Origin of the sequence: Haloarcula pellucida (assembly GCF_014647235.1) — an archaeon.
Lineage (GTDB): Archaea > Halobacteriota > Halobacteria > Halobacteriales > Haloarculaceae > Haloarcula > Haloarcula pellucida.
The window spans coordinates 223,184-445,961 of record NZ_BMOU01000002.1 but is presented as its reverse complement, the minus strand read 5'-3'; the positions used below and the strand labels follow the sequence as shown (position 1 = coordinate 445,961).

Genomic DNA, 222,778 nt, shown 5'->3' with positions numbered 1-222,778 from the left:
ACGCCGTCGCCGGGACCGCCGCGTTCGGCCTGGTCGTCGTCGCCGTCGAGGCTGCCGGCTACTACGTCATCAGCTACCTCGGGTGATCGAGGATGGAACGCACTCTCAGCTACGGATTGGTCGGCACCATCGGCGTCTCCGCGTCGACCATCGCCAGCGCCGTCGTCGGTGACCCCTTCCCCGTCGTCGTCCCGGCCCTCGTGGGTGGCGCGGTCATCGCCGGCCATCACGTTCGGCACCGCCAGCAGACCAGCGACCAGACCGAGATCTTCACCGAGGAGGGATCGGCGTGACCGACCGCGCCCGCTCGCTCGCGCTCTCGGCCCTCATCATCTGGTCGACCGTCCTCGTGGGCGTTGGGCCGTCGCTCGTCGGCCCCGCCGAAGCACAGACCGACGCCCAGACCTACACCTTCGACGGCAGCGACCAAGGCGCGAGCAAACCCCGCGTCGTCGCCGTCGACGTGAGCAACATGACCGGCACCGTCACCGTCGAGTGGTCCAGCGGCGACACCGGCAGTCCGTCGACGTACGTGCTGGAGCGCCGGACCGTCACCGCGCCCTTCTCCGCCAACGAGTTGGCTATCTCGAATCAGGGCGCGTACAGCACCGTGAACGTCACCGTCACCGGCGGGAGCGGGAACGCTAGCTTCAACGGCTACAAGAGCCGGCTGACGATGCCCGACGACGTGAAAACCTTCGGCGGGACCGGCGGCGACCGAAACCGCATCTGCAACCTGCACGAGCAGCTATCTGAGTCAGTTGACCCCCGGTTCACCATGCTCGATTGTGAGGTGCAGCCCGGAACCACCACCGTCAACACCACCGGCACGGACGCTGCACAGGTCGAGAGCGACATTTACCAGTCTGCGATGAACCAGAAGGCCGCTACCGACCGCACGTTCACACAGACTGAAAATCATCTCGAAGACGCCCAAACAGTCGCTCTCATCAAAGGCAAGAACGCCTACGTCCGGGCACTCAACAATGGTTCCAGTAAGGCCGCTGCGATACAAGAAGGGAAAGACGCTATCGACGAGTTCTATCTCCCCTGGCAGGTCGAACTCGTCAACGAGTTCAAACAGTCCCGTGCCGAACACGAATATCTGAAGGCTGTCGCTACGAACGAGTCCGGCGTCTCTGGCGACTTCGTGGCTGGCTATCACGACCAGACAGGGACCAGCAAAGGCGATATTGTCGACCACCAGCAAGCGAACTTTACCTACGGTACGCGGACCGTCTCGCTGTTCAACGGCACCACGATGACCGTCCACACCATCTACTCTGAAGTCGAATTCGAAGGGTCGGTCGTGCGGTCCGACAAGTGGTCTATCCTCGACCCTGACGGCTACTCATTTGCCGGCGGTGACGCCCGCGCAGCCGGGTTCTCCGTGACCGATCCCAACACGGGGAACCACACGCAGACGTTCGACTACCAGCGGTTCAACACCAATTACAACGAGATCGACGCCCAACACCAGAACGCCAGCGCCCAACTCGAAATACTCGCGAACAATACGTACGACGCCTACCAGTCAGGTGAGCTCAACTCTACCGACCTCATCGACCCGTACATTCTCGTCAACGAACGCTCGGCCGGCCCTCAGTTCCAAGGCTGGGCGGCCTCGATGTTGACCGCACTGGGACAGAACAGCCCCGAGAACTTCGACCAGATGGGGAGCTTCAACATCACCACAGAGACCGGCGAGAGTCACCGCGGTATCCTATTCTCACCGGAAAACCCTGCGAGCGGGCAGTTCGCCGCGAATCAGACCTACGACCCCACCGCTATTGGCGGCACCCAATATGTGGTCACGGCTGACCGAATCGTCGAGCTACAGGAGAACTTCACCGTCCAGAACATCACTACGACGGACGGTGAGCGGGTCCAAAACGTCACCATCGAGAAGACGACCTACAAGACGACGAACGTCACTGAACTCAAACAACTGTACGAGGACCTCGCGTACAAGCGCGCCCAGATAGAGGCTCGCGAGCAAGCCCTTCGGGCCGCTTCTGGTGGTGGCCTCTTCGGCGGTGGCTCGGTTCCCCCAACAGTCGCCCTCGGCGTCGTCGGCGTCCTCGTCTTGCTGGCCGCACTCAACGACTAACCACTCCCATGAAACCCGTTTTTCTCGCCGCGCTACTGGTCGCGAGCCTCGCGCTCGTCGGCAGCGCCCCGGCCGTCGCACAGGCAGCCAACCAATCCAGCCCACAGCCCACCGCGCCGGTTACAAACACTACTGACACACCCGACCGCTCGGACACGACACAAACCGAACGTATCGACGGTCAGACGGTCATCGTCGAGTCTCGCTACGTCCCGAACGCGAGCGTCGCACTCATCACGCTCCGTTCGGAGTCCGTCCAGACGGTCACCCTCTCTGACGCTGGCCGCTTCCAGCAGGGTGGGAAGGTTCCCGTCCGCTCGGTCGCTCTCCGTGGTGGCGAGACCACCACGGTCGAACTGCCAGTGACCGAACAAGACGGCTACGTCGGCGTCGCCATCTCCACGGAGAACACGCCGCTGTACGCCGAGATCGTCCAGCAACCCTCCGGCGGCGGTCTTGAGATTCTCCGCGCGCTCGGTTCGCTACAGGCGTGGATCGCGGGCCTCACCGTCGCGTTCGTCTGGATGATCGTCGCCGGCTGGAACGTTCTTCGTGGGGAAGACAGCCGCCCGGAGGTGGCCTGATGCCCGCGCCCACGTTCCAGGACAACCGCGACCGACTCACCTACCTGCTCGCCGAGTACAAACTGCTCGTCGGCGGGATGTTCGTCGGCGCGGTTGGACTGGTCGCCTACTACCAGCCACAGGCTCCGACACTTCCGACGTGGATTCCGGCCGTGCTGGTCGGCTGGCTGGTGTTCGCCATCCCGTGCTATCTCGTCGGTGCGAAGATCGCTCGGTGGCTTCGCCAGCGCAATTGGGTCGAAGTCCACCACGTCAACGCCGTCGACGACACCGTGGAGAAGTACTACGTCCCGCCCGCGGTCTGGCAGGAGAAGGAGATCCCCGACGACGCCCCCGATCCGTACCCCATCAACGGCGGTCGGGCGTGGGCGGTGCGCGAGTACGAGTATCTCGAAGACGTCGACCAACTCCGCGTGAAAGGCGTCTGGCTCGAAGGCTGTCAGGACACGGAGTTGATGACCAGCAAGAAGCAAATGCAAGACGTCCACGGCTGGCTTATCGACCGCGCCGAAGAACTCGCGGCGGTTCGTGGCCGCTGGTCTCGCGGCGCCGTGGAACTCCAGCAGAAACTCGTCACCGCCGACGCCGAGGCGAACGAACGCGGGCAGATGATTCAGAAGACGGCGGCGAAGGACACCTTCGGCGACCTCATCGAGGACGGCGAGGACTTCGAAAACGCACCTTCGATTCACGATCTCGACGACCGACCCGACCCCACCGCGGCCGCTGCCGTGGGCGATGGGCCGCACGTCCCGACCGATACCACCCAAGACCCACAGGTGAACGATGACTGACGATGCCAACGACCTCTACACGCCCGCACAGTTCCGCGAGTATCAGGACGGTCACGGCCAGCGCGACGCCGACGAAGTCCACCCACACGCCGGGATCGTTCGGGACGAGAAGCTCTCGCGCTACCTCTCGATACTCGAAACCCACTACGACCCGACACAGTGCGACCGGCCCGAGAAGATGCCCGGACAGGCCAAAGACCTCCAGCACGTCCGCGACATCGTCCGCATCGAGGGCACCGAGACTGCCCGGCGAGCCATGGCGAACGGCGATATGCAGTCGCTCAAGCACTTCACGGGCGACGCCGGCCAGCGGGCCGATATCTCCGGTATCAAAGCGATAGACCAGCTCCGCGCCCAGATGACAGGCCCCGCGCCGATGTTCTACGAGTGGGCCGAGCCCGGTACGGGGAAGTCGAACTTCGCGTGTCTGCTCGGCCAGCTCTGGAAGGAACAGCACCCCTCGGACGCACTGGTAGCCTCGAACATCCGCACGCTCGAAGAAACCGACGAGTGGGTCGACACCGACGGCGACCGTCGCGATGGGTGGCTGGCGAACTACGGCGAACTCAACGAATGGCTGAAACAGGACGGCGACCCGATGCACAACGAACAGGCCCCGAAGCTCTTCATCTTCGACGAAGCGTCCTCGAACGCGGGCGGTGGCGGGAAGGACGGCTACGACACGAAGACGAAACTCGGGCCGCTCACGTACAAGATTCGGAAGTACGGCGGGTCGCTCATCATCATCGGCCACGACGGCCGCGACGTGCATCCACTGGTCCGCGAACTCGGTGTCTGCGTCCACAAGGAGGGACTGAAAGAGGCAACGTTCTACGAAGACGTACGGAATCGCAAGGGTGTGAACCCAATCTTCTCGGTGTCGGGTATCCCCGAGACGGACTGGCGCTACGACGACAAGGAACCGACCACGTGGTCCTGGTCGAGCAACGGCGACGACGAGGACGATGTCGACCCGGCCGACCTCTCTCGGAAGCTCGCGATCTACACAGTCATCACCGCGAAGGAGGCCAACCCGGACAAACCAAACCACGAAATCGCCGATTTCGTCCCGTACAGCACCGAATGGGTCCGACAACGCTGGAACGAATACGAACACGACGGCGACCACCGTTCGGTGGTTGGTGAAGTCACGGAGCTAACCGCATGACGACGGTACGATTCGACCAAACCAACAACAACCAACCCCCCGGCGTACCCCTACTGTTGGCCCATAGCCCTCGCTCGCGTTCGCTCGCTTCTGTAGCCATGGGCAACGACCAGCAACCACCCGGAGGAGTATCTATATATGACGCACGCGAGGTGCGCGAATGAGTCGAAGCCATCGAGCGAACCACTACGGGACGCTCGTCGAGCGACAAGCCGCCGACCGGTACGGCCTCGATCTCGACCGCGCCAGTTGGCACGATGCCCGCCGACCCGACGGCACGCCCGTCGAAATCAAGTCCGCGATGCACCGGCATTCGGACGGCCAACCCGGAACGTTCAAACTCTACGATCAGTACCACGAACGGCTACGTGCAGCGAACGGGTGGTACGTGTTCGGCGTCTATCGAGTTCGTGGGCGGGGTGTCGAGGTGTTAGAGTGGGAGATGCGTCACTCGTCACAGTTGCCGAAACTGGAGTGGCATGGAGGTGGTGATCACAGGGACTCACAACAGGGAAAATTGCGGATAGACGAAATTCTTTGAATTCTCGCTGTACGCTACATCCTACCCAAGTCCCGAAAAAAGAAAGTACCCTGGTAGTGTTATTTTAGACATGAATACTCGGAGGGAGTTTCTACAAAAAGCCGGTCTAATTGGGGTTAGTGCAGGTTTCATTCAGAGTACACAAGAATCTAATCTGGACTATCCGACCCTCCCCGATTCTATGACGAGTTCGGACGCTTGGGAAATGACTCGCGACAAGAACTCAAATAGAAATTACGAATGGGCACGTATTGATTCCGTCAATAGTAAATTGTCAAAAGAATTAGAGAATGAAACAGAATTGGATTTTCCTCCATTCACCTTCTTCGCAGCCAGTATCTCACAGATTAGACCAACGGATGGAGATAGCTGTGTAACAATCGGAATTCCAGTAGGGGTGAACGTTGCAAAGCGGATTTGTTTCGATACTTCACGGCTTCCATTTGCTGGTTCTGAGGGAACTGCTTCCACATTTATAGAACAATCGACAAGGTTGATGGAGTCACATATACAGGAAAATTACTCAGCAAGCGGTTTCGATCCACAGGAAGGTCTTGAAGATTATGATAGTATTACAGGTAATGTAAGCTATCAGAAACCCGGTAGTTATGAGATTCTTGACCGGAATACGTTCGAATTCACCCATGGAGAAGATGCTGACTTTCGTGGATACCTTACAGTGGAAACTCCGGACGCTAAGAAAACGGTACTCGCAGTGGGAGGTGTATACCCTGATGAGGACGATTTCGGACAGTTGACTAACCGAATGCAGTTTGATGTATCCAAGTTACAGTCGACACTTATCGACTACATGAGTGAGACGAGAGTATAGTTTGGTTGAAAATCGGTATGAAATAACTTCTATTTCCAGCGCATAGCTGTGCGGTGTATTTTGGATAGGTGGCCTTAGCCACACGACTAAGGGGAACCCGGAAGCTTGCTTTCCGGGTTCCCCCTGGTCGCGCGGCTGGGTGACGTGACCGAAGGGAACGAACCCAGCCGCGCGACGCGCGATTTTCGGGGGTAGGCGGAGGAAATTGCCGCTAAAACGGTGTGTTGGATAGTGATGCCTCTACTCAGGGGGCGCGGCTACCCGCCGTCCCAGTTCTCACCGACCGGGTAGCCAGCCTCCTTCCAGGCCTCGAAGTCGAAGCCGTCGCGAGCCTTCTCTGCGGCCCGCGTCTCGCGTATGTAGTCGCCGCTGCGGTACGCGCTGGTGAACACGTTGGAGAGGTCGCGGAATCGCTCGCGGCCGCTCTCGGCCGTCTCTACGACGACGTGGATACCGTAGGTGTTCGCCTCGACGCACTCGGTGTAGGCGGTCCGAATCTCGCGGACGATGGCCTTCGCCTCGTCGAGGTCGTCGGCCGTGTAGCCCACCTCCAGCAGCGACCGACAGTCCTCGGCGTCGATCTCCGTGATCGCGTACTCGCGACGGACTCGCGCCCATCGCGACCGTCCGCGCTCTTCGGCGGCGTCGGCCAACTCCATCGCCGCGCTACCGATGTCCTGTTGGAAGCGGTCGCCCGCGGCGCGAACTCGCTTCAAGAGTTCCTGCTGGACCTTCTTCGACTCCAGTTCCAGCTCGCCGTAGGTGTGCCGAATCAGTCCCTCGAGGCGGTCGACGACGGTCCGAATCGTCCGGTAGGTGTAGCCCGTCTTCTCGGCGGCCTCCTTCGGCGAGACCTTCCCGCCGTCGGTCAACAGCATCTCCGTCACGTCCCGGTCGGCGTCGGTCATGTCGCCCCACAGTTTCATCACGCGGTGTTCCTGCTCGTCCTCGATCTCCGGCAGCGGGCACGGAACGAACTTCCGCGATTCGGTGGTGTCCCGCATGTCCCAGAACGGATCGAAGTCCACGAAGATACCGCTCTCCGCACTCGTCGAGAGCCCACACCAGTCCAGACAGTTCAATACCGTCTCCTCAAGTTCGCGCCGAGCGTCGTCGAGGTCGTCCCACCGGACCGTGTGGTCGGTTCGACTCGTCTGGTAGGACACCTCGAACTTCGGGTGATACGGCGCATCGTCGGGGGTGTACTTCTGTGGCTCGTTCGGGTAGTAGTGTTTCAGCTCCTTCCCAAGCTTGTGTCCCCGGACGAGTTCGCCCGCCTTCTCGTCCTCGACGACGGATTTCACCATGTAGCCGGGGATCTTCGTGTTGTCTTCCTCGTGTTTCCGGTAGCCCGTTCGGTCACCCTGAATCAGCGTGTGAGCGCGGGCTATCGGCCCGTCGGCGGCGTGTAGCGGCCCGCTGTACTCTCGGTGTATCCGAACGTAGTAGGCGAGATCGTTGATGTGGCTGTCAGGGTGAGGTGGATCGAAGTACCGCGCCGCGATGCCGTAGGCGTCCATCACCCGCTTCACGAGCGACAGATAGTCCTCGTGCGGGAGGTTCGAGGCTTGCACCTGAACGTCGACGTACGGCCCACCGTAGTCCGGCACAGAGACCGGCGTTCCGTTCGAGGTGAGGTTCGGCCACCGTGGACGAACGCTGATCGTCCCTCCCTGCACGCGCTTGTCTTTGTCGGCGCGCTTGCCCTCGTACTTCGGGTTGGACTTCGCGACGAAGTAGAACTTGAACTCACGGACAGTCTGGAGTTGGAATTCGGGACTGTCCCACGGGTCGAGACCACTCTTCGAATAGTCGAAGCAGGTGGCCCACGTCTCGCCGTTGAACTCGATGTCTCTGGTTGGCTTCCCGTCGGTCTCCCAGCGGTCACCCCACTCCTTGATGAGCGAGTCCATCGCGTAGTAGGGCTTTAGCCCGTAGTCTGGAACACCGGGATCGGGATGTACCCCGACAGTAAAGCGCACGTCGCACTCATGAGGGGCGCACTTGATGTGCCGCGACATCCCTACCTCCGGTCCTCGATCTCCGCGACGGCCCGCTCGACTTCGGCCTGACTCACGGCCACTGGCTGCATCTTCGTCCAGTCGAAGTGACGGGGTTCACTCGCCGCCACGTCGTACAGTCGCGACGCCCGGACGAACTCACTCACTGGCCTCACCTCCACGAAGCCACTCCTCGAAGTCCCGCGAACACTCGGGACAGAAGTCCGCGAGGTGGCCGAGTTCGTCCTGTCGACTCTCCGGCGGATACCAGCTGTGTTCGGCCCGTATGTGTCGGCAGTCAGGTGCGAAGGTCCGACCACAGCGAGCGCACTCAGCGTCCCTCACGCGCCGGTCACCTCCACTTTCTCGCGGGCTCGACGGAGCAGGTTGCCCACGGTACCGGGCGCACGACCTGTTTCGCGGGCGTACTCGCGCGGCCCATACTGGCCCATGCCCACAGCCTCGAAAACTTCGCGTTCGGCCTCAGTGAGTGGCGACAGGTCCGGTTCGAAGTCGTAGAGCGAGGACTGCGGGCTCACAAACTCTCACCCCCGTCGGTCCGCGCATCGACGCGGCCTCCCTGATTCCGCTGGGGTTGCTCCTCGGGGTCTGGGTAGTCGAGTTCCTTCCCGGCGGCGGTTCCACGAGAGATCCGGGGCATGCAGTCGCACGCCGGACAGCGGTGGGCGATGTCGTCGCCGTCGCCGAAGGTCCGCCGGAAGTCCCGCGAGACGTGAGCGCCGCAGTGTTGGCACTCTCGGGCGTTCTGTGGGCGGTCCAGAATCACGCGAACTCACCTCCGGCTAATGACAGTCCCGGACGTGGTGGGTGTCCAGTAGGTTTTGTACTCGACTTACCAGAATAGACCCCTGTCTCAGAATCGTGGAAACGGAAGGATTGGGTGGCTGGGGAGTTGAGGCCCCAGTTTCTGACTGGCAAGAAACCAGTCAGAGTGTGGATGGGCCAACTCGGATTTGAACCGAGAGCCTCCCGGTTATCAGCCGAGCGCTCAACCTGATTGAGCTATTGGCCCAGGTGAGCGCATCTTGGTGTATTCGAGGGGTATAGAAAAGGGTAACGTTTCGAGGGCGCGTTGCGTGAGAAACCGCAACACGGAGTCAGTTCTCACTGTCTTCGAAGTCGACGTCGGTGGCGTCGTCGGGGTCGAAGCCGGAACTGCCCGCCGAACCGCCGCCGGTGGGGCCGCCAGCGCCCGTCGCTGGGCCCTGACCGTCTTCGTTCGGGAAGCCGCCGACGTACACCTGCCCGCTGGCGAAGCCGCCGGTCTTGGCGTCGATGTAGGGCTCGATGACCCAGCGGCGCACGGCCGCACGGATAGGGTAGCGCGTGACGGGAATCGCGAGCAAGAGGCCGACGGCGTCGGTGACGAGGCCGGGCGTGAGGAAGAACGCGCCGGCGGCGATGAGCAGGCCGCCGTCGACGAGTTCGTTCGTCGGCACCTCGCCCGTCGCCAGTTTCCGCTGGATAGACTGGAGCGTCGCCCGGCCCTCGGCGCGGACGAGCAACATCCCGACGAGCGCGGTGAGGACGACGAGCGCGACGACGACGAGTGGCCGAATCGGGTAGATGACACCCGTGGCCAGCGCTACCAAGAGGACGGCGTCGAACAGCGGGATGAGCAACAGCAGCCCGATGACCCGGAGCATACCCTCGCTTGCAGGTCAGGCCCCAAACGCCTTTCGAGAGGTGGCGAGGAATCTCGATTCCGCGAAGCGACACGGGGAACGGAGTGACCCGTGAAGCCGCGCGGAGATGCATCGCTTCGTCGGTGCTGAGCGACGGCGGAGAACGGCCGCCCGGCTACTCACTCGCGCTCGTGGACCCGAACCGCGACGGGGTCGGTCGGCGAGAGCGTGATGCGCATCCCCAGTTCCAGCGGCGGTTCGGTGACGGCCTCGAAGCGAAAGCGCTGGGCGATGGCTGCGAGCGCGAGTTTCGCTTCCATCCGGGCAAAGCGCATCCCGATGCAGTGGCGGGGGCCGCCGCCGAAGGGGTAGTAGGCGTAGTCCGGTAGCTGGGCCTCGAACTCGTCGGTCCAGCGCTCGGGACGGAACGCGTCGGGGGCGTCGTACCACCGCTCGTCCCGGTGGACGAGCCACTGCGGGATAGTCAACTGGGCGTCCTGCTCGATGTCGTAGCCGCCCAGCGTCACCGGCCGGGTGGGCTGGCGGAACGTGGTGAACGCCGGCGGGTAGAGCCGCAGCGTCTCGGTCAGCACCCGGTCCAGAAACGGCAACTCGAAGAGGTCCGCCGGCGTCGGGTCCGCCCCATCGAGCGTCGCGGCGAGTTCCTCGTGGAGTTCACGCTGGGCGTCGGGGTGGGTCGCGAGCAGGAACCACGCGTAGGTGAGCGTCAGCGCCGTCGTGTCGTGGCCGGCGACGAGGAACGTCAAGAGTTGGTGGCCCAGTCGCTCGCGGTCCATCGTCTCCTCGTCGAGCGAGAGCAGCAAGGAGAGGACGTCGTCGCGGGCCTCGCGCTCGGCGGCGGCCTCAGTCTGGCGTTCGGCGATGATGTCGTCCAACGTCGCCTCGAAGGCCGCCCGCGTCCGTCGGACTCGGCGGTTGTTCGGCGTCGGCACCCACAGCGGGAGGTACGCCGAGAGGTTCCCCGGGTCGACGCGGTGGCGGAGTGCCGACAGGAGCGGTTCGAGCGACTCGGCGGTGCGTTCGATGTCCACGTCCAGCAGCGTCTTCCCGAGCACCCGGAGCGTGTACGACCGCATCGCCGGCAGCAGGTCGACGCGTTCGCCGTCGGCCCAGTCGTCGGCCGTCGCCAGCGCGAAGTCGGTCATCGTCTCGCCGTAGGTAGCGATGCGCTCCCGGTAGAACGCCGGTTGGAGGGCCGTACGTTGCTGTTGCCACTCCTCGCCTTCCAGCAGGAACAGCCCTTCGCCGATGAACTCGCCGAGCGTGTCCCGGAGGAGTCGCCCCTTCTCGAAGTCCGCCTCGTCGGTGACCAGCACCTGCTCTACGAGGGTCGGGTGGGTGACGAAGTAGCCCGTCGTCCCGGCGACGTTGAACCGCACCACGTCGGCGTCGACGCTGTCGGCCTCGGCGTAGAAGCCCAGCGGGTCACGGATCATCGAGAGCGTGTTCTCGACGAGCGGGACGCGACCGATTCGGGGCGGCCGCTGGCCCGGTGTGACCGGTTCCTGATACTCGGTCTCGGCCTGCTGAGAGGGCATGGTTCGACGTAGGGCCGTCCGACAAATCGGTCTGTCGTTGCGTTGGACTCGGGGTCGGAAAGACACAGGGGATGGGTGAGTGGTGGCTGTCTCGGACAGCCAACCGGCGATGCCGGAGTGACAGCCCATTTGTACGCCCACCACCGACCACCACTATGGACGAGTTCGCGGCGGACACGAAAGTCGAGTGGCGCGAGTGGGGGCCGGAGGCGTTCGAACGTGCCACCGACAGCGGCAAGCCGGTACTGCTGTCGCTGACCGTACCGTGGAGCGCGGAGTGCCGGGCGATGGACCGGGGCACCTTCGGCGAACCGCGCATCGCGGCCAACGTAAACGACGGGTTCGTCCCGGTGCGGGTCGACGCCGACCGGAACCCCAGAGTCCGGGAGCGCTACACGATGGGCGGGTTCCCCTCCACCGTCTTTCTCACCCCGGAGGGCGAGGTCATCAGCGGCGCGACGTTCCTCGGGCCGGACGGGTTCCGCGGCATCCTCGACAGCGTGCGCGAGTCGTGGGACGCCGAGGGTACCGCCGCCGGGTCGATTCCGCGGCAGTTACGGGACGAAGCGCCGCCGGCCGGCGAGTTGCGCGCCCGCATCGAGGAACACATGATAGAGCAGTTACTCGGTGCCTTCGACGACGAGTTCGGCGGGTGGGGCTCCGACGTGAAGTTCCCGCTGCCCCGGACCGTCGAGTTCGCGCTGGTGCGCGCTCGCGATCAGGCGACGCGTACGCTCGAAGCCATCCAGACCCACCTGTTCGACACCTACGACGGCGGATTCTTCCGCTACGCGACGGGGCGGGACTGGTCGAACCCCCGCCGGGAGAAGCTACTGGACGAGAACGCGGCGCTCGTGCGGGCGTTCGCCCACGGCTACCGCTACACCGGCACCGAGTCCTACCGGAACGCCGCCCAGCGGACCGTCGAGTACCTCTCGACGGACCTCTGGACGGGCGACGCGTTCGCCGGCAGTCAGGCGGGCGACGACGACTACTACCGCCTCGGCGCGACCGAGCGCGAGGACCGGGAAGCACCCTACGTCGACGAGACGGTGTTGGCCGACCGGAACGGCCTCGCGATAGACGCCCTCCTGTGGGTGTACGCGTACACTGGCGACGAGCGAGCGCGCCGGTACGCGGTGCGAGCCCGCGACCACGTCTGCGAGACGCTCGTCGACGACGGCGAGGTGGCCCACTACGCCGCCGACGAGAGCGACACGGGCCTCCTGCTGGATCAGGCCCAGTTCCTGCAAGGGTTGACGACGAGCTGGCAGGTACTTGGCGAGAGCGGCCCCGCCGAGGCCGTCGCCGACTGGACCATCGGGCACCGACAGCAGGACAGCGGCGCGTTTCGGGACGGCCCCGACACGGGTGCGGGGCTCTGCGGGCGCTCGCTTCACCCGCTGGACGCCACCGTCGAACTCGCCGACGCGCTGGTCGATTTGGCGGCGCTCACCGGCGAAGAGCGCTACCGGACCGTCGCAACCGAGGCCGTCGAGTCCTTCGCTGGCGCCGCAGAGCGCATGGGCGTCGAGGTGGCCGGGTACGCCAGCGTCGCGGCCCGACTGCGGGACCCACAAACCTTGCGGGTGGGCACCGAGGCCGGGACGGACCTCCACCGGGCGGCGCTCCGACTGGCCGACCACGAGACGACGATCGTCCCCGACCCCGAGGGCGACGGCGTCGCTCGGCGGTACGAGGGTGAGACGGTGACGGCGGAAGGCGAGACGCCTGCGGAACTCGAAGCGGCGTTGACAGAGTAGCGCGGGGCGCGCGAATCGCGGCCCGCGGCGGAACGGTGACTATCGGGAGCCGTGGAGCGGAGACGGGGGCTCGAACGGAGTGAGCGGCCCGAAAGCGAACGAGCGGGCACGAGAGAACGGTGAGAAACTTGAAGAAACGGTAAACCTGCGATGAGTTTTTAGTGGTGGGCCGATAGAGAGGGATATGGCGAGTCTGAGAGACTTGGGGCTCTCTGAGTACGAGGCGCGAGCGTACCGGTCGTTGCTTGAAACCGGGCCGACCACGGCCAAAGAGTTGTCACGGGCTAGTGACGTTCCGATGGGGCGTATCTACGACGTGCTCAACAGTCTTGAGACCTACAATCTGGTTCGGAGCCAGACGGCGAGTCGGCCGAAGAAGTACGTCGCCGTCGAACCCGACACGGCCTTGGACCGGTTGTTAGACGACAAGAAACAGGACCTCGAAGCGAAGGCCCAGCAGTACGAGGACATCGTCGACGACCTCTCGGACCAACTGGAGACGGCCGACCCGGTCGACGAACCGTTCTGGACGGCCGCCGTCGGCCCGGAGGAGACGCTGGACTTGCTGCTGGAACGGTTGGCCGCCGCCGACTCCCGCATCGTCATGGTGGGGTCCTCGCCGGCCAGACAGGTCGACATCATCGAAGCGACCGAACGCATCGTCGACGAACTGGTGGCCGCCCTCGAACGAGGGGTCGAGGTGTCGCTGTTGGTGCGGCCCGACCTCTTCGAGAGTTTGCCTCGCGAGGCCAACCGCGAGTACTACGAACGCCTCTCACCCTACGAGAACTACAGCGCTCGGGCGACGCCGAACATCACGACGACGTTCGAACTCATCGACGACACGGAGGTGTGCATCGAGGTGCCACATCCGCTCGGCCGCGAGGAGACGTTCGGCGTCATCGACCTCAAGGACCCGGAGTTCACGACCGACATCAGCAAGGCGTTCGACGAACACTGGCGAGAAGCGACGACTATCAACCCCCCCTGACTGCCCGAAGCGCCTGTTACTCGCCGAGTTCGGTCCGGAGGTTCCCGAGTTCGGCGACCCGTTCGGCGTGGGCGTTGTGCTGGTGGATGGACTCGTCGTTTGACTGTTTCATCGTGACGATGGCGTCGTCCGGCAGGTCCGGGAACTCCTCGACCACGCCCTCGGCCATCGCACGCACGCAGTCCTCGACGAACTTCGCGTCTTTGTGGGCCTCGTAGGTCATGTGGTCCTCGTCGGGACGTTTCGCGAGGTTGTAGATTCGGGCACTCATGGAGTCGCGAGCGACCTCGATGAGTTCGTTGAGGTCGACCTCCGGCGCGCCGTCGCTCTGGACGGTGAGCGTGGCGTGGCCGCGCTGTGAGTGGCCGGCCTGTGGCATCTTCTGTAAGAAGTCGTCGATGACCTCGTCCTCGACCTGCAGGTTCCGGAGCGTCTGGCGGGCGCGCGAGGCCGACATCCCCTGTGAGCAGGGACACACCGTCATCCCGGTGACGCGAGCGCCGATCTCCTCGCTGGTACCGTCTTCCGTGGCCGTCGCCGAGGCGATGATGTCGGCCGTCGATTGCGTGGCCACGTCGCTCTCGGGGGTCGTCTCGTGGGTGACGTACTCCGCCTCCATCCGGACCTCCGCCTTCGTGGTGTAGTCGTGTTTCTCCAGCAGCAGTTCGGCGGCGTCACCGCAGACGTCTTCGACGCGGTAGGCCTCCTCGGAGACGGCCGTCTCGAGCGTCTCGTCGATGACCTCCATGTTGCGGGACATATCCGCACCCTTCCGCCACGACGGGAGGTCGACGAACACTTCGAACTCCGCCATGAGAACGATGGGATCGCGGTCTCGTCGCCCCAGTTTGACGAGTTTGTCGACACCCGTCACACCGACGCGGTTGAGACCGACTGTCACGTCCGGACTCGACGCCTGCACGTCCGGGAGTTGCTGACTCATTGGCCCGTCTTAGGGAGAGGCTCGGTTAGTGTTTTCGGAACCCCTAATCGTCGCGCTCGCCCAGTCAGTCCGTCTGGCCCGCGTTCACCGGGTCGGCGAAATCCGCGAACACGCGTTCGTAGTCCGTCTCCTCGAACCCGGCGACGATGTCGTGTAGTGACGACTCGGCCGCCTCGATGGCCGCTTCGAGCGAGTGGAACTCCTCGCTCGCCGCCAGTTCCGCCTCGGACTTCCGTGCGGTTAGCGCGGCTTGTTTCGCCGTCAGTGCGTAGTACTCACGCAACTGGTCCTGATAGGCCGAACACCGCTGGAGCCGTTCGATAGTGCTGAACAACGTGTCCCGAGAGACGGGTTTTTCGACGTAGTCGTCGAACGGCATCTCGATGATGTCGAACCCCGGGTCGACGGCCGTCACCATCGCCACCCGAGCCGACAGTCCCCGTTCGCGGATGGTTTCGAGGACTTCGTCGCCAGAGATGCCCGGCATCCGCCGGTCGAGTAAGACCACGTCTATCGACGAGTCCAGCATCGACAGCGCCGCTTCGCCGCTGTAGGCCGTCTCGACGTCGTACCGTTCGCGTAGCTGGCTCGCGTACGCGTCCGCGACGTCGATCTCGTCGTCCACGACGAGAACGCTTCCCTCACCACAGGGCGTCATTTGTTCACAAACTACTAGATGTGAATAGCGGCAAAAGGGTTCCGGGAATGGTTAGAACGCCAACTGACCGTCGTGGCTACTCGCCCACGATGTCGTCGTACCGTGCGCCCGTCTGTTTCAGCGTCTCCGTCGAGTACAGTCGGTCGTGGTCGAAGGGAAGGTACTCGCCGGACAACTCGTCTATCTTCTCGTCGACGGCGTCGCCGTCGCGGCCGTGAATCATCGTAAAGAGGTCGTACGGCCAGTCCTGGTCGGGCCGGCGCGGGCGGTGATAGCAGAGCGTGACGTAGGGCAGTTCGCCGACTCGCTGCCCGAGTTCGTCCAGTCGCTCGTCGGGGACGTCCCAGACGACCATGCAGTTGTTGTCGAACCCGGTCGTGATGTGGTTGACCACACAGCCGATGCGTTTGATACAGCCGTCCTCCCGCAGCCGTTCGATAGCGACGAGAACGTCGTCGACGTCGGCGTCGACGGCGTCGGCCACGTCTCGATACGGCGTGGCCGTCAGCGGGAACCCCTCCTGAATCTCCAGCAGCACTCGCCGGTCGAGCGCCGAGAAATCCGCGGTGGCGTCCTCGCTGATGCGCGTGGCGCTCGCGTCGGTGCCCTCGATGCTCTCTCTCGCGAACCGGTCCCCGTTGACGACCGGGAATTCGAGGTCGATGTAGTAGTCGGTCAGCATCGGTAGGACGAGGACGTCACACCCGGTCCTGACCTCGATGTCGTCGAGAATCTCGTCGCGTTTCTCGCGGGACCCGGCGGTGACGACGAACCACATGTTCCACTCGTGGTCTCTGGCGTAGTTGTGGTTCACCTGCCGGTACTCGTTGATCACCTCGGCGACCTCCTCGAAGCGGTCTTCGGGGGCGGCCACGGCCGCTAGCGTCGACGACCCGATGACCGGCGGGTTCAACACGGGGCCGAACCGCCGAAAGATACCGCCCTCGCGGAGTCGTTGCACCCGTTCGAGGGCCTCGGACTCGGAGACGCCCAGTCGCTCACCCACCGCCTCGAAGGGGCGCTCGCAGACGGGAAAGTCGCTCTGGAACTCGTCGATGAGAGCGGCGTCCACGTCGTCGATACGCTCGCGCCAGTCACCCGACCGGAGGCTCATTGTCCAGAATTAGGCGTGAACGGGTGTATCACTTTCGGGAGCGTCCCGAATTCCCGCAAGTTAGGAACGAAACACAGGGGCTTTCAAACTCGGTCCCGAACTGGTTCGCATGGCACAAGCGACCCGTGAGTACGGCGAATGGCCACTCAAACGGCTGATGACCGAGGTCGTCGGCTCCGGCCACAAATCCGCGGACGACATGAGCCGTGAACAGGCCCGCGAGGCGTTCCAGCGCATCCTCGACAGCGAACCGGACCACACGACGCTCGGCGCGTTCTGGCTGGCCAACCGCTGGAAGCGCAACACGCCCGAGGAACTGGGCGCGTACGTCGACGTCATGGCCGAGGAGTCGGTCGTCACGGCCGAACCCGACGCCGACCCCGTCGACTGCGGGGCCAACTACGACGGGAAGGGCCGGTCGGCCATCTTCGGCGTCGCGGCCGGCCTCGTCGCCGCCGCCGCGGGCACGCCCGTCGTCGTCCACTCGGGCGACCGGGTGCCGACACAGAAACAGGACGCCTACAAGCACGTCCTGGACGAACTGGGCGTCCGCACGGAACTCGCCCCCGAAGAGAGCGCCGACATGGTCGACGAGGTCGGTTTCGGCTACTACTACCAGCCAGAGTTCAACCCCGGCATCGACGCACTGTTCGAGCGCCGCGACAACATGGGTGTGCGAACGTTCGTCAACACCGTCGAGACGCTGGCGAACCCCGCCGGCGCGAGCGTCCACCTCGGGAGTTTCTACCACCTTCCCTTCGCGAAGAAGATGGTTCGAACCCTGAAAAACGCCCAGTCCAGCACCGTCGAGCGTGCGCTGTTCTTCCAGGGGATGGAGGGGTACGACGACGTGCGCCCCGGCGAGACTGTCGTCGCCGAGTGGCCCGTCAGTGAGGACAGCGACGACGAGGACATCGCCGACTTCGAGATTCGCACCGGCGAGTACGGGATGGACGTCACGGGCGAGGATCTACAGGTCGAAGACGTTGCCGGAGACTCGGCGACCATCACCGAAGCGGTACTCACTGGTGCGCGCGAGGACGGCTTCGCCGACGCCGTCGCCCTGAACGCCGCTCTGCGCATCTACGCCCGCGAGGACGCCGACAGCATCGAGGACGGACTAGAGCAGGCCCGCGAGGCCATCGCCGACGGCAGTGCGGCGGCGAAACTCGACGCTCTGCGCGAGTTCTGAGTCGCCGCGACGTTTTTCGTCCGGGAGCCACTCTCACGTCCGCGAATCGGAAATCGGCACCGGACGCGGGTCGAGCGCGGGCCACTCACTCGCTGAGGCGGCCATCCCGCCGGAACCCATTTTCTCGCGCGGGCCGAACACCCACCGATGCCCTCGACAGGCGCCCACTCGGATCCCGAGTGGACGGTCCCCGCCGACGGCGACGTCTGGTCTCACACCACCGTCGAGACGAACGGCGTCGAGTTGCACGCGGTCATCGCCGGGCCGGCAGACGGCGAGTTGGTCGTCCTCCTGCACGGCTTCCCGGAGTTCTGGTACGCGTGGCGCCACCAGATTCCGGCGCTGGCAGCGGCGGGCTACCGCGTCGTCGCGCCGGACATGCGAGGGTACAACCACTCCGAGAAGCCCGGCGGCGTCGCCGCCTACGACATCGACGAACTCGTCAGCGACGTGGTCGGCCTCGTTCGAGCGTTCGGCCGCGAGTCCGCCCACGTCGTCGGCCACGACTGGGGCGGCGTCGTCGCGTGGCAGACGGCAATCGACCGACCGAGCGTGGTCGACCGTCTCGGCGTGCTGAACGCGCCGCATCCGACCGCCTACGAGCGACTGCTCCGCCGCTCGCCGGCCCAACTGCGGAAGTCGTGGTACGCGTTGTACGTCCAGCTGCCGTGGCTCCCGGAGTGCAGTCTCGCGTGGGACGACTACGCGCTGCTGGACCACGCCCTCGGTGAAGGCACGGTCCATCCCGACGCGTTCACCCGGACGGACATCCGGCGGTACAAGACCGCGCTGGCACAACCCGGCGCGCGGACGGCGGCGCTGAACTACTACCGGGCGCTGTTCCGCCGAAACGCCAGACGGACACTGACACGAGGCGGCGTCGGCGACCAGCCCGTTCGGGTGCCGACGCTGCTCGTCTGGGGCGAACAGGACGACGCGCTGGACGTGCGTCTCAGCGAGGGGCTAGAGGAGTGGGTGTCGGACCTCCGCGTCGAACGGCTTCCGGACGCGAGCCACTGGGTACAGTTCGACGCGCCCGACCGGGTGACCGAGGAGTTGCTGGCCCATCTAGGGAGTGACGCCGGAGGGACTAGATCGGATGGAGTACCTGATAGTGTTTGAAGTATTTAATGAGAACGTGTAAATACCGTTACTATCGACCACTATCGTGTGCCGTTTGTGAACGAACAGACCAGAAGTTGGCCATTCGATGAACAGCACGTTCGGAGCAGCGGACGGTCGGTCGGCGGGACGACAGGGGGGGCGAATGCGAGAGTGGTTCGGGTCGTCGTCATCGCGCCCCCCGTCCACCGGGACGGCACCGTCGCTGCGCCGACTGGGGCTGGATGAGCGGGGCGAGACTTCCCCTCGGCGCGTTCGTCGACCGGCCGCTGTTGCGGCGGATGCTCCGGCCCGTCGGCGGGTTCGCTGCCGTCGTCGTCGCGGGCGTCCTCGGGTTCAGTACCCTCGGGGGCGTCGGCGTCGTCGACGCGCTGTTCTGGCTGTTAGACCCCACCAGCATCGAACTCCACTTCCAGACCCACGAGGGCCCCGCGACGCTCGTGAAGGCGTACGCCATCGTGGTGTTGTCCGGACTCGTCGTCGCCGGCCTCTGGATCGGAGAGACGCTCGTCTCGGCGACGTTCGGCGGCAGGATTCAAGCGGAACTACGACAGATGCAGATAGAACGCAGTATCGACGAACTGGACGACCACGTCGTCGTCTGTGGCTACGGCACGTTCGGGAAGACCGTCTGTGCCGGCCTCGACGACGACCGGGACGTGGTCGTCATCGAGCGACAGGAGACCCAGTACGACAGAGCCATCGACGACGGCTATCTGGCCCTCACCGGCGACGCACGCCGCGAGGAGGTGTTAGAAGCCGCCGGCATCGACCGTGCGGAGACAGTCGTCGGCGCCATCGACGACGCCGATACGAACATCCAGATAACCATCACCGGCTGCCAGCTCGCCCCGGGCGTCGATATCGTCGTCCGTGCCGGCGACAGCATGCACGAGTCCATCGCACTCCGCGCGGGGGCCGACGAAGTCGTCATCCCGGAGGTGGTAAGCGGCCAGCAGGTCTCGACCCATCTGTGAGTGCCGCGCCGTAGTGGGCAGGCTTTTGACTCATGCATCCGTCCGGCCGGGTATGAGCGACCTGACAGCGACGCTCCACACGACAGCGGGCGACATCGAAGTCGAACTGTACGACGAGAAGGTTCCCAACACCGTCGAGAACTTCGTCGGGTTGGCGGAGGGCGCCGACGACTACGACGGGACCGAGGTCGGCCCCGGCACCGGCGCCTGGGAGGACCCCGAGTCCGGCGAGAAGCGCATCGACCCGCTCTATACGGACATCGAGATTCATCGGGTCATCGACGACTTCATGATTCAGATGGGCGACCCGACCGGCACCGGCCGCGGCGGCCCCGGCTACACGTTCGACGACGAGTTCCACGACGACCTCTCACACGACGGCCCGGGCGTCCTCAGCATGGCCAACCGCGGTCCGAACACCAACGGCTCGCAGTTCTTCATCACGCTGGGCGCACAGCCACATCTGGACGGCAAACACGCCGTCTTCGGCGACGTCGTCGACGGCATGGACGTCGTCGAGGAGATCGGTGACGCCGACACGGACGTAAACGACGCGCCGACGAGCGAGCTTCTCCTCGAGTCCGTCGAGATTCACCGATAAGAACGAGCGACACTAGCTCCGTTCGGGGGTGCCGCCGTGGCTCGACCGCCGCCGCGGGAACCGCTTTCTGAGGTAGCGCACGACCGGGAACAGCCGTTCGCTCATCCGGTCGGAGACGCCCGTCTCGCTGGCGTACACCAACACGGGAACGTCCATCTCCTCGGCCAGTGTGACCACTTCGTCGGGCGTGCTGCCGAACAGCGCCTGTCTGAGCCAGCGGTCGCGCGAGGCGCCGAGGATGAGGACGCCCCCGTTGTCGGCCGCCGTCTCGACGAGGCCCGCGGCGACGGACTCGGCGGTGACGTTGTGGACCTGTGTCGTCTCGACGCCCTCCAGCGCGTCCAGCGTCGTCCCGGAGGTCTCGTCGGTGCCGCGGTCCCCCGAGGAGACGTTGACGAGGTGGAGTTCGCTGCCGCTCTGTCCCAGTTTGTTCACGAGGGGGAGCAGGGCCTGATGGTGCGGGCCGCCGCCGGCGCCGATGTTGACGACGTCGAGGTCCTCCGCGGTGACCGTCTTGTCGGCGAAGAATACGTCACAGGGCGCTTCGCGTTCGACCGTCTCGGTGACGTCCCGATGGCGTTCGGGGTAGCCCATCAGGACGAGGTTGGCCTCGTCGTCACGGGCGGTCTGGACGATGTCGAAGGCCACGTCGCGACAGGTGTGTCCCTCGACGGTGTAGTCGACGTCGAGGCTGGTGTCGTCGAGTTCTTCCTGGATGCGCTCGGTACGGGCCTGTGCGGTGTCCTGTACCGTCTCCCACGGCGTCTGGTCGGGTACTTGCGTGACGGTGAGGATGTGGAGGAGTGGGTCCTCGTCTGAAACCGCTGCGAGCGCTTCGCCGAGGCGCGCGTAGCGTAACGCCCGGTCCGGTCTCGCGACGGGGATGAGGACGCGATAGCGACCCCTGGACTGGTCCTCACCCGCCGCGGCGGTCGACTCCGGAACGACCTCCCGCAGGAGGTCCTCTTCCACCGGGGTGCCGCCCCAGACGAGGTACGCGACGACGAGGCCGGCGGTCAGGACGAGGCCGGTCACCACGCCCTTCGGCGGGAGGTTGTAGATGAGTCCGACGTTCGCCAGCACGCCGACGACGGGAACGACGGGGACGCCCGGGACGCTGAACCCGCGCTCGACGTCCGGGAACTTCCGCCGGGAGTAGATGAGGGCGATGTTGACGACCGCCAGCGGGAGGAGGAGGTTCAGCGTCGCGAACCCGGTCAGTGCCGTCAGGCCGAGATCGGTCAGCGTGAGCGGTCCGAGGACGGGGAGCGGAACCGTGAGGTCGAACGGCACCAGTCCGCCTTCCGCGGGGAAGACGGCGATGAACAGGACGATGAGCGAGACGATGGTCGCCGTCGCCGTCGTGACGCTCCAGAACGGCGTGCCGTACTCGCGGTGGATGTGGGCGAACCGCCGGGGGGCTTGCCCTTGTCGCCCCATCAGCGACCCGATGGAACTGGCCGCCAGTATCGAGGCGTTCGACGCCGACACCATCGAGAAGATGGCGCCGGCGACGATGAGCGACCGACCGATGGGGCCGAGGAACCCGGCGGCGACCTCCCCCATCGCCGTCTCGCCCTGTTCGGCGATGACCTCCGGTGGCACCGGGGAGTTCACCATGGCGACGATGACCAGCGCGTACAGTATCGTCACCGTCACCATGCTCGCCGCGATGGCTCGCGGGACGGTCTGCTGGGGTTCGATAATCTCGCCGGCGCTGGCCGCGATGGCCGAGAAGCCGAAGAACGTGATGAACGCGAGTGCCGAGATGGTGAGGATGTCGAGCGGGCCGCCCCCGAAGTTCGTCGCGAACTCGGTGACCGCCGTCGACGGCCCGCGGAACGCGAACGCGCCGGCGATGAACGCGAACAGCACCGCCACCTTCGCGCCGGTGACGATGAGCTGGAACCCGCCGCTCTCCTCGGTCCCGCGGGCGTTTAGCACGCCCAGCAGGACGGCGGCGAGGACGCCCGTCGTCCCGTGCGGGAGGACGTGTAGCGACTCGGGCAGGACGAACTCGAAGAACCACTCGTCCATCGTCGCCAGATAGAACGCCGTCGTGCCGGTGTAGCCCAGAAACAGCGACATCCCGATACCGTAGGTCAGCAGGTCGCGGTCCTCGAAGGTCCGCGAACAGAAGAGGTAGCCGCCGCCGTTCTCGGAGTAGATGGAAGCGAACTCGGAGTACGCCGCCGCCGTCACGCTGGCGATGACCGCGGCGATGACGAACGCGACGACGGCGCTGGACCCGATGGCCGCCACGGCGGTGCCAGACAGCGAGAAGATGCCCGCGGCAATCATCGTCCCGAGACCGATAGCGAAGGCGATTTTGAAGTCCAAGGTCCGGGTGTGTTCGACCATTCGTCTGCACACCGATTGTTCCACCCGTCACCTAATCCTGTCGCTTTCGGGGTTTTTGTCAGCCCCCCTATATTAGTGGTCGCGCTCGGCCACGTGTGACGCGACACGCCGTCGAGCGAATGCCGGCGTCGACGACGACCCACGCGGTGAGTAACGGCTATGCCCGTTGCGCCTCTGTCTCCGAACAGTGGCACACATCGAGCGACTCACCGTCTATCCGGTAAAGGCACTGGACGGCCGCGACGTCGAGCACTCGACCGTCCTCCCGGGCGGCACCCTCGCCCACGACCGAGAGTTCGCGCTATTCGACGCCGACGGCGACGTGGTCAACGGCAAGCGAACCGCCCGCGTCCACGACGTGACGACGACCTACGACCCCGAGACCCGGACGCTCGGCGCGTCGGTCCCCGACGTGGGACGCGAACAGTTCGCCCTCGACACCGAGTCGGACCGGGTACGCGCGGCCGAGTGGTTCGGCGACGTGTTCGACGTCGACCTGACCATCGTACGAGATGCGGATCGCGGACACGTCGACCGTCGAGAGATGGGCCCTTCCGTCGTCAGCACCGCGACGCTGGAGACGGTGGCCGGGTGGTTCGACGACGTGACCGTCGACGGGATGCGCCGCCGCCTCCGCGCGAACGTCGAGGTGGGCGGCGTCCCGGCGTTCTGGGAGGACCGCTTCGTCGGCGCGGACGCCCCGGCGTTCGAGGCCGGCGGCGTCCGCATCGAGGGGGTCACGCCGTGTGGCCGCTGTGTCGTCCCCCAGCGCGACCCGGAGACCGGCGACCGGACCCCCGACTTCCGCGAGCGCTTCATCGAGCGCCGCCGGGAGACGTTCCCCGAGTGGGCCGACCGGGACGCCTTCGACCACTTCTACACGCTGATGCTCATCGGCCGAGTGCCGGAGGCCGACCGAGGGCAGTCGCTGGCGGTCGGCGACGACGTGACAGTCGTCACGTAGCGGAAACCGACAGGGGAAAGACTGTCGACCGATAATCCCCACACATGACAGAGACCGACGAGCCAGTCGACCCGAGTGACGTCGGCGAGCAGGACGCGCCGCCGGTCGAGGAAAAGCCCTACAAGATAATCTTCGAGGCCAACAAGTGCTTCGGGGCGGGCAAGTGCGCCGAAGTCTCGGCCAACTGGTCGCTGGACCTCGATACGGGCATCGCCAAGCCGAAGACGTACTTCTTCGGCGAGGCAGAACTCGACCACAACGTGAAGGCCGCCGAGGCGTGCCCGGCGAAGAAGGACCGCGGGGTCATCCACGTCGTCGACCGGCGAACCGACGAGGAGATCGCCCCCGACCCCAACGGCGACGGCACCCTTTCGGTCGACTGGTAACCGAAACCCGTTTTCCCTCTGAGTGTGGAGAGGTGCATGCGCGAGGGTCGCCTAGCCTGGCCAATGGCGGTGGGCTTAAGACCCGCTCCCGTAGGGGTCCATGGGTTCGAATCCCATCCCTCGCATGCAATCGGCCCGAACGGACGTGAGGGCCGTGTGAATCCACCGGATGGGTTCGAAGCCTATCAGACGCAGCCCCGGAACGGTGCATCGCGCCGCACGCCCGGACCGTCTGAGTTCGGTTCGAATCCCATCCCTCGCATGAAATCGGTCCGAACGGACGTGAGGACCGTGTGAATCTATCGGATGGGTTCGAATCGCGGAAACGCGAGCGAAGCGAGCGTTTGCATCGGGTTCGAATCCCATCCCTCGCATTTTCCGACGCGGACGACGACGTGTCTGTTGCCGTCCTCGGCGACACGATGCGTTTTTCCTGCCGAGACGGCTAGAGACGTGCAATGACTGACGTGCCAGCGGACGTCGAGCGGGTCTTTGACGACCGAGACGGATTCGTCGCCGGCGGCGACGGCTACGCACTGGAGACGACGCGGTTCGACGGGCGAGTGACGGCGAGCGAGGGCGAGGCGTGGAAGACTGACTACGAAGTGACGGTCCGAGCCCCGTCCCTGCAGGCCGCGACGGCCGACGAGGTGGGGCCGGCCGTCGCCGACGGGTGGTTCGAGACCTTCGAGCGCCGCCTCGAAGACGCGCCGAAGTCGACCCGCGTGGCCGTCGAGCTAGACGAGTACACCGTCGAACGCGACGGCGAAGACGTCGTCGTCACCTACCGGTTCAGTCTCGGCGGCGAACGGGAGGCCGCCGACGCGGCGAAAGCGTTCGTCGAGTACGTCGAAGGCACCTACGTCGAGGGTATCGTTCCCGGCTACGACTACGTCGGTACCGTCGCGGACCTGCTGGACTCGGCGAGTACCGGCGGGAGCGAAGGGACCCGCGGCGGCACGCCGCTGTAGGCGAGCGACTACAGGTTCATCTCGACGGCGGTGCCGGCCTCGCGACAGGTTTCGAGCGCGTGTTTCGCCGCCATGCCCGCGCCCTGTGCGGTGCGGTCCCGGCCGACGCCGACTTTCAACTCCACGCCGACGGCGTCCTCGACGTGGTCGATGGCGTCGGCGTACGCCTCGGCGTCCATCCTCGGACAGACGGCGATGACGTTGTCGCCGCCGACGAAGAAAGAGAGGGCGTCGTGGGCCCGGCGCATGTACTGCATGAGTTCGGCGTAGCCCTGCTCTATCTCGATGAACGTGTCGAACTCGTTGAGTTGGTCCGTGTACTTCTCCGTCGCGTTGTCGACGTCGAAGTGTGCGAGTTGTACGTCCTGGGCAGTGCGTTCGACCTCCGAGATGGGGTCACCACGCAGTACCTCGGTCCGCGTCTCGTCCTGTGCGGATCCCTCGTCCTGTAACTGCGAGGTGGCGACTTCGAGGGCCTCGGCAGGTGAGCCGTCTACGGCCACGCTCATACTGAGGGTCACGGGATACCGGTTGCGGATGGACTCCTGAATCAGCGAGAGGTCGGCCATCGTGAGGCCGTTGGTGACCGCGATCATGTTGTCGAATCGTGAGAAAAACACGTACCCCTCGCGGTTGCCGATGAGTTGTGAGAGGTCCGCGTACAGCCGTGACTGCAGCGTCTGGAGGTCGACTTCGCGCCGCGGCGACGGCGTCACCGTCCACGGCCCGTAGTTATCGATTTGCAGTAGCGTGACTTGCGTATGTGTCACTACACCCTGCTTGTCGGTAAGGCTATTCGACTGTTTGGATTTCCGCCGAAACCTGCCGGTGGGTCAGTCCATCGCGATGTACGTCTGGGTGCTCTCGACGCCCGATATCTCCTGGATGTGAGTAGCGGCTACGTCCTTGACTTCGGCGGGCGTCTCTACTTCTACTTTCGCGATGAGGTCGACGTCACCGGCGACGATGTGGGCCTCGGTGACCCCGTCGATAGCCTCGATTTCGTTCTTCAGACGGTCCGCGTCGCCGGTGTGAGCTTTGACCATGACGTAAGCAGTGACCATCGTTAGGCACCTCCGAGTGCAGTCGCGCGGCCGCTTTCGCCGACGACGATAGAGCGCACGTCGGCGAGCGTGTCGAAGTCGGCGAGGACGACGAGGTGGTCGCCCAGTTCGAGCGTCTCGTCGGGGTTGGGAATCGTCAGCGCCGACTCGCCTTTCCCGTGTGCCATCAGTTTGGCGTTGGCCGGCAGTTCCAGTTCAGAGAGGGTGTAGCCGTTCATCGGCGAGGACTCAGTGATGGTGAACTCGACGAGCTGGAGGTTCTGGGCGATGTCCGCGACGGCGCGGATGTTCCCGCCCAGCAGGGCGTTCTTCGCAGCGATGGCACCGAGTCGTTCGGGGTAGATGACCTCGTCCACCTCCGAGGCGTAGCGGCGGTATATCTCCTCGCGGTAGTCCTCGTCGATGCGCATTACGGTCCGACAGCCGTGTTCTTTGCCGATCATGCAGGCGACGAAGTTGTCGTTGAGGTCGCCGGTGAGCGCGCCCAGTGCGTCGGCGGCATCGAGGTCGGCCTCGTCGAGGATAGTCTCGATGGCGCCGTCACCCTCGATAACCTCGAAGCCGGCAGTGCGCGCTCGCTCGGCAGCGCCCTCGTCCTGTTCGATGAGGACGACGTCGTGCCCGCTCTCTCGCAACACGCGTGCGGTTCGGATACCGACGCGTCCTGCACCCACGATAACAAATCGCATGTGAAGCCGTACGAGACGGTAGTGAATAAAAGTATCCCGGCGAACCACCAGCGTTCGGGGAGTCGGTCTCGGACACGCCGGGCCCGCGAAGACCCGGAGCGCTCCCATTGGTCGGTCGCGCGAAACTTTTTGGGTCATGGTATCGCATACCACTGTATGGTCAGCGCGTTCATCATGATAAAGACCGTCGCGGGCAAGTCAGACGAACTGCTCTCGGCGGTCGAAGAGTCCGAAGGGATCACCGAGGCACACATCGTCGCCGGCCAGTACGACATCATCGCCGAGGCGACCGGCCCCGAAGTGTACGACGTGATGCAGTCGGTCGCGACGCGAGTCCGTAACCTCGAAGGCGTATCGGACACGCGGACGTACATCTGTCTGGAGTGAGCGATTCCGACACGGCAAAGAGCGTCGCCACCCTAGAGCGGGTATGGTCAGCGTCGTCGGCCTCGTCGGACTGGTCGTCATCGTGCTGGTGAACAGCGCCGTGGCGGCACTCGTGACCCGCTTCTTCCGCGTCCGCATGAACACGCGGTGGGGCGGTGCGCTCTACTCGGTTCTGTTCGGCGCGTTCGTGCTCTTGCTCCTCTCGGTCCTCCTGTCGGTTCCCGTCGGCCCGTTCATCACGCTGGGGACGATAACGTTCCTCTCGCTTGGCGTCGTGTTGCCGCTGGTCGTCGGGATGACCTTCGACTACGTCTGGATGCCCTCGCCCGACGAGGTCGACCTCCCGACGTCGACGAACTAGTCGCGTCGGTCGAGAATCGCCGACCGGACGCGGTCGTACACGTCGTCGGGGTCGGCCGTCGCGTCGACGCGGACGAACCGCTCGGAGTCGTCCTCGATGAGGCGCTCGTAGTTCTCCCGAACGTCCGCCAGATAGTCCGCCGTCTCGAACTTGTTGGTGGCACCGCTCCGTCGGGCGGCCGTCTCGGGGTCGAGGTCGAGATACACCGTCAGGTCCGGCGGTCGGGTCCACGGCGCGTGGACCTCGCGGACGTACTCGAGCGGGTCCTCGAAGTGGTCGGTGCCAGACAGCGTCGCCCCCTGATACGCGTACCGGGAGTCGGAGTAGCGGTCCGAGACGACGAGACGGCCGTCTGCCAGCGCCGGTCGGATGGTGTCGGCGAGGTGGGCGGCGTGGTCCGCCGTGTAGAGGAACAGTTCCGCAAGCGAGTCCGCATCGTCGTCGTCGATAGAGCGCTGGACGGCCTCGCCGTACCAGCTATCGGTCGGTTCGCGGGTGAACGTGGCGTCTCCCGGCAGGGCGTCGCCGGCCCGGAGTCGCTCCCAGACCGTCGTCTTGCCGCTGCCGTCGAGGCCTTCGAGCGTGACGAGCATATCCGACCGTCGGCGCCGGGGTACGTAAGCACCTCGGAGCGTGGTCTGGCCGTCTCTGATACGGGCCGAGCGGGGAAAACCAAACCAGTTGCGCCTTACCTTTACGGTCTCGCCCAGCGACGAAACGGGTATGGACGTACTTGTGGTCGGCGGGACCGGCTTCATCGGACAGTATCTGTGTCGGGAACTCGACGACCGAGGCCACGAGGTCACCGCACTGGCGCGGAACCCACACGACGCCGACCTGCCGACGGGCGTAACCCGAAAGGAAGGCGACGTGACCGACTACGACAGCATCGAGGGGGCCTTCGAGGGGCAAGACGCCGTCGTCTTCCTCCCCGCTCTGTCGCCGCTGTTCAAGCCCGACAGCGGCAACGAGATGCACGAGGTGGTCCACCTCGGCGGCACCGAGAACAGCGTCAGGGCCGCCGAGGAACACGGCGTCGACCGATTCCTCCAGATGAGTGCGCTGGGCGCGGACCGGAACGCCGCGACCCACTACCTCCGCGCGAAGGGGAAGGCCGAGGAAGTGGTCGAAGACTCGGACCTCGACTGGGTCATCTTCCGGCCCTCCATCGTCTTCGGCGACGGTGACGAGTTCGCCTACTTCACCAAGCGACTCAAGCAGATATTCGCCCCCGGCGTCCCCCTGTATCCGCTGCCCGGCGGCGGCGGGAAGGCCCACTTCCAGCTCATCTGGGTCGAGGACTTCGTGCCGATGCTGGCCGACGCCCTGGAAGGGGACGAACACGTCGGCCAGATATACGAGGTGGGTGGTCCGGAGACGCTGAGTCTCAAGGAGGCGACCGAACTCGTCTTCGAGGCGGAGGGCAAATCCATCACCATCGTCCCGCTGCCGATGCCGCTGGCGAAGATCGGGCTGCCGGTACTGGGGGCGCTCGGCTTCCCGATGGGGAGCGACCAGTACGAGGGATTGGACTTCGACAACACCCCCAGAGAAAACGACGTCGGGGCGTTCGGCGTCGACCCGAACGCCATGCGGACGTACGGGGACTACCTCGGCGTCGAGTAGTGCCTCGAGCAGCGGTTTTTCAGACCTAATAGTGGATTGACTCCGACGGGCGCCGACCCGCAGCCGCGATAAATCGGTCTGTCCGAGACAGAGCGGGAATAATGGCCCCCTAACATCAGTATTCTTTTGTTTTTCAGTCGGACTTTCATCGGTGAGATTTGGGCAAAAAACTTATACGCGCAATCCTACTTGAGGCTTTTAAGCGGAGGACCATATCAATGAAACTCGCGATGATCGGCTTCGGGCAGGCCGGCGGTAAAATCGTGGACAAGTTCCTCGAGTACGATCAGAACACGAACTCGGGAATCGTCCGCTCCGCTGTGGCGGTCAACACAGCGAAGGCAGACCTGCTTGGACTCGAACACATACCGGAGGAGAATCGAGTGCTCATCGGCCAGGCCCGCGTCAAGGGCCACGGCGTGGGCGCAGACAACGAACTCGGCGCGGAGATCGCCGAGGAGGACATCGACGAGATACAGGGCGCTATCGACAACATCCCGGTCCACGAAGTCGACGCCTTCCTCGTCGTCGCCGGCCTCGGTGGGGGGACCGGGTCCGGTGGCTCGCCGGTCATCGCGAAACACCTCAAACGCATCTACACCGAACCCGTCTACGGACTCGGCGTCCTGCCCGGGAGCGACGAGGGTGGCATCTACACGCTGAACGCCGCCCGGTCGTTCCAGACGTTCGTCCGCGAGGTGGACAACCTCATGGTGTTCGACAACGACGCCTGGCGCAAGACCGGCGAGTCCGTCGAGGGCGGCTACGACCACATCAACGAGGAGATCGTCCGTCGCTTCGGCGTCCTCTTCGGTGCCGGTGAGGTCGAGGCCGGCGACAACATCGCCGAGAGCGTCGTCGACTCCTCCGAGATCATCAACACGCTCGACGGCGGTGGCGTCTCCACCGTCGGCTACGCCTCCGAGGACGTCGAACTCTCCTCCGGAGGCGGCGGCCTCCTCTCCCGATTCAAGGGCGGCGACAACGGCGGCGACGACGGGATGGATACCGCCAACACGACCAACCGCATCACGTCGCTCGTCCGGAAGGCCGCACTCGGTCGGCTGACGCTCCCCTGCGAGATCGAGGGTGCCGAACGCGCCCTCCTCGTCATGGCCGGCCCGCCCGAACACCTCAACCGGAAAGGTATCGAGCGCGGTCGCAAGTGGCTAGAGGAGCAGACCGGTTCGATGGAGGTCCGCGGTGGTGACTACCCGACCAACGCGCCGAAGGTCGCCGCCTCCATCCTGCTGGCGGGCGTCCACAACGTCCCGCGAATCAAGGAACTCCAGCAGGTCGCAATCGAGGCACAGGACAACATCGACGACATCAGGAAGCAAAGCGAAGATAACTTAGAGGACTTGGTTGAAGACGATGAGGATGAACTCGATCCACTCTTCTAGGGGCATCGTCACCGTCCTCTGTGTGGTCGGCCTGCTCGCGTTCGCCGGTACGGCCAGCGCCTTTACTGTCTCTGCAGAGGGCGTGCCCTCCGAATCCGCCGTCGGGGAGGAGGTAACGGTCACCTACACTGTCGACGACCCCTTCACCGGGACGTCCAACGAGTGGACGCTCGCGGGCGAGACGGAACTGGAAAACGTTAGCTGGACCGTGACGGTCCTGCGCGCCGGCAGTCAGGTCAGCCAGCAGACCTACGGCGACCAGTCGTTCAGTCAGGGCCTCGACATCGACAACAACGGCGACCAGGTCCGGGTCGAACTCACCGGCACGACGCCGGCCGTCGAGAACTACACCTACCAGCCAGAAGAGCAGTACGTCGTCGCCAGCCTCACGCGAGTGAGTGGGAGCAACGAAGAGGAGTTCCAGAACAGCACGGCCCACCACTACACCGCCGACAGCCGTGAGGCCCGACAGGCCATCGACAGCGCCCAGACGGCCATCGACAACGCCGGTGGGAACCAGGAGGCAGAGCAACTGGTCGACAGCGCCGTCTCCTCCTACGAGAACGGCAATTTCCAGAACGCGATCAACCTCGCGAATCAGGCCCGTGACACGGCCCAGCAGGCCCAGCAGAGTCAGCAGACGACCCAGACGCTCCTGCTGGCCGGCGGCGGACTCGTGGTCCTCCTCCTGCTCGCGGGTGGCGGATACTACATCTACACGCAGACCCAAGGCGACGACTACAGCAAACTGTAATGCGACCCGTCGTCCCCGTCTCGGGGAGAGACCCCAAAACGCGGCTTTCGCCCGTTCTCAGTCCCGCCGAGCGACGCGAGTTCACCGAGGCGATGCTCGCGGACGTCGTGGCCGCGCTCGGGAGCGCCGGCTACAGCCCCGAGGTGGTCTCGACCGGACCGGTCGAGTGTGACGCGCCGGTGACCGTCGACGACCGGGGGCTGGACGCGCTCGTCAACGACCTGCTCTCGGCGGGGCCACTCGCGGTGGTGATGGCCGACCTGCCGCTTCTCACCGCCGAGGCCGTCGACCGCCTGTTCGCTCCCGATGCCGACGTGGTACTGGCGCCGGGACTCGGCGGCGGGACGAACGCCGTCGTCTGTCGCCATCCCGACTTCCGCGTCGACTACCACGGGGCGTCGATTCGGGACCACCGCCGCATCGCGCGGACTGTCGGAGCCAGTCTCGCCGAGGTTGACTCGCGAGTGTTGGCGACGGACGTCGACGAACCGGCCGACCTCGCGGAGGTCCTGCTCCACGGCGACGGAGCGGCCGCCGACTGGCTGGTCGACGCCGGCTTCGAGTTGTCGTTCGACGACGACGGCCGCGTGGGCGTCGCCCGTGAGTGAACCCTTTTGGTCGTCCGGCACAGACCGGCGGACGTGATTCCCGGGGCCGAGGCCTACGACGTCGACGTGACCATCGACGACGACGCGATAGAGCGCTTGGTGTCGGTGACGCCGGCCGACATCGACGCCGCAGACGAACTCTCCTACTGTCGGAACGTGTTCGTCCCGCTGACGACCGCCTGTCGGTACACCTGCACCTACTGTACGTACTACGACCCCCCCGGACAGGCCGACCTCATGACCCCCGAGGAGATACGCGAGACGTGCCAGCGGGGGGCCGACGCCGGGTGTACGGAGGCGCTGTTCACGTTCGGCGACGACCCGGACGACCGCTATACGGAGATGTACGACCAACTGGCCGCGTTGGGCCACGAGACCATCCACGAGTACCTCCGACAGGCCTGCGAGATAGCGCTGGAGGAGGGGCTTCTCCCCCACGCGAACCCCGGCGACCAGACGCGCGAGCAGATGGCGACGGTCGCGGACCTGAACGCCTCGATGGGCGTGATGCTGGAGACGACCGCAGACGTACAGGCCCACGGCGGCCCCCGGGCGAAGAATCCCGGCCAGCGGTTGGCGACGATTCGCACCGCCGGCGAACTCGGCGTCCCGTTTACGACCGGTATCCTCGTCGGCCTCGGCGAGGACTGGCGAGACCGAGCAGAGAGTATCCTCGCTATCCGCGAGATGCACGACCGCTACGGTCACGTACAGGAGGTCATCGTCCAACCGGTCGTCGAAAACGAGCGCTGGCAGAACGGGTCGCCGGACCTCGCGACGATGCGCCGCGTGACGGCGATGGCGCGTTCGGGCCTGCCCGAGGAGGTATCGGTACAGGTGCCGCCCAACCTCGCGCCGGCCCGCGACCTGACCGACTGCGGCATCGACGACCTCGGCGGCGTCTCCCCGGTGACGGTCGACCACATCAACCCCGAGTACGAGTGGCCCGCCCTGCAGGAACTGCGGGCCGTCGCCGACAGCGCGTCGGTGCCCCTCACCGAGCGCCTGCCGGTGTACGAGCGGTTCGCCGACGACGAGTGGCTCTCCCCGCCGATTCGCGAGGCTATCGGCGCCGACACGGCCGCTGGCGAGCGCTTCCGGTCGGTCCTCGAACGGGGCGAGAACCCGGTCGACGCCTGAGGACAGTCCATCCAGCGCCCCGCAGTCGGTCGTAGCTGGGCTTTGTGCGTGCTGTCCGGTCAGCCGAAACGCCGTGTGCCGTGCGTGAACTGTGAGGGAATTCCCTCACGCAGTTACAAGTACTGAGAATCGCCTAGACAGCTAGGTCCTAGTTATATACCCTCTGGAGCGCCTATGTGTAACATGTCCGGGGCGTGCCTCTGACAGCCAACCCGGGCAACGACGTCGTTTCGGGGCGACTACGACCTAGGACGTGGTCACCTCGGTTTTACGACGGAACGACTCGCCCCGTAGCGGCGCCTCAGTTCAGAAGTGGCGTCCCGTCGGCCCGCGGACCGAGTTCCGGACCGACCACGTCGGCGTCGGGGTCGACGACGCGGCGCTGTTCGTAGTCCGTCGACCGTTCTACGGGCGTCCGGCCGATGGCAGTTATCATGTCCGTGTACTCGCGGAACGAGCGGAACTCGCCGTAGCCGCCGCCGGCGCGTTTCGTTATCTCCTCTGAGAGGATGGTCCCCATGAAGTCGTCGGCGCCACAGGTCAGCATCTTCAGGCCGTGAGCGTCGCCGTATTTCACCCACGAAGACTGGATGTGGTCGACGTTGTCCAGAAAGAGCCGCGAGACCGCGATCATCAGTTCGTCCTCGTCGGGACTGGCGCCGCCCGAGACCATGCCGCGTTCGTACAGTGGCGTCTCCGCGTGGACGAACGACAGCGGGACGAACTCCGTGATGGCCCCGGTCCGGTCCTGTAGGTCACGGACCTTCTGGAGGTGTTCCACGCGGTGTGTCGCGTTCTCGACGTGGCCGTACATGATGGTCGCCGTGGTATCGAGGCCGACGTTTGCGGCGGCCTCCATCGCCGCCAGCCACTCGCCGCTGTCTATCTTTCCGGGGCAGATGACGTCGCGGACCTCGTCGACGAGGATTTCGGCGGCCGTGCCGGGGACGCTGTCGAGGCCGGCGTCCTGCAGGCGACCGAACACCTCCTCGTAGGACCAGTCGGTCCCCCGGCGGGCGTGATAGGCCTCCTCCGGCGTCATCGAGTGGACGTGGACGCCGCCGACGTCCATCGCGCGTATCTGCTCGCAGTAGGTGCCCGGGTCGACGTCGTATTCGCTCGCCGGGCGGTAGTTCAGGTCGCCCCGGTCGCTGGCTTCCAGCATCTCCAGATGCTCCGCATCGAGCGCCAGTGCCGGGTGGAGGCCGGAGACCGAACAGACCTCGTAGATGCCGCGGTCGATGGCGTCACTGACGATGTCACGAGACTCCTCGGGGGTCTTGGTGAACCCGCCGTGGTCGTCCTGATAGCTGCTACGGAACTGCTCGGAGCGGTCCTTGAAGTTACAGAACAGACAACCGGTGTTGCAGGCCGTCGTGACGTTGTTGTTGAGGTTGGCGACGAACGTCACCTCGTCGCCGACCACCTCGGCCCGCCGTCGGTCTGCGGCCTCTAACACCTGTTCTTTCCGCCGGCGGTCGATGCCGTCGTGGTCGGTTCCGGTGGTGATGAGTTCGACGCCGTCGGCGACGGACAGACGCGCTCCGTCGCGCGCCTTCGCGAGTGCGTTCTCGAAGGACTGGTCCGTCACCGGCCGGTGGGTGAAGTCGAACTCCCCGGCAGGGTCCGCGGCGTCGAAGGCGTCCGGCATTGCTCGTCCGAACGGGAACGACGGCAAAAAACGTGTGGGTGTGTGCGGACAGCGCGTTCCCGGGCCCACGGCGGGCTATCCCGACGGGAGGACGCCGGTGACTGCACCGACCGTCTCGGCGACCACCCACGCGACGAACGTGACGTACGCCGCCAGCAGTCCGTAGGACTCCACCGTGCTCAAGGCGAGGTCGGTCCGCAGGGCGGTAAAGAGGAGGATGGTCGCAAGCGTGAGGACGCCGAACATCGGCACCGCCATCTCGAAGTCGACGGTCCACGCGCCGACGATGAACACGCCCATCGGAATCGCGACGAGCAGGTCGAACGTGTTCGAGCCGAGGACGTTCGCCAGCGAGGTGACGCCACGGTTCTGTCGGGCGGCGCGAACGCTGACGAGCGTGTCCGGAAGACTCGTCGCCCCGGCGAGGATGGTGACGCCGAGCAGGAACTCGTCGGCGCCGACCGCCTCGCCGATGACCGACACCGAGTGGACGAGGTTCTCGACGGCGACGAGGATGACCGCGAGGCCGGCCAGCAAGAAGAGCCACTGCCGTCCGACGGCGACGTCCGCGGCCTCGCTCCCGTCGCTCTCGTAGTCGGCCGTGTCCTGATACTGGATGAAGACGTAGAGGCCGTAGAGCGCCAGCGGTATCGCCGCCAGCGGCCGGGTGACCTCGCCCGAGAGCGCCACGTCGCCGGGGTAGTAGATGACCGCGAGCGCGAACGTAATGAGCAACACAGACACCGCCAACATGTAGAACTGCGCCTCCTTGTAGACGAGCGTCCGATTCGACTCGATGTCGTCGTCGGTGGCGATGCCGGCGACGGCGGGAATCACGAGGACGTTGAAGATGGCCGACCCGACGATAGCGCCGACGCCGAGCGGCATCGATCCGTCGAGCGCCGCGAATACGACGGTCGCGAGTTCCGGAAAGCTCGACCCGACGGCGACGAGTATCGCCCCCTGTACCACGTCCGGCAGGCCGTAGTAGGCCGCCAGCCGTTCGCTCGCCGCCTCCAGCCACTCGCTGCCTTTCCATATCGCCACCGTCGCGGCGACGATGACACCCGCCTCCACGAGCAGGTTCCCAGCCATGTGGTCGTGGATGTCGCGGCGACGGCAAATGGGTTCCCCTCCGTCGGCGGCCCGAACCGCTAGCATCCTCCGATTCTCACAGGTGTTTAAGGACTAGTCGTATATGTCGCCGGTCGTCAGGTCCGCTCGTAGGAGCGACAGACGGACACCAATGACGGACCAGACGCAGTACCCAGACAGCCCAGTGCAGTTCCCCCGTGACGACGTGGCCGCGGTCGAATCGGCCGTCGCCGCGTTCCTCCGTGAGCGCGTGCGGGCCGCCGACGCGGACGGCGTCGTCGTCGCGATGAGCGGCGGCCTCGACTCGACGGTGACAGCGACCCTCGCGGCCGAAGCCCTCGGCCCCGACCGGGTGCTCGGCCTCGCGTTGCCCTGTCACAAGACCGACGCCTGTGCGGCGATGGAGGCCGAAACGGTCGCCGACCACCTCGGCATCGCGTTCCAGCGAGTTCACCTGCGACCGCTCCTCCAGCAGTTCCATCAGGCGGTCGTCCCGACGCTAGACCCCGACGTCACGGACGACTCGGCGCCGACCGAAGACCGGGCGCTCGGGAACGCCATTGCCCGCTTCCGGATGGCCTGTACGTACTACGTCGCCAACCGGACGAACCGCCTCGTCGTAGGCACCGCCAACCGGTCGGAACTCCTGCTGGGGTACGTCACGAAACACGGCGACGCCGGCGCGGACCTGTTCCCCCTCGGCGACCTCTATAAGACCGAGGTCCGGGAACTCGCCAGACACCTCGGCCTCCCTGACGCCATCGTCGAGCGAACGCCGACCGCCGGCTTCCGCGTGGGTCAGACCGACGCCGACGACCTCGGCGCGACCTACGACGTCGTCGACGCCGTGTTGTGGCGCGTCGTCGAACAGGATGAGTCGGTCGAGCGCGTGGCTGCGGCGCTCGACGTGGCCGAAGACACGGCGGCCCGCCTCGTCTCGATGTGTTCGACGACGGCGCACAAACGGTCGCTGCCGCCGACGCCGGGTATCGGGGACCGGGCCCGCAGGCCAACGGACTCTCCGGCCCGGTGACTTGCCGTCGAGACTCCCAGACGCCGCGGCTCGGTTATCTGCCGCGGAGACTGTTCGCGCCGAGTGAGAAACGTCTTTGTCCCCGCCCGCAAAGCGCCGGCAATGACGAGCGTCAAGGAGTTCCGTATCGACGAGGCGGCGACGGCCACCGATCTCGGTCGCGGCGCGTTCGTGTTCACGGACGACTACTCGGTGTTCGACTGGGGGAAGATGCCAGACACGATTCCCGAGAAGGGGGCGTCGCTGTGTACGATGGGCGCGTTCAACTTCCAGTTGCTAGAGGAGAACCACATCCCGACCCACTACGAGGGCGTCCGGGCCGGCGACAGCGACGAGGTGCTGGACCTCGGCGAGGCGCTCTCGGCGGGCCACGCCCCCGAGGAGATGGTCATCGCGCTGACGCAGGTGCCGGACCTGCCCTTTGCGGACGGTGAGTACGACTACGAGGCCTACCACGACGCCGCGGGGCAGAACTACCTGATTCCGCTCGAAATCGTCTTCCGGAACCGCGTCCCCGTCGGGTCGTCGCTCCGGAAGCGCACCGACCCCGCGGACCACGGCCTCGACTTCGAGGCGTGGCCCGACGAGGTGGTCGACTTAGACCAGCCAATCGTCGAGTTCTCGACGAAGTACGAGGAACAGGACAGCTACCTCGACCGTGCGGCGGCCGACCGTATCGCCGGCGCCGCCAGCGTCGACCAGTTGGAGGAACTGGCGCTCGCGGTCAACCACGTCGTCACGGACCAAGCCGCAGATGCCGAGTTGGTCCACGAGGACGGCAAAATCGAGTGTCTCTACCACGAGGGCCAGATTCGCGTCGCCGACGTCGTCGGCACCTTCGACGAGAACCGCTTCTCCTACGACGGCCAGCAGGTCTCGAAGGAGGTCATCCGCCAGTACCACAAGCGAACCCAGCCGGAGTGGGTCGAGGCCGTCTCCACGGCCAAACAGCGGGCGACCGAGGAGGGCACCGCCGACTGGAAGTCACTGTGTGACCGCGAACCGGAACCGCTCGACGAGTCGGTTATCATGGCCGCTCGGGACCTCTACTGTGCCGGGACCAACGCCTACGTCGGCGGCAACGTCTTCGACGCGCCGTCGCTTTCGGCCGCCGTCGACGCCGTTCGGGACCTGTAACGAGAGCGAAAAGCACCGACTCAGTCGCCGAGTCGCACGTCCACGTCCGTCACCGACACCGTGGTCTCGTCGGTCGTCAGCACGCACGAGACCGTCTCGCCGCCGACGGGCGCACAACTCATCTGTGGGTGGCTATCGAGGGAGCGGCCCCACGCCTCGTGCCGCGGCGAGGTCACGTTGAGGTAGACGGTCTCGCCCGCCGTCCCGGTCGACGCGACCGTGGTCCCGTTGGCGGTCGTCCGGACGCTGGCCGTGGTCTGGCCGCCGACCGACGTCGCCGCCACTGGTCGAGTGCGAACGAGGTGAAGCCGCGCGTAGTCGGCCGTGACGAGCGGTCGCGGCGGTCTGGCCATCACCTGTCCGGCCCGGTCCTCGCGGAGGACGGCCCCGTTCGCGTAGACGACCCGCGTCCCGCTCTTGGCGTCCAGTACGAGCGGCCGGGTCTCGACTGTCTTCCGGAAGCCATCGGCCGGGACGCGGACCTCGAAGGTCACGCTCGGCCCGACCGACAGCGAGACGCCATCGAGTTTCACCGTCGTCGTCCGACTCGGCACACCTTCGATGGCCACGTCGTCGACGTTGGTCGCCAGCACCTCGAACGACCGGACGCCGTTGGTGACCCGCTCCTCGTCGCGCACGTCTTCGAGGGCCGCGAATCCGCTGACGCTGACGAGGCCGACCATCACGAGGACGGTACCGAAGATGACGACGAACCCGACCGTCGTACTCTGGGCGCGGTCGGTCACGCGACCACCTCCAGCGTGTCGGTCCCGTCGTCGTAGGTCACGACGACCGGCCCGCCGTCGACGGTCGTCTCCGCGACCTCGGTCCCGGTCTTGAGGTGGACCGCGACCGAGGTGTCGGCCACGTCGCTTTCGAGGACGATGCGATACCGATAGAACGACCCGGTGGCCGCTCGCTCGTCGATGCTGAGTCGGTACTGCCCGTTCGCGACGCGGTCGGGAAGCGTCGCTCGCACCGTGACCGTCCCCGGCGCGTCCGCCGCCCGGACCATGCCGTCCGCCGTGGTCAACTCCGCGGCGAGACGGTTCCCGAGGACGGACAGTTCCGAGTGGACCGCCTTACTGCGCTCGTCCTCGACGAGCGAGACGGACACCGAGAGCAGGGCGACGACGAGCAACAGCGTGATACCCAGCGTCAGGACGTACCCGACGGCTGTCGAGGCGCCGCGGTCATTCATCTGCATCACCCGCCAGCACCGTCGTCTCGGTGACGTACGAGGACTGTGGCGTCTCGTACGTGACGCGAACCGATGCGCTGTAGAGGCGCTCGGTCACGTGCGGGTCGCCGCTGCCCGCCGTCCCGTAGTCGCTGTCCTCGACGAAGGGGCGCGACCGGTCGACGGTCATGGTGTAGTTGCCGGCGGCGTTCGACCCCCAGTGATACTCGACGTCGTAGGACCCCCCTACGGCGTCGAACTCGGCGACCTGCGGACAGTGGGTGCCTTCGACCGACCCGTTCGAGAGGTCGACGACGGCGTAACCGTCCCCGCCAGCCGAGACGGCACAGCGGGGCTGTAGTGACCCGCTCGTGTCCTGCACTCTGACGACCACGTCGCCGCTCTTCCGGTAGACGAACAGTCGCCAGACGTCCGACCCGTCGGTCACGTCGAGGTGGAACGCGTGGGCGTCGAGCAACGCGCTCGGGGTGTCGTCGGCCGCGGGCGTAACGAGGGCGCTCTCCGAGACGTTCAGTCGCGCGTCGCGAGTGCCGGAGACGCCGGTGGCGAGCGTCCAGTTGTCGGCCCCCGACACGTTGGTCATCGGTCGGGTGGAGACGTTCTGCACGATGTGCGTTCCCTCGGTCGTGCCCGTGACCGAGACGGTCGCTCGACCCCCGCGTCTGGCCGCGTAGCCGTCGGCGCTCTCGCTCCAGTCGGCGACGCCCTCGTCTAGTTCGGTCTGCAGGGTCGTGTAGTCCGTGTCGTTGTGGTGGTTGACGTACGCGAGCGTTCCGTCGGTCCCCTCGACGGCCGCGTCGGCGAACGCGACGGCGTCCCGGCCGTCGTCGCCGTGGCTCGCGGCCATCGTCTGGGAGTACGCCGAGGCGTTCAACGCCAGCGCGAGTACCACGAACAGGACGGCGATGCCGAACGTCGTCACGAGCAACACCTGTCCGCGGTCCGCTCGTTCGGGGCCCGTCAGGTCGACCACAGCACCACCTCCACCCGAACCACGTTGTAGACGCCGCTGTCGGGAGCGCTGTCGGGTGCGTAGAAGGACGCGTTCGCCAGCGTGTGCTCTGTCGGCGCCTCCGAAGCCGTATACAGCACGTCGTCGTCGTACAGCGTGAGCAACGCGGCGACCCTGACGGCGTCGTCGCTCGGGGTCCCGCTGTCGACGACCGGTTTCGTGGTAGTCGCGCCCGAAACGTCTCGATACTGGACGTTGACGTTGTAGGCCACGCCGTCGGCGCCGACGCTCCGGTCGAGTCGGTCCCCGACGTCGGTCGGTAGCGTGCCGTTGCTGTAGGCCGACTCGTACGGTTCGAGGCCGTGGAACGTCCCGGTCGAGTTGTTCCAGTACAGCACCGTCCGGCGGAGCGACCCGTCCGCGGCGGCGGCGTCCAACACGCCGCTCCCGACGCGTTCGAGTTGGCGCTGCTGGGCCTCGCTCGCCGTACTCGCAGTCTGTGGCGTCACGGCCGTCGCCTGAAGCGCGAAGACGACGGCACCGAGGAGGAGCAATGCGGCGACGAACGCTTCGAGCGTGTACGCCTGCGCGCGGGTCGACATCGTCACCACACCTCCACCTGTAACACCGCGTCCGTGTCGTCGAGTGAGACGTGCCGCCGTGCCGTGGCGACCGACGCGTCGCTGGCGGAGGGCGGCGGCCCGACTGCCAACTGCGACCCGCCGCTCGAACACGGGACGACGCTCCCGCTGTCGGCACACAGTATCTCACGCGCCGAGTCACCGCCGACGTCCCGTCGGAGCGTCACGTTCATGCCGTAGCTATCGTCGATACCGACCTGGTCGGTGAGTGTCGCGCTCGTATCGAAGGTGGCACACGGGTTCGCGCCGCTCTGGTTGAAGAACCAGAGGGCACAGGTCGAGAGCGTCGTCGTCCCGGGGTCCCCGAGGTGGAACTCGACGAGTTGGGTCCCGACCCTGTCGGCGACCAGTGCTGTCTCCTGTCCGCCCGCTGTCGGCGTGAGCAGGTCCGGGACGAACAGGAGGACGAACCCGACGACGACGAAGAACACCGCCATCCCCGTCAGGAAGTCGATGGGCATCTGCCCCCGCGTCGACGTTGGCACCATCTCACCCCACCACCATCCAGACGACGAGCGAAATCGTCAGGAGGACTACGATGAACTTCGCGCCAGCGCGGAGGCTCGCGTCCCGCAGGTAGCCCGCGATGAGCCCCGCCGAGATGGCCTGTATCGTCACGGCGTGGAAGAACATGAGCGAGAGCAGGTCGGCATCGACGCCGCCGAAAGCCATCCCCGCGCCGGCCCCGCTGGCCTGTCCGGTGCTGAAATCCGCCATGACGTCGATGAACTGCACTTTCAGCAGCGCCATCACGCCCAGCAGGGTGACGTACGTCATCAGGACGATGGCGACCTGCATCAGCGTCCGGGACCGGCGTTCTCGCGCCAGATCGTCCTGCACCTCGCTCGCCTTCGCGGCCGTCGACAGCACCTCGGAGATGTGGCTCGAGGCCTCCTGTGCCTTCGTGATGAGCTTCACCGTCCGCGCGAGTCGCGGAATCTGGTACTTGTTGTTGAACTCGATGAGCGACTCTTTGAGGCTCATCCCGTAGTTGACCTTCCGGTAGAGGATTCTGAACTCGTCGGCGAGTTTGTCCGAGGACGTCTCCGAGACGGTCCTGATGGATTCGAGCGTCGTCGCTCCGGTGTCGTTGACCGTCGAGAGTTTCAGGAGGGTGTCCGAGAGGTTCCCGAGCAGCGCACGACGGGAGCGGCGGTCCCACTCGTGGAACACCGCCAGCGGCGTCACCACGAGGAACAGCGGCACGTAGCAGTAGACGAACGTCGCCCACACCGGTTGTGCGACGACGCCGTCCCACGAGAGCGGGACGGCCCCCGACAGGGCCGCCGCGACGACGAGCGAAATCGAGGCCGGCACGGAGAGCGCGAGCGTGTAGAGCGGGTTGTCCCGGAAGAACAGGTGCGGGTTCCGCAACAGGTCGACCGTCTCCTGGAGCCCCTTCTTGCGCTCGATGCGGTCGAAGATGTGGTAGGTGCCGCTGAAGGCGGTGATGAACCCGAGGTCACGGAGCCCGCGCTTGCTCTGCGTTTCGAGCCACGCACTCTGCTCGCGCGGTCGGATGATTCCGTCGCCGAACTCGTCCTGCTTGACCGTCGTGACGAGGACGAGGAAGGCGGCAGCGATGAGCGGAATCAGCCCGTAGACGGTGACGTAGAGCATCATCTGCGAGGCGTTCCCGAGCATGTTCATGATGACGAGGATGATGACGAGCAGCAGCGGAAACAGCGAGAGCGTGATGTACATCTCCCCGAGCAGTTCGAGGACGTCGAGCGTCTGCTCTTGCTCCTGTTTGGCCGCCCGCATGTACTTGTGCTTCTTGTCGTCGAGGAACCCGGTCATGTCGCCGCCGCTGTTGATGACCGCGAGCATGTCGACGAGGAACTCCCGGAGTTCGTCGCTCGGCGTCTGTTCTAGCTGATGGCGAATCGCCGTCCGGTAGTCGGTGTCGAGCGAGTTCGTCTCCCTGACGATGGCCTGGAACTCCTGGGACACCTCGCCGTAGGTGTCTTCGGCCTTCGCCATCGCTTCCAGTAGTTCGAGTTGGTTGAGGCCGCCGATAGAGAGGGCGTACATGAACGACACCGAGTCCGAGAGGAGCATGTTGATCTCCCGACGACGGGCGCTCGCACGCGAGTACGGAATCGCGAGGACGCTCCCGAAGCCGAGCGCGAACCCGAGGCCACCGAGGACGAACCCGAGGACGACCACGAGAAACGGGACGCGAAGCGTCCGGACGAGCGTGACGAGGACGCCGTTCTCCGGGAGCGGGACGCCCAGTAACGGGCCCGAGAGGACGCCGACGGTGGCGAGCAGGTACCCGAGGAAGATGCCGACGAACCAGAGGACGACACCCGTGACGAGACCGACACCGACGGCCCGCGAGAGGTACATCTCGACGGTCGCGGGCATCCGAGCCTCGGCGAGTTTCCGCTCGACGGCGGTGACGAAGGGGTCGTCGTCCTCGAACACGTAGTCGTAGACCGGATAGAACGCGTTCCCGAGCCTGTCCGCGCTCCCCTCGAACGTGCGGACCGTCGGCTGGTCACCGGTCTCGGTACTCATCTATGCCCCCGTCTCGTCGTCGGACGCCGCGTCCTCGCCGGCGTCGGGCGATTGCTCGCCGTCCGACGCGGCCCCGACGTCGTCCGTTCCGTCGCCCTCGTCCGAGTCCTCGAACAGCGTATCGAGCGAACCGGAGTCGGCCGTCTCCTCGTCGTCCGGCACCGCCTCGGGTTCGATATCCGCATCGTCGTCCGCCTCGGGCACCGCGGGGGCGGCCCCGCCCGTCGCCATCGTCTTGGCTTTCGTCGCGGCGAGGTCGACGTCTTCGAGTGCGGCGACGACGGCCTTGATTCGTGACGTGGTGGCGTCTGCCTCCGCCGATTCGAGGACTGCAGTCAGGTTCGATTCGTTGATCTCCGCGCCGGTCTCGTGCAGGATGAGTGCTGCGTAAACGTATTCCATGGTGTCTCACTCCGTGTCGTCGTCGGTCTGTTCGTCGCCCTGTTCCACGACCACGGGGTCGGCCAGCGGGGCCGTCCCCATCCCGTCGGCCGCCAATCCGCTCCGTATCTCGGCGCCCTTCGCCCGCGCGTGCTCCGGGAGCGCGTCCATCAGCGAGAACGCGTCGCGGTCGCGGTACTCCTCGAAGAGCGTCCCGTCGGCGGTGTCGAGAATCTCTTTCGCAACCTGTCTCGTCTCCGGGTCGGGGTCGGGTCGCGGGACGACTGCCTCCTTCTCCGGGTCGATGTCGATCTCGACGCTCTCCATCTCACGGAGGTCAGCGAGGCTCTCTCCGAGTTCCCCGCGGGCCAGCAGCGCGAGAATCGACTCGGGGTCGTTGATGAACGCCTGCAGCGTCGCCGCGACCTCGGCGTAGTCGTTGCGGTCGTTTTCGACGAGATAGGCCAGTACGACTTTGCGCTTGAACAGTTCTTCTTCGAGACGGTCGCGGTCCCAGCCCCGGTCGAACTGTATCTCCTGTAGAGTGTTCGACCGACCGAGTTGCAGGAACTCGTCGCTCTCGGGTTGCCACTCGAAGATGTCGCGGATGTTTATCTCGTCGTTCTCGGCGTCGTAGTGGTTGACCTCGGTTATCGTCTTGTTCCGCCGGACCTTCCGGCCCTGCACGCGGGTCTGGGTCTGGATCGAGACGAGGTCCAGCCCGGTGAACATCGTCTTCGAGACGTTGATCGGGTCGGTCGTGAACCGTTTCAACACCTCGCCGACGGAGTCGGCGTGGAACGTCGTCAGCGTCGTGTGCCCCGTCGACATGATCTGGAAGAGGGTCCGTCCCTCCTCGCCGCGGACCTCGCCCATGACGATGAACTCCGGCCGCTGGCGGAGCGCCGCTTCCAGCAGGTCGAACTCGTCGACGTCGCCGACGTCGTCCTCGCCGAAGGAGGGGCGGGTGACGCTCGCGACCCAGTTGCGCTGGGGCAACTCGACTTCACGGGTGTCCTCGATGGAGACGATTTTCGAGTTCGAGGGGATGAACAGCGAGACGGCGTTCAGACTCGTGGTCTTCCCGGAGGCCGTTCCGCCAGCGAAGATGAGGCTCCGGTTGTTCTCGATGGCCAGCCAGAGAAACGCCATCTCCTCCAGCGAGAACGTGTTCCAGTTGATGAGGTCGATAGGCGTGAAGGGGACGTCCTTGAACTGCCGAATCGTGTAGTTCGTCCCGTGGTCCGAGACTTCCCGACCCAGCGTCAACTGGGCGCGAGAGCCGTCCGGCAGCGTCGCGTCGACCTGCGGTCGTCGCTTCGAGATGCCTTTCCCCGAGCGCTGGGCGAGTTTGACGACGAAGTTGTCCAGTCCCGTCTCGTCGTGCGTGACGTTCGTGATGACGTTCTCGTACTCCGTGTGGTAGACGAAGACCGGCGAGTCGTAGCCGTCACACGAGACGTCCTCGACGTTGATGTCGTGTTTGATGGCGTCGATGCGCTCGTAGCCCAGAAAGTCCCGTTCGAGTTCGTACAGGAGCCGTTCGACCTGTGCTTCCGTCAGCGTCCCGGCGTCCTCTTCGATGACCGCCGGTTCCGGCCGCGCCGAGAGCCCCTGTAGCTCCCGGTCGGGGCGCTCTTCGGCCTCGTCGATACCGAACAGGTCCTTGAACTGTCCGACGACGCTGTCGCCAGTGACGCCCTCGCGGAGGTCGTACTGGTCTAAGAGCCGGAGCGTCTCCGACTGGATGACCTCGACCCTGTCGGCCTCGTTCCCGTCGATGAGCGCGTCCTCGTCGGAGTACTTCACCGCCGTCCTGAGGCGGCCGGTCAGGTACTCCTTGACCCGCGCCTCGATGTCGTTCATGTACGGCTCGACGACGCAGTACTTCTTCTCGTTCTCCTTGATGGAGTGGAAGACGACGACGAACGCGTAGGGCTTGTTCACCCAGTAGCGCTCCATCTCGACGAAGTGGCGCTTCTTGTCCATCGACACCGTCTTCTCCAGGTCGTAGCGGTTGGCGAGCGTCGTCAGACCGTCGTGGGTCGAGAAGAACGCGTCCTCGTCGATTTCGGGGTTGACGTTGACCGTTCGCCGGTCGACGATCTCGTCGAGCACCTCGGCGAAGTCGCTGGCGCGGGTGAGCCGGTCTTCGATCTCCGCTGGCGGGAACCCGAGGAACGACGCCGGGTCGAACGGCTCGGTGTTCCCGTCGCCGTCTTCGGGCGGGTGGCCGTCCTCGTCGTAGTAGTGCTCCCACTTGAAGTGTTCCCACGTGTACGCGTCCTTCGTGACCGGCGTGGCCCCAATCCACTCGGCGTACCGCTCGTAGAGCAGTCGGGCGTTCCCCTTCGCGTGACCGACGCGTGCCGGGAACTCGTCGGGGTGACACCCGAGAAAGTCCGCCGGCGAGAACTCGGTCGCGCTCCAGTCTCGCGTCCGGACGGGCGTCTCCGCCGTCTCCGTCTTGCCGAAGGTCCCGAGGACACCGCTACCGTCGGTGTCGGAGTGGTCCGTCTCGACGGTCCGCTCGATGTCCGCGCTGTACCCCATCTCGGCCAGCAGGTCGTCCCAGGTGTACGTGCCGACCGCGACCGGGCGGTCCTGCTGGTCGTCGTCTGTGGACGGTCCGGACTCGGACGTCACGGCCCATCACCTCGCCGTTGCGAGTCCCCACCGTTCGGATAGCTGTGTTCACTCATTGTGGTCCCAACACACGGCCCCCGGCGGTGCCGGCCACCGATAAACCGGTGCCTGACACGGCGACGCCGAAGCGCGTGTGGCTGGGTATCACCACACACCTACTCCCTGTTGGTAATGTGTGGTTTACCTGAAAGTAGAAAGTGTATACCGCCGTGACTGCCGGGAGCGACGGCGTGTTCGATGCGATCTCGTGTGGGGTTAGCGGGCGTCTACACCGGCATTCGAGGTGAGAATGTGTATCGGCAGTGGAAGGCACTGCGTTATCTCGGCGTCGAACAGCGCGACTATCGATTGTCAGCTATCATATACACCGTCGCGGAACGCGCACGGCGCTCTGGCAGTAACCGGTCTCTGTAACACGGGAACCGACCGGTCGTCAGGCGATGTCCCGGCTGGTGTCGATGGCGACTTCTTGTGTCAGTTCGAGTTTCACCGTCTCGTCGAACGGCGCACCGCCCCTGAACTTCGGCACGATGAGGCGGTTCTCGATGCTCTCACCTCGGACCTCTGTCGAGAGTTCGAAGATGATGTCCGCGAGGTACTCGGTGACGTCGCGCTGGACGGGGACCTGCCGACCGTCGAGGCCGTGCATGACCGCGAAGCTCCCTTTCTCCGATAGCTCGTCGCGGACGTCGTTGAGAAAGTGGAGGAACTCCTGTGTGTTCCCCGTTTCGAGCATATCGACGGTGTCGACGACGATGGTCGACTGGGCCGGGCTATCGCGGATGACCTGATAGGTCTCTTTCAGCGGTCGCTCGCCGATTGCGTACACGTCGGTGGTATCGAGCGTCCCGCCAGCGTTCTCCATCGCGACACGGATAGCCCGTTGTGACCGTGCCGTCGTGACGTAGACTGTCCGGCGCGGGGTGGTCAACTCGTAGAGGAACTGCTCGGACTGGCTCGCGGGGTCCGCAGAGAGCAGCGCGAGGCTCCCCGGCGGCACGCCCCCGTTCAGTTTCCGGTCTAGCACGTCGATGCCCGTGCGGAGGAGGCGAGTCATCGTCCCACCTGCTGGTCGTCGCACGCGCTCTCGTACGCCCGCGCGCGCAGTCTGTCACCAATCGACGGATCTGTACCGAGTTGTTCCATCGTTGTGTCGGCTTTCGCCAGCACGCACGTTGTTACACCCCCCCATACGACAGACGCGGGGTGGGAATAAACGGGCTACTAACCTGAACAACGCTGAACTGTCTTGAACAGTAGCAGGTCGTTTCGACTGGCGTATCACTGGTAAGCTGGTATTTATCCAATAACAATGTCACCATGAGCGGTTGGATGAGGTGCAGCGATGGTCGAGAGTGCAAGGGAGTCGGCGCGGTGGGGAGACGGGACGCGGTACCGCACTGCTCGCCCGCGACGTCGCGGGCGGAGTGCGTGTACCACCGACGAGACCAGTGTCGGACGATGTGAGATGTCGACGCGACTGCCGAATCGTACTCGTGGACCATCCGCCACAGAACCATGCAACTACGAAACATCAAAGAACTGATTGAAAGCGACGACGCCGTCTCGCCGGTTATCGGCGTCGTGCTGATGGTCGCAATCACGGTCATCCTCGCGGCCGTCATCGGATCGTTCGTCATCGGACTGGGCAGCTCGACGAACTCGACACCACAGGCGAGCTTCTCGTTCGAGTACGACACGAGCGTGAGTCCCGCAACGATGACGATAACGCACGACGGCGGCGACACGCTGAAAACTGGGAATCTGGAAGTGAAAGAAGACGGCAGCGTCCTCGTGGACCCAGCTTCAGGTTCCGAAATTACAGCAGGTGATACCCTGACCAGCGGCACGAGCGTCACGTCGGGTGCGACGATCAAGGTCGTCTACAACGACCCGAACAGCGACAAGAGCGCGGTCATAGCCACGTCGACGGCACCGTGATCGCACGCGCACAGGCGTAGTAACATTCCGTCCTGGTCCCCGCTCGGCGTTCGGTATCCGTCGTCGGTGACGGATAACTCCGGGCACAGGGGACGGCGACACACGCGACAGGAGACGACAAGAGACACCATGAACGCAGACACGACTCAACGATCCGACGAGACGGCCGCCACGAGCGGCGGCCGGACGACCACGCGCGGCCAATCGGAGGTCATCGCCGTCGTCTTGCTGTTGGTGATCGTCGTCTTGAGCCTGTCCGTCCTCGTCGCCAGCGGCACCACGGCTATCGTCGAGACGCGCGACAGAGCGGAGATAGGGGCGGCGGAACACGCGCTCGCGGCGTTCGATACCGACGTGAGCGCCGTCGCGTTCGGACAGTCCCGAGCGACCACCGACCTCGGCCTGCGTGCCAACGACGGCGAGGTGCGGTACCACGACACGGGCTGGATTCGTGTCGCGGTCGACAACGAGACGAGCGCAGAGACAGTCGTCGTGAACGAGTCGCTCGGCACGGTCGAGTACAGACAAGGCGAGACGACCGTCGCGTCACAGGGCGGCGGCGTCTGGCGGAGTGACGGCGACGGGTCGGTGCTGCTCTCCCGGCCCGAGTTCCACTACCGCGACCGGACCCTGACGCTCCCGGTCGTCTCCATCGACGGTGAGACGGGGCTAACGAGCCGTCTCGACAGTCGGCCCGACGGCCCGCTGACCCAGCAGTATCCGAACCGAACGGCCGGGTTCTCGAACCCGCCCGACAGCGGGTCGGTGACGGTGACGGTCCAGAGCGCGTACTACGACGCGTGGGGGCGCTACTTCGAGGACGAGACGGACGCCATCGTGACCTACGACCACGTGGGCGAACGTGTGACCGCCACGTTCGTCGTCCTGCCGGGCCACACGACCTTCGACGCGGGCATCATCGCGACGTCGAGTACGGGCGAACTGGCCGTCGCGGGGACCGGTGCCTACGTCAATAGCTACGACTCGTCGGCGGGGAACTACTCACAGACCAACTCGGCGAACGGGCTGATACAGTCGGCTGGCGACGTCACGGCCACGGGGGACTCACTCGTCGACGGCGACGTCAAGTCGGGCGGGACGGTCAACCTGCAGGGCAGTACGGAGATCAACGGGAGCGCCTACTGGACGCAGGCTCCCGAACCGGACAGCACCGAGAAGTCGAAAGTCGCCGGCGACGTCGAGCGAATCGACGGCGTCCGGTCGGTCATGCCCATCGATACGTTCGTCGCGACGTACGCCGAGCAGGTCAAAGACGAAAACGACAACGACGAGACGTCGGCCATCACCGACGACCAACTCACGACGACCGGTTCGTCCACCGAACTCGACGCGGGCCGATACTACGTCCACAACGTCACGCTGGACGGCGAGTCGATGACGCTGAACACCACCGACGGCGACGTGACGGTCGTCGTTCGCGACTACGTGAAACTGGAGCAGGGGGGCAACATCACCGTCGAGGGTGACGGCATCGCCCGTTTCGTCGTCGCCGGCGAGAACGACACGACCGTCTCCCCGACGGGACTGGGGAGCAAAGCGGTCAACTTCCACGTCGGGAAGAAAAGCGCCGTCCACGTGCCCGGCGAGGACTCGCGAAGCTTCAGAGTGTACGGCACCCGGGATTTCAACGCGACTATCGCCGGGTCGAACAGCAAGAAGGCGACGTTCGACGGCCTCGTCTACGCCCCCGCCGGGACCGACGGGAGCGGCTTCGTCTACATCAAGCAGGGCGACCTGTACGGCCTCGCCGTGACCGGGAACCTCACCGTCGGCCAGTACGGGGCCGCCCACTACGACTACGGCCTCAAGGGGAAGACCCGGATACGCTCGCCGTTCTCGGAGCTAGAGCAACTGTACGTCACGGTCCACCGCGTGCAGGTGGAGTCGGAGGGATAACCGATGTGGGGACGCAGTACGGGAGCGGTCCGAACGACAGCCGACGGCGGGTCGGCCGGACGGGTCGAGGGAGGGGACGAGCAGTGACGCTCGTCGAGCGGCTCGTCGCGTACGTCGGCGTCGACACCGCGACGTGTGACCGCTGTGGCGAGACGACGACAGTCGTCCACGAGTGCCGGCGCTGTGGCGCCTCTGTCGAGGGCCACGTCGCGGAGTGTCCGCACTGTGCGTCCGGCCGCATCTCCCGGTACGAGATGTGAGCGGCGAAATCGGTTTTGCAGCGCCTCGGGGCTCGGTGCTCGCTACTCCGTGCGCCTCGCCACGTACGGCGCAGGCCAGTCGTTCGTCCGTACCGAGCATCCCGCGGATGCTCGCGCGGGTTAGTCGTCCGCTTCGGCCTCCGGTTCCGAGTCGTCCCCGGCGACGAACTCGCCGAGGCCGTCGATGGGTCGGTCCGGGTTCTCCTCGTCCAGCGCCGCCGGCGCGCCCAGTTGTACGTCGGTCTCCTCGGGGTCCCGCAGTTTCGTCCGGCCGCGGTGGACCGTGACGTCGTCGTTGAGGTGGAGTTTGATGGCCTCGATGAGCGCCTCGGCTTCGAGTGGCTGGCCGAGTTCCTGCAGTTCCTCCTCGGTGGCGTCGTCGGGGACGTTGAACGCCCGCTGGGTGATGATGGGGCCCTGATCGAGGTCGGTCGTCACGTAGTGGGCCGTGACGCCGGCGATGCGGACCCCCTCCTCGATGGCCTGCATGTACGCCGACGCGCCGGGGAACGCCGGAAGGAGGCTCGGGTGGACGTTGATGATGCGACTCTCGTAGCGGAAGACGACGTCCGGCGAGAGGATGCGCATGTAGCGGGCCAGCGCGATGAGGTCTGCGTCGTACTCCGCGAGCAGTTCGAGCAGTTTCTCCTCGTCGGGCGTTCCCTTCTCGTCCCCGATGTCGTGGAACGGGACGTCGTACTTCCGGGCCAGCGGTTCGAGGTCGTCGTGGTTGCCGATGACCACCTCGATGTCCGCGCCGAGGTCGCCGTTTGCCCACGCCTCGAACAGCGCCTCCAGACAGTGCGATTCCTTGGTGACGAGGACGGCGATGGACTGAGTCTCGCGGTCGGCGGGGAACCGGACCTGCACGTCGACGCCCAGTTCGTCGCCCAGTTCGGTGAGGTCCTCCCGAAGTTTCGTTTCCGTCGTCACCATGTCGCCGGTGTCGACGTGCATCGTCATCCGGAAGACCCCCTCACGGACCGCCTGGTCCAGGTCCTCGATGTTGATGCCGCGTTCGAACAACAGCGAGGTGACCTCGGCGATGAGACCCGTGTCGTCGTCGCCGACGACCGTTATCTCGGTGAGACCGTGTGTCATGCCTGCCACCTCCGGACGGTACCGTGGTTCATTGCCAGTGGGTTCGACGTGCGCGATGCAAAAGCCTTCGTTTTCCGCTCCTGTGGCGGTATAGCTTAGTTGTTCCGCCCACAGGTGGGGCACGTGAGCCGTGAGTTGTCGACTGTGGTCTGTGCCGACGCCGACGAAGAACACCGCTCGGCGACGGCCACCGCGCTCGAATCGGCCGGCTTCGACGTCGTCACCGCATCGTCCGTCGACACCGTCGAGGCCGCGCTCGGCGGTGACGTCGACTGTGTCGTGACCGCCTTCAGATTCCCCGACGGCGACGGGTTCGACGTGGTAGCCGCGGTCCGTGACCGGCACCCGGACTGTGCCTGTGTCCTCTTCACCTCGCAATCGCTCTCCGAGTTGCCGCGTGGCGGTCGAGAGCAGGTCGTCGAGTACGTCCCGCGGTCGGTCCCGGACGCCCGTGACCGCCTCGTCGACGTCGTCGAGGGGGCCACCGCCGAGGTGACGCAGGCGGCCTATCCGCTCCCCGAGAACGAGACCGAGCGACTGTCGGCGGTCCGGGCGTACGACGTGGCCGAACTGTCCGCGGAGGCGACGTTCGACCGCCTGACGGCACTGATGACGACTCACTTCGACATCGACGTGGCCTTCGTCGGTCTGGTCGACGAACACGAGGAGCGGTTCGTCGCCTGTACGGGGGCCAACTGGCGAACGCTGGCGCGGGAGGACAGCATCTGTACCCACACCATCCTCACCGACGAGGAGATGGTCGTCGAGGACACCCACGAGGACCCCCGCTTTGCCGAAGTCGACCGACTGGACGAACTGCACATCCGGTCGTACGCCGGCGCCCGCATCACCGACAGCGAGGGGAACGCGCTGGGCGCAGTCTGCTGTACCGACGACGAACCACGCTCGTACACGCGGGCGGAACTGGACGACCTCCGACGGTTCGCCGACGAGGTCGAAGAACAGCTCCTGTTGCGCCGCCGACTCGGCGAGGAGCGTGAGTGAGATGTCGCTGCAAGGCGACGCAGTCTACGAGTTCGAGAACCTCCCGCTGGAACCGGTCGAGACAGGGACGAACCTGCTCGTGACGGGGCCGGCACTGGGGGGAACCCGAGAGTTGCTGCTCCGACTCCTACTCGGCGGGGACGCCGTCGTCATCATCACGGCGGATACGAGCGCCCGCGAGACGCTGTCCGACTTCGAGCGCCTCGGCGGGAGCGCCCCCGGCGAGCGAGTCCGGGTCGTCGACTGCACGCAGGACGACGGCGACGGCGGCGAGTTCGTCTCGGCCGTCGGGACGCCGGCCGACCTCACCGGCATCGGCATCGAGTACGCCGGCCAGTACGAGTCCGTCTACGCCCGGGGCTACGACGCGGTGCGGACCGGCATCTACACGCTGACGCCGCTGCTCGTCTACAGCGACGACGTGCGGCCGGTGTTTCGCTTCATCAACACCGTCTCCAGCCGGATCCGGACCGCAGACGGACTGGGCGTCTGTGCCATCGACCCCGAGGCCCACGAGGACCGGGTGGTCGGCAGTATCGCCCAGTCGTTCGACGCCCGCATCGAGGTGCGCGATGCCGACGCCGGCGTCGACATCCGGGTGCGGGGCCTCCCCGACCAGCCACGGGAGTGGACGGCGGTGCCTGCGCTCCGATAACACAAGCGTTTTCTCCGCCCCCCGCCGCGCTCTCAGTAATGACTGCCTTCACCGCGACCGTCACCGTTCGCCTGAAGCGCGGCGTCTTAGACCCCGAGGCCGAGACGACTCAGCGCCAGCTCGAACGCCTCGGCTTCGAACTGTCGGACCTCCGCTCGGCCGACCGGTTCGAGATCGACCTCGACGCCGAGTCCGCCGAGGACGCCGCCGAGCGCGCCGAGGAGATGGCCGAACGACTCCTCGCGAACCCGACCATCCACGACTACGACGTGGAGGTCGCCGAACGGGAATGATCGCCGTCACACTGACGCCGATGCTCGGTTCCCACACGGGGTGGTCACTGTGACCATCGCCGTCATCCAGTTCGGCGGGTCGAACTGCGACCGCGACTCCGTACAAGCCCTCGAATCGCTGGGCTTCGACGCCGACCTCGTCTGGCACGAGGACGGCCTGCCCGCCGACGTCGACGGCATCATGCTCCCCGGCGGGTTCTCCTACGGGGACTACCTCCGTGCCGGCGCGATGGCCGCTCGCTCGCCCATCATGGAGGAGGTGCGCGACGCCGCCGACGACGGGACGCCCGTCCTCGGGGTGTGCAACGGCGCACAAATCGGCTGTGAGTCCTCGCTCACGCCCGGCGTGTTCACCACCAACGAGAGCGCCCGCTTCCAGTGTGAACACGTCCACCTCCGCGTCGAGAACGCCGACACGCCGTGGACCCGCCACTACGAGGAGGGCGACGTGGTCGAACTCCCCATCGCTCACGGCGAGGGCCGCTACGAGATAACCGACGAGCGTCTCGACGACCTCGAAGCCGACGACCGCATCATCTTCAAGTACTGCGACGCCGAGGGCAACGTGACTCCGGAGGCCAACCCCAACGGCTCGAAACACGCCGTCGCGGGCGTCACCGGCGAGGCCGACCACGTCGCCGTCATGATGCCCCACCCCGAACGCGCGTCGCTCGACGATCTGGGCCGCACCGACGGAAAGCCCGTGCTGCAGGGCTTTGCCGACTAACCGCAGGCCATCGTCGTCGCTTTCTGCGTCAGGAGTGTCTGCCCGCCAGCCTCGACTCGAACGCCGTAGGACCGCTCGTTACAGTCGAAATCCGATGGCTCGACGACGTACTCGCCGACCCCCCGCTCCGTCTGAACAGTCACTCGATAGGTAGCGGCCTCGTGGAACAGGAAGACGACGGTCGTGTTCTCGGGCATCGTCACCGTCCGGTCGACGATGTTTGTCTCCGTCGGCGAGTGGCCGACAGACATCGGAACCTCTCGGGCCGGGCCGGCGTTCACGACGACGAAGCCGACCGGCTTCGGGCGGCCGTCGGACGGGGTTCCGACGTGAACGTAGTCGATTGGCTGTGCCGACCGGCCGTCGTACTCGAACGGCTGAAGGACGGGCTCAGACGGGTGGTCGTCCGTGATCCGGACGTCCGGCGGCGTCTGGAACGGGCCGACGCCGGCGACGGCGGCCCCGCCGACGGCGACGAGGGCGACGCTCAGGAGGAGGGTGGCGATAGCGAGTGGTCGGCGCATATCGGCGCCGTCGCTCCCGGTCGGTAACTGTCTTCTGTCCGGTCACTACGGACGTAGTCCAAAGGGGATAGGAATGGAGCGGGGCCAGTGGAGCGTGTGACATTGTCCGCGGCCCCTATGAATCAGTATAGCCCCCGGACGTAAAAACGCCATCCTACCGGAGTGAAAGTGAAACTGGTCGTCTCGGTGCGTGAGAACAGGCACCACACTCTTTTCCTGTCGGCGCCTACCCGACAGTATGCGTACAGACGAGACCACCGCTGCCGACGACGAGTCCGTCCGGGTCTGGCTGGTCGAACGGACCTACTCCGACGACGAACAGAACCTCATCATCCTCACGTACGCCACGCCGGACGGTGAGCGTGACTTCCGCAAGGAACGAGCGCTGACCTCCTACACCGGCGACCACCGCGAGACGCCCGTCTCGATGGCCGTCGACCCGGACAACCTCGGGCGCGTCGACGACGCCGAGACGCGCGAGCGCTACGCCGGGGAAGCCGAGCGGATGCAGGCGAAACACGACCCGGACGACGTACTCTGAGACTGCCCGACTCCTGCGGTCCCGACGCCGCCGTCTACGCGGCGCTCTCGCGACGCCACAGTGAGACGTATACGACGACAGTAGCGAGCAGTCCGACGCCGACGGCCACCTCGGCGGATAACAGCGACCGGCCGACGTTCACGTACGAGAGCGCGAGTACCAGCAGCACCGCCGGGCCGAACGCGGCGTAGGCGAACAGCAGGCGACGGCGCTCCGGCGACAGGTCCGCGAGGTTGAGCGCCACTGCCATGAGCGTCCCGAGACCGGCGAGGAGGCCGAGCGGGAGCGCGACGAGTGCGGAGAATTCGACGTTCACGAGTTCGATGACGGTCACGGTCACTAGCAGGAAGGTCGTGACGGCCCCACCGACCGCGGCGAGCGGTGTCCGATAGTGCACGTCGGCTGGTTGGGCGAAATCCGATATAAACGTACGTGCGACCGGGAAACTTACCGCGCCAGCGGCATCGAGTAGCTCTTCTCGCGTTCGATGACCGCGTCCCACGTCGCGTTGCACTCACACTCTACCTGCTCGAAGACACTCGGGTCCTGCCGCAGGTCGAAGTCCTTGATGGCGCGCTGGACCCGGTCGTCGCACTCGCCGCAGTTGTGCGGCCCGCGGTCGCTGCCGTGGCCGACGGGGTCGGAGACGACGATGACGTCCTCCTCGGCGGTCGATTCGAGTACGTCGGCGACGGACCAGAGCCACGGCGGGCGGTAGCCGCCGTCGTGGTACAGTTCCTCGACCATCGTGTAGCGCTGGACGTTACAGGGATTCATCGAGACGGTGTGACAGCCGTCGACGGCCGCACAGCGGCGGACGGACGATTTCATGTCCTCGACGGCCTCGCGCTCGGAGAGGAAGACCGGCTTCAGCAGGAGGTAGGCCTTGATGCCGGCACCGGCGTCCCGTGCCGCGGCGCAGGCCTCTTCGAAGTCCGCGAAGTCGAAGTACTTGTTCACGCAGTCGTGGCGCACGCGGTCGGTCGCGGTTTCGAGGCCGACGGCCACGTCCGTCTGTAGTCCCACGTCGACGAAATCGCTGACGCGGTCTTCCTCGACGAAGTCCGGCAGGGACTCGACGACGATGCGCTCGCGGTCGGCGAACGTCTCGGCGATGGCCTGCCGCGTCTCGGCGGGGACTTCGCGCTCGTCGAGGAAACTCCCGGAGGTGTAAATCTTGATGAGGCCGGACTTCTCGTCGGCCTCCTCGGCCTCGTGGTCCAGACAGTGCCGAATCTGGGCCATCAGGTCCTCGTGGGCGACGCTCCCGCCCTCGACGGACTCGGCGACGTACCCGCACATCGTACACCCGCCGGCGCGGGCCCACCGACAGCCGCCGGTGTTGAGGATGATTGTCAGGCTCTGATACACGCCGTCGGGCGTGTTGTCCTCGTCTAGCCAGACGCGAGTGGGTTCCCGGGGGTCGTAGGTCGAGTCGTTGCGCGACCGGATGTCGCGCATCACCGCGTTGTGGGCGTCCATGCCCTTGCCCTGCTCGTAGACGTCGGGACTGGGCTTGCTCATTGTGCCGGGGTAGCCGACGAGCGCGTAAATCCGCTTCGACCTCTCACTGCGGCCGCCAGTAGCGGAACGGTCTCTGATCGGTCTGGACGGCTGGATGGGAGCGCCCGTCCGATTGACCGACGGAGCTCTCTTCGGGCACCGACTCGTTCCGACACCGGTTACAGACGGGAGCGGGCGGTAGTCCGCGCAGTCTCGTCTTCGGACTGATTCTCCGGGGCGGGGTCCCCGTCGACGGTCGGGAACTCGACCGTGAACACGCTCCCGTCGGGACCGGTTTCGGCGAGTTCGATGGTGCCGTCGTATCGGTCGACGAGTACGCTCACGAGGAACAACCCGACCTGGTGGTTTTCGTTCTGGCTTCGCTCGAAGAGGGTCGCACGCTCCGCCGCCGAGATCCCCGGGCCGTTGTCGGCGACGTGGACGGCGACTACTTCGGGCGTCTGATCGACGGTTATCTCGACGCAGGGGGTCGGACTGTCGTTGTGCTCGACGGCGTTCGACAGGAGGTTGCCGAAGATGCGCCGCATCATCTCGTCGCCGAGAACGGAGACGTCTTCGGGGACCTCGTCCGTAATCTCGACAGAGGGGTACTTCGCCTGCAGATCCGATATTTCGGCTTCGAGAAGCGACGAGAGGTCGATTTCGTCGAGTGAGCTGTCGTCTCGTGACGCTTTGATGAGCGTCCGTACGTCGTCGATGACGCGAGTCATGGCCTCGCTTTGGCGCTGAATCGTTCGCAAGTGGTCCTCGATGTCCGCTTCGTGTTCGTCCCGGACCAACTCGGTGCGTCCCATGATGATCTGCGCGTTGTTTAGCACCTCGTGACGGAGGAGGCTGTTGAGGTAGTCGAGTCGTTCCCGTTCCGCCTCGGTCGCCGCCGCTCTGACCCGAGCGCGTTCGGCGGCCTGTGCCTGCTCGATGGCCCGCGCTTCGATGAACCCGATGACGGCCCCACCCGCCGCCCCGGTGGCGGAGACGATGTGGACCCAGCCGACGATTTCCACGGTGTCCAACCCGGGCCTGACCACTATCAGCGGGACGTTGATGGCAAGGAGTATCGAGGCGGTACCGAGACACCAGAGCGCGACTCGGGGGTAGCGGGCGGGGCTAGTGGCGGACCGCGTCAGGAACAGGCCGACGGCTATCACGGTGCCGGCGAGTACGGCACTGACCGCGTACGCGGAGAGATTCTGCACCGAATCGAGTTGGCCCACGCCGTCGAAGGCGAGTTGGACGGCGACCTGCGAGAGAAACACGAGACTGCCGAAACCGACGAGTAGCCGGGGAACGAGCATTCGGTGCCGAGACGAGAGTGGGGTCCCCGACATATACCTACTACCAACATGCCACTCGTGTACGATTAACTTACCCTCTAGTTATCGTGCATGGTAACTGGGAGAGGGATGGGGTAGACGGGTGTACTCCGCCAGATCAGATTTGATACTCTCGCGTGTGGCTTCCGCTGTCCCGACCAGTCCGAGCGCTCGCCATCGGGCGACGGCGGTCACCGTCCGTACCAGAGCCACGCGACGCCGGCGAGGGTAGCCCCGACGGCGTTGGCGACGAAGTCCGCACCGCTCGTATCACGGGTGGCGACGAGCCCCTGCAGTATCTCGATGCCGGCGCCGTAGCCGACGGCGACGGCCGCGAGGGCGGCGACGACGGCGGCGGTCCGGGTTCGCTTCCCCCACGCGAGTAGCGTCGTCAGCGCTCCGTAGCTCCCGGCGTGAACCCACTTGTCGAGTGCGACGCCGAGCAGTGTCGGTACCGCCTCCGTGCCGCTCTCCGGCACCGGAACGAGCGACGTGACGAGTAACAGGGCGGCGAACGCGACGGCGGGCGCGTACCGACGGAACCGCGACGAGTCCATACCCGAGAGAGGGGGTGGCGCCGCATAAGCAGGGCGGTCACCGGTCTCGGCCGCACGCGAGAACCGGCCAACGACTGCGCCTGCCATCAGATACTTCATCTGGACCCCCGAGAGCGAAGCTAATGACCGACGGGCGAACGGACAGGATACCGACCCGCCGTGTACTCCTGTCACCGGAGGCACTCGGACTCGTGGCGGCCGCGCTCGTCCTCCTCGCGGGGGCAACGCTCCCGCCGCCCGGCAACCTGACGATGTCGGCCCAGCGCGTGCTCGCGGTGTTTCTGACCGCACTGGTCCTCTGGTTGACCGAACCCGTTCCCTACGTCGTTTCGAGCGTTCTCAGCGTGACGCTCCTGTTCGCACTCGGGACCGTAGACTCCTTCGAGGCCGCGGCGACCGGATACACCTCGACACTGGTCTTCTTTCTCCTGTTGCTCCTGCTGCTGGGCAACGCCATCGGGACGGTCGGTCTGGACAGGCAACTGGCTCGTCGACTACTCTCGGCGGAGAGTACGCCGCGCGCGGCGCTGCGCTCGGTCGCGGGAAGCATGCTCGCGCTGGCGTTCGTGATGCCGTCGGCGATGGCCCGTGCGGTCACGTTCGTCCCCATCGTCGAACAGTTGGAAAGCGGGTTCGGACTGGCCGACGACAGCGGGTTCGAGCGGGCCGGGTTCCTCTTGCTCGGGCACGTAAACCCGATCGCGTCGATGGCGTTGATGACCGGCGGCGGGATGGCGCTCGTCACCTCCGAAATCGTCAGCAACAGCGTCCGACCGGTGACGTGGGTGGAGTGGGCGGTGTTGATGCTCCCGCCGACGGTGCTCCTGTACGCGCTGGCCACTGTCGCCGCCGGCGTCGTGACGACCGTCGACGGAACGACGACGGTCGCCGAGGCGGAGAACGCGCCGTTGGCGACGGACGGCGACGGGAGCCAGTTGACGCGGGACCAGCGACTCGTCGCCGTCGTCGTGGCCGGGGCCGTTGTGAGTTGGGTCGCCGGGTCGTTCGTCGGCCTCCCGACGGTCGTGCCGGCCGCCGTCGCGGTGACGGTGCTTGCCCTCCCCGGCATCGGTGTCATCACGACCGAGGACGTCACGGAGGTGAGTTGGGGTATCATCTTCCTCATCGGAGCGATGCTCTCGATACTCGAGGTGATGGAGGCCACGGGCGCAATCGACGTCGTCGTCGACGTGCTGACTCGGGTCGTCCCCTTCGGAGCACTGGCCCACTGGCAGGTCGTCGCGGTGTTACTTGCGCTCGCCGTCGGGATTCGGGTGCTGTTCTCGACCGGGTCGGCCGCTATCGTCGTCGCACTCCCCATCCTGCTTGAGTTCGGCGGTGCCTTCGGCGTCGACCGGCTGTATCTGGCGCTTTCGGCGTTGCTCGTCGTCGGGTCGACGACGCTCCTGCCGTTCAACACGACGGCGGTACTGATATCGATGGACCGCGGACCGCTCTCGCACCGCGACGTCGCCTCGTTCGGCCTGCTGACGATGGGTCTTTCGCTCCTCGTCGTCGCCGTCGCGTGGGTGGCATACTGGCCGCTCGTCGCGTGATGCCGTGAGACATATATAGGCGAGTGGGTTCTTCCCGACAGAGGAGGCAACCATTCTCCGCGTCGAGTTCACCACGATGCCGACGGGCGTGATGGCGAAGCTAGCGGAGCGACTGTCGTCCGTGCGGAGCATCGAACTCGACAACGCGTTCTACGTCGAGGACGGGACGTGGATAGAGTCGCTGACCGTCGTCGCCAGCGAGCACTTCGACGCCGACGCCCTCGTCGACGACATCTCCGGGGCGTCGCTGTTCTACACCAGCGAGATACCGACGGCGTCCGCCGACGTGGACATCCGACGACTCACCATCCTCGCGACGGAGTCGTACCCGTTCATCCTCGGGTTGGTGCTCCGACAGGAGGCGATTCCGAACCGCATCGTCCTCCAGGACGGCGGGTTCGAAGTCGTGACGACGACGCGGGACTGGGACCAGTTCCGCTCGATGGCCGACGAGGTGCAGGCCACCCTCGGCGAGTTCGAGTTGCTGTCGGTCACACAGAACGAGGAGCCGGGCGAACCGCTGGACAGCGGCCGACTGACCGAGGTGCTCGTCTCGAAACTCACCGACGACCAACTGGAGATTTTGGAGACGGCCTACAACCGGGGGTACTTCGACGTGCCACGGGAGACGTCCGAGACGGAACTGGCCGAGGAACTAGGCGTCGCGCAGTCGACGGTCAGCGAACGACTCCGGACGGCCGAGCGGTCGCTCCTCGAACTCATCTACGGCCCGAGAGAGTGACGTGTGTGGGAATGTTCTAACAGACACGCAAACCGGCCCGAAAATACCCACCCCATTTTAAAATTCGGTAGATATCGGTCGGCATAGGGAGTAAAACGATTCTAGATAGCCCGGAAGATGGGGGCGAGATGGCGCCGAAAGATGATGATGAATACGGCAGCGGAACCGGCTCAGGACTGACCCGACGTGGCTACCTCGCGGCGACGGGGACGACCCTCGCGACGAGCGCACTCGCCGGGTGTGGCGGCGGCGGTGGCGACGGCGGTAGCGGTGGCGAGAGCCTCACGCCCAACGTGCCGGAGGGGACGCCGGAGACGGTCAAGACCCAGTACTGGCGCGAGTGGGACACCGTCGACGCCGACTCGCCGCCGCTGGACTACAGTGCGTCCGCGGGCGCGGTGCTGGACCCGCTTCCGGTCGAGTTCTCCAGCGAGGACGACCCGTGGATGCGCGAACACGCGCTGATGGTCCAGCGAGGACTCAGCGACCTCGGTATCAGTACGGAACTCAACGACCGACCGCTCAACCAACTGTACGCCCAGAGCTGGGCGACGAAGGGGCTGGAAGCGGTCATCTCGATGAGTACCCACGGCCCGGACCCACAGCGCGGGTTGGACCCGAACCCGCTGTTGATGCGCCGGAGCGCCGGGAGCCTCTCGAACTACGACAACTACTACCACCCAGAGCTACAGGAACTCCTCACCGAACAGGCTCAGACGACCGACCGGGCGAAGCGCGAGGAACTCGTCGACCGCGCACAGGAGATATTCGCCGACGACGTGGGTGCGCTCATCACGCTGTTCCCGGACGTCATCACGGCCGTCAACACGGACAAGTGGAGCGGCTACGTGAAGACGCCGGGCAACGGCCCGACGAAGGACTCGTTCGTCTGGTCGGAGGTCAACCTCCAACCGCAGACCGACGACAAGACCTACGTGAAAGGCGTCACGACGTCGATGAACTCCCTGAACCTGCCGTGGGCCGCCGGCGGGGCGGAAGCGAAGCGTCTGACGTTCATCTACGACGGCCTGTTCGACGCGACGCCCGACTTAGACGTGGTTCCGGCGCTGGCGACCGGCGGCGGGTTCGTCGACGATACCACCGTCGAACTCACGCTCCGCGAGGGTGTCGAGTGGCACGACGGCGAACCGTTCACCGCCGAGGACGTGAAGTTCACCGTCGAACTGTACACGGAACATTCCTCGACGAGTCAGACGCCGTTCTACGAGCCGATAGAGTCCGTCGAAGTGCTGGGCGACCACGAGGTCCGGTTCAACCTGAAGAACCCCGACGCGGCGTTCATGACCCAGCGCGTCGTCCGCAGCGTCATCATCCCGAAACACAAGTGGGAGGACGTCGATAACCCGTCTCAGCACAACCCCGACGCCCCCGTCGGAACCGGTCCCTTCCAGTTCGAGAACTGGGAGCAGGGGACCCGCTTCGAAGTCTCACGCAACGACGGCCACTGGATGTTCGACGACGACTGGCGGGCAGACGCGCTGGGCGACCAAGCCGAGAGCGGCCCCGGCGTCGAGGGCGTCATCTGGATCAACGTCGGCAACATCGACTCGATGATCGGCTCGCTGCAGGGCGGCGAGATCGACGCCGTCGGCGCGACGCTCTCGAACAGTCAGGCCGACCGCGCGGCCGGCACCAGCGGCGTCGAGAAGATGGCGAGCGGCAACTTCGCGCCGCTCGACACGAAGCTCATGTTCTCCTGCCCGCTCGTCCGCGACAAGGAGTTCCGCGTCGCGCTGGCGAAGGCCGTCGACTCCGGCGGGTTCGCCGAGGGCGTCCTGCAGGGTCGGGCGACCGTGCCAAACGGCGAGAACCCCATCTCGGACCTCACGCAGTGGCACAACGGCGAGACGCCGGGCTACGAGTTCAACGTAGACGAGGCCCGGGCGGTGCTGAAGAAAGCCGGCTACACGTGGGACGGCGACGAGAACCTGCGGTTCCCCAACGGGGACGCGTGGGGCGCGTTCGTCGAGCGCATCCAGCCCGGCAACGCCCACAAACGCCGCTCCGAACTCGGCCAGCCGGACTTCTCGTAACTACACAGGACAATGCACACCGACTGCCCCCGACACACAGAGACGAGAGGACGGCCGGAACGGCCCGGTAGCGCGCCGCTCGCCGCGCGCGGGACGGCCCGAACAGACGTACAGCCGACGACCACGCGACCGACCGAGGAGGGTGACCGATGACGCAGTTCCAGCGATTCCTCGCGAAGCGGCTGGCGATATCCGTGCTGTTGACGCTGGTAGCGGTATCCGTTATCTTCGTCGTCCTGCGTCTCCTCCCGGGGAGTCCGTTCGAGGCGCTGGTCACCTCAGGAAACCTCAACCAGCAACAGATAAACGAGATTCGGTCGATGTACGGCCTGAACCAGCCGCTGTGGCAGCAGTACGTCAGCTACATGGGGAGCATCCTGACCTTCGAATTCGGCTACTCCATCCTGCGGAGCCAGCCCGTCTGGAGCGTCCTCGAACCGCGACTGGTGAACACGCTCATCCTGCTGGTCCCGGCACTCGTCACGACGGCGGTTCTGAGCTCCTCGCTCGGGATGTACGTCGGCTGGAACCGGGGGAGCTTCCTCGAGAAGTTCAGCATCATCTCGACGACGTTCCTCCGGTCGACGCCGGTGTTCATCACGGGCATCTTCTTCATCATCGTGTTCGCCTACAACCTCGAACTGGTGCCCGCCTTCGGGATGCGGTCGGTGACCGCCTCGCCCGAGGGGTACGCAGAGACGTTCCTCTCGGTCGACTTCGCCTACCACTACGTCCTGCCCTTTACCGTCGCCGTGCTGTACTACAGCGGCGACTTCCTGCTGTTGGCCCGCAACGGCGTCGTCGAGAAGCGCGGCTCGGAGTTCCTGAAACTCCACCGCGCGAAGGGCCTCTCGGAGATGCAGCAACTGGCCCGCGCCGGGCGGAACTCGATGCTGCCCATCCTGACGTACTTCGCGCTCCGCCTCGGGATGATATTTCAGGGCCTCATCCTGCTGGAGGTGGTGTTCGGCTGGCCGGGCATCGGCCGCGAACTCGTCCTCGCCATCCAGCAACAGGACTACCCGCTGGTGCAGGCCGCGGTGTTCATCATGGCGCTCGCCGTCATCATCGCGAACCTCGCCGCCGACGTGCTGTACGCGTACTTCGACCCGACCGTCTCGACCAACGGGAGTGGGTCCGCATGAGTACCGAGACCAAACCCAAAGCGGAGTTGTACAAGCGCGTCGACCGGATTCAGTCGCTCGTCCGCGACCAGTTCGCGTTCCTGCGACAGGACCGATTGGCCTTCGCCGGCGTCCTCGTCGTCGGTGCGTTCGTGTTCACGGGCGTGTTCGGACCGCTACTGGCACCCCACGACCCCATCGAGTACACCGTCCGGGACCAAGCCGGGTCTATCCTGCGTCTCTCCGGGCCGACGGGGGCCGCCGTCCTCGGGACGACGGCCTACGGGAAGGACGTCCTGAGCCAGTTCCTCGCCGGGGCGCGGCCGACGCTCATCGTCGGCCTGTTCGGCGGCCTCGGCACCGGTGCTATCGGCTTCCTCGTCGGCCTCGTCAGCGGCTACTACGGCGGGTGGGTCGACGAGGTGCTGATGCGCCTGACCGACCTGACGTTCTCGCTGCCGTTCATGCCGATGGCGCTGCTGCTGTTGACGTTCGTCACCCCGAACATCTGGCTGATGACCGCCATCATCGCCGGGTTCCTCTGGAAGATGCCGGCCCGCGTCGTCCGCTCTGAGGTGCTGTCGGTGCGCGAACGGACGTTCGTCAAGTCCGCGCGCGCGAGCGGCGCCAGCGACTTCCGGACGATGTTCTACCACGTCGGCCCGAACGTCCTGCCCATCGGCTTCCTGTACACCGCCTACGGCGTCGCGTGGGCCATCGCCGCGCAGGCCAGCCTCGCGTTCCTCGGGTTCGGCGACCCGACGATGACCAGTTGGGGCCGGATGCTCCGACAGGTGTTCGAGTCCGGCAACATGCGCATCGCGTGGTGGTGGGTGTTCCCGCCCGCCATCGGTATCGCCGCCGTGACCACCTCGGTGTTCCTCATCGGCCGCGCCTACGAGGAAGTCATCAACCCCGAAATCCAGACCGACCAATGAGCCTACTCGAAGTCGAAGACCTCAAAGTCACGTACACGACCGACGACGAGAGCGTCCACGCCGTCAACGACGTCTCGTTCAGCATCGACGAGGGCATCAACTACGGCCTCGCAGGCGAGTCCGGGTCCGGGAAGTCCACCGTCGCGGAGGCGTTGCTGGGCTTGCTTCCGGGCAACGGCACCGTCGAACGCGGAACTATCCAGTTCGACGGGAAAGACCTCACCTCGCTCTCGGAAGCCGAACGCCGGGACGTCCTCTGGGAGGACATCGCGTACATCCCACAGAGCGCGATGGACTCACTGGACCCCGTGATGTCCACGGGCGCCCAAATCACGCAGGCTATCCACAACCATCGGAACGTCTCGGATGCGAAGGCGAGGAACCGTGTCCGCGAACTGTTCGAAATCGTCGGACTCGATCCCGACCGCATCGACGACTACCCACACGAGTTCTCCGGCGGGATGCGCCAGCGCGTCACCATCGCGATGGCGCTGGCGCTGGAACCGGACCTCATCATCGCCGACGAACCGACCACCGGCCTCGACGTCATCGTCCAGGACAAGATCATCGACAAGATTCTGGAGATACAGGAGCGCATGGACAGTTCCCTGCTCCTCATCACCCACGAGATCGGCGTCATCGCCGAGACCTGCGACGAACTGTCAATCCTCTACGGCGGGAAGGTGATGGAACAGGGCAGCGTCGACAACGTCCTCGTCAACCCCACGAACCCGTACACGATGGGGCTGAAGAACTCCTTCCCCGAAATCGAGGACGGCGACGCCGACCCGGTGGCGATTCCCGGGTCGCCGCCGAACCTGAATCGGGAACCGACCGCCTGCGTGTTCGAGGACCGCTGTCCGTTCGCCACCGACGAGTGCGGCGAGTCCCATCCCGACCTTGTGGACCTCCCCAACCGGAACCACCGGTCGGCCTGTCACAACGTCGAGGAAGCAGCCCAGATGCGCCGAGACGCCAAAGCCCCGGAGACGTGGGACATCCCCGACTCGGACGCCGACGGCTCCGACCGCGGGGAGGTCGTCCTCGAAACCGACGGGCTGGAGAAGTACTACGAGCAGAGCCAGTCGCTGGTGAGCCAGTTCCGCGGCGAGGACCCCGACTACGTGAAGGCCGTCGACGGCGTCTCGCTGTCGGTCCGCCGGTCGGAGGTGCTCGGTGTCGCCGGCGAGAGCGGGTGCGGGAAGTCCACGCTGGGCGAGACCATCGCCCTGCTTGAGGACCCCACTGGCGGCGAGATGGTGTTCGACGGCGAACCCTTCGAGTACTATCAGGACGGGAACTTACAGGAGTTCCGCCGGAAGGTCCAGATAATCTTCCAGGACCCGTTCGACTCGCTGAACCCGAGACAGACCGTCCGGAAGTTGGTCGGCGAACCGCTGACCATCCACGACTACCGGACCGACGAGCGGGAACGGGCCATCGTCGAGACCTTAGAGAAGGTGGGGCTGACGCCCGCCGAGAAGTTCCTAGACCAGTATCCACACGAACTCTCGGGCGGGCAACGCCAGCGCGTCGCCGTCGCGAAGGCGCTGGTGTTGGACCCGGACTTCCTCATCTGCGACGAACCGGCGTCGATGCTCGACGTCTCGCTGAAGGTGAACCTGCTGAACCTGCTCCGGGGACTGGCCGACGCCGAGGACATCGGCATCGTCTACATCTCTCACGACCTCGCGAGTCTGGTGCAGGTGTCGGACCGACTGGCCATCATGTACCTCGGGCGGATCATCGAGGAGGGCGACGTCGGCCGCATCGCGACGCAGCCGAAACATCCCTACACGACGTCGTTGCTCGCCGCGGCCCCGGAGAAAGACCCGACGGCCGACCGGACGCGGGTCCTCCTCGACGGGGAACCGCCGGATCCGGTCGACCTCCCCTCGGGGTGTGCGTTCGCGCCGCGATGCCCCAAGGCCGAGGAGTCGTGCTGGGAGGCCGAACCGGGCCTCGACGAGGCTGGCGACGCCGACCACCGGGCCGCGTGTTACGTCCCCGACGACGAGAGCGAGTCGCCCGCCTCCAAGGGGACCGCCGGCGACGGGGGCTTCGAGACGCCGGTCGACGCCGACTCGCTGAGCGACTGACGCCATGGCAGGGTTCGAGACGAGCGTCGTGTCGGTCGTCGGGGGCCTCTCGACGGACGCCGCGACTGCCGTCGGCGTCGCGTCGCTCGTCGCGTTGCTCGCGCTGTCGGGCTTCTTCTCCTCGGCGGAGATAGCGATGTTCTCGCTGGCCCGGCACCGCGTCGAGTCGCTCGTGGCCGACGGTGCCACCGGCGCGGAGACCGTCGCGTCGCTGAAAGACGACCCGCACCGACTACTGGTGACCATCCTCGTCGGGAACAACCTCGTCAACATCGCCATGTCCTCCATCGCGACGGGACTGCTCGCGATGTCCCTCACACAGGGGCAGGCGGTACTCGCGGCGACGTTCGGCGTGACGGCCGTCGTCCTGCTGTTCGGCGAGAGCGCGCCCAAATCCTACGCCATCGAGAACACCGAATCGTGGGCACTGGCCGTCGGCCGACCGCTGCAACTCTCGGAGTACGTGCTGTATCCGCTGGTGGTCACGTTCGATAGGCTGACCCGCGTCGTCAACCGCCTGAGCGGCGGCACCAGCGCCATCGAGACGTCCTACGTGACCCGCGACGAGATACGGGAGTTGATTCAGACCGGCGAGAGTGAGGGCGTCATCGAGCGCGAAGAGCGTGAGATGCTCCAGCGGGTGTTTCGCTTCGACGACACCATCGCCAAGGAGGTGATGACCCCGCGACTCGACGTGACCGCCGTCCCCCGGACGGCGACCGTCGACGACGCGGTCGCGGCCTGCGTCGAGAGCGGTCACTCGCGGCTCCCCGTCTACGAGAGCGACCTCGACAGCGTGGTCGGCGTCGTCGAACTCCGTACCCTCGTCGGCCGCGACGACGCCGCGGACGACTCGCTGGACGGGTACGTGCGAGAGACGCTCCACGTCCCCGAGAGCAAGCACGTCGACGACCTGTTTCGCGAGATGCGTGACCGGCGCGTCGAACAGGTCGTCGTCATCGACGAATTCGGGACCACCGAGGGCATCGTCACGACCGAGGACATCGTCGAATCCGTCGTCGGCGAGATACTCGACGCCGACGAGGACCACCCAATCGACGTGGTCGACGAACGAACCGTGGTGGTCGACGGAGCCGTCGGCGTCGAGGCCGTCAACGACGTCGTCGGCGTCGACCTGCCGGACGGCGAGGAGTTCGAGACGGTCGCCGGGTTCGTCTTCAACCGCGCCGGCCGACTGGTCGAAGCCGGCGAGACCATCACCTACGCCGGGGCCGAACTGACCGTCGAGGCCGTCGACAGGACCCGCATCGAACGGGTCCGTATCACCGACCCCGAACCGTCCGAACCCGCAGAGCGCGAAGCGACCGCGTCGGGCTAGTCGGGACCGCACAGCGCGGCGAACGCGTGCGTCGAATAGGGCCGTCAGAGAGACGTGACGCCGAAGACGAGCGCCAGCGCCCGGAGGCCCACGACGACGCCGGCGACGCCAGCCACGCCGTACATCGCCGCGCGGTTCCGGTACCGAGATGCCGCTGTCGACAGCGACCCCACGGCGACGTGGACGTCCCCGCCGAGGACGAGTCCGTGGTCGGTTGGCCGCGCAGTCCCCGCGACGGCGACGTGGTCGCCCGGCCCGACGACCGACTCCTCGTACCGACGGGGCTTGTCTCGGTGATTGCGTTCGACCTTCGGCGCGGGGTTCGGGAAGTCGGCGGGCGGTCGCTCGCCGCCGTCGAGCGCCAGCGTCCGCGTGGCCGCGAGGTCCACCGTCGCGTCGTCGGGGTCGACCCACACCCGCCCGCTTCCGTCGTCAACGGCAAAGCGGACGCCGCCGACGCCACCGTCCCGGACGACCCACTGCTCGCGCTGGCCGACGTCGCCGACGCCGTGGGGGTCCAGTACCTCGACGTTCCACGACCAGCAACACGCCTCGCGGCCCGTGACCGGTGCGCTGTCGACGGCGGCGTCGGTAACCTCGCCCGTACAGGCCGCCACACCGGGCGACAGCGACCCCGTCGGCACGTCGCCGTCGGGGTTGAGTCGTCGCCACCGCCGGACGAAGGTCCGACAACTGGCGAGGCCGGCCAGTCCGAGGACGAGCGGTATCGACGACCCGAGGACGAGCATCCCGACCCCACGGACGTCCGTCTCGGGGTCGAAGAACGTCACGTCGCCGAGAAACCCCATCGTGACGACGACGACGAGCGTGACCACGGTGATTGCCGCGCCGTCACGCGGTGTGAGTCCAGCAGGAAGTGCGCTGTTTGGCATCGCGGCCGCCTCGTAGTAGACGTACGCGCCGGCGAGACAGACGACCATCCCGGCGAGGACCAGCAGATACAGCGTCAGCGCTCCTGCCATCCGGTTTCGGTAGTCGACGGCGTGGCAAAAAGGTGGGGTGGCCTACCGCTCTTCGACGTGGCGCATCTGCACGGCGATACCCCGCGTCGAGGACTGCATCTCCGAGCCGTTCATCTCGGCGCGGCCGACGCCGAAGGCGGCGTCACCCTGCACCACGACTTCGTCTCCCACCCGGATGTCGTCGCTGGCGTCGACGATGCCCGGCGCGAGGACCGACCCGTGGGGAACGAAGGGTTCTATCTCGACCGTCTTGGTCGGGACGCTACTCTCGACCCAGCGGCGCGCGCCCGCGAGCGTCAGCGAGAGGACGCCGTACTGCTGGGCCAGCGCCGCCAGTTGCTCGCCGTCCTCGTCGTCGGCCCGCAACTGTGGATAGCGGCCCTGCGTGCCGATGTCGGCGAACAGCTCGTCGCCCGCCCCGGCGCCGAACTGGTAGTCGGCGACGGCCCGGATGGTGTTGGCCTCGCGAGTCGACTTCCGGTAGGTGTCCCACCCCTCCAGTTCGGCCGCGAGGTTGCCGAGCGAGTCGGCCGTCGTCGGGTGGTCGGAGACGGTGTAGGTAAAGTCCAGTCCGAGCGAGTCCTCGACGCGTTCACAGATGTCGCGGTACCCCTCGCCGGGGACGTGCGCGATGATGTCGGGGTAGTCGGCGTCGTCGAGATACCGTTCGAGGACCTGCGAGACGAACTCTATCTCGTTTGCGGTCCAGCGGCCCGTCACCACCGAGTCGTAGTGCTGGGCGGGGTAGGTGAGTTCGAGTTCTTGGGGAACGACGCCGATGGGCGAGGTCATCGACACCATGTGGGCGCGCCAGTGGACGGCGTCGTGGTACTGCTTGTGGCTCTGGGAGTCGCTGTAGGGTTTCCGGGCGGAACAGGGGACGATGACGAGCGGCCGGTCGTCGAACCGCGGGACGTAGCGGTCGGTCACTCGCTCGGCGAAGCGCTGAATCTCGACGCGGCGAATCGAGTCCTCGCTCGCCGCCGATAGCTGTGCCCGGCGGATGAGCGGCGTCCGCTCCTCGACGTAGCCGTACTGCTGGTCCAGTCGGCGGAACGTCGCGGTCAGCCAGTTGTCCTGTCGGGCCTGCCCCTCGACGTAGTCCCGGAGGCGGCCGTCGCGGATGCGCCGGCGGACTCGCCGGAGTTCCGCGGCCAGCGCGTTGACGTTGTGGGCAACGCAGTCCTCGCGGGTGAACTCTTCACGCGGGCCCTGACAGGCCGGACACGAGCAGGGGAGTTCGTCTAAGTCTTCGAGGAAGTACGCCTCGTCCGTCGTCAGGTAGCGCCCTTCTGTCCCGCGAATCACGGCGCGGTGCGGGTCCACGACATCGACGCCCGAGTAGACGAGCGTCGCGACGTTCCGGGGCGTGGCGACGCCGGGCAGATAGAGAGCGGTGTCGGCGGGGATGGCCTCGCGCGTCGTCGTCACAGCGTCGACGAACGCCGACGCGTGGCCCACGTAGCCCGGCGCGCCAGCGAGGACGTACACGTCGCTGCCGACGTCCGCGGCCGTGTCCGGCGAGACGACGGCACCGCTCGGGAAGTCGACGTCGGGGTACTCGGGGGCAAAGGCCTCTGTGACTTCCTCGGGCGTGCCCGCGGGCAGGCCGCGGTGTGGAAGTACCGTCACCCGGGACTCGTCGCCTTCCGGCAGTGCCTGTTCCGTGGGCCAGCGACTGCCGGCGTCGTGGAGGAGACGGTGGACGTCCCCGGGCGTGTCGGCGTCCACGTCGTCGACCAGCGCCGGGGTCGTCACGGACTCGGCGAGACGCAACTCGCCCAGTCGCGCGGCGCCGTCGCGCTCGTGGACCTCGAAGTAGTCGGTCATGCCCACGTCTCGGCTACGGGCGTTCAACTATCTTGCTCTTCGAGGGCCGACGCGAGCACCGGTACTCCGCGGAGTGCCCGAAGCACCGCCATGGCGGCCACAGTGTGCGGCCACTTCCGTGGGACCACCGGCGAGAAGACGGTGACCGTCGACGCCGACGGCGGGACGGGAGGCGCTGTCGGCCGTTCGTCGAAGCGTACCCGCGTGCGGAGCGACATCTCTTCGACGACGGCGCCCTCGAATCGAGCGTGCGGTTGTCCGTCGACGGGGCCGCGGTGGACCCAGAAGCCGACTGTCCGGCCGACGCCGAACTCAGCGTCCATCCACCGATGCAGGGTGGCTGAGCACGACGCGGCGCTCGTCGACGGCGCTCACGCGACCGACTACGTTATCCGTTCGGCGCCGTCAGTGACGTCGTCCAGCGGTCGGAGGCGGTACTCGCCAGAGTCGGTGTGCTGTTCGAGGACGGCCCGTTCGGTGTGTGGCGGCGCCGTCACCGTCGGCGTCGTGATGACCTCTCGCTCGACGATGGCACAGAACCGCCAGTACCCGTCGTCGTCGGACATACCTGATCGAATGTCGTCCCGCATGCGACAAAAGCGTGCGGTGTGGACACGTGACACGACCGGACGGCCGTGGGGTTTTGCCCCTCGGACGGTAACTCCCCGGCATGGTCGGGTCCCGAACCGCGACGGCTGTCGTCGGCCTCGTCGTGAGCCTCCTCGTCACCGCGGCGCTCTGGTGGTACTTCGAGAGCCTGTTCGTCTTCCTGTTCCTGCCGTTCGTCCCGTTCCTCTTCCGGGGGCTGGGCGACGGCGAACCGACCGTCGTGCAGGAGTGTCCCCACTGCGGGTTTCAGGCGACCGTGGACTCGTACGATTACTGCCCGCGGGACGGCACGCGGCTGGAACCGGCGTCCGAACGGTAACGCGCTCCTGACAAGCACTTATTAGCAGGGGATGGATATGGTGGCGTATGCCGGGGGTTCGAAGGGGGACGTGCGAGGACGTCCCGGCGGTCCAGCGTGTCGCTCACCGGGCGTGGCACGCCGCCCACGACGACATCGTCGGCGCGGCGACCGTCGACGCGTTCCTCCAGCGGTACTACACGCCGTCGCGACTCGACGACGCCGTCACGGACGCCGACCGAGTGTTCCGCGTCGCGACGGTCGACGGCGACGTGGTCGCCTTCGCCGAGGCCGGACCGACGGAGGCGGACCGGACGTGGTCACTCGCGCGCTGCTACGTCGACCCGGAGTACTGGCGCGAGGGCATCGGCACCACGTTGCTCGACGCAATCGAGGCCAGCGTCCGGGACCGCGGGGGGAGACGCCTGCGGTTGGTCGTCATGGCCGGCAACGACGCCGCTATCGGGTTCTACGAGGCACGGGGGTTCGGCCGCGTCGACGACCACTACGACGAGTTCCTCGACGTGGAGGGCTACGTCTACGCCAAGTCGCTCTAGTCCGGTCGTTCGGCGACGAGGACGCCGACCTGCTCTGAGACCATCTCGACGGCCGTCAGCGCGTAGCCCGCGTCGGTGAAGGCGTCGGCGAGGACGCCGACCGTCGCCGGGTCGTCCACCTCGGGGCTGTAGAACGGGTCGTCGGGGTTCGGTTCGCCGAAGAACATCACGTCGCCGAGGACGATGCGGTGCGGCCCCAGTTCGGCGATGACGTCGATGGCCTCGCGCTTCTCGTCGTCGCCGAGGTGGTGCATCGCGAAGTTCGAGGTGACGACGTCCACGTCGACACCGTCTGGCACCTGCGGGTCGCGGAAGCGGCCCTCGCCGAACGTGACGTTCGCGACGCCGTTCTCGGCGGCCTTCTCGCGGGCCTGTTCGAGCATCCCCTCGCTGATGTCGCGGCCGACGACCTCGGCGGCCTCGTCGGCGACGCCGAAGGCGATAGCGCCCGTCCCGGTGCCCAAATCCAGCACCACGTCCCCGGAGTCGGGGTCGGCGTGGGCGACGACGAGGTCCGCGCAGGCCCGGTACTCCGGAGAGTCCTGACTCTCGTCGTAGTCGACGGCGTGGTCGGAGAAGCGGTCCGCGTGTTCGTCCAGCGACTTCTTCATACCCGCCGCTACGGACGGCGGCGTGAAAGGCGCCGCGGATGCGGACGGGCCGTGGGAGAGACATCCGAGAGGGCAGGGATCGAACGGGGACAGGGAGACGAGAGGGGTGGGTACGTGGAGTGGGGTCACGCGCCGGTCGTTACGGGGCCGACGCGTGTGGGAGCGTCAGCGGGTACGGGACTCTACGTACCGGCGGCGTCGGCCGCGGCCTCGCTCGCGTCGGTCGCGTTGGCCGCGGCGGCGCCTTCGGCGGCTTCACTGCCGCCCGGTGTCAGACCACTGATGGTCTCACCGAAGCCGTCTTTGGCCTCGCCGGCCGACGACCCGGCCTCGCCGAGGACGTCGCCGACGAAGTCCGGTACCTGTGCGGGCAGGTCTGTGGGCGGGCCGGCCTGCATCGCCATCCGCACCGCGTCGTTTGCGAACGCTGCCATCGTGAGCGGGTCTGCTTCGAACATTGCAACTCGGTCTTCCGGGGACAGGTGTAAAGTGGGGGGTGGCAGTGAAGGCGGTTTCCGGCCGGTTTCGGGCCGACTTTACGACGGTTAACGCGGATTAACGCCGGCTAAACCGAATCGAGACGGGCGCTAGCGACAGATTGCGGGTTCGGCCGAACCGCCGCCGACGGCGCGTCGCACGCGATCAGTGAGAGGTCGTACTGTTCGCGGACGAGGTGGTCGAGGCCCCGGTCTTCGAGGCCGTCCATCGGGGCCAGCGTGAGCAACTGGACGACCGCCGGGAGCCGACGACCTGAATCGCCCCCACGTCCGTCTCGGCGTCGACGGACCCGCTCGCACCACTCGTAGGACGCTGCCGTTCTCACGGTTCGCGCAGGCTCTCGCTACTGCTCACGGGTCGCTTCGCTCCCCGTTCGCAGTTCGAGACCACCTCACTCCGTTCGGGCTCTCGCTACTGCTCTACGGCTCCCGATTGTCGCCGTCTCGCTTCGAGGGCCGCTCCCTCCGTCGCGCCCCTCGCTAGTCCCTCGCGTGCAGGTCACGTAATCGAACCCCGTCCGGCACCGTCTCTAGCGCCGTCGCGGGCCAGTCGTCGTGGACCAGCGTGAACTCGACGTCGGGATGCAGGCCGACGAGGCGGGCAACGCCGTCGGCGGCGGCCTCGTAGGCCGCCCGGTCGGTCCGGTCAGGAACCTCCGCCGTCAGCGGATACGTCTCCGCGAGGTCCCGCGGATACGGACCGAACGGCGGGACGACGCCCCACGTCTCGTCGTAGCGGTCGTTCGACCCGCCCTCGGTCAGCAACACCGAGTCGGCGTCGAGGTCGAAGCGGTCGAGTCGCTCGTGATGACGCAGGACTTCCGGCCGGCGGGCGCTCTCGGCGGACGTATAGAAGAAGGCGTCCTTCGAGACGGGGTCGGTACGTTCGAGTTGCTCGGCGTGGGAGAGCAGGGCGCGGTAGCCGTCGAGCATCGTCGGGTGCCCGCGGGCCCGCGAGTCGACCAGTTCCATGAGGTTCCCCGAGCGGATGGCCTGCCGGACGGTACGAATCTCGCCGTAGGTGACGTGGAGGTTGTGCCGGGCCAGCAAGTCCTCGCGCGTCTCGTCGGCCATCGAACGCAGTTCCGCGGGCGTGTGATCGGTACAGATCGGGCACTGACACGGGAACTGTTCGAGGTCGTCAAGCAGTTCCGTCCCGCGAACGGTGAGATAGCGGTCGTCGCGGGCGTACAGCGCGTACGCGGCGGAGTCGAAGAGGTCACAGCCCAGCGCCGCCGCCATCGCGAACATCATCGGGTGACCGGCACCGAACAGGTGGACCGGTCCCGTCTCGCCGAGGCCGCGCTTGCAGGCCGCGACGACGTCCGCGAGGTCGGCATAGCGGTACTCGTTCATCAGCGGGACGACGGCACCCAGCGGGAACACGTCCAGCCCGGTCGACGTGGCGTCTCTGGCGGCCCGTTCGCGGAGGTCCGGGTACGTCGACCCCTGGACGGGTGCAGAGACGAGCATCTCGCCGGTGTCCACCTCGGCCGCCCGCCCCAGACGGTCCTGCGTGGTCGCCAGTTCCGACTCGGCGCGCTCGCGCTCTACGTCCGGCGGCGTCGGGATGTCCACCGGCGTCCCGATGTCGGACCCGATGTCGTACTGGAACCGCAGAATCTCCTCGGTGGTCACGTCGATATCGCCGTACTCCGCCAGTTGGAACGACCCCGAGTCGGTCATGATGGCCCCCGAGAAGTCCAGCAGGTCGTGCAGACCCCGTTCGAGGGCGGGCTCGCGCAGGTCCTCGGAGCCGTGGAGGATGTAGCTGTTCGTGATGAGAATCTCCGCGCCGAACTCGGATTCGAGCGCCGACGGATCGACCGTCTGGACGTGGGGGTTGACCACGGGGAGGATGGTCGGCGTCTGGACGGTGACGCCGGCCCGCGGGACTTCCAGTTCGCCGAGTCGGCCCGCGGCGTCGTACGCCCGGACCTCGAAGTTCGTCATTGTCCGTCGTCGGCGGGGCGCGCGCCTAAGGGTTGTGTTCCCGGACGGGTCACTCGCTCACCGTCCCGGTCGTGTTGAGAATCCGGCCCGGGGCCGGGCAGGTCGCTCGATCGGCGTACCGGTGGACCGTGATGACGCCAAGCGCCCGCCGGGACTGCTCGCCGTGACAGGCGTCGAGATACCGCACGGCGGGGCCGTCCTCGCCGTAGTACTGGACCAGGAACACCGTATCACGCCGGGCCGAGAGGTTCCCGAGGTACAGCAGGTCGTCCTTGGTGATGCGCGCCGAATACGGGACGGTCGTCGTCTCGACGGCGGCGCCCTCGTCGTAGTGTTCGACGTACCCGCCGCCCGGTTGGTAGACGACGACGTCGTCCGGGCCGGCCTCGGCCTCGATGCTCGTCGAGACGGTCGACCACGGTTCGACGGAGTCGGCGGTGTAGTAGACACCGGTGAACGCGAGCGAACTCAACAGGACGACGGCGAGCAACCCGAATCGGACGCGCTCGGTCGGGATGTTTCGCAGGCCCCGTGCCGCGAGGACGACGAACGCGACGCCGGCCGGGGCCGCATAGCGAGGGACGTAGATGGGCACCGCGAGCGAGATGAACAGTGGGACGAGCGTCGGCACGAACAGGAGTGCGGCCATCTGGCCGACCGACTGGGGGTCTTCGAGCGTCAGGCCCGTCTCGTCGACGCGGACGACGGCGGCGGCGAGTTGGGCGACGAAGACGAACAGGAGCGCCGACGCGAGGAGGTAGACGAGCGTCGTCCCCGCCCGGAGCGGGTAGAAGTCCGGGAATCCGACGTAGGAGAGGGCCGTCTGGGTGAGCAACACCGACGAGGGTTCGGGAATCCACTCGATGTTCGCCCCGCCCGTGCCAAAGAGGATGCCGACGACGCGATAGGTCAACAGGCCGGCCCACGGGAGGGTGAGGACGCCGAGGGCAGCGGTCACGCCGGCCCACCGCCGTCGGCGGATACCCCCGTCGACCTCGGAGAGCGAGGTGTAGACGTGCTGTGCGAAGAGGACGAACAGGCCGTAGACGTGGGTGTAGACCAGCAGCGCCGTCGTGATGACGTACCCCGTCGCGCTGGTCGTCGTGTCGTCCCGTAACCGGGCGTACCAGTACCACGAGAACGCGGTCAGGAATGTAAAGAGGGCGTACATCCGAGCGACCCGCGAGAAGTGGATGAAGAAGGTCGACGCAGCGACCATCACCGCCGCCAGCAGGCCGGTCCGATCGTCGAACAGTTCCGTCCCGAGGAGGTACACCGCGACGGTCGTCGCCAGCCCCGCCAGCACCGACAGCGAGCGGACGGCGACGCGACTCTCGCCGACGAGGTCCATCCACCAGTGGAGCAGGAGGTAGTACAGCGGCGGGTGCGGATCGTTCGGCAGTATCAGGAGGTCCCAGACGGGCAGGTCACCGCGGACGGCGACGGAGTACAGTTCGTCGGTCCAGAGGCTCCACCCGCCGAGTGCGAACATGCGAAGCGTCGCGGCGACGACGAGGACGAGTACGAGCGCCCCCCAGCGTTGGTACCGGGGGAGCGTGATTCGACCGGCGCGTCGACCCGTTCTCTCCGCTGGCCCGTCGTCGCTCGCTACCTGCCGGCCGAAGTGGTCGGTATGCTCCCACGAGAGGTTCCCGCCGTAGAGGCGGACCAGCGCCCGGATGTCCGCGCCCCACTGGAGCAACCAGTACAGCGGCAGGGTCGCCGTCGAGAGGAGAGCACGTCGAGTACGGGTCCACAACGGGGCGTCCGTGGCCCTCCAGTACCCGATCGCGAACAGGCCGCTGGTGACGACGGCGAACGTCGCGCCGAGACTCAAGACGACGCCGACCAGCGTCGAGGGCCGGTACTCCGCGAGGTTCGAGATGAGCAGCAGGACCACCAGTCCGGCGACGTTCAGCGGTCCGAGATGTGGCAGGGCCGACTGCCAGTAGATGTGTGCCCGGTCGCCCGTCGTCGCCGGAGGGTGCGCCCGCCGGTCGAGAAACGTGTACACCTTCCCCTTCTTCCACCGGGTTCGCTGGTCCAACCACCCGTCGAGACTCGGCGGCGACTCCTCGGTCGTCACGGCGTCGAGGTAGGCGAAGTCGTACCCCAGTTCCCAGAGGAACAGACCGAGTTCGAAGTCCTCGGTGACGTTCCGCGGGTCCCACGGCCGGACGCCGGCGAGGCCGTGGTCGCGCATCCACGCCCACGCTCGCTCGTCCCACGGGTCGCCGCGCTGTTCGAGACGGGCCTCGCTCGCGGTTTCCAGCACCGACCGGCAGAAAAAGCAGGTCGTCCCGGCCATCGGAATCGGATAGTCCACGCGGGCGAACGCCGGCGTCACGAGGGTGTACCAGTAGCCGTACTCGGCGCGAAAGAGGAGGTTCAGCCAGCCGTCGCCCTCGTTGGCCATGTCGAGGCGGCCCTGTGCGTAGTCCGCGCCCTCCGCGATGGCCGCCGCTACCTCCCGGAACACCGACGGCGCGACGACGTCCTCCGCGTCGACGACGCCGACGACGTCGCCGTCGGTGTGTTCGAACCCGTAGTTCAGCGCCCGGGGTTTGTTCGGGTCGCCGGGGTACCCTTCGGGGACGGTCAGCACGTCGAAGTCGTACCGCTCTCGCAACGCCGCGACGGCGTCGTGAGTCGCCTCGTCGCCCGGTTCCAGCAACACGGTCAGCTGGAGCGAGTCGGCCGGATAGTTCGCTTCGAGTACCGAGACGACTGCCTGTTCGACGACGGCCGCCTCGTCGTAGGCCGCGAGCAACACGTCGATGATCGGCGTTCCGCCGTCGGCGGCGGGCACACCGTTGTCGTCTGTCGACCCGCGGACGCGGTCGGCGACGGCGAGGACCAGCGCCTGTACGAGCGGATAGAACGTGTAGAAGTTCGCCAGCGTCCAGACGACCCCAAACAGGACGGTCAACGCCGTAATCGCGGGGTTGGGCGAGAGATACGGCGTTCCCATCACGAGGGCGATCGTCGGGTCCTGAATCATGCGAGCGGGCGCTGTGCCGAGGCAGTGGCCGTTCGATGCAGGACGCTCACCCGATAGACGGCGCCGGCATTGGGGCCCCCACCCCGGAAGCTAATTCACGGTTCGAAACGCAGAAATATAACAGTGTAGTGTTTGGCTCGCCCCCGTCAAGGAGACACATGGCCTCCGGCCGTCGCTACCGCTCGAACAGCGCGTAGTACATCACCCCGACCGCCGACCGGCCGTCCTGTAGGTCACCGGTTCGCAGCGACGCCAGTAGCGCCTCGAAGGCCGTCGTCTCGACGCGGATGGACTCGTTGAAGTCTAAGTCCTGTTCGGCCGTCGGCGTACACCCCTCGGCGAGGAAGTAGTGGAACACCGAGTCCGCGTAGCCGTTGGCCGGTTCCGCCGTGTAGAGGTGGCTGACCTCGTCGGCCTCGTAGCCCGTCTCCTCCCGGAGTTCACGGGACACGGCCGCCCGCGGCGCGTCGTCGTCGGCCTCCACGCTCCCGGCCGGGAGCGCGCGGTTGACCCGCTTGACCGCCTGCCGCCACTCCTCGATGACGACGACGTCGCCGTCGGCGGTGAACGGCAGTATCACGACGCTGTCGCCCTCCCGGAGGAAGTCGAAGTCCGACTCGGTCCCGTCGGGCAGGCGCACGTCCTCGTGGACCACGTCGAACCCCGGGCAGGTGTAGGCCGTCTTCGTCGCTAGCGTCTCCCATGCGAGGTCGTCTGCCATGCGCGGGTCTGGGGGGTCGACTGATAAACCCGTGGCGATTGCAAGGCCAGTGCGTATCCGGGCAGCGCTTGTAGCATGAACCCGATGAGAGTATCCTCGATAGTACTCGTTTGCGGCGCGCTCCTGTTCGCGCTCCCGATTCCCGGCACGTTCGTCGCCGGTGCACTCGTGATGCTGGCCGGCGGTGCCGCGCGCTGGCTGGGGTCCTGACCGGCGACGCGGAGCAGCGTCGAGCGTGACTCAGAGCTTCGCTTGGTCGAGTGCCTGTTGGGCTCGCCTGTCAGCCTGATTCAGCCGCTTCTCGGCGGCAGTCGCGAGTGCCGGCGGCAGTGCCTCGCGCGCTTCTGCCAGTCGGTCGCGGACCTGCTCCAGCGCGGTCCGGAGGCCCCGGAGTCGTTTGTCAGCGCCGGCGGCGTCGCCGGCCTCGGCCCGTTCGGCCGCCCGCCGCGCCGCGTCGGCGACGGCACCGAGCGCCTGCGTGAGGCCGGTGATAGCCGCCGCGCCGCCGACTTCGGTCGCGGTGTCGGTCTCCGTGAGGTCCTGGATTTCGGTCTGCGTCTCCGCCGAGATGTCCGCGAGGAACGTCGACAGCGACGCTTTCCCGGTGTTGGGTCGCTCGATGCGGACGGCCTCGTCGGCTGCCGGGTCCGGGTTCACGCGGAACGCGCCGACGGCGTCGTCGGCGTCCCGGACCGCCGCCGTGTAGGCACCGCCGTCGTGGACGTACACCGCGTCCGGGCCGGAGAGCGGCGCGTCGTACAGTCGGCCCGCGAAGTCGTCCTCGACGGCGAGGTCGGTCAGGTCGCTGTCGGCCTCGGCCGGGTCCAGTTCGACTTTCCGGGCGCGTTCGGTTGCGACGGTCGGTATCTCGCCGTCGACACCGGCGAGCGTCGGGCCGCCCTCGTCGGCGACCGAGACCGGTTCGCTGTGCGGGGCCGCCCCCGCGCGGTTGACCGTCAGGCGGTGCTCGCCCGCCGGCACGTCCCGCACGGCGGCGACGCCGTTGAACGTCGGGACGGCCTCGGGGTCGCTCTCCAGCAGCGCGAACGCCTCGACGGTCGACGACTGCGTGGTCAGGCCCTCGTCTTCGGGCGCGTCGCCGCTCGGGACGGCCTCGGAGATGCTGGCGACGACGGTGTTGATGGAGGCGGCCTCGCCGATGGCGTCGTAGCGCTCGGCCAGCGCCGCCCGGTGGTTCGGTTCGGTGATGTCCGCCGCCGGGTTCTCGTAGCGGGGTTGGCCCCACGGCGCACCCGTCGTCGTGATGTGGCCCGCGACGGCGTCCTCGCCGAACTCGGGGACGGCGAACTCGAAGCTCAACTGCGGCCCGGTGAAATCCGCGATGGACTCTAGCTCGCCGGTCGGAACGAGGTCGTACTCGATATCGGCCTCGTCGCCGCCCTCGCGCTCGGCGTGTTTGAAGACGAGTCCCGTCGACCGGTCGGGCAGGTCCGTCGGCGGCGACGAGAGCGAGTCCAGCGAGCGCACCGTCAGCGCGTCGCTGACGAGGTCCGAGCGCTCGACGGACGGGAGGTCGGGGTGGTCGTACAGCGGCGCGCCCTCGTACTCGGGGACGACGTACGGCAGTCGATACCCCTCGTCGCGCGGCAACCCGTAGGCGAAGGGAATGGCCGCCACGTCCTCCAGCGTCTCGATGGCGCTGTTGGTGATGTCGGCGAGGGCGGCCCCCTCCGGGAGTCGCTGGAACTCGTCGAGCGAGTCGTTGACCGACAGCGCACTGGAGTGCGAGCCCAGTTCCGAGAGGATGCGCGGTACGCCCTCGGGGTCCGGGTCGAGGAACTCGTTGTTCGGCACCTTCCGGGAGTGGGAACTGGCGACGTACAGTTGGGGCTCGTCGGTCTCCGTATCGTCGGACTGCGTCCGACTGTCCGAGGGACTTTGTCCCTCGCTATCCACGAAGACGTGCAGTACCTCCCAGTCGTGCCAGTGAAAGTTGGTCGTGAACTGGTCGAACGCCGAGTACAGCCAGAACTGGACGACCGCCAGCGGCGAGTCCTCGTACTCGACGGCGTGATAGAACACCGTCGGGTCCGGCGGTTGCTCGCCGGTGAACCGCTCGTGGTAGCCGTCGAAGGCGTCGAACCCGTCGACGACTGTCTCGCCGTCGCGCTCGCTGGTGTAGGGTCGCGGGTCCGTCGGGAACCACGGTTCGTTCTCGTCGAAGTACAGCGTCGGCGCAAAGCGGGTGGCGAGTTCCCTCGCTCGGTCGCTCTCTACCTCGCTCGCGTCGCCGTCCTCGCCGCCGTCGAAGACCGAACAACCGGCGACCGACGCCGCGCCGGCACCCGCCAGCGACGCCAGCAGCGTCCGCCGGTCGAGTGTTGGCTCCGCCATCCGGTCAGCCACCCCACTGTGCGTATAGCGCCGCGGTGCCTCGCGGAACCCGGCCGTTCGGAGCGCCGTCCTGCATCATACGGCGTCGTCGGGAGCGCGAGGGAAATGTCTTCTGGGGCCGGTCAGTACCGCGTAAAGCCGGCCGTATCGAGGTAGTTGTGTGCGACCGTGATGGCGTGGTCGGCGTGCAGTCGTTCGGGGCCAAGTGAGACGCGCTCGTCGGCGGCCTCGGCCAGCAGGCCGGCCTCGCTCGCAGCGAAGTCGTGGTGGTCCGAGAGGACGAACACCGGGTCTGTCGGCGTCTCGACGTCGACGACGGGGTCGCCGTCTTCGTGAAGTTGGACGACGGTGCCGTCCCGAGCAACGTCGTCGAGCGTCGCCTCGAATCCGCGACGGGTGAGCGAGACACCGGGCGACGTCTCGACGGGGATGTGGCCGATAGCCTCCTCGCGCTCTTCGAGGGCGTTGCGGACGAGCGCCGCCGTCGACCGCTCGTCGGGGTTCAGCCGACGGAGGTCGCTTCCCTCGAAGGTGACGGTGTACTCGTCGGCGAGGACGAGGTGCGTACGGACGTCCTCGCGGATGTCGTGGCTCAGGAAGAACGCGCTGTTGACACAGCGACAGAGCACGTCGAGACGACCGGCGGCCCCGGCGAGGTCGTCGAGCGAGAAGTCGGGCGTGGTGGGAGCGTCGTGACCGACGACGACGAACTGGCGCATAGTCGGTGGTGGCTGTCGGGGCTGTTAGGTGTGTCGTGTCCGGGCGTCCGCAGACCGCCTGCCCAGCCACCTTCACGCCGCCGTCGTCTGGTACTCCGGAAGCGGGACCGTGGCGACCGGGCGAGTGACAGTCTGGAGGGGCACGTGCGAGACGTTGCCGTAGCCGATGCGGTCGGTCCGCGAACGGCGGCGGAGGCCGACGACGATCTGGCCGGCGTCGATTCGGCTTCCGAGTTCCAGTACGTGACTCGTCGATGTCGAACGCGAGATTACTCGCGAGGTCCCGACGGCAGTCTCCTAGCTGCCCGCGGAGGCGGCGACACGCTTCGGGCGGTACTTTCTCACGGTGTTCCGCGATGGGCTTTTGTAATGTTTCCCGCTCGGCGAGATCAGGTCCGCCGTTCGTAGACGAACACCGAGAACAGCGGGAACACGATTCGCAGGTCTCGCTTCTTCACGCGTGTCCACCCGTTGGCCTGCAATTGATCGTCGATGTCACCGACGGTCGTCTTGTGGTCGGCACCGCTGAAGCCACCGAACCGTCTACCGAGTTCGTAGATGACGTTCTCTGTCGGCCCACAGACGAGCAACTGTCCGTCCTCGTCGATGACGCGGGCAATCTCGTCGCTCGCGTGCGCCAGATCCGAGATGTGTTCGAGCATGTCCATCGCGACGACAGCGTCGGCGGAACCCGTCTGTAGCGGGATCGAGGTGACGGTCCCCGCGACGATGGGCGAGTCGTCACCGACGGCGTCGAGGTACGACCGACCGACGTGCGGTCGGATGTCGACGCCGATGCCACCGGACTCGCTGTTCAGGAGGAGTCCTGGTCCACAGCCGACATCGACGAACCGGTCGGGGTCGTCTAGGAGCGCCATCACGAGATGCCCCCGTGCGAAGAACAGTTCACGTACGGCCTGCATCGGGTGGAGATAGCCGTACACCGCTATCTCTGAGAGGTCGTCGTGAGAGAGGCCCCGGACGGTTTCGTGCAGGCGCTCCTCGTCGGGCCGGTAGGGACTCGTACGTGGTGCCGGCGGCGTTCCCAGAACACGGATCCCCTGTCGAACGACCCAATCCCAGCAACGCATCAGTCGCACGTTCGTCGCCACTCCGTACCCCGCTGTGAGGAACAGCGCCGGGAGCAACGGCGCCCGGTACCGCCATCCCGCGTCGATGAACGTCAGCGCGACGATACCGGTGACGACGGCGATGGGCGTCACGACGACGCCGACACTCGGATGTCGGTTCCGGACGAGATTGACGATACCGACCCACCCGAACACGACGGCCGGAAGCAACGATGCCAGATGCATCGCGAACCAGAACGGACTCGCTCGGACGTACAGCGGACCGGGATAGAACAACGTGACGGTCTTGATGAGGCCCATCACGGCGACGGGAGCGGCATTCGCGACGACGAACGCTGGGAGCGTCGGGGCGGGCGTCGGCGTGTACGCGTAGCTTCCGACGACCGCCTGATTCCGTCCTTGCCAGAAGATCCACCCGTTCCGGTAGACGTCCAAAACGTGGTCCGACGCCCACGCCGTCCGCGTAGAGAAGACGACGACCATCACGACGATGGCGACGACCGCACCACCGATAGCGATTTTACGACCGAAGAGCCGTATCTGGCGGGAGTCGTCGTCGGGCAAGAGATTCCACAGCATCCATCCCACGAGTAGTGGCCCACCGAACGGACGCGTTATCGTGAGAAACGCCAGTGTGGCGAACACGCCCGCTCGTGCCCGTAGCGTCCCCTCGTCGCGGTAATACGCCAACGCGTAGATCGAGAGCGCGACAGCGAAGACGAACACCGAATCGGAGAGCAGTGCGACGTCCCATCTGAAGGCGTCCCAGACGAACACCCAGAGCCCACCGGCGACGATACCCGCTCGCGACGAGAACAACCGCCGACCGCTCAAAAAGAGGAGTCCAGCGGTCACAGAGCCGAGAAGAATCTGTACGGTGACCCACGGAAGTGTCGACCCGGTGAGGTTCGTCAGCCCACAGAACGGGAGCAGAAACCCCGCGTACTCGATCCCGTAATCACCGGTGAGGAGCACGAGCGGCGTCGTCTTGGATGCCTCGCAGAGACCGAGATACGTCCCGGAGTCCGGCGGCGTAATTCGACCCCGGCGGAAGAAGTATATCGCCCGAACGGCGAGCGCCGAGACGGAGAGCAGCACCGCGACGACGAGCGCTCTGACCGGCGTCCCGTCCTCGTTCAGAATCGACATTGGCGTTCCTTTCGAATAGAAACCAATAATGACTGCGGTGTACCAGACGTACAACGATCAAGCAGACGAATGCTCCTGGTACAGTATCGGCGCTAAAACGAGGAGCGCGAGGAGGGTGCAGACGACGACGAGCCACACGAGTCCGTCTCCTGTGGCCGCCCGATAGCGCTGGAGCGACCAGCCCGCGAGAGTCTGGCCCAGCGACCACGGGACGGCACCTACGAACAGTCCGGCGAGGAAATCACGCCGCCGAATGCGTGCCAATCCGGCGCTGTACCCGACGACGTCCAGGGGAATCGGTAACAGAGTGATGACGAGCATCGAGCGGAACCCACCGAGACGCGCCTGTACGTCGGCGAATCGGCCGGTGAGACCAGTGGACGAACTCGACACGTGGCCGGCGACGAACGAGGGCACCGTCGAGAGTACCGTCCCGAGTTGAATAAGAACGAAGCCGACGGGGCCGTACACGTACGCGACGAACACGTTGATCGGTGTCGCGGGCACCGCGAGAAACGGCCGACAGATGTACGTGAGCACGAGGATGCCAAGGAGATACGACGAATCACGGTACGACATACCCACCTCGACGAGCAGCGTCGACGACGTCGTGAGTCCGATAGCAGCGTAACAGGCGGCGAGCAGCGCGATACCGAAGACACGGCGATAACCCGCCAGTTCGTACCTCATCGATGTACAGCCATCGGGAACGAAGCGGTCTATAACTATGGATTAGTATCGTGTTTGATACCACTTCGTCGGGTACTGCTGTCCGTCGTCTCACGTGGTGACATATAGCTGAGATGGGGCGGCGTGATTCAGAACAAATCCGGATTCTTGTGTGCTCACTGTGCTGTCGAATCGGGTTGTGGATTCGGGTGTCACTCATCGTCGGATTCGAAACCGAGGTCGTTCACAAGTTCGCGTCGGCGGCGTCGGCGGTGCTCACGACTGGGACAGCTATGAACAGGCAATCGTTGTGGTGGAAGGCGACGACGCCGAGAGGGCCGAACTGGCCGCGACGCCCGTCCGGATGCTGGGCATGGTGTGAGTACACGCGAGACGAGCGCAGGTGGGACGAGGGTTCACGTGTCGGTGGACCTCTGGTCGGCGGTCTCGTGCGAGGTGTCGAGGCGTGACCGACGCCGTCGCCGAACCGAACGGTTTCGTCTACGAGCCGGTGCGTGGCCCGAAGCGAAAGGTCGAGTCCGAACCGCGATCGGATGGCAGCTTCGAGCGAGTTGAGGCTATCCGGACTGGTTGTCAGTGGCGGGTGACTGAAAGGAGGGGGACGTGACGACGATGCGGCGAATCTGACGTAGCCACAGGAAAACAGCTCAAAGTCCGACCCACTCTTTGAACTGTATGTTCACTGATTTTCGACTTCTGATCGTTTTTGAGAGGCCATTCACAGCATAGAGCGGCCAACACACATAAATCCAAACTGCAATAATAAGAACGTAAGTAGTCAGGGAGTGGAAGCAAAGCTGTCTCCCATCGAAAATAGCTCGGAGGCTGATGCCAGATTGACACGCAGGTCATCGATCGAGGTACGGGACAGAAACAGCCGACAGGTAGCCGCAACGACTGCCCACGATTCAGTTAATTCCGACCTCGACTTCCAGTGTGTCGTGAAGCTGTGCTAACTGCTTGAATCGCTTCGAAGACGTATTTGAGATACGGACGGGCGTTTCCCAAATTTCGATCTCGATTGTCCCCGAACTGGCTCCCGGGTTCGGGACCTGCAGATCGAAGTGCTTACTGTGGGCCTGCGATCGACCGGTGTTGAAGCCGATATTACATCGTTCAGTCCGCTTGACGCCCAAGTTTGGCCCTGGCTTTGCTATGAGATGGATAAAAAACGCCTGGTTTCTGGAGGTTCGAATCGCGGTCTGCTGTTCGGCACGTGGCTGGGTGGACAGTATAGTACATTTCTGCACCCCGTTGTGCGTATACGTGACTGCCCTGACACCACCTGTGTCGGCGTTGTCGACGCAGTTATCACTCTGTGAGTGTTTGCCGGGTAGTAACTTTTGAACCCACCCGCTTGACCCTCGCCCCATGATTCAGTATTCCAGTTGTTGTTTCGAACGGACAAGTGAGCCCGCTTCTTTGATGGTTGTCTCGACTCGCCCATCACCGATCACGTCGGAGTCTATGGATGTATGAATGAAGTCACGAAACTCAGCGACGGGTACACGGTTGGCAGTGAGTTCGATGTGTGCGTTCTCATCGATTGCTACCCAGTCGATCTCGACTTTCCGACCCTCGAATTCGTCTTTCGCTTTGCAGTAACTACACCGCTCTGGGAACTCATCGACAGTTATGACGAACACTAACTCCCCCATCTCGAAGTGACGGGTCACGCCGTCGATGGTACACTCACCCTGAACAGTCTTTTTTCCCATCCCGTCGATGTCGATGACGGATCGCACGAACTGGGCAGCCGAGAACGATGTCACCCATGAGAGAGTGTAGTCGTCTTTGCGCACGTCCAACTTGAGGTGATACGCGGCATCATCGGCTAACCAGTAACTCTCGGCCCTGTCCCCGGCATCGATGTCAGACTCAGTTGGCTCGGGTACGCGTTGAAGTATTTCGGGCATCCTCATTCGTGGGTTCACACTGCACGCCACCGCAAGTCATGTCCATGGCCCCATACGACCGCAATCTACGTGATGGCAATATATGGTAAGAGATGACATATACTCTTTTTGGTAGCCTCACACATTGCGATAACCAGTAGCTACGGTCGGTATTTTAATAGCGGTAATCGTTGTAAGTAGGGTATATTCGTGGTCGCTATGACGATTTCGATGGCCACAGTTGAGGAGACGGGGATATTCATACAAGCAGCGGCCACCGGAACGACGAGGGTACTCCAGATCGGTGGGCAAGCGATTCCCGAGACAGTACTACTGGCTGTCTTCTTCGGGGGGATAAGTATTGGAAGCTGGCTGCTGAGTGGGTATGCGGGAGAGTGGTTCCTGCATCGGGCAGCCGACGAACCGTTCTGGACCTGGTCGATCGGACATAACCTCGTCTTCGTCGCACGCTGTGTAGTACTGACTGGTGCTATCGCTGTCGGCCTGGTCGTCGTCGGGGTAGACCTCCTTGCAGTCGTCGGGTCACCGAGTATCGTCGCACTCCTGCTCGGTATCGTGTTAGCGCCCCTCGTCGGGCTTCTGATGAATGGTCTCGCGCTCCAGTACGGTCGTCGGTTCGACGAGGGTGACGTCATCGAGTTGCAGGCCAGTGGAGTTCGTGGTATCGTCGACGACTTCTCACTGACCCACGTCAAACTGATCACGCTCGACAACGAGTACCTGACAATTCCGACCTGGAAGATCCGGACGAAAGATATCGTGAATCATTCACGTAACGGTGATGCAAGGCGGATCTCCGTCGATATGCTCGTGACATACGACTCAGACGTTGAGGCCGCAAAGAGAGAAGTCGAACTTGCGGCTCAAGCTGTTGATGATGTCGTTGACGCCGTCCGACATCCGGACTACGTTGTCGACGAGCAACGCCGAATAGAGATTGACGACGACCTCTGGATAACGTTTGATCCGACGTGTCAGATTCGGGCGTTCGCTGATTCGGGCATCAGCCTCCGTCTGTATTTTTGGGTGAACGAACCCGAAACGACCGGCCGCGTCAAATCGAACGTGCTGACTGAAATCAACGAACGCGAGGGCGAAGATTTCCGATTCGCGTACCCACATGTGCGGGTCATCGGTGGCGGAGACAACGACGAAGTCGAACTCACAGAAACGCTCGATAGCTGATGGTCAGTTGCCGCACTCGAGCGCTGGCGGACTCTCGTAGTCACCGACTGAATGCGAAACGGTGACCGCTACCAACGAGAGATTCCCACCGTCGATCCACTGAGCCTCGAACCCCGGCCACGAGAAGGCGGTCGCAACGAGTTGCGGGAAGGCGTCGGGGTCGTCGCCGTTCGTACTCGCCGCCACCAACCGGTCGGTGAACGATGCCGCTTCCTCGTCCCCGTCATCGTCGACGACGTAGACCTCCGACCCGGTATCGGTCAACTCGCTGGGTGCGGTCTCGACGGCGTCGTACTCGACCTCGACGCGGCCGATGTCGACGACCTCTAGCAGGCCGACGGTATCGGTGACGAGAGGGCCGAAAGGCTTCTCGAAGAGTTGTAGCAAGAAGTTCCAACATAGCCGCTCATAGTTGCTCTTGACAGCCGCTGATGAAAGATTGAAGTCGGGATCCGACAGTTGGATCAACGCTCAAGAGGATACTGTGGCACGCCTCGTGGGGGAACTGGAGCACAGCGTCGTCCACACTTTTGCGGGCGTATTCCCCTAATCGGGTAGTCGTCTCGTGAGGCATATCAGAGAGATCACGAGATAAATCCTTAGTACTGCGGGCCGGAGCGAATAGCCATATCCTACTCTCTATCGCGAACGCCCAACAATGTGCATCATTGACATGGCTGGCCGGGGAGTACCTGATAGGTCGTCGGTGTGGCAGCGACTCTACGAGGACTACGATGCCAAAGATAGCATGCACGAATTGTGGGCGAGAAATCACGTTTGGAAAAGACGGTCAAGAATGGCGCGCCCCGATGCGATATTGTCCGCGCTGTGGTGAGGGGTTCCCGCCACGTGAGGAGTGGTAACGGAGAGGACTCACACAGCAAGTCCCTCGACGTGTCCCTTTTCGTGGCCGAACGTGACGTCGCGTTCAGGAACGTCTCGCCATAGTGGTGGCCGGTACGTTCCGCTGCGCCGTAGCGCCGTGCCCACCGTGCCAGCGCACTGTCACCAGCCAGCACCGTCTCGCCGTCTCGACCCGCCCAGCGGCGTCGGCGAGTCCCGAACAGATCCTCGAACTTCTCGCGCATGACCTCGTCGGCGAAATCGACGACACCGTTCGCGGACGCCAGCACGCCTCGAACGTGGCAAACGTCCGGTAGACCGCCGACGTCGACGTATCACTCGCCTCGGCCAGCGTGTCGTAGTACATCCGACCGCCGTCAGCGAGCGCCTGGACGACTGACCGCTCGCTCGGAGTGACGTCGTCAGCGGCGACGGTGTCCCAGCCGTCGGGGAAATACTGGCCACAGAGGTCGTACCCGTCGACGCCTCGGGAGTCGGTCGATCGGCGGACCCAGTTCCCTACACGAGACATGGGCCCAAGCGTAACCGTCGTGGGCGGCACCTCCGGCCGTCGTCGGTGGCTGGACAGGCTGGTCAGGGACTTCGAGATACGCTCCGCAGCGATCGCAGATGAGCCGCTCGTTGGGATATGAGCGGGTCGTGCGGACCACCCCGTAAAGCGGCCGCTAACTGTCAGGATCTCGGAAAAAGGGTTTGTAGGTAGTGGACCGGCGCGAATTCGAACTGGGCAAGACGGTCGCGCTCACTTCGTTCGCGCGCTGCGGCTTGCTGGCTCGAATTCGTGCGGCGTGATCCACACAGCCACTACGGACTCCTCGCTAACGCTCGTCGTTGCGAAGTGGGGTGAAAATGGGCCGGCGCGATGTTGGTTTACCCGATTTCGTAGGGGTCTCGATACACTCTCCGTTCGGTTTCTGATTTTCGTTAGTCATCGTCCTCGAAATCCAGACTCTCGACGAGCGACCGACGACGGTCCTCCATCCGTTCGCGTCGCCGTTCGCGGCGCTCGGCGGGAGTCGCTTTGTCGTAGTGCTCTTCAATCGTCTTCCGCGTCGCGTTCACTCGCTCAGCAACGTCCTGCGGCGGCCAGCCGATGTTCAGGAGCCACGTAATCGTCCCCGTCCGGATGTGATGCGGCGCTCGCGACGACGGGCACTTACTGGCGTGAGCGCGCTCAGTCCACTGACACGCTGGAATCTCCTTCTCGTGGGGACAGACACCGTAGTTACACGGCAGAGTCGCGAGGTAACTCCAAATCCGGACAGTGTTCGCCGTCGGTCGGCCCTGCGCGCTTGCGATGAGTGGCTGGCGACCGTGGTCGTCGCGACTATCGTACCGGTACCTCGCGATGTACGTCCGGAGCACGTCGCCGACAGGTTCGGGGAGTGCGACCGGCCGCTCACCTTCGAGCTTGTTCTTCAGTGGTGTCCCCGTCTCCGGACGATGCCGGAACATCACGTACGGTGAGCCGTTCAGATACGCGTCCCGAACGTCCAATCCGCGGATACTGCCCTGTCGAGCACCAGTGTACCAAGCCAGTTCCAAAAACGCGTGCTGGCGAGTTCCATACTGGTCCTCCGACTGGCGGTAGTGAGTCAGCAACCGACGGGCGTCATCGGCGTCGAGCTTCGTGTTCGACGAGCGCTCGGACGGGTCGATATCGGGGATGCGAACGGAGTCCGACAGTCCATCCTCAACAGCGCCGATATCCTCCAAGAACTCCATGAAGACGCGAAGCGTCCACATCTCTCCCTCCAGCGTAACCGGCTTGATATCGGCACTCCGGTACTCGTAGTACTCGTCGAGGTCGTATCGACGGAGGCCACCCACCGTCTCGATGCCGATACTGTCGCACCACTCGACGAACAGTTTCAGCCGGTAGCTCCAGCCCTCTATACTCTCCTCAGTAGCGTCAGCACGTCGTCGGCGAAGGTATCGCTCGACGGCCTGACTCGGTCTGAGGTCTGACGGCTCCGGACGCCGACGGTCGCTCACGACACGATACCTCCGAAACAACCAACACGGCGCTCTGTGTGCTCAAACATGGGTCTGGATGGGTGACAGCGGGGGCGGGAAGGGTCCAATCAACGCGCCCCTGCTGTCGAAGGACCCACCCGGACTCGAACCGGGTTCGACCACCGTGGAGGTCCGACCGCACCGACTTCTCACACCGTCAGGCGAACAGCAACAGCACCGCGAGATTCGTCACGAGAACTGCCGAGTACAGCGCGAACAGGAACCACACGCACCACCGGGCCGCCCGGAACTCCTGAACGCCGTCCCACCCGAACCACACCGCCGCGATGCCCGTCGCCGCCGTCGACTTCACCGCGACCATGGCCGCCGGGCCGACCGCTCGCAACAGCGGGTTACTCTCCCACTGCCAGTACCGGACGGCAAGCGCCGCGTCGACGCTCATCAACACCAGCGCAACGAGGAGGACCATGTCCAGCCGAGCGACGCCACGAAGCGGGTCAACGACCGCCGACAGTCGGTCGAGCGTCGGGAAGCTACTCATCGCGCACCCCCAGCGCCGCCAGCGCCTCGCGAAGTCCGTCCTCGTCAGCACCGTTCGCCGCGTGGACGACCTGCCGGACCAGCCGACTCCGCTCCTCGGTGTGGTGAGTCGCGTTCGGCCACGGGACGTTCCGGACCTCGGTCCACAGTTCGTACATCGTCTCCTCGCCGAGGACGACCTCGACGCGGCCCTCCGTCGTCGTGAACGCGAGCACCCACTCCTCGCCGTCCCCAGCGGGACCGTAGGACACCGATGGCCGCGAATCGTCGACGCGGTAACGAGTTCGGTCACCCATTGAGCATCGCCTCCTTCGCCCGCTTCAACCGCTGAAACGCCTCGGGACTGCCGCCGTGGTCCGGGTGCATCTCCTTCGTCTTCTCGCGATAGGCCGCGTTAACGACACCGTCGGGGGCATCGGGAGCCACGTCAAGCACGTCGTGCGGCGGGGGCGACGCGGCGACCGCCTCACCGTCCCCGCTCGGGAGTCGCGCCGCCGCGAACTCGCTCTCGCCCGTGACGACCGAGCGGTTCCCGCGCATCCGGGTCTCGTGGACCCAAAGATAGACCTCGCGAACGTTGTCGCGGAGTCGGGAGTACTCGTCACACGCCACTGCGAACTGTTCGCCGTCCTTCGTCCATCGGAGGACGAAACCGGGGTCGTCCGGGTTCGCGTTGTGGAGTGGGAGCGTGTTCGACTTCGTGTGACTGTTGCCCGTCGACGCACGCCACTCGTCGGGGTCGAGGCGGTCCATCTCCGTCGCGAGGTCGTCCGTCGTCTGCCCGAGCGTCGCCTCGAAGTTCCGATTCGGTTCGCGGTCGTCGGCGGGCGTTCGCTCGAAGCCACCGGGCCAGTCGATGCCGGTCATCGACATCCTCCTGCGTGCTCCGGGCAGACCGGAACCATCTTTGGGTAGTACTCGTCCTCGTCGGAGAGGTCGAACCCATCCACGACGGTCGGTTCCCACGTCTGCCCGCAGAAGTGACACTTGACGACTTCGGCGTTTGCGTCGACGAACGGTGGCAGTTCCTTATGGCGTTCATCGCGAGTCGTCCGCCGGTCGTCGATTCCGCCGTCGGTCACGAGTCGGCCGTCGCCGACCTCGTCGGCGTCCATCCGAGCAAGACGGCCGGGGAGGCCCTGAAGCCCAGACTCCTCGTAGCGTTCGCGCTCGACCGGCTCGTCAAATGCATGGCCGCAATGCCGACATCGGTGGTCGTTGTCGTGCTCAGCGGAGACGCCGAAATCGTTTCCGACCATCGACCGAATCCCCGTGCTGTCGCACTCGGGACACGCTTCCACGAGGTCGTCCTCAGGCATCTTCACCCTCCCGCAGTTCGTCGACGCGGAGACTGTCGCCGCGCTCCAGGGCTTCCACTTCGTCACACCACAACGGGTGGTCCTCGTCGAGAACGGTCAGGTCGAACGCGTCGACGGTCTCGCGGTCGAACCACCGAATCTCGCGGTAGGTCTGACCGGAGTTCACCAGTTCGTCGTGGTTCATGATGCCGCCCTCGCGGTCGTGTTCGAGTTCGGCGTCGTCCTCGTACGTCTGAAAGACCGCGCGGACGGATTCGGTGTCTTGCTTACTCATCCTCACCCTCGCACTCGGAGGCTTTGAACCGCTGGACACTGCTTGAGGTGACGCCACAGTCTCGACACTCGAACATCACGGTCGCGCTCGCGTCTTCGGTCTCGACGGCGACCGACCGCGTCGAGTGGTCAGCGACCGGAATCGTCTCGGTCGCGTCGTAGTACCCCACGACCGTCTTCGTCCGGGTCAGGTTCGGTGGGCTGTGGCCCGTCGTCGGTTCGTCCGCGCTTCGCTCGTCGGTAGTAGTGTTCTCACTCATGCTTGCTCGAAGAAGGTCGTCAGCGTCGTCTCGGCGGCGCTGTGGCCGCACGGCGAGACGGTCGCCCGTGCGTCGGCGTCGACGCCCTCGATGGGGCCGCCGCAGACAGGGCACGTAGCAGTTGCTTGTCGGTCGGTAGCCTGTTCTTTACCGGATGGACCATGCGGGACGTTTTTGGGGTCCCGTAGCGTGCGTTTACTCACGGTTGCGGTGACCGACGCGGCCTCTCTGGTTCCAGCAGGGGGCCGACAGCCGTTTTCTGAGGCGTCGACCACCACCGCGAGCGCCGCGTCGGTCTTGCTCCAGCCGTTTAATCCGTTCCTACTTAGTTTTTCCGCACGTGCCGATGATATGCCTCGAACAAGTGACGATGTTGAACGGTGGTATTTTGATTTACGGGTGTCTTTTTGCACCAAATGGGGCGCTCCAGACGTGTCGAGGACATAGATATACTCCGAGAGATTGCTGTCCACCCCGACCCAGTAGTTACCGCTCCAGAACTGGCTGAACGTCTCGAATATACCGCCGACGGAATACGAAACAGGCTCCACGAGCTGGAGGGGGAAGGATTTGTAAAATCGCGCGAAGTCGGTGCGAGAGCGACAGTGTGGTGGATAACCACCGATGGAAGAGAGGAGTTGCCCTAATCGAGACGCCACCAAACGACGGAACGAGCGCCGACCTGCTTTGATTTCACTTCGCCACTCTCTTCTAAACGTTTCAGACGACGACGTAGAGCGTCTGAGCCCAGAGATAGTTCCTCTGCCATGTCCGGAACGGTGCGAATCGGTTCTTCTGTTTCCTCGAACAGCGCGAGGATTCGAGCGTCGTCGACAGTCACTGTTCTTGGCATCTCGCGTATCCTCTCTTTTATCGGCTTGTGCTGAAAATGTTGCGATAGTTTGGTTCGTGCTTATTATTGGTAGTTGGCCACGAGGTCGTGCGGTCGCTCCAGCAGGTCTGAACGCTCCGCAACGTTTTTCTACACCGTCCGAATCTCTGGAAACAGGCCGTCGGCCGACACCCTCCGTCACCTCCCACCCCCCTTGTACGTCGGCCGATGGCCGATTTTCCGAAGCGGTCACGCATCCACCTCCGGCACACCGACCTCCCAGAGCACGGTCTCGACCCACGCGGGAACCTCGACCTCGTCCAGCAGGCCGACCTGTTCGGTCGTCTCGATAAGCGCCGCTTCGCCGCCGTCGACGCCGAACACCCAGCGCTCGCCGTCGCGGTCGACGACGACCCGAGCGTGATGTCCGGGCGCGTTCATGTTGACGACCGCCTCCGCCGAATCCTTCTCACCCAGTTGTACCGTGGTCGACCGCGAGTTGCGTCCAACTGCCATACTCGGGGCGACACCCTCCCGTGTAAAGGGGCTGGGGCGTGCGTGGGCGGAAGTGAGAATCTGGATAAGAGAACACCAACATCAGACTCCCAGAGCGTCGAAATCAGCAAAAGAACCGATGTGGGCGGAAGTGGGCGGAAGTGCCGCAATCAGGCGGTTTGCTCGTGGGCGGAAGTGACCGCGCGATAGCGAGAGCCGCGCCCACTGCCGACGCGCTCTATGAGTTCGTACCGCCGTAGCAGTTTCAGATAGCGCTTCCGCGACGAGTCCGATTTCGGCCGGTCGGCCTGCCGTTCGTACCGCTCGCGAAGCGTCTCGGCGTCGATTGTTCCCGCCTCCTCGATGATGCGCAACAGCAGACGGTGGTGCGTCCCGAGCGAGCGGATGCGACGCTCACGGATGTCCGCTTCCGCGCCGTCGGCGGTCTCGTTGATGACCTCGGTCGTGAGGCGCTCGGTGTCAGTCCGGTCGACGTGGTCGACGCCACGCCGGAGCATCGCGATACCGCGCCGCGCGTCGCCAGCCGCGAGGTCGGCGACGTACGGAACCACGTCGTCGTCGACGCGCGAGGACATGACGCCGTGAGTGAGACGGCTATCGAGGATATCGCACAACTCCGAGTGGCTGTACTTATCGAGATGGACGGTCGCCGCCGACCGCATCCGCGAGGTCGCGGGTCCAGAGAGTGACGAGAACCAGTGGTCTTCGTCGGTGGTGATGCACACAAGCGAGACGTTCGCGACGCCCGCCAGCGCCAGTAGCGACTCCTCATCGAGCACGCTCACTTCGTCGAGGATGACGACGATTTGGTCGTCGTACTCGCGGAGTCGCCGAAGCGGCTCAGACCGCGGCGTCCCTGACCGACGAAGGTCCGCGCCGAGGTCGGCGTTCCGAGCAGCGGCATGGAGCACGCCCGTCGTCGACTCGGAGAGACAGGAGACGTACGCCCACCGGATACCGAACCGCTCGCGTTCGAGTTGGCCGAGGGTGTACTTCGCGATGGTCGTCTTTCCGACGCCCGGCGGGCCGAAGATGCACACGTTCTCCGCGTAGGAGAGCGTCGACGGTTCGAGGACTGAGGAGAGGTGGTCAATCTGTCCCTCACGGTGATACAGGTCTTGCGGGACGAAATCCGGCCGGAGCGCTCGGGCGTCGGTAATCATCGCATCTCAGACAGTTGCCAGTTGGTGACTAAAAGCCGACCCGTCCGCAGTGAAAGTGAAACTGGAACTGGCTGAAACGGCATCTCGATGCGACCGGCAGGGGTCGCGTCGCGATAGATACCGATTCGAGATAGTGGCCACGAACTGAGCGATCGTCGTGGCCACTACTCGGCCGCGCCAGTCGTGACGACCGCGCCGACAACCTACCTTGACCCGCGCCGCTCGCCCGATTCATCGGTTCTTTATATACTCGGAGAATTCCAGGTAGCCGGAAAAACTAGGATTCTGGGGGCCGTGGCCACAGACATGAGTCAGCAGATACCGAGTCAGGTCCGAATCCGCACCGACGCCGACGACGGCTACGCGCATCGCTACGAGAGCATCCAGAAGGCCAAAGAGGTGTTCGGCGTCGGCAACAACACCGCCGCGGTCATTCACGCCACCGAGCACGCCCACCAAGACCTCGCCGCGAAGCGTGAGGCGCTTGAGTTCCTCGCAGACCACGTCGGCGACGACGTGCTCGCCGAGGTCGCCGACCGACTCAGTACCCGCGAGATGTCGGTGGCCGTCGAGCGCGCGGTCAGGGTCGAGACAGAGTAAGGATTGTTGGTAGCCAAGTCATAGATAGAGAACTCCGATACCACCCCATGTCTGTTTTGGATGTGAAATAAATTCCTCTGATTCGTATTCTTCTGAAACTTCTTCCCAGAACTCATTCACTTGGCAATATTGATGCTCTGGTGACCACCTGAGATGGTGTTCGCTCAATCCGTCAACTTTCTTTCGGCGTTTGTTAACCACTGATTCGTCATCTGGGTGGCATACAATATCGTGAAAAGCAATTATACCGCCTTCTGAAACAAAATTTCTATACATTCTGAAATCTTGTTTGACCCCGTCGTATGAGTGGTCTCCGTCGATAAAAAGAAAGTCCAACAACTTCCCATCTAACTCCTTTTTAATTGCATCTACCGTCGCAGGGTCGTGCGAGTCTCTATGAATTAATGCCATATCGCCATCTTCTGCGAACGTCTGGTACAGTTCGGCGCGATTTGCACCGTGGCCACCTCCAAAGCTACCTTCCGGCAAATCGAGACTAATGTATAAAGATGCGTTAAGACAATTGGTCCATGTATACAGACTCCCACCAGCAGCCGTGCCAATTTCCATTACAACGTCCGGGTTAGCTTCCATGATAGTCAATGCAAGCGCACGAAACTCATCGCGAAGTTGTGCTGCATGTATTTGGTATGGTTTAAATCCCAATCTCGAATCTATAACTGAATCCAAAACCGTGTCAACTCCCGTCTCTTGGCGTATACGATGCTTTATCTCGTACTTTGTGGCCGTATGCAAGAGGTCCCGTCCAAAATGAGATCCGCCAAGTAGCTTTGATGCAGATTCTTTACACACTCGCGAAGGCCCATCCTCACGAAGAATATCAAGCGCTGTGTTGGCTTTTGATATCATTTCGTTTTACTGTGGTACACTGGCTATGGCCGGATAACTTTACTGTCGACAAAGATGATAATTCCGGGATAATAGGCCGACAATTACCTGTCGGTCACGCCGTCTCGACCTCCGTCGGTTCGGCCTCCCCGCCACTCCACGACCACCGCCAGCGGTCGGTGTCACAGTTCGGACACTCAATCCGGCCTTCTGGTTCGTCGTCTGCCTCGTAGCGAACGGTGAACTCATCGCCACAGGCCGGGCAGACGAGACCGTACGTAACCTCATACTCCGGTACGACCGACTGGATTTCCTTCGCGGTCACCTGCCCGACGCCGCGAACCTCCGTCAACTCCGAGACTGTCGCCTCGCGGATGTCCGCCGCGGTCTCGAAGCCCTCGCGGTCGAGACGCCGCGCCATGTCGACGCCCATCTCTAACCCGACGTGAGTCGCGCCCAACTGGATATCCTCAACGCGTTGCTCGCCGATGCGGGGAACGTCGACCAGCGCCTCGCGGTCCGCCTCGCGAACGTCGGCGACCGTCTCGAACCCGTGCTGACGGAGGTTCCTCGCCGTCGCGTCGCCGACGTGCATAATGCGCGTGAGGTCATCGCCGGTCGACCCGAACCAGCCACCGTCCGCCTCGCTATCGTCGTCGGCCTGCTGGTCACTCGCGACCTCGCCGGGCGGCTCCGGGTCGTCCCGCTCGGCACGGAGCGCGTAGTCGACGGCGTCTGCCTCGTGGCAACACTGACACTCCTCGACGACAGTCCGCTCGTCAGTCCGGACGACGCGACCGGCGACGACCGTCTCACGAAGCGCCGCCCGTCGAACGCCAGCCACGTCTTCGAGTTCACAGTTCACGCAGTGGTCGACCGTCTTCTCTGTCTCGTCGACGCGGCGAAACTCCCCGACCGCCGTCACTGGGTGCGGGTTCGGAAGCGAGTTCACCGCGACGCCGACCGTCGCCAGCACGAACAACGCCGATAGCACGGGCAGGAACGTGGAGACTGCCGACGAGACGACGTTCAGACTGACCGCGACCCCTGTCGAAACCACCCCGACCATTCCGGAGAACACAGATGAAAACAGGTCCGGACCGAAAATGAGCGTACCAGTGACCACGGTGGACAGCAACCAGATATCTTCCCAGCCGATATCGCTCATCGTCGGTTACTCGCCCTGCCGACGCCCGAACACGTCCTCGTCGAGAACGCGCTCGGCGGCGATGCGGCGAATCTCCTCGCACTCGGCCAGTTCCGGAATGTCGCCGTCACACACCCGAACCACGTAGGCCCGTTCGCCGAGGCGCTCGACCGTCAGATGCGCGGTCTCTGGCTCGCCGTCGTCGTCAAGGAGACCGTCACGGTCGAGAAACTCTTTCGGAACCGTCACCATACCTGAGCCACCGCGACTCTGGAGCTTCTGCATATGACGACAGCGTGAACACTGGGTATTAAACGTAGCTTCCGTGTCGGGTTGCTGGCAGTTCTCCCCCCAGAAACCCAAACTCAGCGGGCAGTATATGGTCTGAGAGTCGGGTTAGCGGGCAACCCGCTGGTACACAGCGGGTCTGTACCCCTACCCATGACGAACGACGACGCAGACAGGACCGAACCGCCGGACGGCGCGGCTGATTCTCCACCGAGGCCGTTCCGAACGGAGTGGCGAAATGTCGGCGAGCGAGAGCGCGCGCGAATCCGTCGTGAGGCGGCTGGCGCGAGTCGCGACCTCGACGCCGAACAGTATCAGACGACGACCACGGGTAGCGACCGGAACCGCCCCGAAACCGCATGAGAAAACCGATACTCGCCGTTTTCCTCGCACTGACCCTCATCGCATCGCCCACTCTCGGGACCGCCACAGCGGCCCCCGGAGTGAACTTCACTTCAGACAAAGCACCGAACCCGACGTTCGTCGAGGACGAACTCACAGTCGTCACGCACGACCGCGGTGAGATGGACGAGCCGCTGGAGTACTACAACGACTCCGGCGAAATCGCCACGCTTCCCGCGACGGTGAACCAATCGCAGGACACGCCCGTCGGCGTCCGCTTCGACAAGGTCGACGCTGACCGGTACACGCTGTTCCCGCGCATCGACGGCGAAGTCGAGAACAGCGCGAACTGGACCGTCGCCTCTGACTGGACCACCTCCTCGGGCGCGTCCTCGTCGATGTCCGTCAGCGACGCTGACGCCGACGGCGTCGACAAACTCCAGTTCGCCGCCACGGTCGCCAGCAGCGAGACCGCGACCGGCGCACTCTCCGAGAACGTCAGCATCACCACCGACGCGAACAAGCGCGTCATGACTGCCGTCCTGAACGTCGAAACCCTCGACGGTACGGCCGAACTCCGCGCCGTCGACAGTGACGGCGACTACCGCTACGCCGAACTGAACACCTCGCGCGACGCCTCGAACGAGACTGTCGTCGCGAACAGCACCGGCAACGGCATCGTCTTCCAAGAACGGCTCTCGAACCTCCCGATGGCCGGAAGCGGTGACGGCACGTTCGATGGCATCCAGAAGGTCGAAATCGTCGGCGTCGACAACGACGTGACCGTCACGGTCGCGGGCCTCGACCTCGGCACGAAGAGCACGGACACGCTCGGCGAAATCGAGCGTGACACCGACAACGACGGCGACCTCGAAACGACGAGCGTCACGGACTACTACGAGGGCGGCGTCGCGAACCTGACCGGCCTCGACACGATGGGGTCGGCCTTCGACAACGCGGTTATCACCGACCTCAAGGTCTACGACGTTCAGTACCAGTTCTCGGACCTCACGGACGAGGAAGAGTACTGGACGGAGTTCTCGTCGGCTGACGACTACAACTACCCGCAGAAACTCGAACTGTACGGCGACATGGAGGTCCCGTCGGCTATCGACCTCATCCACGGCGACATCGCGCTGGAGTTCGAGCAGGGTCTCGTCGACTCGCGCTACGCGGTCGCCGAGGTCGCGACCGGCGCGGACACCGACGAGGAGTTCGGCAACCTGACCGACGAGGACGGGGCGTACTCCAGCGTCACGGACTCGTTCGGAACGCAGGGGTCGACGGCGACGTTTATCGCCGACGCCAGCGCCGACACGAACTACCGCGTCCACATGGTCGTCCTTCTCCAGAACGAGGAGGCCGACACGCTCCAGAACGCGAGCGCGATGGGCGGCCCGACCGACGCCAGTAGCGGCGGGTTCTTCTCGACACTCTGGGGCCAGATTACCGGCGTCGTGGCCGCACTCGCGGGCGCTGTCGGCCTGAGCCGACTCGTGGGCGGAGGGTCGTAACTGTGTCTGCGTCCGGCGCGGGCGGGGACCGTGTTCGAGACCTATTCAACAGGGCGGCCGCCGCCGACAGTATCGGCGGTATCCTGTTTCAGGGCATCGGCGCGGTGTTCTTCGCCGTCGGGACCGCCATCGCGAGCGGTATCCTCACGCTGGCGGACGTGTTCATCATCCCGACCCAGTCGTTCATCGGCGCGGTCGGTGACCTCATCACGGCGACCTTCGGCGGCGCGGCCCGCATCATCAACTTCGGCGCAATCGCGAGCGCTATCTCGATAGGACCGGGCGGGCTGTTCGCGAGCCCGCTGTCGTTCGTGTTCGCTATCGGCATCGTCCTGTTGGCGCTGTACGTCGTGCTGGCGTACATCAGCGAGGAGGACACGACGAACTTCTTCCCGCTCATCGGGACGGGCTTCGACGTGCCGACGCCCGGATTCATCGACGCAGAAGAGGAGGAAGAGGGGTAGCGAATGGTGAGCGCCAGCGACTTCGTCGCGAACTCCTCGATACGCTGGGGACGCCTCGCGACCGTGCTGTTCGGGGCGAGCATCTTCGCGTACTTCGAGGGATTCGTGGCTGCGTTCCTGTCGCTGGTCGACATCCCACTGTCGCTGCTGGCTGGCTACGCCGACTTTCTCGGCCGCGCCGTCAGCATCGCCTACGGCCTCCCGAGCATCATCATCGAGCAAGGGTTCGCCGCCGCGGTCCCGTTCGTCCTCGACGCCGGGTTCGCGGGCTACCTCGTCGCGCTCGTTATCGTGCTGGTGACGCTGTTCCCAATCGCGTGGGTGGTGAGCCGTGTCGGGTAACAGCGACGAACTGACCACGCGGCAACTGCTGGAGGCGCTGGCTCCGCTGGCGAGCGTCGCCCGCGTGCTGGTTCGCTTCGGCCGCAACCCGGTCGGGTTCGTGACGACGATAATCTCGCTGTACATCGTCGACTCGGTCCTGAACATCGGCGCGTTCGCGGTGAACAGCATCCTCTCGGCGTTCGGTATCATCGTCGGGTTCTTCGACGGCATCCGCGTGACGCTCGTCACCGCCTTCGGAAGCGTCGGAATCGACATTCTCGGCGGCTACGTCGCCGTTCAGCAGTCGATAGCGAACGTCGTCGCGAGCGCCGGGGCGGCCGCACCGTTCCTCGCGATAGGCTTCGCATCGGTCGCGGTGTACGTCGGCTACCGCGTCGGCGTCGCACTTCTCGGCGAACTGCCGCTCGGGAGTAGCATCGTCGACCTGCTGGGGCTGAGATAGCCATGAAACGACTCAAAAACGTATTTTTGCACCCGCTGACGGCGGTCGCGTTCCTCGTGAGCGCGGTCGGCCAACTGAGTATCGGCTGGATAGAGCCAGCGTGGGCGCTCGTCTCGACCACGTCGACGTACTGGTTCCCGGCCGTCGCGACGACCGCGACGACACTCCTACCCGAAATCGGCTACGGAGCGCTGGGGTCGCGCATCCTCATCGCGGCGGCTATCGTGTTCGTCGGGGTCCAACTCGACCGCCTCATCCAGCGCGTGCAAACCTTCTTCGACAACAGATGAACCGACACAACCACTCGAAACGGACGGATAGAATCCCCTCGCGGAGAGGGCGTACCACTCGTCGACCGGGAGGTGGGCGATGCCGCTGAACGTGCTGGCAGGCGTCGGCGCGTTCGTCGCGATACTCGGCGTCGTCATCCTCGCCCGCTTCGGCATCGCGTACGCTCGCTCGGACGACCTGAGCGTCTCGTGGGACCGGACGACGCGGTGGACGATGATGCTCGCGACGGGCGTCGCCGGAGCCGTCACGGTCGGCCTCATCCAGTTCGGCGACCTCGTCGGCATGGCCGTCGAGTTCGTCGTCAGTCACCCGTACTTCGTGACGAACATCGGCATCACGAGTCTCGGTGCTGGGGCGCTCTCGGGCCTGTTCACGCTGTCGACCGGGCAGTTCGTCGGTATCGCGATGATGCTCGTCGGTCTGGTGTTCCTCGTCGTGGAGGTGGACCAGTATGTCGGGTAGGTTCCTCTCGGTAGACTGTGTCCGGGTCTCCGACCTCTCGCCGGTTGGATGGTTCGGCATCGGTATCGGACTGGCTGGCGTCGCCTACGCGGCCCGCGAAATCACCGCCGCCATGGTGTTCGGCGGGTCGTGGCTCGAATCCATCGTCGTCGGTAGCCTCGCGCTCGTCATCGGTCTGGGGATTGCGTACGCCGACGGTGGTCCGGAGGTAGAAGCGGCGTGTGACCACTGCGGACAGTACATCCGCTCGCAGTCGAGTCGCGACGGCGTCGAGGAATTCGTCGAAGTGAAAGCCTCCGGGTCGCCGCGGCGCGCTCACCTCGGCCCGCTGTCGCTGGTACTCCAGCGCCAAACCGAGGAGTGGACCTACTGTTCAGGCGACTGTGCGGCCGCCGACGCCGACCGACGCGCCCTCATCGACGACGCCGACCACTCCCTCGGCATGACACCGGAGGTCGCCGATGACTGACGCGTACGCACTCCGAACGCTCGGGCATCCGGCGGTCGTCGGCGATGCGGTGCTCGGATTCGTGGCGCTCGGATTCGGTGCGTTCTCTGGCGGTGCGGCGGCCGCGTCGGAGAGCTACCACGTGCTCGCGCCGTCGGTGCTCCTACTCCTCGGAGGTATGGTCCTCCTCAAGTGGGCCGACGAACGCGCCCGAGGGGTGGCGCGACAGAACCGATGAGTCGGGCGTCCATCGTGCTGGTCGGACTGGTCAGCCTGCTGGTCGCCGCCCCAGTCGTCGGCGTGGTCGGTCTCGCCGACGCCCAACAGACGGCCGGGAACGCGACGAGCAACGCCAGCGCCGACTCAGAACTCACGCTCGACGACCTCACGGAGACCGGGCCGCGACAAGCGAACTCGCCGCCCAGCGTCAGGATGGGCGAGGACCAGTTCTACTGGGCAGTCTACTGGCCCGCAAACAACCCGTTCGCGAACGTCGGCGCGACCGACGGCGGCGAGTATCTGCCGCCCGGTCACACCGTCGGCCGGAACGCGGTGTATCTCCGGACGTGGACCTACGAGGACCAGCAGGAGACCGTTCACGTCGCCTACTGGGAGAAAGGGCAGAAAGTCGTCCAAGAAGGTAACACGTCGACCACCGTCCCGGTCGCTCGGAACGTCACGCACGTCACCCACAACGTCACGTTCGAGCGCGGTCGCCCGACCGTGAAAATCCCGCTTCGTCAGCACGACGAAGAGGTTCGCGTGACGATGTGGATAGAGGGCAAAGAGTACGCACGATGGGCCAACTTCGGCCACAAGAGCATCGCGACCACGCAGTCCGTGGACATCAACAGTGCTGGCGACTACATCGCGAGCGTCATCGTCGACTTCCTCCTCATCATCGTCGCCGGAGGCTTTGCTGTCGGGCTGGTCTGTAAACGAGCACTCGACAGAGCCGGACGAGGACCGGGATACGGTTACTTCCCGTGGATTCTCACGCTGTCAATCGGGACCGGACTCGGCGGCCTGCTGTTCTACGAGTCGCTGGCGAACCTCGTCGTGAACGCACAGTACATCGTCTCGCTGTACGTCGTCGGCCTGTTCGGCATAATCCTACTGGAGACGTACACCAGCGGGGTCAGCACGGCCGGGTTCGTCCGCCCGACGCTCGAACACGCCGAGTCGCCGACCGGTGACGACGCCTTCGACATGGTCGACGCCGAGGTGCGCGAAGAGACAATCGTCCGCAAGCCGGACGGGACGGTCGCGGTCGTCACTCAGGGCGTATTCCCGTTCCTCGCGCGGGTGTTCGGCAAGAGTGCCGAGTTGAAGAACGTCGAGCAACTCCGGACTCGCGTCCCGGTCGACGGGAAGTGGGACGAGATGTTCCTCGTCGACCCCGAATCGCCGGAACTGCTCTTCTACGAGAAAGAGGGTTGGACGCTCGACTGGCCGCCGTTCGACCGGGTTCACGCCGGGGAGTGGCTGGCTATCGGCGGCGCGGTCTCGCTGGCCGCGGCGTCAGTCTACACTGGCGTCGCGTCAGCGCTGGCCGTGACCGCGGTGACTGGCGGCGGTCTCCTCGTGTGGCTGGCGACGCCGACCGACGGAAAGGCCGCCGTGCGACCCGCGCCGGTCCACCTTCGGACGGCGTTCGGAACGATGGTCCAGTACGCCGAAGACGTGGACGACGCCAAGCGCTTCGAGGAACTGAAACAGCAACTCGACGGCGAGCGCATCAGCAAACAGCGCGACGTGGACCGCGAGGTCGCGGACCACGACCGCACGCTCGTCGAGGGGATGCTCGACCCCGAGGAGAAAGTCCCTGCGGCTGTCGAGGAGAGCGAGAGCGACGACGAGGTGACCGACCGCCAACGGGACGGCATCCTCGGGAACGGCGAGGTGGCCGACGATGACTGACGCCACGCCCGACCCGTACCGTCCGGCGCTCGTGACGCTCTCGGAGGACGTTCGAGAGCGGGTTCGCGAACTCCGCGACGGCCTCGCCTCAGAGGACCGCGTCCTCCGGTGGGTACAGGAGATGACGATTCGGACGCTGGGGCGGCTGGACATGCGCGTCTATACCGACCTCTCCCGGCAGTACCGCGGTCAACAGGGCGTCCTGCTGGCCGCGCTCGTCGTCCCCCACGAACGTCGCGGCCGGAACCGCGACCTCGACGACGAAACCGCTGAATCGCTCCGAGAGCGGTTTCTGTCCCACTACGTCCTGCCCGCTCATCGCGATGCGTTCCGACGCTTGCGGGCCGACGCGACCGAGTACATCGACGCGGCTGGCGACGACGACAGCCACGCGCCCGACCAACAGCGGTTCATCGCGATGCGGCCCGCGCTGACCGAACTCCAACAGTGGCAGGAACGCGTCCTCGATGACCTGCTGGCCGGGTTCGACGAACGCGGCGCGATTCTCGACTGGGGACAAGACGTGTTGCTGGCGACCCACGGCGAACTCGACAAGGAGTGGGTGACGCGGGTCCACGAAGAGGAATCGACGGTGGCCGTGTTGACCGGCGAAACGGTCGCGGACAAGCGGGCGCGTCGCCTCTTCGCCGCGTACCACATTCTCCCGCAGTTCCGCGCTGGGGTGCGTGTCCTGAGCGGGCGGGCTGGCGAGGTCCCCGATGAAACGAGCGACAAGCAGGAGGTGAACTACGCGTGAGTACGATTGAATGGGGGGACGAGAGTCTCGCCGACGACGAAACCACCCGTGAGGTGCTGGCACAGTTTGACGACCCAGTCCGGTCGACGAAACAGGCGACTGGGAACACGTCCCGCTGGTCGGACGCGCGACACATGCGAGAGCGGTTTAGAATGCCCGCGTGGGACGCCTCAAACTTCGAGTACGAGGGCGTCATCCCGAACTGCTGGGAGCACTCGTGGGACGCGGGCGGTGAGCGTATCGCTGGTGGGACGGACTTCCTCGCCCGCGGAAAGCCGGGTAAGGGGAAGTCGACGCTGGCGAACTACGTCGCCGTCCGGATGCTGGAGATAAACAACGAGAAGGTCGTATGGCGTGGGTCGTCCAGCCGGTCGGAATGGCTCCCGCTCGCGCCGTACACCGTCTTGTGTCTCCCCGAAGGCGTTGATGTGACCGCTCGGCTGGAGTCGAAAGACCCGACCGAACCTGCGGTGAAGCTCAGCATCGACCAGTTAGGGGAAATCGTTCGCGAGGTCCGGCGCTACGCGGACCCGGTCGACTTGAACCGGCGCGTTCTCGACGAAGGAACGTTCCACGTCGTCTACCCAGACCCACGACTGCGTGGCTGTCAGGAAATCTACGAGCGAGACCCTGAGAAACAGTACGACACGCCACCAGAGCGTGAGACGCTGTTCCACGAGAACGACCCGGCTAACCACTGGTGGTTCGCGTGGGCACTCGCGCGTGTCAACCACGGCCCGCATCACTGGACGACGTGGATTTGTGACGAAATCGGCGACATAGCGCCTCAGTCGGTCAGTAAGGATAGCTACGGCTCCTATCAGAAGGTCGAACTCCTCAAAGACATGTGGGTCGACGCCCGGAAGTTCGGGCTGTCGATTTTCCTGTTCGGTCACTCGGAGGTCGACATTCACCGTTATATCCGGCACAAAATCCGCTGGCGTATCCAGATGCCGGGCACGGCGAACCCGACGACCGCGAGCGACGTGGTCGGCTTCGAGAGCATTCGCATGAACCGCGAGGTCACCGACGAGTACCCCATCGGCAAGGCCTTGATGTACAACGAAACGAACTTCGACCCCTTCAGGTGGAAGGACATGCCGAGTCCGACCTCCTACAAACTCAAAATCGAGGTGGGACGCTGATGTCTCGCTCGATTTTCTCGAAAAAACGTCGCTCGAAGGGCGGGGTCGAAACTCGATATCGGGCGGCGAACCGGCCAGCAAACCGGATTGAATCGCTCTCTAACGCGCGCGCGGTTCAGATGGGAGCGCAGGGGTCCCCCCGCGGGGGCGCGGTTGGAGGTGCGTCCGCGTGATGGCCGTCGTCTACGAACTCGTCCGAGCGGCCGCCGAGTTCGTCGCGCCGTTCGTTGGCGTCGAGGGCGCACTCGTCTCGGCGCTGGCGGCGACGGCGGTCGGCCTCTACTACCTACGCGAGGCCGCGGACCTGCTGGTCATCGCCGCTCGGTGGGCGCGCATCGCCTCGGTCGTCGTCGGTGCGGTCGCGGTCGTGCTGGCCGTCGGAACCTACGTCGGCATCGTCGACCTCTCGGGCGGTTCGCTGGTCGCACAGGCAATAAACCAGATTTCGGAGGTAGTTCACTAATGCAAGATAACGGCCGAGAGAGAATAGCCGAGACAGTAAAAACAGTGGCGCTGGCGTTGCTGATAGCGCTGTCCGGTCCACTAATCGTAACTGGCGGACTGGTCTATGAGGCTGGGACGGCAGAAGCACAGACGAGCACACCGTCACCGCTGGCGTTCTGGAATGCAGAGTCTACGGGCGACACAACGACTCTCGTGGATGTCGAAGGCAGTCGAGACGCTTCGCTGACTGGCGCAACGTACGTAGAATCACTAAACGGTTCAGCTCTGCAGTTCGGCGGGAACGGATACGGGAGTGTAGCCTCGTCAGACGGGCTGTATCCGGGCACTTCCGACTTCACGATCGCGTCGACGTTCCGAACCAACAATTCGACAAAGCCCAAACAGGCGATAGTTGGGACGAACTGGGATAGTAATGCCGCGATACTTCTCCGACTGACTAATGGGAACGTCACATTTGCGTTCCGCGATGGGAACAGCGAGAACTACTACGAGACAGATTACAATGCGGCAGACGGCGAATGGCATCACGTCGCCGCAACTGTCGATAAATCAGCGAACACGGTGAAAATATACGTTGATGGAAAACTCATCGCCGAAGAATCGAACGACGCGGGAGACATTTCGGAGACCTTAGACTGGGCTATTGGTGCTCGGCATAGGTTCGGAGGAGATTACGTCGACAGGTTCGACGGTTCGATAGATGACGTGCGAGTCTATCACCAATCGCTCTCACAAGAACAGGTTCAGACCATATCATCAGTCGGAACGGTTTCGGGAACTGTCCGAGACCTCTCCGGAAACAAGTTGAGTGGTGCAACTGTAGCGTCTAACGGCCGTTCAACTACGACGAATCAAAACGGCGTCTATGAATTATCTGTTCCAAATGGCGAGCGGAAAATCACTACGTCGAATAGTGGTGTCTCAGAAAGCAAGACGGTCAGTGTATCTGGTGATGTCATCTCGGGTGTCGATATCCGCCTCGGCTACGAAATGGCGTTCGTCCTCGACGACCGAACGAACGCGAGCATCTTCGCGGGCGAGGACCCGCGGCTTATCGTCGAGCGACCGGACGGCACGCTGACAACGACCTCGTTCAACCACAATGACCGGGCGTTCGTTGGCATGGTCGACGGCCGCACCTACAACCTCACGGTCACCAGCGACTACCCGGCGGTGTGGGACACGTACGGCTTCATCGCCGTCGAGTCCATCCGCGAGGGGCCGCTCGTTATGGAGTCCGACTTGTGGGACGAGACGAGCAGCCTCGGGACGCCAGCCGCGCCGACCGCGGCCACACCGTCGTCGTCGTCGACGCCGACGCTCGACGAACGGCTGGACGTTCGGTTCGCCGAACTCGAAGAGGACGACGGCACTTCGGTTACGGTTCGGTCGCCGGAGCCGGTGACGCGGGTCAACTACACGATTCGCGACGAGAATGGTACGGCGCTGTTCAACCAGACGCGCGAGTTCGACGAAGCGACGCAGTACTATCAGGCGCTGTTGAACGACAGCGTGACGAGTAACGCCTCGGATGTGGACGACCCGACGATGACGTACTCGGGTGAGTACGCGAACGGGTCGACGTTCAACGGGACGACGGACCTCTCGGCATCGTTCGGCACGGGCGGCATCGGCGGGCCGACCGGGTCGGGCGGCGGTGGCGGCGGGTCAGCGGGCGGCGTCGTGCTGCTGGCGGGCGGCGCGGCGGTCGCGGCCTATCGCTACCGACGACCGCTCATCAACGCAGCGTCGAGCGCGGTCGGGAGGCTCTCGGGATGAGCCTTCTCGAAGGCGACTCGGTGTTCGGAACTGCGGCAACGTGGGCTATCGTCCTCGGCGCTGTGGTCGCGTTCGGTGGCTACGCCGCCGTCGGAACACTCCAACCGCTCGTTGCTGGTGTTGCTGTCATGGTGGCGGGCTTCGGACTGCTGTTCCTCGACACGCTCGCCGCGCCGACGTTCGGAAAGGCGCTCTTCGTCCTCGGTATCGCGCTACTGGTCTCGCCGTTGGCCGTTGAGTCGGTTCCGGGCGAGGTCGCGTACGGCGGTATCGTCGTGCTGGCGCTCGCGGGAGCCGAACGGCGTGAGGAGGTCCGACCGTGGTAGTCGATACTCTCGCCGCGGCGCTGTCGGCCGTCCCTGACTCGGTGATGAGTGGCCTCGGATGGGTCGTTACGGCGGTTTTCGCCATTCTCGTGTTCCGGGCCGAACGGAAGATTCTGCGGATGATACCGACGAAACTCGTTGTCGGCGTCGTCCTCCTGTTAGTCGGGTGGGTGGTCATCGCGTGAGAGCGAGACGTATCGCGCTCACGGCGCTGGTGGTCGGGTTCGTCTTCGCGGTCGTGATGACGCTCCGGTACGCCGTCTACGGCTGTTGGGCCGACCGCTTCGGCCGCTGTATCCACTGGTGGATGATTCGGGACTACCCACTCGGGGTACTCGTCGCTGGTGTGCTGGGGCTGTTGATGGGTCTGTGGCAGGCGCGAGGTGAGGCGGCGTGAGCGCGCCGGTCGACGTGCCGCTCGTCGCCTGCGTTCGGTGTGCCTCGATGTCCCAGCGCTGGTGTCCGGCCTGCGGTCGAATGACCTCGTTCTAACCCTCCCGTTTCGACTGCCCGATTTTCTGCGGCGGTGCGGTTGCGGTAGTATTGCGGTCTGGGGTGCGTTGCGGGTGCGGCCCGACCGAAGGGAGGGGCGCGTATTTGGATTGTGTACCGTTCGGTACACTACCTAAGGGTGGCCTGCCCAACCGGTACGAAAGCGAGCGCGACGGCCGCCGCTGGCGAGGTGAGCGACCGGGAAAATTACGGGCCGGAACCGGCTGGAACGCGGTTGGTATATAAACGAAACTACCCGCAGGACAGTGATGCCTCTGTGCTGGAGCCGCTTACCAGATGGGTCGGTCCACGTTGTGCTTGCCGAGGAACCGGTCGTCGACGACGACGCGGCGGTCGCGCCGAAGCTCACCGTCGAGACCTTTCCAGTCGATGAGCGCGGACTCGAAGCGGTCGGTCGGCAGTGGTGACGCCTCGGCGGCGTCGAGGCCGGAACGCAGTATCTTCAGTATCTCCTGAAGCGACACCGGGCGCTTCAGTTCCATCTCCAGCGGGTCGCTCGTCGAGTGGACGACGATGCCGTGACGGTTCGCCCACCGTTCGAGCGCCCACGGTTCACCGTCATCGCGACGAGAGAACGGCGAGGCACGGTCGGCGACGCGTCGGAGGGCGTCGGTCGTAGCGTCCTTCGTGGCCTGCCAGCGCTCGGCGACCTCGCGAATCTGGTCCCGGACGATACCGTCACGGAACCGGACCATGCCGTTCTCGACCTCGATGATGTCGCCGAACCGCTCGGCCGCACGGTAGACCGTCGAGGCCGATTTCCCGGCCTCCTCGGCTACCTCTTGGTAGTGCCGACCGCCGCCGTCGGTCATCGCGACCAGCACGTCCCACGCGCCCTCCGTGGTCTCCGGGCCAGCGAGTTGGTCGAGCGCATCCGCCCGTTCCTGCTGTTCGAGGTCGGGCATCGGGTTGGGATACACGTCGACCGCGTCGTCGGCCTGTCCCGGCTCGAAATACGGGTCGTCGACCCACACATCCGACTCCGGCGAGAAGTCGACGCCCGCCCAGTGGAGGGCGTTCACGACCGTTTCGCGGAACTCCGCGACTGCAGAGTCGTAGCCCTGCCACTGAATCGCGGACTCGCCGCTCGGATAGTAGTCCGACCAGTACTGACACTCGATTTTGTGGTGGTACAGCGGGTCGTCACCCGTGTCTTCCGACCGGACCCACTTCGGCTGATACGCTTTCAGTCGCTTCGCGAGTGTCTGTTCGGGCAGGAGTCGTTTCCAGTTGTCAGGCGACAGCGCGACGGCCTCGTAGTGGGCTTTGACCTTCTCGTGGTCCCACTTGTGCTCACCGCGGCCGCGGCCGTTCGAGAACTGCGCGAGGTGTTCGAGCACGCCGCCCTTCCCACCGATGCACCCAGTCGCGACCTCGCGGAGGATGCGCCCGTACAGTTCGAGCGCGTAGATAGACGACCACTCGTGAGCGTCGACGAAGTATCCGGCGTCGATGGAAAGGTGCGACGCGAGCGACTGGAGCAACCCCAGCACCTCGAACTTCGAGAGGTTCGTCGACTCCACCTGTACGCGGATGGACTCGGGACACTGCGTTGGCATCCCACCGATGAGTTCGCCGGTCTCGATGTGCCGAGCTTCGGGATATCCCGGTCGAAAGGTGAAGTCCGCGCCGAGTTCGTCGTTCGGGTCGTCAGCGGCGTACACACCGAGTTTGTACTCGTTCATCGCGCCGTCGAACGTGGCTGACGGCGGCGCTTCGAGTTTACCACTCCAGTGGGTCGACCGTACGACCTCGTACTCCGTGCCGTCGAAGACGAACGTCTCCTCGCCGTCTTCCAGGTCAGGTTCGTACTGACTGACCATCGCCCAGTACGGGGAGAGACCACCCTCGTCAAACACGAGGTTCGCGCCGATTCGGTGGGTCTGAAGGTCGATTACCTCCTCGATACTTGTCGAGACGCCCGTCATGGGTCCTGCCCTCCGTCAGTGGCGTACGCGCCGAGCGTCGCGGTCTCGGTTTCCGGAGTGGTCTTGTTGGTGTCGACGCCGTCGGGCGAGTACCCGTCACTCAGTCGCGCCCGCTCCTCAGCGTCGCGTTCGCGGAGGTCGGCGGCCGTCACGAACCCGTCGGCGTCGCAGCACTCGCAGGACGCGCGTGGCCCGAACGGGAGCCGGTCGGGCCGCTCGCCGTTCAAACGAAGCCACTCCTCGCGCTGGTCGAGGCGCTGGAGAATCGCCGCCCGCGGTTCGTCCAGCGGGTTCCGGGCTTCGTCGGCGTAGCGGTCGTTCGCCAGCCGCATCTCGACGGCGTGCCACGCCGCGACCCGTTCGAGGCTGTCGATGCCGTTGATGAGCGAGAAGACGAGTTGCTTCCGTCCGGCGTTCCGCAGTAGGTCGGCATCCAGCCAGCGAGCCGGGTCCTCGCCGATTCGCTCGGCGAGATTCGGACAGCGCATCCGCTCGCGGCGGTCTCCCGACTGCGTCGTCGACGGCATTACGCACCGTCACCTCCGTCTTCGAGTATCGTCGACCAGCGCAACTGCGCACACGTCTCCTCCCGGCGGTCGACACCGTACCACCGGTCACGGAGGTGCTCGTCAACGATGCTCGCCGGAACGACGGCGAGCGAGACGAGTTCCTTCGACGCGCCTGCGTCGTCGTAAACGGCTAAGACGTAGACCGCGGACTCATCGACTAACCAGCCGTGCTGTCCACCGTCGCGGCCTTTGAAACACCACGAACCGTGGGCCGAACTCGTTCCCTTCGAGCGCTCTCGAACGCACGCTTTGATTTCGATGCGCTCGCCGCGCTCGACGACCGGCATCGCCCACAGGACGGGCACGCCAGCATCGACGGTCGACGGTTCGAGGAGGCTGGTCGTCACCGCGTCGTAGTGGTCGTCCGCGTCAGTCGCGGCCTTCAGCACGTCGACCGCGTCGATGACCAGCGTCTCCACGTCGGTCCCGATAGCCTTCGGGTCCGCCAGCGAGTTGGTACTCACGCGCCGACCCTCCCGAGTCGCGTGGCGTGCTCCGCACCGGTCCACGGTCGAACTCGTGCCCCGCCACCAGCGTAGGCCCACACCGTCGCGCCGAGGAGGTGTTCGCGGGCGATGCTACGCACCGTCCTCACCTCCGAGGTCGTCGGCCGCGCGAAACAGTCGCGAGGACTCTTTCCCGGTCGAGCACTGCGGACACAGGTCGTCGTACTGGAGGTCTCCCACATCCGGCTGACCCGGCGGCAGGTAGCGCCAGCGCTTCGCCGTGGGCGTCGCTTCGCCACAGCCGTCGCACTCGAAGGCCTCCCGGCCGCCGTCGGAGATGGCCCGGCCGCGACCACAAGTGCCACACGACCCCAGCCGCCCGTAAACACAACTCTCGTCGCTCGTCAGCCGGTACTGTGAACCGCGAACGTGCGGGCACAGCGGCGAGTAGTGCTTTTTCTCACCGTGTTCAGTGACGTAGCGTCGACCACCAGCGGATTTCCGCTCGATGTGTTCGTTCCAGCAGTCCTCGCAGATGTGTGGGCCGTACTTGCTGGCCTCGAACGCACGCAGACAGGTAGGACAGACCGGAACCTCGCCGACGGTCTCGACGACGCCGACAGGCTCCTCGACGAAAACGCGATGAAGGAAGCGGCGCGAATCGCTCCACTCGAACGAGTCGCTCACTGCGAACCCTCCCGGTCAGTGGCCGTGTCTACGACGCGGAGGTTTCCGCAACCCTCGCACGACAGGAACCCGTTGCCGTCGGAAGTGTGGACCGTATCCGCGTCGCACCGATGGCAGTAGAGAGTCCGCTCAGTACCGTCCGTAGACTGACCGCCGTCGGTCACGAGCGTGGCCTGTTCCGGCCCGGTATCGACCTCACCGACCCACAAGTCGTCGGCAGGATGTAGTGGCGGCAGGTCGCCACGAGTATCCTCGCAGTGCGGCGAGAGACGTGCGATGACGTTCCCAACGTTCGAGGTTATCCACTGGCGGAGCACGTCCCCGAACTCGTGGGTGTACCACCCGGCGAGGTCGTCGGGGTCGTAGCGATGGGCGCACATCGCGAGCGCCGCGAGGTCACCCGACGTGACCCGACGTTGCTCTTTGACGACGATGGGCTTCCGCGTGTCGCCGACATCGAGGCGACTCTGTTCGTGGTCGCCCATCTACGCGTCACCTCCCGACCGCTGACGGTCCCACTCGAACTCGTGGTCGAGCGTCACGTCGTCGCTCGCGAGTTTGTCGGCGAGTCGCTCGTCGGGGTAGTCGTGGTCGCCGAACCCGGACGTATCGGCCTCTTCGCCGGTGTCGACGCTCCGGTGGAGCCTCGTGCCGTTCTTGAACGTGAGGAGGTACGTCTCGACGCCGAACTCTGCAACGCTGTCCTCACCGTCGGGGAAACACTGTCCGCAGTACTCGCGGTCGTCAGCACGGCGCGAGTCGGTGGGACAGGTGAGCCATTTACCCTTCGTGTTGCAGGGAGTTTCGAGCGTCAGCGTCATGGCCGACACCTCCGACCGTCGTCGGTCGCTGGACAGCGCTGGAACGGTTCGTCGATAACCTCGCCACAGGTGTCGCAAATGAGCCGCTCGCTACGGTCGGAGAGGCTCATGCGGACCACCCCGTAGAACGGCCGCTAACTGTCAGGAAACCCGGGAAAAAGGGTTTGTAGGTAGTGGGCCGGCGCGAATTCGAATCGCGGTTACGGCCACCCGAAGGCCGAAGGATACCAGGCTACCCCACCGGCCCGTGCGATAGCATCTGAACGAACGGGGAGGGACGGTTTAATCGTTGCGAAACGAGCGTCCGCGAGACGGGCGTCCCGGTCGCCCACTCGGAGCCGTCCCGCATATCCGGAGACGGTTGGCCGCGACGAGGACGAGGACGAGGAGGAACATGATGCGGGGAATGCGCGGATGGCCGCCGCCGATACCCGCCGCGAGGAGACCGACCAGCCACGCCGCCCCGGCAGTGGGTACCGCGAGCGACGTCGTCGTCCGCTGGACGACGAACGCCCGAACCAAAACCAGATAGAACGCACCGACGAGGACGAACCCAACGAGTCCGAGGTCGACGAGTACCTGCGTGTAGAAGACATCGAGAAAACTAACTGTGGGGTTCTCCGGCGAGGCGAACCACCCGTAGCCGAACACCGGACGATCCGTCCAGAGGCCGAGCGCCTTTCGTGTGAGTTCGTACCGGGAGTATATTGCACCGGTTCCGGGACCGCTGAAGACGATAGTTCCGTCTCGAAACGCGATGGTCGGCAGGAACCGCCCGAGCAGTTTGGGGCGCGTCGTGAGGAGGACGCCGCCGGCGGCGATACCCGTCCCGACGCCGCCGACGAGTAGCGAGACGGAGAGACGACGGTACGAGAGGACGACGGTGACAGCCACACCGGCGACGAGCGTGATGAGACCCGAGCGTGACCCCGTCGAGACGACAGCGAGAAGGCAGCAGAGTCCTCCGAGGGCAGCGACAAGCGCCTCTAGCGGCCGTTCTCTGATCCGGCCGGCACCGTGTGCCAGACAGAGGAGCGCGGGCAGGGCGAGAAACACCGCGAGCGTGTTCGGGTTGTGCCAGAACACCGTCACCCGGGTGAACCCGGAGGTCGACACGGTGCGAACGACAGTCGTGACCGCGACGACGACGCCGGCTCCCGAAAGGACGACGAGCAACGCGTTCCAGTCGACACGGTCAGCGAAGGCCTGCGCGAGAACGAACAGGACGGTCACCTCGAACCACTTCAGCGTCCACAGGGCGTTGACCGCGGCGACGTCCGGCGAGCGAACGACCGCGGCGGCTAGGGAGACGACCATCCACCCACCGGCGACGAGAAACCACGCCGTCGGCGACGGCAGCGAGAGGGAGAGTCGCCAGTCGTCGGCACGGAGCCGTTCGAGGACGAACAGCACAGCGATCGCCAGCAAGACGAGATCGGACAGGTTCACCGACGCGTACTGCGAGGCGACCAGCGGGAGCGGGAACTGGACGGAGAACACGACGCTGAGGACGAACAGGAGAAACAGCGCGTGTGGTCCGCGGGCGGTCATGCCAGCATGTGCCGGATGGCTTCGGGCCGGCCATCGAGCGTGTGATACGTCCCTTGTAAAGCGAAGGCCGCGACCGTGAGCAGTTTGTCCGGGAGCGCCCGTTCGGGGACGGTGTGGTCGTAGCCCGACTTGAGCGCCCGAATCTCCGCCAGACGCGCCTCCGGTGGCTCCCCCGTCGTCTTCGCCGCCTCGTGGAGTCGGCGAGCGCCGAGGAACCCGGGGACGTGCGTCATCTCGAGGTCGGCCTCGAGGAGTCGCCAGAACAGTTCCGTGTCCATCGTGTACTGCAGGTCCTCGTCGATGCCACCGACGCCCTCTATGACGCCACGGCGGAAGAACGTGCTGTGGTTGCCGGTGAACTGGTAGTAGTGTTTGTGGACGAACCGCGAAGGACGCGTGTTGTACTTCCGGCCAATCTCCTCTCCATCGGCGTCGACGAAGACGAAGTCGCCGTAGATGACGTCGCTATCGGGGTTATCGCGGCGCGCCTCGGCGAAGGTGTCGAGCGCACCGGGAAGGAGATAGTCGTCGGAGTTGACCCAGCAGAGCCAGCGGCCGGTCGCCATCTCGATGCCCTTATTGAGCGCGTCCGATTGGCCGTCGTCGGGTTCAGACACCCAGCGGAGGTCGTATCGGTCCTCGTAGGATTCGAGGAGGGCGACGGACCCATCGGTCGACCCGCCGTCGACCACGACGTGTTCCACCGACGGGCCGGTCTGCTCCATGACCGACCGGAGGTTGTCCTCCAAGAACTCGGCCTGCTCGTAGGACGGTGTCACCACGCTCACCAGTGGCCCCGACATACGTACCAATTCGAACACTCACCGACGTATATCGTTCGGTCGTTCTGTCCGCCGTCTCAGGGCTGCCGTCGGTCCACGCCGTCGCCTTGCTCGCGAGCGAATCGGGCGTACACCAGACGGCGCATCCGGTCGGGAACGAGTCGCAACGTCGTCCGTGCCGTCACGTTGCACAGAAAGACCGGGAGCGAGGTGAACCCTCGGCGGTAGAACTCCACCTGCCGCCGAACCTCCGCACGGGCGTACTCCAGCCCGCCACGGCGGCCGGCGAGTTCGGCCCCCGCCCGAACGTTCACCAGTACTTCCGGGACGTTCGCGAACCGCGCGCCGTCACACAGCATTCTGATCCAGAGGTCGTAATCCTCCATCCGGGTGACGGGCCGGTAGTTGCCTGCCGACAGCACCGCCGCCCGGCGCATCAACACCGTCCCGTGGTTCATCGGACTCCGGAACCGCGCCATCCGCTCGATGTCGGCGTGGGTCGTCGGAACCTCGCGGCGGGCGACGACGTTCTCGGGGTCGTCGGCGAACTCCGCGATGTAGCCTCCGAGCACGTCCACGTCGGGATTGTCGGCGACGTACCGGCACTGGGTCTCGAACCGGGTCCGAACGTTGTGGTCGTCGGCGTCGAACCGCGCGACCCACGGGTGGCGAGCGGCCTCGACGCCGACGCGGAGTGCGTTCCCCAGTCCGCCGTTCTCGGTGAGCGCGTGTCGCCGGAGTGTGTCCGGATACCGCCGTTCCCACTCGTCGAGCGTGGCGTCGAGTTCGTCGGTGAGGGGGCCGTCCTCGACGACGAGAAGTTCGTCCGGTCGCCGCGTCTGGTCGAAACAGCTGGCGAGCGCCGTGTCGAGTTCCGCGGCATCGTCGCCAGCGTAGGTCGGCAACAGGACGGAGAACGACATCGCCATTAGCCGCGAGAAAGCCGGGCACGGAGATAAATGGTGGTGTCCGACTTCCTCGTATGGGTTCGCGGGTGCGAAAAGCCCTTAGCCGCCGACGGTGAGTTCCGAGCGAATGGCGTCGGTACTCGTCCTGTTCCACCGGTCGCACCTGAACCCACGGATGGAGCTGTTCGCCGAGGCTCTGACCGGGGCTAACCACGACGTTTCAGCACTCTGTTGGCGTCGCGGCGGCAGTTCGAACGCCGCCGGAAGCGCCGTCCCCACCCAACCGATCCCGAGCCCCGGATTCGGTGCGTCGCTTCTGAACGCCCTCTTTCTCCCGCTGGTCTACGTCCGGTTTCTCCGCGCCATCGCCTACCGGGACCCGGACCTCCTCTTCTGTGCGCACGTCTCGCTGCTCCCCCTCGCCGTCGTCGTCGGGTGGCTCACCCGAACGCCGGTCGTCTACGACGTTGTCGAACCGTACCGCGAGGGGTACGGGGAACGCGACACTCGCCTCGCGCCGGTGTTTACGTCGCTCGTGACGACCTTCGAACGAGTCTGTCTCCGAAGCGTCGACGGTATCACCGTCATCGACACTGACGGCGACCGACTCGAGGAACGATACAGTGGCTTCACTCGGAATCTCGAAGTCGTCTACAACGTCCCTCGGCTGAAGCCCTGCCCGAAGCGAGACGAGGCCGTCGAGACCGTGGTGTACGCGGGAACTATCAACGACCGGAAAGGAGTCCCGATGCTGCTGGAGGCGTTCGCAATGGTCCGCGAGACGCGTCCGGAGACGACCCTCTTGCTCGTCGGCGACTCGGTCGACGACACACTCGAACAGCTCCGTCGTCGGGCGGACGAACTCGGCGTCACTGACGCCGTCCAGTTCGTCGGCCGAGTGGACTACGACGAGGTCCACGATCACCTCGCTCGCGCCGATATCGGCGTCGCGCCGTACCAACCCGTCCCGATGTTCGAACTCTCCCGGTGGAATACGCGGAAAATCCCCGACTACATGAACGCCGCCCTCCCGGTCGTCGGTCCGGATTTCGGCGGGTTCGCTGAGATACTCGACCAGACCGAGTGCGGCCTCGCGGTGGATACGGCCGATGTCGACGCCCTCGCCGACGCGCTCCAGACCTTGGTCGACGATCCCGAACGCGCCCGGCGGTTGGGGGCGAACGGCCGGGACGCACTCGAAACCCGGTACAACTGGGAGACAGAGAAACGAAAAGTGGTGCGCGTGGTCCAGCGAGCGCTCGCGGGCCATCCCGACTAGCGCTCGGCGTGGTACTCCGTCGCCGCGTCGCTCATCGTCATCGGGACGAGCGCCCCCTCGATCGACAGCGATTCGGCGTGGGCGAGAATCGACTCGAAGACCCCGAGCAATCTCTCCCGGTCGAACCCGAGGTCGAACGGGTGGAACCGGAGGTGGAAGATGCCGCCGGTGGCCGCCGCCCTGTCGAGTCCGGCGACTGTACGCCGCCGTTGTGAGTCTGGGTGTGTCCACTGCCACCCGTCGTGGTACGGGCGGAACACCTGCGACCCGGGGAGTTCGAGCAGCCCCTCTCGTTCGCGGGGCCACACGGACGGCGGGGTTCGGTGGAGCGCCTCTTCGAGGTACCGTGGCGGCTTGCGGGCCAGCGACGGGAGCGACCACCGTTCGAACCACCGGGCGTCACGGCCGCGGTATACGTCGATTCCCGCGTCGGCCAACACGTCTCTGTGCCCGATTCGGTTGCGGGGAAACACGTAGCTCTGCGGATCGAGACCGTGGTCGTTTGCCACCGCCATAGCGGTGCCAACCTCTCGTTCGGCCGCCTCGCGGTGACAGCCGGACTCGCCGAGCAACATGTGTGTGTAGCCGTGGAGACCGACCTCGTGGTCGACCGTACAGGACTGTATCCGGTCGACGATATCCGGCGCGTACCAGAGGTCACGGTCGACGCCAGTTCGACACGGTAGGGCGTCGTGCCAGCCGTCGACCCACGGGTACGTCGGTTCTGGCCCCGCTGCGTGGACCCCGCCGCAGTCTTCCAGCAGATGGGCCACCACGGCCCACGTCGCCGGCACCTCGTACTCGTCGAACAGCGTACACAGGTCCTCGACGACGCCCCGCGCCTCTCGGTAGGCCGGTTCGTACCGGTCTATCTTCCCCACGTCGAAGGTCCCCCACGCGAGTTCCGTGTCCAGCGAGACGACGAACGCGCCCGGGCGGTCGCTCATAGGTAGCCGAGGTCCGCGAGGCGGTCAGTCGCGTCCTCTGAGACGTCGCCGCGTCCAGTACCGTGGGTCGCTGAACCCGGGACCGTCTCGACCGAACGGGTCGCCGGTTCAGAGTCGGCCTCGAAGACGCCCGTCAGTACCTCGCCGTCCATGTCTTCTCGTACCGGATAGCCGAGCAGGTGGAGAACGGTCGGTGCCAGATCGAGGATATGAACGTCGTCTGGCTCTGTCGCCCCGTCTATCGCCGGCCCGCAGGCTGCGAACAGGCCGGTCTTCGTATTCTCTCCCTGCCAGTCCTGCGGGGTGTCGAAGACGGTGTCGACACCGATGCCGCCGTCGATGTGGACGTGTGGGGCCTGGTCGAGGACGACGTCCGGGCCATCGGCGACGTATGGCCCCGAGTAGACCGACTCCGCAGGCAATGCCGCCCTGACGATGGGCGTCCCGTGATCGTCGGTCAGGCCGTCCAGTGCCTCGACGAGTTCGTCTCTGACACGACGGCGGTCTTCGGGGTCCGGTTCGAGGACGTATATCGGCCCTTGTCCGCTGGCGATAGCGGTCGATCGCTCCCAGTCGACGACGCCTGCTTTCGCCGCTTTCTTTACGACGCCATCGTCGGTCGGCAGGAGCGACTGCAGTCGCTCGGGGACGACGCGGCGCGCCCACCACTCCACTCGGAGCACGTTCAACACGCGCCGGATGCGCTGTTTCGTGAGTCCGGCGCGGTAGAGCCAGTCACTCGCACCGGATTCGGTGACGAGATACCCCTCGCGGGCCAGCCACGCGTTGACCCGGAACCACCGCTCGACCCGGTTCGAGCCGTGGTCCGAGAGCAAGACGAGGTGGTCGAGTTCGTCCAGCGAGCGGAGGTCTGCGATGCGGTCGTCGATGCGCGTCCACGCCTCCTCGACGACCGGATGGTCGTAGTAGAAGTGCTGGAGCATGTTGATGTAGAAGACAGAGAGGTGGACGAACTCGTACTCCCCCGAGGATACGAGGTCACAGAGAACGTCGAACCGGGTGTCGACGAGGTCGTATATCTCCTCGACGCAGGCGTTCTCGGGGTCGTCGCCCTGCAGTAGCGACAACTGCTCCGGATGAACGCGGTAGTCGTACTCCGCTTCGAGTTCGGCTTCGAACGAGGCCGGTGCGGTGTAGCCCGTCTGGTCCGCGCCCGGCCCGCCGGCGACGTGGACGCCGTTTACCTCGTGGGGCGGGAAACTCGTCGGCAGATTGAGCGAGGCGACAGGGCCGTCCATGTACTCCCAGTAGTTCGTGCCGTCGAAGTTGTGAGCCGCACTCGTCGTGGTAATGGTGCGGTTCGATCGGTCGACACGTTCCCACCAGAACACGCCGAGTTTTCCCGGGTTACGCCCGGTCGCATAGCACTTCCAGTTCGGACAGGTGACCGGAGGCAGACAGCTCTCCATGTCGGCGGCGACGCCGTCCTCGACGATGCGGGATAACGCCGGGAGTTTCCCGGCATCGAGCCACGGCTGGAGGAGTTCGAAGCCCGCACCGTCGAGTCCAAGGGCGACTGTGGTCACGTTTGGGCAGATACGCGCGTCGGTTTAGCGCTGGGGAATATAAACATTGATACCTGACTGAATCGCTCAGCGGCGTCGATACAACGACGACTTACAATAAAGCGTTCTGTTAGGCAAACTACCCACAGACGACTACTTATAACCCAGTTCCTCCAACCGCTTAGCAACAGACTCAGGAGTCCGGTCGTCAGACTGGTCACCCTCACCCAACCAGCGGGGTACCGCCGTGTGCAGTCGGTTCGCTACGTCGTCTGGTATACTCTGGACAGTTTCGGAAGGCAACGAGAATCCAACCGTCGCGTCGTCACCACGGGAAACGATCAACTTCCAATCGTCGTGGTAGACTGCCTTTTTTTCGTAGCCGTATCTCACTCCCTCGACAATAGGAACACGCGTATCCGGAATCGAGGACGAGAGCGAATAGCCTGAACAAGCAAGCGCGCCTTCCAGTCCAACTATGTCTAAAATAGTCGGACAAACGTCAACTAGCGAGACAGGTGTCGATTGGTGCGTAACTTGGTCTGATTCGATGACGAGGGGGACACGTGTGATAGATTCGTAGGGAGTACCGCCATGGCCGACACAATAGTACCCGCGTGTGTCGTCAAAGTGCTCTTCATCAACCGTGGAACACTCCCAGAATCCCTTTCCATGGTCGGCGGTCACGACGAACAAGATGTCAGCAAATTCGTTTTCGACTTCGCGCTGGTATGACTTGATACAATCAGTGACGTAATCGACAGCTGCCCTGTAGATCCGCTTTCTGTGGGTCTTGAAACGTCTGACTTCGCTCTCTGTCTCCGGCTCATATGAGTCCCAATCGGAGACGTCGATGTCGGCATCAACCTCGTGTCTCTCGTGATACGCTTGGGGCGGGTCAATCGGTTCGTGAGCGTCGTTTAGGTGGATATACGAGAAAGTGCTAGAAGTCCGGTGTTTCGACAGCCAAGAGAGATGGTCGTCCAGTATTTCGTCGGCACGGACGGCGTGGCGGTACAGCTTGTGAGTCTGAAATTTGCCCCTGAGTGCCCAAAACGGCGTAATAAACCCGAACCCGCCATAGGTCTCGTATCCAGCCGCTGCCAAAGCTTGTGGCAGCGTCGTGTGTGACTTGCTCATCTGTTGTGGAACCGGGTGTGAGGGACGGTGTAAGCCGTCAGCGTTTCGCATTGCACCGTGCTGGTGGGGATACTTACCCGTCAGAATAGAAGTGACGGACGGGAACGTCCACGGCGCAGCGGTAATCGCGTTCATCGGTGATTGAGACGTTAGAGATGGTGCGATGTTTTTGGTGATGGCATCGTGTCTCAATCCATCAACGACGATACAGACGATGTGTGATGGTGCACCAGAGGCAGCATCGTAGTCGGCCGTTAGCGGTTCATATCTATCATCAGCTTTCTGAGAGAGGCGACTATTTTCGATTCTCTGCAACAGAGGATGGTTCGAGGACTTGTATTTTTGTTTGATTGCTTCGGGGAGATAGTTAGAGAGGTGGAAAACTGGATGCATACAGACCATATTATAAACCCGAAATAAAATCTTGCCGGTAATTCTCCATCTTTTCTGTTATCTAGTCTGACAGGAGGCTGTTGTGTCACCCTTGATCCGGTGGACAGGAGACGTACATGTGGTTTCAGGCAGTATAGTTGACTGGTTCCGTAGTAGCGCTCAAGTACTCCGGTGAACAATCGGTTGGAAGAGACACAATCAGCGATGTACAAACGCCCGCGCCAGTCAGTTTTTGAAGACAGATGAACGGGACGAAACCAAAGGTACAGGTCGTAGTCGTGAATTACAATGGCAAAGATCATCTGGACTATGCACTCCCCTCAATTCGGGAGACGGCGTACCCAAATTACGATATCGAAGTGGTCGACAACAACTCCTCGGATGGCTCTGTAGAGTACGTACGCGAGAATTACCCCTCTATTTCCGTTACTGAATTGGACCAAAATCGTGGCTGGGCCGGTGGGAACAACGTTGGAATCCGGCATGGACTCAAGAAAGGTGCAGAGTATATCGTACTCGTAAACAACGATATCAGAGTCCATCCCGAATGGTTGTCCGCGGCGGTAGCAGCCGGCGAAGCCCACAGCGATGTCGGTTTCATAGGCTTCGACGTGTACGGGACGGTCTCGTCGGTCCCACTCGAAGAGTTCGAACGAGCAGTAGAGGATTGGGAACGAGCATCACAACACTACACAGACGAATTCATTGATGGAATGGCCTTGTGCATCAAGTCGTCGGTATTCGCCGATATCGGGCTGCTAGACGACGAGTACTTTCTCTATGCCGACGAAACGGATTTCGAGATACGTGGGCAACGTGCGGGGTACAAGCGGATGAAGACTAACGTTCCAGTTTGGCACTATTCATCCGGAACGACAGAAGAGATACCGACTAAGGCCAGTTACTTCGCTATTAGGAACCATATCAGACTCTCTGTCAAACACGAGTCGGTCGTAGGCGTTTTCCGAAAGATTCTGTTGCTGTATTATGTGGGTTGTCACCCGTGGTTTGATGGAGATATGAACGACAGAATTAACCAACGCCGTCGACCGAGGGGGGTCGTTTTCAACTTCTTCCTCGTGACGTACTGTGTACTCTGGAACGTTGTGTACCTCCCGCAAACACTACGAACCAGACGAGAGGAATATCGTCGAATCGACTGTGATGGAAAATAAGGAGGGTTCCTAATGAAGCATGATTCAAACGTACTTCGACGAGGTGGCTACGAGCTAAGTAGGAGTCGAATCCATGATTCGTGAGAGAATACGATGATCGAGCTACTAGTCACAGCACACGGCCTATCACGAGAACTTGTCTGGGACAGGTGGCGAATTCTCGCAGACGAATATCCCGTTAGCGTGACGTTAGTCGTTCCAGAGCGATGGGAGAGTTATTGGTTCAACGAACGTGAAGTCCTCTCTCCAGAACCCGTTCGCGAAGATAATTTCAGAGTCATCACGCTCCCTACGACCGATGTAGAGGATTGGTCCAGCTACTTCTTCCGCTCGATAGACAACGAACTCCGAGAGCTTGAGCCAGACGTAATCTATTCACTTCACGAGGAACACATCTTTGTTAATCATCAGTGGTTGCTGTATCGAAATATCTGGTGTCCCGACGCCAAGTTCATATTCTTCTCTATGAACGCACTCGGAGTACCGAAAGACGAGTGGCATCAGAAACTTCGTTGGTGGCATTTGGAGCGCAACGCAGAGGCAGCGCTCGGACACTATCCTGGCTGTAAGCGGTCTCTCCGGCAAGCGGGATTCGAGCGACCAATATTCATGCAGACGCAGATCGGGCTCAGTGAGAACTTGTTTTACCCAGATACGGCGGCCCGAAACGCAGTTCGTGAGGAACTCGGGTTCGACGACGAGTTCGTCGTCGGATTCACCGGACGCCTCGTCGAGGAGAAAGGCATTTTCGATCTCATAGAGGCAATGCCGTTAGAGGAAACCGATTGGCGGTTACTCATAGTCGGAGACGGTGATATGAGAGGGAAAGTGGAAGACCGTATCGCAAACTGTGGGTTTGAACACCGAGCCCACATGATGGGCTTCGTCGAACAAAAAGAAGTTGCTCGGTACATGCGCGCGATGGACTGCTATGTCCTCGGGTCACACACGACCGACGACTGGATAGACACGTTTCCACTCTCCCCAGTACAGGCGATGGCGACGGAAGTCCCGACGGTGGTATCCGACTCCGGTGCACTACCGTTCCAAGTGGGAGACGCCGGACTCGTCTTCCCAGAAAAGGATGTCGGCACCCTGAAAGAGCATCTACAGTTTCTCGCCGATAACCCCGAGGAACGTCGGAAAATCGGAGAAGCATGTCGCGAACAGGTCATGTCGAAGTTCAGCGCCGAAGCGCTTGCCGAGAACTTCTTCAAAATTCTCGTGCAGGTCTACACCGGCGAATACGAGTATGCCGACGAGGGAGAAAAGTATACACAGTACAAGGCGCATTGACCAACGGAAGACCGACAGACGAGGCATCAGCGGATAGCGGCGACGAGCGGGAATCAAAGATATGTGTGGCATCTGGGGATACGTCGGCTGGGACGACACGGTGACAGTCGACGCTGCGTGGGACGGACTATGCTCGCTGACCGACAGGGGGCCAGACGATTGGGGGCTGTACGTCGACGGCGTTGGTAAAGTCACCGACGAACCGGCCCTCCCATCCGGTTCACACTCCGTACTGTTAGGAAACAGACGTCTGAGTATTCTCGATGTCTCCGCCGCGGGCAACCAGCCGATGTGCACTGATGACGGTCACTGGATAGTGTACAACGGCGAGGTGTACAACTATCGAGAACTCAGGGAGGAACTTCGCGACGACGGATACACGTTCGAATCGGATACGGACACCGAAGTCGTGCTGAAAGCCTATCAGGAGTACGGTACGGACTGCGTCGAACACTTCCGAGGGATGTTCGCGTTCGTGGTCTACGACTCGGACGCCGACCGGATGTTTGCTGCACGCGACCGATTCGGAATCAAGCCGTTCTACTACACGGCGCGGCAGGGTGGTGTAGCGTTCGCTTCCGAAGTTACGTCGTTGCTGGATAGCGGGATAGCAGAAAGGACACTCGACCCGGTCGGAGTCGACGGGTTCCTGACGTTCGGTTACGTGCCTGCTCCGGCGACGATCATCGAGGGAGTTCGTTCGCTGCCGCCGGGTTCGACGCTAACCTCCGAGTGTGACGGTAGCGATCCACACATAGAGTCATATTACGAACTGGAGTTCGACGAATCAGATGCGGAGTACAGTCACCGACTACGGACCCTTCTAACCGAGAGTGTCCAGTTGCGGTTGCGGTCCGACGTGCCGGTAGGTGCTTTCCTGAGTGGCGGGCTTGATTCCTCGTCTATTGTTGCCCTCATGTGTGAGATCGCTCCGAGCGACGCGGATATCCGAACGTACTCCATCGGGTTCGAGGAGGACGCGTACTCCGAAACGACATTCGCCGAAGAGATGGCTGACTACCTCGAAACGGAGCACACCTCACTGTCGGTCACAGCCGACGACGTAGCGGCCGAACTGCCGGACATCGTGGCGGCGATGGACCAGCCATCTGTCGACGGTGTCAACACGTACTTCGTCTCGAAACTCGCGGCCGAAGACGGTATCAAGGTCGCTCTCTCGGGACTCGGAAGCGACGAACTACTGTATGGATACCCGACGTTCGAAGGTGTCGACGCACGCTATCGACAGTTTCGGTGGCTTGAGGCGCTTCCGGACAAACTCCGAGGCCCCCTGGGTCGAACCGTCGAACGGGTTGGTCGATTTCTCCCTGAGCAACCTACTGACAAGATTGCCGACATCCTCAGGTCGAAATCCCCGTTCGGGGCCGCGTACATCCTCTCCCGGGGACTGTTTACCACGGCACAGCGACGACGATTGACCAGTGGACAGCGGACGACCGACTGGTCCGAACGAATCGGCAAGGACGTCGAGTGGGACAGAAACACGACAAAAGCTGTCGCCGCAGCCGAGCTGACGTGGTACATGCAGAATCAACTACTCCGTGATACAGACGCGATGTCGATGGCACAGTCACTGGAAGTCCGAGTGCCATTTCTCGATACACAGTTGGCCGAGTTCGCTCTCTCCATCCCAGATGAATCGAAGACCGGCAGCGAGAAGCGAGTACTCAAAGAGGCCGTCGAAGACGTAGTGCCGTCCTCAATAACCGACCGTGAGAAGACTGGGTTCATCTTCCCGATGGATATCTGGTTGAACGAAGAACTTCGACCGGTGCTGGACGCAGTGTTCGAAGACGACTGTCTGCTCCAGCGAGCGAAGCTCGAACCTGCAGCCGCCAGAGACGTTCGCCAATCCTTCGAAAACGGAGAGCTATACTGGCAGGAGCCATGGGCTATCGTCGTGCTTTCGAAGTGGGTCGAGCGCCATCTGTGACCGACTGTGGCCTCACACCAGCGAGGAATACAGATGTCGATACTGCTCACCGACGACATCCAGCGAATAGTGTTCGACCGCCCTGTTCCGCGCTGCCTGTCCAAGGGTCTCCCGACGCTTCGGGTCGGCCAGCACCCACTCAATCCCCCGTGCGAGATCAGTCGGATCGTATGGGGCCGCCAGATATCCCGTCTCCTCGTGGAGGACAGTGTCAGACGGCCCCGTCGCGTCGAAGGCGACGACCGGCGTCCCACACGCCATCGCCTCCGTGACCGTCTGTCCGAACCCTTCGTACCGAGAGGGGACGACCATCACGTCGGCCGCAGCGTACAGTAGGGCGAGACTCTCCTCGTCGTCGAGATAGCCGGTGTAGTGCGTCGGGAGGCCGAAATCCGGCGGATCGACCGGCTCACTCGCGCCGAAGACGATCAGTTCGGGAGCCTGGTCGGACCGTGTCGAGACCTGTTCGATGGCGTCGCGGAGCAGGTCGTATCCCTTTCTGTCGTTGCTGAGTGGTCCGACAGACCCGAAGAGGACGAGCGGTGTGTCGGGCGGCAGACCGAACAGGTCTCGGGCGACGGACTGATCGCGGGGCTTGAACCGCGCTGTGTCGAGTGCGTTCGGGATGATTTCGACGGGACAATCCTCGAAGATGGCACTCTCACGGGCACAGGACGCGAGCCACGAACTGGTCGCGACGACGGTTATGTCCGCCCGTTCCACGGCCCGTTTCTTCCGGCCAAGGGTCACGCTCGACGGGTCGATTGCGTGGTCGCTGTCGAGTTGTGGGCAGTTGCCACAACCGTCGCGGTACCGTGTACAGCCGTCGGCGTAGTGACACCCACCGGTGAGCGGCCACATGTCCGGGAGTCGCCAGACGAGTGGGCGGTCGAACTCGTCGATAGCGCCGGTATCCATGAACCCGCCAGCCACCCAGTTCAGTTGCAGCAGATCCGGGTCGAGTGCCGCGATTCGGCAGTCGAGACGGTCGGGAAGCCAACTCAAAGAGAACTCCGGAGACGGGTCGTACAGAGAGAGCGGAAGCGAGTCGAGATGTGGGCGGAGGCGAGCGAGTACCTTGCCGGAGCGACCTTTCGGACCGACGATAGTCGGGTCGTCCGTCGACTTCCGACGAACGAGCATCCGGGAGTCGACGCCGACGGTCTGGAGCGCGTCGTGGACTCGACGGGTGGCGGTCCCCGCCCCGCCAGCGTCACGCGCCGTTAGTAGCAACGGCCGGACAGTGCTCATAATCGGGAGAGAACGAGAAGCTACTAAATAACAGCGGGACAGGGGGCCGCGACGTCACTGTGACTTCCGCATGATACCGGTGTTGTTGGTTATGCGCATCGACTGGACGTCACGCGTGGAAGCGAACGTCTCGAAGGCATCGTTCCAGGTGATGTCGTCCGAGAGCAGCACTCCACCGGGTTCGAGCCACTCGTATGCGAGTTCGTACTCGAAGAACATGCAGGGTATCGAGTGTTCGGAGTCGTGGAGAAACACGTCGATGCCACCCGTCTCCTGAAGAACGTCGGGGAGTTCCCGCTGACTCTTTCCAATCGTGAGTGACCAGCGGTCTTCGAGACGGTCGGGAACGATCCAGCCGGGTGACTTGTCGCTTGGAATCGCGGCACCGCCGTACTCGTCGAACGTCGCCCGTTTGAACTCGGCTAGTGATTCGTCTGCGTAGAACGGGAAGTCGATAGAATGGAGTGTCCCGTGTCCGTTTTGATGTAGTGCCAATAGGAGGCAGAGTGTCGAGACGCCGTTACAAACACCGGTCTCGACAACGGTCTCCGGTCTGCGTTTCCGCAGTAGTGCATAGCACTCACGGCCAAAGTCAAGACCGATGCTTCCGAGACCTCCCGAACCAGTCATCTCTTGGAGTTCCTCGAGAGCCTCGTCACGCAGTTCACTCACCGGTCCGTTATCGAACTCGCGCACGTATCGTGCGTACTCTCGCTCCTCGAAGAACGTGTCTACGAACTGTGCATGTCGCTCCTCTGCCGATGAAATACCCCGAATCTGGCGGTATCTGGGCCCGACAATCGACCGGACGCCTGAAGGCAAATTGTAGTAGAACCTCGAAAAAACACCCATAGAGATGGCCCACGGCATGGGCCAATAAAAATCCTGCCTCAAGGGGTTCGTGACTGGTCGCGACAGTACCGACCGGCTATTTGTACCCGAGCGACCGGAGCCGGTTCAAGACTTCGCCCTCGTCGGCGTACGCAACGGGTTCGTTCTCGTCGGTGACAGATTCCAGTTCGTCGACGAACGCCGCGTACCGTTCGTCCAGTGACGCAACCACTGACGGTCGATTACCGGCGGCATTGGCTGTCTCAGACGGGTCCGTTTCGACGTCGTAGAGAGCCACTTCCTCACCGTGGACAGTCTCACAGTAACCGCACTCAAGTGATGACCCACGCTCCGACGCGAGCACGTCGTCCTCAACGTGGTGTATGTACTTCCATCTCGGTGTCCGGACTGCAACCCGACGTTCGGTGTAGGCCTCCTCGGCATACACTGCGTCTCGTTCGTCCCAGTCGTCCGTGTCGTCGATCAGGGGGCGGAGACTCTGACCGTCGGTCGCCGGTCGGTTCTCCACACCGAGGACGTCGTAGACGGTCGGAGCGAGGTCTATCTCCTGAACGAATTCGCTCCGGGTCTGGCCGGACCCGAGACTACAGACGAGCGGAACCCGCATGACGGCGTCGTGCAACCCGTGGTGGTCGAAGAAGATACCGTGTTCCAGTAGTGACTCCCCATGGTCGCTGGTAATAAACAACGCAGTCTCCTCCCAGCGGTTCTGCTCACGGAGCGCATCAACTAGCCGTCCGATTTTGCGGTCCGCGCTCACGACAGCGGCGTCGTAGTGAGCGACCGCTCGTCCCAGTTCCTCGCGAGCGTCGAAGCGTTCGGCAATACTCGTGAGTCGGGTCCGCTGGGCGTCAGTCAGTGCATCGTCGTCGAAGCGGTCGTCCAGAGAACCGTACTCGTACTCCCCCGTGTTAAGAAGTCGTTCGACGTCGTCCTCGGCCGAGAGATACGGCATGTGGGTGTCCATGAGATGCACCAATCCGAAGAACGGTTCCTCGTCGACGTGGTTCAGGAGGTCGGTCGCTGAGTGGTCCTCGTGTATCAACGCCTGTGGTTTCGACTCGGACGCGGCGTCGTACAATCGACGAGCAAGCGCTCCGAGGGCCGGGGCGTACCGATCCACTGCCCGGTACAGAGAGTGAGCGGTCTGGACCAGCGAGTCGGTCGTGTCGGTGTCGGGATCGCTTTCGGGGTAGTGGTCGAACCCTCGGGCGTGCCAGCGGCCGAGGTGTTGGCCAGTCACCACTGTTCGCCACCCGTCGTCGCGGAGCACGGACTGTATCGGCCGCACGGATTCCACGCGTCGTTTCTCCTCGTCGGTCACGAGTTTTCCGTGGTGGTACACCGTCGAAAGTGGGTATCGTCCCGTCTCTATGGCTGTCAGCGACGGATCCGTGTTCGGCGAACACGTGAACGCGTTCTCGAACGCTGTCCCGTCGGCCGCGATGGCGTCGATGTTCGGTGTAAGGCCAGACCCAGTGCCGACACGGTCTGCACGCAATGCGTCGACGACGACTACAATGACGTTTGCTACCATGATTACTTATCAGCGAGCGCAGCGAGGTCCGGTTCCAACACGAGCATCTGTCGGTTCGGTTCGTGCGCCGAATCGACGACGACGAGGTCGTCGTCGTGACTCCACCGAGGGTGGAGATCACAGCGATACACACTCCCAGCGTACTCCGTTTCGAACGTGCCGAGCGTGTGGAGTCGGTCCCGTTTATCGTCCCACACGAACAGGCGTCGGGTGGCGTCCTCGTCTGCGTACGTGTCCGTCAGCATCCAGCGGCCGTCGTCCGACCACGTGTTGTGGCCGTTCTCCTCGATAACACCCTCACCGACGGTCGAGAACGACTCGGACTGATCACGGAACTCGACGAACACCTGTCGGGGGAGTGCGCGTTCGGCCCGGTCACCGAGAACGCGGTCCCGAGCGAAGCGATAGACGGGGCGCACGAGTCGTTTGAGCGTCGGTGACCGCTGTACCGTGTCGACGGTCCGTTGCGAAACCGATGGCTTCGTCGTCCAGATGGTGAACCGGTCGTCGGTGTGCCACCCCATATGCGAGTAGAACTCCGTGTCGGGGAACATGTAGAGGTTCGAGCCGTCCGGGGCCGCGGTGAACAATCGCGTCCCGTGCGAGCCGTTCCCGTCGGCCCAGCGGTGGAAGAACGCGAACCGAGTGCCGCTCGGATTCCAGAGCATGTGTTCGAGCCAGTTGTCACGACGTTCGAAGACCGGTTTCGAATCGACGTTACAGACTTCGGGTGTACTCAGTATCTGTTCGGTGGCACCCGTATCCAGGTCGACCCTGTAGATTCCGTCATCCTCGTGCATCGGTCGATCCCACTTCTGTCGGTCGATACCCCGATAGTTGTAGCCGGGTCGGCAGTGATAGAGACGTTCGTAGTTCGCAGCGAGGGCGAACTCTCCGGAGGGGTGAACGGCGTATATCGGTCGTGGAAGTCGCCGTTCGGTTCCGGTTTCGGTGTCGACCAGCACAGAGACGAACGAGTCGTCGGCCCGGTCGTTGTATAGCACACGGGATTCGTAGTCAGGTGGAAGCCACTGGAGCATCGCCCCCTGTTGCCAGTTGAACGCGGCCGTCTCGCCGAGGGCGACGAACCGCTCCGTTTCGAGGTCCCAGTAACCGACAGTCGCCGTGTCGTCGGCGGTGATCGGTCGGCCGTCGAAGTCGGTCCGGTGACAGAGAAGGCGAGACCCAGTCGCGTCAAGTGGCGACTTGTCGTAGTAGCCGAAGAAGTGGCTGTGGGTGGATGGCGTCTCGAAGCGGATAGAGACGGCGTCGCTCATCTCATACCCATCCGGACGCTGGTCATCGAATCGAACAGTCACTGTTAACGTGAATCCATACTGCGTTCCCCGGTGGTAACTGTATCCCTGCGGCCATCAGGATTGATATTTCCGCCCGGTTCGGGGGAGTGCAGTCGGACCTAGCTCTCGTGGAGCATCGTGTAGAGTCCGTCTTGGTCGAGTAACTCTGTATGGGTCCCGGACTCCACGATTCGCCCGTCGCGCATCGCATGTATCGTGTCGGCACTGCTAACTGTCGACAGTCGGTGTGCGACGACCAACAGGCCACACTCTCTGTCCATCGCTTCGAGGGCTGAATGAACCCTCGCTTCGAGCGCGGTGTCGAGGTCGCTCGTCGCTTCATCGAACACGAGGAAATCGGCGTCTGTCAGCAGTGCGCGAGCGATGGCGATGCGCTGGCGTTGGCCCCCAGAGAGACGGACGCCGTCGTCGCCGAGTTCGGTCTCGTACCCACTCGGAAGGTCGTCAAGGAACTCGGATACCTGCGCGATTTCACAGGCCTCGTCAACCTCGGCCTGTGATGCATCTCGGTTCCCGATAGTGACGTTGTACCGCAACGTGTCGTTGAACACGTGTGGTTGCTGTCTGACGACCGCGATACGGTCGCGCCAAGCGTCGATATCGAACTCGGTTATCGGCGTCCCGTCTGCAGTGATACGGCCAGTATCTGGTTCGTACAGACGGGCGACCAAGGAGACGACGGTCGACTTCCCAGCACCAGACGGGCCGACGAACGCCACGAACTCGTCACGTTTCGCGGTGAACGACACCTCATCTAAGACACGTTCGTCGTCGTACGCGAACGATACATCTTCGAACGCGATCTCAGATGTCGGTATCGGCGGGTGGATGCCGTCTGTGTCGACCTCCTGTTGTGCGTCAAGCCGTCTCTGGAAGCGCTGTGTCCGAACGAGATGCGGGAGACGACTGTCCAGTTCGTACAGGAGGTTGTTGAGCGTGTTTACGCGTGGGGCGAGTCGAAAGACGGCGAAGAGGAACACACCCAATCGCGCCAGCGAGAGGGAGGCGACGGTGACGGCAGTATAGATGAGCGCAAAGACGGTAAACGCCGTTATCATCTGATAGAAGTTGTCCATCGCCTCGGCGTTACGCCGAATCCGAACCGAGGCGCTGACGTACCGGTCTACCGCCGTCTCGAAACTATCGAACAGTTCGGATTCGAGGTCGAACAATTTCACGTCACGTATCCCTTGGACGCCTGCCTGGACAGCGTGTTGCACCTGTTCGTTGGCATCAGCGACGTCAGACCCAGCGGCGTAGCCACTCCCCACACGCCGCCGGACGACAAACACTAGGACGCCGAGGATGATGCCAGAGCCGATAGTTAAAACCGGCGCGAGATACACCGCGATGGAGAGGTAGATAAGCGCTATGAGGGACTGTTCGACGAACCGAACGAGTCGGTTGATCGCGTCACTCCCGTACTCCGCCTGGGTGATTATCGCGTTCAGGATTTCGTCGGAGCCGTGAGTGTCAAAGTATGCCACGCGGGCGCTGAGAGCGTCATCGAAGATATCTCGCTGGAGGGACCGAACGAAGGTCAGACCCAGGACTGTTCGAAGATATGCGACGAGAAACGATGCCGTATATCGGACTGCAATGACGGCTGCAACCCCTAAAAGAACGGACTCCAGTGAGAAGGGGATGCCGAGTATTCTGTACGCACGGAAGAACACCGCAGTGATACCATCGGGTTGTGTAGCACTGCCACCCTCTGCGAGTTGAATGATCGGAACGAGGAACGATAGACCAACCCCCTCAAGAAGCGCTGCCACTGCACTCAGGAGAACGATTGCGAGAGACAGAAACGGACGGAATCCGGAGATAGTTCGGATCGCATCGATTTTGTCTCGGAAAGAGATAGACGAAGACATCGTTGCTACTCGTTGAACACAGGAGGGGGCTCAATAAAACGCCCCTTCCTCGACAGGTCGATGCGCCTCGTACCACTCGATGGTCCGCTCCAGTCCCTCCTCGAAGTCCGTCGACGCCTCCCATCCGAACCGCTCTTCAGCGCGGGACGTATCCAGGCGTCGCCGCGGTTGTCCGTCGGGTTTCGAGGTGTCCCACGCCACCTCGCCATCGAACCCCGTCATCTCGACGATGGTCTCGACCAACTCGCGGATGGATATCTCCGTCCCACTGCCCAGATTCACCGGGTCGCTGCTGTCGTAGCGTTCCGTCGCGTCTAAGATACCCTCGGCGGCGTCTTCCACGTAGAGGAACTCGCGTGTTGGCTCACCGGTTCCCCATGCGGTGATACTGTCGGCCCCCGCCTCGCGGGCCTCGATACACTTCCGGACGATGGCGGGGATGACGTGTGCGGTTTCGAGGTCGAAGTCGTCTCGCGGCCCGTAGAGGTTCACCGGGAGGAGGTATATGCTGTCGAAGTCGTACTGGTCGCGGTAGGCCCGGGACTGGGTCAGCAGGGCTTTCTTCGCGATGCCGTAGGGAGCGTTGGTCTCCTCGGGATAGCCGTCGTAGAGGTCGTCTTCGCTAAAGGGGACCTCGGTGTGTTTCGGATACGAACAGATGGTCCCGAGAATCGTACACTTCTCGACGTCGAACTGACGGGCCTGTTCGAGCAGTTCGATGCCCATGACGGCGTTGTCGTAGAAGTACCGGCCGGGGTTCTCTGCGTTGGCACCGATACCGCCGACCGTCGCGGCGAGGTGGAGGACGACGTCGGCGTCAGACTCGACGAACGCCTGTCGGATGGCCGCTTTCTCTCTGAGGTCGTAGTCGTCGCTGCGGGGGACGAACACCTCTACGTCGGACGACCGTGAGCGGAGGTCCTCGACGAGGTGGCTGCCGAGAAAGCCCGCGCCGCCGGTCACCATCACCGTCTTCCCGGCCCAGTAGTCGTCGGTCATCGCCAGTCGACCCGACCGTACCACTTCGGTTTGTTGTTCGCGTACCACTCGATAGTCCGGCGGACACCCTCACGCCAGCTAACCTCGGGTTCCCAGCCAGTCTCCTCGTTGAGTTTCTCGTAGCCGACCAGCAGTTCCTCGACGTCGCTGTCGCCCGGCCGATAGCGGTCCTCGCTCTGGACGATTTCGGGGTCGTCCCAGTACCCCGATTCGGTCCCGACCGAGAGAATCGTCTCGGTCCACTCGCGCATCGAGATGTTCTCGCCGTACCCGTAGACGTACTCCTCGCCGGGATTGCCGTCGAGTGCGACGTGCATGTGTCCGCGGACGCCGTCGGAGACGTAACACATGTCGCGTTTCGGCGTGAGGTTGCCCAGTTCGACGATGTCCCGTTCGAGGGCCTGCGTAACGATGGTCCCCGTGATGTATCGGGGGTTCTGTCGCGGGCCGTAGTTGTTGAACATCCGGGTGGTGACGCCCGGCAGCCCGTAGGCGTCGTAGAAGTTCATCGTCAGGAAGTCGGCGGCGAGTTTCGAGGTGGCGTAGATGGACTTCGGGTTGACGGGCGAGCGCTCGTTGAGCATCACCCGGCCGTCGTCGTGGTAGTCGTGCTTATCAGCGACCTGACTGTCGACGTTGCCGTACTCCTCGCTCGTCCCGGCAGTATCGAACTTCGCGATGTCGAGGTCGAGATCCACGATGCTCTGGAGGAGGTTCAGCGTCCCCGTAACGTTCGTATCGACGGTCTCGTAGGGTCGCTCCCACGACTCGCCGACGTGGGCCTGCGCCGCGAGGTGAAAGACGATGCTCTCGTCGTACTCGTCGAGCGCAGACAGTGCCTGTGAGACGGAGTGCTTATCCCGGAGGTCACCCCGGTGGACCGTGATGTCGTCTCGGAGGTGTCGGACGTTCCGCAGTTCGCCGCTAGAGGTGGCCCGGACGAACACGTGTACGTTCGCGCCGGCGTCGACGAGGCGTTCAGTGAGGTGTGAACCGACGAAACCGTCCGCACCGGTGACGAACACCGGCCGTTCGTCGAAACGAGCGTCGAGATCCATTCGTCCGATGCAAGCGTACAAGCGGGCTTGTAGTTTCTGGTTACTGAGGTACTTGAAGTGGAAACCGAGTGGGAAGAACCGCGTTCAAGCCCCGTCGTCGAGTGCCGCCGCTACAGTCGCTTCGACGGACTCACTCGCGTCCCAGTCTAGCAGCCGCGCCGCGCGAGAGGTATCGACTTCGAACGACTCTACGAGCGTCTCCTCGCCGGCGCGGGGGTTCTCGACGAGTTCGACGTTACAGTCGAGGCCGTGGTCGGCGGCGGCCGACTGGACTAGCTTCGCCATCTCGTGGACGCTGGGATCCTCGTCGCTGGCGATTTCGAACTTCTCGACGCCAGTTTCACCAGCGTCGAGTTGTTCCAGCAGCCGCTCGCTACTCTTGACGTATGCCCGCGCGATGTCTTTGACGTGGACGAAGTTACGAGACTGGGTCCCGGGTTCGTACACCGTCAGCGTCTCGCCGGCCAGCGCACGGTCGAGGAAGAAGTTGATGACGGTCCCTTTCGAGATGCGGTCCCCGTCGACTACGTGGCCGCCGTAGAGGTTCGAGATCATGAACTGGTGGGCCGGGAACGCGCCGTCGGCGAAGGTGTCGATTGCGCGCTCCGAGAGAAGTTTCGTCCGGCCGTACCAGTTGATGGGCGCTCGCGGGTGGTCGGCGGTGATAGGGAACTCCTGTGGGTCGCCGATGACGGCCATCGAGAACGGGAACGCCATGGCGGCACCGGTCTTCCGGCAGAACCACGCGACGTTGTCGGTCCCTTGAACGTTGACCTCGTAGGCCAGATCCGGGTTCTCCTCGCAGTCGTCGACGCCCGAGACGGCGGCCAGATGGAGGACGACGTCGGCACCCTCTAACGCGGCCTCCAGCCGGTCGCGGTTCCGGATGTCGACGTGGTCGACGTCGACGTCGCCGACCGAGCGGACCTTCGCCCTGTAGAAGTTGTCGATGGCGGTGAGTTCCCAGTCGGGGTGTTGGTCTTGCAGTTCGACGAGGACGCGGCTACCGATGTAGCCGGCCGCGCCCGTGATAGCGACGTGTGGCGTGTCTACCGTTCGTTCAGGCATCGGTGAATCTCCGTGCGATGTCGCGAATCCCCTCGCGGAGGGTTGTCTGTGGTTCGAAGCCAGTGCTGCGAAGTCGGTCGAAGTCGACGTGGTAGGAGGGGCCGGGGTGTTCGTCTTCGAGGTAGGTGATGTCGACGGCGCCGACCGCCTCGTCGACGATATCCGCGATTTCCGAAATCTGGTAGTTGGCGTCGGAACTTCCGACGTTGTACACCGTCTCGTCCCACTCGCCCGGTTCGAGCGCAGCGTGTTTGTAGGCCCGAGCGGCGTCGGAGACGTGGATAAACGGTCGCCAGTTCGACCCATCTCCGTAGACGGTGAGCGTGCGGCCGGTCAGCGCCCGGAAGACGAAGTAGTTCACGACGAGGTTGAACCGGACACCCGGCGAGTAGCCGAAGTTCGTCGCCATCCGCAGGGCCGTGCCGTCCATCTCGAACTCCTCGCAGTACTCCCGAAGCAGGGTTTCGGAGTCGAGTTTCGTCTCGGCGTAGGGGTTGATGGGGTCGGGCGTGACCGTCTCGTCGATGTCCGTGCTCGTCGCCCGCCCGTAGACGTTACACGAGGAGGCGAAGACGACGTTCTCGACGCCCAACTTCCCGGCGGCTCGGAGGACGTTCTCGGTGCCGTCGTAGTTGACGGCGACCGTCTCCTCGCGCCGGTCGTGCGTGCTGGACGCGCCGGTGATGGCGGCCAGATGGACCACCGTGTCGACGCCGCGCATGGCGCTCTCGACGTCGCCGTACTCGCGGACGTCGCCGCGGCGGAACTCCAGATTGCCGTCGACGGTGCCCATCAGCGCCCGGGGCGACCCGGAGGCGAGGCTATCGAGGACGACCACCTCGCCCACGCGGTCGTCGGCCTGCAGGCGCGGAATCAGGTCGCTCCCGATGTAGCCACACCCGCCCGTGACGAGGACGTCGGTCGTCATCACTCTAGGACGCCCGGCAGGAAGCGGTCCTCGTGGGCCTCGATGGTGTCGGCGTAGCGGGTCAGCGTCTCGAAGATGTCTTCGACGCCCTCCTCGAAGGACTGGGCCTGCCCGCCGATCAGATCGTCGTAGCGCTCGTTCGCGATCTCCATCTTGTGGGTCTCGTCCTCGTCACGCGGGTTCTCGAAGTGTTCGACGGCCACGTCCAACTCGAACTCGCTCCCCACGTCGGCGATGGTCTCGGCGATCTCGACGATGGAGATGGCTCGGGTGACCTGATTGTACACGGTCAGGCCCTCGGGCCGGTCGTCGGCGTCGGAAAGGGCCAGTTGCGCGAGGCCTTCGACGGCGTCCTCCAGCGAGACGAACGGCTTGCGCTGTTCGCCCTTGCCGTAGACGGTGACCGGGTAGCCGGCGACGGCCTGTGCACAGAAGCGATGCGTGACCGTCCCGAAGTAGTAGTCGAAGTCGAAGCGCGTCTTCAGGCGGTCGTCCTCTCGGGTTTCGGCGGTCTCGGTCCCGTACGTGATGGCCGTGCGCACGTCCGAGATGGGGATGTCGAACTGCTTGTGGGCCAACCGCATGTTGGCCGCGTCGTGGGACTTCGTGAGGTGGTACCAACTCCCAGCCATCGCGGGGAACGGCACGTCGTCGGCCTCGCCTTGGTTCTCCATGGTCGCACCGCCCTCGGGGATGGGGAACTCCGGCGCGCCGTAGACGCCCGTCGTCGTCGTCTCGACGAAGTGCGTATCCGTGAGGTCGTTCTCTTCGAGGCCCCACAGCAGGTTCCGCGTGGCCTGCATGTTGTTGTGCTGGGTGTAGTTCGCTCGCTCGCCGTTGATCTGGGAGTACGGTGCGGAGGGCTGAGCGGCCGCGTGGACGACAGTGTGGGGTTCGTGGACCTGCAGGAGTTCGTCGACGAACGCTCGCTCGGTCAGGTCGCCCTCGACGAAGGACATGTTCGAGACCCCGAGCGTCTCCTCGGCCGCGCGGATGCGCTCGTCGATGGACGCGACGGGGGTGGCGCTCGTCGCGCCGACCTCTTCGACCCACTCGCGGCGGGCGAAGTTGTCCACGAGGAGGACGCGGTCGTCGGTTCGGTTCGCGATGCGCAAGGCGGTGGGCCAACCGATGTAGCCGTCGGCCCCGGTGACGAGAACAGTCATGGTTACTCAACTCGTGAGTAACCATCCGTAGGTAAATATCTTCTGCCGACGACCGGTCGCGCGTCGCTGGGACCGAAACCGACATAGCCCGACCGCGTAATCTGGGGTGTGTGTTGGTGTGGGAACGGGTCGTCGTCGCTCTGTTGCTTCTGAGTGTTCTGGGTGGACTGTTCGTCCACGCGGAGGTCACCGGCGAACGGCGGTGGCCGACTCCACAGGCAGACGACCTCGTGGCGGACTACGACCGCTACGTCGGATCGGAGACGTTCATGATAGGAACGGTCACTGCCGCCGACGGGGCGACGCTCACCGTCCGCTTCGACAGTCATCTGGGGCCAGTCTCGTTGACCGTCTCGGGTGTAGAGAAGTCACCACGACGGGGTGCGACCGTACAAGTCGCCGGAACGGTCGGCCCAGAACACACGTTCCGGGCCGACCGGATCGTCGTGGTCAACAGTAGCTCCGACGCAAAACTGTACAAGTACGGGGCCTCACTCGTCGGCGTCGCCCTCTTTCTCGCCGCGTTCGTCCGATACTGGCGGCTCGATACGACTCGGTGGGTACTGGAGGCGAGACGCGATGGCTGACCTCCTGACCCACGTGCTGGTCCCGTTCGTTCTGCTGACCGTCGCCGGTTGGCGGGTCGACTGGCTGGACCGCCGCTGGACCGTCCTCTCGATGGGCGGTGCCGCGATACCGGACCTCGTGAAACTGAACCTCGTCCTCGACGCCTCGACGGTCGGTGAGAGGGTGGGTCTCCCGCTGACATACGCTCCGTTCTCGTCGCTGGGCGGCGTCCTTCTCGTCGCAGGGGTGATCACGCTCGCGTTCGAGCGCCGACACTGGCGGCGTGTCTACGGCCTACTGGTTGGCGGTGGTCTGAGCGCACTACTGCTCGACGGGATGCGCGTCTACGCCGACGGCCACGCCTCCGCGTGGCTCTATCCGTTCACGTACTGGCGTCCACCGACACCGAGCCTCTACGTCTCGTCGGATCCCGCGGTACTCGTCGTGACGCTGGCCATCGCAGCTATCGTGTTCGTGGTAGACGAGCGCCGAACGAGGTCGTGACCGAGATTACCACGTCAGCCCCTCGTACGTAATCCCGTCGCGTCGCTCGACAATCCGCCGACCATCGACCACAACGGAGTCGGCCATCGCGTCGAACTCGCCGTCCAGCGCCGCGAACTCGTCCCAGTCGGTCACGACCACCGCGCCCGAGGCCCCCTCCAGCGCCTCGCCGGCGGACGCGGCGTACTCGATGTCGGGATACCGCTCGCGCATGTTCTCGGTCGCCACCGGGTCGTAGGCCACCACCTCGGCCCCGCGCTCCTGCAGGCCTTCGATGACCGGAACGGCACGCGTGTTCCGGATGTCGTCCGTGCCGGGCTTGAACGCCAATCCGAGCACGGCGACGCGCTTGCCGGCGACGTCGACGTGGTCGTCCAGTAGGGAGAGCAGGCGCTCGGGTTGGGTGTCGTTCACCTCGACGGCCGCCGACAGCACCGCGGGGTCGTAGCCCTCCTCGCGGGCGGCGGCGATGATGGCGTCGGTGTCCTTCGGGAAGCAGTTGTGGACCACGAGACCGTCGGTCGTGACTAACGTATGATTGTCCGTGACTTCGAGCGAATACACGTCAGCTTCTCTCTCGTTTACCGAGATATCCTGGACCGCTACGGTCGTGTGAGAATCGCCGACTGTGTGGCTCGACGGTTCGATGTCGCGGTCGTACTGCGCTAAGCGCTGTTCGATTTTCTCTCGGTCGGTCGGCAGGAACAGGTCCTTGAGTTCAGCTATCTGTCGTTTCGAACTGACTCGCAAGAAGTGTGCCGGTTGCGTCGACTTCTGTGATTGAGAGGTCTTGTAGCTCGGGACGATACCGAGGCTGTGTAGCAGGAACTGCATCCCCTGAATTAGCTCCTCGCTCACCGAGCCATAGTCGTACACGACAGCGTTCGAATGGCTCGTGTACTCGATATGACCGTCACCCCGAAACAAGCCGGAGAGAAGGGCGCGTCTGTGTGTTGGCGAGGCCTGATAGGCGGCATCGGGAATAGCCGCGGAGTACGAACCGGTGCCACAACCGAGCCATTCGAGGAAGTACGCCAGGACTCGGCTCGATATCTCGATTTGGGTGGCCGTCTCCTGTGTTTCGGTCCGATACCTGACGCCGAGCTCGTCGAGATACGACTCCACGTCTGTGACATACTCCTCTTCGTCTGTCGGATGGAAGCTCAAGAACACACGTTTGCGTGTCGTCGACCCGCGGCCGGAGTCGTCGTCGTGAATATGTCCTTCACTGAGGTAGTATCCTATGAATCGCCAGAAATCGTCGTCCGCAGGAAGTACTGCTGGGATGTACGTCTGTCCGCCGCCGACAGTCGTGTAGAGTGCGAGACTACCACGCGCTACCGGAAGGTCCGCCTCGAACTCGAGGAACACGTCGAGTGGTAGGTAGTTGTTCCGAGCGAACTCGTGGACCTTGTCGTAGCTGTACTGGTCGTTGTAGTCGGCCAAACACTGCCGAAGTTCGGGTTTGTGCTCGCCGAGATCGAACGACGGCTTCAGATAGACCGACTCGTTCTCGAAGGCGGGCGCCGAATCGATCAGGCCGATTAGATCGAACGATTCGAGAGGATCCTGAGGGAGGTTAGTCTGAACTGGGAGCTCATCGCCTTCTGTTAGCGAGGTCGCCTCTCGAACGGAGACCTCACCGTCAGCTACGGCGAGCATCGGGTGATCGTGTGTGACAGTGACCTCCTTGTTCATCTTCGTCCGAATCGTGTGGAGTGGCCCATCGTACTGCCGACGCGTCACAGTCAGAACCGGTTCGAAGGAGAACTCGCCGTCCTCGTCACAGCTCAGAACGGAAACGTCGTCGATCTCGCCGTCAGCGGCGTAGTGATCGAAGAATTCGGCCAGTTGGAGGAGTTTGGTTCCCGAGTCGTCTTTCGCTAATACTCGTTGGCCACCCGTGAGACAACTTCCCCCCCAGCCAACCCCACTCCGCAGGAACTGCTCGCCGATGCGGTCGTCGAGGCCGATAGCTTCGGCCACCTCGTAGGCGTCGACGCCGAACTCCTTGCAGACGTTCCCGATGTCGTTGATGAGGCTGACCTTGCTCGCGAGGAAGGTGTTGTTGGCGTACTTTATCATCTCGGCCTCGGCGATGCCCGTCTCGACGACGGGCACGTCGCCGTCGGCGGCCTCGCGAAGGGGTGCGTAGAGAGCGCGTAACCGCTCGAACGCGCGCTCGTCGTCGGCGCCGAAGACGAGTTTGTCGGGGTTCAGGAAGTCCGCGACGGCGGTCCCCTCGCGCTGGAACTCGGGGTTCGAGGCGACGAGGAAGTCCTCGCCGCGCGTGAGACCGGCGTCGGCGATGCGCGGGGCCAGTCGCTCGTCGGTGGTCCGCGGGATGACCGTCGACTTCGTGACGACGAGGTGCGGGTCGTCGGCGTCGTCGGCGTCGGCGAGCGCCTCGCCGACGGAGGTGGCGCCGGTTTCCATGTACTGTAGGTCGATACTGCCGTCCTCGTTGGAAGGGGTCGGCAGCGCCAGCATCGTCAGGTCGGTCTCGCGGACGACGCCGTAGTCGGTGGTCGCACGCAGCCGGTCACCGCCGTGTTCGGCGACGAGTTCGTCGAGTCCCGGTTCGTGGATAGGGGACTCGCCCGCGTTGACCGCGTCGACGATGGCCTCGTCTATGTCGATAGTCGTGACCTCGTGACCCAAATCCGCGAGACAGGCCGCGACGGTCGTCCCGACGTAGCCGCTCCCGACGATGCTGACGTTCATCGGGGAGGGGTTGGCCACCACCGCCCTTGAGAATTCGGGTCCTTCGGCGTCGGCGTTCGGCGCTCTCTTCGACCGCCGCCTCGCGGATAACCTCCCAATAACAACGCCGGGCGCTGACGCAGGACCGACCAGTCAGGCGGCCCAGTCGCCGCTCGGACACCAATGGATACTGAACGACTCGTGTCGGTCGGCGTCGCCTGTGTCGTCGTCGTCGCCATCGGCCTCTCGGCCGCGACGCTCGGTTCGTCGATGTCGACCGACCCATCGGACGCGATAGACCCGGATTACGACATGCTCCCCGTCGGTGACGACCGGGCCGGCCAGATAGAGGACGCCGCACAGGACCTCCACGACCGCTACACCGGCAACCCGGCGCCGACCGGTGAGCGGAGCGAACGCGCGAACCGGGACCCGGAGGGGGCCGATACGCGGTCCGCCAGCGAGTCGAACCCCGGCAATTCGGAGTCGAACTCTGGCAGTTCGAACGACGGCAACGACCAGCAGAACGCCCCCAGCGAGGGAGAAGGCACCGGCGTCGTGCCGACCGAGTCGAACCTGCAAGCGCTCCTCTTCGCGCTCCTCGCGCTGGTGGCGCTCGCGGTGCTCGTAGGCATCGCGTACCGCTACCGCGAGGAAATTATCTCGCTGTTAGGAATGATGGTTGGGGCCAAAGCCCCGCCAGACGAGGGAACTGAGACGTTGCGACCAGCACCAGAAAACGACGTGCAGCGAGCGTGGGTCGCCCTACTCCGGCGAGCAGGCATCACACGGCCACGGACTCGAACGCCGCGAGACTGTGCCCGCGCCGCCGTCGAGACGGGGTTCGACGCCGAGGCGGTCCACCGACTCCGCCGGGCGTTCGAAGACGTCCAGTACGGCGGCGAGTCACCGTCCGGCGAGCGAGTGCGAGTCGCACGCGAATCGCTCCAGTCGCTGGGGGAGGACGACGAATGAGCGAGCGAGCGGTGACCGGCGTCCGGCGTCTCGGGTGGTATCTACTCGTGGTCGTCGGCGTCCTCGCGTTCGCGCTGGCGGTCGTGCCCGGCGGGTCGGGCATCCTCCCGACGGAGACGCTCATCGACCGAGTCGGCAACGAGTACTTCCTGCTCGGGATACTCGGCGGCGTCGGAGTCGGCGTCCTCGGCTGGATGGTCGTCCGCCGAGCGAGAGAGCACGTCACGCAAGCCGATCCGCCGGAACCGGAGACGGTGCGTGACGCGCCGCCGCCGGGCGAGGAGTTCGACCGGCTGGTCGAAGGGATCCCGACGCTCTCGGCCCGAGACGGCGGCGAGGACGCCGAACAGCTCCGTCAGCGGTTGCGGGACGCGGTCGTCGCGACGATGATGCGCGAGGAGGGGCTGAACCGTGAGCGTGCCAGCGAACGGGTCGAGACGGGGGCGTGGACCGACGACCCTGTCGCCGCGCGGTTCCTCGACGAGACGGCCAGGGGCCCCCCACTGAGCGAGCGCGCCCGGCTCGCGCTTCGCGGCGATTCGTGGGTCCAGCACGGCGCAAAAGCGACCGCACAGGCACTCACAGACCGAATCGAGACGGGCGAGGAGAGCAACGGTGGGGACGACGCCGGGAGCGAGACGAATCGGCTCGGCCGGCGAGACGACGGGAGCGACGAGGCATGACGACGGTCCGGACGACCGGCCGCTGGCGCGGCATCGTCGCCGTCGGCCTGTTCGCCGTCGCCGTCGGCGTCCTCGCCGACCGGCCCGCGGTCCTGTTGGTGGGGGTCGTCGGCGCCGGCTTCGCGGCGTACCCCCGATTGCTCGGGCCGCCGTCGGTCGAACTCGACCTCGAACGCCGCCTCGACGACGGCCACCCCGCCCGTGGCGACCCGGTGACGGTGACGACGCGACTGACGAACACCGGCGACCGGACACTGACAGACGTGCGCATCGTCGACGGCGTCCCGCCGATGCTCACCGTCGCGTCGGGCAGTCCGCGCCACGCGGCGGTGCTGCGCCCCGGCGAGACGACGGAGTACACCTACGCGGTCGAAGCCGAACACGGCCGCCACCAGTTCGACCCGGCAACGGTCGTCGTCCGGAACGTGACCGGTGCCCACGAGGTGGAGACGACGGTGGCGACGGGCACCGAAATCGACTGCGCCGAGTCCGTCCCGTCGCTCCCGGTGCGCCAGCGAACAAACGGCCACGCGGGCCGTCTGGTCACCGACGACGGCGGCAGCGGCATCGAGTTCCACGCCGTCCGCGAGTACCGACGGGGTGACCCGCTTGGCCGCATCGACTCGAAGCGGTGGGCGCGCACCGGCGAACTCACGACCGTCGAGTTCCGGGAGGAGCGGCGTACCTCGGTCCTCCTGCTGGTCGACGCCCGCGAACCGGCGTACCGCTCGCAACGCGAGGGGTCGCCCAACGCCGTCGCCCACAGCCTCGCCGCCGTCGAGCGCCTGCTCGCGACGCTCGACGACACCAACGACTTCGTCGGCGTGGCCGCGCTGGGCCGAGAGTTCTGCTGGGCCTCGCCCGGCGCCGGCCCGGACCACCACGCGGACCTCCGCCGACTGCTCGGGACCCATCCGGGCCTGTCGGCGACGCCGCCCGCGCCCGAGGAGGACGGCGACGTCGCTCGCCAGACGGAGATGCTCCGGAAACGGCTCGACGCCGACACGCAGGTACTCGTCTGCTCGCCGCTGACCGACGACGCCATCGTGCGGACCGTCCGGACCTTAGAGGCCGCCTCCCACGCCACGACGGTCCTGAGTCCGGACGTTACCGCCGACGGGACGGTCGGGGAACGGCTTGCACGGACCGAGCGCGAGAACCGGATGCACGCGCTCCGTGAGGCCGGCGTCCCGGTCGTCGACTGGACCCCGACGAACCCACTTGGAACGGTACTGCTCGGCGAGCACCGACGGCGGTGGTCTGCGTGACGGGCGTCGACCACCGGCCCACACCCGTCGCCAGCGCGCTCGCGGTGCTGCTTGCGGGCATCTCGACGGCGCTGCTCGCCCCCGGCCCCGAGCAGCGACTCGCCGTGTTCGGGACGGTTGCGGGCGTCGGCCTGGTCGTGTTCGGCGACCGGGACGACCTGACGGGGGAGTATCCCCGCCTCGTCGGCCGTCTCGTCGTCGCCGTCGGTGCGGTGGTCGTCGTCGCCGCCCTCGCCCACGCCCTGAGCGCGGTCGGCGAGTTCGGCGCACAGGCGGAACTGGTCCCCGGACTGGTCGGCGTCGTCTGCATCGGCCTCGGGACCCGCCCGCTCAGACAGCGCTTCGCCCGCCGGTTCGTCTCGGCGGGGCTGGCCGCCCTCGTACTCGGCGTCGTCCTCACCGGCGTCTTCGAGCGGGCGGACCCGCCCGCACTGCTCGCGGCGACGGCCGCCGCCGTCGTCGCGTGGGACCTCGCGGAACACGCCATCAGCCTCGGCGAGCAGTTGCGGGCCGACGCCCGCACCTACACCGTCGAACTCGTCCACGCCGGCGTGAGCGGCGGCTACGGGGCCGTGTTAGTCGTCGGTGCGATGGTCCTCTACGAGAACGGGGGGACCGGGGTGCCGCTGGGGGCGCTGGCCTTGCTCTTGGCCGCCGCCGTCACGTTGATGGCTGTTCTGTATAACTGACGGTCGGCACCTCGACCTCGTCCAGCAGGTCCGCCACGACGGCGCGTTTCTCGACGTCGTCGACGCGCGCGTCCGGCGTCAGGACGAGCCGATGGGAGAGCACTTCCGGCGCGATCCGAGCCACGTGGTCGGGCGTGACGTAGTCCCGCCCGCGGACGACGGCGAGCGCTCTGGCCGCCTCGAACAGCCGCTGAGTCGCTCGCGGGGAGACGCCCGTCTCGACGCGCTGTTCCTCACGGGTCGCCCGTGCCAGTCGGACGACGTACTTCCGGACCTCCTTCTCGACGTGGACTGCCTCGGGTGCCTGTCGGAGTTCCGCGGGTGCCATCGAGACGGCCTCCGTCACCGTCGGCGTCCGGTCGGTGCGGGCCGCCCGCCGGTCGATGATCTCCAGTTCGCCCGCCTCGTCGGGGTAGCCCAGACTCGTCTTGACGACGAAGCGGTCGACCTGCGCCTCAGGTAGCGGGAACGTGCCGTCTTGCTCGATGGGGTTCTGGGTCGCGATGACGAAGAACGGTTCCGGCAAGGCGTGGGTCTCGCCGTCGATGGTGACCTGCCCCTCCGCCATCGCCTCCAGCAGCGCGGCCTGGGTCTTCGGCGAGGCGCGGTTTATCTCGTCGGCGAGGACGACGTTGCCGAAGATGGGGCCCTCGCGGAACTCGAACTCGTGGGCCTTCTCGTTGAACACGTAGGTGCCGGTGACGTCCGCCGGCAGGAGGTCCGGCGTGAACTGGATGCGCGAGAATTGGAGTCCCAGCGCGTTGGCGAGCGACCGAGCGGTGAGCGTCTTGCCGGTCCCCGGCACGTCTTCCAGGAGGACGTGCCCCCGGGCGAGAAAGCCCGAGAGAACGGTTTCGAGCGTCTCTCGCTCGGTGATGACCGCGCCGGAGACGGTGTCGAGGACGGTTCCGCAGTGGTCGGCGACGGCGTCAGTGTCCGTACTCATCGGACAGTGACAGATGGATTGCGGGCTTAGTTATCCTCGTCCTACCGGGGGCGGCGAGTCGACGGGTCGTCCGCTCTGGGTCGTCCCACAAGCGCTGGGACATCGAGACCGTCGGCGGAAACGAGTATCACGCCGCCCCAGCACACAGCGGTGCCGACCGCGGAGAGCCCCCTCGACCAGCGACGACGCCGGCGGGATGCGTCGCTGTCAGCCACCGGACGCCGAGCGGACCTTGAACTTGCAGGCAGTTTTCCAGCGTGTGTAATAGTTTTACAGAAATACTTATTACCCAATTGTTCATTAATTGCGGTGGACATGAACTATAAATCGGGTACAACTGGATTGGATCGTCGAGATTTCCTCGGTGGGCTGACCGGCGTGTTGGCCGCCGCGGCGTACACGCTGGACGTTCCGGAGACGGTCGCTGGACAGCTCGCCAACGACGAGGACGGCGACACGCAGACGGTCGCCTCGCCAGACGGGCGTATCGAAGTGACAGTCGACGTATCGAGTGACGTACCGACGTACTCGGTCGCCTTCGAGGGAGAGACGTACGTCGACTCGTCGGCGCTCGGCTTCGACTTCCAGAACCAGCAGTCGTTTGGCACCGCAGCGGACGGGACGACGGGACCCGCCCTCACCGTCACCGGAAGCGAGAGCGGCACCGAGACGGAGAACTGGGACCCCATCTGGGACCAGTACGAGAGCGTCACGGCAGACTACAACGTCCTGCGGGTGGGCCTCGCCGAGACGGCCGGGCCGAGCCGCTCGGCGACCCTCGAATTTCGGGTGTTCGACGACGGTCTGGGGTTCCGGGTCGCGTTGGGCGAGGCGTTCGCCAGCAACAGCGACAGTGCGGTCGTCACATCGGAGAACACGCAGTTCAACTTCGCGGGGGACTACACGGCGTGGTGGATCAAAAACGAGTTCGTCAATCCACGCTTCGAACAGGAGTACGAGGAGACCGCCCTCAGCGACGTCGAGGCCGGAACCCGAACCATCCGCCCCAACGGGAACGCGATCCGAAACGGCGTGCACACGCCGCTTACGGTCAAGGCTTCCGACGACGCCTATCTGAGCGTCCACGAGGCGGACCTGACCGACTACGCGACGATGTCGCTCGCGCCTCGATCCGACAGCGGCGGCACCGACTTCGCCGCCGAACTCGCGCCACTCCCCGACGGGACCAAGGTGTCGACGGCGGCGCCGACCGTGACGCCGTGGCGGACGATACAGATAGGCACCACTCCGGGTGACCTCGTGGAATCCTCGATGATTCCGCTCCTCAACGACGACCTCGACGAGTCGGTACTGCCGACAGTCGACGGAGAACCGGATACGAGTTGGATAACGCCGAAGAAGTACATCGGCATCTGGTGGACGATGATCGCCGGCAACGCCAACTGGTGGTACAAGTCGGACGCCGAGATAGCGCACAACGGGGACGACCCGGCCGGGTACATCCACGGCGCCCGCACCGAGCGGATGAAGCGGTACATGCGCTTTGCCAGCGAGAACAGCATCGACAGCGTCCTCGTCGAAGGCTGGAACGTCGGCTGGGAGAGCTACATGTCCGGGCCGGGGACGTCGATGGACTTCGGCCAGTCCTCGCCCGACTTCAGCCTGACTGCCGTCACGGACTACGGGCAGTCGCTGTCACCGAGCGTCGAGATGACCGCGCACAACGAGACCGCCGGGAACGTGGACAACTACGAGGAGCAGATTCTAACCGACGACATCTTCCAGTTCTACGAGGACAACGATATTCGGAGCATCAAGAACGGATACGTCTCGGACCCGGGTCTGGTTCACGAGAGTAGCGACGGATCGCCGACGATCAACCACCACTGCCAGATTGCGGTCAATCACCACGAACTGGTCGCCCGCGAGGCGGCGGGGAACCGCCAACTACTCGAACGGCACGAAGCCGACAAGCCGACGGGCAAGCGCCGAACGTACCCCAATCTGGCGGCCACGGAGACCGTAAAGGCACAGGAGTTCGACGGCTTCGAGGCCCTCGCCTCCAACCTCGGGGCCGCCCACCACGTCGAGTTACCGTTCACCCGGATGTTGGCAGGCCCGACGAGCTTCCAGCCCGGCATCTTCGACGTGACGTTCAACGACGACACCGGCGGGCAGATTCAGACGACGCGAGCGAAGCAACTCGCCATGTACCCGACGTACAACGCCGGGATGCAGATGGCCGCCGACCGTATCGAGGCCTACATCAATCCCGAACTGGGCGTCGGCGAACTCGTCCAAGCGGCGGCCGGAGACCTCGGCGGGTTCGTCACCGCCGACAACTGGCGCGACGCCTTTGGCACCAACTACGTCGCTGTCGACCCGAACCGAGTGCCGTCCGGGTCGTCGGTGTCGTGGACGGTCACGGACGTTCCGGCGGACGGGACGTACGACCTCCATCTGCGCTACGCCAGCGACGGCGAAACGAACGCGAACCGCGTCCTCGACGCCGGGCACGCGCAGGCGACGCTCCGGGTGAACGACTCGACGGCGACGCTCGAACTGCCGCTGACGGAGCACTGGGACGACTGGCAGGTGTTCACCACCTCGGTCGAACTCACCGAGGGCGATAACACCGTCGCCGTCGAACTCGACTACGACGACTCCGGCGGGGAGTTCACCGGCGACGTCGGCGGGTTCAACCTCAACACGGTCGCCGTCACCGAGCAGGGTGCGGCGTCACCCGTTCCGAGCGACTACGCCGGCTACACGCCCGAAAACGAGAACTTCGAGACCGAACCCGAATTCGCCTTCCTCGAAGCCGTCCCCGCTGGCGGCTGGGACGACACGACGGTCATCGACGCCGAAATCGGCGACTACACCGTCACGGCACGCGAGTCAGGGGACGAGTGGTTCGTCGGCACGATGACCGGCGACCGCGGGCGGGCACTCGATGTGCCGTTGCAGTTTCTCACACCGGGCTGTGGGAGCGGACAGGCGAACGAGCGCAGCGCCTCTGCGGACGGCTCGAACGCCGTATTCGGGCCGAAGTACGTCGCGGAGATCTACAGCGACGGCATCGACGCGGGCGTCGACGAGGACCCCACGGACGTTCGCATCGACGAGGCGATCGTCGACCCGAGTACGACCGTGCTGGCGTCGGTCGTGCCAAGCGGCGGTCAGGCAATCCGACTGCGGAAGGCCAGCGGCCGGGAGGAGACCGAACTCCCCGAGTACGAACGACCGGAGCAGCGGTACGAGTCCCTCGCTCTGCCCGACGCGGCCGACGTGAGTTTCCCGTTCGAGGTCGAGATAACCGGGTCACACACCGGCCAGTTCATCGGGGGCGAAGAGTTGAACGTCTACGCCAACGGCGAACGGGTAGCCACCGTCCTCGTCCGCTTTTCCTCGACACGGGAGACGGACAGTTTCAGCCTCACCTTCGACCAACCCGGCGAGTACGAGATCACCGTCGGACAGTCTCCCGACGATACACTCCCGGCACAGACCATCACCGTCCGGGACCCGTACGCCGCCGCCCTTCCCGAGCGGTATTCGACGTTCGCGTCCGCGCCCGCGGAGTTCGGTCGCAGCGACGACCGGATCCTCATCAACGCCGCTGGCGAGGACGTCGAGAGCTACGCCGACGAATACGGCACCGTCTACGTAGACGACGGACTCGGTGAGAGCGGCACCGTCACGGCGGCGGTTCTCGACCAAGAGCAGACCAACCCGTTCGCCAAGTCGGGTATCATGGTGCGAAACGACATCACTGGCGCCGGCGAGTCGCCCGGATACCTGTTGGTAGCGACGGCACCGCGTCTGGGACCGTTCATGCACGTCGACGCCGACGGTGACGGCCTCGTCGACAGCTTCATCGGAGCGGAAGTGCCCTACAGCTTCCCGACTCACCTCCGACTCGAAAAGGACGGAACGACGTTTACTGGGTTTGCGAGCACCGACGGCGGTTCGACGTTCACCGAAATCGGGACCGTCGACCTCTCCACTGCGGCCGAGAGACAGGACGCGGGGATGTTCGTCACCTCACACAACGAGGGGACAAAGAGCAGAGTCGCGTTCGGCGACTTCGAAATCACGGAGTGAGGCGAGCGACTGTCACTCGCCTGCCCCGTCGTCGCGGGTAACCCGACCCGCCTGACGCGCGGACACGCCGCTACCGTTCCCGAGCGAGGGTCGTCTCACCCGCCGGTGTCGAGCGTTATCTCCAGTGCCTCGTACTCCTCGATAATCGCGCTGATGCCGCCGACAGAAACGACCTCCCCCTCATAAGCGACGCTGATGCCGTTCTCGATGGGAAAGCGGTTGGTGAACGGCTCGATTAACCCCTGTCGAATCTCGACGACGGGGACGTCCTCCATCTCGACCACCTCGTCGGACGTCGTACGCTGTGCCCGAATCGTCGCTGTCAGGTCGTGTCCCGCCTGTTCGTGGAGCGTCGCGTGGACGATCGCGTTCCTGAGTTGTGGGTACGACTGCGGTAGCTCGTCCGGTTCACAGCGGAACGTTTCTTCTGCGATCCGCCAGTAGTTGCTGATGTACGTGCTAAAGAGGTTGCCGGCGACGGCGGACCGCGTAAGCGAGACAGCGGCCCCGTCGGCCGTCTCGTCTACGAGCAGTTTCGGTTCGTCGTGGACGACGGTCGTGTTGTCGACTGTCAAGAGTGGGCGCGGTTCGTAGGGCCACGACCGCGCGAGACTCGCGTGACTGGAAAGGGCCTCACCGTCCGTGGAGTCCAGCCCCGGTTCCGTCAGGAGGACGAAAACGAGCACGTCCCGGTCGACAGCGGCGGCCAACTCCGCTTGGAACCGCTCGAACGCCGTCGCGGGCAGACAGATGAACACCTCCTCTTTGGCCTCGCTGATGAACTTTCGCCAGCGCTTTACGATCGTCTGTCTCGACTGTATCAGTTCGACTTCGAGGGCAGAGAGATTCTGGGTAGCTAGCTGCGTGGCGATGTCCTGTTCGAGTTCTTCGAGTTGGGTGGTGATGCCCGTGATGGCGTTCTCGGCCTCCCGTGCGCGCACGATAGAGGGCCTGACGTGGTCGTTGAGGACGACCAACCCTCGCTCGTCCAGTTTCTCACACAGTTCGTAGACGTACCGCTGAGAGACGTCGGAGTCGTCGACGATGTGACTCACTTTGGCCTCGCCGTGTTCGAGAATCGTGAGATACACGTCGATCTCCTTCGACGAGAGGCCGAGAAGACGGAGATTGTCCCGTAGCCGCTGTTTCGTCATAGCTCCTTGTCTACCCCGGGGAGTTTAAAAGATCATCGCCAACTTGCGTGTGACGTATCGCTCTGTACGTCCACCACGCACCATGGTCGTTCGTTTCAGCGCCTGCGCGCTCGATACGTCACGGACCCCGACGGCGTCTCCTTCGGCCGCGTCGCCGGGTTTCCGTCGACCAGTTCGGAACCCCAGTTCTGTTCGTCGATGGGCACCGGCGTCGACAGTGTGGCCCGCGAGTCCGGGCCGACGCGGTGGGTCGAGACCACCGATAGGTTCAACGGATTCTGTCCCCTAGGACACGCCACAATGATGCTCCCGACGCACGCGCTGGCGGGCATGCTCCTCGGTCTGGCGGCCGGGTACGCCGTCCCGGAGTTCGCCGGCGTGGCCCTCGTCGCGGGCTTGCTCGGCGGAATTCTCCCCGACCTCGATATGTACGTCGGCCACCGTCGAACGCTCCACTATCCGGTGTACTACGCCGCCCTCGCTTCCGGGACGCTCGTCCTCGCATCACTGCTCCCGTCGGCCCTGACCGTCGGCGCGGCCGTCTTGCTCCTCGGCGCGGCGACCCACAGCGTCGCCGACGTCTTCGGCGGCGGCCTCGAACTGCGGCCGTGGGAGGCGACGTCCGACCGCGCGGTGTACGACCACTACAACAGCCGGTGGCTCGAACCCCGTCGCTGGGTCCGCTACGACGGGTCGCCGGGCGACCTCCTGCTCTCGACGGCGCTTTCGGTCCCGCTCTTCTGGAGCGTCGAGGGCGTGCTGGAGGGCGTCGTCGCCGCTAGCTTGGGCGTGGCGGTCGTCTACACTGCGCTCCGGCGCGTCTTGCCGACCATCGCCGACGCGATACTCGGCAGTGTCCTCCCGGCACTTCCCCGGCGCGTACGCAGTCGAGTCCCGGAGCGGTACCTGCGGTCGCACTCGGCCGCCGAACAGACGACATCGAGGTAGGCCACACGTGGGCCCCTACGTCGGCGGGAGTGTGCCTATCGTCCCGACGGACCAAAGAGTCATGCCGGCCGGGTGACGAACTCCGGTAGCAGCGGTTCGTACCGATGGTAGGGGAATCGAACGGAGTACTGGCTGTCCTCCTCGGCGTGCTCACGCTCTTGCTCGTCGTCGCCGTTCACCGCCGGAACGGCGCCGCGATAGTGAACGCGCTGGTGTCGGTCGTCCTCGCTCTGTGCTCGGTCTTCGTCGCCGGCGGCTTCCAGTCGCCGTGGCTCGCCGTCGACACGCCGGCGCTGCCGGTGTGGGTCACCGTCGCCGGCCTCCTGCACTCGGTGGGGATGCTCGGCCCCTACGAGTCCGTCTGGTGGTGGGACCACCTCACTCACACCGTCTCTGCCGCGCTCGTCGCCGCGCTACTGTACGCCGGCCTCGTCGTCGCCGTGGCCACCGACGCGGCGCTGACGCTCTCGCCGCTCGCCATCGCCGTCACGGCCGTCGTCTACACGTTCCTCCTCGGCGTCTTCTGGGAACTGGGGGAACTGGTCGCGCGGGCCGTCGGCAAGCGCTACGGTATCGAGCCAGTACTCGTCCACTACGGCTGGCGAGACACGGCCTTCGACCTCGCCTTCGACCTCGTGGGTGCTCTCGTCGTGGTCGCACTGGACGTGCGCGTGTTCGTCGCTCTGGCCGACCGCTTCCCCGACGCGACGCAGGCGTTGCTCGCCTGGACCGGCGGCGTCGTCACCGTCGGGTCGGTGGTGATGGCGCTGGGCCTCTACGTCGAGGCGAACGGGTGACGCCGTCGGGCGGTATCCCGCGCTCGCCGACGCCGATAGTGAGGGCAAAGACGCGCCGAACGTCGACGCGAGCGAGACGGGCGTCGCCGAAACGGCGATTCCCGCGGTCGAGATCACGAGAGTCGGCGAGCGAGCCACGAACGGGGCCCCTGCGAGTGAGTGGCGACGATGACGGTCGTCTCGGCGCGTTGGCCGACCGTGCGAGCGGTCGACCCGACGACGACCCGGCGGAGTCGCCCGCGGCCGCCGCCACCGACGACGGTTACGTCCCGTTCCTCCGCGGCCGAGACCAGCGTCTCGGTGACGTCCTCGCCTTCCACTACGTTCGTCGTCGTGGCCACGTCGCCGACGGCGGACGCTGCCTCCGCAACGAGCGTCTCGGCCTCCTCGCGCGTCTCGTCGGCGGCGTCCGGTGCCACCACTCTGAGCACGTCGACGCGGGCGTCGTTCGCGCGGGCGATGGCACGGCTCACGCCCGCCGCGAGGGTCGTGTGCGCCCCGGGGCCGGCGGGGAGGAGAACCGTCTCGACGCCGTCCGCGGTCGGGCCGATCTTCTCGACGAGGACGTCACAGGGGGCCGAGGCCACGACGTCGTCGACGATGTGTCCCATCAGGATGTCGCTGTGCCGGCGGGCGTGCCAGCCCATCAGTATCGCGTCGGCGTCGCAGTCCGTCGCCGCCGTGAGGATGCCGCTGGCGACGCTGTCCGCGACGGCGAGTCGCCCGTCCACGTCGATGCCGGTCCCCTCGGCCGCGTCGATGGCACGGTCGAGTAGCTCGCGGCGATCGCCGCTGAACTCCGCCTTGATGACCTCGTCGCGGAACACCCAGAACGGCGACGACCGGGACTCGCCGACCACGCTGACGACGAAGACGTCACCGTCGCGGTCACGGGCGACGTCGAGGGCCGTCCGCATCAACTGCCCGACGTGATCGGGGTCAGCCACTGAGACGACGACCCGATAGTCTGTCGTCCCTGTGTCGGTCGCCATTGTTCATTGTTAGCACTCTACTGACAAAAGTATTCACTCGCAGCCGCCTGTCGGTGGAGTGACACGCGCCGATGTCAGTAGCCCCCGCCGTCGTCGTCCGGTATCGGCGTCGGCGTGGGTGTCTCCGTCGCCGTCGACGTGGTCGGCCGGTGACCCGCCATCGTCGCCCCCTGTCCGGAACACCCCGCGACCAGCGGCACCGTCACGAGGGCACCGCGTGTCAGAAACGTCCGTCGGTCCATCAGTACCCACCCCCGACGTCGCCACCGCCGCTACCGAGTGGTTGCTCGATGGTCGCCTCGCCGACGCCGACTTTCATGCTCATCCCGGAAAGGTCCGAACTGCCGTGGAACCGACAGTACACGTCGTAGACACCGTCACTATCGAACGTGTGCGTCGCCGTCTCGCCACCCGGAACCTCCACGTCCACCTCCCAGTTGTCCGACGCACTGGTGACGGTGTGGGCGTCGCCGTCCTCGTTCGTCCACGTGACCGTCGCGCCCGCCCCGACGTGGACGTTTCGCGGGTCGAACTGACTGTTAACCATCGCGACGTCCGTGGTCGCTTCAACCGATGTCCCGCCACCGCCGCCGGCACAACCAGCGAGTATCCCGGCCACCGCGCCGCCAGTCAATTGGAGCACTGTCCGCCTGTCTGGAGCCATCGTGCTACCTCCGAGTGTAGTGTTCGATCCCCAACAGGAAGTAGGTGTGGTACGGGTCGGGTGACTCACACCGGACCCGAGGATACTGTCCGTCGGCGACCGAAAGCAACGCGAGCGTCCACTCGATACACTGTCGGCGTCCACGCCACTCGCTCGTCCCTGTGGGGCCGCGGAGTGAGTCAGGGCGGCCCGTCTGCGTCGGACACTCTGTGCGACGAGATTCCACACCGCCGTTCGGCCGCCTGAACGGTTGTGACGTTCCGGCCCGTCTGCTCACACTCGCTATCCCGCTGATCCGCTATCACCCAGACGATACCGTCTCGTCGGGGACGCGATTGGTACGCTCCGTATACCGCTATCAGTGAGCGATGACGACGCCGACCTGAGCGGGTATAGCCGAGGAGAGGACGGACAGCCCTATCGAACCGAATCAGGTAGCAACCGATCACACAGCCGCTATCGGTCAGTCCGGGAATGTAGCAGATAGACTGTTGGTTCCATCACCGGCCCTGCTCAAACCCCGAGCGTTTCACGCCAGTCAGTTCGTACCCTGCCGGTTATCTCGATGCGACGTGCCAAAATCGAGGGGTCGTGACAGGTTACATAACGAATTACAATACTCACAGGTTTGTGACGTACGGTGTTCACCTCGAGGTGTTACAATGCAATGAATCGACGAAGATGCGGGGTTGGCTTCCCGATACGGCGGTTTGCCAGCTATCCCACTATCCGGGCCATGAAATGACCATCGAAGAGACTGATACCGACAACGTCGATCTCGAGCGGCGTGTCGAAAAACTAGAGAGAGAAAACCGGGAGATGCGCCAGACGCTCCAGAAGATGCTGGTAAATCGGCGTGATGTTCTGAAACTGGGACTTGGCGCCGCTGCTGGCGCTGTCGGCCTATCAGTCACCGGCGGCAGTGTGACCGGAAGACACGACGAAACCGGAGAAATCTGTCCGGACTCGGGCTCAGTTGAAACGACCGGTAGAGCTGTCGACACAGAGCCGAGTGACACGGACGGGACAGCGTCGAACACCCTATCCGCACAATCTGGTAGTACAGAGGTTCTCGAGACAACTAGTATTAGCGATTCCGTGGCGGACGCAGTCGGTCAGGGGAACACTAACTACTACGGACTACTCCAGAGTTACGACTTCGACGTGTCCGAAACGCGGAAAATCTATGGAATCCACTCGCAGTTGGATGCGTCCGCCAAAGACACTAACGATGGCGATTTAACCGCAATTTACTGTGCAGCGAGGACGAGTGATCAGGACGTGTGGGCGTTGAACCCACTCGTCGAGATTACGGACGACGGGGACGGCTACAGCGGTGCCAATAGCTACGCGATAGAGGCCGACGTAAACACCGACGTCGACGGGATTGGTCGCGGCCTGCTGTTGAGCGGAGTCGGGCGAGGCGAAGCCGATGTGGCAGTCCGTGTGGAACGCATGGAAGGTGTCTGGCAAAGCGCTATCGAGACGAAAGACGTGCGGAACTACCACGTGAAAGCGATGGACGCGGACGACAATCTCGTCTTTGGCGTCCAATCGTCTGGCAACGTGGATCTGTCCGATGGGGATATCTTCAACGTCAACACTCTGAAAGGTTCTGTCTCGGAAGATCTCGATATAAACATCGGTGGACAAGTCCGGCTCACCATACAGAGCGACGGTGGATTCGGGTTTTTCAACGATTCCGGGACAAAGATAGCCGATATGGATTCGAGTGGAAATCTCACGCTGGCCGGTGGGCTGACCGAGAACAGTACACACTAACGGTCACGAGACGTCCGATAGCCACCGAGAAGACGTTGTTCCTGTCTTGTGTGGACATCCCCACGGAGTCCTCGAACCGTATCCGACGATCATCTGGCCTCGAACGACCAGTAGCCATCCAATCGAGTTGCTACGCCACTCGAGTACAGAGACCCCTGCGCTGGTTGCGTGCGGGGACGACAGAAGCGGGCGTCGGCGACGTCGAGCGCCGTCGTTCTCCGACCGGCGGAGTGAGAGTCCCCGGCAGACAACTGCTGTTGTGGCACTCCGAAGACCGGACAGCAGACCGGCAGCCTGTCCCGAGATTCGAGGGTATTTTGTCACAGAGCGCGTTGTTCCCGTAGATGCCCGACAGAGACGGGTCGTGGAGCGAGGGGTGGCCATCGCCCCGCGTTGCAACGGATATACAGCTAGTGATAGGTGCCGTAGGGCTCCTCTGGCTGGTGACGCTGGGCCCGGGAGTCGCGTCGACGCCACTTCGGTTCGTCGTCGCGGGCCTCATCACGCTGTTCGTTCCCGGCTACGCGCTCCTCGCAGCACTGTTTCCGGGAAGCGGCACGGACGACGAGAGGACTGTCTCGACAACTGGCGGGAGCGACGAACTGTCCGGGAACGGCGTCGACGGCTTCGAGCGGGTGGTGCTCGCCGTCGGCGCGTCGATAGCGCTCGTCTCGCTGACTGGGGTGGCGCTGAACGTCACACCGTGGGGACTGAGACTGATCCCGGTGCTCGCCGCACTGACACTCGTTACGCTCCCGTCTGTGCTCGTCGCTGCTGTGCGGCGACGGCGACTGTCCCCCGACGTTCGGTACGAGCCCGAAATCGTGGCGACCGTTCACAGCAGTCTCAGAGCGGTCACGAACCCGAACGACCGAGTCGACGGACTACTCACCGTTGTGCTGTTGCTGAGCGTCTGTCTGGCCGTGGGTACGGTCGCATACACCACGTCGACCCCGACGGACAGAGCGGAGTTCTCGGAACTGTATCTGTTGACCGAAACCGAGGACGGCGAACTCGTCGCCGGAGGCTACCCGGAGACGTTGCAGACCGGTTCCCAACAACCGATCGTCGTGGGTATCGGGAACTACGAGGACGACCCGACGAACTACACCGTCGTCGCTGAACTCCAGCGAGTCAGACCGGACGGGAACCGGTCGGTCGTCACCGAGCGACAGGTCCTCGACCGGTTCTCGCGCCGCGTGGCAGCGAGCGAGAGCGAGCAGTTCCGGCGGACGCTCGCAGCGCCACGGGTACGGGGCGAGCGACTCCGAGTACAGTTCCGACTGTATCGCGGCGACGCACAGTCGCCGTATCAGACGGCACGGCTCTGGGTGTCCGTCCCAGACGGGGCGTAGCCACAGAGGCGCGACCCGGTTCGAAGAAGAACAAGACTCTTACCAGATAGCGTACAGTGTACGTACAACCCCGTTTGACGGGACCTAATCGCCCCGCTATGTCACTCGACGCTGAACCTCCGCAGACGGCACCCGAGACGCCGGCGCGGTCGACGGCCGACATCGTCGGACCCGACTCCGACGCCGTGCCGACGGTGAGTGTCGTGTTGCCGACGATGAACGAAGAGGAAGGGATCGCCGAATGTATCGAGCGGATACGGAACGCGCTGGCGGCGCTCGACCTGACCGGCGAGATCATCATCAGCGACGCCTCGGACGACCGGACGCCGGACATCGCACGAGAGATGGGTGCGACGGTGGTCGAACCGGACGAGCCGGGATACGGATACGCATATCGGTACGCGTTCGAGTACGCTCGTGGCGACTATCTGGTGATGGGGGACGCAGATACGACCTACGACTTCGAGGAACTGCCGAAGTTGCTCTCGCTCGTCCGTGATGAAGGTGCGGACATCGCCATGGGGAGCCGACTCGACGGCGAAATCAGACCGGGTGCGATGCCAGCGCTGCACCAGTACGTCGGAAACCCGCTGTTGACGAAGTTCCTGAACGTGTTTTACGACGCTGGCGTCTCCGACGCACACTCCGGCTTCCGAGTGTTCACCCGCGATGCCCTACAGCAGTTGGAGTTGACCACCGACGGGATGGAGTTCGCCAGCGAGATGATAATGGACGCCGGCGCGAAGGGACTGGACATCAGGGAGGTCCCGATTACGTACCACCCGCGCGAGGGAGACGCGAAACTTGACAGTTTCAGGGACGGCTGGCGACACGTGAAGTTCATGCTCGAGAACGCACCCGGCTATCTCTTCTCTGTCCCGGGGATGGTGATGGGCGGTGTGGGACTCGCGGTGCTGGTACTCGGCTTTCTGAACCTCTCTATCTCCGGCCAACCGATCGGTATTCACTCGATGATCGCCGGGAGTCTGCTGTCGATACTCGGGTTTCAGGTCGGTAGCTTCGGGTTGCTCAGCGACATCGCGACGGACCCGATCCGTCGACCGTCCGACCCGCTGACCACCTACATCCGCGACTCGTTCACGCTCGAACGGGGGCTGGTCACCGGGTCCACCGTCTTCGCAGTCGGTGCGCTGACCGCGAGCTACCTGATTTACAACTGGGTGGCGAGTGACTTCACCAGACTCCCGTCGATACGGATGGACGTACTGGCGTTTACCACCATCGTCCTCGGCATTCAGATCGTGTTCAGTTCGTTCTTCATGAGCATCACCAGCAGACCCGCCGATAGATGAGTTCGGCCGACGTCAGTGTCCTCCTCTTGACGAAAAACGGGCTCCCGGACGTGCGCCGAGTGTTCGAGCGGGTTCGGGCACAGTCGACGGACCGAGACGTGGAAATCGTGGTCGTCGATTCGGGGTCGACCGACGGGACGACCAGCGTCGCCGAGACGTACGCCGACGTGTTCGTAGAAATCCCACCCGAGGACTTCCACCACGGCCGGACCCGGAACCTGGCTGCCGAACAGGCGAGCGGTGACGTGCTGGTGTACCTGACACAGGACGCGGTGCCCGCAGACGACGAGTGGTTAGCACGACTCACCGCGCCGCTCGCTGACCCGGATGTCGGCATCACGTACGGACGGCAAGTCGCGAAAGACGGGGCGAAACCGATGGAGCAGTTCTTCTACTCGTATTTTTACCCCGAGGAGGAGCGGACGCTCGACCACACCGCGACGCGTGACGAACGACGCTTCTATCTGGAGCACATCTACATCTCCGACGTGTGTGCCGCGATGGAACGGGGCGTCTGGAAGTCGGTTCGCTTCGAGGACGACGTGGCGATGTCTGAGGACAAGGACTTCGCGCTCCGGGCGCTTAGAGCGGGCCACGGAATCGTGTACGAACCGAGCGCAGTCGTCCGTCACTCACACGATTACTCCCTCCGCTCGCTGTTCGTCAGACGGTTCAAAGACGGCGCGGCCTTCGCACGAATCGCGTCGACTGGCGACGACACGTTTCTCAGCGACGGAATCGACTATCTACTGGCCGAACTCCGGTTCCTCGTCGACGAAGGGTACGCGGCGTGGCTCCCGTACGCCCTGCTCTACGACGCGATATACTACGTCGCGTTCCAGTTCGGCAAGGCGGTCGGGCGATTGTCGTAACGTTCGATACCATCACGACCGCACGGAGTCCAGCGGCGCGATCAGGTGTAGACGACCGCCGAGTCGGTCGTGTAGATGACACTCTCGTTCCGGAACGTCCCGTTGGTGTCCGCGGGGTCGAAGTGCACCCATCCGGAGGGGGTCGGTCCGAAGTAGAGTCGGTCGTTGCGCGGATACTCCAAGACGACGTACGTCCCCGTCGCGTTCACACCGGATTTGATAGTCTCCGGACGCGTCTCGACGAGGGTCTGGCCGAGCGGTGACACGACTTCCCGGACGTTCGCGTCGCCGACGACCCGACCTCGTGTCCCGTATTCGTCGACGAACTCCGCCGTCGCGTACAGTTGCGGGGAGAACTCCTGTTCGGCCTCACCTGTCGCGTAGTTCGGCGTCCCGACACCGAGGTCGTAGGCCGGGACCATCAGCACGCCGAAGACGAGCAGACAGGCGAATACGACCCGTCGGAGGCCCGTCTCTGCCGGTCTGTTCCGGAGGACGGCGACCACGCCGAGCCAGCCACAGACGACGACCCAAACCGTGAGCGGCCGACGGAACTCGAGCATCCCAGCCAGCCATCCGAGCAGGCCGAGTGCAGCCGCGAGACCGCCGAACGCGACGCTCGTCAGAAGAAACGGCGAGACAGACTCATCGCGTCGGAGCGTCGTCCCGAGCGCAAACACCGAGAGCGATCCGAGTACCCCCGCGTACCCCCACGGCACGAGGAAGTTCTGCGTGTGGTACGCCGCATTATCGAGGAACTTCGCTACCGGACCGCCGTCGGAGACGGCACCGGTAGAGCCGTCCGGTGATGGACTGCCGGATTGGTTAGGGTTCGAATCCGGGGCCCCGGAAGCCGGGACGACGAGACCGACGATTTTCCCGAGGAACCGTCGCCCGGACTCGAACTGGGCCAGTACGGCCACGAGAACGCCGCCGCTCCCGAGGGCACCGGCGACGTATCGCAGCGGCGTCGCCGAATCGGCCTCGGTGAACTGCGAGAGCGACCACGTCACAGCGGCGTAGCTTCCGAGAAAGAGCATCGCGTACAGCGTCGTCAGGTGGTGCGTGAACGCCAGTACGAGCAGTCCGAGACCGGTGAGCAATTGCATCCGGGTCGAGGACGGACGACGTGAGAGAAACAGCGTCGAGACGACGAACGTCACGAGGACCAGTCCCATCGACGGCCGGCGGAACGACGTGTAAAAATACAGGAGCGGGGTCCAGCAGAGCAACGGCACGAGTGCGGTACTCGGCCGCGCCGTCACGGTCCGGGCCGCGACGACGACGAGCGCGAGCGTCGTCCAGACGAAGACGACGGGGAGGAGTTGCGTGACGAGGACTCGCCCCTCGATTCCGGGGACGACAGGGAGCCCAGTGACACGCGCGAGTACCGCTGTGAGGAAGTGGAGCCCCGGCGTGGCCTGAAACCCCCACGCGTCGTGGACCGCCGGCGGAATCGGCCACCCGTGTTCGAGCACGTTCTTCGTGATGACAGCCTCGCCGTGTGCGTCCCGTCCAGAGAGCCACCCCCAGTTGTCGACCTGAAAGACGAGCGGGAGAACGCCCGCGGCGACGTACGTAGCAATCGGCGACCGGAACCGGACAGCGGCGGCGAGAAACGCCACGGTGCCGACTGCGAGGAGCGCGAGGGATTCGAGCCGACTCCCCCACAGCAAGACGACACCGGCAAGCAGTGAGAGGATAGCGGCTACCTTCGTGTCGCGTTCCATCCGTTAGCGCCGTCTTCCCGTGCAGAACAAATAGCCGTTGGGTTCGGGACTAGTCCGCGACCCGAGCGTCGCTGGTGTCGTTCTGTGCGGACAGCGACGACGAGTTCACTGGATAGATTGTGACATTTTTATAAGCCATATACTCTGTTGATGAAGTCTGGTCATTTGCTACCGCACCGAGTTTAATGACATCAACCTCTCCCTCTACTTCAGGGAAGTATGCGTAGTAAGTACTGTTTCCAGTCCCATGGTATGTATTTGCGTAGGGATAGTACTCATCTGACCAGCCCACAGCAACACGTGTAGATGATTCTTCGTGGTAATGCACCGCGACGTGTGGAGTCACATTTGCTGAACGATTGACGGCGAACCGGACCAATACCCCCTCAGAACCGGCCCGTACCTGATTTTGTAGCACCCGAGTCGCAAACGCTTCGTTTCGGGAGGGGCTTGCGTACCACTTGAGTGCAAGATCGCCATCTGCTCTGTAAGTGAAGTGTCTAACCGGTCCTAATTGTTCGAACTGCCATTCATTACGATTATCTAATGATAGTGACCGACCATTTTCGTCCTCAGAGAGAGTTTTCTGATCAATTCGATAAATTGTAACACTCTCGTCTTCATAGACTTGTTCTCCAAAGTACTCATATTTTGAGATGGGGAGTTCTGCACCGTTCCCGGGGCCACCCCAAAGTTTTTGATGGGCTACCCATCCCTCAAAAATCCCATTTGTCCGATGTGCTTCGTCAACGAAAATGTAATCCACGTTGTAGCTGGAGAGAAGTCGAGCTGTTTCGGTATAATTTGAGCTCCAGATCATTTTCGCTGCGTCCGCATCACGCTGTGGGTTCGGATTTGTTGTGCCGTAGTGCCCCGTAACCGTAGTCACATTTGATTCAGCCAATGCCCAGGTACTATCTGGAACGCCAGCAAGTACAGTGTCGCTTCCATTTGCATGAGTTTTAAGATATTCATAACCACCCTGGTTTGGTGTGCCAGCAGAGTCTGGCCAAGGAGTATTTGTGTTAGTTATCTTTTGGTCAATCCCTGACGAGTACCCAGAACCAACCAACAGACCGGACGAGATGACAGATAGAATTATTACTGCTGTAATGGCAACTTCCTGAAAACGCACTTGTCTTTTTTCACGTGTTGGTATTAGTTCAATAATACCACCGGCGACGAAGCCAATTCCAATAGCTGCTGTGAATACAAGGAACACGTAGTATCTCCAGACAGGACCTTTCCAAATGTTGAAATTGTAACCCCAGAACCACACCGCTGAAAAGCCAGTAAGAACAATAATGCAAAGAGCAGCAAGGTCATGTTTTGGTCGGAATGAAATGTACTGGTCTTCAAATAAAGCAGGGTAAAATCTCATCGAAATGCCAATAAATAACGATATTAGCCCAGCGGCAAATACCGGGAGATAGGTCATTGTGAGATGAGGAACAATTCCTGAAGTTCCGATAGCCATCTCTTTAGTCATGTTCGCAAGTGGAGAGTCCATGAAATGAAGACCATAGGTGGTCAGGGTATCGTACCACCACTCTGCTGATATCAAGAAATACAGTGCAACACCAGGGGCTGTAGTCATGGATAGACGAATAATAAGTCTCAAACGCTGGTCGAAACGGGTCCCCAGGCCTTCGGAACCCAACATCGGATAAGAAATTATGAACACAGCGGCAACCACTGTCCACGTGTAGACCATCAACTGAGCAGCCAAAAGGTGGCTGTGGAATACTAATGCCGTTCCGAGTCCCATTATCAGACCACTCCGAACTCGACGCTGAGTGAGGTGGTTAACGAACGAGATGGTCGCTAAAAAGAACAAAGGAGTCGCAATAATGAAACTTACCTGATCGGGCATTGTCGAAGGGTAGACGCCAATAGAGCCGGCGATAAGAGCGCCATAAATATTGGTATACTGATAGACGAAGTATGCCAGAGCCACGGGAGTTAGGGCCCAGACGAGCAACTGGACTACGGGATATAATTCCTTTATCGGAATGCCAGTTAGTACCGATAGGTAGGCCGGGATGCTTTCGAAAATCGTAGGATAATTCATCAGAATACCGCCGCGCCAGTTCGGATCATAGAACGTGTGCTGGGGGAACTTCTGGATCAATAATTGGCTGATCCGCATGTGATACCCAACGTCGTTCCACTGCATCAGTCCCATACTGGTGGGATACCGTGCGATGATTCCAGCAATATATAAAAATCCGAGCGCTGCAATCAGTCGCCAGTTTTGATCGCTAGTAGCTTCTCGAACTCGTTCAATCACAATTCTTCTCTATGTGGTTTGTTATAAAACTCAAACGGTCTGTGTGTGTTTTCATTCGTGCGTAATCTCCAATATTCCCATTATCGCTCACCCGCTTGCGCCAGATGTTTACAGCCCAGTATTTAGGTCGTAAAGTCGCCCAACCCGTGCTAGTCGGCCTCGTGAGACTCCTGTTGGGTCTGCCACCCACGTGACTCGGTCCCGACGAGAACCAACAGACATAGCGGTTCCTTTCCAGTCGGAAAGGAAATCCATTGTGATTCACGCCAGAAGATGTGTGACGTTCCCAATCAGATATCGGAGTCGGAATCTCCGGGCGGTAGGAAGCGCTTACGCGGAGTCTTGGTTCGTCTTCTCACCGACGAGACAGATAGTTAGGGTTTTACTAATGTAGCGTTTTAGTGTGCCTATGCATACTGTCGCTGTCATGCCGGTCTACAACGGCGCCGAGACGGTTCGAGACGTCGTCGACCGGGTGCCGTGGGACACCGTCGACGAACTGTACATGGTCGACGACGGCAGCACCGACGATAGCTGGGACGTGCTGACGACGCTCGAATCGGAATACGACGAGATTCGTGCCTTCCAGCACGACGAGAACAAGGGCTACGGAGGCGGACAGAAGACGCTGTACGACGAAGTGCTCGACCGAGGCGGCGATATCGCCGTCATGATCCACCAGGACGAACACTACGCCCCCGAGGAGATACCGGAGGTCGTCGAACCCATCGAGAACGAGGACGACACCGAAATCGTCTTCGCACCCCGGTACGGGATGCTCTCGGGCGGCTATCCGCTCCATCGGTATCTCGGGAACCGAATCCTGACGACGTTCCAGAACGTCACGCTCGGGACGGACCTCTACGAGTTCCACACCGGGTTCCGAGCGTACTCCGCGGCGGCCCTCGAAGAGATCGACTACCACAACTGCACCGACCAGTTCCACTTCGATACGGACGTCGTCGGCGAGATTCAGCGCGCCGGGCTCTACGACAACCTCAAAGAGGTCCCGACCGACTGCTACTACGACGACAACGCGAGCGCGAACCCGTGGATCTTCTCGTATACCCTGAACTGTGCAAAGAGCGTCGTGAACTACCGGTTCGGGCCCGACTCGCCCCAGAGTTCGCAGGCCCCGGTCTCGACGTCCGACGACTGACTCGCTCAGGAGTTCGTGACGATTATCACGATCGAGACGAGCGAAAGCCCGAACCCGAAGAGTAACATCGGATTATAATCGGTCCCGAACAGGACCACGTCGCCGATTGCGGTAAACAGCGCCCAGAGCAGCAGTGCGACCGCAGTGACGATGCCGACTTCGAGTTCGCTCAACGGCGCGAACAGGAGCAAGCGACCGACGAAGGCCGCGCCGATGGAGAAGAGGACCAGCGGCATCAGGAAGAATTCGACGAGGAAGTCTATCTGTGTCAGTTTAGCCAGAGAGAGGTCGCCGATATCGTTAGTGATGACCTTCATCGTGATATTTCCGGCCGCACCGAACAGACTCGACAGGGCAACGAGTGCCCACAGAGTGGGTCGCATATCGGGTCATTCGCGTTGTCGCTTTTATTCTTTCCTACTCTGTGAAAGCATGTCCTTCACTGTCTGCCAAACGGGTCCGTGAGGAGGGCGACGGCATCTGTCCCTGCCAGTCCGACGTGTCCGAACCGGGTGTACCCGCCGGAGAGTAGCGTCAGGACCAACTTACCGAACCGTGTGCCGAGTGACCGTTCCGGTGAGTGGATCTGTGCCCGCCGCCGGTCGTATCGCTGTCTGCGTTCGATCACGCGGCGAAGCCACGTCTCGTCGACGACGAGAGCGTCCGAGTCCACCGCGTCGATAGCGTCGAGCAGTGGCGACCACCGCTCGGCGAGCGACAGATAGTGTTCTGTCGGATAGGACAGTTCTCTGTCGACCTTCTGTCTGATACCCGAGGCGACGCCGATATCTTGGCTCTCGTGGATCCGATAGGTGAGGAGTCGGTCGCCGATGTCGACGAGACCACCGGTCATCGCCGCCCAGAACGCGAGATAGGCGTCGTGGTTCCACGACGGCGGAATGGGGAGCGCGACCGATCGGAGAGCGGCGTCGAACAGCGCCGTCGCACCTTGGACGAAGTTCCGGCCTAAGAGCTCCGAGATGGCGGCCGTCGGCTCCAGTGCGCTCTCCGGTTCGTGGGAGTCGTGAATCGTCTCCCAGAGAGTCGTCGCCGGGGTGTCGGCGTCCTCGAACAGGAGTTCCGAATCGTGACAGACGAGTCGGGCGTCCGGTGTGGCCCGGTAGGCGTCTAGCTGGGTTTCGAGTTTGGTTTCGTCCCAGATGTCGTCTTGGTCCGACAGCGCGATGACCGACCCCGAACAGGCGGCGATGCACTGCTCGAAGTTCTTCGTCACCCCCAGTTGGCGGTCGTTCTCGATGACGGTCACGGTGTCGGGGTGCGCCGCAGCGAACGAACGCAGTCGGTCGCGAGTCCCATCGGTCGACCCGTCGTCGCTGACGACGATTTCGTCGGGTGGCCGGGTCTGGTCGACGATGCTCTGCAGTTGGGGTTCGAGGTACGCACCCGCGTTGTAGGTACAGAGCGCGACGGAGACCATCATACGGACTCACCTGCCCGGAAACTGTATCTGACCGTCCATCTGACCCGCCGTGACAGTAACATCGCCACTACGTAGAGGAACCCACCGAGGAAGATGTTCCCAACGAGAGCCAGCGGCGTCGTCACTCCGAACGTCTGACGAACGAGCAGTAAGCCGGCCGTCATGGCGACGGCAGACAGAACCGAGTGGGCGATCTGCCTCGCGGGTATCTCGATAGAGAGGAACTGTGCGACGAAATAGCCGTGTGCGACGGTGTTGAGCAGGAAAGAGAGAGCGGTCGCGGCCGCTGCCCCGACGATTCCGTAGGCCTGAATCAGGACGACGTTGAACACGACGTTGACGGCGATAGCGAGGACCGTCGCCATCGCCGCGAGGTCCGGTCGGTCTATCGCCTGGAGGGTTCGACCCAGCACGGCGTGGACGGATTGAAACACCTTCTCGCCCATCAGTACGACGAGTGCCACTGCTGCGATGGTGTACTCCGGCGCGAAGACGAACGCCAGAATCGCGTCGGCGTACAGTAACGCCCCGAAGAAGGACGGAACCGCGACGAATATCGAGAGCGCGAGCATGTGCGGCAGTAACTGCTCGATGCGGCGTTTGCTCCCGTCGGCGTCCCACGCGCTGATCTGTGGGAAGATAGTGTCCGAGAGGGCCGCCGAGAACGTCATCACGGTCATCGAAACGCGCCACGCGATCTCGTAGGCGGTGACCGACGCGGGGGCGACGAACAACCCGAGGACGAGGACGTCGATCCAGTTGTACGCGTAGCCGCCGATGTCGGAGACGACGTTGTAGCGAGCGTACCTGACGAGCGAGCGAGCGGTCGCAACGGCGGGGCGTCCCGGTGTCGCTCGGAGCGTGGCGACGGCCCACAGCAGTGCGACGACGTTGCCTCCGAGCAGTCCGTACACCGGCGCGAGAGCCCCGTACCCGAACTGGACGAGTACGACACCGATCCCGACCCAGCCAGCGTACTTGCTGAACATGATGGAGGCGCTCGCACTGACACGGAGTTCGCCCCGAACGGCCGCGGTACAGACGAGTGCCGCTTCCTGTACGGCGAGCGTGAGTACCAACAGCGATGCCAGAGGGGCCCCGAGATACGCGGCGATCTGCCCGCGAAAGAGGAGGACGACGCCGCCGACGAGGAGCAGTGGCACCGTCTTGAGCACCAACGACGTCGCGACGACGACGCCCGCCCGGTCGCCCTCACTGATTCGCTTCTCGACGGCACCACGAAGCCCCATGTCGGCAGGGATAGAGAGGAGGCCGAGGAGCGCTTCGAAGAGGATAGCTGGAGCGAATCCCGCACCACCCAGCACCTGTGAAAAGTAGGCCGTCCCGGCAAAGAGGAGAAGCGCTTTTCCAGCATTAGCGAGGAAAAGCGTCGTCGCGGACCGACCGATTCTCATATGCTCACCTGTGTCCCGCCGGGTATAATTATTGCAATTCCGGTCGACGGAGCAGGGTCCGGGTCACGCCGAACCAGTACGAATAAATCCCAGATTGCGAACAGTACGGACATGAGCAACCAGCGTGTTCTCGTCGTCGGGGCATCCGGTCTCGTCGGCACGAACGTGGTACAGGACTGTCGAGCCCGTGGCGTCGACGTCACTGGAACGTACCGCTCCGAGCAAACAGCGACGGCCGACGTCGAACTGGACAAGACGGACGAAGAGCAGGCCCGGTCGGTGTTCGAATCCGTCGACCCGGACGCCGTCGTCGACACCGCCGCGTTCCACGCCGTCGACGACTGCGAGACGAACCGCGCCAAGGCGTGGGAAGTCAACGCCGAGGGGACGTTCACGCTGGCGGCCCTCGCAAACGAGTTCGACGCGCACTACCTGTACGTCTCCTCTGATTACGTGTTTGCCGGGAACAGCGACGAGACACCCTACCGGGAGTCAGACGCCGTTGCACCGCTGAACTACTACGCGGAGACGAAGTACGCCGCCGAGCGTGCAGCGCGTGTGGCCGAGCGAGCCACCATCGTGCGGCCGAGCGTCATCTACGGCCTCGAAAGCGCGAACTTCGTGACGTGGGCGCTCGGCGAACTCGAGTCCGGGAACGCGATAGACATCGTCGACGATCAGGTGTCGGCCCCGACCTACGCCCCCAACCTCGCGAGAGCGTCGGTCGACCTCGTGACCGAGGGCGAGACCGGTCTGTATCACGCCACCGGGCCGACGAGTATCGACCGATACGAGTTCACCCAGCGACTGGCCGAGGTGTTCGGCTACGACACCGACCTCGTCCGACCGATATCGACCGAAGAGTTCGGACAGGAGGCCCCGCGACCGACAGACAGTACGCTCGATTCCGCTGCGCTATACGAGTGGCTCGAGTGGGAGTTCGACACGCCGAAAGAAGCCTTCGAGAGTATGCAGTCGGCGCGCTAGTTGGTGAGCGCGCGGAACTTGTCGGCGAGTTCCTCGACGCCCTGATCGAGCGTGTAGCAGGTCTCGAACCCTTCCGAACTGATCTTCTCGTCGCTGACGATGTAGGAGAGCTGGTTCAGCTGTTCGGCCTCGGTGGTGCCGATGTCGACCTCGGGGAAGTGCTTCTCGATGGCGTCGACGACGTCCTGCAGGCGTCCGTTCTGGCCGACGACGTTGTACGCTTCGCCGTCGCCGAGTTCGCTGGCAGCGAACAGCATCGAGCGAACGGAGTCGTGGACGTGGAGATACGGTCGCTTCTGGTTCTCTGCGCCCTCGTAGACGGTGAGCGGTTCGCCGGTCGCCGCAAGCAGTGCGAACTTGTCGACGACCGTATCGAACCGCATGCCGGTCGTCCAACCGTAGACGGTGCCGAGTCGGAGCGCCGTCAGCCCCATGCCGCCGTCGTACCGATCGAGCATCTCCTGTTCGGCTTCGAGTTTCGCTTCGCCGTACGGCGACTCGGGGTCACAGTCGAACCCTTCGTCGATCTCCTCTTCGGTCCGGCCGTACACCGAGCAGGTCGAGACGTTGACGAACTCGGAGACACCCGCGTCGCGGGCGGCTTCGTAGGTCGTCATCGCCCCCTCGTAGTTGACTTCCCAGGTCTTCTCGGGGATGTCGAACGTCTCGGGAGCGTTGGTGACCGCAGCGAGATGGAAGACGGCGTCGACTCCCTCCATTGCCTCACGAACCGCCTCTTCGTCACGGATGTCGGCGTCGACGAAACTGTAGTCCGCATAGCTCGGGAGGTCCCACAGCGAGTGGAACCGAGGCTGCCGATAGTTGTCGAGGATGCGTATCTCGTGGCCCGAGAACGTCGGATGGTCGGGTAGTTCGCGAATGAGTCGTGAGCCGAGATAGCCGAGACCGCCGGTTACTAAGACTGTCATCGTTTGCGTACTTCTTAGTCGAGAGTATATTTCTCTTGGTTTTCGGTTATGTAGGTCTGGTCGTCGCTGTCGAGATCGGCGAACCGGAGAACGGCCTCACAATCGAGGCCGGGGCACTTCATCGTGCGGCGTCGTTCGAGGATGTTTCCTGCAACGATGGTACCACAGTCCGGACACGAGTGAGTGATGATTCGCATTGGTCACAGCTCCAGCGAGGAGTTCTGCCCGACGACGAGGCGATCTCCTTTCGGTTTCTTGTTCTCGTTGTTGATCAGCGTCGCGTGCCGACCGATGAGGCTGTCGACGATAGTCCGGTTGGCCGTTATCTTGTTGTCGCCGATGGTGACGCTTGACTCCAGGTGGACGTTGTCGATTTCGGAGTCGCTCCCGATGCTGGTGTAGGGGCCGATGTAGGCGTTCGCCCCGATTCGGGTGTTTTCGCCGATAGAGACCGGCCCGCGAATGACCGCACCGGCCTCGATGACGCTTCCCTCGCCGAGGTCGATACGGCCACGGATGTTCTCGTCGTCCTCTATCTCACCACGGATGTCCTTCTCGATGGCGTCGAGGACGAGTCGGTTGGCGTGGAGGACGTCCTCCGGTTTCCCGGTGTCTTTCCACCAGCCGTGAACGGTGTGAGACTGGACACGGTGGCCGTCTTCGAGCAAGCCCTGTATCGCCTCGGTAATCTCCAGTTCGCCGCGCCAGGAGGGTTCGAGGGCTTCGATCTGCTCGAAGATCGCGGGCGTGAACACGTAGATACCGATGAGGGCCAGATTCGATGGCGGGTCGTCCGGTTTCTCGACGAGACCGACCACGTCGCCGTTGTCACCGATATCGACGATGCCGTACCGGGACGGTTCGTTGACTTCCTGTAGCCCGATTCCGGCGGCGTACGTCGACGAGTCGAAGTCGGCGACGAGGTCCTCGATGCCCTCGCGCATCAGGTCGTCGCCGAGGTAGACGACGAACGAGTCGTCACCGACGAAATCACGAGTACAGCCGACGGCGTGTGCGAGTCCGAGCGGTTCGCCCTGCACGATGTAGGTCAGGTCGACGTCGTAGTCGCTCCCGTCGCCGAAGTACGCCTGAATCTCGTCGCGGCCCTTATCGCCGAGAACGATGCCGATCTCGGTGACGCCAGCGTCACGGAGGTCTTCGATGGCGTATTCCATGACCGGTTTGTTGGCCACGGGGACCAACTGCTTCGGACCGGTATGCGTGATCGGGCGGAGACGAGAGCCAGTGCCGCCCGCGAGGATAATGCCTTTCATCGTCACTCGTGGGGCGGTTCCTCCCAGTCTAGCGGAATCTTGTCGGTGTCGTACGGCAGTCGTTCCTCGTCGGGGTCCTCGTAGTCATAGAGGTTGGTCGGGAAGTTAAGCAGCGTCGCCCGTTCGTCGCCGACGACCTTGAACCCGTGCCAGCAGTCACCGGGGACGCGGATAGCCTGCATGTTCCCCTCGCCGATGACGTACGTGTCGAGTTCGCCTTCCGTCGGCGACCCCTCGCGGTCGTCGTAGATGCCGACCTTCACTTTCCCGTGCGGGACGACGAAATGGTCGATCTGTCCACGGTGGTGGCGGTGCCACGCTCGAATGATACCCGGGTACGAAACCGAGAAATAGGACATCTCCGGGGTATCGTCTCCGTCGTAAAACTCCCAGTCCGACCGCCAGATTTCCGTCAGCTCACCACGTTCGTCGACGTTAGCCTGCAGATCCTTTAGTTCGACATCGTGTATCATCGTTATGTTGTATCTAAAGGCCAATCATATAGGTTCCGGACTCTTTCCACCGCGGTACGTCGGAGTTCAGTCGTCTCGTGTGGTTAGATTCCGTATCTGTGACGGTTCGAGAGCAGACCTGTAGATGCGAACGTCGTCTACGGTCCCGTCGAAAAACCGGTCGTTGTTAGAGAAGCTACCGATACTCGTCGTCCCGCCCTGGTCGCCGACCGTTCCGGTCGCGGGGCGTTCAGCGACTAGGTCGCCGTCGATCCACAGTTCGAGCGTGGACCCGTCGTAGCGACCGCAGACGTCGGTCCACCCCGTTGGCTGGTCCGAGGTGGCCATCAGCGAGTAGGAGCCAGTCTGGTTCCGGAAGTACACTTCCCACCCGGCCTGTCCTCCCCACGCGATGAGCGCGTCGAACCCGCCGACGTTGACGACGTCCTGTCGTGCAGCGGTCGAGTCGTCGGGTTTTGCGCGGGTACAGATGGTGAACTGCTCTGCCCCCTGCAGTTGCCCCGCCGAGTCGTCGACGAGAACCGTATCGTTGCTGTCGGCGTCGAACGCGAGCGCACTGCCACGCGGCCCGTCGACCCACTCTGCGCCCTGAATCGTCCCCGTCGTCCCACCGACCGCGTCCGTCACGACGTCACCCCGCCGGTCGTCGAACGAATAGTGAGCCACGTAGGGCCCGATGGTCGAGCCGTTTTCGACGGCGGCGTCGGAGACGGTTCGAGTCCGGTTCTGGACGGAATAGGTGCCACTGTACGGGACAGTGACACCGTACTCCCCGTACCGGTTCGTCTCCACTCGCCGTGTGTACTGAAACTGCCGTTCGTCGAGTTCGACCGTCGTCTGTAGGTCGACGGTCGTGTTCGGTGTCGACGTTCCCGTCAGACGCGCGCCGGGGACTAACTGGAAGACCTTCCGCTGGTCGTTCGCGTACACCGCCTGGTAGTGTCCCACGCCGTCGGTACCGTTGCCACGGCTCCCCCATCGGTCCCACAGCCGGGACTGGACCGTCGCAGACTCTGTTATGGCTGGCTGTGGCTGGACGACCACGAACCCAGTCGAGTTCGACGCCAGTGTCCGATACCACGACTCGGGTGCCGTCGAGCTAACGAACGCCCCGTAGTTCTCCCGTGCGTACGAGTACGATTCGGCGTGCCCGCTGACGAAGTAGTTGTACACCCGGTTTCGTCCCCACTGGCTGAACACGTAGTTCTCCGGCCACGAGCGGGCTTGCTGTTCGGCGACAGTATCCGTCCCGACGGCTGCGTCGTACGTCGCGTCTTCGACGGCGAGTTGCGTGGTCTTGACCGGTGCCTGAACGAATCCGACACCACCCACGAGGAGGAACAACAGCCCGAGGTTGAGAAGCGTACGCGAGTCGGGGAGCGTAAGCGTCGTCTTCGTGGCGTCCGTGTCGGTGATCGTCGGTCGACCGTCCCCCTGAACCGACAGCCACTCGGGTTCCGGTAGCAGGTCTATCCGCGTCGCGATATAGACGAACGCGACGCCGGTGAAGACAGACAGCGGAATCGCTAACTGCGCCGCGAAGCGTAGCTGAACGGCAGCAGCGACGACGAAGCACCACCCGTACGTGACGAGACAGAGGATCGACGGTCGGTCGGTTCGGGAGACCCACACCGACGCCGCGACGAGCGCGCCGATCCCGAAAAAGAAGGCGAAGCCGAAAAACAGGAACGGCGCGATGAGCCCGCCGTTCTGCGTGCTGAACAACGAGAGGGTCTCAGCGATGTCGCTTTGCCCGTACGTCTGGAAGTACCGGAGACCGTCGGAGAACGCGACCTGAACGGGCTGGAACACCACGAAAGCGAGACCGAAGAGCGCGATGCCACCGACGAACTCGGCGCCGAGCGCCACTCCGGGAGCGGTGTCACGTCGAGAGGCGACTTCCGAAACCGACGCCACGAGAACGGCACCGCCCGCGAGCAGGGCCGGCGACAGCGCGCGGAACGGTTCTGCCCACCCGAGGAGCGCGTGGACCCCCAACACGAGTACGGACCCGACGGCGAGCGACCCCAGAAGCCACGCGTTCGACCTGACGGGTGAGCGGCCGGCCGCGATGTCGGCGGCACACCGGACGACGAGATACACTCCGATCGGCAAGAGGAGAAGCGGTCCCGCTCGCCACGCGAACGTCTGTGCGACGACGCCGACGACAACGCCCGCAGCGGCGAGGACACGTCGGCGCGTGACGGTCCGCCAGTCGACGCGCTGGCCGGCGAGGACGACCAGTGAGGCCAGAGTGATCGAAAGCCAGACGTAATCGAACGCGTGGTGGTCGCCGAAGCCGAGCGCGGTTCGATACACCGCAGCGGGCGTCACGGCGTAGACAGCCAGCGACGCCAATCCGGTCTGTCGGTCGAACGCGACCGTCGCCATCCCGTAGACGGCGAGGCCGACGACGACAGCCGCGACGACGGGGTACCACGCGAGTGCCATCCCGGCCGCGTTGGCGGTCCCGCCCAGAACCCCGGCGAGACCCCACGCCGTGACGATCATCAACACGTCGTGGGTCGCCATCCGCTGGGGGAGCCCCCCGAGCGTCGGGTCCGCACGGAGGAGGTGTTCGACCCAGTCTCTGTAGAGGTACGCGTCGTTCCCCATCAGTACGACGTGTCCGTCGCGGAAGACGGCCGACCACGAGAAGGCTGTCCGAAACAGGACGACCAGCCCCACGAGCGCCACGAGTGACCCGACGAGTGTCCAGTCCACCGAGCCAAGAGAGATATCGAGCGATAGCCCGTCCTCCTGCGGTTCGGTTCCATCGGATTGGGGTCTGGCGTCGCCGTCGAGAGCGGCCTGTGTCGCCGCCCTGTCTGCGATGCGGTACTCGCCGTCGACCTTCTCGACGATACCCCGGGAGACGAGTTCGCCGAACGTGCCAGAGTCGAGGGCGGCCTCGTCGAACGACCAGGTGTCGCGCTCAGCGTCGAGCGTCAGCAGCGACCGGATCGTCTGCTCTCGCTCGGGGTGGTCCTCAAGGAGGGCGACAGTCTCCTCGTGCGGGTCAGGCATTAATCGTGACAACACCGGTCCCGGTCTTAAATTGCTTGCCACGGCCTCGGACGGGAAGCCTGAGCGAGTACGAGACGTCTCGCGGTCGCCGTGGCCGATGTCACAGAGAGCAACAAGAACTTTGACTGGTGGCCGACGAGTAGCGTCCATGAAGGCTGTCGTACTCGCCGCCGGTGAGGGGACCCGCCTCCGCCCGCTCACCGAGGACAAACCGAAGGGGATGGTCGAAGTCGCGGGCAAGCCCATCCTCACGCACTGCTTCGAGCAACTCATCGAGTTGGGTGCCGACGAACTGCTGGTCGTGGTCGGCTACAAGAAACAGGCCATCATCAACCACTTCGAGGACGAGTTCGAGGGCGTGCCAATCACGTACACCCACCAGCGCGAGCAGAAGGGACTCGCCCACGCCCTCCTCACGGTCGAGGAGAACATCGACGACGACTTCATGCTGATGCTGGGAGACAACATCTTCGAGGCCAATCTGCAGGACGTCGTCAACCGTCAACGTGAGGATAGAGCCGACGCTGCCTTCCTCGTCGAGGAAGTGCCGTGGGAGGAAGCCAACAGGTACGGCGTCTGTGACACCAACAAGTACGGCGAGATAACCGAGGTCGTCGAAAAGCCCGAGGACCCACCCTCCAATCTCGTGATGACCGGCTTTTACACGTTCACGCCGGCTATCTTCCACGCCTGTCACCTCGTCCAGCCCTCGAACCGCGACGAGTACGAGATCAGCGACGCCATCGACCTGCTCCTGCATTCTGGCCGGACCATCGACGCCATCCGCATGGACGGCTGGCGTAACGACATCGGCTATCCCGAGGACCGCGACGAGGCCGAAGAACGGTTGCAGGGCGAGGTCGACCCCGAACTCGCCGCCGAGAACATCGCCGCGAGCGAGTGAGCAGACGAAGAGCGGCCTGACGACACTATGCCAATCGACGAGGCCGAGGTTCGCGAGCGGTGTACGGACGCGGTGTTCGAGCGCGGGCAGAACTACCGCGCAAAGGGGCGGATCGGACGCCTGGCTCGGTTCGGGGAGGTCGTCACCGCCGACGTACAGGGCTCACGGTCCTACGACGTGACTGTCGACCTGTCCACGACGGCATTCGAGGCAACCTGTACGTGTCCGTACGACGGGCCGGGAATCTGCAAACACGTCGTCGCCGTTCTGTTGGACGTCGCTGAGCAACCACCTGCCGACGAGCGTGATCAGATTGCGGGCCTCCTCGATGACGCCCCTGCAGACGAACTCCAGTCGTTCTTGCTCGACGAACTCACTCGGGATCCCGACCTCCGTGATCGGTTTCGCGCACGGTTCGACGACGAGGGTCGCTCGGTCGAGGAGTATCGAGACGACGTCGACCAACTGTTCGACGACCACACTGTCGAGTATCCGGTCGTCACAGAGGCCATCGACTTCTCGCACTTCTTCGAGCAGGCCGAGCAGTACCGGTCACGCGACCGCTATTCCGAGGCTGCAACCATCTACCGCGCCGTCGCCGAAGGTATCGAGACCAACGAGAATCGGATCGACGCCGCCTACGATCACTATGCCCGAACCTTTCAGACCGCACTAGATGGCTACGTCGAGTGCGTGCGAGCAGCCGATCTAGACGATGACGAGCGACGGGACGCGATTGCAGCCCTGTCCGAACGGGCTGGTGAGGCAATCGGGCCGTACGCTGAGCGGTATCAGGATGCAGTCGAAACGCTCGACAGTAATTAGGTCACGAATATGGTTCACAGGCGCGTCGGATGTCCGCTTCGAAGGCTATTGCCGACCATAAGTGGAGCAACTGGGGCCAGCTGACGAACAGCGTGATCGCTCTATGACAGTAGACACCAACTAAAATTGGAACACGGCTACTACTTTTGCACCCACTCCGACGTTGGGATGATATATGCCCGGGATAAGCGTGGTCGCTGGGATGTCTATCCCGGCGGACGACGACATCGAGGCGGCTCACCGACCCTCGCTCTACGACGACCGGTACACGTTCGATTCGTACGAGGCCGGCCACTGCAGCGTAGCGAGGGCCCTCTACCCCGAGTATCCGTTCAGGCAGGTCACGTTCGGGGACTGTACCGTGTTCGTCGAGGGCGTCGTCTACAACCGCGACGAGGAGACACTCCGTGCCGAACTCGAGCGCCGATTCGTCGACGGTGAGGCCTCACCAGTGGATCCGACGTGGCTCCGGGATCTCGACGGCGAGTTCGTCTTCTACGCGCACGACGCCGCTGCAGGGACAGTGACGATCGTACCCGACCTCCTGGGGCAACTCCCGCTGTTTTACGCCGTCCACACCGACTACGCGCTCGTCGGTCGCAACAAACCGATTCTGGCCCGTCTCGGGAACTGTGCGACGTTCGACCGGGTGGCGGTCGCCGAATACCTCCGTCTGGGCTACGCGCTGGCGGATCGGACTCTCTATGCCGACCTGCGACGGCTCCCGCAGGGACACCACATCCAGATCGATACGGACACTGGCGCGCAGGCTATCGACCAACACTACGAGTTCGATTTCGACGACGAGCGGAACGCCAACGCCACGGTCACGGAGAACGCCCGCGAATTCGCACGGCGGTTCACGAACGCCTGTAGGCGTCGAGCCGACAGCGCCCCCGGAGAGAACGTGGTGTTGTTGAGTGGTGGGTTGGACTCACGGGCGATTCTCGGGGGCTTCGAGCGATGTGGGGTGTCCTACAGCGCCGCAACGCGTGACTTCGAACACGATTCGCGAGCGGATATCGACCTCGCACGAGAGTTGACCGACGCCGTCGGTTCGAACTGGGACCGCTTGCCGACGCCCGGTCCAGACGGGAGCGATCTGCTGGCCCATCTGGACATGGGCGGTGGGGCGGATCCCTTCGGAATCGCACACATGCAACCGTTCCTCCGACAGATCAGAGCTGATCACGACGGTCCCGTCTGGACGTACACGGGCGATGGCGGTGACAAACTCGTCCCCGATATCTCACCCGTCGTCGATATCGAGACCATCGACGAACTCGTCTCGTACATCATGCAATCGGAGGAGACGTTCACCGCCGAGGACGTCGAGGCGATGACTGGCGTCGCCGAAGCCGAAGTGCGAGCGGACGTCCGCGAGACCGTTCGTGAGTACCCGGAAACGTCGCTCTCGAAGCGGTTCGTCCATTACGAACTCTTCCAGCGAGCCTTCTCGTGGCTCTTCGAGGCGACCGATACGAACCGGAACCATTGCTGGACGACGTCGCCGTTTTACGCGCCCGACGTCGTCGACTGTGCCATGTCCATCCCGGACGCCCAGAAACGGCGGTATCAGCTGTACGCGGCGGTGTTAAAGCAACTCTCGCCCGAATTGGCGACGGTGCCGAACGCGAACTTCGGCGCGCCGCCGGCCAGCGTCACCCACGAAGCGCGCGTCGCCCTCTACAACGTCTTGCAACGACACCCGGCGCTTTTCGACGTCGTCAAGCCGACGATCAAGTCACTGCTGGGACTCAACGGCGAAGCCGACCGAGCGACGTCGCCGTTCGTCGACTGCCTCCGTGACCAGGTCACTCGGAACCCGCAGTCGATGCTCGACCGAGAGGGGCTCGAACAGACGATCCTCGACGACCCGGAGTCGTACACGCGGGAGGAACTCTGTCACGTCCTGACGCTCGCGTCGCTCATCGACAACCACAGGGACGTCCCCATACTGACCGAGTATCGGAGCGAAGAGTTCGTCTGACTGGGGTACTCACTCGAACCGAGCAGCCCGAGGCAATACGCAGCGTTGCACGGTGGTCGGCGATGAGACGAACGCAGTTGTCACCACCGTCCTCGGTAACACTCAGCGAGACACTCACCACTTTTCGATGGGTTGAAAGTTCCGAGATGGACATGAACGGTCAGGCGGCTGGAACACAGACTGTTGCACAGCGGCCCTCGCACCCTCGACTCACGAGAACACAACCAGCAACGCAGAGAATGTGGACGTCACCGGGAGTGTCGAATCACCGATCAGCGGAGAGGGGCCAATAGGTACGGCGTCTGTGACACCAGCAAGTACGGCGAAACCCCGGAGGTCATCGAAAAGTCCGAAAACCCCCGCCGAGCTGGCGATGGCCGGCTTCGACACGCGTACGCCGGCTATCGTCCACGCCCGCCACCCCGTCCAGCCGTCGAATCCCGAGCGTACGAGATCAGCGACGACATCGGCCTCCTCCACCATTCCGGTCGAACCATCGACGCCATCCGCACGGACGGCTGGCGCAACGACATCGGCTACCTCGAGGACCGCGACGAGGCCGAGCGTCGCCTGGAAGGCGAGGTCGATCCCGAACTCGTCGCCGAGAACATCGCCGCGAGCGAGTGAGCGGACCCGACGGTTTTTTGTCCGTCGCCGGACCCGACTCAAGCAATGAACGTCCTCGTCACCGGCGGCGCTGGCTTCATCGGCGGCAACCTCGCCGAGCGCTTCGCCCGCGACGGTCACTCGGTCACCGTCCTCGACAACTTCGACCCGTTTTACGACCTCGACATCAAGCATCACAACGTCGAGACCGGCCGCGAGGCCGCAACAGACGGCGGCGGGAGCTACGAACTCGTCGAGGGCGACGTACGAGACGCCGACCTCGTCGCGGACCTCGTCGCCGACGCCGACTACGTCTACCATCAGGCCGCACAGGCCGGCGTCCGCCCGAGCGTCGAGAACCCCCGGAAGTACCACGAGGTCAACGCCGACGGCACGCTCAACATCCTCGACGCCTGCCGCGACGAGGGCATCGAGCGGTTCGTGATGGCCTCCTCGTCGTCGGTGTACGGCGTGCCGCGATATCTCCCATACGACGAGGAACACCCGACGACGCCCGTCTCGCCCTACGGCGCGTCGAAACTCTCGGCCGAGCGCTACGCCTGTGCCTACGGCGAAGTGTACGACTTCCCCGTCGTCGCCCTGCGTTACTTCACGGTGTACGGCCCGCGGATGCGCCCGAACATGGCCATCTCGAACTTCGTCTCCCGATGTATGAACGGCGAACCGCCGATTATCTACGGCGACGGCACCCAGACCCGGGACTTCACGTTTATCGACGACGTCGTCGAGGCGAACGTCACCCTCTTAGAGGAGGACGCCGCCGACGGCGAGGCCGTCAACATCGGGTCGACCGACAACATCGAGATCAAGACGCTGGCCGAGGAGATCCGCGACCAGTTGGCGCCGGACCTCGACCTCGTCTTCGAGGCGCGCCACGACGCCGACGCCGAACACACCCACGCAGACACGTCGAAGGCCAGCGAACTGCTCGACTACGAGGCGAGCCACACCATCCGGGAGGGCGTCTCGAAGTTCATCGACTGGTACGAGGCCAACCGCGAGTGGTACGAACCGCTCGTCCGCCGGTCCTGATACGCTACAAGAGGATTTTCACCGTAGTGATTCGATGCCTATTTCGATTGTAACTACCCAGTGCTGGTTGTCATCTCGGAGCTGAGTGGCCACTCAAAGTAAACGGATACAGATTACTCGTGTTCGAGCGCGTCGTAGATATCACGGTGGTCGTCCCGATCCGCTTTGGCGACTTGTAAGACGATCTCTCGACGGATATCATTCATCACCCGGTCGAGTGACGTCTCATCACCGGTGTCCTCCTCCGTAGCCATATAGGTCTCTTGCTTCCGAATCCGGTTAATCGTTCGGGTCGCGTGGTTCATCCGAGAGCCGGTCAAGTCCATATTCCACGAGGTCATTCCGCCATCGTGCGATTGCCTCCTCAAGATCAATCTCCTTAGTATGTGTTTGGAGGTACTCAACGACAGTATCTTCGTCGACATCCGCCTCGTTCGTCCCGAGCCGCTTCAGTATCTCTCGTATTTCTTCGTCGTAGTCGAACTCGTAGCCGTTGAGGAAGTAGAAGACGACAGTCGTGTTGAGTGCCGTACGTTTGTTTCCATCCACGAAAGGATGGTTTGCTACGAGGAGACGACAGAGGTGAAACGCTTTCTCATGTATCGTCTCAGGAACCGATCCGAAGTGTCCTTGCTCTATGTAATCCAGCGCAAATTGAATATCGCCCTCGTTCTGTACGCCGGGGCTAGTATCAGCGTACTCTGCGAGAATATCCTCGTGGATTTCAAGGACATCATCCACCGAGGGATACCAGAGAGACTGACTCATTCTTACGTCGCTTCACGGCTAATAACGGTATCACTCTTGCCACTCCGTTGGGCGGAGAGAATCATATAGACGACAGCAGACCGTCGATGCTGCATTAGATCTCATACTGGTGGCTGTAACAAACTGAAGTAATTCGCCACCCCGGGGTGGCGAATGTCTTTGCGAATTTACAGCCACCAGTATCAGTCGATATAGAATTAGAGTACTCTCACGTCCACAGGAACCGCTCGTCCGACGCCCCTGCGACACACTTTCGATACCATTTCGCCTTCGACCTGAAACGGTACCGTCAACACCACCCCTGACATAGCGGCGTCCATGTGGCCATGGGGACACGCCGCCGTCGGCTATCTCTGGTACTCGTCCGCTCGCCGTTGGCAGGGCCGGACACCCGCCGGACCGCCGGTGCTCGCACTCGCCGTCGGGACGCAGTTCCCGGACCTCGTCGACAAACCGCTCGGGTGGACGCTCGGCGTCCTCCCCGGCGGACGGTCGCTGGCGCACTCGCTGGTGACGCTGGCCCTCGTCGCGGCCGTCGCCGGCTATCTCGGGTACCGCTCTCGCGGGCGCGACGCCAGCCTCGCGTTCGTCTCAGGCACGCTCAGTCACGTCCTCGCCGACGGACTCTACCCCGTTCTCGAAGGGCGCTACGTCGACCTGAGCTACCTCCTGTGGCCGATACTGCCCGTCCCCGAAGCGGATGTCGGGAAGAGCTTCCTCGCTCACGTCGCCCAACTCACGCTCGATTCGTACGTGACGTTCGAACTCGCCTTACTGGTCTTCGCGACGGTCCTCTGGTGGGCCGACGGTCGGCCGGGTCTGGGGACGCTCTGGGCGACGGGTTCCAGATGGGTAGACCGCCTCGTCAGCCACGGATAGGGTGCTACGGCCCTCGTTTTCAGCAACGATAGTGGGCCCGGTGGACTTATTTTGCGGGATGTGAGTCTCTGTAGTGATGAAAAGCGGGTGGCGGTACCGCCTCACCGCGTTGGTGGGGACAGTACTGGTGACGGGGGTGGCCGTCTCGCTAGCGTACCTGCCGGTGGTGCAGACGGCCGTGAGTTTCCTGCCCGTCGTCGGTGACCTCCCGATCGAATCCGCGACGGGGCGAGAGCTCGGGATGGAGATAGCGACGACGACGGTCGTGGTCGTGGCGGCGTTCGCCCCGTTGTATCGCCCCCAGCCGCGTCGACTCCTCGATACGTGGCTGCTCGCCCTCCAGCGGACCGGCATCGCGCTGCTCGCGCTCGCGACGGTGGGGTACTTCGATTACACCTATCGGCTGCCGCGCTCGACGCTCATCGTCGCGGGCACCGCACTGGTCGCGTTCCTGCCGCTGTACTTCGTCGCCGTCCGGCGCCGCCCCGCAAGCGGGGGTCGGACCGTCGTCGTCGGCGACACGCCGGAACAGGTCGCCGAGGTGCTAGAAGACGTCGACAGCAGCGTACTGGGATACGTCTCGCCGCGGGTCGGTGAGACGGTTCGGACCGACGAGCGAGTGTTGGTCGGCTTCACCGACGGCGGACAGGTGCGGGGACTGGAGAACGTCCCCTGCCTCGGCGGCCTCCCGAAACTGGAGACGGTACTCGTCGAGTACGACGTCGACACCGCGGTGCTTGCCTTCGGACAGCCCGACCGCTCGGCCTTTTTCGGCGCGCTCAACGTCTGCTACGAACACGGCGTGACCGCGAAGGTCCACCGCGACCACGCCGACGCCGTGTTGACCCGTGACCTCGGCGGCGACGGCCTCGCCGAAATCGACCTCGACCCGTGGGACGTACAAGACCGCGTCTTCAAGCGACTGTTCGACGTCACGTTCGCGACGGTAGCGCTCGGTGCGCTCCTCCCGGTCATTGCAGCTATCGCGGCGGCCATCAAACTCGACGACGGGGGTCCACTGCTGTACCGACAGGAGCGGACGGCGACGCTCGGTGAGACGTTCACCGTCTCGAAGTTCCGGACGATGGTGCCCGACGCCGAGAGCCAGTCGGGCGCGGTCATCTCTGCCGCCGACGCCGGCGGGGTCGATCCCCGCGTGACCGCCGTGGGCCGCGTCCTCCGGACGACCCATCTAGACGAGATTCCGCAACTGGTGGCGGTCCTGCGCGGGGACATGAGCGTCGTCGGCCCGCGACCCGAACGGCCGGAACTGGACGCCGACATCGAATCGGACCTCCGGGAGTGGCGGAGTCGCTGGTTCGTCAAACCCGGACTGACGGGACTCGCACAGATACACGGCGTCACCGGCCACGAACCCCACCGGAAACTCCAGCACGACATCGAGTACATCCGCAACCAGTCCATCGTGTTCGACCTGAAGATCGTCGTCAGACAACTGTATCAGGTGGGCACGGACGCCGTGGGGTACCTCACGCAATCGAATCGTCCAGACGCGAGTTGAATCCCCGTCGGTGGAAGCGAAACACCCATACACCGACACTGAAACACCTATGCTATGACCGAGTCGGACGGATCGGGCCGAATCATCGACGAGAACGGCGCGCTGTTCGGTCGCGTCAACGTCGTCGACGCGGTAGTCGTGCTCGTCGTCCTGACAGTACTCCTCGCGGGAACCGCACTCGTCCTCGATAGGGGCAACAGCGGTGTCTCGAACACCGAACCGACGAAATACGCGACTGTCTCCTACGCAGTGCCACTGACGAGCGGGGCGGCCGCGATCGAATCGGGTGAGACGCTCGACCCTGCGCCGACAGGGGAGCCACTGGAGGTGGTCGGGGTGACACGGAGTTTCGCACCGGGCGGCGAGGCACACGTCGTAGCCCGGGTCGCCTACACCGGACCGCTCTCGGCCCAGTGGGTCTGGGGAGACGGAATCGTTCGGGACGACACGCGCCCGCTCTACGGTGGGGACGAGACAGCGGTGATTACCCACGGATACCGCACCCACGCCGACGTACTCGCCGTCAACCAGACAACGGCGACACTCCCGACGAGCCGAGTCAGCGTCGTCATCTCGGTGAACGAGAGCGTCGCCCGGTCGGTCGAGACCGGCGCGACCGCACGAGTGGACGACCACACCGTCGCGACCGTCGAGCGTGTCGGCGATGGACCGGCGGCAGACGGCAAGCGAGCGGTCACGCTCGACCTCCGAACGTGGGCGCGTGACGGGACGCCGTGGTTCGGCGGGTCCCCGCTTCGCGTCGACAACCGTGTGACCGTCGTCACCGACGACGCCGTCGTCTCCGGTCGTCTCCAGCGAGTCGGGCCGGCCAACGCCAGCGAGCAGTGAGAACGATGCCAGATGCCACCGACGACGTACTCCGGACGGCCGTCGAGAAGTCGTGTCTCGGGCGGGCCCGACGACTCGGGAAGTTACTCGCGATCGCCGCTTCGAACTCGGTACCGGGCCGCCTCTCCGATAGCGTGGCCACCCGACTCACGTCTGCCGTCGCACAGTCGGCCTGTGTCCGGTGGCTCACCAGCGAACCGACCGGAGAGACAGTGGTCGTCGACCTCGAACGAACGCGGACCGTCGGACCGGTCGTTCGATTGCTCCACCGAGCCACCGCGACCGCGTCTCGGAGCTATCGTGCGTCGGCTTTGCGAACCGTCGTTCGACAGTGGCGTCGGGCTAGTACGCCGATTCGGACCGCCGTCTGTCAGAGCACCGCATGGCGGCTCCTCGGGGACGTGCTGAAGCCGCCAGAAAACCCGGATAGAGACCCCTAGCTGTCGGATATACCCTCACTCCACCGTCACGCTTTTGGCCAGATTCCGCGGCTTGTCGATGTTCCGCCCGAGCAACGCCGCCGTGTGGTACGAGAGCAGTTGCAGGTGCGTGTTCGCGAGCACCGCCGCGGCCCGGGGGTGCGTCTCCGGTATCTCCAGTACGTGGTCGGCGTAGCGAGCGACGTCGGTCTGGCCATCGGAGATGGCGACGACCGGTGCGTCGCGAGCCTCCACTTCCTTGACGTTGCCGACGGTCTTTCGGGCCTGCTCGCCGTCGCCGGTCACGACGGCGAACACCGGCGTGTGCTCCGTGACCAGCGCCAGCGGGCCGTGTTTCAGTTCGCCGGAGGCGAACCCCTCGGCGTGTTTGTACGTGATCTCTTTCATCTTCAGCGCGCCTTCGAGGGCGACGGGGTGCTGGTACCCCCGGCCGATGAAGAAGTAGGCGTCGGCGTCCTGATACACCTCGGCCACCGCCTCGGCGGCCGACTCGTCTAAGACGCGCTGGACGTTCCCCGGGAGTTCTCGGAGCGAGGTGATGACGTCGCGGGTGTCGACGGTTCGCGTCATCCCCAACGCGAGCAGGTTCAGCGCCACCTGCTGCGACGAAAAGGTCTTGCTGGCGGCGACGCCGATTTCGGGGCCGGCCCGGATGTAGAAGGCGTGGTCACACTCCCGGGCCGCGGTCGACCCGACGACGTTCGTGACCGTCATCGTGCGCGCGCCGCGCTTGCGGGCCGCCCTGAGCGCCGACAGGGTATCGGCCGTCTCGCCGCTCTGGGTGACGCCGACGACCAGCGCATCGCCGATAGGCGGCACCGACGTGGCGTACTCGCTGGCGAGGAACGCCTGTGCCGGGATGCCGGCGTTACGGAACAGTTGCGCGCCGTACAGTGCGGCGTGGTAGGAGGTGCCACAGGCGACGAACTGCACGCCCGTCGGCGAGAGGTCGCCGAGGTCCTCGATGTCGACGGTGCCGGCCATCTCGTCGACGCGGCCCCGCAAACACTGCCGGAGCGCCCGTGGCTGTTCGTGTATCTCCTTGAGCATGTAGTGGTCGTAGCCGCTCTTGCCCGTCTCCTCTGGGTCCCACTCGATGGTGTCGACGTCCGTCTCGACCGAGTCCCCGTCGAGCGTCGTGACGGTCCAGCCCTCGGCGTCGAGTCGGGCGAACTCGCCGTCGGCCAGATACACGACCTGGTCGGTGTAGTCGCGGAACGCCGGCACGTCGCTGGCGAGGAACGTCTCGTCCTCGCCGAGGCCCAACACCAGCGGCGAGTCGTTGCGCGCGGCGTAGACCGTACTGTGGCCCGCGACGACGACGGCGACGGCGTAACTCCCCTCTAGCCGCGCGATGGCGTCGCGAACGGCACGCTCCGGGTCGACGCCCGCTTCCAGCGCGTCCTCGACGAGATGGGGGACGACTTCGGTGTCGGTGTCGGAGGTGAAGGTGTGGCCCGCCCCGACGAGTTCGTCCCGCAGCGACTGGTAGTTCTCGATGATGCCGTTGTGGACGACGGCGACGTCACCTGTACAGTCCTGATGCGGGTGGGCGTTCGCGTCGGTCGGCGGCCCGTGCGTGCTCCAGCGCGTGTGGCCGATGCCGACGTCACCGGTCAGGGCAGACCCTTCGAGCGTCCTCCGCAGGTCGTCTATCTCGCCGGCGGTCTTCACGACGTCGACGCCGCCGTTGGCCATCGCCACGCCGGCCGAGTCGTAGCCCCGGTACTCCAGTTTCGAGAGGCCGTGAACGAGGGTGTCGAGCGTCTCGTCGCCTCGGCCGACACAACCGATGATGCCACACATCAGCGCGTCACCTCCGCGTCCTCGGAGACGTTCCGGTCGACCGTTACGCCGGCGTCGAGCGTCGCGTTCGGCCCGACCAGTGACCCCGGCGAGAAACTCACGTCGCCGCGTGCGCGGGCCCGGTCGGCGATGACCGCACCCAGTCGCTGGTCTTCGAATATCTCCGTCCCGACCTGTACGTCCGCGGGACCGCCCGGAACGACAGTGCTGGCACCGAGGTGGACGTCCTGTCCGGTGATCGTATCGAGCAGCGTCGACCCGGGGTCGACCCGCGTGTCGGCGTCCAGCACGCTCCACTGGACGACGGTGTTCGCCCCGACGGTGACGTTCGCACCGAGCGCGACGTTCGGACCGACGACGGCGTCGGGGCCGACCTCGCAGTCCGGGCCGACGACGACCGGGGCCTGCAAGACGGCCTCGTTGTGAACCCGGGCCGAATCCGCTATCCAGACCTGTTCGCGCCGCGCGCTCTCGACGAGACGCCCGCGGGCGAGTACTTCGCGGGCGACGGTCAACAGGTCCCACGGATACGTGGCGTCGACCCACATCCCGTCGACTTCCACGCCCCGGACACGGTTCTCGTCGACGAGGGTCGCGAGCGTGTCCGTGAGCGCGAGTTCGCCCGCCTGCCGTGGCGTGTCCTCGATAGCGTCGAATATGTCCGCCGAGAAGGCGTAGACGCCGCCGTTTATCAGGCGGTAGTCGCCCTCTCTGGGCTTCTCGACGAGGTCCGAGATGACACCGTCGCGGACTTCGACGGCCCCGTATCGGCTCGTGTCCTGTCGCTCGACGACGGCGAGCGCCGGGTCGCCCGTCGCCGAGAACGTGTCCGCGACGGCCTCGACGGTCGCGGCGTCGATGAGTCGGTCCCCGTTCAACACGAGCGGCGGGCCGTCGACGACCGAGCGGGCCTGCAACAGCGCGTGGCCGCTCCCGAGTTGTTTGTGCTGTGTGACGTACGTGATCGGGACACCCCGGTACGTCGGTCCGAAGTGATCCTGCACGCGGTCGCGTTTGTAGCCGACGACGGTCACCAACCGCTCGACGCCGGCCTCTACCAGCGCGTCGAAGACGTGCGCCAGAATCGGCCGGTTCCCGGCCGGCAGCATCGGCTTCGGCCGGTTTCGCGTCAGCGGGCGAAGCCGGGTCCCCTCCCCGGCGGCGAGGACGACAGCCGTGTCGATTTCCATACTCGTATCAACAGGAGTGGGGATTTGAATATGGCGGGACTACCATTGTTTGATACTCGCGTTCTGGGTCGACTACCACGGCCCAGTTCCGGTCGCAGCGTTGGAGGACACCCTCGGCACTACCGACGACGGGAGACGCTGTGTTCGTTCGCAGCTCTTCGCCACTGCTCACGGCTCTCTCCTCGCTCGCCATCGGTGCGTTCGAACGAACCAGGTGAGTGTGAAACCGCTCCGCGGTCCCCTTCGGTCACCGCGTCGCGGTTCGAGACGCCGTGCGGGACCCGGCGTCTCGCTACTGCTCGCCCATCCGGTCACCCGCGACGCGCCGTCCTTTCGTCGTCAGCGCCACCTCGGTGCGCTCGCGGACGACGCTGATGACGCCGAGTTCGACGAGGCGGTCGAAGATGGCCTCGGTCTTCTCGACGTCGATGCCGACGAAGTTGGGGATGTCGAACGGCGAGACGCCCGAGTGGAGCGCCATGACGACCCGCTTCTCCGTCGAAGAGAGGTCGAGGTCAGCCTGATTCTGCTCGGCGCTGTCTTCGAGCATCGTCCGGAGGACGGTGGCCTGGAACTCCTCGCCGGCGAGGTGCGTCTCGACGCTGATGTCCCCCTCGCTGTGTTCGACCTGGATGACGGTGCGTTCCTCGCCCGAGACCTGCTTTTCCTCGACGGTCAGGTCGCCGATGTCGGTCCGTTCGATATCGACGGCCTGTCCGTCCGCCAGCGCCAGTCGAAGCGCCTCGTCGGTGACTTTCAGTCGGCCTTTGGTCCACGCGGCGTCCTGTACGACGCCGCCTTTCAGCGCGGGGTGTTGTGCGAGGATGACCGCGCCGTCGAGACTCGCCCGGTAGAAGTCCGTCTGGAACACGTCGTGGTCCGACGTGGAGACGAGGACGACGTCCTCGCCGACGTGGAAGGCGAGGTACTCGGAGACGCCCGCGCTCTGCTGGTTCACGTCGAAGCGGTCGGCGATGCGGTCGATGTCGTCGAGCGCGATTTGACGCTTGCTGTCGCCGATGAGTACGATACGTTCGGTCGTGAGGACGACGCGACAGTTTCGCCACTCGGCGTCGGTGAGCCGCTGGCCCTGCGAGACGGCGAGCAGGTACTGCCCCTGCATATCGGCTATCTTCTTCTCTGTGTCGCTCATGCCCCGTGACCGGCCTCTATCCGTCGTTGTCGAGGGTCGTGAATATAGCTTCCGCCGCCAGTGTCGATGCTGAGAACGTCCGCCGACACAGTGGTTAGCGTCAACGCTTATCAATGCGCCGCCGGAGATTCGAACGATGACAGGGGGCGACGGCTCCGGCCGTGATACTGCGCTCGACGAGCGACCGGCCATCGACCCGCCCGAGTGGTTCGTCGAACAGGCGAACGTCGCCGATCCGTCCGTCTACGAGACGTTCGAACGGGAGTGGCCCGACTGCTGGGACCGGGCCGCGGACTTACTCGACTGGACGGACCCCTACGACGAGGTGTTCCGGGGTGGTGACGTCCCGCCGTTCGAGTGGTTCCCCGGCGGTCGGCTGAACGCCGCCTACAACTGCATCGACCGGCACCTCCCCGAGCGCAAGAACCAGTTGGCGCTCATCTGGGAGGGGCATCTGGGCGAGTCCCGAACCTACACCTACCGGGAACTGCACCGCGAGGTCAACGCCGTCGCGGCCGCGCTCCGCGAGAAGGGCGTCTCGGAGGACGACGTCGTCACCGTCTACCTGCCGATGGTGCCCGAACTCCCCGTCGTGATGCTGGCCTGCGTGCGTCTCGGCGTCGTCCACAACGTCGTGTTCGCGGGGTTTTCGGCCGACGCGCTGGCCGAACGGATGGAGCGGACCGGCTCGGAGATGCTCGTGACCTGTGACGGCTACTACCGTCGGGGGAGCGCCGTCGCACAGAAGAACAAGGCCGACAACGCCCGCATCGCCGTCGAACAGGACGTCTCGGTGGTCGTACTGGACATCCTGAGCCGGGACGTGCATTTAGGCGACGGTTACTACGACTACGACGAGTTGCGGGCGGCCCACGACGGCGAGACGGTCGCTCCCGTATCGCGGGACGCCAGCGACACCCTCTTTCGCATCTACACCTCCGGCACCACCGGCGAACCGAAGGCCGTCGACCACACGACCGGGGGATACCTCGCCCACGTCGCGTGGACCTCCCAGTCCGTACTGGACATCAAGCCCGAAGACACCTACTGGTGTTCGGCCGACATCGGCTGGATCACGGGCCACTCCTACATCGTCTACGGACCCCTCGCGCTCGGGACGACGGCGGTGCTGTACAACGGCACGCCGGACCACCCCGAGAAGGACCGAGTCTGGGAGATCGTCGACCGGTACGCCGTCGACGTGTTCTACACCGCACCGACGGCCGTCCGGACGTTCATGAAGTGGGGCGAGGAGTACCCGGAGCGCCACGACCTCTCCAGTCTCCGGCTGCTGGGGACCGTCGGCGAACCCATCGACGAACGGGCGTGGCGGTGGTACCGCGAGCACATCGGCGGCGGCGAGTGCCCCGTGGTCGATACGTGGTGGCAGACCGAGACGGGCGCCATCCTCGTCTCGACGCTGCCGGGCGTCGACGCGATGAAACCCGGCGCGGCGGGGAGACCGCTCCCCGGTATCGAGACGAGCGTGGTAGACCCCGCGGGCGAGGCCGTCGACGTGGACGAGGCGGGCGAACTCGTCGTCACGCGCCCGTGGCCGGGGATGCCGAGCGACCTGCGAACCGGAGAGGGGTGGGGCGCGGCGGCAACCTGTGGCGACGAGTGGCGGTACTACCCGGAGGACGGCGCGTCGGTCGACGTCGACGGCTACGTCACCGTCCTCGGGCGCGTCGACGACGCCATCAACGTCGCCGGGCGGCGCTTCAGCACGATGGAACTGGAGTCGGCCATCACCGGCGTCGAAGGCGTCGCGGAGGCCGCCGTCGTCGGCGCCTCCCACGAGACGGCCGGCACCGCGCTCTACGCCTACGTCTCGCCGGAGGGAGGCTACACCGAGGCGGACCTGCGCGGGCGCATCGAGTCGGCCGTCGAAGACGCCATCGGCGGCGTCGCTACCCCGGAGACGGTGGTGTTTACGCCCGACCTGCCGAAGACCCGGTCGGGGAAGGTGATGCGACGCCTGCTGACCGCCGTGGCCAACGACGAGGAACTGGGCGACACCAGCGCGCTCCGAAACCCCGAGATACTCGGGGAGTTGCAGTCGGCGACGCCCGACCGGTGAGTGGTGTTTCGCTCTCACAAATATTTCCGAAATATTTCGGCACGACAGCTCGGACTATAGACGGCCACGTACCACTCTATGGCAGGTTCTGGCGACCTGGCGGCCCGCACACTTATTTCGCTCGTCGTCGAAAAGACGAAACGACATGGCAGAGCGGACGGACGTTCTCGGTGCGCGTGGATACGAACAGCTACGGCGCGCCGCCGAAACCCACCGAGAGGACCTCGTCTTGCGGTTCGGGGCGGAGGTGGGACTGCGCCCGGCGGAGATGACTCGGGTTCGACTGGCCGACGTGGCGAGTACCGAGTCCCACTTCTTCTTGCGCGTGCGTGACGACGACGGCGTCGACCGGGAGGTGTACCTGCCGGCCGCCGTCGAACACGACATGCGGAAGTTCGCCAGCGCGGCCGACAGAGCGGCGGACGAACCGCTCCTGTCGGTCTCGGCCCGTCGCCTGCAGATGCTCGTCGGCGAGGTGGCCGACCGCGCCGCCGAGACCGCGCCGCGCCTCGGGGACGTCTCCTCGCGCGACCTGCGCTGGCGGTTCGCGGCGACCATGCTCTCGGAGGGCGTGCCGCCACAGGTCGTCTGTGCGCTCGGCGGGTGGGACCGCCTCGCACGGTTGGAACCGCTGCTCGACGACCCGAACCGGGAGGCGGTGATTCGGGCTATCGAAGGCGCCGAAGACGTCCCGACGCCGGCCCGCCTCCGCCGGACCATCAAAGTCGCCGCCGACGTCGGCGAGTCGCTGGCCGTCGCGGCCACCGTCGAGGAGATAGAGCAGACAGTGTGTGACCGACTGGCGGACACAGAGGGGTTTCGCTTTGCGTGGGTGGCCGAACGGACCGGCGACGGGTTGACGCCGCGGACGGCCGCCGGTATCCGCGACAGTCGCATCGACGACCACCTGCAGGGACGGGGGGACGCCGCGGCGGCCGCGATGGACAGCCACGAGGTCCGCGTAGTCGAGGACGGCGAGGGGCCGATGGCGCTCGTCCCGATCATCCGGGACGACGACGCCGCGGGCGTGTTGGCCATCGGGACGACCGTCCACGTCGTCGACGCCGAACAGGACCTGCTTGCAGCGCTGGGCGCACAGGTCGGGGCGGCGCTGGCCGCCGTCGAGCGCAAGCGCCTCCTGCTCGCGGATACGGTCACGGAACTGGCCTTCGAGTGTACCGACGGCGGCGCGTTCACCGTGTCGCTGACCCGCGCACTCGACTGCTCGCTCGAACTCTCTGGGGTCGTCCCCGTCGGCGGCCGCTCCCTGCTGTACTATCTGGTGGTCGACGGCGCGCCCGCGGGGCCCGCGCTCTCGTATGCGGCCGAGGACCCCGACATCGCCGACGCGCGCCTCATCGAGGACTACGGCGACGGCGCACTCCTCGAAGTCGTCGTGACGGCCGCGCCGACGCTCGATTTGGTCGAGAACGGCGCCCGCGTCCGGACGCTCACCGCCGAGAACGGCACCGCGACCATCGAGGTGGAACTGCCGGGCGACAGCAACCTCCGGGAGGTAGTCGACGCCGTCGTCGAGGCATACCCGGAGACGTCGCTGACTGCCAAGCGCGAGACGGAGCGGCCCGCCGAGACCGATACGGGGTTTCGCGAACGTCTCTCGGACCGCCTCTCCGAGCGACAGTCGACGGTGCTGGCGGCCGCCTACCACAGCGGCTACTTCGAGTGGCCCCGCGGGACCACCGCCGAGGAACTCGCCGAGTCGCTGGACGTCTCGGCACCGACGTTCCACAACCACCTCAGAAAGGCCCAGCAAAAGCTTCTGACGGCGTTTTTCGCCGATACGCCCACCGAGCCACCGACGGCACTTGGCGAACAAGTGTCAACCAAGTATTCAGACAGTTAGACCCCCCGTTTATCAGTGACCCGTTGATTGTGGGTGATAGACCATGTCAGATGATGACGTTCAACTCGAAGCGCGACTCGAAGAACAGGAGGTCTTCGAGCCCCCGGCGTCGTTCGTCGAACAGGCGAACGTCTCGGACCCCGGCATCTACGAGGAGTTCGAGGAGAACTGGCCCGAGTGCTGGGAGCAGGCCGCCGAGTTGCTGGACTGGGAGGCGGACTACGACCAGGTACTCGACGACTCGAACCCGCCGTTCTACGAGTGGTTCACCGACGGGTCGCTGAACGCCTCGGCGAACTGTCTGGACCGACATCTGGACGAGCGAGGCGACGAGGCGGCCATCGAGTGGGTCGGCGAACCGGTCGAGGAAGACAACATCACGTACACGTACGAGGACCTCCACCGCGAGGTCAACGAGTTCGCGGCCGCGCTCCGGGCGGAGGGCGTCTCCGAGAACGACGTCGTCACGATGTACATGCCGATGATACCGCAGTTGCCCATCGCGATGCTGGCCTGTGCCCGCATCGGTGCGCCGCACTCGGTGGTGTTCGCCGGGTTCTCCGCCGACGCGCTGGCGACGCGGATGAACGCCGCCGACTCCGAGTATCTGGTCACCTGTGACGGCTACTACCGTCGCGGCGACCCCCTCGACCACCTCTCGAAGGCCAACGAGGGCTTAGCGGGCGTCGACCACGACGTCGAGACGGTCGCCGTCGCCGAGCGACTTCGTGACGGTGACGGCTTCGACCACGACTACGCCGACAACCAGGTGGCCTTCGACGACCTCGTTGCCGACCACGAGGGCGAGACGGTCGACCCAGTCTCACGTGACGCCGAGGACATGCTCTTTCTCATGTACACCTCGGGCACGACGGGCGAACCGAAGGGCGTGAAACACACCACCGGTGGCTATCTCTCCTACGCCGCGTGGACCTCTCAGGCCGTACTTGACGTCAAACCCGAGGACACCTACTTCTGTTCTGCCGACATCGGCTGGATCACCGGCCACTCCTACATCGTCTACGGGCCACTCGCACTCGGCACGACGACGATGATGTACGAGGGGACCCCCGACTACCCCGACAAGGACCGCCTCTGGGAAATCATCGAGGAGTACGAGGCGACCCAACTGTACACCGCGCCGACCGCGATTCGGGCCTTCATGAAGTGGGGCGAGGAGTACCCCGACAGCCACGACCTCTCCAGCCTGCGACTGCTTGGCACCGTCGGCGAACCAATCAACCCCCGGGCGTGGAAGTGGTACTACAAGCACATCGGCGACGAGTCCTGTCCGGTCGTCGACACGTGGTGGCAGACCGAGACCGGCGGTATGATGCTGACCACACTGCCCGGCGTCGGCGACATGAAACCCGGGTCCGCCGGCCCGCCGTTGCCGGGCATCAGCGCCGACATCGTCGACGTGAGCGGCAGTCCCGTCGAGGCGGGACAGGCCGGCTACCTCGTCGTCAACAAACCGTGGCCCGGGATGCTCCGGACCCTGTACAACAACGACGAGCGGTTCATCGACGAGTACTGGCGCGAGTACTCCGACATCGACAGCGACGACCCGGCCGACTGGGTGTACTTCCCCGAGGACGGCGCGAAGATAGACCAGGACGGCTACATCACCGTGCTGGGCCGCGTCGACGACGTGCTGAACGTCTCCGGGCACCGCCTCGGGACGATGGAGATAGAGAGCGCCATCGTCGGCGTCGAAGGGGTCGCAGAGGCCGCCGTCGTCGGCGGCAAACACGAGATCAAGGGCGAGGCCGTCTACGCCTACGTCATCACCGAGGACGGCTACGAGGAGACCGACGAACTGCGCGGAGAGATAATCGAGGGCGTCGAGGACGCCATCGGCCCCATCGCCCGGCCCGAACAGGTCATCTTCACCCCTGAACTCCCCAAGACTCGGTCCGGGAAAATCATGCGCAGACTCCTCGAAGACATCGCCAACGGCGAAGAACTGGGTGACACCAGCACGCTCCGCAACCCGGACGTGGTAAGCGACATCCAGTCGAAGGTCGGCAGCGACTGAGCGGCACCGCTTTTCCAGCAGACCACCCCCACAGCGAAACCACGGACACAACTATGGCAGACAGAGACACCCACGACTCGGACGGGCGGCCGTCAGTCCAGACGGACGGCGGCACCGCCACGCAAGCCGCACAGGCACACCAGAACACGAACTACCTCGACGAGGAGGTGAACCTGCTGAGCCCCAGCACGGCGTTCATGCGGGACCACCTCAAAATCGTCTGGACGAGTTTCATCGTCTGGGCGCTCATCGTCTTCGGGCCGGTGACGCTGACCGCCATCGCCCCCGGCGCGATGACGACGACGATGCCGGTCATCGGCTTCCCGCTGCACTACTTCCTCGTCGCGTTCGGCGCGCCGACCGGCGCACTCATCCTCGCGGCGGTGTACGCCCGCCAGCGGGACAAACTCGACGAGAAGTACGGTATCGACCACAGCACCGGCGGCCCCGAAGAGGGTGAGAGCGGCGAGGCCGGCGAGGCGACGGCCACCGACGGAGGTGTCGAGCGATGACGGTGCCGTTACAGGCCGAGGCGCTCGACATCTCGTTCAAACTCGTGCCGGCCATCATCGTCTTCCTGATGATGGCCTCCTTCCTCGTCATCGGCTACGTGTTCAAAGTGGCCGACACCGAGGGGATGTGGGTCGCCGGCCGCGGCATCGGGAACATCGAGAACGGGATGGCTATCGGCGCCAACTGGATGTCGGCGGCGTCGTATCTCGGACTCGCAGGACTGGTCGCGCTGGCCGGCTTCTACGGGCTGGCGTTCATCGTCGGCTGGACCACCGGCTACTTCGTCCTCCTCATCTTCCTCGCGGCGCAGATGCGCCGGTTCGGGAAGTACACCGCGCCGGACTTCGTGGCCGACCGCTTCAACTCGCCGACGGCCCGCGCGCTGGCGGCCTTTACGACGCTGCTCATCGCGTACGTCTACTCGGTCGGACAGGCCCGCGGCATGGGACTGGTCGGCCAGTACGTCTTCGGGCTGGACATCGTCCCGATGATCGTCGTGATGATGACCATCACCGTCGGCTACCTCGCCCTCTCGGGGATGCTTGGCGCGACGAAGAACATGGCCGTCCAGTACGTCATCCTCATCGTCGCGTTCCTCGCGGGCGTCTACGCCGTCGGCTTCACCCAGGGGTACTCGACGGTGCTCCCGCAAATCGAGTACGGTGCGCTCTTTAGCGAACTCGCTCGGCAGTTCTCCGAACCGTTCACGGGCGGGAACACCTACTATCTCTGGATCGCGACGGCGTTCTCGCTCATCTTCGGCACCTGTGGCCTCCCGCACGTCCTCGTGCGGTTCTACACGGTCAAGAGCGAACGGACCGCTCGGTGGTCCACGGTCTGGGGGCTGTTCTTCATCCTCCTGCTGTACTGGGCCGCGCCCGCGATGGCCGCCTTCGGCGTCGACCTGTTCGCCGCCGTGAACGACATCTCGCCGGAAGCCGTCTTCACCGGCGAGCAAGCGATGTCCGGCGCGGAGGGTGACGTCATCGTCGTGCTGGCGGCGCAGTTCGCCGACCTCCCGACGTGGTTCGTCGGCCTCGTCGCCGCCGGCGCGATGGCTGCCGCGATCGCGACGACGGCGGGCCTGTTCATCACGGCTTCCTCCGCCGTCGCACACGACATCTACGCCGAGCTCATCAACCCCGACGCGACCCAGCGCCAACAGGTCCTCATCGGCCGCGCGACCATCGTCGTCGTCGGCGCGCTGGTCACCGTGACCGCGTTCAACCCGCCGGCGCTCATCGGCGAACTCGTCGCGTACGCGTTCTCGCTCGCGGGGACCGTGCTGTTCCCGATGTTCTTCCTCGGTCTGTGGTGGGAGAACACCAACCGACAGGGGGCGCTGGCGGGGATGTCCGTCGGCCTCCTGCTGTGGATCACGTCGATTATCAACAGCGTCCTGCCGGCCTACGTCGGCTTCCTCGCGGACATCGCCGGCGGCTCCGGGCAGGCGCTCGTCCCCATCTACGCACAGTACGTCCCACCCATCGGCGCCGCGCTGGTCGGGACGCCGCTGGTGTTCATCGTGACCATCGCCGTCTCGCTTGCGACGCCGGAACCGCCGATGGAGACCAAGCGGATGGTCCGGCAGTGTCACAGCCCCGAACCGATGGGCCAGCAACAGACCGCCGAAGACATCGTCTCCAGCAGCGGCGGCGAGACGCCCGCTGACGACTAACAATGTACGAGAACATCCTCATCCCGACGGACGGAAGCGACACGGCGAACGTGGCGGTCGACCACGCCGTCGACCTCGCAGAGAAGTACGGCGCGAAACTGCACGCGCTGTACGTCGTCGACATCGACGCGGTGAACTTCGGTCTCGGCACCGAGCAAGTCGATCGCATCAAGCAAGGCAACTTCGGCGAGATGACCGAACTAGAGGAGAAAGCCAACGAGGCCACCGGCATCGTCGCGGCGGCCGCCGCGGACCACGGCATCGAAGTCCACGAGGAGGTCCGGGTCGGCGCGCCACACGAGGTCATCGCCGGCTACGCCGACGCGAAGGACATCGACCTCGTCGTGATGGGCAGTCACGGCCGGTCGGGCGTCCGCCGGGCCCTGCTCGGGAGCGTCACCGAGCGCGTTCTGCGCTCGACGCACGTCCCCGTGCTGGTGGTCGACGAGCACGAGGAGGGCGCGGAGGCCTGACCGATGTCTATGGCCTCGGGGAAACGCCTGCTCGAAACCGTCGGCGAGCACGTCCGTGAGCACCGCTCCGGAATGTTCGTCGATCTCGTGTTCGCCATCGCGTGGGTGACCGTCGTCACCGTCGTCTTCGACCTCCTGCCGGGCGGTCCGCAGTGGCTCTACTACCTCACGCTGTTGGGCGGCGTCGTGGCGTACTTCGGCTTCTTCGCCTCGCTGGAGGCCGTCCGCGGGGGCGACGAGTAGCCTCCCGCGGTACGACACACGGTTTCTGAGACGCCGACCGCGACGGAGAGTCGCGGGTGCGGCAGTCGCCTCAAGAGCGCCCCGCCGACGGCGACTCGGCGAGGTCCACGTCGTCGACGGCGTCGAGCACGAACCGGTGTACGTCGCGGTTCGCGGCGAGGACGTCCTCGAACGGTTCCCCGACGACGTCGGCGATCCAGTCGTGGAGGCCGTCGTCGAGCGAGACTCTGATAGCGCCGAGCCACTCCAGCCACCGGTTGACGAGGTGGAGTCGGTACCCTCGGGTGACGACGGCGTCGGGGCCGTCCCAGCCAGCGTCGGCGAGTCCCGCTCTGTAGCCATCCAGCACCGCGCGTTCGAGTTCGTCGGCCCGCGTGACCGGCCAGTCTACGAACAGCAGCGTCAGGAGGACGAGCGCGCCGGCGTCGTCGCCGACTCTCGCCATCCCGCACTGGTCCCAGTCGATGGCCACCGTCTGCGGCGTGCCGTCGGCAGTCGTCGTCGCGAAGAGGTTCCGACCGAACGCGTCGAAGTGACAGAAGGTCCGGGGCAGGTTCGCTCGGGCGTCGAGGAACCGCTCACGGTCGCGCCACGCCGCGAACAGTCGCTGTCGGTCGTCGCTCGTCGGGAAGTGCCGGCTGACGATCGGGTCGTCGGGCACCCGGTCGACCAGTGCGACGACGCCGGCAGTCGTCTCGAACTCGAACGTTCGCTCAGTGACCCACGGCTCGTCGATGCGGTCCGTCTCGCCGACAAAGGCCCCGTCGAACTGCCCGAGGTGTCTGGCGGCCCGACGGTACTGTTCGAGCGGCCAGTCGCCGCCGTACTCGTCGGTCAGGTCTTCGAGCCAGAGCCAGACGGCCTCGCCGTCGAACTCGTCGACGCGGTACAGTTCGGCCGGGACGAGTCGCCCCCGCGCGTCTTCGAGGAGGTCCGAACGGTAGGCTTCTGCCTCGCGCTTCCAGTACGGGTGGCCGGCCGGCGTCTCCCCGGGACGCTCGGCGAGGACCTTGAGGACGACCGACCACTCCCTCACACCCGTCCGAGTCGCCGCCGTCCCCGCGAACCGAAACAGCGCCGTTCCGAAGTGCCCGCCACCGGACCCGCCACGCATCTGCACCCGTCGCCAGTCGGTCACCGCCGCCGTCACGTCGTCGAGCACTCGCCGGACAATCGGTGTCAGCGTCTCGGCGTCGACGGCCGCGACGCGCCGCTCGACGGCCGGTCCGATGCCGGGGAGGTTCAGCGACTCCATCGGCACCTCTCCGTCGTTCCGCTCGCCCGGGAGGCCGTCGGGAGGTCGGTAGTCTGTCCGTCTCCCCGGTCGTGATTCGCTGTGGTGCGTGTCCGTGGCGACATTGGTCCGTGCCCTGCCCGATACGACCGGTCGCCTCGCGCGTCACCACTTCGGAGCGGGCGGTACCGAACCTACGCGTCACAGTGCGTTAATCATCAGCACGCTCCAACCCGTTTCGGTGGCCGTAGGAGCGTCTTACCGGTCGTTCAGGAGAGTTCTACCGCTCGCGAGTCGCACCTCCTCGCTCACAATTGGCGACTCCTCCGACGCTCGGCCGCCCCCTACTGCTCCGCGGTTCCCGTCGATCACCGCGTCGCTTCGCGGGTCACTCACTGCGTTCGTGTCCCTCGCTACTCCCCGCTCATCGCTTCGCTCGCCATGTTCCGTCCCTGTGCGTTCAGGCTGACCTCCGTCCGTGTCCGGACCTTGTCCACCGCGCCGACGTCGAGCAGTTTCTGATAGATCTCCTCGACGTCGTCGGGGGTCGTCCCGACGAAGTCGGCCATCTCGAAGGGCGAGACGCCGGAGTACAGCGCCATCAACACCTGACTCTCCATCTCGGTGAGTTCGTAGTCGTCCGAGCGGCGCTCGACGACCTGTGAGAACAGTCGTCCGAGGGCGTCCGTGTGGTGGGGCATCCCGGAGAAGTGCGTCTCGACGCTCCGGTCCTGTTCGTCGGTGTGCTCGACTTCGACGACGGTACGTGCCTCGCCCATGACCGTGCTCTCGCTGGTCTCGATGGTCCCGACGTCCTCGATGTCGAAGACGGTCGACCCGCCGCCGGGGAACTGCAGGCGGACCTCCTCGTCGTCCAACCGGAAGCGGGCTTTGCTCCACTCGGCGTCGTCCTGAATGACGCCGCCGACGACGGCCGGGTGCCGGGCGAGGATGACCGCGCCGTGGAGCGTCGCCCGGCAGTACTCGAACGCGAAGTCGTCGAGGGACGTCGCGTCGACCAGCAGGACGTTCCCACCCACTTTCAGCGCGGTGGCGTCGGCCGGCACCCCGTCGGGGACCGTCGATTCGTCGTCCACGAACGAGATCTTCGAGTGGGGAATCGGTTGTTTGCCGTCGTTGGTCGCAAGCACCAGCCGTTTGTTGGTGACGATGAGCCGGCAGGAGCGCCACTGCGGGTCGGCGACCGGGTCGCCGTCCCGGACGACGTACTGGTAGTCGCCGGACGTGTCGATGATCTTCCGTTCGTCACCACTCATGGCCGCAGTCGTCCGTGAGTTGTCGCCGGCACCTATATAAGTTCCAGCACCGCGCTCGGCGGGACACCCGTCCAACGCCACATACGAATGTCTCCGGAGTGGTACGCTACGTCAATATCCCTCTGAACGATATTAGCAACCGTTTTTCAAATACCCTCGTCGGTTCCATCCGAAATGCGAAAGACACGACGGCAAGTCCTCCTCGGTGCAGGTACGACGGCGGCGGCCAGTCTCGCAGGCTGCATCGGTGACGGCAGTTCCGACAGTACGGGCGGCGGTGAGTCCGGCGGGCAACGCTCTTACGAAGTCGGCCACGGTGACTTCCGGACGACGGTCAGTGCCGCTACCTTTCCCGACATGCTGTACTTCTATTGCGTGCAGTCCGGGTGGATGAACTGGCCCTCGGTGATGTCCGCCTTCGAGGAAACGTACGGCTCCGCGGTCCACGACGACGACCGCTCCTCCGGGGAGGCGCTGCAACACATGCGGTCGCACTCGAACAACATGACCCACTCCGGATACAACGGCGGGTACACCTACGGTATCGTCGCCCGCAACGACGGCTTCACGCAGGCCTACAAACCGGCGGGGTGGGAGAAGGTCCCGAGCGCCCTGAAGACCGACGACGGTCACGTCACCGCGACCCGGCGCGTGACGACGGCAGTAACCTACCGCAAGGACATCTACGAGGAGCGAGGCCTCGACGAGCCGACGACGTGGGCGGACCTGCTCCAGCCCGAAATCACGCAGGACCTCGCGCTCCAGACGCCCCAAGCCGCCGTCGGGTTGGCGGCGGCGCTGTCTGTGAACAACGCCCGCGGCGGGTCGATGGAGAACCTCCAGCCGGTCATCGACTACTACAAGCAGATTCAGGAGGGCGGCGCGGAGTTCACCGACAACTTCCTCGCGCAGTTCTCCCGGGGCGAGTACGCCACGTTCGTGCGGTATGACTACTCCGGACTGGACCTGAAGTACAACAACGACGAAGTAGCCGAGGAGAACGTCGGCGTCGCCCTGCTGAGCGGCGAGAACGGGAACGCCGGCGCGCTCAACATGCCCTACGGCTACGCGCTGTTGCAGAACGCCCCCAACCCCGAGGCCGGCAAGGTGTTCATGGACTACGTCCTCTCGCTGGAGGGGCAACAGCACTTCCTCGACGCCTACGTCCGTCCGATCCGCTCCGCCGAGATGGAACTGCCCGACGAGTTCATCGACGCTACGGAGTACGACCGCACGGAGTTTCAGGTCGACTACGACAAACTGGTCGACCAACAGCAGTCCATCATCCAAGAGATCACCCGCGGCGCGAACCTCTAGATGTCCACGTCCGGTCGCATCGCCGACGTCCTCCCCGCCGTTCGCGGTGCCGTCGAGGACCTCGGGTCGGTCGCCGTCCCGACGACGGAACGGGACCGGGAACGCCGCCGCATCGCCGCCCTCTGTGCGCCCTTCGCGGTCTTGCTGGTCGTCGCTGGCGTCTACCCGCTGCTAGAGGTCGTTCGCATCAGCGTCTCCGTCGAGCGCTTCGAGACGGTCGGCTTCACGCTGTCGGCCTACCGCACGCTGGTTACCGACCCGTACTACCGGCGCGTCGCGTTCAACACGCTGTGGTTCGCCGCGCTGACGACGCTGGTCTCCGTCGCACTGGCGGTGCCCATCGCCCACGCTCTAGAGAAGTACGACTTGCCCGGGGAGGGCCTGTTCGTCACGCTGGTGTCGTTCCCGATTAGCCTGCCCGGTATCGTCGCCGCGTTCATGATGCTCGTCCTGTTCGGCAACAACGGCGTCCTCACGAACGTCGTAGCGACGTTCGCGGGCGCGAACCCGACGGACGTGGCCGTCGCCGTCAGCGTCCCCGGCCTGTTTCTGGCGTTCGTCTACTCGATGGTCCCGCGGGCGACGCTCATCCTCCGTGGCACCTACGCCGAAGTCGAGGAGGCCGCCGAAGAGGCCGCACAGGCGCTCGGTGCGACGCCGTTGCAGACGTTCCGGTACGTCACGTTCCCGCAGATTCGGCCGGGCATCACGGGCGCGCTCATCCTCACCTTCCGCACGGGACTGGCCATCTTCGGGACGCTCATCGTCATCCAGACGCTGTTGGTGTGGACGCTCCAACTCGACCGCGAACTCTCGGCGGGTGCGTTCCCCGTCGCCGGCGCGATGGCGACGGTGTACTTCGTCTTCGTCTTTGGCTTTACGGCACTGGGACTGCGCTACACCAGTGCGGAGGTGGGGCTGTGACGGCCCTCTCCCGACGGTTCGGACGACCCGCCGTCACGCTGGTCCTGTTGGTGACGGTGACGTTCCTCATCGCGCCCGTCGCGCTCACCATCGTCGGGTCGTTCGCCCGCGAGTGGACGGGGGTCTTCCCCGCTGGGTTCGTGACGTTCCGCAACTGGGCCGAAGTGCTGGGCCTCGCCGACAGCATCGGCTCACAACGAAGCATGGGATGGGACCCGCTGGTGGTACTCCCCGTCGGCGACGGCCTGACGCTGATGGCCCCCGCCGAACTGTTGTTCAGCGTCGGGTTGGCGCTGGGAGGCGTGCTGATCAATCTCGTCGTCGGCGTCCCCATCGCCTACGCCGTCTCTCGGTACGAGTTCCGGGGTAAGGAGTGGGTCAACGCGGTGTCGGTCCTGCCGCTGGTCCCAGGCGTCATCCTCGGGGTGGCCTTCCTGCGGGCCTATCCCGTCCTCTCGGGGACGAGTTTCGGCCTCATCGTCGGCTACTCCCTGCTGAAGGCACCCTTCATGGTGATGGCCGTCCAGAGCGAGTTCGAGTCGATGCCGCTTCGCCAGTTGGAGGAGTCGGCCCGCTCGCTCGGGGCATCGTGGCCCCGGACCTTCCTCACCGTCGTCGTCCCGAACGCGCGGTCGGGCATCGTCTCGGGGGCCATCATCTGCTGGACGCTCGCCGCTGCGGAGTTCAACTTCTCCTACGTCGTGTGGGCGAAAGGCACCCAACCGCTGGCGCTGTTCCTGCAGCGTCACATCTCGAACAGCACGTTCACCAAGGCCGCCGCCGCGGTGTCGATGTTCTTCTGCATCGTCGTGGCCATCACGCTGCTGTTGCAGGCGTTCGGAACCCGCGGCTTCGACACGAGAGGTACCTGAATGGCACGCGTCACCATCGATTCGGTTCGTAAAGTGTACGACGACACGGTCGCCGTCGAGAACGTCTCTCTGACCGTTCCGGACGGCGAGATACTCGGTCTCCTCGGTCCATCGGGGTGCGGGAAGACCACCACCCTGCGGACTGTCGCCGGCTTCGAGACGCCCACGGAGGGCACCGTCGCCTTCGACGACGAGGACGTAACCCACGTCCCGCCCGAGGACCGCAACATCGGTCTGGTGTTCCAGACGTACGCCCTCTTTGATAACATGACCGTCGGCGAGAACGTCGCCTTCGGCCTGAAGATGCGCGGCGTCGACCCCGCCAAGCGCCGAGCGCGGGCCGAGGAACTACTCGAACTCCTCGGTATCGGCGGGCTTAGTGACCGGGACCCACAGACCCTCTCCGGGGGCCAGCAACAGCGCGTCGGCCTCGCTCGTGCGCTCGCTATCGAACCGCGCGTCCTCTTACTGGACGAACCCATGACCGGCCTCGACGCGAAACTCAAGCGTCGACTCCGCAACGAACTCGGCGAACTCCTGGACGAGCTAGGCGTCACGGCGCTGTACGTCACGCACGACCAAGCGGAGGCGATGTCGATGTGTGACCGCATCGCCGTGATGAACGACGGTCACGTCGAGCAAGTCGGCACCCCACGCGAGGTGTACGAACGGCCCGCAAACGCGTTCGTCGCCGACTTCGTCGGTACTGCCAACGTCCTCGATGGCGTCGTCAGCGACGGGACGCTGGATCTCGGCTTCGAGCGCGTTCCCGCGGCGGGCGCGCCGGAGGGACCGGCCACTGTTGTCGCCCGACCCGAGGCGTTCCGTGCGGACTCCGACGGCGAGATTCCGGTGGCGGTCACCGAGCGCACCTATCAGGGCGACCACGTCCGGGCGACAGTGACACTGCCCGACGAGACGGCCGTCACGCTCCGCCTCGATCCTGCCACGCTTACCGACGACGAGAACGTGCGACTTACGCTAGACCCCACTGCGCTCCACGTCACCGACGTCGACGTAGAGGCCGACTCCGACGGAGCGGTGATACCGAACTGAGCGTCACAGCGCCACCAGCAGGCCACCGACGACGCCGAGGCCGCCGAACACCGTACACACCGCCCAGAACGGGACTTCTCGGACCAGTCGGACCAGCGCGTCGACGGTGAGATAGCCGGCGACGGCGCTGACCGCGAGGGCGACGACGGCTTCGACTGGCGTTATCGACGGGAGGCCCGTGTCGACGAGGACGAGGGCGTTAGCCGCGAGCGCGGCCGGAATCGAGAGGAGAAAGGAAAACCGCAAGGAAGACTCACCGTCGTGGCCGCGCAAGAGGAGGGCGCTGACGGTGGTCCCGGAACGGGAGACGCCCGGCAGGATGGCAAGCCCCTGCAACCCGCCGACGAGGATGGCGTCGACCCAGTCCGGCCGGGTGCGCTCGCCCAGCGACAGCGCGGCGGCGGATCGCTGGACGAGACCGGTCAACACGAGCAAGCCGCCGACCAACGCCAGAAACAGGCCGCCTTCGAGTTCGGAGACGGCGGCGTCGAGCGCGAGATACGCCGGGAGGCCGGTGACGCCGGTCGCCATCGTGGCGAGGACGAGAAAGGAGAGGTCCGCCGTCTCGTCGGCGAAGGGACGCCGGGAGAGGGCAGTCAGCGAGTCCAGCACGTCCCTGAGTTCACCGCGGTAGTACGCGACGGCGGCGACGGCAGTGCCAGCGTGCAAGAAGAGCGCCAGCCGAGTGGCGTCGCCCGGGTCGAGTCCCGCGAGCGCCGTCGACGCGAGGGCGACACCACCCTCACTGGAGACGGGAATCCACTCTAGAATCCCCTGCAACAGACCCAACAGGACGGCGACGAGAATCGGATGCACGGTTACGGGGCGGTCAGCCGCGAGCAAAGGTGGTTCGGTCTTCTGTTCCAGCGTGTGGCGTCACCAGTATATATACCGCTGCCGTCCAACAGGTGGTATGCAACTGGGTGGAGTCACTGACCTCCTTGCCTCGTTTCCCGCGTGGCAGGGGTTCGCCGTACTGATTATCGCCGGCCTCGTTCTCGGATTCCTCGTCCGCGTCGTCGGCGACCGTTACCTCAAGCGGGTGACCGCCCGTATCGACGGCGAGGTCGACGACATCGTCCTCCGCGGGGTTCACTCGGCGCTCTATGTCACGCTGAGCGTCGCCGGCGTCTACGTCGGGACGCAGGTGTACGACGTCTCACCGGACCTCGCGGTGCCGCTCGAGGCCGGGACGCTCTCGGTCATCATCGTCGTCTGGGCGGTGACGCTGATGCGGGTCGGGCGAAAAGCCTCGAACGCCGCCACGGACACGCGCTACATCGACCGACAGGTCGTCCCCATCCTCCAGAACGTCTGGAGCGCGGTGGTCGCCGGTGTCAGCGTCTTGCTCTTGCTCGTCCTCTGGGAGATCAATCCGACGCCGCTACTGGCGTCGGCCGGCCTCATCGGTATCATCGTCGGACTGGCCGCCCGTGACACGCTGGCGAACTTCTTCGGGTCGCTGTCGCTGTATCTGGACGGGACCTACAAGATCGGCGACTACGTCGTGCTGGAGACCGGCGAACGCGGCCGCGTCGAGGACATCTCCGTGCGCTCGACGGTCATCCGGACCCGCGACGACATCCTCGTCACCGTCCCCAACTCGAAACTCTCCAGCGCCGCCATCGTCAACGAGTCCACCCCGAAGCAAAAGCGTCGCATCCGCGTTCCCATCGGCGTCGCCTACGGGACGGACGTCGACGCCGTCGAGGAGATACTGCTGGCGGTAGCCGGGACAGAGGATCTAGTTCTCGACCGACCCAAACCGAGAGTCCGCTTCCGCGAGTTCGGCGAGTCCGCGCTGAACTTCGAACTCCTGTGCTGGGTGTCGAACCCGGCGCTGAACGCGCGCGCCATCCACAACCTCAACAAGGCCGTCTACGAGCGGTTTCGAGACGCTGGCGTCGAGATTCCGTTCCCACAGCGGGACGTCTCGGTGTCCGTGACGGACGTTCCAGGCGAACTGTTCACCCGAGAGCCGACGGAGTACACCGCCGACGGCGGCCGCGACGAGCGCTGAGACGGGCATAGGGTGCTGCTGATGAGACAACCACTGGGGTCGGACTGAAAGGGGCGGCGCGCTGAACGATGGCAGACGAAGTAAGCACTGGACGGAGCGAGTAACGCGAGCGACGGAAGCGCGCAACGAGGCTCCCGAGTTCAGCGCGCCGGGGCTTTCTGGCTGTGAGTCACAGCACCGTTCGTAAGAACGACGGCGGCGGAGAGGTCGAAACGCAGTTACGGACCGGCCGCGTCGCACAGACAATGACTGTACTGGAGGACGCGCGGGCCGCGCTGGACACCGGGCCACTCTGTGACGCCTGTCTCGGACGGCTCTTTGCCGACCGGAGTTTCGGGCTGACCAACGCCGAACGGGGCCACGCGCTACGGGTGACGCTCGCGCTCGAAGCCGACGACGACTTCGAGGCCGGCGCGGACTGCTGGGTCTGTGAGGGAGAGTGTGACCGCATCGAGTGGTGGGCCCAACAGGCCGCCACCGCCGCGCGGGGCTATGACTTTTCGACGTATCAGGTCGGGACGAAAGTCCCGCCGTTACTGGAGGAGAACGACGCGCTCTTGCGCGAGGACGTGGGGCTGGACGAGGACGCCGGCGAGGCGCTGAAGACGGAACTCAACCGCGAGGTGGGCAAGCGAATCGGCGACCTGACCGGCGCCGAGGTCGACTTTGGCCGACCGGAGGTCCAGTTTACGCTCGACCTCTCGACGGACGAAGTCGAGGCGCGCGTCAACTCCGCGTTCGTCTACGGCCGCTATCGCAAACTGGCGCGGGACATCCCCCAGACGAAGTGGCCCTGCAACGACTGCAACGGCACCGGCCGCTGGCAGGGCCAGCCCTGTGACGGCTGTGACGGCACCGGCTACCGCTACGACGAGAGCGTCGAGCAACTGACGGCCCCCGTCGTGCAAGAGGCGATGAAAGGGTCCGGCGCGACGTTCCACGGTGCCGGCCGCGAGGACGTCGACGCCCTGATGCTCGAATCCGGCCGCCCGTTCGTCATCGAGGTCGACGAACCCCGCACTCGCGACGTCGACACCGACGCGCTCGAAGCGGACGTCAACGAGTTCGCCGACGGCAAAGTCGAGGTAAAGGGCCTCCGACTGGCGACCCACGAGATGGTCGAACGCGTGAAGGAACTGGACGCCTCGAAGACCTACCGGATGGACGTCGAGTTCGAGGAACCCGTGACGGAGGACGCTTTGCGGGAGGCGCTCGACGAACTCGAAGGGACGACCGTCGAACAGGAGACGCCACAGCGGGTGGCCCACCGCCGCGCGGACCTCACGCGCACCCGCGACGTGTACGCCGCCAGCGGCGAACTGGTCGACGAGACCCACGCCGACATCCGCATCCACGGCGAGGGTGGCCTCTACGTGAAGGAACTGGTCTCCAGCGACGAGGGGCGAACGGAACCGAGTCTCTCGGGCCTGCTGGGGGTCGATGCCGTGGTGACCGCGCTGGACGTCGTCGACGTGGAGGGAGAGGACGAACCGTTCGCGAAGGCCGAGTTCCTCAAAGAGTAGTCACTCGCCGATACTGTCCGTCGGAAACGCCCGTAACCGCTCGACGTTCTCCTCGACGGAGTCCAGCGCCGTCTGAAGCCGGTCAGTCGCGGCCACGAGGTCGTCTTCCTGACTGTACTGGACCAGTCCGCACTCCTCAAGAAGAGGGATGTGCGTGTGATAGAGCCGAAAGTACGTATCGCGGAGTTGTTCGCCCGACAGTGCCGCGACGCCCGTATCGTACTGGCGTTCGACGACCAGTTCCGCGAGGTCGGGCAGCGTCAACTGCCGGTGGTGGTCGAGACATGCGAGCGCGAGACGGCGCTCTTCGGCAGCGAGTGCCCGGTAGACGCGGTCCAGTTCGACCATCGTCGGTCGGGAATACGCTCACGAATGTCAATCTTGCGAATAGTTGTGGGCTACCGACGGCTTCGGTCGGTTCGGAGCGACCGCAACGACTATCCTCGCGCCCCCAGACCGACCAGTCATGCGATTCGGCGTCGACGAGGCCGGGAAGGGGCCCGTACTGGGGTCGATGTTCGCCGCCGCGGTCCGGGCCGACCCGGCGGCGCTCCCGGACGGCGTGGGCGACTCGAAGGGCATCGCGCCGGACCGGCGCGAGCGACTGGGCGAGTCGATACGCAAGGTGGCCGACGCCGTCGCTGTCGCCGAGATCCCGGTCGAGCGCATCGACGACCCGGAGACGGACATGAACACGCTGACCGTCGCCGCCCACGGCGAGGCCCTCGCCGGCGTCGCCACGGACGGCCTGTCGGGAACCGTCGACGCCGGTGACACCGACGCCGAGCGGTTCGGTCGCCGCGTGGCCGGCCGCGTCGACGCGACGGTGACCGTCGACGCCGAACACGGCGCCGACGAGACGGACCCGCTGGTGGGCGCGGCCTCGATCGTGGCGAAAGTGGCCCGCGACGCACACGTCACGGCGCTCTCTGCGGCGTACGGTGCTGTCGGGTCCGGATATCCGAGCGACCCGACGACGCGAGCGTTCCTCGCGGACTACGTCGACGAACACGGAGCACTGCCCGACTGCGCACGGGCGTCGTGGTCGACCTGCGAGGACGTCCTCGCGGCGGCCGAACAGGCGACGCTCGGCGAGTTCTGAGAAGAAAACCCCGCGAACGCGGCTTGGACCTGGACGGGAGATGTTTTCGACAGCCCTTGCGACCCGTCCAGCACTCGTGTCAGCGTTTAGCCGGGCTTGCACCGGCCTTGCCCTTGCGGGCTTTAGCTGGGCTTGCACCAGCCTTTGCCGACGTGCTGGGTTCCCGAGCGTCACTTACGTGACGTCCGGTACTTGGCCTTCCTACCGACCCTGCCGGCCGGATCGGCGATGGGCTGTGGCGGTTCTCCTTCGGAGCGGTGACCTCGGAATCCTGTGACGGACTGCTCGGTTCTTGCCCCCAACGCATCCCGTTCCGTCCAGAACGGACAGTCTGAGATACGTCGTCCAGTGTGTCCCCGCGTTCCAGCGGGACCTGAATGTACGCCGAGAGGGATGATAAGTCAATCTAAATGGATTTGTCACTAAGTACCAAGGAATATCGCTACGACGACGTGAAACGAGGGTGGGTGGGTACGAGGCGGCCGAGAGAGGCCGACGACGCCGGCGTTCAGTCCTCGTCCAGCACGAGGTTCCGGAGGATGTCACCGTAGGCCGGACGGGTGACGAGGACGCCGATGAGGACGCCGACGATGGTGATGATGGCGAACCCGGAGAGGTCACCCAGCGAGAGCACCATCAGCGGGCTCATGGCGACGATAGTCGTCGCCGCGGCGGCGCCGATGACCCAGAACGCCTTGCGGAAGCGACTCTGGAACACCCGGCCCGTCTCGACTTTCCCCTGCTGGAGTATCTCGTCGGCGATGATGATGAGGTCGTCCACCCCCGTCCCGATGACGGCGATGAACCCCGCAAGGTGCGAGAGGTTCAGCGGGTACTGGACCAGCGCGACGAACCCGAGGAGGATGAACACCTCCGAGAGCGCCGTCACGATCATCGGGAAGGCCACCTCCGGTCGACCGTAGCGGATGTAGACGACCAGACTGACGGCGACGACGGCGAGCAATCCAGTGACGACGGAGTTCTGCTGGAACTGCTCGGCCAGTGCCGGCGACAGCGAGAGTTGGTCCGAGTCCGCGAAGTTCAGCGGCGCCGGCAGTCGGCCGGCCTTCAGGTTCAGTTCGATCTCGCGGGCCATGTCCATGTCGTCGGCCGGGAGGACGAACACCGGATCGTCTTTGAACGTGTTCTGCTGGAACGACTCCGCGAGTCCGGGTGCGACACCGCGGGCGTAGAACGGTTCGCCGTTGAGCGTCGCGACGAGACAGCGCCCTTCGGTCTGCTGGATGTCGCTGTGGTTGTAGTTGCCGCAGTTGCGCGCCTGGCCGAACCCGGCGTCGACCATGTCCCCACTGAACCGCTCTGCGGTGCTGCGCTCGACGGTGACTCTGGCGACCGGACCGTATGTCTGCGTGTTGTCCGACGCCACGCCGGCGAATTCGTTCTGTGAGAGGACCTGCTCACGGACGTAGGTTCCGTTGTCCGCGGGGTAGACGGCGTACATTCGGACGACGCCCCGTTCTTCGAGGATATCGATGAGTTCCTCGGGTTCCCGATCCGGGGCGGTGATGCTGATGTAACTCCGCGGACTACCCGGTGCGCTGACCTCTTGGACGCTCCCACCACTGAGCGAGGAGGTCCGAATCTTGTCGGTGACGCTCTCGACCATCTCCTCGCGGGTGGCCTGTGTCACGCCCGGTCGTATGTTCGAGGCCTGATACCCCTCGGACTCGATGGCGGCCCGGAGTTCGTCGTCGGTGACGTTTCGCGTGAATACTTCGACGGTGCCGTTCTCCCCTCGCTGTCCCGGCCGCACTTCGACGTCGATGGGGTCGACACCGAGTTCGTTCGAGACGTTCTGTGCGAGCGCGGCCGTCTGGTTCGGCGCCACGTCGATACCCTCTGCCGTCGTGCCGACGATGGGGGCACGGATACGCGTTCCGCCGGAGAGTTGGATACCGTACTGGAGGTTGCTCACCTTCGAGGCGTTGCCGGCCCCCTCCTCGGGCGTCGTCCCCGGCACGCCACCGGGGACGAACAGCGCGACGGCACTGCCAAGCAGGAGGACGACGAGCAGGGCGATTCGCCAGTTCTCGCGGAGGGCACTCATCGGTTGACCCCCTCGTATTTGTACCAGCGAAGCAGCGTGACGTTGAGCATGTAGGTGTTCATCAGGTCGGCGGTCAGCCCCAACACGAGGACGATACCGATGGAGGCCATCAACTCGATACCGAACAGCGTCGCGGTGACGGCCATGACGGCCATCGCGGCGATGGAGGTCAGCGTCATCGTCACACCGGTCCGCATCGCCCGGTAGGTGGACTCGTAGAACCCGCCCGAGCGACGGAGGACGTGGTTGTTCAGCAGGATGTCCGAGTCCACGGAGTACCCGATGAGCATCAGGAGCGCCGCGACCGTCCCCAGCGAGAGTTTGATACCGACCAGATTCATGATGGCGACGGGGATGACGATGTCCGAGAACGCCGAGACGACGATGGCGATGCTCGGCACGAAAGTCCGGAAGAAGGCGAAGGCGAGCAGACTCATCCCGAGGAAGGCGACGCCGACACCGAGGACGGCAAGCCGCTGGTTCTCCGCGCCGAACAGCGGCGAGGTGGTGCCACTCTGAAGTCGCTCCATCTGCTCGTTCGAATCGACTGTATCACGGATAGCGCCGATGTCCGACGAATCGAACGTGACGACGTACTGATTCCCCACGTTATCGTCATCCGTCGCTCGCTCGATACCCTGTACCGAGACGACCGGTTCGTCGAACGATTGGCGTATCTCCTGCTGTGAGAGCGTCGTTTCTATCCGAACCTCCGACCCGCCCGTGAAGTCGACACCGAGCGCGACCGGCGACCCGGTCATGGCCCACCAGCCCGCGAGGACGATGAGCGCCACCGCCAGCACCACCAGCGGGACCGCCACCAGTTGGCGGTTGGAGTACTGGGTGTAGTCGACTTCCGGGACCTCGAACTCGACCATGGCCGTGGGTGTGGCACGACTCCGAATAAGCCTTCTCAATCTGCGAGGCCGGACCGACGGCGGGCGGATACCGCAAGCGAGACCGTGGTGCCGAGCGGCCCGAGAAGCCGAGTCGGCCCGCTCAGTCGGGCAGGTACCGGACGCTGACGACGCCCGCGGCGGTCCTGACCTCGACCCGGTCGACGCCGAGGCGGGCGGCCCGAGAGACGGTCGCCTCGTCCTCGACGACCTCCGTGGCCGCGTCCTCGGTGTCCTCCTCGGGTACGGTCAGGACGTGAATCTCACCCTCGCCGGCCCGCTCGCGGGTCGTCAAGTCGCCGACTGGCTGGTCGGCGGCGATGTCCGTGGCCTGTGCCGTCGGTTCGAACTCGACCCGTTCGACGGGGATGGTGCGCTCGGCGTCCAGTTCGACGACGGTGTAGGTCACCTCCATCGGCGGTTCGGGTTCGACGGTGGCGTCGACGACGCTCCCGGCGTCGACCCCCGGGTTCTCCGACAGCGTCAGTACCTGCGAGTCGGCGACGTCGCGCAGTGTCGCCGACTCGTCGTCGGCGTGCGTGACGAGGAAGGTCCCCTCTTTCGTGGTCATGGGCAGGGGTACGCTGTCGGCGTTCTTCCGGGTTTCGACCCGCACTCACCGCAGCAGTCTGTGGACGGCGTACATCACGCCGACGGCGACCAGCGGCGGCACGAGGCCGGCTATCTGAGGAAGCTCGTACAGCGCCGTGACGATGCTGCTCCCGGTCGGTTCCTGCAACTGCGGCGGGACCGAGACGACGAGGCCGACGTACAGCGACGCGACGAACAGCAACGCCGACAGCGCCAGCCCGCGGTCGTAGGTCACCGACGACACCGAGCGCCGGTGTCTGCGGGCGACGAGCAACACCGGCGCCAGCAGCGGCGCGACGACGAGCAGGCCGACGAACAGGAAGAACGACCGTGAGAAGGTGAACGTCCCGCCGCGGACGGTGCTGGTCTGGGCCAGTATCGAGATGAGGCCGAAGACGAACACGAGGGCGATGGCCACCGTCAGGAGGAGCGCCAGCAGGACGTAGCCCTTGAACAGCCACGACTCGCTCGTGCGGACGGCGTAGACGAACGCGCCGGGAAGCCCGTCGTACGACCTCTGGGTCCCCTCGACGTGGTCGGCGGGCGTCGCGTCTGTCATCGGCCGTCCTTGGGGGACCGAGCGGTTAAACGCCCCGCTCGACGGCGACTCCCCGGGACATATGTACGAGGCCGGCGACCGGTCGCGTATGCACGTAGACATCGGCGCTGCGCTCGGGTCCGTCGCCGACCCCGGCGTGGACGAGGACGCCCTCGACGCACTCGACGAGCGGGTCGCCGCGGCCCACGAGACCATCGCCGACGGCCGCGCGGCCGACGAGTTCGGCTACGCCGCGCTGAACCTCCCCGACCGCACCGACCCACAGCAGATTCGGGACGCCGTCGAACCCGTCGCCGACGCCGAGTACGTCGTCACCGTCGGCATCGGTGGCTCGGCGCTGGGCGCAAAGACGATCACCGCGGCGCTGGCAGCGGACCCCGACCGGCACGTCATCCTCGACAACGTCGACCCCGAACACGTCGAGCGAACGCTCGCGGACCTCCCGCTCGAGGACACCGCCGTCAGCGTCGTCTCGAAGTCCGGGACAACTGCCGAGACGCTGGCGAACTTCCTCGTCGTCCGCGAGGCCTACGAGGCCCGCGGCGTCGACTGGACCGAGCGGACCGTCGCCACGACCGGGGAGTCCGGGCCGCTCCGGGAGCTCGCCGACGAGGAGGACCTACCGACGCTCCCACTGCCAGACGGCGTGCCCGGCCGCTTCGCCGCGCTGTCGACGGTGGGGCTGGTACCGGCCGCCATCATGGACCTCGACATCGAGGGCCTGCTCGCGGGAGCCGGCGACGTGGCCGACGACCTCGGGCCGTCGCTGTACGACACGCCCGCCTACGCCTACGGTGCCGTCGCCTACGCACTCGAAGAGCGGGGCGCGAGCGTCAACGCCGTCATGCCCTACGCCGAACGGCTGGAGTACTTCGCCGAGTGGTTCGCCCAACTGTGGGCCGAGAGCCTGGGGAAGGACGGCCGCGGCCAGACGCCGGCGCGTGCGCTGGGCGCGACCGACCAGCACTCCCAACTCCAACTGTATCGGGCCGGCCCGCGCGACAAGATGGTCACCGTCGTCCGCCCGCGCGAACGGGCCGACGTGCCCGTCCCGGACCCGGGCCACGAGTCGCTCTCGTATCTGGCCGGCGCGGACCTCGGCGAACTGTTAGACGCCGAGTACGACGCCACGGTCGCCAGCCTCTCGGCGGCCGGACGCCCGGCCGTCGAACTCGAACTCGACCGCCTCGACGCCGCCACTCTGGGCGAACTGCTCTATGCCATGGAGGCCGCCTGCGTCCTCGTCGGCGAACTCGCCGACGTGGAGACGTTCACGCAACCGGCCGTCGAGTGGGGCAAGCGGGCCGCTCGCGGGCTGCTGGCCGGCGATGACACCGAGGAGACGCGGACGGTGGCCGACCGGCCGAGCTACGTCATCGAGTAGGTGAGGCCCCGCGGGCCTCGAAGTACCAGCGACGACGGGGTGAGCAGAGCCCGGCCCCGCGACACTGTTTTGTCCCATCGGGGAGACGACACGGTATGGTCATCTCGGACGAACCCGTCTGGGGCGACGCCCTCGACGACGTCGTACAGGAGTGCGAAGACGCCGTCGTGTACGCGGACATGGCACAAGAGACGGTCCTCCACGAGGGGGCGGTGCGAGTGCTCGCCAACGGCTGGGTGAAACTGCCCACCGGTCGACTGCTCTCGCCGAGCGCCGTCCACCACATCGACGACCGGACGGGCTAGCGGGGTCGGTGGGCCCGCGTCACGCACCCAATCGGTGGGGTCTTGTGGACCCGACGACTACCCCACGGCAACGCTCGCTATGGCACTCACTCCCCCGTACGTCTCCGTGGCCGACGGCCGCACAGTCGTCCTGAACGGCGTCCGAGCGCTGGCCGTCGTCGCGGCGGCGTTCCTCCTCGCGGGACTTCTGGGACAGGTCGGAGCGGCGCTGTTCGGCGTCTCGATCCCGTTGGACGCCGCTGGGACGCCCGCGGCCCTGTACGCGGCGGTCAACGCCGTGTCGTTCGTCGGGTTCGTCGTGGCGGCGCTGGGCTTCCTCAGACTGCGGAACGAACGATCGCTCTTGCACGTCCGGTCGCCGACGCTCAGAGACGCCGGGTGGGTCCTCGTCGGCGTCGCCGGCATCTTCCTCGGCGCGATAGTGATGGGCGTCGTCGTCGACGTGCTCAGTACCGTCGTCGAGACGGTGTTCGGAACCAGCGTCGAGTCCGGCCAGAACAGCGTCATCGAAGCGGGCCGGGAGAACCCGCCGCTGTTCCTCTACATGGTCCCGGTCGCGCTCTTGCTGGTCGGGCCGGGCGAGGAACTCGTCTTCCGCGGCGTCGTTCAGGGCCTCTTTCGCCGGTCGTTCGGGGTCGTTCCGGGTATCCTCCTCGCCAGTCTGCTGTTTGGCCTCGGCCACGCCTTCGCCATCAGTTCCGGGAGCGCGTGGACGTACGTCCTCACCGCGGGTGCGCTGGGAGTGGTCCTCGGCACGGTCTATGAATACACGGAGTCCATCGTCGTCCCGGCGCTGGCCCACGGCCTCTGGAACGCGGGGCTGTTCGTCCTGAACTACTATCTCGCGACGACCGGGACGTCGCTGCCGGTGTAGAGTAGGACCGCCGTACTCGCCGTGTGACGGGTGTCTGACGGGTATTTATGCGCTCAGCCCGTAGACGTAGTGGCATGTCATCCCGGTTCACGGTCGTGTGCGACGACGGCCAAGCCCGGGCGATTCAGGTGCTGGCCCGCCGCTACGGCATCACCGAGGAGGAAGTCCTCAAGCAACTCATCGACCTCGGGCTAGAAGACGTCGAAGAGTCGACGGTCTGAGCGACGACTCAGGCGGGGTTCTTCCGGGAGAGCGAACTCCCGCAGATGGGACAGCGGTCGTGGTTCTCGTCGAACTCTCTCCCACAGCCAGCACACTGGAACAGCCAGTCGCGCTGTTCGGAGATGCCGTCGCGAGCGATGACTTCGACGGCGACGTCCAGTTTCTCGGCGACGTTCTGCATCGCGTAGTCGTCGGTTACCAGTCTGGCGTCGAGTTCGAAGGCGGCGGCGACGAGGCGGACGTCCGTCTCCGAGAGTTCCGCGAGGTCGCCCGTCTCACGGGCCGCGCGTTCGATGCGCTCTACGGTGTCCTGTTCGGGGATGTGGAGGTGCATGCCCGACCCTTCCAGCGCGTCGAAGCGAAAGGCCGCCTCCCCCTCTAGCTCCTCTTTGACGAGCGGAATCGTCGCTATCTGCTCGTCTGTGTGATACTCGTTGATAAACGCCGACGAATCGAGAACGTACATCTACCGTTTGACGATCATGTGGTCTTTGACTGCCTTCACGCGGTCGACCGGGACCAGCAGGCGGCCCTGATCGCTGTACTCGAAGTCGGTGTTCCGGACCGACTCCGCGGGGTCGATGACGAGGTGTTTCAGCGACCCCGAGGAGAGGTCCATCGTGATGTTGTAGAGGCTTCCCAGTTCCGCCCCGTCGCTACCCATGACGTCTTTCCCCGAGAGGTTCTCGGCGAGTATCTCGGCCATACGTCTCCTTCTGAGCGAAATGATATAAACGCCACGGGCCGTCAGACGACGGCGTAGTGTTTTACGACCAGCGGCCGCAGTGGGGGACATGACCGAGAGTAGACGGCGGTTTCTCGCGGCGCTCGCCGCGGGCGTCACCGGGTCGCTCGCCGGGTGCGGTGGCGACGGCGGCGGCGAGACACCGCAGTCGACCGCGACGGAGACGACGACGGCGACCGACACACCGACGGCGTCGCCGACGGACACGCCCACACCGACCCAGACGGCGACGCCCACCGACACACCGACAGCAACCGAGACGGCCACGCCGGTCGATGCGGCCCAGCAAGTCCTCGTCGGTCCCGGAGACTTCGTCTTCGACCCGGAGACGTTCTCCGTCCCGGTCGGCAGTACCGTCCGCTGGGAGTGGCGAAGTAGCAACCACAACGTCAAGCCGGCGACGACGCCGGACGGCAGCGACTGGACCGGAACGCCGGGCGACGCGGGCCGGACCTTCGATACGGGATACACTTACACGTACACGTTCGAGACGGCAGGGGAGTACGAGTACTACTGTGCGCCCCACCGCAGCGTCGGCATGACTGGTTCGTTCACCGTCACCGAGTGAGCGCGTCTCACGGCCCGTGCGGCCGATGACGACGAACTTAACTACTGTCGCCGACTGGTTCCGATAACTTCTGGGGCCATCTATGTCTGATCAGGACGCCACAACAGAGACGGACCACACTCTCCGGACACCCATCGTCGCGGTACTGGGCCACGTCGACCACGGGAAGACCAGCCTGCTGGACCGCATCCGCGGGTCCGCCGTGACCGCCGGGGAATCGGGCGCAATCACACAGCACATCGGTGCCACTGCGGTGCCACTCGACGTCATCTCGGAGATAGCCGGGGAACTCGTCGACCCGACGGACTTCGACCTGCCGGGCCTGCTGTTCATCGACACACCCGGACACCACTCCTTCTCGACGCTCCGCTCGCGCGGCGGGGCGCTCGCGGACATCGCCATCCTCGTCGTCGACGTCAACGACGGCTTCCAGCCACAGACGCTGGAGGCCATCGACATCCTCAAGCGCACCCAAACCCCGTTCATCGTCGCCGCGAACAAGATAGACACCGTCCCGGGCTGGAACCCCAACGAGAACACGCCCGTGCAGGCGACGATGGACGCCCAGTCCGAGCGAGTCACCTCCGATCTGAACCAGAAACTGTACGAGATCATCGGCGAACTCTCGGACAACGGGTTCTCCGCCGACATGTACTGGCGCGTACAGGACTTTCAGGCCAACATCGGCGTCGTCCCCGTCTCCGCGGAGACGGGCGAGGGCGTCCCGGACCTCCTGACGGTGATGATGGGCCTCTCCCAGCGCTACATGAAAGAGGAGATGGAGATAGACACCTCCGGCCCCGGCGTCGGCACCGTCCTCGAAGTCAAAGATACGCAGGGCTTCGGGACGACGCTGGACGCCATCATCTACGACGGCACCATCCGGGCAGACGACACCATCGTCGTCGGTGGCCTGCAAGGCCCCATCGTCACCGACGTTCGCGCGCTCTTGCGACCCCGCCCCCTCGAAGAGATTCGGACGGAGGCGCAGTTCGAACAGGTCGACGAAGTCACGGCCGCCGACGGCGTGAAGATAGCCGCCCCGGAGTTAGACGACGCCATGGCCGGCGCGCCGATTCGCGTCGTCCGGAACCGCGAGCGGAGCGAGGTCATCGCCGAAGTCGAGGAGGAACTCGCCGAGATAGAGGTAACGACACAGGAGGAAGGCGTCGTCGTCAAGGCCGACACGCTCGGGTCGCTGGAGGCGATTTCGAGTACGCTCGCCGAGGAGGAGATACCCATCATGCGCGCGGAAGTCGGCGCCGTCGCGCCGCGGGACATCCGGGTCGCCGAGACGGCCAACGAACCGACCCACCGGGCCATCCTCGCGTTCTCCGTCGACGTACTAGACGACGCCCGTGACCTCGCCGAACAGGAGGACGTCGAACTGTTCGAGGACGACGTCATCTACCAACTCGTCGAGCGCTACGACGACCACGTCACAGCCATCGAGGAAGCCCAGCAAGAGCAGATTCTGGAGAACATCACGCGCCCTGCGAAGTTCCGCATCCTGCAGGACCACACCTTCCGACAGTCCGACCCGGCCGTCGTCGGCGTCGAGATACTGTCGGGCGAACTCCGCCGGAACGTCAACGTCGTCAAGTGGGACGGCGGCGAGGCCAAACGGGTCGGCCACCTCAAGACCATACAGGACGAGGGCGAGGACGTCGATTCGGCCCGCACCGGCGAGCGCATGGCCGTCTCCATCGACGGCCCGACAGTCGGCCGGCAAATCGAGGAAGGCGACGACCTCTGGGTCGAGATTCCCGAGAAACACGCGAAGATTCTCGAACAGGAACTCGCCGAAGACATCTCCGTCGACGAACGCGAAGCGCTCTCGATGTACGTAGAGAAACACCGCAATCGGGACCCCTTCTGGGGGAAGTAATTGGTTGAGTAATAGTTTCTATTAATTCACCGGGCAGTAGTGGGTGTTCGGTCAGTCGTATCGGGTGAGTCACGTCCTCGGTGATGACGGATGTAGTGTTCACAGGCACGGCATTGCCCTGTTCAGGAAGTGAGAATGTGACACCAAGATTTACAATATACGGCTGAGGAGGGGTGGTCAATGAGTCTCACGAAATTCTACCACTACAACGTCTGGTTCGAAGGTGAGGACGGTAGAAGACTCAATCCCAGAGATGTTCTCACTGATGATGTCTTTTCGTCCGATATTTATCAAATCTCCAATGGTGAGGATAGGAACTACCGTACACAGTTTCGAGGGATGGGAACTCACTTGCATCACGGCGTTATAATCCGGACAAAGGACGAGGATGATTTTGTCAGATTAACCAACGATGGTCAAATCACCCGTTTATCCGAGGCGACCGATGATGAGGGTGAAACGGGGGATATGGATTTCGACTATGTCAATCTCGCTACCCAGACGACCAGTGGGAAAATCGATTTGTTAATTGAAGTCGGTTTCCAGACGCCAGGAATAGGCGTCATCAAAGATTATCTGAACGAACACGTCGAATGTGACGAAGAGTATGATGTTGAGCACGAGACAGACGTTAGGGACGTAGATGATGAAAAGCTCACTCGACTGCTGGATAGCAATCTCAAAAAGGTAGAGATCAGTTTCAAGAAAAACCCTCAGACATATTCTGAGCTGGACACAGACCAAGCAATTCGGACTCTAATTGACGACAGTTATCGATTGAAATTTGAAGCGAGCCTTCATCAGGACAAGGACGCCGAAGAATCACGGGTTGATGAGTTTGTTAGCCACTTCAGTTCGCTGTTAGGCATCGATGCAGATACTGCGGAGGAATCAATTACCAAGATTGACTTTCCTCGAATCATGCACACTTTCCGTATCGAGGGCGTAGAGTCGGACGAGGAAGAAGTCGAGGACAACCTCGCGGATATCGTTAAGAAAGAGGAAATCGACACGACCGGTTACGAACTGTTCGACCAAAACTTGGGACGGGAACTCTGTGACCGTCTGTAACGATGAAAAAATTCCAAGAATTCGGTCCCGCGATACTGACAGAACGCGAGTTCATCGGGTCTGGCCCAGTCGGTGACCTGAAACGAGATACGTTGTATGCAGTAGTTCTCTCTGTAGCGGCTTCCGCAGGGCTATACTTTGTCGGAATCCCACTCATCGCGTTGGAG

At 64.6% G+C, this 222,778-nt stretch carries 226 protein-coding genes, 3 tRNA genes and 4 pseudogenes (2 of these 233 cut by a window edge); 115 read left to right on the top strand and 118 right to left on the bottom strand.

What is annotated here, in order from left to right:
• From IEY28_RS08930 to IEY28_RS08895, 8 genes are all read left to right on the top strand, one after another.
• Nucleotides 1-86, top strand: the end of a protein-coding gene (locus tag IEY28_RS08930; RefSeq protein ID WP_188996501.1) for a DUF8023 family protein. The gene continues 346 nt to the left of window position 1, outside the view; only the last 86 of its 432 coding nucleotides appear in the window; its start codon lies off the left edge, out of view; it ends in the stop codon at nt 84-86.
• Between the two features lie 6 nt (nt 87-92).
• Nucleotides 93-293 carry a hypothetical protein gene (locus IEY28_RS08925; protein WP_188996499.1) on the top strand — a complete coding sequence of 67 codons (201 nt, stop codon included), beginning with the start codon at nt 93-95 and terminating at the stop codon, nt 291-293.
• Nucleotides 290-2,110 carry an Env/VP5 family phage fusion protein gene (locus tag IEY28_RS20610; RefSeq protein WP_229783096.1) on the top strand — a complete coding sequence of 607 codons (1,821 nt, stop codon included), beginning with the start codon at nt 290-292 and terminating at the stop codon, nt 2,108-2,110. Before IEY28_RS08925 ends, IEY28_RS20610 begins: the two co-directional genes overlap by 4 nt.
• 8 nt (nt 2,111-2,118) lie before the next feature.
• Complete coding sequence (locus IEY28_RS08915) at nt 2,119-2,694, top strand: DUF8063 family protein (RefSeq protein ID WP_188996497.1); 576 nt, start codon at nt 2,119-2,121, stop codon at nt 2,692-2,694.
• Complete coding sequence (locus tag IEY28_RS08910; RefSeq protein WP_188996496.1) at nt 2,694-3,488, top strand: DUF2062 domain-containing protein; 795 nt, start codon at nt 2,694-2,696, stop codon at nt 3,486-3,488. The genes IEY28_RS08915 and IEY28_RS08910 overlap by 1 nt, the downstream gene beginning before the upstream one ends.
• A complete protein-coding gene (locus IEY28_RS08905) occupies nt 3,481-4,656 on the top strand; it encodes a hypothetical protein (RefSeq protein WP_188996494.1) in 1,176 nt (391 codons plus the stop codon). The genes IEY28_RS08910 and IEY28_RS08905 overlap by 8 nt, the downstream gene beginning before the upstream one ends.
• Nucleotides 4,657-4,816: 160 nt before the next feature.
• Nucleotides 4,817-5,197 (top strand): PD-(D/E)XK family putative nuclease, encoded by a 381-nt coding sequence (locus IEY28_RS08900; RefSeq protein WP_188996492.1) that lies wholly within the window; start codon nt 4,817-4,819, stop codon nt 5,195-5,197.
• A gap of 205 nt (nt 5,198-5,402) precedes the next feature.
• The gene (locus IEY28_RS08895) at nt 5,403-6,029 is read left to right on the top strand and encodes a hypothetical protein (RefSeq protein WP_188996490.1); all 627 of its coding nucleotides are present in this window, start codon (nt 5,403-5,405) and stop codon (nt 6,027-6,029) included.
• A gap of 257 nt (nt 6,030-6,286) precedes the next feature.
• Here the strand turns inward: IEY28_RS08895 and IEY28_RS08890 are convergent, their stop codons facing one another.
• The 8 genes from IEY28_RS08890 to IEY28_RS08855 all read right to left on the bottom strand — a co-directional run bounded on the left by IEY28_RS08890 (nt 6,287) and on the right by IEY28_RS08855 (nt 11,234).
• Nucleotides 6,287-8,050: a DUF7845 domain-containing protein gene (locus tag IEY28_RS08890; RefSeq protein WP_229783095.1), complete on the bottom strand. Its 1,764-nt coding sequence runs from the start codon at nt 8,048-8,050 to the stop codon at nt 6,287-6,289.
• 2 nt (nt 8,051-8,052) lie between these two features.
• A complete protein-coding gene (locus IEY28_RS08885) occupies nt 8,053-8,196 on the bottom strand; it encodes a hypothetical protein (protein WP_188996488.1) in 144 nt (47 codons plus the stop codon).
• The gene (locus IEY28_RS08880; RefSeq protein ID WP_188996483.1) at nt 8,189-8,374 is read right to left on the bottom strand and encodes a hypothetical protein; all 186 of its coding nucleotides are present in this window, start codon (nt 8,372-8,374) and stop codon (nt 8,189-8,191) included. The genes IEY28_RS08885 and IEY28_RS08880 overlap by 8 nt, the downstream gene beginning before the upstream one ends.
• Nucleotides 8,371-8,568: a helix-turn-helix transcriptional regulator gene (locus tag IEY28_RS08875; RefSeq protein WP_188996481.1), complete on the bottom strand. Its 198-nt coding sequence runs from the start codon at nt 8,566-8,568 to the stop codon at nt 8,371-8,373. The genes IEY28_RS08880 and IEY28_RS08875 overlap by 4 nt, the downstream gene beginning before the upstream one ends.
• On the bottom strand, nt 8,565-8,816 hold the full coding sequence (locus IEY28_RS08870) for a DUF7563 family protein (protein WP_188996480.1): 252 nt from the start codon (nt 8,814-8,816) through the stop codon (nt 8,565-8,567). Before IEY28_RS08870 ends, IEY28_RS08875 begins: the two co-directional genes overlap by 4 nt.
• 172 nt (nt 8,817-8,988) lie before the next feature.
• Nucleotides 8,989-9,062, bottom strand: a tRNA-Ile gene (locus tag IEY28_RS08865).
• A gap of 85 nt (nt 9,063-9,147) precedes the next feature.
• Nucleotides 9,148-9,696: an FxsA family protein gene (locus IEY28_RS08860; protein WP_188996477.1), complete on the bottom strand. Its 549-nt coding sequence runs from the start codon at nt 9,694-9,696 to the stop codon at nt 9,148-9,150.
• A gap of 158 nt (nt 9,697-9,854) precedes the next feature.
• Nucleotides 9,855-11,234 carry a cytochrome P450 gene (locus IEY28_RS08855; RefSeq protein WP_188996475.1) on the bottom strand — a complete coding sequence of 460 codons (1,380 nt, stop codon included), beginning with the start codon at nt 11,232-11,234 and terminating at the stop codon, nt 9,855-9,857.
• A 155-nt stretch (nt 11,235-11,389) separates the two neighbouring features.
• Here IEY28_RS08855 and IEY28_RS08850 point away from each other — a divergent pair, with 155 nt between their 5' ends.
• Nucleotides 11,390-12,997 carry a DUF255 domain-containing protein gene (locus tag IEY28_RS08850; RefSeq protein WP_188996473.1) on the top strand — a complete coding sequence of 536 codons (1,608 nt, stop codon included), beginning with the start codon at nt 11,390-11,392 and terminating at the stop codon, nt 12,995-12,997.
• A gap of 184 nt (nt 12,998-13,181) precedes the next feature.
• A complete protein-coding gene (locus tag IEY28_RS08845; RefSeq protein ID WP_188996471.1) occupies nt 13,182-13,988 on the top strand; it encodes a TrmB family transcriptional regulator in 807 nt (268 codons plus the stop codon).
• Between the two features lie 16 nt (nt 13,989-14,004).
• Here IEY28_RS08845 and mptA read toward each other — a convergent pair whose 3' ends face one another.
• The 3 genes from mptA to ahbB form a co-directional block, all read right to left on the bottom strand.
• Nucleotides 14,005-14,931 carry a GTP cyclohydrolase MptA gene (gene mptA, locus IEY28_RS08840; RefSeq protein WP_188996469.1) on the bottom strand — a complete coding sequence of 309 codons (927 nt, stop codon included), beginning with the start codon at nt 14,929-14,931 and terminating at the stop codon, nt 14,005-14,007.
• 64 nt (nt 14,932-14,995) lie between these two features.
• Entirely contained in the window at nt 14,996-15,589 is a 594-nt protein-coding gene (locus IEY28_RS08835) for a response regulator transcription factor (RefSeq protein WP_188996467.1), read from the bottom strand.
• 76 nt (nt 15,590-15,665) lie between these two features.
• Nucleotides 15,666-16,703, bottom strand: coding sequence for a siroheme decarboxylase subunit beta (ahbB, locus tag IEY28_RS08830; RefSeq protein ID WP_188996465.1), 1,038 nt, complete (start codon nt 16,701-16,703; stop codon nt 15,666-15,668).
• 109 nt (nt 16,704-16,812) lie between these two features.
• Between ahbB and IEY28_RS08825 the strand changes: the two genes are divergently transcribed.
• From IEY28_RS08825 to IEY28_RS08810, 4 genes are all read left to right on the top strand, one after another.
• Nucleotides 16,813-17,895, top strand: coding sequence for an anthranilate phosphoribosyltransferase (locus tag IEY28_RS08825; RefSeq protein WP_188996463.1), 1,083 nt, complete (start codon nt 16,813-16,815; stop codon nt 17,893-17,895).
• A gap of 147 nt (nt 17,896-18,042) precedes the next feature.
• The gene (locus IEY28_RS08820; RefSeq protein ID WP_188996460.1) at nt 18,043-19,017 is read left to right on the top strand and encodes an alpha/beta fold hydrolase; all 975 of its coding nucleotides are present in this window, start codon (nt 18,043-18,045) and stop codon (nt 19,015-19,017) included.
• Nucleotides 19,018-19,241: 224 nt separating this feature from the next.
• On the top strand, nt 19,242-19,994 hold the full coding sequence (locus tag IEY28_RS08815; RefSeq protein WP_188996459.1) for a potassium channel family protein: 753 nt from the start codon (nt 19,242-19,244) through the stop codon (nt 19,992-19,994).
• 52 nt (nt 19,995-20,046) lie between these two features.
• Nucleotides 20,047-20,595, top strand: coding sequence for a peptidylprolyl isomerase (locus IEY28_RS08810; protein ID WP_188996457.1), 549 nt, complete (start codon nt 20,047-20,049; stop codon nt 20,593-20,595).
• A 12-nt stretch (nt 20,596-20,607) separates the two neighbouring features.
• On the opposite strand, the gene IEY28_RS08805 is transcribed toward IEY28_RS08810, so the two are convergent.
• The gene (locus IEY28_RS08805) at nt 20,608-22,956 is read right to left on the bottom strand and encodes an amino acid permease (protein ID WP_188996455.1); all 2,349 of its coding nucleotides are present in this window, start codon (nt 22,954-22,956) and stop codon (nt 20,608-20,610) included.
• A gap of 187 nt (nt 22,957-23,143) precedes the next feature.
• On the opposite strand from IEY28_RS08805, the gene IEY28_RS08800 reads away from it, so the two are divergent.
• The 4 genes from IEY28_RS08800 to IEY28_RS08785 all read left to right on the top strand — a co-directional run bounded on the left by IEY28_RS08800 (nt 23,144) and on the right by IEY28_RS08785 (nt 25,277).
• The gene (locus tag IEY28_RS08800; protein WP_188996453.1) at nt 23,144-23,920 is read left to right on the top strand and encodes an MOSC domain-containing protein; all 777 of its coding nucleotides are present in this window, start codon (nt 23,144-23,146) and stop codon (nt 23,918-23,920) included.
• 44 nt (nt 23,921-23,964) lie between these two features.
• On the top strand, nt 23,965-24,306 hold the full coding sequence (locus IEY28_RS08795; RefSeq protein WP_166972330.1) for a ferredoxin: 342 nt from the start codon (nt 23,965-23,967) through the stop codon (nt 24,304-24,306).
• Nucleotides 24,307-24,346: 40 nt separating this feature from the next.
• Nucleotides 24,347-24,431 (top strand) — tRNA-Leu (locus tag IEY28_RS08790).
• 333 nt (nt 24,432-24,764) lie between these two features.
• Nucleotides 24,765-25,277 carry a DUF5813 family protein gene (locus IEY28_RS08785; RefSeq protein ID WP_188996451.1) on the top strand — a complete coding sequence of 171 codons (513 nt, stop codon included), beginning with the start codon at nt 24,765-24,767 and terminating at the stop codon, nt 25,275-25,277.
• Between the two features lie 8 nt (nt 25,278-25,285).
• On the opposite strand, the gene IEY28_RS08780 is transcribed toward IEY28_RS08785, so the two are convergent.
• The 3 genes from IEY28_RS08780 to IEY28_RS08770 form a co-directional block, all read right to left on the bottom strand.
• The gene (locus IEY28_RS08780) at nt 25,286-26,047 is read right to left on the bottom strand and encodes a GTP cyclohydrolase III (protein WP_188996449.1); all 762 of its coding nucleotides are present in this window, start codon (nt 26,045-26,047) and stop codon (nt 25,286-25,288) included.
• A 63-nt stretch (nt 26,048-26,110) separates the two neighbouring features.
• Nucleotides 26,111-26,341: an Lrp/AsnC family transcriptional regulator gene (locus IEY28_RS08775; RefSeq protein ID WP_166972336.1), complete on the bottom strand. Its 231-nt coding sequence runs from the start codon at nt 26,339-26,341 to the stop codon at nt 26,111-26,113.
• Between the two features lie 2 nt (nt 26,342-26,343).
• Complete coding sequence (locus tag IEY28_RS08770; RefSeq protein WP_188996447.1) at nt 26,344-27,030, bottom strand: potassium channel family protein; 687 nt, start codon at nt 27,028-27,030, stop codon at nt 26,344-26,346.
• 156 nt (nt 27,031-27,186) lie between these two features.
• Here IEY28_RS08770 and IEY28_RS08765 point away from each other — a divergent pair, with 156 nt between their 5' ends.
• Both IEY28_RS08765 and IEY28_RS08760 read left to right on the top strand, forming a co-directional pair.
• Complete coding sequence (locus IEY28_RS08765; RefSeq protein ID WP_166972341.1) at nt 27,187-27,417, top strand: Lrp/AsnC family transcriptional regulator; 231 nt, start codon at nt 27,187-27,189, stop codon at nt 27,415-27,417.
• 43 nt (nt 27,418-27,460) lie between these two features.
• Nucleotides 27,461-27,778, top strand: a complete 318-nt coding sequence (locus tag IEY28_RS08760; protein WP_188996445.1) for a DUF7991 family protein — start codon at nt 27,461-27,463, stop codon at nt 27,776-27,778.
• Here IEY28_RS08760 and tmk read toward each other — a convergent pair.
• Complete coding sequence (gene tmk, locus IEY28_RS08755; protein WP_188996443.1) at nt 27,775-28,371, bottom strand: dTMP kinase; 597 nt, start codon at nt 28,369-28,371, stop codon at nt 27,775-27,777. The genes IEY28_RS08760 and tmk overlap by 4 nt on opposite strands.
• Before the next feature lie 130 nt (nt 28,372-28,501).
• Here tmk and IEY28_RS08750 point away from each other — a divergent pair, with 130 nt between their 5' ends.
• The 5 genes from IEY28_RS08750 to cofG all read left to right on the top strand — a co-directional run bounded on the left by IEY28_RS08750 (nt 28,502) and on the right by cofG (nt 33,309).
• Nucleotides 28,502-29,404: a complex I NDUFA9 subunit family protein gene (locus IEY28_RS08750; RefSeq protein WP_188996441.1), complete on the top strand. Its 903-nt coding sequence runs from the start codon at nt 28,502-28,504 to the stop codon at nt 29,402-29,404.
• A 218-nt stretch (nt 29,405-29,622) separates the two neighbouring features.
• Complete coding sequence (locus tag IEY28_RS08745; protein WP_166972349.1) at nt 29,623-30,807, top strand: tubulin/FtsZ family protein; 1,185 nt, start codon at nt 29,623-29,625, stop codon at nt 30,805-30,807.
• A complete protein-coding gene (locus tag IEY28_RS08740; RefSeq protein ID WP_188996439.1) occupies nt 30,785-31,561 on the top strand; it encodes a hypothetical protein in 777 nt (258 codons plus the stop codon). The genes IEY28_RS08745 and IEY28_RS08740 overlap by 23 nt, the downstream gene beginning before the upstream one ends.
• Nucleotides 31,561-32,169: a 2-phospho-L-lactate guanylyltransferase gene (cofC, locus tag IEY28_RS08735; protein ID WP_188996437.1), complete on the top strand. Its 609-nt coding sequence runs from the start codon at nt 31,561-31,563 to the stop codon at nt 32,167-32,169. Before IEY28_RS08740 ends, cofC begins: the two co-directional genes overlap by 1 nt.
• A gap of 33 nt (nt 32,170-32,202) precedes the next feature.
• Nucleotides 32,203-33,309, top strand: coding sequence for a 7,8-didemethyl-8-hydroxy-5-deazariboflavin synthase subunit CofG (gene cofG / locus IEY28_RS08730; RefSeq protein ID WP_188996436.1), 1,107 nt, complete (start codon nt 32,203-32,205; stop codon nt 33,307-33,309).
• 301 nt (nt 33,310-33,610) lie between these two features.
• Here the strand turns inward: cofG and cofH are convergent, their stop codons facing one another.
• Together cofH and IEY28_RS08720 are read right to left on the bottom strand one after the other, a co-directional pair.
• Complete coding sequence (gene cofH, locus IEY28_RS08725; RefSeq protein ID WP_188996434.1) at nt 33,611-34,960, bottom strand: 7,8-didemethyl-8-hydroxy-5-deazariboflavin synthase subunit CofH; 1,350 nt, start codon at nt 34,958-34,960, stop codon at nt 33,611-33,613.
• Between the two features lie 75 nt (nt 34,961-35,035).
• Complete coding sequence (locus IEY28_RS08720) at nt 35,036-36,055, bottom strand: sodium:calcium antiporter (RefSeq protein ID WP_188996432.1); 1,020 nt, start codon at nt 36,053-36,055, stop codon at nt 35,036-35,038.
• Nucleotides 36,056-36,206: 151 nt separating this feature from the next.
• Between IEY28_RS08720 and IEY28_RS08715 the strand changes: the two genes are divergently transcribed.
• Together IEY28_RS08715 and IEY28_RS08710 are read left to right on the top strand one after the other, a co-directional pair.
• Nucleotides 36,207-37,088, top strand: coding sequence for an NAD+ synthase (locus IEY28_RS08715; protein ID WP_188996430.1), 882 nt, complete (start codon nt 36,207-36,209; stop codon nt 37,086-37,088).
• A 102-nt stretch (nt 37,089-37,190) separates the two neighbouring features.
• Nucleotides 37,191-38,225: a phosphoribosylaminoimidazolesuccinocarboxamide synthase gene (locus IEY28_RS08710; RefSeq protein ID WP_188996428.1), complete on the top strand. Its 1,035-nt coding sequence runs from the start codon at nt 37,191-37,193 to the stop codon at nt 38,223-38,225.
• Between the two features lie 20 nt (nt 38,226-38,245).
• Here IEY28_RS08710 and IEY28_RS08705 read toward each other — a convergent pair whose 3' ends face one another.
• From IEY28_RS08705 to IEY28_RS08665, 9 genes are all read right to left on the bottom strand, one after another.
• Complete coding sequence (locus IEY28_RS08705; RefSeq protein ID WP_188996425.1) at nt 38,246-38,971, bottom strand: DUF7289 family protein; 726 nt, start codon at nt 38,969-38,971, stop codon at nt 38,246-38,248.
• The gene (locus IEY28_RS08700) at nt 38,968-39,432 is read right to left on the bottom strand and encodes a DUF7266 family protein (protein ID WP_188996423.1); all 465 of its coding nucleotides are present in this window, start codon (nt 39,430-39,432) and stop codon (nt 38,968-38,970) included. The genes IEY28_RS08705 and IEY28_RS08700 overlap by 4 nt, the downstream gene beginning before the upstream one ends.
• On the bottom strand, nt 39,419-40,399 hold the full coding sequence (locus tag IEY28_RS08695) for a DUF7261 family protein (RefSeq protein ID WP_188996421.1): 981 nt from the start codon (nt 40,397-40,399) through the stop codon (nt 39,419-39,421). Before IEY28_RS08695 ends, IEY28_RS08700 begins: the two co-directional genes overlap by 14 nt.
• Nucleotides 40,387-40,980, bottom strand: coding sequence for a DUF7288 family protein (locus tag IEY28_RS08690; RefSeq protein WP_188996419.1), 594 nt, complete (start codon nt 40,978-40,980; stop codon nt 40,387-40,389). Before IEY28_RS08690 ends, IEY28_RS08695 begins: the two co-directional genes overlap by 13 nt.
• A gap of 2 nt (nt 40,981-40,982) precedes the next feature.
• Complete coding sequence (locus IEY28_RS08685) at nt 40,983-41,507, bottom strand: DUF7287 family protein (protein WP_188996417.1); 525 nt, start codon at nt 41,505-41,507, stop codon at nt 40,983-40,985.
• Nucleotide 41,508: 1 nt separating this feature from the next.
• The gene (locus IEY28_RS08680; protein WP_188996415.1) at nt 41,509-43,542 is read right to left on the bottom strand and encodes a type II secretion system F family protein; all 2,034 of its coding nucleotides are present in this window, start codon (nt 43,540-43,542) and stop codon (nt 41,509-41,511) included.
• A complete protein-coding gene (locus IEY28_RS08675) occupies nt 43,543-43,944 on the bottom strand; it encodes a P1/P2 acidic ribosomal protein (RefSeq protein WP_188996413.1) in 402 nt (133 codons plus the stop codon).
• Between the two features lie 6 nt (nt 43,945-43,950).
• Complete coding sequence (locus IEY28_RS08670) at nt 43,951-46,569, bottom strand: type II/IV secretion system ATPase subunit (RefSeq protein WP_229783094.1); 2,619 nt, start codon at nt 46,567-46,569, stop codon at nt 43,951-43,953.
• 433 nt (nt 46,570-47,002) lie between these two features.
• Nucleotides 47,003-47,626, bottom strand: a complete 624-nt coding sequence (locus tag IEY28_RS08665) for an RAD55 family ATPase (protein WP_188996411.1) — start codon at nt 47,624-47,626, stop codon at nt 47,003-47,005.
• Nucleotides 47,627-48,087: 461 nt separating this feature from the next.
• Between IEY28_RS08665 and IEY28_RS08660 the strand changes: the two genes are divergently transcribed.
• The 3 genes from IEY28_RS08660 to IEY28_RS08650 all read left to right on the top strand — a co-directional run bounded on the left by IEY28_RS08660 (nt 48,088) and on the right by IEY28_RS08650 (nt 50,687).
• Nucleotides 48,088-48,510, top strand: coding sequence for a type IV pilin domain-containing protein (locus tag IEY28_RS08660; protein ID WP_166972382.1), 423 nt, complete (start codon nt 48,088-48,090; stop codon nt 48,508-48,510).
• Between the two features lie 129 nt (nt 48,511-48,639).
• Nucleotides 48,640-50,427 (top strand): DUF7289 family protein, encoded by a 1,788-nt coding sequence (locus IEY28_RS08655; protein ID WP_220639395.1) that lies wholly within the window; start codon nt 48,640-48,642, stop codon nt 50,425-50,427.
• 83 nt (nt 50,428-50,510) lie between these two features.
• The gene (locus tag IEY28_RS08650; RefSeq protein ID WP_188996409.1) at nt 50,511-50,687 is read left to right on the top strand and encodes a hypothetical protein; all 177 of its coding nucleotides are present in this window, start codon (nt 50,511-50,513) and stop codon (nt 50,685-50,687) included.
• Nucleotides 50,688-50,807: 120 nt separating this feature from the next.
• On the opposite strand, the gene IEY28_RS08645 is transcribed toward IEY28_RS08650, so the two are convergent.
• Nucleotides 50,808-51,788 carry a formyltetrahydrofolate deformylase gene (locus tag IEY28_RS08645; RefSeq protein WP_188996407.1) on the bottom strand — a complete coding sequence of 327 codons (981 nt, stop codon included), beginning with the start codon at nt 51,786-51,788 and terminating at the stop codon, nt 50,808-50,810.
• A 123-nt stretch (nt 51,789-51,911) separates the two neighbouring features.
• Here IEY28_RS08645 and IEY28_RS08640 point away from each other — a divergent pair, with 123 nt between their 5' ends.
• From IEY28_RS08640 to purQ, 4 genes are read left to right on the top strand one after another with little or no spacing between them, the layout of a single operon-like run.
• Nucleotides 51,912-52,793: a GAF domain-containing protein gene (locus tag IEY28_RS08640; protein WP_229783093.1), complete on the top strand. Its 882-nt coding sequence runs from the start codon at nt 51,912-51,914 to the stop codon at nt 52,791-52,793.
• 1 nt (nt 52,794) lies between these two features.
• Nucleotides 52,795-53,448 (top strand): DUF7504 family protein, encoded by a 654-nt coding sequence (locus tag IEY28_RS08635; RefSeq protein ID WP_188996405.1) that lies wholly within the window; start codon nt 52,795-52,797, stop codon nt 53,446-53,448.
• 38 nt (nt 53,449-53,486) lie between these two features.
• Nucleotides 53,487-53,741, top strand: coding sequence for a phosphoribosylformylglycinamidine synthase subunit PurS (gene purS, locus IEY28_RS08630; protein ID WP_166972388.1), 255 nt, complete (start codon nt 53,487-53,489; stop codon nt 53,739-53,741).
• A 49-nt stretch (nt 53,742-53,790) separates the two neighbouring features.
• A complete protein-coding gene (gene purQ, locus IEY28_RS08625; RefSeq protein WP_188996885.1) occupies nt 53,791-54,468 on the top strand; it encodes a phosphoribosylformylglycinamidine synthase I in 678 nt (225 codons plus the stop codon).
• Here the strand turns inward: purQ and IEY28_RS08620 are convergent.
• On the bottom strand, nt 54,465-54,992 hold the full coding sequence (locus IEY28_RS08620) for a hypothetical protein (protein ID WP_188996403.1): 528 nt from the start codon (nt 54,990-54,992) through the stop codon (nt 54,465-54,467). The genes purQ and IEY28_RS08620 overlap by 4 nt on opposite strands.
• Nucleotides 54,993-55,230: 238 nt before the next feature.
• Between IEY28_RS08620 and IEY28_RS08615 the strand changes: the two genes are divergently transcribed.
• Nucleotides 55,231-55,533 carry a DUF7967 family protein gene (locus IEY28_RS08615; RefSeq protein ID WP_166972394.1) on the top strand — a complete coding sequence of 101 codons (303 nt, stop codon included), beginning with the start codon at nt 55,231-55,233 and terminating at the stop codon, nt 55,531-55,533.
• Between the two features lie 34 nt (nt 55,534-55,567).
• Here the strand turns inward: IEY28_RS08615 and IEY28_RS08610 are convergent, their stop codons facing one another.
• The 4 genes from IEY28_RS08610 to IEY28_RS08595 all read right to left on the bottom strand — a co-directional run bounded on the left by IEY28_RS08610 (nt 55,568) and on the right by IEY28_RS08595 (nt 58,927).
• Complete coding sequence (locus tag IEY28_RS08610; protein ID WP_188996401.1) at nt 55,568-55,930, bottom strand: DUF8147 domain-containing protein; 363 nt, start codon at nt 55,928-55,930, stop codon at nt 55,568-55,570.
• Between the two features lie 50 nt (nt 55,931-55,980).
• Nucleotides 55,981-57,057, bottom strand: a complete 1,077-nt coding sequence (locus IEY28_RS08605; RefSeq protein ID WP_188996399.1) for an archaeosine biosynthesis radical SAM protein RaSEA — start codon at nt 57,055-57,057, stop codon at nt 55,981-55,983.
• Between the two features lie 158 nt (nt 57,058-57,215).
• Nucleotides 57,216-58,352 (bottom strand): sensor histidine kinase, encoded by a 1,137-nt coding sequence (locus IEY28_RS08600; protein WP_188996397.1) that lies wholly within the window; start codon nt 58,350-58,352, stop codon nt 57,216-57,218.
• A gap of 209 nt (nt 58,353-58,561) precedes the next feature.
• Nucleotides 58,562-58,927: a VanZ family protein gene (locus IEY28_RS08595; RefSeq protein ID WP_188996395.1), complete on the bottom strand. Its 366-nt coding sequence runs from the start codon at nt 58,925-58,927 to the stop codon at nt 58,562-58,564.
• 122 nt (nt 58,928-59,049) lie between these two features.
• Here IEY28_RS08595 and IEY28_RS08590 point away from each other — a divergent pair, with 122 nt between their 5' ends.
• The 7 genes from IEY28_RS08590 (at nt 59,050) to IEY28_RS08560 (ending at nt 68,779) form a co-directional block, all read left to right on the top strand.
• Nucleotides 59,050-60,483 carry an SLC13 family permease gene (locus tag IEY28_RS08590; RefSeq protein WP_188996393.1) on the top strand — a complete coding sequence of 478 codons (1,434 nt, stop codon included), beginning with the start codon at nt 59,050-59,052 and terminating at the stop codon, nt 60,481-60,483.
• Between the two features lie 91 nt (nt 60,484-60,574).
• Nucleotides 60,575-61,225, top strand: coding sequence for a helix-turn-helix domain-containing protein (locus IEY28_RS08585; RefSeq protein ID WP_188996882.1), 651 nt, complete (start codon nt 60,575-60,577; stop codon nt 61,223-61,225).
• 128 nt (nt 61,226-61,353) lie between these two features.
• A complete protein-coding gene (locus IEY28_RS08580) occupies nt 61,354-63,279 on the top strand; it encodes an ABC transporter substrate-binding protein (RefSeq protein WP_188996391.1) in 1,926 nt (641 codons plus the stop codon).
• 149 nt (nt 63,280-63,428) lie between these two features.
• Entirely contained in the window at nt 63,429-64,424 is a 996-nt protein-coding gene (locus IEY28_RS08575) for an ABC transporter permease (RefSeq protein ID WP_188996389.1), read from the top strand.
• Entirely contained in the window at nt 64,421-65,341 is a 921-nt protein-coding gene (locus tag IEY28_RS08570) for an ABC transporter permease (protein WP_166972411.1), read from the top strand. Before IEY28_RS08575 ends, IEY28_RS08570 begins: the two co-directional genes overlap by 4 nt.
• Nucleotides 65,338-67,440 carry a dipeptide ABC transporter ATP-binding protein gene (locus IEY28_RS08565; RefSeq protein ID WP_188996387.1) on the top strand — a complete coding sequence of 701 codons (2,103 nt, stop codon included), beginning with the start codon at nt 65,338-65,340 and terminating at the stop codon, nt 67,438-67,440. Before IEY28_RS08570 ends, IEY28_RS08565 begins: the two co-directional genes overlap by 4 nt.
• Nucleotides 67,441-67,444: 4 nt before the next feature.
• A complete protein-coding gene (locus IEY28_RS08560; protein ID WP_188996385.1) occupies nt 67,445-68,779 on the top strand; it encodes a hemolysin family protein in 1,335 nt (444 codons plus the stop codon).
• 44 nt (nt 68,780-68,823) lie between these two features.
• On the opposite strand, the gene IEY28_RS08555 is transcribed toward IEY28_RS08560, so the two are convergent.
• Genes IEY28_RS08555 through IEY28_RS08540 form a run of 4 tightly spaced genes read right to left on the bottom strand, consistent with a single transcriptional unit; the run spans nt 68,824 to nt 72,158 of the window.
• Nucleotides 68,824-69,762 carry a hypothetical protein gene (locus tag IEY28_RS08555; RefSeq protein ID WP_188996383.1) on the bottom strand — a complete coding sequence of 313 codons (939 nt, stop codon included), beginning with the start codon at nt 69,760-69,762 and terminating at the stop codon, nt 68,824-68,826.
• A 42-nt stretch (nt 69,763-69,804) separates the two neighbouring features.
• On the bottom strand, nt 69,805-71,592 hold the full coding sequence (arcS, locus tag IEY28_RS08550) for an archaeosine synthase subunit alpha (protein WP_188996381.1): 1,788 nt from the start codon (nt 71,590-71,592) through the stop codon (nt 69,805-69,807).
• Nucleotides 71,593-71,615: 23 nt separating this feature from the next.
• Complete coding sequence (locus IEY28_RS08545; protein WP_188996379.1) at nt 71,616-71,915, bottom strand: hypothetical protein; 300 nt, start codon at nt 71,913-71,915, stop codon at nt 71,616-71,618.
• A gap of 60 nt (nt 71,916-71,975) precedes the next feature.
• The gene (locus IEY28_RS08540) at nt 71,976-72,158 is read right to left on the bottom strand and encodes a hypothetical protein (protein WP_188996377.1); all 183 of its coding nucleotides are present in this window, start codon (nt 72,156-72,158) and stop codon (nt 71,976-71,978) included.
• Between the two features lie 104 nt (nt 72,159-72,262).
• Here IEY28_RS08540 and IEY28_RS08535 point away from each other — a divergent pair, with 104 nt between their 5' ends.
• Both IEY28_RS08535 and IEY28_RS08530 read left to right on the top strand, forming a co-directional pair.
• Nucleotides 72,263-72,520: a hypothetical protein gene (locus IEY28_RS08535; RefSeq protein WP_188996375.1), complete on the top strand. Its 258-nt coding sequence runs from the start codon at nt 72,263-72,265 to the stop codon at nt 72,518-72,520.
• Between the two features lie 47 nt (nt 72,521-72,567).
• The gene (locus IEY28_RS08530; protein ID WP_188996374.1) at nt 72,568-73,056 is read left to right on the top strand and encodes a GNAT family N-acetyltransferase; all 489 of its coding nucleotides are present in this window, start codon (nt 72,568-72,570) and stop codon (nt 73,054-73,056) included.
• Here the strand turns inward: IEY28_RS08530 and IEY28_RS08525 are convergent.
• The 6 genes from IEY28_RS08525 to IEY28_RS08500 all read right to left on the bottom strand — a co-directional run bounded on the left by IEY28_RS08525 (nt 73,053) and on the right by IEY28_RS08500 (nt 79,839).
• Nucleotides 73,053-73,667: a class I SAM-dependent methyltransferase gene (locus tag IEY28_RS08525; RefSeq protein ID WP_188996372.1), complete on the bottom strand. Its 615-nt coding sequence runs from the start codon at nt 73,665-73,667 to the stop codon at nt 73,053-73,055. The two genes, IEY28_RS08530 and IEY28_RS08525, sit on opposite strands and share 4 nt — an antisense overlap.
• A gap of 182 nt (nt 73,668-73,849) precedes the next feature.
• A complete protein-coding gene (locus IEY28_RS08520; RefSeq protein ID WP_188996370.1) occupies nt 73,850-74,125 on the bottom strand; it encodes a hypothetical protein in 276 nt (91 codons plus the stop codon).
• Nucleotides 74,126-74,232: 107 nt separating this feature from the next.
• Nucleotides 74,233-74,490 carry a hypothetical protein gene (locus IEY28_RS08515; RefSeq protein WP_188996915.1) on the bottom strand — a complete coding sequence of 86 codons (258 nt, stop codon included), beginning with the start codon at nt 74,488-74,490 and terminating at the stop codon, nt 74,233-74,235.
• Nucleotides 74,491-74,644: 154 nt separating this feature from the next.
• Nucleotides 74,645-76,117 (bottom strand): tRNA guanosine(15) transglycosylase TgtA, encoded by a 1,473-nt coding sequence (tgtA, locus tag IEY28_RS08510; protein ID WP_188996368.1) that lies wholly within the window; start codon nt 76,115-76,117, stop codon nt 74,645-74,647.
• A 49-nt stretch (nt 76,118-76,166) separates the two neighbouring features.
• Nucleotides 76,167-79,118 carry a glycosyltransferase gene (locus IEY28_RS08505; protein ID WP_188996366.1) on the bottom strand — a complete coding sequence of 984 codons (2,952 nt, stop codon included), beginning with the start codon at nt 79,116-79,118 and terminating at the stop codon, nt 76,167-76,169.
• A 175-nt stretch (nt 79,119-79,293) separates the two neighbouring features.
• Complete coding sequence (locus IEY28_RS08500) at nt 79,294-79,839, bottom strand: NUDIX hydrolase (RefSeq protein ID WP_188996364.1); 546 nt, start codon at nt 79,837-79,839, stop codon at nt 79,294-79,296.
• Nucleotides 79,840-79,923: 84 nt separating this feature from the next.
• On the opposite strand from IEY28_RS08500, the gene IEY28_RS20755 reads away from it, so the two are divergent.
• Nucleotides 79,924-80,049 carry a hypothetical protein gene (locus IEY28_RS20755; protein WP_268239428.1) on the top strand — a complete coding sequence of 42 codons (126 nt, stop codon included), beginning with the start codon at nt 79,924-79,926 and terminating at the stop codon, nt 80,047-80,049.
• A 30-nt stretch (nt 80,050-80,079) separates the two neighbouring features.
• On the opposite strand, the gene IEY28_RS08495 is transcribed toward IEY28_RS20755, so the two are convergent.
• The 4 genes from IEY28_RS08495 to IEY28_RS08480 all read right to left on the bottom strand — a co-directional run bounded on the left by IEY28_RS08495 (nt 80,080) and on the right by IEY28_RS08480 (nt 85,843).
• Complete coding sequence (locus tag IEY28_RS08495; protein WP_188996362.1) at nt 80,080-82,194, bottom strand: hypothetical protein; 2,115 nt, start codon at nt 82,192-82,194, stop codon at nt 80,080-80,082.
• 122 nt (nt 82,195-82,316) lie between these two features.
• On the bottom strand, nt 82,317-82,913 hold the full coding sequence (gene trmY / locus IEY28_RS08490) for a tRNA (pseudouridine(54)-N(1))-methyltransferase TrmY (RefSeq protein WP_188996360.1): 597 nt from the start codon (nt 82,911-82,913) through the stop codon (nt 82,317-82,319).
• A 389-nt stretch (nt 82,914-83,302) separates the two neighbouring features.
• The gene (locus IEY28_RS08485; RefSeq protein WP_188996358.1) at nt 83,303-85,153 is read right to left on the bottom strand and encodes a methyltransferase domain-containing protein; all 1,851 of its coding nucleotides are present in this window, start codon (nt 85,151-85,153) and stop codon (nt 83,303-83,305) included.
• Between the two features lie 57 nt (nt 85,154-85,210).
• The gene (locus IEY28_RS08480) at nt 85,211-85,843 is read right to left on the bottom strand and encodes a TVP38/TMEM64 family protein (RefSeq protein ID WP_188996356.1); all 633 of its coding nucleotides are present in this window, start codon (nt 85,841-85,843) and stop codon (nt 85,211-85,213) included.
• Between the two features lie 445 nt (nt 85,844-86,288).
• Between IEY28_RS08480 and IEY28_RS08475 the strand changes: the two are divergent.
• Nucleotides 86,289-86,470 (top strand): annotated as a pseudogene (locus tag IEY28_RS08475) (hypothetical protein).
• Nucleotides 86,471-87,219: 749 nt separating this feature from the next.
• Here IEY28_RS08475 and IEY28_RS08470 read toward each other — a convergent pair.
• Nucleotides 87,220-87,759 carry a hypothetical protein gene (locus IEY28_RS08470; RefSeq protein WP_188996354.1) on the bottom strand — a complete coding sequence of 180 codons (540 nt, stop codon included), beginning with the start codon at nt 87,757-87,759 and terminating at the stop codon, nt 87,220-87,222.
• 210 nt (nt 87,760-87,969) lie between these two features.
• Here IEY28_RS08470 and IEY28_RS08465 point away from each other — a divergent pair, with 210 nt between their 5' ends.
• Nucleotides 87,970-88,944, top strand: coding sequence for a mechanosensitive ion channel family protein (locus IEY28_RS08465; RefSeq protein WP_188996352.1), 975 nt, complete (start codon nt 87,970-87,972; stop codon nt 88,942-88,944).
• 3 nt (nt 88,945-88,947) lie between these two features.
• Here the strand turns inward: IEY28_RS08465 and IEY28_RS08460 are convergent, their stop codons facing one another.
• The 9 genes from IEY28_RS08460 to IEY28_RS08420 all read right to left on the bottom strand — a co-directional run bounded on the left by IEY28_RS08460 (nt 88,948) and on the right by IEY28_RS08420 (nt 94,728).
• Nucleotides 88,948-89,331 carry a hypothetical protein gene (locus tag IEY28_RS08460; RefSeq protein WP_188996350.1) on the bottom strand — a complete coding sequence of 128 codons (384 nt, stop codon included), beginning with the start codon at nt 89,329-89,331 and terminating at the stop codon, nt 88,948-88,950.
• Between the two features lie 1,401 nt (nt 89,332-90,732).
• Nucleotides 90,733-91,803 carry a tyrosine-type recombinase/integrase gene (locus IEY28_RS08455; protein ID WP_188996348.1) on the bottom strand — a complete coding sequence of 357 codons (1,071 nt, stop codon included), beginning with the start codon at nt 91,801-91,803 and terminating at the stop codon, nt 90,733-90,735.
• Between the two features lie 178 nt (nt 91,804-91,981).
• On the bottom strand, nt 91,982-92,326 hold the full coding sequence (locus IEY28_RS08450; protein ID WP_188996346.1) for a hypothetical protein: 345 nt from the start codon (nt 92,324-92,326) through the stop codon (nt 91,982-91,984).
• Nucleotides 92,319-92,621, bottom strand: a complete 303-nt coding sequence (locus IEY28_RS08445; RefSeq protein ID WP_188996344.1) for a hypothetical protein — start codon at nt 92,619-92,621, stop codon at nt 92,319-92,321. Before IEY28_RS08445 ends, IEY28_RS08450 begins: the two co-directional genes overlap by 8 nt.
• Nucleotides 92,614-93,192 carry a J domain-containing protein gene (locus IEY28_RS08440; protein WP_188996342.1) on the bottom strand — a complete coding sequence of 193 codons (579 nt, stop codon included), beginning with the start codon at nt 93,190-93,192 and terminating at the stop codon, nt 92,614-92,616. The genes IEY28_RS08445 and IEY28_RS08440 overlap by 8 nt, the downstream gene beginning before the upstream one ends.
• Nucleotides 93,189-93,644 carry a hypothetical protein gene (locus tag IEY28_RS08435; protein ID WP_188996340.1) on the bottom strand — a complete coding sequence of 152 codons (456 nt, stop codon included), beginning with the start codon at nt 93,642-93,644 and terminating at the stop codon, nt 93,189-93,191. Before IEY28_RS08435 ends, IEY28_RS08440 begins: the two co-directional genes overlap by 4 nt.
• Complete coding sequence (locus IEY28_RS08430; protein WP_188996338.1) at nt 93,637-93,918, bottom strand: hypothetical protein; 282 nt, start codon at nt 93,916-93,918, stop codon at nt 93,637-93,639. The genes IEY28_RS08435 and IEY28_RS08430 overlap by 8 nt, the downstream gene beginning before the upstream one ends.
• Nucleotides 93,911-94,177: a hypothetical protein gene (locus IEY28_RS08425; RefSeq protein WP_188996336.1), complete on the bottom strand. Its 267-nt coding sequence runs from the start codon at nt 94,175-94,177 to the stop codon at nt 93,911-93,913. The genes IEY28_RS08430 and IEY28_RS08425 overlap by 8 nt, the downstream gene beginning before the upstream one ends.
• Nucleotides 94,174-94,728: a hypothetical protein gene (locus IEY28_RS08420; RefSeq protein ID WP_229783090.1), complete on the bottom strand. Its 555-nt coding sequence runs from the start codon at nt 94,726-94,728 to the stop codon at nt 94,174-94,176. The genes IEY28_RS08425 and IEY28_RS08420 overlap by 4 nt, the downstream gene beginning before the upstream one ends.
• Here IEY28_RS08420 and IEY28_RS20930 point away from each other — a divergent pair.
• Nucleotides 94,639-94,824, top strand: coding sequence for a helix-turn-helix domain-containing protein (locus IEY28_RS20930; protein WP_425433178.1), 186 nt, complete (start codon nt 94,639-94,641; stop codon nt 94,822-94,824). The genes IEY28_RS08420 and IEY28_RS20930 overlap by 90 nt on opposite strands.
• A gap of 434 nt (nt 94,825-95,258) precedes the next feature.
• On the opposite strand, the gene IEY28_RS08410 is transcribed toward IEY28_RS20930, so the two are convergent.
• The gene (locus IEY28_RS08410) at nt 95,259-95,525 is read right to left on the bottom strand and encodes a hypothetical protein (protein WP_188996330.1); all 267 of its coding nucleotides are present in this window, start codon (nt 95,523-95,525) and stop codon (nt 95,259-95,261) included.
• A gap of 149 nt (nt 95,526-95,674) precedes the next feature.
• Complete coding sequence (locus tag IEY28_RS08405; protein WP_188996328.1) at nt 95,675-96,688, bottom strand: Cdc6/Cdc18 family protein; 1,014 nt, start codon at nt 96,686-96,688, stop codon at nt 95,675-95,677.
• A 306-nt stretch (nt 96,689-96,994) separates the two neighbouring features.
• On the opposite strand from IEY28_RS08405, the gene IEY28_RS08400 reads away from it, so the two are divergent.
• A complete protein-coding gene (locus IEY28_RS08400) occupies nt 96,995-97,288 on the top strand; it encodes a DUF7692 domain-containing protein (protein ID WP_188996326.1) in 294 nt (97 codons plus the stop codon).
• Nucleotides 97,289-97,306: 18 nt separating this feature from the next.
• Here IEY28_RS08400 and IEY28_RS08395 read toward each other — a convergent pair whose 3' ends face one another.
• From IEY28_RS08395 to IEY28_RS08385, 3 genes are all read right to left on the bottom strand, one after another.
• A complete protein-coding gene (locus tag IEY28_RS08395) occupies nt 97,307-98,158 on the bottom strand; it encodes a class I SAM-dependent methyltransferase (RefSeq protein WP_188996324.1) in 852 nt (283 codons plus the stop codon).
• Nucleotides 98,159-98,252: 94 nt separating this feature from the next.
• Nucleotides 98,253-99,305: a helix-hairpin-helix domain-containing protein gene (locus IEY28_RS08390; protein WP_188996322.1), complete on the bottom strand. Its 1,053-nt coding sequence runs from the start codon at nt 99,303-99,305 to the stop codon at nt 98,253-98,255.
• A gap of 6 nt (nt 99,306-99,311) precedes the next feature.
• Nucleotides 99,312-99,569: a DUF8053 family protein gene (locus tag IEY28_RS08385; protein ID WP_188996320.1), complete on the bottom strand. Its 258-nt coding sequence runs from the start codon at nt 99,567-99,569 to the stop codon at nt 99,312-99,314.
• A 362-nt stretch (nt 99,570-99,931) separates the two neighbouring features.
• Between IEY28_RS08385 and IEY28_RS08380 the strand changes: the two genes are divergently transcribed.
• The 16 genes from IEY28_RS08380 to IEY28_RS08305 all read left to right on the top strand — a co-directional run bounded on the left by IEY28_RS08380 (nt 99,932) and on the right by IEY28_RS08305 (nt 110,669).
• Nucleotides 99,932-101,428: a hypothetical protein gene (locus IEY28_RS08380; protein ID WP_188996318.1), complete on the top strand. Its 1,497-nt coding sequence runs from the start codon at nt 99,932-99,934 to the stop codon at nt 101,426-101,428.
• Nucleotides 101,429-101,430: 2 nt separating this feature from the next.
• Nucleotides 101,431-101,892, top strand: coding sequence for a hypothetical protein (locus tag IEY28_RS08375; protein WP_188996317.1), 462 nt, complete (start codon nt 101,431-101,433; stop codon nt 101,890-101,892).
• 3 nt (nt 101,893-101,895) lie between these two features.
• Nucleotides 101,896-102,234: a hypothetical protein gene (locus tag IEY28_RS08370; protein WP_188996315.1), complete on the top strand. Its 339-nt coding sequence runs from the start codon at nt 101,896-101,898 to the stop codon at nt 102,232-102,234.
• The gene (locus IEY28_RS08365; protein ID WP_188996313.1) at nt 102,224-102,679 is read left to right on the top strand and encodes a hypothetical protein; all 456 of its coding nucleotides are present in this window, start codon (nt 102,224-102,226) and stop codon (nt 102,677-102,679) included. The genes IEY28_RS08370 and IEY28_RS08365 overlap by 11 nt, the downstream gene beginning before the upstream one ends.
• A 2-nt stretch (nt 102,680-102,681) precedes the next feature.
• Nucleotides 102,682-102,969, top strand: a complete 288-nt coding sequence (locus IEY28_RS08360; protein ID WP_188996311.1) for a hypothetical protein — start codon at nt 102,682-102,684, stop codon at nt 102,967-102,969.
• Nucleotides 102,970-103,048: 79 nt separating this feature from the next.
• Nucleotides 103,049-103,432, top strand: a complete 384-nt coding sequence (locus IEY28_RS08355; RefSeq protein WP_188996309.1) for a hypothetical protein — start codon at nt 103,049-103,051, stop codon at nt 103,430-103,432.
• The gene (locus IEY28_RS08350; RefSeq protein WP_188996307.1) at nt 103,422-103,901 is read left to right on the top strand and encodes a hypothetical protein; all 480 of its coding nucleotides are present in this window, start codon (nt 103,422-103,424) and stop codon (nt 103,899-103,901) included. Before IEY28_RS08355 ends, IEY28_RS08350 begins: the two co-directional genes overlap by 11 nt.
• A complete protein-coding gene (locus IEY28_RS08345; RefSeq protein WP_188996306.1) occupies nt 103,894-104,118 on the top strand; it encodes a hypothetical protein in 225 nt (74 codons plus the stop codon). Before IEY28_RS08350 ends, IEY28_RS08345 begins: the two co-directional genes overlap by 8 nt.
• On the top strand, nt 104,115-105,800 hold the full coding sequence (locus tag IEY28_RS08340; RefSeq protein WP_188996304.1) for a hypothetical protein: 1,686 nt from the start codon (nt 104,115-104,117) through the stop codon (nt 105,798-105,800). Before IEY28_RS08345 ends, IEY28_RS08340 begins: the two co-directional genes overlap by 4 nt.
• Complete coding sequence (locus IEY28_RS08335) at nt 105,793-106,557, top strand: hypothetical protein (protein ID WP_188996302.1); 765 nt, start codon at nt 105,793-105,795, stop codon at nt 106,555-106,557. The genes IEY28_RS08340 and IEY28_RS08335 overlap by 8 nt, the downstream gene beginning before the upstream one ends.
• Nucleotides 106,554-107,702, top strand: a complete 1,149-nt coding sequence (locus tag IEY28_RS08330; RefSeq protein WP_188996300.1) for an ATP-binding protein — start codon at nt 106,554-106,556, stop codon at nt 107,700-107,702. Before IEY28_RS08335 ends, IEY28_RS08330 begins: the two co-directional genes overlap by 4 nt.
• A 172-nt stretch (nt 107,703-107,874) precedes the next feature.
• Nucleotides 107,875-108,165, top strand: a complete 291-nt coding sequence (locus IEY28_RS08325) for a hypothetical protein (protein ID WP_188996298.1) — start codon at nt 107,875-107,877, stop codon at nt 108,163-108,165.
• Nucleotides 108,165-109,946, top strand: coding sequence for a LamG-like jellyroll fold domain-containing protein (locus tag IEY28_RS08320; protein ID WP_188996296.1), 1,782 nt, complete (start codon nt 108,165-108,167; stop codon nt 109,944-109,946). The genes IEY28_RS08325 and IEY28_RS08320 overlap by 1 nt, the downstream gene beginning before the upstream one ends.
• Nucleotides 109,943-110,272, top strand: coding sequence for a hypothetical protein (locus IEY28_RS08315; RefSeq protein ID WP_188996294.1), 330 nt, complete (start codon nt 109,943-109,945; stop codon nt 110,270-110,272). The genes IEY28_RS08320 and IEY28_RS08315 overlap by 4 nt, the downstream gene beginning before the upstream one ends.
• On the top strand, nt 110,266-110,457 hold the full coding sequence (locus IEY28_RS08310; RefSeq protein WP_188996292.1) for a hypothetical protein: 192 nt from the start codon (nt 110,266-110,268) through the stop codon (nt 110,455-110,457). Before IEY28_RS08315 ends, IEY28_RS08310 begins: the two co-directional genes overlap by 7 nt.
• Nucleotides 110,454-110,669: a hypothetical protein gene (locus IEY28_RS08305; RefSeq protein WP_188996290.1), complete on the top strand. Its 216-nt coding sequence runs from the start codon at nt 110,454-110,456 to the stop codon at nt 110,667-110,669. Before IEY28_RS08310 ends, IEY28_RS08305 begins: the two co-directional genes overlap by 4 nt.
• A gap of 385 nt (nt 110,670-111,054) precedes the next feature.
• Here the strand turns inward: IEY28_RS08305 and IEY28_RS08300 are convergent, their stop codons facing one another.
• The 11 genes from IEY28_RS08300 to IEY28_RS08255 all read right to left on the bottom strand — a co-directional run bounded on the left by IEY28_RS08300 (nt 111,055) and on the right by IEY28_RS08255 (nt 118,498).
• Entirely contained in the window at nt 111,055-112,713 is a 1,659-nt protein-coding gene (locus IEY28_RS08300; protein WP_188996288.1) for a DUF7845 domain-containing protein, read from the bottom strand.
• Nucleotides 112,710-113,240: a hypothetical protein gene (locus tag IEY28_RS08295; RefSeq protein WP_188996286.1), complete on the bottom strand. Its 531-nt coding sequence runs from the start codon at nt 113,238-113,240 to the stop codon at nt 112,710-112,712. The genes IEY28_RS08300 and IEY28_RS08295 overlap by 4 nt, the downstream gene beginning before the upstream one ends.
• On the bottom strand, nt 113,240-113,746 hold the full coding sequence (locus tag IEY28_RS08290) for a PD-(D/E)XK family putative nuclease (protein WP_188996284.1): 507 nt from the start codon (nt 113,744-113,746) through the stop codon (nt 113,240-113,242). The genes IEY28_RS08295 and IEY28_RS08290 overlap by 1 nt, the downstream gene beginning before the upstream one ends.
• Nucleotides 113,743-113,868, bottom strand: a complete 126-nt coding sequence (locus tag IEY28_RS20750) for a hypothetical protein (RefSeq protein WP_268239427.1) — start codon at nt 113,866-113,868, stop codon at nt 113,743-113,745. The genes IEY28_RS08290 and IEY28_RS20750 overlap by 4 nt, the downstream gene beginning before the upstream one ends.
• Nucleotides 113,861-114,415: a hypothetical protein gene (locus tag IEY28_RS08285; protein ID WP_188996283.1), complete on the bottom strand. Its 555-nt coding sequence runs from the start codon at nt 114,413-114,415 to the stop codon at nt 113,861-113,863. The genes IEY28_RS20750 and IEY28_RS08285 overlap by 8 nt, the downstream gene beginning before the upstream one ends.
• Nucleotides 114,412-114,900, bottom strand: a complete 489-nt coding sequence (locus tag IEY28_RS08280) for a hypothetical protein (RefSeq protein WP_188996281.1) — start codon at nt 114,898-114,900, stop codon at nt 114,412-114,414. Before IEY28_RS08280 ends, IEY28_RS08285 begins: the two co-directional genes overlap by 4 nt.
• Nucleotides 114,901-115,236 (bottom strand): hypothetical protein, encoded by a 336-nt coding sequence (locus IEY28_RS08275; RefSeq protein WP_188996279.1) that lies wholly within the window; start codon nt 115,234-115,236, stop codon nt 114,901-114,903.
• A gap of 174 nt (nt 115,237-115,410) precedes the next feature.
• Nucleotides 115,411-115,483: transfer RNA gene (locus tag IEY28_RS08270), tRNA-Pro, on the bottom strand.
• 35 nt (nt 115,484-115,518) lie between these two features.
• Complete coding sequence (locus IEY28_RS08265) at nt 115,519-116,787, bottom strand: O-antigen ligase family protein (protein WP_188996277.1); 1,269 nt, start codon at nt 116,785-116,787, stop codon at nt 115,519-115,521.
• Nucleotides 116,784-117,590 carry a glycosyltransferase family 2 protein gene (locus IEY28_RS08260; protein WP_188996275.1) on the bottom strand — a complete coding sequence of 269 codons (807 nt, stop codon included), beginning with the start codon at nt 117,588-117,590 and terminating at the stop codon, nt 116,784-116,786. The genes IEY28_RS08265 and IEY28_RS08260 overlap by 4 nt, the downstream gene beginning before the upstream one ends.
• Before the next feature lie 56 nt (nt 117,591-117,646).
• Entirely contained in the window at nt 117,647-118,498 is an 852-nt protein-coding gene (locus IEY28_RS08255) for a glycosyltransferase (RefSeq protein WP_188996273.1), read from the bottom strand.
• A 106-nt stretch (nt 118,499-118,604) separates the two neighbouring features.
• On the opposite strand from IEY28_RS08255, the gene IEY28_RS08250 reads away from it, so the two are divergent.
• The gene (locus IEY28_RS08250) at nt 118,605-119,756 is read left to right on the top strand and encodes a glycosyltransferase family 4 protein (protein WP_188996271.1); all 1,152 of its coding nucleotides are present in this window, start codon (nt 118,605-118,607) and stop codon (nt 119,754-119,756) included.
• Here the strand turns inward: IEY28_RS08250 and IEY28_RS08245 are convergent.
• From IEY28_RS08245 to IEY28_RS08235, 3 genes are all read right to left on the bottom strand, one after another.
• Complete coding sequence (locus tag IEY28_RS08245) at nt 119,753-120,703, bottom strand: polysaccharide deacetylase family protein (protein WP_188996269.1); 951 nt, start codon at nt 120,701-120,703, stop codon at nt 119,753-119,755. The genes IEY28_RS08250 and IEY28_RS08245 overlap by 4 nt on opposite strands.
• Nucleotides 120,700-122,250: an alkaline phosphatase family protein gene (locus tag IEY28_RS08240; protein WP_188996267.1), complete on the bottom strand. Its 1,551-nt coding sequence runs from the start codon at nt 122,248-122,250 to the stop codon at nt 120,700-120,702. The genes IEY28_RS08245 and IEY28_RS08240 overlap by 4 nt, the downstream gene beginning before the upstream one ends.
• A 132-nt stretch (nt 122,251-122,382) precedes the next feature.
• Nucleotides 122,383-123,762 (bottom strand): sulfatase family protein, encoded by a 1,380-nt coding sequence (locus IEY28_RS08235; protein WP_188996265.1) that lies wholly within the window; start codon nt 123,760-123,762, stop codon nt 122,383-122,385.
• A 242-nt stretch (nt 123,763-124,004) separates the two neighbouring features.
• Here IEY28_RS08235 and IEY28_RS08230 point away from each other — a divergent pair, with 242 nt between their 5' ends.
• The 3 genes from IEY28_RS08230 (at nt 124,005) to asnB (ending at nt 128,187) form a co-directional block, all read left to right on the top strand.
• Nucleotides 124,005-124,937, top strand: a complete 933-nt coding sequence (locus IEY28_RS08230) for a glycosyltransferase family 2 protein (protein ID WP_188996263.1) — start codon at nt 124,005-124,007, stop codon at nt 124,935-124,937.
• Nucleotides 124,938-125,030: 93 nt separating this feature from the next.
• On the top strand, nt 125,031-126,233 hold the full coding sequence (locus IEY28_RS08225) for a glycosyltransferase family 4 protein (protein ID WP_188996261.1): 1,203 nt from the start codon (nt 125,031-125,033) through the stop codon (nt 126,231-126,233).
• 61 nt (nt 126,234-126,294) lie between these two features.
• Nucleotides 126,295-128,187 (top strand): asparagine synthase (glutamine-hydrolyzing), encoded by a 1,893-nt coding sequence (gene asnB, locus IEY28_RS08220; RefSeq protein WP_188996259.1) that lies wholly within the window; start codon nt 126,295-126,297, stop codon nt 128,185-128,187.
• A 12-nt stretch (nt 128,188-128,199) separates the two neighbouring features.
• Here the strand turns inward: asnB and IEY28_RS08215 are convergent, their stop codons facing one another.
• The 10 genes from IEY28_RS08215 to IEY28_RS08170 form a co-directional block, all read right to left on the bottom strand.
• A complete protein-coding gene (locus tag IEY28_RS08215) occupies nt 128,200-129,438 on the bottom strand; it encodes a glycosyltransferase family 4 protein (protein WP_188996257.1) in 1,239 nt (412 codons plus the stop codon).
• A 54-nt stretch (nt 129,439-129,492) separates the two neighbouring features.
• Nucleotides 129,493-130,308 (bottom strand): O-methyltransferase, encoded by an 816-nt coding sequence (locus tag IEY28_RS08210; protein ID WP_188996255.1) that lies wholly within the window; start codon nt 130,306-130,308, stop codon nt 129,493-129,495.
• A 58-nt stretch (nt 130,309-130,366) separates the two neighbouring features.
• Nucleotides 130,367-131,827: a sulfatase family protein gene (locus IEY28_RS08205; RefSeq protein WP_188996253.1), complete on the bottom strand. Its 1,461-nt coding sequence runs from the start codon at nt 131,825-131,827 to the stop codon at nt 130,367-130,369.
• A 2-nt stretch (nt 131,828-131,829) separates the two neighbouring features.
• The gene (locus IEY28_RS08200) at nt 131,830-133,104 is read right to left on the bottom strand and encodes a hypothetical protein (RefSeq protein ID WP_188996251.1); all 1,275 of its coding nucleotides are present in this window, start codon (nt 133,102-133,104) and stop codon (nt 131,830-131,832) included.
• A gap of 140 nt (nt 133,105-133,244) precedes the next feature.
• On the bottom strand, nt 133,245-135,020 hold the full coding sequence (locus IEY28_RS08195; RefSeq protein WP_188996249.1) for an ABC transporter ATP-binding protein: 1,776 nt from the start codon (nt 135,018-135,020) through the stop codon (nt 133,245-133,247).
• Nucleotides 135,021-135,050: 30 nt separating this feature from the next.
• The gene (locus tag IEY28_RS08190; protein ID WP_188996247.1) at nt 135,051-136,019 is read right to left on the bottom strand and encodes a GDP-L-fucose synthase family protein; all 969 of its coding nucleotides are present in this window, start codon (nt 136,017-136,019) and stop codon (nt 135,051-135,053) included.
• Nucleotides 136,016-137,077, bottom strand: a complete 1,062-nt coding sequence (locus tag IEY28_RS08185; RefSeq protein ID WP_188996245.1) for a GDP-mannose 4,6-dehydratase — start codon at nt 137,075-137,077, stop codon at nt 136,016-136,018. Before IEY28_RS08185 ends, IEY28_RS08190 begins: the two co-directional genes overlap by 4 nt.
• Before the next feature lie 84 nt (nt 137,078-137,161).
• The gene (locus IEY28_RS08180; protein WP_188996243.1) at nt 137,162-138,145 is read right to left on the bottom strand and encodes an NAD-dependent epimerase/dehydratase family protein; all 984 of its coding nucleotides are present in this window, start codon (nt 138,143-138,145) and stop codon (nt 137,162-137,164) included.
• Nucleotides 138,138-139,073 (bottom strand): NAD-dependent epimerase/dehydratase family protein, encoded by a 936-nt coding sequence (locus IEY28_RS08175; protein ID WP_188996241.1) that lies wholly within the window; start codon nt 139,071-139,073, stop codon nt 138,138-138,140. Before IEY28_RS08175 ends, IEY28_RS08180 begins: the two co-directional genes overlap by 8 nt.
• Nucleotides 139,073-140,239: an NAD-dependent epimerase/dehydratase family protein gene (locus IEY28_RS08170; RefSeq protein WP_188996239.1), complete on the bottom strand. Its 1,167-nt coding sequence runs from the start codon at nt 140,237-140,239 to the stop codon at nt 139,073-139,075. The genes IEY28_RS08175 and IEY28_RS08170 overlap by 1 nt, the downstream gene beginning before the upstream one ends.
• Nucleotides 140,240-140,349: 110 nt before the next feature.
• On the opposite strand from IEY28_RS08170, the gene IEY28_RS08165 reads away from it, so the two are divergent.
• Both IEY28_RS08165 and IEY28_RS08160 read left to right on the top strand, forming a co-directional pair.
• On the top strand, nt 140,350-140,826 hold the full coding sequence (locus IEY28_RS08165; RefSeq protein ID WP_188996237.1) for an OB-like fold-containing membrane protein: 477 nt from the start codon (nt 140,350-140,352) through the stop codon (nt 140,824-140,826).
• Complete coding sequence (locus tag IEY28_RS08160) at nt 140,819-141,310, top strand: hypothetical protein (RefSeq protein ID WP_188996235.1); 492 nt, start codon at nt 140,819-140,821, stop codon at nt 141,308-141,310. The genes IEY28_RS08165 and IEY28_RS08160 overlap by 8 nt, the downstream gene beginning before the upstream one ends.
• Before the next feature lie 6 nt (nt 141,311-141,316).
• Here the strand turns inward: IEY28_RS08160 and IEY28_RS20925 are convergent.
• Nucleotides 141,317-141,811: pseudogene (locus IEY28_RS20925) on the bottom strand (UDP binding domain-containing protein); the annotation flags it as partial.
• 3 nt (nt 141,812-141,814) lie between these two features.
• Nucleotides 141,815-144,034, bottom strand: a pseudogene (locus IEY28_RS08155) (nucleotide sugar dehydrogenase); the annotation flags it as partial.
• 162 nt (nt 144,035-144,196) lie between these two features.
• Between IEY28_RS08155 and IEY28_RS08150 the strand changes: the two are divergent.
• Genes IEY28_RS08150 through IEY28_RS08135 form a run of 4 tightly spaced genes read left to right on the top strand, consistent with a single transcriptional unit; the run spans nt 144,197 to nt 147,628 of the window.
• Entirely contained in the window at nt 144,197-144,988 is a 792-nt protein-coding gene (locus tag IEY28_RS08150; RefSeq protein WP_188996231.1) for a DUF4129 domain-containing protein, read from the top strand.
• On the top strand, nt 144,985-145,671 hold the full coding sequence (locus tag IEY28_RS08145) for a DUF7269 family protein (protein ID WP_188996229.1): 687 nt from the start codon (nt 144,985-144,987) through the stop codon (nt 145,669-145,671). The genes IEY28_RS08150 and IEY28_RS08145 overlap by 4 nt, the downstream gene beginning before the upstream one ends.
• Complete coding sequence (locus IEY28_RS08140; RefSeq protein WP_188996227.1) at nt 145,668-146,939, top strand: DUF58 domain-containing protein; 1,272 nt, start codon at nt 145,668-145,670, stop codon at nt 146,937-146,939. The genes IEY28_RS08145 and IEY28_RS08140 overlap by 4 nt, the downstream gene beginning before the upstream one ends.
• Nucleotides 146,927-147,628, top strand: coding sequence for a DUF7519 family protein (locus IEY28_RS08135; RefSeq protein ID WP_188996225.1), 702 nt, complete (start codon nt 146,927-146,929; stop codon nt 147,626-147,628). The genes IEY28_RS08140 and IEY28_RS08135 overlap by 13 nt, the downstream gene beginning before the upstream one ends.
• Here IEY28_RS08135 and IEY28_RS08130 read toward each other — a convergent pair.
• Nucleotides 147,600-148,574, bottom strand: coding sequence for an AAA family ATPase (locus IEY28_RS08130; RefSeq protein ID WP_188996223.1), 975 nt, complete (start codon nt 148,572-148,574; stop codon nt 147,600-147,602). The two genes, IEY28_RS08135 and IEY28_RS08130, sit on opposite strands and share 29 nt — an antisense overlap.
• A 315-nt stretch (nt 148,575-148,889) precedes the next feature.
• Here IEY28_RS08130 and IEY28_RS08125 point away from each other — a divergent pair, with 315 nt between their 5' ends.
• Nucleotides 148,890-152,639: a glycoside hydrolase family 97 N-terminal domain-containing protein gene (locus tag IEY28_RS08125; protein WP_188996221.1), complete on the top strand. Its 3,750-nt coding sequence runs from the start codon at nt 148,890-148,892 to the stop codon at nt 152,637-152,639.
• Nucleotides 152,640-152,734: 95 nt separating this feature from the next.
• Here IEY28_RS08125 and IEY28_RS08120 read toward each other — a convergent pair whose 3' ends face one another.
• Both IEY28_RS08120 and IEY28_RS08115 read right to left on the bottom strand, forming a co-directional pair.
• Complete coding sequence (locus tag IEY28_RS08120; RefSeq protein WP_188996219.1) at nt 152,735-153,793, bottom strand: TrmB family transcriptional regulator; 1,059 nt, start codon at nt 153,791-153,793, stop codon at nt 152,735-152,737.
• A 95-nt stretch (nt 153,794-153,888) separates the two neighbouring features.
• Nucleotides 153,889-154,065, bottom strand: coding sequence for a hypothetical protein (locus tag IEY28_RS08115; protein ID WP_188996217.1), 177 nt, complete (start codon nt 154,063-154,065; stop codon nt 153,889-153,891).
• A gap of 28 nt (nt 154,066-154,093) precedes the next feature.
• On the opposite strand from IEY28_RS08115, the gene IEY28_RS08110 reads away from it, so the two are divergent.
• Together IEY28_RS08110 and IEY28_RS08105 are read left to right on the top strand one after the other, a co-directional pair.
• Complete coding sequence (locus tag IEY28_RS08110) at nt 154,094-154,741, top strand: metal-dependent hydrolase (protein ID WP_188996215.1); 648 nt, start codon at nt 154,094-154,096, stop codon at nt 154,739-154,741.
• Between the two features lie 104 nt (nt 154,742-154,845).
• Complete coding sequence (locus tag IEY28_RS08105) at nt 154,846-155,538, top strand: DUF2238 domain-containing protein (RefSeq protein WP_188996213.1); 693 nt, start codon at nt 154,846-154,848, stop codon at nt 155,536-155,538.
• Nucleotides 155,539-155,651: 113 nt separating this feature from the next.
• Here IEY28_RS08105 and IEY28_RS08100 read toward each other — a convergent pair whose 3' ends face one another.
• From IEY28_RS08100 to IEY28_RS08090, 3 genes are all read right to left on the bottom strand, one after another.
• Nucleotides 155,652-156,530 carry a universal stress protein gene (locus IEY28_RS08100; protein WP_188996211.1) on the bottom strand — a complete coding sequence of 293 codons (879 nt, stop codon included), beginning with the start codon at nt 156,528-156,530 and terminating at the stop codon, nt 155,652-155,654.
• A gap of 74 nt (nt 156,531-156,604) precedes the next feature.
• Nucleotides 156,605-156,772, bottom strand: coding sequence for a hypothetical protein (locus IEY28_RS08095; RefSeq protein ID WP_188996209.1), 168 nt, complete (start codon nt 156,770-156,772; stop codon nt 156,605-156,607).
• Complete coding sequence (locus IEY28_RS08090; protein WP_188996207.1) at nt 156,772-157,194, bottom strand: cupredoxin domain-containing protein; 423 nt, start codon at nt 157,192-157,194, stop codon at nt 156,772-156,774. The genes IEY28_RS08095 and IEY28_RS08090 overlap by 1 nt, the downstream gene beginning before the upstream one ends.
• A gap of 741 nt (nt 157,195-157,935) precedes the next feature.
• Here IEY28_RS08090 and IEY28_RS08085 point away from each other — a divergent pair.
• The 4 genes from IEY28_RS08085 to IEY28_RS08070 all read left to right on the top strand — a co-directional run bounded on the left by IEY28_RS08085 (nt 157,936) and on the right by IEY28_RS08070 (nt 162,516).
• Nucleotides 157,936-158,976 (top strand): hypothetical protein, encoded by a 1,041-nt coding sequence (locus IEY28_RS08085; protein ID WP_188996205.1) that lies wholly within the window; start codon nt 157,936-157,938, stop codon nt 158,974-158,976.
• A 344-nt stretch (nt 158,977-159,320) separates the two neighbouring features.
• Entirely contained in the window at nt 159,321-160,331 is a 1,011-nt protein-coding gene (locus tag IEY28_RS08080) for a DUF1616 domain-containing protein (RefSeq protein ID WP_188996203.1), read from the top strand.
• 98 nt (nt 160,332-160,429) lie between these two features.
• Nucleotides 160,430-161,644: a glycosyltransferase family 2 protein gene (locus IEY28_RS08075; protein ID WP_188996201.1), complete on the top strand. Its 1,215-nt coding sequence runs from the start codon at nt 160,430-160,432 to the stop codon at nt 161,642-161,644.
• Nucleotides 161,641-162,516, top strand: coding sequence for a glycosyltransferase family 2 protein (locus tag IEY28_RS08070; protein WP_188996199.1), 876 nt, complete (start codon nt 161,641-161,643; stop codon nt 162,514-162,516). Before IEY28_RS08075 ends, IEY28_RS08070 begins: the two co-directional genes overlap by 4 nt.
• Nucleotides 162,517-162,557: 41 nt before the next feature.
• Here the strand turns inward: IEY28_RS08070 and IEY28_RS08065 are convergent, their stop codons facing one another.
• Nucleotides 162,558-164,246, bottom strand: coding sequence for a hypothetical protein (locus IEY28_RS08065; protein ID WP_188996197.1), 1,689 nt, complete (start codon nt 164,244-164,246; stop codon nt 162,558-162,560).
• Nucleotides 164,247-164,295: 49 nt separating this feature from the next.
• A complete protein-coding gene (locus tag IEY28_RS08060; protein ID WP_188996195.1) occupies nt 164,296-166,536 on the bottom strand; it encodes a hypothetical protein in 2,241 nt (746 codons plus the stop codon).
• Nucleotides 166,537-166,945: 409 nt separating this feature from the next.
• Between IEY28_RS08060 and IEY28_RS08055 the strand changes: the two genes are divergently transcribed.
• The gene (locus IEY28_RS08055; RefSeq protein ID WP_188996193.1) at nt 166,946-167,695 is read left to right on the top strand and encodes a glycosyltransferase family 2 protein; all 750 of its coding nucleotides are present in this window, start codon (nt 166,946-166,948) and stop codon (nt 167,693-167,695) included.
• A gap of 5 nt (nt 167,696-167,700) precedes the next feature.
• On the opposite strand, the gene IEY28_RS08050 is transcribed toward IEY28_RS08055, so the two are convergent.
• From IEY28_RS08050 to IEY28_RS08040, 3 genes are read right to left on the bottom strand one after another with little or no spacing between them, the layout of a single operon-like run.
• Complete coding sequence (locus IEY28_RS08050) at nt 167,701-168,078, bottom strand: hypothetical protein (RefSeq protein WP_188996191.1); 378 nt, start codon at nt 168,076-168,078, stop codon at nt 167,701-167,703.
• Between the two features lie 56 nt (nt 168,079-168,134).
• Nucleotides 168,135-169,136 (bottom strand): glycosyltransferase, encoded by a 1,002-nt coding sequence (locus tag IEY28_RS08045; protein ID WP_188996189.1) that lies wholly within the window; start codon nt 169,134-169,136, stop codon nt 168,135-168,137.
• Entirely contained in the window at nt 169,133-170,551 is a 1,419-nt protein-coding gene (locus tag IEY28_RS08040) for an oligosaccharide flippase family protein (RefSeq protein ID WP_188996187.1), read from the bottom strand. Before IEY28_RS08040 ends, IEY28_RS08045 begins: the two co-directional genes overlap by 4 nt.
• A gap of 111 nt (nt 170,552-170,662) precedes the next feature.
• Between IEY28_RS08040 and rfbD the strand changes: the two genes are divergently transcribed.
• Nucleotides 170,663-171,538, top strand: coding sequence for a dTDP-4-dehydrorhamnose reductase (gene rfbD / locus IEY28_RS08035; protein WP_188996185.1), 876 nt, complete (start codon nt 170,663-170,665; stop codon nt 171,536-171,538).
• Here rfbD and IEY28_RS08030 read toward each other — a convergent pair.
• The 4 genes from IEY28_RS08030 to IEY28_RS08015 all read right to left on the bottom strand — a co-directional run bounded on the left by IEY28_RS08030 (nt 171,535) and on the right by IEY28_RS08015 (nt 177,241).
• Nucleotides 171,535-172,467: an NAD-dependent epimerase/dehydratase family protein gene (locus tag IEY28_RS08030; protein WP_188996184.1), complete on the bottom strand. Its 933-nt coding sequence runs from the start codon at nt 172,465-172,467 to the stop codon at nt 171,535-171,537. The two genes, rfbD and IEY28_RS08030, sit on opposite strands and share 4 nt — an antisense overlap.
• Nucleotides 172,468-172,667: 200 nt before the next feature.
• Nucleotides 172,668-173,741 (bottom strand): glucose-1-phosphate thymidylyltransferase, encoded by a 1,074-nt coding sequence (locus IEY28_RS08025; RefSeq protein WP_188996183.1) that lies wholly within the window; start codon nt 173,739-173,741, stop codon nt 172,668-172,670.
• Nucleotides 173,742-173,743: 2 nt separating this feature from the next.
• Complete coding sequence (locus tag IEY28_RS08020) at nt 173,744-174,214, bottom strand: dTDP-4-dehydrorhamnose 3,5-epimerase family protein (RefSeq protein WP_188996181.1); 471 nt, start codon at nt 174,212-174,214, stop codon at nt 173,744-173,746.
• Nucleotides 174,215-174,280: 66 nt separating this feature from the next.
• A complete protein-coding gene (locus tag IEY28_RS08015; RefSeq protein ID WP_188996179.1) occupies nt 174,281-177,241 on the bottom strand; it encodes a LamG-like jellyroll fold domain-containing protein in 2,961 nt (986 codons plus the stop codon).
• Between the two features lie 148 nt (nt 177,242-177,389).
• Between IEY28_RS08015 and aglF the strand changes: the two genes are divergently transcribed.
• The 5 genes and pseudogenes from aglF (at nt 177,390) to IEY28_RS07990 (ending at nt 182,619) form a co-directional block, all read left to right on the top strand.
• Nucleotides 177,390-178,145 carry a UTP--glucose-1-phosphate uridylyltransferase AglF gene (gene aglF / locus IEY28_RS08010; RefSeq protein WP_188996177.1) on the top strand — a complete coding sequence of 252 codons (756 nt, stop codon included), beginning with the start codon at nt 177,390-177,392 and terminating at the stop codon, nt 178,143-178,145.
• Nucleotides 178,146-178,172: 27 nt separating this feature from the next.
• Nucleotides 178,173-178,970: an SWIM zinc finger family protein gene (locus tag IEY28_RS08005; RefSeq protein ID WP_188996175.1), complete on the top strand. Its 798-nt coding sequence runs from the start codon at nt 178,173-178,175 to the stop codon at nt 178,968-178,970.
• A 175-nt stretch (nt 178,971-179,145) separates the two neighbouring features.
• Nucleotides 179,146-180,960: an asparagine synthase-related protein gene (locus IEY28_RS08000; protein WP_188996174.1), complete on the top strand. Its 1,815-nt coding sequence runs from the start codon at nt 179,146-179,148 to the stop codon at nt 180,958-180,960.
• Between the two features lie 285 nt (nt 180,961-181,245).
• Nucleotides 181,246-181,587, top strand: a pseudogene (locus IEY28_RS20600) (glycosyltransferase family protein); the annotation flags it as partial.
• 45 nt (nt 181,588-181,632) lie between these two features.
• Nucleotides 181,633-182,619 (top strand): SDR family oxidoreductase, encoded by a 987-nt coding sequence (locus IEY28_RS07990; protein ID WP_188996170.1) that lies wholly within the window; start codon nt 181,633-181,635, stop codon nt 182,617-182,619.
• Between the two features lie 113 nt (nt 182,620-182,732).
• On the opposite strand, the gene IEY28_RS07985 is transcribed toward IEY28_RS07990, so the two are convergent.
• Both IEY28_RS07985 and IEY28_RS07980 read right to left on the bottom strand, forming a co-directional pair.
• A complete protein-coding gene (locus tag IEY28_RS07985) occupies nt 182,733-182,873 on the bottom strand; it encodes a hypothetical protein (protein ID WP_188996168.1) in 141 nt (46 codons plus the stop codon).
• 25 nt (nt 182,874-182,898) lie between these two features.
• Nucleotides 182,899-183,387, bottom strand: coding sequence for a type II toxin-antitoxin system death-on-curing family toxin (locus tag IEY28_RS07980; protein WP_188996166.1), 489 nt, complete (start codon nt 183,385-183,387; stop codon nt 182,899-182,901).
• A 318-nt stretch (nt 183,388-183,705) separates the two neighbouring features.
• Here IEY28_RS07980 and IEY28_RS07975 point away from each other — a divergent pair, with 318 nt between their 5' ends.
• The 4 genes from IEY28_RS07975 (at nt 183,706) to IEY28_RS07960 (ending at nt 187,077) form a co-directional block, all read left to right on the top strand.
• On the top strand, nt 183,706-184,266 hold the full coding sequence (locus tag IEY28_RS07975) for a metal-dependent hydrolase (RefSeq protein WP_188996164.1): 561 nt from the start codon (nt 183,706-183,708) through the stop codon (nt 184,264-184,266).
• A gap of 76 nt (nt 184,267-184,342) precedes the next feature.
• Nucleotides 184,343-185,788 carry a sugar transferase gene (locus tag IEY28_RS07970; RefSeq protein ID WP_188996162.1) on the top strand — a complete coding sequence of 482 codons (1,446 nt, stop codon included), beginning with the start codon at nt 184,343-184,345 and terminating at the stop codon, nt 185,786-185,788.
• Between the two features lie 54 nt (nt 185,789-185,842).
• On the top strand, nt 185,843-186,637 hold the full coding sequence (locus IEY28_RS07965; RefSeq protein WP_188996160.1) for a DUF4330 family protein: 795 nt from the start codon (nt 185,843-185,845) through the stop codon (nt 186,635-186,637).
• Nucleotides 186,638-186,642: 5 nt separating this feature from the next.
• The gene (locus IEY28_RS07960; RefSeq protein ID WP_188996158.1) at nt 186,643-187,077 is read left to right on the top strand and encodes a hypothetical protein; all 435 of its coding nucleotides are present in this window, start codon (nt 186,643-186,645) and stop codon (nt 187,075-187,077) included.
• 15 nt (nt 187,078-187,092) lie between these two features.
• Here the strand turns inward: IEY28_RS07960 and glmS are convergent, their stop codons facing one another.
• The 3 genes from glmS to IEY28_RS07945 all read right to left on the bottom strand — a co-directional run bounded on the left by glmS (nt 187,093) and on the right by IEY28_RS07945 (nt 191,226).
• Nucleotides 187,093-188,883 carry a glutamine--fructose-6-phosphate transaminase (isomerizing) gene (gene glmS, locus IEY28_RS07955; protein WP_188996156.1) on the bottom strand — a complete coding sequence of 597 codons (1,791 nt, stop codon included), beginning with the start codon at nt 188,881-188,883 and terminating at the stop codon, nt 187,093-187,095.
• Nucleotides 188,883-190,073 carry a bifunctional sugar-1-phosphate nucleotidylyltransferase/acetyltransferase gene (gene glmU, locus IEY28_RS07950; RefSeq protein ID WP_188996154.1) on the bottom strand — a complete coding sequence of 397 codons (1,191 nt, stop codon included), beginning with the start codon at nt 190,071-190,073 and terminating at the stop codon, nt 188,883-188,885. The genes glmS and glmU overlap by 1 nt, the downstream gene beginning before the upstream one ends.
• A gap of 292 nt (nt 190,074-190,365) precedes the next feature.
• Nucleotides 190,366-191,226 (bottom strand): CheF family chemotaxis protein, encoded by an 861-nt coding sequence (locus IEY28_RS07945; RefSeq protein ID WP_188996152.1) that lies wholly within the window; start codon nt 191,224-191,226, stop codon nt 190,366-190,368.
• Between the two features lie 136 nt (nt 191,227-191,362).
• Here IEY28_RS07945 and acs (IEY28_RS07940) point away from each other — a divergent pair, with 136 nt between their 5' ends.
• From acs (IEY28_RS07940) to IEY28_RS07910, 7 genes are all read left to right on the top strand, one after another.
• Nucleotides 191,363-193,306, top strand: a complete 1,944-nt coding sequence (acs, locus tag IEY28_RS07940; RefSeq protein ID WP_188996149.1) for an acetate--CoA ligase — start codon at nt 191,363-191,365, stop codon at nt 193,304-193,306.
• A gap of 145 nt (nt 193,307-193,451) precedes the next feature.
• Nucleotides 193,452-195,170 carry a bacterio-opsin activator domain-containing protein gene (locus IEY28_RS07935; protein ID WP_188996148.1) on the top strand — a complete coding sequence of 573 codons (1,719 nt, stop codon included), beginning with the start codon at nt 193,452-193,454 and terminating at the stop codon, nt 195,168-195,170.
• 43 nt (nt 195,171-195,213) lie between these two features.
• A complete protein-coding gene (gene acs / locus IEY28_RS07930) occupies nt 195,214-197,208 on the top strand; it encodes an acetate--CoA ligase (protein WP_188996145.1) in 1,995 nt (664 codons plus the stop codon).
• Nucleotides 197,209-197,261: 53 nt separating this feature from the next.
• A complete protein-coding gene (locus tag IEY28_RS07925; protein WP_188996143.1) occupies nt 197,262-197,720 on the top strand; it encodes a DUF4212 domain-containing protein in 459 nt (152 codons plus the stop codon).
• Entirely contained in the window at nt 197,717-199,399 is a 1,683-nt protein-coding gene (locus IEY28_RS07920; protein ID WP_188996141.1) for a sodium:solute symporter family transporter, read from the top strand. The genes IEY28_RS07925 and IEY28_RS07920 overlap by 4 nt, the downstream gene beginning before the upstream one ends.
• Nucleotides 199,400-199,401: 2 nt before the next feature.
• Entirely contained in the window at nt 199,402-199,872 is a 471-nt protein-coding gene (locus IEY28_RS07915; RefSeq protein ID WP_188996139.1) for a universal stress protein, read from the top strand.
• Nucleotides 199,873-199,875: 3 nt separating this feature from the next.
• Nucleotides 199,876-200,115, top strand: a complete 240-nt coding sequence (locus IEY28_RS07910; RefSeq protein WP_229783089.1) for a DUF8119 family protein — start codon at nt 199,876-199,878, stop codon at nt 200,113-200,115.
• Nucleotides 200,116-200,185: 70 nt separating this feature from the next.
• Here the strand turns inward: IEY28_RS07910 and IEY28_RS07905 are convergent, their stop codons facing one another.
• Both IEY28_RS07905 and IEY28_RS07900 read right to left on the bottom strand, forming a co-directional pair.
• Nucleotides 200,186-201,370, bottom strand: coding sequence for an aminoglycoside phosphotransferase family protein (locus IEY28_RS07905; protein WP_188996137.1), 1,185 nt, complete (start codon nt 201,368-201,370; stop codon nt 200,186-200,188).
• A gap of 392 nt (nt 201,371-201,762) precedes the next feature.
• Nucleotides 201,763-202,626, bottom strand: a complete 864-nt coding sequence (locus IEY28_RS07900; protein WP_188996135.1) for a CheF family chemotaxis protein — start codon at nt 202,624-202,626, stop codon at nt 201,763-201,765.
• Nucleotides 202,627-202,800: 174 nt separating this feature from the next.
• Here IEY28_RS07900 and IEY28_RS07895 point away from each other — a divergent pair, with 174 nt between their 5' ends.
• Genes IEY28_RS07895 through IEY28_RS07880 form a run of 4 tightly spaced genes read left to right on the top strand, consistent with a single transcriptional unit; the run spans nt 202,801 to nt 206,795 of the window.
• Nucleotides 202,801-203,943, top strand: coding sequence for an extracellular solute-binding protein (locus IEY28_RS07895; RefSeq protein ID WP_188996133.1), 1,143 nt, complete (start codon nt 202,801-202,803; stop codon nt 203,941-203,943).
• Nucleotides 203,944-204,867, top strand: coding sequence for an ABC transporter permease (locus tag IEY28_RS07890; RefSeq protein ID WP_188996131.1), 924 nt, complete (start codon nt 203,944-203,946; stop codon nt 204,865-204,867).
• Nucleotides 204,864-205,739: an ABC transporter permease gene (locus IEY28_RS07885; protein WP_188996129.1), complete on the top strand. Its 876-nt coding sequence runs from the start codon at nt 204,864-204,866 to the stop codon at nt 205,737-205,739. The genes IEY28_RS07890 and IEY28_RS07885 overlap by 4 nt, the downstream gene beginning before the upstream one ends.
• On the top strand, nt 205,740-206,795 hold the full coding sequence (locus tag IEY28_RS07880; protein WP_188996127.1) for an ABC transporter ATP-binding protein: 1,056 nt from the start codon (nt 205,740-205,742) through the stop codon (nt 206,793-206,795).
• Nucleotides 206,796-206,798: 3 nt separating this feature from the next.
• Here the strand turns inward: IEY28_RS07880 and IEY28_RS07875 are convergent, their stop codons facing one another.
• Nucleotides 206,799-207,611 carry an undecaprenyl-diphosphate phosphatase gene (locus tag IEY28_RS07875; protein ID WP_188996125.1) on the bottom strand — a complete coding sequence of 271 codons (813 nt, stop codon included), beginning with the start codon at nt 207,609-207,611 and terminating at the stop codon, nt 206,799-206,801.
• Nucleotides 207,612-207,708: 97 nt separating this feature from the next.
• On the opposite strand from IEY28_RS07875, the gene IEY28_RS07870 reads away from it, so the two are divergent.
• On the top strand, nt 207,709-208,815 hold the full coding sequence (locus tag IEY28_RS07870) for a mechanosensitive ion channel family protein (RefSeq protein WP_188996123.1): 1,107 nt from the start codon (nt 207,709-207,711) through the stop codon (nt 208,813-208,815).
• A 245-nt stretch (nt 208,816-209,060) separates the two neighbouring features.
• The gene (locus IEY28_RS07865; protein ID WP_188996121.1) at nt 209,061-210,338 is read left to right on the top strand and encodes a tRNA pseudouridine(54/55) synthase Pus10; all 1,278 of its coding nucleotides are present in this window, start codon (nt 209,061-209,063) and stop codon (nt 210,336-210,338) included.
• On the opposite strand, the gene IEY28_RS07860 is transcribed toward IEY28_RS07865, so the two are convergent.
• Nucleotides 210,339-210,686, bottom strand: a complete 348-nt coding sequence (locus IEY28_RS07860; protein WP_188996118.1) for a DUF7344 domain-containing protein — start codon at nt 210,684-210,686, stop codon at nt 210,339-210,341.
• Nucleotides 210,687-210,804: 118 nt separating this feature from the next.
• Here IEY28_RS07860 and rnhB point away from each other — a divergent pair, with 118 nt between their 5' ends.
• Nucleotides 210,805-211,440, top strand: coding sequence for a ribonuclease HII (gene rnhB, locus IEY28_RS07855; protein ID WP_188996116.1), 636 nt, complete (start codon nt 210,805-210,807; stop codon nt 211,438-211,440).
• Nucleotides 211,441-211,948: 508 nt separating this feature from the next.
• Here the strand turns inward: rnhB and IEY28_RS07850 are convergent.
• The 4 genes from IEY28_RS07850 to IEY28_RS07835 all read right to left on the bottom strand — a co-directional run bounded on the left by IEY28_RS07850 (nt 211,949) and on the right by IEY28_RS07835 (nt 215,554).
• Nucleotides 211,949-213,508 (bottom strand): preprotein translocase subunit SecD, encoded by a 1,560-nt coding sequence (locus IEY28_RS07850; RefSeq protein WP_188996114.1) that lies wholly within the window; start codon nt 213,506-213,508, stop codon nt 211,949-211,951.
• Nucleotides 213,505-214,386: a protein translocase subunit SecF gene (secF, locus tag IEY28_RS07845; protein WP_188996112.1), complete on the bottom strand. Its 882-nt coding sequence runs from the start codon at nt 214,384-214,386 to the stop codon at nt 213,505-213,507. Before secF ends, IEY28_RS07850 begins: the two co-directional genes overlap by 4 nt.
• Nucleotides 214,387-214,507: 121 nt before the next feature.
• Nucleotides 214,508-214,975 (bottom strand): DUF5812 family protein, encoded by a 468-nt coding sequence (locus tag IEY28_RS07840; protein ID WP_188996110.1) that lies wholly within the window; start codon nt 214,973-214,975, stop codon nt 214,508-214,510.
• A gap of 45 nt (nt 214,976-215,020) precedes the next feature.
• Complete coding sequence (locus IEY28_RS07835) at nt 215,021-215,554, bottom strand: DUF8056 family protein (RefSeq protein WP_188996108.1); 534 nt, start codon at nt 215,552-215,554, stop codon at nt 215,021-215,023.
• Between the two features lie 88 nt (nt 215,555-215,642).
• Between IEY28_RS07835 and IEY28_RS07830 the strand changes: the two genes are divergently transcribed.
• The 4 genes from IEY28_RS07830 (at nt 215,643) to IEY28_RS07815 (ending at nt 218,338) form a co-directional block, all read left to right on the top strand.
• Nucleotides 215,643-216,938, top strand: a complete 1,296-nt coding sequence (locus IEY28_RS07830; protein WP_188996106.1) for a glucose-6-phosphate isomerase — start codon at nt 215,643-215,645, stop codon at nt 216,936-216,938.
• 95 nt (nt 216,939-217,033) lie between these two features.
• Complete coding sequence (locus tag IEY28_RS07825) at nt 217,034-217,243, top strand: hypothetical protein (RefSeq protein WP_166966521.1); 210 nt, start codon at nt 217,034-217,036, stop codon at nt 217,241-217,243.
• 79 nt (nt 217,244-217,322) lie between these two features.
• The gene (locus IEY28_RS07820; protein WP_188996104.1) at nt 217,323-218,117 is read left to right on the top strand and encodes a CPBP family intramembrane glutamic endopeptidase; all 795 of its coding nucleotides are present in this window, start codon (nt 217,323-217,325) and stop codon (nt 218,115-218,117) included.
• A gap of 74 nt (nt 218,118-218,191) precedes the next feature.
• Nucleotides 218,192-218,338 (top strand): CopG family transcriptional regulator, encoded by a 147-nt coding sequence (locus tag IEY28_RS07815; RefSeq protein ID WP_166966525.1) that lies wholly within the window; start codon nt 218,192-218,194, stop codon nt 218,336-218,338.
• A gap of 8 nt (nt 218,339-218,346) precedes the next feature.
• Here IEY28_RS07815 and IEY28_RS07810 read toward each other — a convergent pair whose 3' ends face one another.
• Together IEY28_RS07810 and IEY28_RS07805 are read right to left on the bottom strand one after the other, a co-directional pair.
• Nucleotides 218,347-218,805 (bottom strand): NOB1 family endonuclease, encoded by a 459-nt coding sequence (locus tag IEY28_RS07810; protein WP_188996102.1) that lies wholly within the window; start codon nt 218,803-218,805, stop codon nt 218,347-218,349.
• Nucleotides 218,806-219,045, bottom strand: a complete 240-nt coding sequence (locus tag IEY28_RS07805) for a PRC-barrel domain-containing protein (RefSeq protein ID WP_166966530.1) — start codon at nt 219,043-219,045, stop codon at nt 218,806-218,808. It abuts the gene before it with no gap.
• 88 nt (nt 219,046-219,133) lie between these two features.
• Here IEY28_RS07805 and IEY28_RS07800 point away from each other — a divergent pair, with 88 nt between their 5' ends.
• The 4 genes from IEY28_RS07800 to IEY28_RS07785 form a co-directional block, all read left to right on the top strand.
• Nucleotides 219,134-219,652, top strand: a complete 519-nt coding sequence (locus tag IEY28_RS07800) for a plastocyanin/azurin family copper-binding protein (protein WP_188996100.1) — start codon at nt 219,134-219,136, stop codon at nt 219,650-219,652.
• 82 nt (nt 219,653-219,734) lie between these two features.
• The gene (infB, locus tag IEY28_RS07795) at nt 219,735-221,540 is read left to right on the top strand and encodes a translation initiation factor IF-2 (RefSeq protein WP_188996098.1); all 1,806 of its coding nucleotides are present in this window, start codon (nt 219,735-219,737) and stop codon (nt 221,538-221,540) included.
• Between the two features lie 180 nt (nt 221,541-221,720).
• Nucleotides 221,721-222,611, top strand: coding sequence for a hypothetical protein (locus IEY28_RS07790; protein WP_188996097.1), 891 nt, complete (start codon nt 221,721-221,723; stop codon nt 222,609-222,611).
• A gap of 2 nt (nt 222,612-222,613) precedes the next feature.
• On the top strand, nt 222,614-222,778 hold the beginning of the coding sequence (locus tag IEY28_RS07785) for a hypothetical protein (RefSeq protein ID WP_188996095.1). The gene runs 357 nt beyond the window's last position; only the first 165 of its 522 coding nucleotides appear in the window; the start codon lies at nt 222,614-222,616; its stop codon lies off the right edge, out of view.

What these genes read in the sequence shown, in the direction of transcription:
- IEY28_RS08280 (WP_188996281.1), bottom strand. Translation starts at nt 114,900, where the DNA reads ATGGGCGACCACGAACAGAGTCGCCTCGATGTCGGCGACACGCGGAAG.
- IEY28_RS08430 (WP_188996338.1), bottom strand. Translation starts at nt 93,918, where the DNA reads ATGAGTAAGCAAGACACCGAATCCGTCCGCGCGGTCTTTCAGACGTAC.
- IEY28_RS08710 (WP_188996428.1), top strand. Translation starts at nt 37,191, where the DNA reads ATGACGAGCGTCAAGGAGTTCCGTATCGACGAGGCGGCGACGGCCACC.
- IEY28_RS07920 (WP_188996141.1), top strand. Translation starts at nt 197,717, where the DNA reads ATGACGGTGCCGTTACAGGCCGAGGCGCTCGACATCTCGTTCAAACTC.
- asnB (WP_188996259.1), top strand. Translation starts at nt 126,295, where the DNA reads ATGTGTGGCATCTGGGGATACGTCGGCTGGGACGACACGGTGACAGTC.
- IEY28_RS08680 (WP_188996415.1), bottom strand. Translation starts at nt 43,542, where the DNA reads ATGAGTACCGAGACCGGTGACCAGCCGACGGTCCGCACGTTCGAGGGG.
- IEY28_RS08685 (WP_188996417.1), bottom strand. Translation starts at nt 41,507, where the DNA reads ATGGTGCCAACGTCGACGCGGGGGCAGATGCCCATCGACTTCCTGACG.
- IEY28_RS08495 (WP_188996362.1), bottom strand. Translation starts at nt 82,194, where the DNA reads ATGGCGGAGCCAACACTCGACCGGCGGACGCTGCTGGCGTCGCTGGCG.
- IEY28_RS07925 (WP_188996143.1), top strand. Translation starts at nt 197,262, where the DNA reads ATGGCAGACAGAGACACCCACGACTCGGACGGGCGGCCGTCAGTCCAG.
- IEY28_RS08565 (WP_188996387.1), top strand. Translation starts at nt 65,338, where the DNA reads ATGAGCCTACTCGAAGTCGAAGACCTCAAAGTCACGTACACGACCGAC.
- IEY28_RS07840 (WP_188996110.1), bottom strand. Translation starts at nt 214,975, where the DNA reads ATGACCACGAAAGAGGGGACCTTCCTCGTCACGCACGCCGACGACGAG.
- IEY28_RS08720 (WP_188996432.1), bottom strand. Translation starts at nt 36,055, where the DNA reads ATGGCTGGGAACCTGCTCGTGGAGGCGGGTGTCATCGTCGCCGCGACG.
- IEY28_RS08890 (WP_229783095.1), bottom strand. Translation starts at nt 8,050, where the DNA reads ATGTCGCGGCACATCAAGTGCGCCCCTCATGAGTGCGACGTGCGCTTT.
- IEY28_RS08480 (WP_188996356.1), bottom strand. Translation starts at nt 85,843, where the DNA reads ATGAGGTACGAACTGGCGGGTTATCGCCGTGTCTTCGGTATCGCGCTG.
- IEY28_RS07810 (WP_188996102.1), bottom strand. Translation starts at nt 218,805, where the DNA reads ATGTACGTTCTCGATTCGTCGGCGTTTATCAACGAGTATCACACAGAC.
- IEY28_RS08645 (WP_188996407.1), bottom strand. Translation starts at nt 51,788, where the DNA reads ATGACACACGGTCTCACCGAGATAACGGTCGTCGGCGACGACGACACG.
- IEY28_RS08525 (WP_188996372.1), bottom strand. Translation starts at nt 73,667, where the DNA reads ATGAAGAAGTCGCTGGACGAACACGCGGACCGCTTCTCCGACCACGCC.
- IEY28_RS08040 (WP_188996187.1), bottom strand. Translation starts at nt 170,551, where the DNA reads ATGAGAATCGGTCGGTCCGCGACGACGCTTTTCCTCGCTAATGCTGGA.
- IEY28_RS08555 (WP_188996383.1), bottom strand. Translation starts at nt 69,762, where the DNA reads ATGGCAGGAGCGCTGACGCTGTATCTGCTGGTCCTCGCCGGGATGGTC.
- IEY28_RS08380 (WP_188996318.1), top strand. Translation starts at nt 99,932, where the DNA reads ATGAGAAAACCGATACTCGCCGTTTTCCTCGCACTGACCCTCATCGCA.
- IEY28_RS07975 (WP_188996164.1), top strand. Translation starts at nt 183,706, where the DNA reads ATGTGGCCATGGGGACACGCCGCCGTCGGCTATCTCTGGTACTCGTCC.
- IEY28_RS07970 (WP_188996162.1), top strand. Translation starts at nt 184,343, where the DNA reads ATGAAAAGCGGGTGGCGGTACCGCCTCACCGCGTTGGTGGGGACAGTA.
- IEY28_RS08335 (WP_188996302.1), top strand. Translation starts at nt 105,793, where the DNA reads ATGACTGACGCCACGCCCGACCCGTACCGTCCGGCGCTCGTGACGCTC.
- IEY28_RS08425 (WP_188996336.1), bottom strand. Translation starts at nt 94,177, where the DNA reads ATGAGTGAGAACACTACTACCGACGAGCGAAGCGCGGACGAACCGACG.
- IEY28_RS08065 (WP_188996197.1), bottom strand. Translation starts at nt 164,246, where the DNA reads ATGGAACGCGACACGAAGGTAGCCGCTATCCTCTCACTGCTTGCCGGT.
- IEY28_RS07985 (WP_188996168.1), bottom strand. Translation starts at nt 182,873, where the DNA reads ATGGCTACGGAGGAGGACACCGGTGATGAGACGTCACTCGACCGGGTG.
- IEY28_RS08715 (WP_188996430.1), top strand. Translation starts at nt 36,207, where the DNA reads ATGACGGACCAGACGCAGTACCCAGACAGCCCAGTGCAGTTCCCCCGT.
- IEY28_RS07850 (WP_188996114.1), bottom strand. Translation starts at nt 213,508, where the DNA reads ATGAGTGCCCTCCGCGAGAACTGGCGAATCGCCCTGCTCGTCGTCCTC.
- IEY28_RS07965 (WP_188996160.1), top strand. Translation starts at nt 185,843, where the DNA reads ATGACCGAGTCGGACGGATCGGGCCGAATCATCGACGAGAACGGCGCG.
- IEY28_RS08230 (WP_188996263.1), top strand. Translation starts at nt 124,005, where the DNA reads ATGAACGGGACGAAACCAAAGGTACAGGTCGTAGTCGTGAATTACAAT.
- IEY28_RS07800 (WP_188996100.1), top strand. Translation starts at nt 219,134, where the DNA reads ATGACCGAGAGTAGACGGCGGTTTCTCGCGGCGCTCGCCGCGGGCGTC.
- IEY28_RS07915 (WP_188996139.1), top strand. Translation starts at nt 199,402, where the DNA reads ATGTACGAGAACATCCTCATCCCGACGGACGGAAGCGACACGGCGAAC.
- tgtA (WP_188996368.1), bottom strand. Translation starts at nt 76,117, where the DNA reads ATGACGAACTTCGAGGTCCGGGCGTACGACGCCGCGGGCCGACTCGGC.
- trmY (WP_188996360.1), bottom strand. Translation starts at nt 82,913, where the DNA reads ATGCGCCAGTTCGTCGTCGTCGGTCACGACGCTCCCACCACGCCCGAC.
- IEY28_RS08140 (WP_188996227.1), top strand. Translation starts at nt 145,668, where the DNA reads ATGACGACGGTCCGGACGACCGGCCGCTGGCGCGGCATCGTCGCCGTC.
- IEY28_RS08125 (WP_188996221.1), top strand. Translation starts at nt 148,890, where the DNA reads ATGAACTATAAATCGGGTACAACTGGATTGGATCGTCGAGATTTCCTC.
- IEY28_RS08170 (WP_188996239.1), bottom strand. Translation starts at nt 140,239, where the DNA reads ATGACTGTTCTCGTCACCGGGGCCGACGGCTACATCGGTTGGCCCACC.
- IEY28_RS07980 (WP_188996166.1), bottom strand. Translation starts at nt 183,387, where the DNA reads ATGAGTCAGTCTCTCTGGTATCCCTCGGTGGATGATGTCCTTGAAATC.
- IEY28_RS07825 (WP_166966521.1), top strand. Translation starts at nt 217,034, where the DNA reads ATGGTCATCTCGGACGAACCCGTCTGGGGCGACGCCCTCGACGACGTC.
- IEY28_RS08120 (WP_188996219.1), bottom strand. Translation starts at nt 153,793, where the DNA reads ATGACGAAACAGCGGCTACGGGACAATCTCCGTCTTCTCGGCCTCTCG.
- IEY28_RS08820 (WP_188996460.1), top strand. Translation starts at nt 18,043, where the DNA reads ATGCCCTCGACAGGCGCCCACTCGGATCCCGAGTGGACGGTCCCCGCC.
- IEY28_RS08855 (WP_188996475.1), bottom strand. Translation starts at nt 11,234, where the DNA reads ATGCCCTCTCAGCAGGCCGAGACCGAGTATCAGGAACCGGTCACACCG.
- IEY28_RS08825 (WP_188996463.1), top strand. Translation starts at nt 16,813, where the DNA reads ATGGCACAAGCGACCCGTGAGTACGGCGAATGGCCACTCAAACGGCTG.
- secF (WP_188996112.1), bottom strand. Translation starts at nt 214,386, where the DNA reads ATGGTCGAGTTCGAGGTCCCGGAAGTCGACTACACCCAGTACTCCAAC.
- IEY28_RS08255 (WP_188996273.1), bottom strand. Translation starts at nt 118,498, where the DNA reads ATGGCGATGTCGTTCTCCGTCCTGTTGCCGACCTACGCTGGCGACGAT.
- IEY28_RS08225 (WP_188996261.1), top strand. Translation starts at nt 125,031, where the DNA reads ATGATCGAGCTACTAGTCACAGCACACGGCCTATCACGAGAACTTGTC.
- IEY28_RS08600 (WP_188996397.1), bottom strand. Translation starts at nt 58,352, where the DNA reads ATGCTCGTTCCCCGGCTACTCGTCGGTTTCGGCAGTCTCGTGTTTCTC.
- IEY28_RS08090 (WP_188996207.1), bottom strand. Translation starts at nt 157,194, where the DNA reads ATGGCTCCAGACAGGCGGACAGTGCTCCAATTGACTGGCGGCGCGGTG.
- IEY28_RS08535 (WP_188996375.1), top strand. Translation starts at nt 72,263, where the DNA reads ATGGTCGGGTCCCGAACCGCGACGGCTGTCGTCGGCCTCGTCGTGAGC.
- IEY28_RS08160 (WP_188996235.1), top strand. Translation starts at nt 140,819, where the DNA reads ATGGCTGACCTCCTGACCCACGTGCTGGTCCCGTTCGTTCTGCTGACC.
- IEY28_RS08320 (WP_188996296.1), top strand. Translation starts at nt 108,165, where the DNA reads ATGCAAGATAACGGCCGAGAGAGAATAGCCGAGACAGTAAAAACAGTG.
- IEY28_RS08300 (WP_188996288.1), bottom strand. Translation starts at nt 112,713, where the DNA reads ATGACGGGCGTCTCGACAAGTATCGAGGAGGTAATCGACCTTCAGACC.
- IEY28_RS08450 (WP_188996346.1), bottom strand. Translation starts at nt 92,326, where the DNA reads ATGAGTAGCTTCCCGACGCTCGACCGACTGTCGGCGGTCGTTGACCCG.
- IEY28_RS08130 (WP_188996223.1), bottom strand. Translation starts at nt 148,574, where the DNA reads ATGAGTACGGACACTGACGCCGTCGCCGACCACTGCGGAACCGTCCTC.
- IEY28_RS08615 (WP_166972394.1), top strand. Translation starts at nt 55,231, where the DNA reads ATGCGTACAGACGAGACCACCGCTGCCGACGACGAGTCCGTCCGGGTC.
- IEY28_RS08205 (WP_188996253.1), bottom strand. Translation starts at nt 131,827, where the DNA reads ATGGTAGCAAACGTCATTGTAGTCGTCGTCGACGCATTGCGTGCAGAC.
- IEY28_RS08760 (WP_188996445.1), top strand. Translation starts at nt 27,461, where the DNA reads ATGGTCAGCGTCGTCGGCCTCGTCGGACTGGTCGTCATCGTGCTGGTG.
- IEY28_RS08570 (WP_166972411.1), top strand. Translation starts at nt 64,421, where the DNA reads ATGAGTACCGAGACCAAACCCAAAGCGGAGTTGTACAAGCGCGTCGAC.
- IEY28_RS08030 (WP_188996184.1), bottom strand. Translation starts at nt 172,467, where the DNA reads ATGACAGTCTTAGTAACCGGCGGTCTCGGCTATCTCGGCTCACGACTC.
- IEY28_RS08000 (WP_188996174.1), top strand. Translation starts at nt 179,146, where the DNA reads ATGCCCGGGATAAGCGTGGTCGCTGGGATGTCTATCCCGGCGGACGAC.
- IEY28_RS08190 (WP_188996247.1), bottom strand. Translation starts at nt 136,019, where the DNA reads ATGACCGACGACTACTGGGCCGGGAAGACGGTGATGGTGACCGGCGGC.
- IEY28_RS08395 (WP_188996324.1), bottom strand. Translation starts at nt 98,158, where the DNA reads ATGATATCAAAAGCCAACACAGCGCTTGATATTCTTCGTGAGGATGGG.
- IEY28_RS08545 (WP_188996379.1), bottom strand. Translation starts at nt 71,915, where the DNA reads ATGGACGCTGAGTTCGGCGTCGGCCGGACAGTCGGCTTCTGGGTCCAC.
- mptA (WP_188996469.1), bottom strand. Translation starts at nt 14,931, where the DNA reads ATGAGTCAGCAACTCCCGGACGTGCAGGCGTCGAGTCCGGACGTGACA.
- IEY28_RS08260 (WP_188996275.1), bottom strand. Translation starts at nt 117,590, where the DNA reads ATGTCGGGGCCACTGGTGAGCGTGGTGACACCGTCCTACGAGCAGGCC.
- IEY28_RS08345 (WP_188996306.1), top strand. Translation starts at nt 103,894, where the DNA reads ATGACTGACGCGTACGCACTCCGAACGCTCGGGCATCCGGCGGTCGTC.
- IEY28_RS08540 (WP_188996377.1), bottom strand. Translation starts at nt 72,158, where the DNA reads ATGTCCGACGACGACGGGTACTGGCGGTTCTGTGCCATCGTCGAGCGA.
- IEY28_RS07880 (WP_188996127.1), top strand. Translation starts at nt 205,740, where the DNA reads ATGGCACGCGTCACCATCGATTCGGTTCGTAAAGTGTACGACGACACG.
- IEY28_RS08655 (WP_220639395.1), top strand. Translation starts at nt 48,640, where the DNA reads ATGAACGCAGACACGACTCAACGATCCGACGAGACGGCCGCCACGAGC.
- IEY28_RS08055 (WP_188996193.1), top strand. Translation starts at nt 166,946, where the DNA reads ATGCATACTGTCGCTGTCATGCCGGTCTACAACGGCGCCGAGACGGTT.
- IEY28_RS08045 (WP_188996189.1), bottom strand. Translation starts at nt 169,136, where the DNA reads ATGATGGTCTCCGTCGCGCTCTGTACCTACAACGCGGGTGCGTACCTC.
- IEY28_RS08145 (WP_188996229.1), top strand. Translation starts at nt 144,985, where the DNA reads ATGAGCGAGCGAGCGGTGACCGGCGTCCGGCGTCTCGGGTGGTATCTA.
- IEY28_RS07945 (WP_188996152.1), bottom strand. Translation starts at nt 191,226, where the DNA reads ATGAGCGACACAGAGAAGAAGATAGCCGATATGCAGGGGCAGTACCTG.
- IEY28_RS08505 (WP_188996366.1), bottom strand. Translation starts at nt 79,118, where the DNA reads ATGATTCAGGACCCGACGATCGCCCTCGTGATGGGAACGCCGTATCTC.
- IEY28_RS07805 (WP_166966530.1), bottom strand. Translation starts at nt 219,045, where the DNA reads ATGGCCGAGATACTCGCCGAGAACCTCTCGGGGAAAGACGTCATGGGT.
- IEY28_RS08770 (WP_188996447.1), bottom strand. Translation starts at nt 27,030, where the DNA reads ATGCGATTTGTTATCGTGGGTGCAGGACGCGTCGGTATCCGAACCGCA.
- IEY28_RS07835 (WP_188996108.1), bottom strand. Translation starts at nt 215,554, where the DNA reads ATGACAGACGCGACGCCCGCCGACCACGTCGAGGGGACCCAGAGGTCG.
- IEY28_RS07815 (WP_166966525.1), top strand. Translation starts at nt 218,192, where the DNA reads ATGTCATCCCGGTTCACGGTCGTGTGCGACGACGGCCAAGCCCGGGCG.
- infB (WP_188996098.1), top strand. Translation starts at nt 219,735, where the DNA reads ATGTCTGATCAGGACGCCACAACAGAGACGGACCACACTCTCCGGACA.
- IEY28_RS08530 (WP_188996374.1), top strand. Translation starts at nt 72,568, where the DNA reads ATGCCGGGGGTTCGAAGGGGGACGTGCGAGGACGTCCCGGCGGTCCAG.
- IEY28_RS08210 (WP_188996255.1), bottom strand. Translation starts at nt 130,308, where the DNA reads ATGCCGTGGGCCATCTCTATGGGTGTTTTTTCGAGGTTCTACTACAAT.
- IEY28_RS08750 (WP_188996441.1), top strand. Translation starts at nt 28,502, where the DNA reads ATGGACGTACTTGTGGTCGGCGGGACCGGCTTCATCGGACAGTATCTG.
- IEY28_RS08050 (WP_188996191.1), bottom strand. Translation starts at nt 168,078, where the DNA reads ATGCGACCCACTCTGTGGGCACTCGTTGCCCTGTCGAGTCTGTTCGGT.
- IEY28_RS08020 (WP_188996181.1), bottom strand. Translation starts at nt 174,214, where the DNA reads ATGATACACGATGTCGAACTAAAGGATCTGCAGGCTAACGTCGACGAA.
- IEY28_RS08100 (WP_188996211.1), bottom strand. Translation starts at nt 156,530, where the DNA reads ATGGCGACCGACACAGGGACGACAGACTATCGGGTCGTCGTCTCAGTG.
- IEY28_RS08215 (WP_188996257.1), bottom strand. Translation starts at nt 129,438, where the DNA reads ATGAGCACTGTCCGGCCGTTGCTACTAACGGCGCGTGACGCTGGCGGG.
- IEY28_RS08150 (WP_188996231.1), top strand. Translation starts at nt 144,197, where the DNA reads ATGGATACTGAACGACTCGTGTCGGTCGGCGTCGCCTGTGTCGTCGTC.
- IEY28_RS08265 (WP_188996277.1), bottom strand. Translation starts at nt 116,787, where the DNA reads ATGACCGCCCGCGGACCACACGCGCTGTTTCTCCTGTTCGTCCTCAGC.
- IEY28_RS07890 (WP_188996131.1), top strand. Translation starts at nt 203,944, where the DNA reads ATGTCCACGTCCGGTCGCATCGCCGACGTCCTCCCCGCCGTTCGCGGT.
- glmU (WP_188996154.1), bottom strand. Translation starts at nt 190,073, where the DNA reads ATGGAAATCGACACGGCTGTCGTCCTCGCCGCCGGGGAGGGGACCCGG.
- IEY28_RS07935 (WP_188996148.1), top strand. Translation starts at nt 193,452, where the DNA reads ATGGCAGAGCGGACGGACGTTCTCGGTGCGCGTGGATACGAACAGCTA.
- acs (WP_188996145.1), top strand. Translation starts at nt 195,214, where the DNA reads ATGTCAGATGATGACGTTCAACTCGAAGCGCGACTCGAAGAACAGGAG.
- IEY28_RS07830 (WP_188996106.1), top strand. Translation starts at nt 215,643, where the DNA reads ATGCACGTAGACATCGGCGCTGCGCTCGGGTCCGTCGCCGACCCCGGC.
- IEY28_RS08440 (WP_188996342.1), bottom strand. Translation starts at nt 93,192, where the DNA reads ATGACCGGCATCGACTGGCCCGGTGGCTTCGAGCGAACGCCCGCCGAC.
- IEY28_RS20755 (WP_268239428.1), top strand. Translation starts at nt 79,924, where the DNA reads ATGAGAGTATCCTCGATAGTACTCGTTTGCGGCGCGCTCCTGTTCGCG.
- IEY28_RS08500 (WP_188996364.1), bottom strand. Translation starts at nt 79,839, where the DNA reads ATGGCAGACGACCTCGCATGGGAGACGCTAGCGACGAAGACGGCCTAC.
- IEY28_RS08410 (WP_188996330.1), bottom strand. Translation starts at nt 95,525, where the DNA reads ATGGCAGTTGGACGCAACTCGCGGTCGACCACGGTACAACTGGGTGAG.
- IEY28_RS08850 (WP_188996473.1), top strand. Translation starts at nt 11,390, where the DNA reads ATGGACGAGTTCGCGGCGGACACGAAAGTCGAGTGGCGCGAGTGGGGG.
- IEY28_RS07905 (WP_188996137.1), bottom strand. Translation starts at nt 201,370, where the DNA reads ATGGAGTCGCTGAACCTCCCCGGCATCGGACCGGCCGTCGAGCGGCGC.
- IEY28_RS08315 (WP_188996294.1), top strand. Translation starts at nt 109,943, where the DNA reads ATGAGCCTTCTCGAAGGCGACTCGGTGTTCGGAACTGCGGCAACGTGG.
- IEY28_RS08085 (WP_188996205.1), top strand. Translation starts at nt 157,936, where the DNA reads ATGACCATCGAAGAGACTGATACCGACAACGTCGATCTCGAGCGGCGT.
- IEY28_RS08355 (WP_188996309.1), top strand. Translation starts at nt 103,049, where the DNA reads ATGCCGCTGAACGTGCTGGCAGGCGTCGGCGCGTTCGTCGCGATACTC.
- aglF (WP_188996177.1), top strand. Translation starts at nt 177,390, where the DNA reads ATGAAGGCTGTCGTACTCGCCGCCGGTGAGGGGACCCGCCTCCGCCCG.
- IEY28_RS07900 (WP_188996135.1), bottom strand. Translation starts at nt 202,626, where the DNA reads ATGAGTGGTGACGAACGGAAGATCATCGACACGTCCGGCGACTACCAG.
- IEY28_RS08585 (WP_188996882.1), top strand. Translation starts at nt 60,575, where the DNA reads ATGGCGAAGCTAGCGGAGCGACTGTCGTCCGTGCGGAGCATCGAACTC.
- IEY28_RS08580 (WP_188996391.1), top strand. Translation starts at nt 61,354, where the DNA reads ATGGCGCCGAAAGATGATGATGAATACGGCAGCGGAACCGGCTCAGGA.
- IEY28_RS07910 (WP_229783089.1), top strand. Translation starts at nt 199,876, where the DNA reads ATGTCTATGGCCTCGGGGAAACGCCTGCTCGAAACCGTCGGCGAGCAC.
- IEY28_RS08590 (WP_188996393.1), top strand. Translation starts at nt 59,050, where the DNA reads ATGACCGACGGGCGAACGGACAGGATACCGACCCGCCGTGTACTCCTG.
- IEY28_RS08435 (WP_188996340.1), bottom strand. Translation starts at nt 93,644, where the DNA reads ATGCCTGAGGACGACCTCGTGGAAGCGTGTCCCGAGTGCGACAGCACG.
- IEY28_RS08370 (WP_188996315.1), top strand. Translation starts at nt 101,896, where the DNA reads ATGGTGAGCGCCAGCGACTTCGTCGCGAACTCCTCGATACGCTGGGGA.
- IEY28_RS08605 (WP_188996399.1), bottom strand. Translation starts at nt 57,057, where the DNA reads ATGAGCAAGCCCAGTCCCGACGTCTACGAGCAGGGCAAGGGCATGGAC.
- IEY28_RS08185 (WP_188996245.1), bottom strand. Translation starts at nt 137,077, where the DNA reads ATGGATCTCGACGCTCGTTTCGACGAACGGCCGGTGTTCGTCACCGGT.
- IEY28_RS08025 (WP_188996183.1), bottom strand. Translation starts at nt 173,741, where the DNA reads ATGAAAGGCATTATCCTCGCGGGCGGCACTGGCTCTCGTCTCCGCCCG.
- IEY28_RS08245 (WP_188996269.1), bottom strand. Translation starts at nt 120,703, where the DNA reads ATGAGCGACCGCCCGGGCGCGTTCGTCGTCTCGCTGGACACGGAACTC.
- IEY28_RS08275 (WP_188996279.1), bottom strand. Translation starts at nt 115,236, where the DNA reads ATGACGCTGACGCTCGAAACTCCCTGCAACACGAAGGGTAAATGGCTC.
- rnhB (WP_188996116.1), top strand. Translation starts at nt 210,805, where the DNA reads ATGCGATTCGGCGTCGACGAGGCCGGGAAGGGGCCCGTACTGGGGTCG.
- IEY28_RS08095 (WP_188996209.1), bottom strand. Translation starts at nt 156,772, where the DNA reads ATGGACCGACGGACGTTTCTGACACGCGGTGCCCTCGTGACGGTGCCG.
- IEY28_RS08070 (WP_188996199.1), top strand. Translation starts at nt 161,641, where the DNA reads ATGAGTTCGGCCGACGTCAGTGTCCTCCTCTTGACGAAAAACGGGCTC.
- IEY28_RS08620 (WP_188996403.1), bottom strand. Translation starts at nt 54,992, where the DNA reads ATGCGCCGACCACTCGCTATCGCCACCCTCCTCCTGAGCGTCGCCCTC.
- IEY28_RS08200 (WP_188996251.1), bottom strand. Translation starts at nt 133,104, where the DNA reads ATGAGCGACGCCGTCTCTATCCGCTTCGAGACGCCATCCACCCACAGC.
- IEY28_RS08105 (WP_188996213.1), top strand. Translation starts at nt 154,846, where the DNA reads ATGGTAGGGGAATCGAACGGAGTACTGGCTGTCCTCCTCGGCGTGCTC.
- tmk (WP_188996443.1), bottom strand. Translation starts at nt 28,371, where the DNA reads ATGCTCGTCACGCTCGAAGGCCTCGACGGCAGCGGCAAGACGACGGTC.
- acs (WP_188996149.1), top strand. Translation starts at nt 191,363, where the DNA reads ATGACAGGGGGCGACGGCTCCGGCCGTGATACTGCGCTCGACGAGCGA.
- IEY28_RS08250 (WP_188996271.1), top strand. Translation starts at nt 118,605, where the DNA reads ATGGCGTCGGTACTCGTCCTGTTCCACCGGTCGCACCTGAACCCACGG.
- IEY28_RS08810 (WP_188996457.1), top strand. Translation starts at nt 20,047, where the DNA reads ATGAGCGACCTGACAGCGACGCTCCACACGACAGCGGGCGACATCGAA.
- IEY28_RS08845 (WP_188996471.1), top strand. Translation starts at nt 13,182, where the DNA reads ATGGCGAGTCTGAGAGACTTGGGGCTCTCTGAGTACGAGGCGCGAGCG.
- IEY28_RS08795 (WP_166972330.1), top strand. Translation starts at nt 23,965, where the DNA reads ATGACAGAGACCGACGAGCCAGTCGACCCGAGTGACGTCGGCGAGCAG.
- IEY28_RS08690 (WP_188996419.1), bottom strand. Translation starts at nt 40,980, where the DNA reads ATGTCGACCCGCGCGCAGGCGTACACGCTCGAAGCGTTCGTCGCCGCA.
- IEY28_RS07865 (WP_188996121.1), top strand. Translation starts at nt 209,061, where the DNA reads ATGACTGTACTGGAGGACGCGCGGGCCGCGCTGGACACCGGGCCACTC.
- IEY28_RS08390 (WP_188996322.1), bottom strand. Translation starts at nt 99,305, where the DNA reads ATGAGCGATATCGGCTGGGAAGATATCTGGTTGCTGTCCACCGTGGTC.
- IEY28_RS08405 (WP_188996328.1), bottom strand. Translation starts at nt 96,688, where the DNA reads ATGATTACCGACGCCCGAGCGCTCCGGCCGGATTTCGTCCCGCAAGAC.
- IEY28_RS07990 (WP_188996170.1), top strand. Translation starts at nt 181,633, where the DNA reads ATGAACGTCCTCGTCACCGGCGGCGCTGGCTTCATCGGCGGCAACCTC.
- IEY28_RS08005 (WP_188996175.1), top strand. Translation starts at nt 178,173, where the DNA reads ATGCCAATCGACGAGGCCGAGGTTCGCGAGCGGTGTACGGACGCGGTG.
- IEY28_RS08740 (WP_188996439.1), top strand. Translation starts at nt 30,785, where the DNA reads ATGAACTCGATCCACTCTTCTAGGGGCATCGTCACCGTCCTCTGTGTG.
- IEY28_RS08900 (WP_188996492.1), top strand. Translation starts at nt 4,817, where the DNA reads ATGAGTCGAAGCCATCGAGCGAACCACTACGGGACGCTCGTCGAGCGA.
- IEY28_RS08485 (WP_188996358.1), bottom strand. Translation starts at nt 85,153, where the DNA reads ATGTCGATTCTGAACGAGGACGGGACGCCGGTCAGAGCGCTCGTCGTC.
- IEY28_RS08465 (WP_188996352.1), top strand. Translation starts at nt 87,970, where the DNA reads ATGGCCACAGTTGAGGAGACGGGGATATTCATACAAGCAGCGGCCACC.
- glmS (WP_188996156.1), bottom strand. Translation starts at nt 188,883, where the DNA reads ATGTGTGGCATCATCGGTTGTGTCGGCCGAGGCGACGAGACGCTCGAC.
- IEY28_RS08015 (WP_188996179.1), bottom strand. Translation starts at nt 177,241, where the DNA reads ATGCCTGACCCGCACGAGGAGACTGTCGCCCTCCTTGAGGACCACCCC.
- IEY28_RS08350 (WP_188996307.1), top strand. Translation starts at nt 103,422, where the DNA reads ATGTCGGGTAGGTTCCTCTCGGTAGACTGTGTCCGGGTCTCCGACCTC.
- IEY28_RS08235 (WP_188996265.1), bottom strand. Translation starts at nt 123,762, where the DNA reads ATGCATCCAGTTTTCCACCTCTCTAACTATCTCCCCGAAGCAATCAAA.
- ahbB (WP_188996465.1), bottom strand. Translation starts at nt 16,703, where the DNA reads ATGAGCCTCCGGTCGGGTGACTGGCGCGAGCGTATCGACGACGTGGAC.
- IEY28_RS07790 (WP_188996097.1), top strand. Translation starts at nt 221,721, where the DNA reads ATGAGTCTCACGAAATTCTACCACTACAACGTCTGGTTCGAAGGTGAG.
- IEY28_RS08110 (WP_188996215.1), top strand. Translation starts at nt 154,094, where the DNA reads ATGATGCTCCCGACGCACGCGCTGGCGGGCATGCTCCTCGGTCTGGCG.
- cofC (WP_188996437.1), top strand. Translation starts at nt 31,561, where the DNA reads ATGCGACCCGTCGTCCCCGTCTCGGGGAGAGACCCCAAAACGCGGCTT.
- IEY28_RS08175 (WP_188996241.1), bottom strand. Translation starts at nt 139,073, where the DNA reads ATGACGACCGACGTCCTCGTCACGGGCGGGTGTGGCTACATCGGGAGC.
- IEY28_RS08470 (WP_188996354.1), bottom strand. Translation starts at nt 87,759, where the DNA reads ATGCCCGAAATACTTCAACGCGTACCCGAGCCAACTGAGTCTGACATC.
- IEY28_RS08520 (WP_188996370.1), bottom strand. Translation starts at nt 74,125, where the DNA reads ATGTTCGAAGCAGACCCGCTCACGATGGCAGCGTTCGCAAACGACGCG.
- IEY28_RS08400 (WP_188996326.1), top strand. Translation starts at nt 96,995, where the DNA reads ATGAGTCAGCAGATACCGAGTCAGGTCCGAATCCGCACCGACGCCGAC.
- IEY28_RS08595 (WP_188996395.1), bottom strand. Translation starts at nt 58,927, where the DNA reads ATGGACTCGTCGCGGTTCCGTCGGTACGCGCCCGCCGTCGCGTTCGCC.
- cofH (WP_188996434.1), bottom strand. Translation starts at nt 34,960, where the DNA reads ATGCCGGACGCCTTCGACGCCGCGGACCCTGCCGGGGAGTTCGACTTC.
- IEY28_RS08910 (WP_188996496.1), top strand. Translation starts at nt 2,694, where the DNA reads ATGCCCGCGCCCACGTTCCAGGACAACCGCGACCGACTCACCTACCTG.
- IEY28_RS08860 (WP_188996477.1), bottom strand. Translation starts at nt 9,696, where the DNA reads ATGCTCCGGGTCATCGGGCTGCTGTTGCTCATCCCGCTGTTCGACGCC.
- IEY28_RS07860 (WP_188996118.1), bottom strand. Translation starts at nt 210,686, where the DNA reads ATGGTCGAACTGGACCGCGTCTACCGGGCACTCGCTGCCGAAGAGCGC.
- IEY28_RS08805 (WP_188996455.1), bottom strand. Translation starts at nt 22,956, where the DNA reads ATGGTCGAACACACCCGGACCTTGGACTTCAAAATCGCCTTCGCTATC.
- IEY28_RS08195 (WP_188996249.1), bottom strand. Translation starts at nt 135,020, where the DNA reads ATGTCTTCGTCTATCTCTTTCCGAGACAAAATCGATGCGATCCGAACT.
- IEY28_RS08745 (WP_166972349.1), top strand. Translation starts at nt 29,623, where the DNA reads ATGAAACTCGCGATGATCGGCTTCGGGCAGGCCGGCGGTAAAATCGTG.
- rfbD (WP_188996185.1), top strand. Translation starts at nt 170,663, where the DNA reads ATGAGCAACCAGCGTGTTCTCGTCGTCGGGGCATCCGGTCTCGTCGGC.
- IEY28_RS08325 (WP_188996298.1), top strand. Translation starts at nt 107,875, where the DNA reads ATGGCCGTCGTCTACGAACTCGTCCGAGCGGCCGCCGAGTTCGTCGCG.
- IEY28_RS08635 (WP_188996405.1), top strand. Translation starts at nt 52,795, where the DNA reads ATGTCGCTGCAAGGCGACGCAGTCTACGAGTTCGAGAACCTCCCGCTG.
- IEY28_RS08340 (WP_188996304.1), top strand. Translation starts at nt 104,115, where the DNA reads ATGAGTCGGGCGTCCATCGTGCTGGTCGGACTGGTCAGCCTGCTGGTC.
- IEY28_RS08700 (WP_188996423.1), bottom strand. Translation starts at nt 39,432, where the DNA reads ATGCAGATGAATGACCGCGGCGCCTCGACAGCCGTCGGGTACGTCCTG.
- IEY28_RS08560 (WP_188996385.1), top strand. Translation starts at nt 67,445, where the DNA reads ATGGCAGGGTTCGAGACGAGCGTCGTGTCGGTCGTCGGGGGCCTCTCG.
- IEY28_RS08295 (WP_188996286.1), bottom strand. Translation starts at nt 113,240, where the DNA reads ATGCCGTCGACGACGCAGTCGGGAGACCGCCGCGAGCGGATGCGCTGT.
- IEY28_RS08360 (WP_188996311.1), top strand. Translation starts at nt 102,682, where the DNA reads ATGAAACGACTCAAAAACGTATTTTTGCACCCGCTGACGGCGGTCGCG.
- IEY28_RS08765 (WP_166972341.1), top strand. Translation starts at nt 27,187, where the DNA reads ATGGTCAGCGCGTTCATCATGATAAAGACCGTCGCGGGCAAGTCAGAC.
- IEY28_RS08785 (WP_188996451.1), top strand. Translation starts at nt 24,765, where the DNA reads ATGACTGACGTGCCAGCGGACGTCGAGCGGGTCTTTGACGACCGAGAC.
- IEY28_RS08915 (WP_188996497.1), top strand. Translation starts at nt 2,119, where the DNA reads ATGAAACCCGTTTTTCTCGCCGCGCTACTGGTCGCGAGCCTCGCGCTC.
- IEY28_RS08575 (WP_188996389.1), top strand. Translation starts at nt 63,429, where the DNA reads ATGACGCAGTTCCAGCGATTCCTCGCGAAGCGGCTGGCGATATCCGTG.
- IEY28_RS08665 (WP_188996411.1), bottom strand. Translation starts at nt 47,626, where the DNA reads ATGACTCGCCTCCTCCGCACGGGCATCGACGTGCTAGACCGGAAACTG.
- IEY28_RS07820 (WP_188996104.1), top strand. Translation starts at nt 217,323, where the DNA reads ATGGCACTCACTCCCCCGTACGTCTCCGTGGCCGACGGCCGCACAGTC.
- IEY28_RS08075 (WP_188996201.1), top strand. Translation starts at nt 160,430, where the DNA reads ATGTCACTCGACGCTGAACCTCCGCAGACGGCACCCGAGACGCCGGCG.
- IEY28_RS08675 (WP_188996413.1), bottom strand. Translation starts at nt 43,944, where the DNA reads ATGGAATACGTTTACGCAGCACTCATCCTGCACGAGACCGGCGCGGAG.
- IEY28_RS07895 (WP_188996133.1), top strand. Translation starts at nt 202,801, where the DNA reads ATGCGAAAGACACGACGGCAAGTCCTCCTCGGTGCAGGTACGACGGCG.
- IEY28_RS08660 (WP_166972382.1), top strand. Translation starts at nt 48,088, where the DNA reads ATGCAACTACGAAACATCAAAGAACTGATTGAAAGCGACGACGCCGTC.
- IEY28_RS08080 (WP_188996203.1), top strand. Translation starts at nt 159,321, where the DNA reads ATGCCCGACAGAGACGGGTCGTGGAGCGAGGGGTGGCCATCGCCCCGC.
- IEY28_RS08775 (WP_166972336.1), bottom strand. Translation starts at nt 26,341, where the DNA reads ATGGTCACTGCTTACGTCATGGTCAAAGCTCACACCGGCGACGCGGAC.
- arcS (WP_188996381.1), bottom strand. Translation starts at nt 71,592, where the DNA reads ATGACCGACTACTTCGAGGTCCACGAGCGCGACGGCGCCGCGCGACTG.
- IEY28_RS08925 (WP_188996499.1), top strand. Translation starts at nt 93, where the DNA reads ATGGAACGCACTCTCAGCTACGGATTGGTCGGCACCATCGGCGTCTCC.
- IEY28_RS08905 (WP_188996494.1), top strand. Translation starts at nt 3,481, where the DNA reads ATGACTGACGATGCCAACGACCTCTACACGCCCGCACAGTTCCGCGAG.
- IEY28_RS08895 (WP_188996490.1), top strand. Translation starts at nt 5,403, where the DNA reads ATGACTCGCGACAAGAACTCAAATAGAAATTACGAATGGGCACGTATT.
- IEY28_RS07960 (WP_188996158.1), top strand. Translation starts at nt 186,643, where the DNA reads ATGCCAGATGCCACCGACGACGTACTCCGGACGGCCGTCGAGAAGTCG.
- IEY28_RS08815 (WP_188996459.1), top strand. Translation starts at nt 19,242, where the DNA reads ATGAGCGGGGCGAGACTTCCCCTCGGCGCGTTCGTCGACCGGCCGCTG.
- IEY28_RS08180 (WP_188996243.1), bottom strand. Translation starts at nt 138,145, where the DNA reads ATGCCTGAACGAACGGTAGACACGCCACACGTCGCTATCACGGGCGCG.
- IEY28_RS08835 (WP_188996467.1), bottom strand. Translation starts at nt 15,589, where the DNA reads ATGACGCCCTGTGGTGAGGGAAGCGTTCTCGTCGTGGACGACGAGATC.
- purS (WP_166972388.1), top strand. Translation starts at nt 53,487, where the DNA reads ATGACTGCCTTCACCGCGACCGTCACCGTTCGCCTGAAGCGCGGCGTC.
- IEY28_RS08445 (WP_188996344.1), bottom strand. Translation starts at nt 92,621, where the DNA reads ATGGGTGACCGAACTCGTTACCGCGTCGACGATTCGCGGCCATCGGTG.
- IEY28_RS08385 (WP_188996320.1), bottom strand. Translation starts at nt 99,569, where the DNA reads ATGCAGAAGCTCCAGAGTCGCGGTGGCTCAGGTATGGTGACGGTTCCG.
- IEY28_RS07870 (WP_188996123.1), top strand. Translation starts at nt 207,709, where the DNA reads ATGCAACTGGGTGGAGTCACTGACCTCCTTGCCTCGTTTCCCGCGTGG.